The 230,686-nt window shown below is 58.4% G+C and carries 207 protein-coding genes, 3 tRNA genes, 1 other RNA gene, 3 pseudogenes and 1 riboswitch (2 of these 215 only partly in view); of the genes and pseudogenes, 138 read left to right on the top strand and 76 right to left on the bottom strand.

Annotated elements, in window-relative coordinates; genetic code table 11:
* The 3 genes in view from QP027_RS08100 to QP027_RS08090 are tightly spaced (each overlapping or abutting the next) and all read right to left on the bottom strand, a layout consistent with a single transcriptional unit that may run on beyond the window.
* Nucleotides 1–626, bottom strand: partial view of a TniQ family protein gene (locus tag QP027_RS08100; protein WP_284823923.1) — the 5' portion only. The gene continues 523 nt to the left of window position 1, outside the view; the window shows 626 of its 1,149 coding nt (coding positions 1–626); it begins with the start codon at nt 624–626; its stop codon lies off the left edge, out of view.
* Nucleotides 626–1,543, bottom strand: coding sequence for a TniB family NTP-binding protein (locus QP027_RS08095; RefSeq protein ID WP_284823921.1), 918 nt, complete (start codon nt 1,541–1,543; stop codon nt 626–628). The genes QP027_RS08100 and QP027_RS08095 overlap by 1 nt, the downstream gene beginning before the upstream one ends.
* Nucleotides 1,537–3,213: a TnsB C-terminal domain-containing protein gene (locus QP027_RS08090; RefSeq protein WP_284823919.1), complete on the bottom strand. Its 1,677-nt coding sequence runs from the start codon at nt 3,211–3,213 to the stop codon at nt 1,537–1,539. The genes QP027_RS08095 and QP027_RS08090 overlap by 7 nt, the downstream gene beginning before the upstream one ends.
* Before the next feature lie 166 nt (nt 3,214–3,379).
* Here QP027_RS08090 and QP027_RS08085 point away from each other — a divergent pair, with 166 nt between their 5' ends.
* The gene (locus QP027_RS08085) at nt 3,380–3,934 is read left to right on the top strand and encodes a bifunctional hydroxymethylpyrimidine kinase/phosphomethylpyrimidine kinase (RefSeq protein WP_284823917.1); all 555 of its coding nucleotides are present in this window, start codon (nt 3,380–3,382) and stop codon (nt 3,932–3,934) included.
* Here QP027_RS08085 and QP027_RS08080 read toward each other — a convergent pair.
* Nucleotides 3,931–5,013: an HNH endonuclease signature motif containing protein gene (locus QP027_RS08080; RefSeq protein ID WP_284823915.1), complete on the bottom strand. Its 1,083-nt coding sequence runs from the start codon at nt 5,011–5,013 to the stop codon at nt 3,931–3,933. The two genes, QP027_RS08085 and QP027_RS08080, sit on opposite strands and share 4 nt — an antisense overlap.
* A gap of 110 nt (nt 5,014–5,123) precedes the next feature.
* Between QP027_RS08080 and era the strand changes: the two genes are divergently transcribed.
* From era to QP027_RS08060, 4 genes are read left to right on the top strand one after another with little or no spacing between them, the layout of a single operon-like run.
* On the top strand, nt 5,124–6,044 hold the full coding sequence (era, locus tag QP027_RS08075) for a GTPase Era (protein ID WP_284823914.1): 921 nt from the start codon (nt 5,124–5,126) through the stop codon (nt 6,042–6,044).
* Nucleotides 6,045–6,785, top strand: coding sequence for a DNA repair protein RecO (gene recO, locus QP027_RS08070; RefSeq protein WP_284823912.1), 741 nt, complete (start codon nt 6,045–6,047; stop codon nt 6,783–6,785).
* A 7-nt stretch (nt 6,786–6,792) separates the two neighbouring features.
* Nucleotides 6,793–7,530, top strand: a complete 738-nt coding sequence (locus QP027_RS08065) for an isoprenyl transferase (protein ID WP_284823910.1) — start codon at nt 6,793–6,795, stop codon at nt 7,528–7,530.
* Nucleotides 7,527–8,600: a VIT1/CCC1 transporter family protein gene (locus QP027_RS08060; protein ID WP_284823909.1), complete on the top strand. Its 1,074-nt coding sequence runs from the start codon at nt 7,527–7,529 to the stop codon at nt 8,598–8,600. Before QP027_RS08065 ends, QP027_RS08060 begins: the two co-directional genes overlap by 4 nt.
* On the opposite strand, the gene QP027_RS08055 is transcribed toward QP027_RS08060, so the two are convergent.
* Nucleotides 8,597–9,019 (bottom strand): Fur family transcriptional regulator, encoded by a 423-nt coding sequence (locus tag QP027_RS08055; RefSeq protein ID WP_432418627.1) that lies wholly within the window; start codon nt 9,017–9,019, stop codon nt 8,597–8,599. The two genes, QP027_RS08060 and QP027_RS08055, sit on opposite strands and share 4 nt — an antisense overlap.
* An 89-nt stretch (nt 9,020–9,108) precedes the next feature.
* Nucleotides 9,109–9,564 (bottom strand): metalloregulator ArsR/SmtB family transcription factor, encoded by a 456-nt coding sequence (locus tag QP027_RS08050; RefSeq protein WP_284823905.1) that lies wholly within the window; start codon nt 9,562–9,564, stop codon nt 9,109–9,111.
* 362 nt (nt 9,565–9,926) lie between these two features.
* On the opposite strand from QP027_RS08050, the gene QP027_RS08045 reads away from it, so the two are divergent.
* The 3 genes from QP027_RS08045 to QP027_RS08035 are packed head-to-tail and all read left to right on the top strand — an operon-like array spanning nt 9,927 to nt 12,293.
* Nucleotides 9,927–11,309 (top strand): glycine--tRNA ligase, encoded by a 1,383-nt coding sequence (locus tag QP027_RS08045; protein WP_284823903.1) that lies wholly within the window; start codon nt 9,927–9,929, stop codon nt 11,307–11,309.
* Nucleotides 11,309–11,812 carry a hypothetical protein gene (locus QP027_RS08040; protein WP_284823901.1) on the top strand — a complete coding sequence of 168 codons (504 nt, stop codon included), beginning with the start codon at nt 11,309–11,311 and terminating at the stop codon, nt 11,810–11,812. Before QP027_RS08045 ends, QP027_RS08040 begins: the two co-directional genes overlap by 1 nt.
* Nucleotides 11,813–11,819: 7 nt before the next feature.
* Nucleotides 11,820–12,293, top strand: coding sequence for a hypothetical protein (locus QP027_RS08035; protein WP_284823899.1), 474 nt, complete (start codon nt 11,820–11,822; stop codon nt 12,291–12,293).
* Between the two features lie 6 nt (nt 12,294–12,299).
* Here the strand turns inward: QP027_RS08035 and QP027_RS08030 are convergent, their stop codons facing one another.
* The gene (locus QP027_RS08030) at nt 12,300–14,294 is read right to left on the bottom strand and encodes a TPM domain-containing protein (protein WP_284823898.1); all 1,995 of its coding nucleotides are present in this window, start codon (nt 14,292–14,294) and stop codon (nt 12,300–12,302) included.
* 107 nt (nt 14,295–14,401) lie between these two features.
* On the opposite strand from QP027_RS08030, the gene QP027_RS08025 reads away from it, so the two are divergent.
* Nucleotides 14,402–15,673 carry a deoxyguanosinetriphosphate triphosphohydrolase gene (locus QP027_RS08025; RefSeq protein WP_284823896.1) on the top strand — a complete coding sequence of 424 codons (1,272 nt, stop codon included), beginning with the start codon at nt 14,402–14,404 and terminating at the stop codon, nt 15,671–15,673.
* A gap of 67 nt (nt 15,674–15,740) precedes the next feature.
* Here QP027_RS08025 and QP027_RS08020 read toward each other — a convergent pair whose 3' ends face one another.
* Both QP027_RS08020 and QP027_RS08015 read right to left on the bottom strand, forming a co-directional pair.
* Complete coding sequence (locus tag QP027_RS08020) at nt 15,741–15,992, bottom strand: hypothetical protein (protein WP_284823894.1); 252 nt, start codon at nt 15,990–15,992, stop codon at nt 15,741–15,743.
* Nucleotides 15,985–16,419 (bottom strand): guanyl-specific ribonuclease, encoded by a 435-nt coding sequence (locus QP027_RS08015; RefSeq protein WP_284823892.1) that lies wholly within the window; start codon nt 16,417–16,419, stop codon nt 15,985–15,987. The genes QP027_RS08020 and QP027_RS08015 overlap by 8 nt, the downstream gene beginning before the upstream one ends.
* A 72-nt stretch (nt 16,420–16,491) precedes the next feature.
* On the opposite strand from QP027_RS08015, the gene dnaG reads away from it, so the two are divergent.
* A complete protein-coding gene (gene dnaG, locus QP027_RS08010) occupies nt 16,492–18,381 on the top strand; it encodes a DNA primase (RefSeq protein WP_284823890.1) in 1,890 nt (629 codons plus the stop codon).
* 3 nt (nt 18,382–18,384) lie between these two features.
* Here the strand turns inward: dnaG and nadC are convergent, their stop codons facing one another.
* The gene (gene nadC / locus QP027_RS08005) at nt 18,385–19,257 is read right to left on the bottom strand and encodes a carboxylating nicotinate-nucleotide diphosphorylase (RefSeq protein ID WP_284823889.1); all 873 of its coding nucleotides are present in this window, start codon (nt 19,255–19,257) and stop codon (nt 18,385–18,387) included.
* 29 nt (nt 19,258–19,286) lie between these two features.
* Between nadC and QP027_RS08000 the strand changes: the two genes are divergently transcribed.
* On the top strand, nt 19,287–19,898 hold the full coding sequence (locus QP027_RS08000) for a MazG nucleotide pyrophosphohydrolase domain-containing protein (protein WP_284823888.1): 612 nt from the start codon (nt 19,287–19,289) through the stop codon (nt 19,896–19,898).
* Here the strand turns inward: QP027_RS08000 and QP027_RS07995 are convergent.
* Nucleotides 19,895–20,323: a hypothetical protein gene (locus QP027_RS07995; protein WP_284823885.1), complete on the bottom strand. Its 429-nt coding sequence runs from the start codon at nt 20,321–20,323 to the stop codon at nt 19,895–19,897. The two genes, QP027_RS08000 and QP027_RS07995, sit on opposite strands and share 4 nt — an antisense overlap.
* A 200-nt stretch (nt 20,324–20,523) precedes the next feature.
* On the opposite strand from QP027_RS07995, the gene QP027_RS07990 reads away from it, so the two are divergent.
* The 5 genes from QP027_RS07990 to QP027_RS07970 all read left to right on the top strand — a co-directional run bounded on the left by QP027_RS07990 (nt 20,524) and on the right by QP027_RS07970 (nt 25,098).
* The gene (locus QP027_RS07990) at nt 20,524–21,324 is read left to right on the top strand and encodes a lytic transglycosylase domain-containing protein (RefSeq protein ID WP_284823884.1); all 801 of its coding nucleotides are present in this window, start codon (nt 20,524–20,526) and stop codon (nt 21,322–21,324) included.
* A gap of 123 nt (nt 21,325–21,447) precedes the next feature.
* Nucleotides 21,448–22,725 carry a phosphopyruvate hydratase gene (eno, locus tag QP027_RS07985; RefSeq protein ID WP_284823882.1) on the top strand — a complete coding sequence of 426 codons (1,278 nt, stop codon included), beginning with the start codon at nt 21,448–21,450 and terminating at the stop codon, nt 22,723–22,725.
* Between the two features lie 305 nt (nt 22,726–23,030).
* Entirely contained in the window at nt 23,031–23,549 is a 519-nt protein-coding gene (locus tag QP027_RS07980; RefSeq protein ID WP_284823880.1) for a septum formation initiator family protein, read from the top strand.
* A 20-nt stretch (nt 23,550–23,569) separates the two neighbouring features.
* Complete coding sequence (locus QP027_RS07975; RefSeq protein WP_284823879.1) at nt 23,570–24,148, top strand: DUF501 domain-containing protein; 579 nt, start codon at nt 23,570–23,572, stop codon at nt 24,146–24,148.
* On the top strand, nt 24,145–25,098 hold the full coding sequence (locus tag QP027_RS07970) for a Ppx/GppA phosphatase family protein (RefSeq protein WP_284823877.1): 954 nt from the start codon (nt 24,145–24,147) through the stop codon (nt 25,096–25,098). The genes QP027_RS07975 and QP027_RS07970 overlap by 4 nt, the downstream gene beginning before the upstream one ends.
* Here QP027_RS07970 and QP027_RS07965 read toward each other — a convergent pair.
* A complete protein-coding gene (locus QP027_RS07965; protein ID WP_284823875.1) occupies nt 25,095–25,352 on the bottom strand; it encodes a hypothetical protein in 258 nt (85 codons plus the stop codon). The two genes, QP027_RS07970 and QP027_RS07965, sit on opposite strands and share 4 nt — an antisense overlap.
* 105 nt (nt 25,353–25,457) lie before the next feature.
* Here QP027_RS07965 and QP027_RS07960 point away from each other — a divergent pair, with 105 nt between their 5' ends.
* Both QP027_RS07960 and QP027_RS07955 read left to right on the top strand, forming a co-directional pair.
* Nucleotides 25,458–25,613, top strand: coding sequence for a hypothetical protein (locus QP027_RS07960; RefSeq protein WP_284823873.1), 156 nt, complete (start codon nt 25,458–25,460; stop codon nt 25,611–25,613).
* 71 nt (nt 25,614–25,684) lie between these two features.
* Nucleotides 25,685–26,548 carry a YwiC-like family protein gene (locus QP027_RS07955; protein ID WP_284823871.1) on the top strand — a complete coding sequence of 288 codons (864 nt, stop codon included), beginning with the start codon at nt 25,685–25,687 and terminating at the stop codon, nt 26,546–26,548.
* Here QP027_RS07955 and QP027_RS07950 read toward each other — a convergent pair.
* Complete coding sequence (locus QP027_RS07950) at nt 26,545–27,759, bottom strand: multidrug effflux MFS transporter (protein ID WP_284823870.1); 1,215 nt, start codon at nt 27,757–27,759, stop codon at nt 26,545–26,547. The genes QP027_RS07955 and QP027_RS07950 overlap by 4 nt on opposite strands.
* A gap of 72 nt (nt 27,760–27,831) precedes the next feature.
* A tRNA-Asn gene (locus QP027_RS07945) sits at nt 27,832–27,907 on the bottom strand.
* Nucleotides 27,908–28,121: 214 nt separating this feature from the next.
* Here QP027_RS07945 and QP027_RS07940 point away from each other — a divergent pair.
* The 3 genes from QP027_RS07940 to QP027_RS07930 all read left to right on the top strand — a co-directional run bounded on the left by QP027_RS07940 (nt 28,122) and on the right by QP027_RS07930 (nt 29,127).
* Nucleotides 28,122–28,195: transfer RNA gene (locus tag QP027_RS07940), tRNA-Ile, on the top strand.
* A gap of 60 nt (nt 28,196–28,255) precedes the next feature.
* Entirely contained in the window at nt 28,256–28,792 is a 537-nt protein-coding gene (locus QP027_RS07935) for an excalibur calcium-binding domain-containing protein (protein ID WP_284823869.1), read from the top strand.
* A gap of 80 nt (nt 28,793–28,872) precedes the next feature.
* Nucleotides 28,873–29,127, top strand: a complete 255-nt coding sequence (locus QP027_RS07930; RefSeq protein WP_284823868.1) for a hypothetical protein — start codon at nt 28,873–28,875, stop codon at nt 29,125–29,127.
* Here the strand turns inward: QP027_RS07930 and QP027_RS07925 are convergent.
* The 3 genes from QP027_RS07925 to QP027_RS07915 all read right to left on the bottom strand — a co-directional run bounded on the left by QP027_RS07925 (nt 29,124) and on the right by QP027_RS07915 (nt 32,095).
* Entirely contained in the window at nt 29,124–29,774 is a 651-nt protein-coding gene (locus QP027_RS07925; protein ID WP_284823867.1) for a GNAT family N-acetyltransferase, read from the bottom strand. The two genes, QP027_RS07930 and QP027_RS07925, sit on opposite strands and share 4 nt — an antisense overlap.
* Nucleotides 29,775–29,816: 42 nt before the next feature.
* The gene (locus tag QP027_RS07920; protein ID WP_284823865.1) at nt 29,817–30,743 is read right to left on the bottom strand and encodes an SGNH/GDSL hydrolase family protein; all 927 of its coding nucleotides are present in this window, start codon (nt 30,741–30,743) and stop codon (nt 29,817–29,819) included.
* Nucleotides 30,744–30,970: 227 nt separating this feature from the next.
* A complete protein-coding gene (locus tag QP027_RS07915) occupies nt 30,971–32,095 on the bottom strand; it encodes an SGNH/GDSL hydrolase family protein (RefSeq protein ID WP_284823863.1) in 1,125 nt (374 codons plus the stop codon).
* A gap of 432 nt (nt 32,096–32,527) precedes the next feature.
* On the opposite strand from QP027_RS07915, the gene QP027_RS07910 reads away from it, so the two are divergent.
* The 3 genes from QP027_RS07910 (at nt 32,528) to QP027_RS07900 (ending at nt 34,461) form a co-directional block, all read left to right on the top strand.
* The gene (locus tag QP027_RS07910; RefSeq protein ID WP_284823862.1) at nt 32,528–32,884 is read left to right on the top strand and encodes a hypothetical protein; all 357 of its coding nucleotides are present in this window, start codon (nt 32,528–32,530) and stop codon (nt 32,882–32,884) included.
* 231 nt (nt 32,885–33,115) lie between these two features.
* Nucleotides 33,116–33,946 (top strand): serine hydrolase domain-containing protein, encoded by an 831-nt coding sequence (locus tag QP027_RS07905; protein ID WP_284823860.1) that lies wholly within the window; start codon nt 33,116–33,118, stop codon nt 33,944–33,946.
* Nucleotides 33,947–34,113: 167 nt separating this feature from the next.
* Nucleotides 34,114–34,461 carry a hypothetical protein gene (locus QP027_RS07900; protein WP_284823858.1) on the top strand — a complete coding sequence of 116 codons (348 nt, stop codon included), beginning with the start codon at nt 34,114–34,116 and terminating at the stop codon, nt 34,459–34,461.
* On the opposite strand, the gene QP027_RS07895 is transcribed toward QP027_RS07900, so the two are convergent.
* Together QP027_RS07895 and QP027_RS07890 are read right to left on the bottom strand one after the other, a co-directional pair.
* Complete coding sequence (locus tag QP027_RS07895) at nt 34,442–35,260, bottom strand: HAD-IIA family hydrolase (protein ID WP_284823856.1); 819 nt, start codon at nt 35,258–35,260, stop codon at nt 34,442–34,444. The genes QP027_RS07900 and QP027_RS07895 overlap by 20 nt on opposite strands.
* Before the next feature lie 18 nt (nt 35,261–35,278).
* A complete protein-coding gene (locus QP027_RS07890) occupies nt 35,279–35,566 on the bottom strand; it encodes an acyl carrier protein (RefSeq protein WP_284823854.1) in 288 nt (95 codons plus the stop codon).
* Nucleotides 35,567–35,596: 30 nt separating this feature from the next.
* On the opposite strand from QP027_RS07890, the gene QP027_RS07885 reads away from it, so the two are divergent.
* Entirely contained in the window at nt 35,597–36,595 is a 999-nt protein-coding gene (locus tag QP027_RS07885) for an alpha/beta fold hydrolase (protein WP_284823852.1), read from the top strand.
* Between the two features lie 24 nt (nt 36,596–36,619).
* Complete coding sequence (locus tag QP027_RS07880; RefSeq protein WP_284823851.1) at nt 36,620–36,760, top strand: hypothetical protein; 141 nt, start codon at nt 36,620–36,622, stop codon at nt 36,758–36,760.
* A 76-nt stretch (nt 36,761–36,836) separates the two neighbouring features.
* Here QP027_RS07880 and aceE read toward each other — a convergent pair whose 3' ends face one another.
* Nucleotides 36,837–39,566 carry a pyruvate dehydrogenase (acetyl-transferring), homodimeric type gene (gene aceE, locus QP027_RS07875; RefSeq protein WP_284823849.1) on the bottom strand — a complete coding sequence of 910 codons (2,730 nt, stop codon included), beginning with the start codon at nt 39,564–39,566 and terminating at the stop codon, nt 36,837–36,839.
* 180 nt (nt 39,567–39,746) lie between these two features.
* Here aceE and QP027_RS07870 point away from each other — a divergent pair, with 180 nt between their 5' ends.
* Both QP027_RS07870 and QP027_RS07865 read left to right on the top strand, forming a co-directional pair.
* Nucleotides 39,747–40,151: a DUF3052 domain-containing protein gene (locus QP027_RS07870; protein ID WP_284823846.1), complete on the top strand. Its 405-nt coding sequence runs from the start codon at nt 39,747–39,749 to the stop codon at nt 40,149–40,151.
* Nucleotides 40,152–40,220: 69 nt separating this feature from the next.
* Nucleotides 40,221–40,296 (top strand) — tRNA-Val (locus tag QP027_RS07865).
* A 119-nt stretch (nt 40,297–40,415) separates the two neighbouring features.
* Here the strand turns inward: QP027_RS07865 and QP027_RS07860 are convergent.
* The 5 genes from QP027_RS07860 to QP027_RS07840 form a co-directional block, all read right to left on the bottom strand.
* Nucleotides 40,416–41,594 carry an IS1249 family transposase gene (locus tag QP027_RS07860; protein WP_284823844.1) on the bottom strand — a complete coding sequence of 393 codons (1,179 nt, stop codon included), beginning with the start codon at nt 41,592–41,594 and terminating at the stop codon, nt 40,416–40,418.
* A gap of 436 nt (nt 41,595–42,030) precedes the next feature.
* On the bottom strand, nt 42,031–42,756 hold the full coding sequence (locus QP027_RS07855) for a hypothetical protein (RefSeq protein ID WP_284823842.1): 726 nt from the start codon (nt 42,754–42,756) through the stop codon (nt 42,031–42,033).
* A gap of 18 nt (nt 42,757–42,774) precedes the next feature.
* Complete coding sequence (locus tag QP027_RS07850; RefSeq protein ID WP_284823840.1) at nt 42,775–43,659, bottom strand: SURF1 family cytochrome oxidase biogenesis protein; 885 nt, start codon at nt 43,657–43,659, stop codon at nt 42,775–42,777.
* A gap of 87 nt (nt 43,660–43,746) precedes the next feature.
* Nucleotides 43,747–44,211, bottom strand: coding sequence for a low molecular weight protein-tyrosine-phosphatase (locus tag QP027_RS07845; protein ID WP_284823839.1), 465 nt, complete (start codon nt 44,209–44,211; stop codon nt 43,747–43,749).
* A 3-nt stretch (nt 44,212–44,214) separates the two neighbouring features.
* A complete protein-coding gene (locus QP027_RS07840; RefSeq protein ID WP_284823838.1) occupies nt 44,215–44,850 on the bottom strand; it encodes an HAD-IA family hydrolase in 636 nt (211 codons plus the stop codon).
* Nucleotides 44,851–44,914: 64 nt separating this feature from the next.
* On the opposite strand from QP027_RS07840, the gene QP027_RS07835 reads away from it, so the two are divergent.
* The 5 genes from QP027_RS07835 (at nt 44,915) to QP027_RS07815 (ending at nt 49,759) form a co-directional block, all read left to right on the top strand.
* Nucleotides 44,915–46,045, top strand: a complete 1,131-nt coding sequence (locus tag QP027_RS07835; RefSeq protein ID WP_284823837.1) for a Nif3-like dinuclear metal center hexameric protein — start codon at nt 44,915–44,917, stop codon at nt 46,043–46,045.
* A 16-nt stretch (nt 46,046–46,061) separates the two neighbouring features.
* Nucleotides 46,062–46,733 (top strand): zinc ribbon domain-containing protein, encoded by a 672-nt coding sequence (locus QP027_RS07830; RefSeq protein WP_284823836.1) that lies wholly within the window; start codon nt 46,062–46,064, stop codon nt 46,731–46,733.
* The gene (locus QP027_RS07825) at nt 46,730–47,899 is read left to right on the top strand and encodes a bifunctional RNase H/acid phosphatase (protein WP_284823834.1); all 1,170 of its coding nucleotides are present in this window, start codon (nt 46,730–46,732) and stop codon (nt 47,897–47,899) included. The genes QP027_RS07830 and QP027_RS07825 overlap by 4 nt, the downstream gene beginning before the upstream one ends.
* Nucleotides 47,900–47,939: 40 nt before the next feature.
* An RNA gene (rnpB, locus tag QP027_RS07820) (RNase P RNA component class A) lies at nt 47,940–48,338 on the top strand.
* Between the two features lie 26 nt (nt 48,339–48,364).
* The gene (locus QP027_RS07815) at nt 48,365–49,759 is read left to right on the top strand and encodes an RNB domain-containing ribonuclease (RefSeq protein WP_284823833.1); all 1,395 of its coding nucleotides are present in this window, start codon (nt 48,365–48,367) and stop codon (nt 49,757–49,759) included.
* Nucleotides 49,760–49,769: 10 nt separating this feature from the next.
* Here QP027_RS07815 and QP027_RS07810 read toward each other — a convergent pair whose 3' ends face one another.
* Nucleotides 49,770–51,026, bottom strand: coding sequence for a galactokinase (locus QP027_RS07810; protein ID WP_284823831.1), 1,257 nt, complete (start codon nt 51,024–51,026; stop codon nt 49,770–49,772).
* A gap of 65 nt (nt 51,027–51,091) precedes the next feature.
* Here QP027_RS07810 and QP027_RS07805 point away from each other — a divergent pair, with 65 nt between their 5' ends.
* Nucleotides 51,092–51,301 carry a hypothetical protein gene (locus QP027_RS07805; RefSeq protein ID WP_284823829.1) on the top strand — a complete coding sequence of 70 codons (210 nt, stop codon included), beginning with the start codon at nt 51,092–51,094 and terminating at the stop codon, nt 51,299–51,301.
* On the opposite strand, the gene QP027_RS07800 is transcribed toward QP027_RS07805, so the two are convergent.
* Entirely contained in the window at nt 51,298–52,890 is a 1,593-nt protein-coding gene (locus QP027_RS07800) for a CYTH and CHAD domain-containing protein (protein ID WP_284823828.1), read from the bottom strand. The genes QP027_RS07805 and QP027_RS07800 overlap by 4 nt on opposite strands.
* A 64-nt stretch (nt 52,891–52,954) precedes the next feature.
* Here QP027_RS07800 and QP027_RS07795 point away from each other — a divergent pair, with 64 nt between their 5' ends.
* Genes QP027_RS07795 through QP027_RS07785 form a run of 3 tightly spaced genes read left to right on the top strand, consistent with a single transcriptional unit; the run spans nt 52,955 to nt 57,696 of the window.
* Nucleotides 52,955–54,286: a glutamine synthetase family protein gene (locus QP027_RS07795; protein WP_284823826.1), complete on the top strand. Its 1,332-nt coding sequence runs from the start codon at nt 52,955–52,957 to the stop codon at nt 54,284–54,286.
* Between the two features lie 11 nt (nt 54,287–54,297).
* Nucleotides 54,298–57,366, top strand: coding sequence for a bifunctional [glutamine synthetase] adenylyltransferase/[glutamine synthetase]-adenylyl-L-tyrosine phosphorylase (locus QP027_RS07790; protein WP_284823824.1), 3,069 nt, complete (start codon nt 54,298–54,300; stop codon nt 57,364–57,366).
* 54 nt (nt 57,367–57,420) lie between these two features.
* Nucleotides 57,421–57,696, top strand: coding sequence for a hypothetical protein (locus tag QP027_RS07785; RefSeq protein ID WP_284823823.1), 276 nt, complete (start codon nt 57,421–57,423; stop codon nt 57,694–57,696).
* Here the strand turns inward: QP027_RS07785 and QP027_RS07780 are convergent.
* Entirely contained in the window at nt 57,693–59,000 is a 1,308-nt protein-coding gene (locus tag QP027_RS07780; protein WP_284823821.1) for an MFS transporter, read from the bottom strand. The genes QP027_RS07785 and QP027_RS07780 overlap by 4 nt on opposite strands.
* A 124-nt stretch (nt 59,001–59,124) precedes the next feature.
* Here QP027_RS07780 and thrC point away from each other — a divergent pair, with 124 nt between their 5' ends.
* Genes thrC through QP027_RS07765 form a run of 3 tightly spaced genes read left to right on the top strand, consistent with a single transcriptional unit; the run spans nt 59,125 to nt 61,669 of the window.
* On the top strand, nt 59,125–60,567 hold the full coding sequence (gene thrC, locus QP027_RS07775; protein ID WP_284823820.1) for a threonine synthase: 1,443 nt from the start codon (nt 59,125–59,127) through the stop codon (nt 60,565–60,567).
* A 16-nt stretch (nt 60,568–60,583) separates the two neighbouring features.
* Complete coding sequence (locus tag QP027_RS07770; protein ID WP_284823818.1) at nt 60,584–60,715, top strand: hypothetical protein; 132 nt, start codon at nt 60,584–60,586, stop codon at nt 60,713–60,715.
* 3 nt (nt 60,716–60,718) lie between these two features.
* Nucleotides 60,719–61,669, top strand: coding sequence for a S1 family peptidase (locus tag QP027_RS07765; RefSeq protein WP_284823817.1), 951 nt, complete (start codon nt 60,719–60,721; stop codon nt 61,667–61,669).
* Between the two features lies 1 nt (nt 61,670).
* Here the strand turns inward: QP027_RS07765 and QP027_RS07760 are convergent, their stop codons facing one another.
* The 3 genes from QP027_RS07760 to QP027_RS07750 are packed head-to-tail and all read right to left on the bottom strand — an operon-like array spanning nt 61,671 to nt 64,895.
* Complete coding sequence (locus QP027_RS07760) at nt 61,671–62,405, bottom strand: hypothetical protein (RefSeq protein ID WP_284823816.1); 735 nt, start codon at nt 62,403–62,405, stop codon at nt 61,671–61,673.
* Between the two features lie 49 nt (nt 62,406–62,454).
* Entirely contained in the window at nt 62,455–63,570 is a 1,116-nt protein-coding gene (locus QP027_RS07755; RefSeq protein WP_284823814.1) for a hypothetical protein, read from the bottom strand.
* Nucleotides 63,571–63,575: 5 nt separating this feature from the next.
* A complete protein-coding gene (locus tag QP027_RS07750) occupies nt 63,576–64,895 on the bottom strand; it encodes a hypothetical protein (RefSeq protein WP_284823813.1) in 1,320 nt (439 codons plus the stop codon).
* 214 nt (nt 64,896–65,109) lie between these two features.
* On the opposite strand from QP027_RS07750, the gene QP027_RS07745 reads away from it, so the two are divergent.
* Nucleotides 65,110–65,640 (top strand): NUDIX hydrolase, encoded by a 531-nt coding sequence (locus QP027_RS07745; RefSeq protein WP_284823811.1) that lies wholly within the window; start codon nt 65,110–65,112, stop codon nt 65,638–65,640.
* Here QP027_RS07745 and QP027_RS07740 read toward each other — a convergent pair.
* Nucleotides 65,637–67,094, bottom strand: a complete 1,458-nt coding sequence (locus tag QP027_RS07740; protein ID WP_284823809.1) for a cutinase family protein — start codon at nt 67,092–67,094, stop codon at nt 65,637–65,639. The genes QP027_RS07745 and QP027_RS07740 overlap by 4 nt on opposite strands.
* A gap of 212 nt (nt 67,095–67,306) precedes the next feature.
* Between QP027_RS07740 and QP027_RS07735 the strand changes: the two genes are divergently transcribed.
* Nucleotides 67,307–67,729, top strand: a complete 423-nt coding sequence (locus tag QP027_RS07735; RefSeq protein ID WP_349293189.1) for an LppP/LprE family lipoprotein — start codon at nt 67,307–67,309, stop codon at nt 67,727–67,729.
* Between the two features lie 65 nt (nt 67,730–67,794).
* On the opposite strand, the gene glnA is transcribed toward QP027_RS07735, so the two are convergent.
* Nucleotides 67,795–69,231: a type I glutamate--ammonia ligase gene (glnA, locus tag QP027_RS07730; RefSeq protein WP_284823807.1), complete on the bottom strand. Its 1,437-nt coding sequence runs from the start codon at nt 69,229–69,231 to the stop codon at nt 67,795–67,797.
* Nucleotides 69,232–69,382: 151 nt separating this feature from the next.
* On the opposite strand from glnA, the gene QP027_RS07725 reads away from it, so the two are divergent.
* Together QP027_RS07725 and QP027_RS07720 are read left to right on the top strand one after the other, a co-directional pair.
* Nucleotides 69,383–69,859 (top strand): RDD family protein, encoded by a 477-nt coding sequence (locus QP027_RS07725; RefSeq protein WP_284823805.1) that lies wholly within the window; start codon nt 69,383–69,385, stop codon nt 69,857–69,859.
* Between the two features lie 30 nt (nt 69,860–69,889).
* Nucleotides 69,890–71,476: an aspartate:alanine exchanger family transporter gene (locus tag QP027_RS07720; protein WP_284823804.1), complete on the top strand. Its 1,587-nt coding sequence runs from the start codon at nt 69,890–69,892 to the stop codon at nt 71,474–71,476.
* Between the two features lie 66 nt (nt 71,477–71,542).
* Here the strand turns inward: QP027_RS07720 and QP027_RS07715 are convergent, their stop codons facing one another.
* The 7 genes from QP027_RS07715 to sucB form a co-directional block, all read right to left on the bottom strand.
* Nucleotides 71,543–72,328 (bottom strand): DUF4191 domain-containing protein, encoded by a 786-nt coding sequence (locus QP027_RS07715; RefSeq protein ID WP_284823803.1) that lies wholly within the window; start codon nt 72,326–72,328, stop codon nt 71,543–71,545.
* Between the two features lie 191 nt (nt 72,329–72,519).
* Entirely contained in the window at nt 72,520–73,569 is a 1,050-nt protein-coding gene (gene lipA, locus QP027_RS07710; RefSeq protein ID WP_284823802.1) for a lipoyl synthase, read from the bottom strand.
* A gap of 61 nt (nt 73,570–73,630) precedes the next feature.
* Nucleotides 73,631–74,404 carry a lipoyl(octanoyl) transferase LipB gene (gene lipB, locus QP027_RS07705; RefSeq protein ID WP_284823801.1) on the bottom strand — a complete coding sequence of 258 codons (774 nt, stop codon included), beginning with the start codon at nt 74,402–74,404 and terminating at the stop codon, nt 73,631–73,633.
* Nucleotides 74,405–74,415: 11 nt separating this feature from the next.
* On the bottom strand, nt 74,416–74,805 hold the full coding sequence (gene gcvH, locus QP027_RS07700; protein ID WP_284823799.1) for a glycine cleavage system protein GcvH: 390 nt from the start codon (nt 74,803–74,805) through the stop codon (nt 74,416–74,418).
* 3 nt (nt 74,806–74,808) lie between these two features.
* Complete coding sequence (gene gcvT, locus QP027_RS07695; protein ID WP_284823797.1) at nt 74,809–75,873, bottom strand: glycine cleavage system aminomethyltransferase GcvT; 1,065 nt, start codon at nt 75,871–75,873, stop codon at nt 74,809–74,811.
* Nucleotides 75,874–75,885: 12 nt separating this feature from the next.
* Nucleotides 75,886–78,735 (bottom strand): aminomethyl-transferring glycine dehydrogenase, encoded by a 2,850-nt coding sequence (gcvP, locus tag QP027_RS07690; protein WP_284823796.1) that lies wholly within the window; start codon nt 78,733–78,735, stop codon nt 75,886–75,888.
* 159 nt (nt 78,736–78,894) lie between these two features.
* Nucleotides 78,895–80,952 carry a 2-oxoglutarate dehydrogenase, E2 component, dihydrolipoamide succinyltransferase gene (sucB, locus tag QP027_RS07685; RefSeq protein WP_284823794.1) on the bottom strand — a complete coding sequence of 686 codons (2,058 nt, stop codon included), beginning with the start codon at nt 80,950–80,952 and terminating at the stop codon, nt 78,895–78,897.
* A gap of 140 nt (nt 80,953–81,092) precedes the next feature.
* Between sucB and QP027_RS07680 the strand changes: the two genes are divergently transcribed.
* On the top strand, nt 81,093–81,485 hold the full coding sequence (locus QP027_RS07680) for an oxidoreductase (protein ID WP_284823792.1): 393 nt from the start codon (nt 81,093–81,095) through the stop codon (nt 81,483–81,485).
* Here QP027_RS07680 and QP027_RS07675 read toward each other — a convergent pair.
* Together QP027_RS07675 and QP027_RS07670 are read right to left on the bottom strand one after the other, a co-directional pair.
* Entirely contained in the window at nt 81,482–82,414 is a 933-nt protein-coding gene (locus QP027_RS07675) for a PDDEXK family nuclease (protein WP_284823790.1), read from the bottom strand. The two genes, QP027_RS07680 and QP027_RS07675, sit on opposite strands and share 4 nt — an antisense overlap.
* A 529-nt stretch (nt 82,415–82,943) precedes the next feature.
* A complete protein-coding gene (locus QP027_RS07670) occupies nt 82,944–84,398 on the bottom strand; it encodes a leucyl aminopeptidase (RefSeq protein ID WP_284823789.1) in 1,455 nt (484 codons plus the stop codon).
* 75 nt (nt 84,399–84,473) lie between these two features.
* Between QP027_RS07670 and QP027_RS07665 the strand changes: the two genes are divergently transcribed.
* Nucleotides 84,474–85,580: a branched-chain amino acid aminotransferase gene (locus QP027_RS07665; RefSeq protein ID WP_284823788.1), complete on the top strand. Its 1,107-nt coding sequence runs from the start codon at nt 84,474–84,476 to the stop codon at nt 85,578–85,580.
* A gap of 60 nt (nt 85,581–85,640) precedes the next feature.
* On the opposite strand, the gene QP027_RS07660 is transcribed toward QP027_RS07665, so the two are convergent.
* Together QP027_RS07660 and QP027_RS07655 are read right to left on the bottom strand one after the other, a co-directional pair.
* Nucleotides 85,641–86,651, bottom strand: coding sequence for a nicotinate-nucleotide--dimethylbenzimidazole phosphoribosyltransferase (locus tag QP027_RS07660; RefSeq protein WP_284823787.1), 1,011 nt, complete (start codon nt 86,649–86,651; stop codon nt 85,641–85,643).
* Between the two features lie 63 nt (nt 86,652–86,714).
* Nucleotides 86,715–87,440 carry a DUF3043 domain-containing protein gene (locus QP027_RS07655; protein ID WP_284823786.1) on the bottom strand — a complete coding sequence of 242 codons (726 nt, stop codon included), beginning with the start codon at nt 87,438–87,440 and terminating at the stop codon, nt 86,715–86,717.
* A gap of 195 nt (nt 87,441–87,635) precedes the next feature.
* Between QP027_RS07655 and QP027_RS07650 the strand changes: the two genes are divergently transcribed.
* Nucleotides 87,636–87,980, top strand: coding sequence for a HesB/IscA family protein (locus QP027_RS07650; RefSeq protein WP_284823785.1), 345 nt, complete (start codon nt 87,636–87,638; stop codon nt 87,978–87,980).
* A 61-nt stretch (nt 87,981–88,041) separates the two neighbouring features.
* Here QP027_RS07650 and asnB read toward each other — a convergent pair.
* A pseudogene (gene asnB, locus QP027_RS07645) lies at nt 88,042–89,963 on the bottom strand (asparagine synthase (glutamine-hydrolyzing)).
* A 425-nt stretch (nt 89,964–90,388) separates the two neighbouring features.
* On the opposite strand from asnB, the gene ctaC reads away from it, so the two are divergent.
* The 15 genes from ctaC (at nt 90,389) to QP027_RS07570 (ending at nt 105,939) form a co-directional block, all read left to right on the top strand.
* On the top strand, nt 90,389–91,486 hold the full coding sequence (gene ctaC / locus QP027_RS07640) for an aa3-type cytochrome oxidase subunit II (RefSeq protein WP_284823783.1): 1,098 nt from the start codon (nt 90,389–90,391) through the stop codon (nt 91,484–91,486).
* A gap of 20 nt (nt 91,487–91,506) precedes the next feature.
* Nucleotides 91,507–91,938, top strand: a complete 432-nt coding sequence (gene ctaF, locus QP027_RS07635) for an aa3-type cytochrome oxidase subunit IV (RefSeq protein WP_284823781.1) — start codon at nt 91,507–91,509, stop codon at nt 91,936–91,938.
* Nucleotides 91,939–92,471: 533 nt separating this feature from the next.
* Nucleotides 92,472–93,092, top strand: coding sequence for an aa3-type cytochrome oxidase subunit III (ctaE, locus tag QP027_RS07630; protein WP_284823780.1), 621 nt, complete (start codon nt 92,472–92,474; stop codon nt 93,090–93,092).
* A 48-nt stretch (nt 93,093–93,140) separates the two neighbouring features.
* On the top strand, nt 93,141–93,989 hold the full coding sequence (gene qcrC / locus QP027_RS07625) for a cytochrome bc1 complex diheme cytochrome c subunit (RefSeq protein ID WP_284826984.1): 849 nt from the start codon (nt 93,141–93,143) through the stop codon (nt 93,987–93,989).
* Nucleotides 93,986–95,206, top strand: a complete 1,221-nt coding sequence (gene qcrA, locus QP027_RS07620) for a cytochrome bc1 complex Rieske iron-sulfur subunit (RefSeq protein WP_284823778.1) — start codon at nt 93,986–93,988, stop codon at nt 95,204–95,206. Before qcrC ends, qcrA begins: the two co-directional genes overlap by 4 nt.
* Nucleotides 95,207–96,829, top strand: a complete 1,623-nt coding sequence (gene qcrB, locus QP027_RS07615; protein ID WP_284823776.1) for a cytochrome bc1 complex cytochrome b subunit — start codon at nt 95,207–95,209, stop codon at nt 96,827–96,829.
* A 504-nt stretch (nt 96,830–97,333) separates the two neighbouring features.
* Nucleotides 97,334–97,531, top strand: a riboswitch (cyclic di-AMP (ydaO/yuaA leader).
* A 10-nt stretch (nt 97,532–97,541) separates the two neighbouring features.
* Complete coding sequence (locus QP027_RS07610) at nt 97,542–98,324, top strand: C40 family peptidase (RefSeq protein WP_284823774.1); 783 nt, start codon at nt 97,542–97,544, stop codon at nt 98,322–98,324.
* Nucleotides 98,325–98,621: 297 nt separating this feature from the next.
* Nucleotides 98,622–99,662, top strand: coding sequence for a C40 family peptidase (locus tag QP027_RS07605; RefSeq protein ID WP_284823773.1), 1,041 nt, complete (start codon nt 98,622–98,624; stop codon nt 99,660–99,662).
* The gene (locus QP027_RS07600) at nt 99,663–100,787 is read left to right on the top strand and encodes a glycosyltransferase family 4 protein (RefSeq protein WP_284823771.1); all 1,125 of its coding nucleotides are present in this window, start codon (nt 99,663–99,665) and stop codon (nt 100,785–100,787) included.
* A gap of 39 nt (nt 100,788–100,826) precedes the next feature.
* Nucleotides 100,827–101,798 carry an ROK family protein gene (locus tag QP027_RS07595; RefSeq protein WP_284823769.1) on the top strand — a complete coding sequence of 324 codons (972 nt, stop codon included), beginning with the start codon at nt 100,827–100,829 and terminating at the stop codon, nt 101,796–101,798.
* Between the two features lie 4 nt (nt 101,799–101,802).
* Entirely contained in the window at nt 101,803–102,543 is a 741-nt protein-coding gene (locus QP027_RS07590) for a lysophospholipid acyltransferase family protein (RefSeq protein WP_284823767.1), read from the top strand.
* Nucleotides 102,544–102,665: 122 nt separating this feature from the next.
* Nucleotides 102,666–103,817 carry an acyltransferase family protein gene (locus QP027_RS07585; RefSeq protein WP_284823765.1) on the top strand — a complete coding sequence of 384 codons (1,152 nt, stop codon included), beginning with the start codon at nt 102,666–102,668 and terminating at the stop codon, nt 103,815–103,817.
* The gene (locus QP027_RS07580) at nt 103,818–103,976 is read left to right on the top strand and encodes a hypothetical protein (RefSeq protein ID WP_284823763.1); all 159 of its coding nucleotides are present in this window, start codon (nt 103,818–103,820) and stop codon (nt 103,974–103,976) included.
* Between the two features lie 21 nt (nt 103,977–103,997).
* Nucleotides 103,998–104,513 carry a polyadenylate-specific 3'-exoribonuclease AS gene (locus QP027_RS07575; protein WP_284823761.1) on the top strand — a complete coding sequence of 172 codons (516 nt, stop codon included), beginning with the start codon at nt 103,998–104,000 and terminating at the stop codon, nt 104,511–104,513.
* Between the two features lie 37 nt (nt 104,514–104,550).
* Nucleotides 104,551–105,939, top strand: a complete 1,389-nt coding sequence (locus QP027_RS07570; protein ID WP_284823760.1) for a class II 3-deoxy-7-phosphoheptulonate synthase — start codon at nt 104,551–104,553, stop codon at nt 105,937–105,939.
* A gap of 43 nt (nt 105,940–105,982) precedes the next feature.
* Here the strand turns inward: QP027_RS07570 and pknB are convergent, their stop codons facing one another.
* Nucleotides 105,983–108,226, bottom strand: coding sequence for a Stk1 family PASTA domain-containing Ser/Thr kinase (gene pknB, locus QP027_RS07565; RefSeq protein WP_284823758.1), 2,244 nt, complete (start codon nt 108,224–108,226; stop codon nt 105,983–105,985).
* Nucleotides 108,227–108,296: 70 nt separating this feature from the next.
* Here pknB and QP027_RS07560 point away from each other — a divergent pair, with 70 nt between their 5' ends.
* The gene (locus tag QP027_RS07560) at nt 108,297–108,671 is read left to right on the top strand and encodes an Rv2175c family DNA-binding protein (protein ID WP_349293162.1); all 375 of its coding nucleotides are present in this window, start codon (nt 108,297–108,299) and stop codon (nt 108,669–108,671) included.
* Here QP027_RS07560 and QP027_RS07555 read toward each other — a convergent pair.
* The 3 genes from QP027_RS07555 to QP027_RS07545 all read right to left on the bottom strand — a co-directional run bounded on the left by QP027_RS07555 (nt 108,640) and on the right by QP027_RS07545 (nt 111,970).
* Nucleotides 108,640–110,160: an alpha-(1->6)-mannopyranosyltransferase A gene (locus QP027_RS07555; RefSeq protein ID WP_284823756.1), complete on the bottom strand. Its 1,521-nt coding sequence runs from the start codon at nt 110,158–110,160 to the stop codon at nt 108,640–108,642. The genes QP027_RS07560 and QP027_RS07555 overlap by 32 nt on opposite strands.
* Nucleotides 110,160–111,263, bottom strand: a complete 1,104-nt coding sequence (locus QP027_RS07550) for a polyprenyl synthetase family protein (RefSeq protein WP_284823754.1) — start codon at nt 111,261–111,263, stop codon at nt 110,160–110,162. Before QP027_RS07550 ends, QP027_RS07555 begins: the two co-directional genes overlap by 1 nt.
* A 113-nt stretch (nt 111,264–111,376) precedes the next feature.
* On the bottom strand, nt 111,377–111,970 hold the full coding sequence (locus tag QP027_RS07545) for a GNAT family N-acetyltransferase (RefSeq protein ID WP_284823752.1): 594 nt from the start codon (nt 111,968–111,970) through the stop codon (nt 111,377–111,379).
* Nucleotides 111,971–112,161: 191 nt separating this feature from the next.
* On the opposite strand from QP027_RS07545, the gene QP027_RS07540 reads away from it, so the two are divergent.
* From QP027_RS07540 to QP027_RS07425, 24 genes and pseudogenes are all read left to right on the top strand, one after another.
* Nucleotides 112,162–112,629 (top strand): SAV_6107 family HEPN domain-containing protein, encoded by a 468-nt coding sequence (locus QP027_RS07540; RefSeq protein WP_284823750.1) that lies wholly within the window; start codon nt 112,162–112,164, stop codon nt 112,627–112,629.
* Nucleotides 112,630–112,757: 128 nt separating this feature from the next.
* Nucleotides 112,758–113,150: a DUF3040 domain-containing protein gene (locus QP027_RS07535; protein WP_284823748.1), complete on the top strand. Its 393-nt coding sequence runs from the start codon at nt 112,758–112,760 to the stop codon at nt 113,148–113,150.
* A gap of 582 nt (nt 113,151–113,732) precedes the next feature.
* Nucleotides 113,733–114,167, top strand: coding sequence for a division/cell wall cluster transcriptional repressor MraZ (mraZ, locus tag QP027_RS07530; RefSeq protein WP_284823746.1), 435 nt, complete (start codon nt 113,733–113,735; stop codon nt 114,165–114,167).
* Between the two features lie 221 nt (nt 114,168–114,388).
* Nucleotides 114,389–115,384, top strand: coding sequence for a 16S rRNA (cytosine(1402)-N(4))-methyltransferase RsmH (gene rsmH, locus QP027_RS07525; RefSeq protein WP_284826981.1), 996 nt, complete (start codon nt 114,389–114,391; stop codon nt 115,382–115,384).
* A gap of 68 nt (nt 115,385–115,452) precedes the next feature.
* A complete protein-coding gene (gene ftsL, locus QP027_RS07520) occupies nt 115,453–116,229 on the top strand; it encodes a cell division protein FtsL (RefSeq protein WP_284823744.1) in 777 nt (258 codons plus the stop codon).
* A 237-nt stretch (nt 116,230–116,466) separates the two neighbouring features.
* Complete coding sequence (locus QP027_RS07515) at nt 116,467–118,314, top strand: peptidoglycan D,D-transpeptidase FtsI family protein (RefSeq protein ID WP_284826979.1); 1,848 nt, start codon at nt 116,467–116,469, stop codon at nt 118,312–118,314.
* 52 nt (nt 118,315–118,366) lie between these two features.
* Nucleotides 118,367–119,896, top strand: coding sequence for a UDP-N-acetylmuramoyl-L-alanyl-D-glutamate--2,6-diaminopimelate ligase (locus QP027_RS07510; protein WP_284823742.1), 1,530 nt, complete (start codon nt 118,367–118,369; stop codon nt 119,894–119,896).
* Nucleotides 119,897–119,914: 18 nt separating this feature from the next.
* Entirely contained in the window at nt 119,915–121,453 is a 1,539-nt protein-coding gene (locus QP027_RS07505) for a UDP-N-acetylmuramoyl-tripeptide--D-alanyl-D-alanine ligase (RefSeq protein WP_284823741.1), read from the top strand.
* 6 nt (nt 121,454–121,459) lie between these two features.
* A complete protein-coding gene (gene mraY / locus QP027_RS07500) occupies nt 121,460–122,566 on the top strand; it encodes a phospho-N-acetylmuramoyl-pentapeptide-transferase (RefSeq protein WP_284823739.1) in 1,107 nt (368 codons plus the stop codon).
* Nucleotides 122,566–123,984, top strand: coding sequence for a UDP-N-acetylmuramoyl-L-alanine--D-glutamate ligase (gene murD, locus QP027_RS07495; protein WP_284823736.1), 1,419 nt, complete (start codon nt 122,566–122,568; stop codon nt 123,982–123,984). Before mraY ends, murD begins: the two co-directional genes overlap by 1 nt.
* An 8-nt stretch (nt 123,985–123,992) precedes the next feature.
* Nucleotides 123,993–125,516, top strand: a complete 1,524-nt coding sequence (locus QP027_RS07490; RefSeq protein WP_284823734.1) for an FtsW/RodA/SpoVE family cell cycle protein — start codon at nt 123,993–123,995, stop codon at nt 125,514–125,516.
* A gap of 65 nt (nt 125,517–125,581) precedes the next feature.
* A complete protein-coding gene (gene murG, locus QP027_RS07485) occupies nt 125,582–126,655 on the top strand; it encodes an undecaprenyldiphospho-muramoylpentapeptide beta-N-acetylglucosaminyltransferase (protein WP_284823733.1) in 1,074 nt (357 codons plus the stop codon).
* 144 nt (nt 126,656–126,799) lie between these two features.
* On the top strand, nt 126,800–128,206 hold the full coding sequence (gene murC / locus QP027_RS07480) for a UDP-N-acetylmuramate--L-alanine ligase (RefSeq protein ID WP_432418626.1): 1,407 nt from the start codon (nt 126,800–126,802) through the stop codon (nt 128,204–128,206).
* Nucleotides 128,207–128,211: 5 nt separating this feature from the next.
* A complete protein-coding gene (locus tag QP027_RS07475) occupies nt 128,212–128,904 on the top strand; it encodes a cell division protein FtsQ/DivIB (protein WP_284823730.1) in 693 nt (230 codons plus the stop codon).
* A 195-nt stretch (nt 128,905–129,099) separates the two neighbouring features.
* Nucleotides 129,100–130,320: a cell division protein FtsZ gene (gene ftsZ, locus QP027_RS07470; RefSeq protein WP_284823729.1), complete on the top strand. Its 1,221-nt coding sequence runs from the start codon at nt 129,100–129,102 to the stop codon at nt 130,318–130,320.
* 25 nt (nt 130,321–130,345) lie between these two features.
* Nucleotides 130,346–131,077 (top strand): peptidoglycan editing factor PgeF, encoded by a 732-nt coding sequence (pgeF, locus tag QP027_RS07465; protein WP_284823727.1) that lies wholly within the window; start codon nt 130,346–130,348, stop codon nt 131,075–131,077.
* 2 nt (nt 131,078–131,079) lie between these two features.
* The gene (locus QP027_RS07460; protein WP_284823725.1) at nt 131,080–131,799 is read left to right on the top strand and encodes a YggS family pyridoxal phosphate-dependent enzyme; all 720 of its coding nucleotides are present in this window, start codon (nt 131,080–131,082) and stop codon (nt 131,797–131,799) included.
* 55 nt (nt 131,800–131,854) lie between these two features.
* The gene (locus QP027_RS07455) at nt 131,855–132,322 is read left to right on the top strand and encodes a cell division protein SepF (protein ID WP_284823723.1); all 468 of its coding nucleotides are present in this window, start codon (nt 131,855–131,857) and stop codon (nt 132,320–132,322) included.
* A 141-nt stretch (nt 132,323–132,463) separates the two neighbouring features.
* Nucleotides 132,464–132,745, top strand: a complete 282-nt coding sequence (locus QP027_RS07450; RefSeq protein ID WP_284826977.1) for a YggT family protein — start codon at nt 132,464–132,466, stop codon at nt 132,743–132,745.
* 310 nt (nt 132,746–133,055) lie between these two features.
* Nucleotides 133,056–134,081, top strand: a complete 1,026-nt coding sequence (locus QP027_RS07445; RefSeq protein ID WP_284823721.1) for a DivIVA domain-containing protein — start codon at nt 133,056–133,058, stop codon at nt 134,079–134,081.
* Between the two features lie 364 nt (nt 134,082–134,445).
* Nucleotides 134,446–137,637 carry an isoleucine--tRNA ligase gene (gene ileS / locus QP027_RS07440; protein WP_284823720.1) on the top strand — a complete coding sequence of 1,064 codons (3,192 nt, stop codon included), beginning with the start codon at nt 134,446–134,448 and terminating at the stop codon, nt 137,635–137,637.
* A gap of 6 nt (nt 137,638–137,643) precedes the next feature.
* A pseudogene (locus QP027_RS07435) lies at nt 137,644–138,472 on the top strand (EamA family transporter).
* A gap of 45 nt (nt 138,473–138,517) precedes the next feature.
* On the top strand, nt 138,518–139,957 hold the full coding sequence (locus tag QP027_RS07430) for an amino acid permease (RefSeq protein WP_284823718.1): 1,440 nt from the start codon (nt 138,518–138,520) through the stop codon (nt 139,955–139,957).
* Nucleotides 139,958–139,978: 21 nt separating this feature from the next.
* Nucleotides 139,979–141,370, top strand: a complete 1,392-nt coding sequence (locus QP027_RS07425) for a DNA polymerase IV (RefSeq protein ID WP_284823717.1) — start codon at nt 139,979–139,981, stop codon at nt 141,368–141,370.
* On the opposite strand, the gene QP027_RS07420 is transcribed toward QP027_RS07425, so the two are convergent.
* Nucleotides 141,367–142,311 (bottom strand): asparaginase, encoded by a 945-nt coding sequence (locus QP027_RS07420; RefSeq protein WP_284823714.1) that lies wholly within the window; start codon nt 142,309–142,311, stop codon nt 141,367–141,369. The two genes, QP027_RS07425 and QP027_RS07420, sit on opposite strands and share 4 nt — an antisense overlap.
* 108 nt (nt 142,312–142,419) lie before the next feature.
* Here QP027_RS07420 and QP027_RS07415 point away from each other — a divergent pair, with 108 nt between their 5' ends.
* Complete coding sequence (locus QP027_RS07415; RefSeq protein ID WP_284823713.1) at nt 142,420–143,064, top strand: WKL family lipoprotein; 645 nt, start codon at nt 142,420–142,422, stop codon at nt 143,062–143,064.
* Nucleotides 143,065–143,084: 20 nt separating this feature from the next.
* On the opposite strand, the pseudogene QP027_RS07410 reads toward QP027_RS07415, so the two are convergent.
* Both QP027_RS07410 and QP027_RS07405 read right to left on the bottom strand, forming a co-directional pair.
* Nucleotides 143,085–144,787, bottom strand: a pseudogene (locus QP027_RS07410) (ABC-F family ATP-binding cassette domain-containing protein).
* Nucleotides 144,788–144,899: 112 nt separating this feature from the next.
* Entirely contained in the window at nt 144,900–145,859 is a 960-nt protein-coding gene (locus tag QP027_RS07405) for a DUF6263 family protein (protein WP_284823712.1), read from the bottom strand.
* 128 nt (nt 145,860–145,987) lie between these two features.
* Between QP027_RS07405 and lspA the strand changes: the two genes are divergently transcribed.
* The 3 genes from lspA to QP027_RS07390 are packed head-to-tail and all read left to right on the top strand — an operon-like array spanning nt 145,988 to nt 148,034.
* Nucleotides 145,988–146,551, top strand: a complete 564-nt coding sequence (gene lspA / locus QP027_RS07400) for a signal peptidase II (protein WP_284823711.1) — start codon at nt 145,988–145,990, stop codon at nt 146,549–146,551.
* Nucleotides 146,552–146,595: 44 nt separating this feature from the next.
* Complete coding sequence (locus QP027_RS07395; RefSeq protein WP_432418625.1) at nt 146,596–147,474, top strand: RluA family pseudouridine synthase; 879 nt, start codon at nt 146,596–146,598, stop codon at nt 147,472–147,474.
* The gene (locus QP027_RS07390) at nt 147,471–148,034 is read left to right on the top strand and encodes a hypothetical protein (RefSeq protein WP_284823707.1); all 564 of its coding nucleotides are present in this window, start codon (nt 147,471–147,473) and stop codon (nt 148,032–148,034) included. The genes QP027_RS07395 and QP027_RS07390 overlap by 4 nt, the downstream gene beginning before the upstream one ends.
* On the opposite strand, the gene rarD is transcribed toward QP027_RS07390, so the two are convergent.
* A complete protein-coding gene (rarD, locus tag QP027_RS07385; RefSeq protein WP_284823706.1) occupies nt 148,031–148,897 on the bottom strand; it encodes an EamA family transporter RarD in 867 nt (288 codons plus the stop codon). The genes QP027_RS07390 and rarD overlap by 4 nt on opposite strands.
* 46 nt (nt 148,898–148,943) lie before the next feature.
* Between rarD and QP027_RS07380 the strand changes: the two genes are divergently transcribed.
* From QP027_RS07380 to QP027_RS07360, 5 genes are all read left to right on the top strand, one after another.
* The gene (locus tag QP027_RS07380; protein ID WP_284823705.1) at nt 148,944–150,257 is read left to right on the top strand and encodes an 8-oxoguanine DNA glycosylase OGG fold protein; all 1,314 of its coding nucleotides are present in this window, start codon (nt 148,944–148,946) and stop codon (nt 150,255–150,257) included.
* A 39-nt stretch (nt 150,258–150,296) separates the two neighbouring features.
* The gene (dnaE, locus tag QP027_RS07375) at nt 150,297–153,857 is read left to right on the top strand and encodes a DNA polymerase III subunit alpha (protein WP_284823703.1); all 3,561 of its coding nucleotides are present in this window, start codon (nt 150,297–150,299) and stop codon (nt 153,855–153,857) included.
* Between the two features lie 121 nt (nt 153,858–153,978).
* Nucleotides 153,979–154,602, top strand: a complete 624-nt coding sequence (locus QP027_RS07370; RefSeq protein ID WP_284823701.1) for a DUF3558 family protein — start codon at nt 153,979–153,981, stop codon at nt 154,600–154,602.
* Nucleotides 154,603–154,624: 22 nt separating this feature from the next.
* On the top strand, nt 154,625–156,358 hold the full coding sequence (locus tag QP027_RS07365; RefSeq protein WP_284823700.1) for a hypothetical protein: 1,734 nt from the start codon (nt 154,625–154,627) through the stop codon (nt 156,356–156,358).
* A gap of 136 nt (nt 156,359–156,494) precedes the next feature.
* Nucleotides 156,495–157,703: a cobalamin-independent methionine synthase II family protein gene (locus QP027_RS07360; protein WP_284823698.1), complete on the top strand. Its 1,209-nt coding sequence runs from the start codon at nt 156,495–156,497 to the stop codon at nt 157,701–157,703.
* A gap of 119 nt (nt 157,704–157,822) precedes the next feature.
* Here the strand turns inward: QP027_RS07360 and QP027_RS07355 are convergent, their stop codons facing one another.
* Complete coding sequence (locus tag QP027_RS07355; RefSeq protein ID WP_284823697.1) at nt 157,823–159,589, bottom strand: choice-of-anchor I family protein; 1,767 nt, start codon at nt 159,587–159,589, stop codon at nt 157,823–157,825.
* Nucleotides 159,590–159,788: 199 nt separating this feature from the next.
* On the opposite strand from QP027_RS07355, the gene ilvA reads away from it, so the two are divergent.
* Entirely contained in the window at nt 159,789–161,072 is a 1,284-nt protein-coding gene (ilvA, locus tag QP027_RS07350) for a threonine ammonia-lyase IlvA (RefSeq protein WP_284823696.1), read from the top strand.
* A 14-nt stretch (nt 161,073–161,086) separates the two neighbouring features.
* On the opposite strand, the gene treZ is transcribed toward ilvA, so the two are convergent.
* Nucleotides 161,087–162,862 carry a malto-oligosyltrehalose trehalohydrolase gene (treZ, locus tag QP027_RS07345; RefSeq protein WP_284823694.1) on the bottom strand — a complete coding sequence of 592 codons (1,776 nt, stop codon included), beginning with the start codon at nt 162,860–162,862 and terminating at the stop codon, nt 161,087–161,089.
* A 53-nt stretch (nt 162,863–162,915) separates the two neighbouring features.
* Here treZ and QP027_RS07340 point away from each other — a divergent pair, with 53 nt between their 5' ends.
* The 3 genes from QP027_RS07340 to QP027_RS07330 are packed head-to-tail and all read left to right on the top strand — an operon-like array spanning nt 162,916 to nt 164,232.
* Nucleotides 162,916–163,563: a YigZ family protein gene (locus tag QP027_RS07340; protein ID WP_284823693.1), complete on the top strand. Its 648-nt coding sequence runs from the start codon at nt 162,916–162,918 to the stop codon at nt 163,561–163,563.
* Nucleotides 163,564–163,607: 44 nt separating this feature from the next.
* Entirely contained in the window at nt 163,608–163,841 is a 234-nt protein-coding gene (locus QP027_RS07335; RefSeq protein WP_284823691.1) for a hypothetical protein, read from the top strand.
* A gap of 13 nt (nt 163,842–163,854) precedes the next feature.
* Nucleotides 163,855–164,232 (top strand): RNA-binding S4 domain-containing protein, encoded by a 378-nt coding sequence (locus QP027_RS07330; protein WP_284823690.1) that lies wholly within the window; start codon nt 163,855–163,857, stop codon nt 164,230–164,232.
* Here QP027_RS07330 and QP027_RS07325 read toward each other — a convergent pair.
* From QP027_RS07325 to QP027_RS07300, 6 genes are all read right to left on the bottom strand, one after another.
* Nucleotides 164,229–165,242 (bottom strand): GTP pyrophosphokinase, encoded by a 1,014-nt coding sequence (locus QP027_RS07325; RefSeq protein WP_284823688.1) that lies wholly within the window; start codon nt 165,240–165,242, stop codon nt 164,229–164,231. The genes QP027_RS07330 and QP027_RS07325 overlap by 4 nt on opposite strands.
* Nucleotides 165,243–165,262: 20 nt before the next feature.
* On the bottom strand, nt 165,263–167,785 hold the full coding sequence (gene treY, locus QP027_RS07320; protein ID WP_284823686.1) for a malto-oligosyltrehalose synthase: 2,523 nt from the start codon (nt 167,783–167,785) through the stop codon (nt 165,263–165,265).
* Nucleotides 167,786–167,928: 143 nt separating this feature from the next.
* The gene (locus QP027_RS07315) at nt 167,929–168,528 is read right to left on the bottom strand and encodes a hypothetical protein (RefSeq protein ID WP_284823684.1); all 600 of its coding nucleotides are present in this window, start codon (nt 168,526–168,528) and stop codon (nt 167,929–167,931) included.
* A 90-nt stretch (nt 168,529–168,618) separates the two neighbouring features.
* Nucleotides 168,619–170,004 carry a 3'-5' exonuclease gene (locus tag QP027_RS07310; protein WP_284823682.1) on the bottom strand — a complete coding sequence of 462 codons (1,386 nt, stop codon included), beginning with the start codon at nt 170,002–170,004 and terminating at the stop codon, nt 168,619–168,621.
* A gap of 78 nt (nt 170,005–170,082) precedes the next feature.
* Nucleotides 170,083–172,413 (bottom strand): glycogen debranching protein GlgX, encoded by a 2,331-nt coding sequence (gene glgX / locus QP027_RS07305; RefSeq protein WP_284823681.1) that lies wholly within the window; start codon nt 172,411–172,413, stop codon nt 170,083–170,085.
* Between the two features lie 27 nt (nt 172,414–172,440).
* On the bottom strand, nt 172,441–173,022 hold the full coding sequence (locus tag QP027_RS07300; RefSeq protein WP_284823679.1) for a TetR/AcrR family transcriptional regulator: 582 nt from the start codon (nt 173,020–173,022) through the stop codon (nt 172,441–172,443).
* Nucleotides 173,023–173,256: 234 nt separating this feature from the next.
* Here QP027_RS07300 and QP027_RS07295 point away from each other — a divergent pair, with 234 nt between their 5' ends.
* Complete coding sequence (locus QP027_RS07295) at nt 173,257–173,964, top strand: hypothetical protein (protein ID WP_284823678.1); 708 nt, start codon at nt 173,257–173,259, stop codon at nt 173,962–173,964.
* Between the two features lie 96 nt (nt 173,965–174,060).
* Nucleotides 174,061–174,636: a hypothetical protein gene (locus QP027_RS07290; RefSeq protein ID WP_284823676.1), complete on the top strand. Its 576-nt coding sequence runs from the start codon at nt 174,061–174,063 to the stop codon at nt 174,634–174,636.
* Nucleotides 174,637–174,668: 32 nt separating this feature from the next.
* On the opposite strand, the gene QP027_RS07285 is transcribed toward QP027_RS07290, so the two are convergent.
* Entirely contained in the window at nt 174,669–175,706 is a 1,038-nt protein-coding gene (locus QP027_RS07285) for a YbjN domain-containing protein (protein WP_284823675.1), read from the bottom strand.
* 204 nt (nt 175,707–175,910) lie between these two features.
* On the opposite strand from QP027_RS07285, the gene hisD reads away from it, so the two are divergent.
* The 14 genes from hisD (at nt 175,911) to pyk (ending at nt 187,981) form a co-directional block, all read left to right on the top strand.
* Complete coding sequence (gene hisD, locus QP027_RS07280; RefSeq protein ID WP_284823673.1) at nt 175,911–177,221, top strand: histidinol dehydrogenase; 1,311 nt, start codon at nt 175,911–175,913, stop codon at nt 177,219–177,221.
* A 5-nt stretch (nt 177,222–177,226) separates the two neighbouring features.
* Entirely contained in the window at nt 177,227–178,351 is a 1,125-nt protein-coding gene (locus tag QP027_RS07275) for a histidinol-phosphate transaminase (protein ID WP_284823672.1), read from the top strand.
* The gene (gene hisB, locus QP027_RS07270) at nt 178,351–178,953 is read left to right on the top strand and encodes an imidazoleglycerol-phosphate dehydratase HisB (RefSeq protein ID WP_284823670.1); all 603 of its coding nucleotides are present in this window, start codon (nt 178,351–178,353) and stop codon (nt 178,951–178,953) included. The genes QP027_RS07275 and hisB overlap by 1 nt, the downstream gene beginning before the upstream one ends.
* A gap of 3 nt (nt 178,954–178,956) precedes the next feature.
* Entirely contained in the window at nt 178,957–179,163 is a 207-nt protein-coding gene (locus tag QP027_RS07265; RefSeq protein ID WP_284823669.1) for a hypothetical protein, read from the top strand.
* A gap of 15 nt (nt 179,164–179,178) precedes the next feature.
* Nucleotides 179,179–180,450 (top strand): MFS transporter, encoded by a 1,272-nt coding sequence (locus tag QP027_RS07260; protein WP_284823668.1) that lies wholly within the window; start codon nt 179,179–179,181, stop codon nt 180,448–180,450.
* A 52-nt stretch (nt 180,451–180,502) separates the two neighbouring features.
* The gene (gene hisH, locus QP027_RS07255; protein ID WP_284823667.1) at nt 180,503–181,138 is read left to right on the top strand and encodes an imidazole glycerol phosphate synthase subunit HisH; all 636 of its coding nucleotides are present in this window, start codon (nt 180,503–180,505) and stop codon (nt 181,136–181,138) included.
* Nucleotides 181,139–181,161: 23 nt separating this feature from the next.
* On the top strand, nt 181,162–181,896 hold the full coding sequence (gene priA / locus QP027_RS07250) for a bifunctional 1-(5-phosphoribosyl)-5-((5-phosphoribosylamino)methylideneamino)imidazole-4-carboxamide isomerase/phosphoribosylanthranilate isomerase PriA (protein WP_284823666.1): 735 nt from the start codon (nt 181,162–181,164) through the stop codon (nt 181,894–181,896).
* Nucleotides 181,897–181,919: 23 nt separating this feature from the next.
* Entirely contained in the window at nt 181,920–182,714 is a 795-nt protein-coding gene (locus QP027_RS07245) for an inositol monophosphatase family protein (RefSeq protein ID WP_284823665.1), read from the top strand.
* Between the two features lie 17 nt (nt 182,715–182,731).
* Nucleotides 182,732–183,508 (top strand): imidazole glycerol phosphate synthase subunit HisF, encoded by a 777-nt coding sequence (gene hisF, locus QP027_RS07240; protein ID WP_284823663.1) that lies wholly within the window; start codon nt 182,732–182,734, stop codon nt 183,506–183,508.
* Nucleotides 183,505–183,867, top strand: coding sequence for a phosphoribosyl-AMP cyclohydrolase (gene hisI, locus QP027_RS07235; RefSeq protein ID WP_284823661.1), 363 nt, complete (start codon nt 183,505–183,507; stop codon nt 183,865–183,867). The genes hisF and hisI overlap by 4 nt, the downstream gene beginning before the upstream one ends.
* A gap of 11 nt (nt 183,868–183,878) precedes the next feature.
* The gene (locus tag QP027_RS07230) at nt 183,879–184,535 is read left to right on the top strand and encodes a TIGR02234 family membrane protein (protein WP_284823659.1); all 657 of its coding nucleotides are present in this window, start codon (nt 183,879–183,881) and stop codon (nt 184,533–184,535) included.
* Nucleotides 184,536–184,677: 142 nt separating this feature from the next.
* Nucleotides 184,678–185,493, top strand: a complete 816-nt coding sequence (locus tag QP027_RS07225) for an indole-3-glycerol phosphate synthase TrpC (RefSeq protein ID WP_284826976.1) — start codon at nt 184,678–184,680, stop codon at nt 185,491–185,493.
* Nucleotides 185,494–185,531: 38 nt separating this feature from the next.
* A complete protein-coding gene (lgt, locus tag QP027_RS07220; RefSeq protein WP_284823657.1) occupies nt 185,532–186,455 on the top strand; it encodes a prolipoprotein diacylglyceryl transferase in 924 nt (307 codons plus the stop codon).
* Between the two features lie 98 nt (nt 186,456–186,553).
* A complete protein-coding gene (gene pyk, locus QP027_RS07215) occupies nt 186,554–187,981 on the top strand; it encodes a pyruvate kinase (protein ID WP_284823656.1) in 1,428 nt (475 codons plus the stop codon).
* Nucleotides 187,982–188,145: 164 nt separating this feature from the next.
* On the opposite strand, the gene QP027_RS07210 is transcribed toward pyk, so the two are convergent.
* The 3 genes from QP027_RS07210 to QP027_RS07200 all read right to left on the bottom strand — a co-directional run bounded on the left by QP027_RS07210 (nt 188,146) and on the right by QP027_RS07200 (nt 193,357).
* A complete protein-coding gene (locus QP027_RS07210) occupies nt 188,146–190,533 on the bottom strand; it encodes a glycogen/starch/alpha-glucan phosphorylase (RefSeq protein ID WP_284823654.1) in 2,388 nt (795 codons plus the stop codon).
* 140 nt (nt 190,534–190,673) lie between these two features.
* The gene (locus QP027_RS07205; RefSeq protein WP_284823652.1) at nt 190,674–191,930 is read right to left on the bottom strand and encodes an amidohydrolase; all 1,257 of its coding nucleotides are present in this window, start codon (nt 191,928–191,930) and stop codon (nt 190,674–190,676) included.
* A 92-nt stretch (nt 191,931–192,022) separates the two neighbouring features.
* Complete coding sequence (locus tag QP027_RS07200; RefSeq protein WP_284823651.1) at nt 192,023–193,357, bottom strand: DUF4921 family protein; 1,335 nt, start codon at nt 193,355–193,357, stop codon at nt 192,023–192,025.
* 30 nt (nt 193,358–193,387) lie between these two features.
* On the opposite strand from QP027_RS07200, the gene QP027_RS07195 reads away from it, so the two are divergent.
* Nucleotides 193,388–193,789, top strand: a complete 402-nt coding sequence (locus tag QP027_RS07195) for a hypothetical protein (RefSeq protein WP_284823650.1) — start codon at nt 193,388–193,390, stop codon at nt 193,787–193,789.
* Here QP027_RS07195 and QP027_RS07190 read toward each other — a convergent pair.
* Nucleotides 193,759–194,934 (bottom strand): glycerate kinase, encoded by a 1,176-nt coding sequence (locus tag QP027_RS07190; RefSeq protein ID WP_432418585.1) that lies wholly within the window; start codon nt 194,932–194,934, stop codon nt 193,759–193,761. The genes QP027_RS07195 and QP027_RS07190 overlap by 31 nt on opposite strands.
* Nucleotides 194,935–195,154: 220 nt before the next feature.
* On the opposite strand from QP027_RS07190, the gene gdhA reads away from it, so the two are divergent.
* From gdhA to ffh, 11 genes are all read left to right on the top strand, one after another.
* Entirely contained in the window at nt 195,155–196,501 is a 1,347-nt protein-coding gene (gdhA, locus tag QP027_RS07185; protein WP_284823646.1) for an NADP-specific glutamate dehydrogenase, read from the top strand.
* A 201-nt stretch (nt 196,502–196,702) separates the two neighbouring features.
* Nucleotides 196,703–197,512, top strand: coding sequence for a DivIVA domain-containing protein (locus QP027_RS07180; protein ID WP_284823644.1), 810 nt, complete (start codon nt 196,703–196,705; stop codon nt 197,510–197,512).
* Between the two features lie 32 nt (nt 197,513–197,544).
* Nucleotides 197,545–198,081, top strand: coding sequence for a YceD family protein (locus QP027_RS07175; protein ID WP_284823642.1), 537 nt, complete (start codon nt 197,545–197,547; stop codon nt 198,079–198,081).
* A complete protein-coding gene (gene rnc, locus QP027_RS07170; RefSeq protein WP_284823641.1) occupies nt 198,078–198,845 on the top strand; it encodes a ribonuclease III in 768 nt (255 codons plus the stop codon). Before QP027_RS07175 ends, rnc begins: the two co-directional genes overlap by 4 nt.
* Nucleotides 198,845–199,666: a bifunctional DNA-formamidopyrimidine glycosylase/DNA-(apurinic or apyrimidinic site) lyase gene (mutM, locus tag QP027_RS07165; RefSeq protein ID WP_284823639.1), complete on the top strand. Its 822-nt coding sequence runs from the start codon at nt 198,845–198,847 to the stop codon at nt 199,664–199,666. Before rnc ends, mutM begins: the two co-directional genes overlap by 1 nt.
* Nucleotides 199,667–199,726: 60 nt before the next feature.
* Complete coding sequence (locus QP027_RS07160; protein WP_284823637.1) at nt 199,727–201,193, top strand: alanine/glycine:cation symporter family protein; 1,467 nt, start codon at nt 199,727–199,729, stop codon at nt 201,191–201,193.
* A 263-nt stretch (nt 201,194–201,456) separates the two neighbouring features.
* The gene (locus QP027_RS07155) at nt 201,457–201,918 is read left to right on the top strand and encodes a hypothetical protein (RefSeq protein WP_284823636.1); all 462 of its coding nucleotides are present in this window, start codon (nt 201,457–201,459) and stop codon (nt 201,916–201,918) included.
* Between the two features lie 31 nt (nt 201,919–201,949).
* Nucleotides 201,950–202,234, top strand: a complete 285-nt coding sequence (locus tag QP027_RS07150; RefSeq protein WP_284823634.1) for an acylphosphatase — start codon at nt 201,950–201,952, stop codon at nt 202,232–202,234.
* 50 nt (nt 202,235–202,284) lie between these two features.
* Nucleotides 202,285–205,788: a chromosome segregation protein SMC gene (smc, locus tag QP027_RS07145; RefSeq protein WP_284823632.1), complete on the top strand. Its 3,504-nt coding sequence runs from the start codon at nt 202,285–202,287 to the stop codon at nt 205,786–205,788.
* Between the two features lie 39 nt (nt 205,789–205,827).
* Nucleotides 205,828–207,708: a signal recognition particle-docking protein FtsY gene (gene ftsY / locus QP027_RS07140; RefSeq protein WP_284823630.1), complete on the top strand. Its 1,881-nt coding sequence runs from the start codon at nt 205,828–205,830 to the stop codon at nt 207,706–207,708.
* 137 nt (nt 207,709–207,845) lie between these two features.
* On the top strand, nt 207,846–209,501 hold the full coding sequence (ffh, locus tag QP027_RS07135) for a signal recognition particle protein (protein ID WP_284823628.1): 1,656 nt from the start codon (nt 207,846–207,848) through the stop codon (nt 209,499–209,501).
* Nucleotides 209,502–209,568: 67 nt separating this feature from the next.
* Here ffh and QP027_RS07130 read toward each other — a convergent pair whose 3' ends face one another.
* Together QP027_RS07130 and QP027_RS07125 are read right to left on the bottom strand one after the other, a co-directional pair.
* Nucleotides 209,569–211,689, bottom strand: coding sequence for an acyltransferase family protein (locus QP027_RS07130; RefSeq protein WP_284823626.1), 2,121 nt, complete (start codon nt 211,687–211,689; stop codon nt 209,569–209,571).
* Nucleotides 211,690–211,710: 21 nt separating this feature from the next.
* Nucleotides 211,711–213,807, bottom strand: a complete 2,097-nt coding sequence (locus QP027_RS07125; RefSeq protein ID WP_284823625.1) for an acyltransferase family protein — start codon at nt 213,805–213,807, stop codon at nt 211,711–211,713.
* A gap of 319 nt (nt 213,808–214,126) precedes the next feature.
* On the opposite strand from QP027_RS07125, the gene rpsP reads away from it, so the two are divergent.
* Nucleotides 214,127–214,636 (top strand): 30S ribosomal protein S16, encoded by a 510-nt coding sequence (rpsP, locus tag QP027_RS07120; protein ID WP_284823624.1) that lies wholly within the window; start codon nt 214,127–214,129, stop codon nt 214,634–214,636.
* 70 nt (nt 214,637–214,706) lie between these two features.
* Nucleotides 214,707–215,228 carry an NUDIX hydrolase gene (locus QP027_RS07115; RefSeq protein WP_284823623.1) on the top strand — a complete coding sequence of 174 codons (522 nt, stop codon included), beginning with the start codon at nt 214,707–214,709 and terminating at the stop codon, nt 215,226–215,228.
* A 7-nt stretch (nt 215,229–215,235) separates the two neighbouring features.
* Here the strand turns inward: QP027_RS07115 and QP027_RS07110 are convergent, their stop codons facing one another.
* A complete protein-coding gene (locus tag QP027_RS07110; RefSeq protein ID WP_284823622.1) occupies nt 215,236–215,646 on the bottom strand; it encodes a cupin domain-containing protein in 411 nt (136 codons plus the stop codon).
* A 48-nt stretch (nt 215,647–215,694) separates the two neighbouring features.
* On the opposite strand from QP027_RS07110, the gene rimM reads away from it, so the two are divergent.
* On the top strand, nt 215,695–216,195 hold the full coding sequence (gene rimM, locus QP027_RS07105) for a ribosome maturation factor RimM (protein ID WP_284823621.1): 501 nt from the start codon (nt 215,695–215,697) through the stop codon (nt 216,193–216,195).
* A 10-nt stretch (nt 216,196–216,205) separates the two neighbouring features.
* Here rimM and QP027_RS07100 read toward each other — a convergent pair whose 3' ends face one another.
* Nucleotides 216,206–216,829: a DUF4232 domain-containing protein gene (locus QP027_RS07100; protein WP_284823620.1), complete on the bottom strand. Its 624-nt coding sequence runs from the start codon at nt 216,827–216,829 to the stop codon at nt 216,206–216,208.
* A 380-nt stretch (nt 216,830–217,209) separates the two neighbouring features.
* Between QP027_RS07100 and QP027_RS07095 the strand changes: the two genes are divergently transcribed.
* The 6 genes from QP027_RS07095 (at nt 217,210) to trmD (ending at nt 226,538) form a co-directional block, all read left to right on the top strand.
* A complete protein-coding gene (locus QP027_RS07095) occupies nt 217,210–220,677 on the top strand; it encodes a SpaA isopeptide-forming pilin-related protein (RefSeq protein ID WP_284823617.1) in 3,468 nt (1,155 codons plus the stop codon).
* A 200-nt stretch (nt 220,678–220,877) separates the two neighbouring features.
* Entirely contained in the window at nt 220,878–222,386 is a 1,509-nt protein-coding gene (locus QP027_RS07090) for a SpaH/EbpB family LPXTG-anchored major pilin (RefSeq protein WP_284823615.1), read from the top strand.
* Between the two features lie 163 nt (nt 222,387–222,549).
* Complete coding sequence (locus QP027_RS07085) at nt 222,550–223,467, top strand: class C sortase (protein ID WP_284823614.1); 918 nt, start codon at nt 222,550–222,552, stop codon at nt 223,465–223,467.
* A 3-nt stretch (nt 223,468–223,470) separates the two neighbouring features.
* Entirely contained in the window at nt 223,471–224,352 is an 882-nt protein-coding gene (locus QP027_RS07080; protein ID WP_284823612.1) for a SpaH/EbpB family LPXTG-anchored major pilin, read from the top strand.
* Between the two features lie 19 nt (nt 224,353–224,371).
* Nucleotides 224,372–225,283, top strand: a complete 912-nt coding sequence (locus tag QP027_RS07075; protein ID WP_284823610.1) for a class C sortase — start codon at nt 224,372–224,374, stop codon at nt 225,281–225,283.
* 28 nt (nt 225,284–225,311) lie between these two features.
* Nucleotides 225,312–226,538: a tRNA (guanosine(37)-N1)-methyltransferase TrmD gene (trmD, locus tag QP027_RS07070; RefSeq protein ID WP_284823608.1), complete on the top strand. Its 1,227-nt coding sequence runs from the start codon at nt 225,312–225,314 to the stop codon at nt 226,536–226,538.
* A gap of 27 nt (nt 226,539–226,565) precedes the next feature.
* On the opposite strand, the gene QP027_RS07065 is transcribed toward trmD, so the two are convergent.
* From QP027_RS07065 to QP027_RS07040, 6 genes are all read right to left on the bottom strand, one after another.
* Complete coding sequence (locus QP027_RS07065; RefSeq protein WP_284823606.1) at nt 226,566–226,820, bottom strand: Txe/YoeB family addiction module toxin; 255 nt, start codon at nt 226,818–226,820, stop codon at nt 226,566–226,568.
* Nucleotides 226,821–226,826: 6 nt separating this feature from the next.
* Nucleotides 226,827–227,081 carry a type II toxin-antitoxin system Phd/YefM family antitoxin gene (locus QP027_RS07060; RefSeq protein ID WP_284823604.1) on the bottom strand — a complete coding sequence of 85 codons (255 nt, stop codon included), beginning with the start codon at nt 227,079–227,081 and terminating at the stop codon, nt 226,827–226,829.
* A gap of 98 nt (nt 227,082–227,179) precedes the next feature.
* The gene (locus QP027_RS07055; RefSeq protein ID WP_284823602.1) at nt 227,180–227,896 is read right to left on the bottom strand and encodes a hypothetical protein; all 717 of its coding nucleotides are present in this window, start codon (nt 227,894–227,896) and stop codon (nt 227,180–227,182) included.
* Between the two features lie 26 nt (nt 227,897–227,922).
* Nucleotides 227,923–228,090, bottom strand: a complete 168-nt coding sequence (locus tag QP027_RS07050) for a hypothetical protein (RefSeq protein ID WP_284823601.1) — start codon at nt 228,088–228,090, stop codon at nt 227,923–227,925.
* Entirely contained in the window at nt 228,087–228,431 is a 345-nt protein-coding gene (locus QP027_RS07045) for a GntR family transcriptional regulator (RefSeq protein WP_284823599.1), read from the bottom strand. The genes QP027_RS07050 and QP027_RS07045 overlap by 4 nt, the downstream gene beginning before the upstream one ends.
* Nucleotides 228,432–228,433: 2 nt before the next feature.
* A complete protein-coding gene (locus tag QP027_RS07040; RefSeq protein WP_284823598.1) occupies nt 228,434–228,796 on the bottom strand; it encodes an SdpI family protein in 363 nt (120 codons plus the stop codon).
* Nucleotides 228,797–228,894: 98 nt separating this feature from the next.
* On the opposite strand from QP027_RS07040, the gene QP027_RS07035 reads away from it, so the two are divergent.
* Nucleotides 228,895–230,686, top strand: partial view of a Tex family protein gene (locus tag QP027_RS07035; protein WP_284823596.1) — the 5' portion only. The gene runs 491 nt beyond the window's last position; only the first 1,792 of its 2,283 coding nucleotides appear in the window; its start codon is at nt 228,895–228,897; the stop codon falls past the right edge of the window.

Raw genomic sequence — 230,686 nt, 5'->3', positions numbered from 1 at the left:
TCCACGTAGCCGCAGGTCAGCCCCTGCCAGGTCCGGGCATCCATGACGGCCACCGGATGACCTGGTGGATAGACCGTGGAGGGCGGGGCCAGGGGCTCGAGAAAATCGTAATGGCCGTGTACCCCGGTAAACTCCTCCAACCGGCAGTAATGGAAAGGGCAGCTCAACATCACCGGCCACGACCAAAAGAGCTGGTAGGGATACGCTGGCGCCGACTGGGCGAGGCAGACCGGGCAGAAACGGTGGTAGCGTTGTTGCGCTCGCCACGCCGTCCAGGGGCCCACCGCGCGTTTCTGGCGCCGACGCGGGGCCAACAGGACGGAAAACTGCCGGGCGTAGGTGGCAAACGTCTCCGGAGCAGGGGAAAGATCGTCGACGAGCCAGGGGACGTAACCGCGGATACTCATCATCTGGATGCGCTCGCCGCTGACACCGCTGCGCAGGGAAAGCTGCTCGATCAGCCCTTCCGGGGCATCAAGGTCGAGATCGGCATCGGGATCAAGGACATAGCCCAGGTCAAAGACGAGATCGTCGACGCTGAGGTGGTACTCGGCCGCGATTCGACCCAGCCATGAGGTTAGGGCCTCTCCTGCGAGCGGTGGCGGATGGATCGGCCAGCGCGTCATTACCGTAGCTCCCGTTCAAATAGCCGGCGCCGTTCGCTCGGCCCGGCATAATCGGCCATGGCCAGGCTCTTCTGGTTGATCGACTCGATCCCACTGTCGACTGCCACGACCGCCGCCGTGGTCAACAGATGTGCCAGCTCCCCGATCGTGCCCTCACTACGAGCCAGTAGATAGGTCATCATGTCGTCGGTATCGATGGTCGAGGGCCGGCGCAGTGGGAAGGACGCCGCGAAACTGGCCAGCAACGAGCGGGTGTCGTCCCCGGCCTCCCAGACGGGAAGGATGAACGGTTCGAAGCGGTTTTCCAGCTGATCATCCGAGCGCACCGCCAGATACGCCTCCCGGGTACCCACCCCGACTATGGGGATGCGCAGCTCATTGCCTAAAAACCGCAGGAGATTGAGGAACTCCCGACGCACGCCGCCTTGGCCGGCGAGCATATTGTGCAGCTCGTCAATGACCAGGATCTTCGCCTCTACCTCCCGCAGGAGTCGTAGCGCCAGCTGTTCCAGATCCGGAAGCCGCATGCGCGGGCGTACCGGTGCGCCCAGGGCAGCAAGCAGGGCGGTATAAAACCGCAGTGGCGACGGGTCCGAGGGCATCTGCACGCACACCACCGGAATGTGTTCCCGCTCCGGTAAGGACTGTGGTGGGTGGTGACGACGAAATCGTTCGATGATCATGGACTTTCCGTTGTTCGTCGGGCCCATCACCAGCAGATTCGGCATCCGCTGCTTGCGTGGCCATCCCAGCAACGACTCCAACCGGGCCACGGCCTCCACGGCCTTCGGGTACCCGATCCACCTGTCCGCCCGGATCTGTTCGATACGCTCCGCTGCGGGAAGCATGGCCACCATGTGCATGCTCGGGTACAGGTGCGACAGGTCACAAGGTGGATAGTCCTGGCTGTTTACCATTGCTCAATCTCCTCGAATCGAACACCCCGGTGGGCAGGGCCGCCCAGGTCGACAGCATCGTCAGGAGGTGACGGTGGCGACGGCACGGTCTGCGGTCGGGCCGGTGAATCCGCACGGCGTTGCTGCTCGCGTCTGGTGCGTTTGGTGGTTTTCTCGGCCGTCTCCGCGATCTGGCGCATCTGCTCGATCATGCGGAATAACACCTGCTCATTGACCTGGGACTGGCCGCGTTCCCGCAACCGGGCCAGCGCCTGGCGATGCTCCCAGACACTGACGGCCGGATTCGACAACGTCCGGTACGGCACCTCGAGATAGGCCCCACCGCCTGGCTCGAGCACCCAGATCCGGCTGATGTCGCGGGGATCTCGCCGGATAATGAACTTCTCCAGGTCACCTCGCTGGCCGATCCAGGGCTTGAGCGCATTGGAGAAATAATGCACGTGGTCCACCACAAACCCCGTACGGGTCAATGACCTACGGATCACGGGCAAGAAATCCACCAGAAATGCAGTTGGGCGCCTCGTCACCGCAGGTCTCCCGGCTTTCTCCACCCCGTTCTCCCACCTGCCGGCCGGGGTCTGACCCAAAGTGCGATGCATCGTTCCGTGATAGCTCGCCACCGCCAACACCAACCATTTCTCCAGCTCAGCCATGGTCAGCGCGGCTTTCTTCTCGGAATCATAGGAGCCGCGCTGAACCGGGTTGGAAAACGTCGTGCCCGGTAGCTCATGGATTTCCTGCATCGCGGTACCGATGACGCGTTCGATGATCCCGCCGTACTGCGGCTGCCCGAGAGGGCGATAATCCAGGTCAATCCCGTGCTGCTGACACCCGCGGGTCAGCGCTTCGCTTTTGAACTCCCGCGCGTTATCGACATACAAGGCCCTCGGTTTCCCACTCATCGGCCAGTCAACATCCAGCCCGAGCTGCTCTAACCAAGGGCGTTTGTCTCGGGCAGCGTGTGCCAGGCACAGACCCACGGAGACTGCCGACGGTGGTTCCAACGTCACCACCATCCCGAGAAGGCAGCGGCTGAACACGTCGATCGCGACCGTCAGATACGGCCGGCCGATAGGAAGACGTTCCCGGTCATCAACGACGATCACGTCAATGACGGTGTGGTCGATCTGGATCTGTTCGAGAATGTCCTCGGTAACAGGGGGCTGGCCTCCCGCGGACTGCAGCGGGCGCACACTGTCCGGTCCGCCTCGGCGTCGGCCTACCTCCACCGGGTTCATGTGTTTGATGCGGGCAATGACCGTATTGCGTGAGGGAACGGGCAGCCCCCGTCGGGCGCAGATCCGGATAATTTCCCGGTGCACGGATCCCATCGTGCGCTTTTGCTGAGACAGAAAGCGGGTGCGGATCGTGTCCCGGATGATCTCTTCCACCTCATCGGGTAATCGGCTTGTGCCCCGCCCACCACCTGATTGGCCGCTAAGGAGATCGGTGACTAGACCAGTACCTTGGCGGTAACGGCCAAGCAGAAGGTAGATCTGACGCCGGGATACTCCCAGCTTCTCAGCGGCTTCATCAGCGGCAGCTACTCCGACCTCACTTCGTCCCGCTAGGTCGGCGATGACTCGCGCCTGCGCTCGGGCCTTTTCCCAGTCAGAGTCGGACATCGTCAGATGCTGAGTTGCACTCATGCCTTCGTGGCCGCTGTCCATCCCTGTCTCCTTGGGAAGGGGACTTCTGACATCTTCAGCCTAGTGCACGCGGGTAGTGACCAGATAGGGGTCAAAAGACGTGTGCACAGGCCTGCTCAGCAGGCCCTGTCGGTGCAATCGCCTTCTGACTTCGACAGGATATCTTGGATCGCCAGGTAACGCTGAGGTGATCGTCACGACGGCGGAACAGGTCAAGGCTTCCAACCCGGATGCGGTTTATATCTGTGATCCAGTAATTGGTAACGAAGAGGTTGGCTCGTTCGTGATGCCGAAGATCCCTGAGGTGCTGCGTGAACGGATCATTCCGGTGGCAGATATCATCACCCCGAATCAATGGGAACTGAGGCTTTTGTCGGGGCGGAGGCTTTCGTCGATAAGCGAAACGATCGACGCCGCACGATCCCTCAATGATCGCTGCATCGTGACATCATGCGAAGCTGAGCCCGGGCGAATTGGAAATTTGGCAGGATGGCCAGAGGAGGCGTGGTACGTTGAAACGCCACGCCTTAAAGGCAAGACTGTTGGAACTGGCGACTTGGCCGCGGCGATTGTTGCGGCCACTCATCGCGAGGGGCCCAAAGCCGCCTTGGAACACATGGCTGGCACGCTTTATGACATGGTGTATGCGACCGTGAGCGCAGGGCTGCCTGAAATGCCCCTGATCGCCGAGCAGGAGCTTATTGTCACGCCGCGGTCGTCATTTGGGGCCGTGCGCGTCTAGACGATTCGCATGGCCCCTCCACGGGCGGTGGGGTGTTCGTTTCTTTCAGGAGGGCTAGTCCCTGGCGGAACTCTGCGTATTTCGCCTTCTGACCTTGTGAGGTAGCCGCGTCTTCGGCCGGTTTGTTCGTCGTCGTTGATACCGTTGTGATACGCGCAGCACGTGGCTAAATTATCGATGTTTGTGTTCCCACCGTACTGCCAAGCGTCATTGTGGTTGACCTGGCATGAGTCGGCGCCTCGTCCACACCCAGGCCACGCGCACACTGGGTTCTCTAGGCCAGCCATGATGCGTTGTTTTTCCGACGCGAATCGCTGGGTGCGGTAGAGATTGACCGGTCCCTCAATCGGATCGACGAGCATCGTGAACCCTGAGTCGGCGAAGACTGAGGCGATAAAGTCGCTTCCAGTCATGCGGGAACCGTCGGTGAGCGACAGGATGACTTCAGAGCCATCGTGACTGTATACGCGAGCTAGGTCTTTGATCGAGATAATGACAGCAGGGGTGCGGAGAGTAGTCGAGCCGCCACCGCGCTCGAAGAGGCAGAAAAGCGCTTCGGCAAAGCTCACGTCATTTGCTTTAGCGTAAGCACGAGCTCGATCAACCAGTGAAGCCACCCGATGCTCTGGGCCAGTCAAGTGCAAGGTGCGGTCGAGTTGCTCTGACGGATTCGACACCGAGGCCTGCGTGCGCGCGGGTTTGACCTCTTGCGGCCCGTTGTAGAACTCTACTTGCTGCTTCGCGAACTGATTCAGAGCATGATAGTCCGCATCGTGGCCGCAAAGGTCCTTGCGGAGTCGCCAAGCATTGGCCTTGTTCACCAACGCCTTCACATGCTTCTCGACGAGCAGCAGCGTGTTCATTGTGTGCCCATTCTGGCGAGCCAGCTCACGAGCGACCTTCTGCTTGCGTGGAGAAGACGCAGGGTCGCAATAGGTCGTCGCTAAGCGTACGAGCTGTTTTGCTGCTGGGACGTCGTACCCGAGACGGCACAGCGCGGCGACGCCCATGCCAGCCGCAGACTCGATCAAGTCCATGGCCCGGGCGCTGAGTTGCGCGTGCTGCTCAAGTAGGTTCATGCCCCTGACTGTAGGGGGCGAAAAGGAACTGGCAAGTGCGTACCGAAAAACCTGTGGATAGCGTGTCCGAACGGGCATTGCCTGTGGATAGAAAGCTAGACTGAGGGACTATGGATATGTTCACGGATACGCCTGAGGGCTTCCGCTCTGGTTTCGTTAGTTTTGTTGGCCGCCCAAATACGGGAAAGTCGACGCTGACGAACGCGCTTGTCGGCGAGAAGATCGCGATCACCGCCGATCAGCCTGAGACGACCCGTCGGCCCATCCGTGGTGTGGTCAATCGGGATGATTCGCAGATCATCCTCGTGGATACTCCAGGCCTCCACCGGCCGCGCACCCTCTTGGGCAAGCGTCTGAATGAAGTCGTGCAGGATACCTACGCTGACGTGGACCTCATTTGCCTCACAGTTCCCGCCGACGAGAAGATCGGCCCCGGCGACCGTTGGATTCTGGACAACGTGCGCAAATTCGCGCCCAATACGCCCGTGATTGGTGTGGTGACCAAGCTGGATAAGGCGACAAAGGACCAGGTCGGCGCGCAACTGATCGAGCTGCACGAGATGCTCGGAGGGGCGGCAGACGTCGTGCCGGTGTCCGCTACCACTGCCACACAGCTCGATGTCTTGCTGGACGTGATCGCCGCGCAGCTTCCTGAGGGGCCACGTTTTTACCCGACCGACCACGTCACCGACGAAGATATGGAGACCCGCATCAGCGAGCTCATCCGTGAAGCGGCCCTCTCGGGGCTTCGCGACGAGCTCCCGCACTCCGTAGCCGTTGAAATCGACGAGATGCTGCCCGACGAGAACAACCCTGACAAACTGGTGATTCATGCCATTTTGTACTTGGAGCGCCCGGGGCAGAAGCGCATCATTGAGGGCAAGGATGGGCGTCGATTCCAGAGCCTGGTGCAGCGCGCGCGTAAGGAAATCATCGCTTTGCTGGATCAAAACGTGCACCTCGATTTGCGAGTGAAGATCTTAAAGAACTGGCAGTCCGATCCGAAGTCGCTGGGCAGGCTCGGTTTCTAGATGGCGTTTCGCGAGTCATTCCGGGACAGAGCAGTGGTTATCCGCACCTATGATTTTGGTGAGGCCGACCGCATCGTTGTGCTGCTCACCCGCAATAACGGCCTCGTCCGCTCAGTGGCGAAGGGCGTGCGCCGCGCGAAGTCGCGCTTCGGATCGAGACTGCAGCCGTTCGTCGACGTTGATGTGCAGCTGTACCCGGGGCGCAACTTGGCGACGATTACCCAAGCCGACACCGTGCGCTATTACGGGTCAGGCATTATCGATGACTTCGACAAATACGCCGCCGGTTGCGCGATCCTTGAGTCCGCCGAGCGCCTTTCCTATGCCGACAGCGACAACGACCCGTTTCTCTTCGATGAGGTAACAGCGAGTTTCGAGGAGCTGCAGAGGGTCGATTACGCGACGGTGATCGTCGATAAGTTTATTTTGCGTGCCACCGACCATGCGGGCTGGGGACTCTCCCTCTTTGACTGCGCGCAGTGTCAGCGGCAGGGCCCGCACCGGGCATTTCACCCGGCTGTGGGAGGCGCCGTGTGTAACAATTGTCGGCCGCAGGGATCCGCGGATGTGCATGAGGAAACATTGCACCTCATGTGGCTTCTCCAGCATGACCACATGGCGGCTGCAGAGGCGATGGCCACGGCGACGTTTGCTGCGCAGGCGCACAGGCTGACTTCGGCGCACCTGCAGTGGCATGTCGAGCAGGGTATTAAGAGTCTGAAGATCATGGAGCAGGCATAATAGGGGAGTGACTGTAACACCTCCTCCAAATATTCCTGCCGAGTTCATCCCGCAACACATTGCGTTGGTGATGGACGGCAATGGCCGTTGGGCCCAAAACCAGGACATGCCGCGTACAGAAGGCCACAAGCGTGGCGAGGCGGTCCTGATGGATTGCGTCGACGCGTGCCTTGCGTTGGGAGAGGTGAAGTGGTTGTCGGCGTACGCCTTCTCCACCGAAAACTGGCGCAGGTCGGCCGATGAGGTGCGATTCCTGATGGGATTTTCTCGCGATGTTTTGCGTCGCCAGCGTGACGTGTTGCATGAGAAGAACGTCCGCATCGTGTGGGCGGGTCGTCGCCCGCGTCTGTGGCGTAGCGTGATCAAGGAGCTCGAGATCGCGGAGGAGTTGACCAAAGACAACACCGCGATGACGCTCGCGATGTGCGTCAACTATGGAGGGCGCGCTGAAATCGTCGATGCTGCCCGCATGCTTGTCGACGAAGCCCGTGCCGGAAACCTCCGCCCCGAACAGATCAACGAAGAATCACTGTCGAATTTCATGTACGTGCCGGATATGCCCGACGTAGACCTATTTTTGCGCCCGTCTGGCGAGCGTCGCACATCGAATTTCCTTTTGTGGCAATCGGCGTACGCTGAGATGGTGTACCAGGACAAATTGTTCCCGGATTTCACTCCGCAGGACATGTACGATGCCGTCTTGGACTACGCAAAGCGTGATCGCCGATTCGGAGGAACAAAGTGACGCAGCTTGAGGCGCCGACTAAAAAGCAGGTAAAGAGGTGGCGTCAATATCTCGCAAATGAGCGGGCCGAAGCCGCTGTGTACCGGGAGCTGGCCCGTAAACGTGATGGTGAAGAGCGCGAGATCCTGCTGGGAATCGCTGAAGCGGAGTCGCGCCACGAGAATTACTGGCGCGAGAAGCTTGGCGACCAAGTGGGAATGCCACAAAGCCCGGATTTGCATACGCGTTTTATGGCGTTTATGGCGCGTCACTTCGGTTCGGTGTTCGCGCTGGCGTTGATGCAGTCTGCGGAGCAGCGCACACCGTATCTTGCAGACGAGGACGCACCTGATCAGATTGCCGCTGATGAGGCGATGCACGCCGAGGTGGTGCGTGCGCTCGCGCAGAAAGGGCGCGAGCGGATGTCGGGTTCCTTCCGTGCGGCGGTCTTTGGCGCGAACGATGGTTTGGTTTCCAACGTTGCGCTTGTTCTTGGCGTAATGGGCTCCGGTGTTTCGACGAACATCATCTTGCTCACTGGTATCTCTGGCCTGCTTGCCGGTGCGTTGTCCATGGCCGCGGGCGAATATGTCTCTGTGAAGTCGCAAAACGAACTTCTCGAGGCCTCCAGCCCCGATCCTGAGGCCCGAAACCTACTGCCGAAGCTCGATTTCCAGCAAAATGAACTCGCCTTGGTCTACCGTGCCCGAGGGATGTCTCTTCGCGAGGCGCAAGCCAAGGCCGAGCGCAACTTCAAGGCAATTGAGCAAGGCATGCTTGTCGACGAAGACGTGGACGAATCCCAGCAGGGCCTTGGCTCGGCCTGGGGCGCGGCGATGTCATCTTTCGTCTTCTTTGGAACCGGCGCGTTTATTCCGCTGATTCCGTTTTTGTTTGGTGCTTCGCCGGCCACCGGCGCAATCATTGCTTTGGTGCTAGTTTCGATCGCGCTTCTTTTCACCGGTGGTGTTACCGGCGTATTGAGTGGCAAACCGCCTCTGACCCGTGCGCTTCGTCAGTTGGCGATCGGTCTAGGTGCCGCGGGCATCACGTATGTGCTCGGTGTCCTGTTTGGCACCGTGGTGGGCTAGGAAGCCTTTTTCTGGCAGCTCTGGCAGATGCCGTATATCTCGGCATCGTGGCCGGTGAGTGTGAAACCGTGGGCTGCGGCAGTGTCTCGCGCCCACTGTTCCACCGGTCCGCCTTCGATTTCTTCGGTGTGTCCGCAAGTGCCACAGACCAAGTGGTGGTGATGGTCGTCGGTCAGGCAGTGGCGGTAGAGGGTCTCTCCGCTGGCCATATGCAAAACGTCGACGGCGTGGATATCAGCCAGAGATTGTAAGGTGCGGTAGACCGTGGTGAGGCCGACTTTCTCTTCGCGATCTTCAAGTTCGCGATGAATTGCCTTAGCCGAGGTGAATCGATCGATGTCCCGAAGTACGTTCACCACCGCTGTGCGTTGGCGGGTGTTACGAGCGCCAAGTTTTGGCACGTTGGTACGTGGCGACATCATATTCTCCTTGCCATTCGATCAAAGTGGCTCCACTTTCGCCTAAAAGGCTACCAGCTTCAAGCAATCACAACGATCATTGGCAGAAGTCAAGGCCTCGGATGTGGAGTGTTTGGTTCTAGTCCTGGGTCACGGCTTGTGCTTTCGTCGTCCGGTGCACCGAAGAATGCTGCCGGAGTGGCCGCCTGCCCGGCAGTCTCGTTGGTGCGCTTCTCGCGGCGCTCGGCAAGCTCGTCTGGGTTGTCTGCTTTGTGGGCGACAGCGTCAGCGTCGTTGATCAGCTGGATCGCTTCAGGTACCGCAAGTGTGTACACCACTTCGCGGCCCATGCGCTTCGACGACACCAGTCCCACCTTTTTCAACACGCGCAGATGCTGGCTGATGAGGGGCTGCGATTTATTGAGCGTCGAGACCAATTCATGTACAACGTGGTCGCGTTCGGACAACAGAAGAAGGATTGCCATGCGCAGGTTGGAATCCAAGGCACTGATTATTCTGGCCGCATTGGTGACTTTGTCCATGCTTGCCTGAGTACCATCCTTCATAGGTGCGCTCCGTTCAATAACATGCGTTATTCGACTAGTTTTGTTGTGCGAATAAATAAAGTACTTTCCTGTCAATAACCCCAGCGTAAGTGCCGAGCGAGGAACAGCAAGGTACCCCCAGTTATTGAGCAACGGTTGCGGTTTCATGCAACCGTACAACCACTATATTAAACGAGTGTCCAATTAAGGTATTAGGGAAGTGAAACTACCGCTTTTGCGCACCATTCGGGGGTATTAAAACAATTAAGTCGCCGAATTACAACTCCCGTGACGGGAACGCTAGGGGCATGGGGCATTCGCTAATCTTGACCGCTACACTGGTTGAGAGTTTTCATCCCCCTACCAGAGGAGAATTTAGTTCCATGGCTGCGTCCCTAATTGATACCGTAGTGAACCTGTGTAAGCGCCGAGGTTTGGTGTACCCGGCAGGTGAGATTTACGGTGGCACGCGCTCCGCGTGGGACTATGGTCCGCTTGGCGTTGAACTTAAGGAAAACATCAAGCGTCAGTGGTGGCGCCACATGGTCCAGTCCCGCGCCGACGTTGTCGGAGTGGACACATCGATCATTCTGCCTCGCCAGGTCTGGGAGACCTCCGGCCACGTCGAGGTGTTTACTGACCCTCTGGTCGAGTCGTTGCACACCAACAAGCGCTACCGCGCAGACCACCTTCTGGAGGCGTACGAAGAAAAGCACGGCCACCCGCCAGTCAACGGTCTTGCCGATATCAATGATCCCGAAACCGGTCAGCCCGGCAAGTGGACTGAGCCACGCGAGTTCTCTGGCCTGATGAAGACATTCCTTGGTCCGGTGAACGACGAAGAGGGCCTGCACTACATGCGCCCGGAGACTGCACAGGGCATCTTTGTGAACTTCAAGAACGTCATGACGTCCGCACGAATGAAGCCTCCGTTCGGTATTGCGAATATCGGTAAGTCATTCCGTAACGAGATCACGCCGGGCAACTTCATCTTCCGCACCCGCGAGTTCGAGCAGATGGAGATGGAGTTTTTCGTCAAGCCAGGTACCGACGAAGGATGGCACCAGTATTGGATCGACAACCGCCACCAGTGGTACATCGACCTAGGCATTGACCCAGAAAACCTGCGCCTTTACGAACACCCGCAGGAGAAGCTGTCCCACTACTCCAAGCGCACCGTAGATATTGAGTACGCGTACGGCTTCCAAGGCTCCAAGTGGGGCGAACTCGAAGGCATCGCAAACCGTACCGACTACGACCTCCGAGTCCACTCCGAGGGCTCCGGTGAGGACCTGTCGTACTACGACCAAGAAGCCGAAGAGCGTTGGACCCCGTACACTATTGAGCCTGCTGCAGGCCTGGGACGAGCGATGATGGCATTCCTCGTCGATGCATATTTTGAAGATGAGGCACCAAACGCTAAGGGTGGCGTCGATAAGCGTGTCGTTTTGAAGCTTGACCGCCGTCTGGCACCTGTCAAGGTCGCGGTTCTGCCGCTTTCGAAGAAGCCTGAGCTGTCCGGACCTGCGGAGGACCTTGCCCAGAAGCTGCGCATGAACTGGAACGTTGACTACGACACCTCCGGCGCAATCGGTCGTCGCTACCGCCGCCAGGATGAGATCGGAACGCCATTCTGCGTCACATTCGACTTCGACTCACTCGAAGACAATGCGGTGACCGTGCGCGAGCGCGACTCGATGGAGCAGGAGCGCGTGAAAATCGACGAGCTTGAGGCATACCTCGCGGCTCGCCTGGTGGGCTGCTAATGCATTGGGTCAGCTGGGATCGCACGGATCGGAACAACCTCAAACTGCTCGCCGAGGAAGGCCCCGAGGTTGTGGCGGAGTTTGGCGACCGCTCGGCACTCGTGGGTGGCCAGCGTTGGGATCTCGCTGTGGCGGTAGAAAACGCTGCAGTGGCGACGGTCGCAGGTGCGGAGGTCGTCCGCACTGGCCCGCTGAAGCGTTCCAAGGAGATCCCGGTGACAATTGAGGGACGCCAGTATCTCATGGTCAACGAAGACTCCAGCGACTGGATCATCGACGATGCCACCGGCGCCAAAGTCGCGCAGTTCTCTGGGCGCGACCACGGCGTGCGAAATGCGAATCTCGAATTCGAAGGCGAAACTACACTGCCGACGACTGACATCGTCGGCTTGGCCTGGGCATCGCGCCTTGCACTGGAATCCAAGACAATGGGTTCGTCGGTTGCACTGATCGCGACTCTGTTGCTTTTGACCGCAGTAGGACTACTGGTTTTCATCTTCTAGGCGAATCATGGACAAAGCGGGCATCTTCACAGGCGGCACCGGCGGAAAATGGGTGTGGGAGGGCAATGAACTTTTTGATGCCCACACTAACCCCATTGCACTTGTGCGCTCCGATGTGCTCCTTGTTGGTGAGCAACGACTCCTCATCGAGTACAGCCCCGGCCCACAGCATTTTGTTGTGAGGGCTACGAGTGTCGACGGCACCCTGTATCGAGTGAGCCAAAAAGGCTTCACAGTGTCGCAGCTCGAAGGAGAATGCGACGGACGCCACTACGCATTGAACCGCAATCGCTGGTGGAGCAAGCAGCGCAACATTGTCAATGACTGGGGCGATATTGTCGCCACCGTGAATCCATTGATTTCTGGTCGGGTCGAGGTTTTAGACGGGCCAGCTATCGACGACGTTCCCACCCTCGACCTAGTGTTCTTGACCTGGGCGCTGGTGCTGGTGGACTCCCCAGTCCGCCAGACACTGACCTAGAAGGCCCTAGAACGAGCCGCCGCGGGAACCGCCACCCCAGCCGCCGCCTCCGCCGCCAAATCCTCCGCCGCCGAAGCCGCCACGGGAGCCACCGCCACCGGAGAGCATTGAGCCGATGATAATGCCTTGGGCGATATCGCCGAAGGTCCCCGCTGCCTGGCGATTGCGGTAATTGTTGATGTCGTTCTGTGCCGCGCGTGCAGCACGACGCGCCGATTCAGTTGCCATGCGGGCAAGCTCGATGGCGTTCCGCGTGTCATTGATGCGTCGGTTAAGTGCATCCGCATGTTGGCGCTTCGCTTCTGCCAATAGGGTGCGGGCCTGGGAACCCACCACGCGACCGTAGGACGCAATGAGATCCTCCGCGCCCTGAATCTGAGCTGCGGCCGCATTGAGTTGCTGATCCAGGATGCTTAGTTGGCGCTCCTGGTCACGGGCTGCGCCTTGGGCGTCAGCGATAGCTTCGTCGAGTTCAGCATCCGTGTGCGTGAGATCAGTGAACGCCTTTAGCGGGTCTTGATTCGCAATGGCGCGCGCTTCTTGCAGTGCATAGCGGGCCCGGTGCGCGACGTCGTTAAGCGTGCTGACGTTGATGCGTGCGCCGGACTGAGTTGCTGCCTTGAGTCGCTCGGTTTCGACGATCTCGCCCTCGATTTCCTCGATGAGGGCCGGCAAATTTGCCTGGGCATTGCGAATATTGGCATCCGCGTTTTCAATCGAGCGCAACAGATTATCAGCGACCTCAACGGAGTGCTCGCCGGTGCGGATGTGGTCCACCAACGCCCCCTGCTGTCCGGCCGGTCGCGACTCAAGCTCGCGGGCGGAGTCGAGATTGTTCTCGGCTTCTTGGAGCGATGCCACTGCGAGCTCTACGTTGTCTTCGATCGAGTCCAGCATCGCGTCGGAGTAGCGAGATTGCAGATCTTTGAGAATCTCACGGGCTGGCTCGATACGGGTGCGAATCGATACGGTGCGTTGCGTGATCTGGTCAATGGCATCCGGGGCGGTAATGAGCAGATTGCGCATCTCGGAAAACTCTTCAGACTTGCGGTCCAACGCTTGGTCAGCTGTACCAGCAGACGAAATAATGTCCACAAGCATGGATCGCTTCTCTGGCTCGGTTTCGGGGATCGCATCATTGAGGCGCTTCTGGATTTCAAAAGCGCGCTGCATCGCAGAGTTCGCGGTGTTCATCGCAGCGGTAAATGAGCGCGTGCGGTCGGGTCCGAACTCTGCCGTCGCCAGATCCAACTCTTCACGTCCCAACCGGATCGATTCGTCGACCGCTACCAAGGTATCCTGCGCAAGCTGTTCTAGGGTCTGTGTCGGGAGTTTCGCCAGTGACCTAGTATCGGCCGGGTCGATGTCGCGGGACGATTCCAGCATCGCCGCCGACTCTTTCTTGTTCTTCCTGCGCGAGTACGCCCACAGTCCACCGCCGGTCAGGGCGACCGCACCTGCACCCGCGCCCAGCCAGGTGGCGTTTTCACCGGAGGAGCCACCTGGGGTAGCCGCCTGCAGCGCGTTGACGGCGGCGTCTGCCCAATCGTCGTTGGACAGGGAACTGAATGCGGCCTCGTTCATGTCGTCGAGTTGGGCCTGAGTCCACTGCGAACCGACGTGGATGCCGTAGAGGCGCTCCTCCGGCGAAATCGCGATCACGGCCGTATTGTCACCGCCGTTTGCTGCCACAGCCTTTTCTGCCCACTCGGTCGGCTGGTAATCGCCGAAACTCGGCATGTACACGACATAAGCGTTCAATTGGCGCTCTGAGCGCAATTGGTCGATTGCATCCTCGATCGCTGCAATATCGGTCGCAGAGAGAATGCCTGAGGCATCAGTTACCGCAGTCGTGAGGCGCACCGGCTCCATCGTTGCTTGGGCCTGGGCTTGCACCGTTACATCACTAGTCAGGGCGAGTGCTGCCGGCGCGCAGGCAAGTGCAACAGCGCCACCCAAAAGTGGAGCGGCGAGAAGGGCTTTGAAGTGTTGCGCAGTCATGCACACTAGATTAGCGGTCAAACCTTGACGTTGCCGGAAAGCATCCCGAAAGCTTATCGTGTCTGGCCACATCGTTATCGAATTCCCAGATAGGCTGAAAAACTGTTATGACCTATGAATACTCAGCGGCCGATCTGGCTCGCTTGGCTCCCGAAGGACCCAAGGGTTCGCAGTATAAAAACACGGAGGCGGACCACCGGGGCGCATTTTCACGCGACCGGGCACGTGTACTGCACTCGGCGGCGCTTCGTCGTCTAGCGGACAAGACGCAGGTCGTTGGCCCTCAGGACGGGGATACGCCCCGTACTCGCCTCACTCACTCGCTCGAAGTTGGGCAGATCGCCCGGGGTATTGGCACCGGGCTTGGCCTTGACTCGGATTTGTGCGATATGGCGGGTCTCACCCATGACATTGGCCACCCCCCGTACGGACACAATGGCGAAAACGCCCTCAATGCGCTGGCCCAAGAGGCAGGAGGCTTTGAAGGCAACGCTCAGACTCTGCGCATTCTGACCCGTCTTGAACCGAAAGTGCTTTACGACGACCACTCCGTCGGACTCAACCTCACCAGGGCGGCACTGGACGCGGCGTGCAAATACCCGCGCACGGCAACGAACCCCGACGGGTCCAAAAACCGCAAATACGGTGCATACGACGAAGATGCGCACATTTTGGAATGGATCCGCGAAGGCCACGTCGACGAACGCCCAAGCATGGAAGCCCAAGTGATGGATTTCTCCGACGACATCGCCTATTCGGTGCATGACGTAGAAGACGGCATCATTTCTGGACGAATTTCCCTGCAGGTGCTGTGGGATCTTGTCGAGCTAGCGCAGCTGGCGGAGAAAGGCGCAAAGGCCTTTGGAGGCACAGCTGAGGAGCTTCTCGAAGCAGCAGATAGGCTCCGTGCGCTCCCGGCAATTGGTGAAGGGGCTGAGTTCAACTACACCTTGCGCAGCTGGACGCAGTTAAAGAGGCTTACCAGCGAACTCGTCGGTAGGTATGTCGGCGCCGTGATCACCGCGACAGAAGAGGCGGACCAGCCGAAGCTCGGGCGGATGCATGGAGATTTGATCATTCCGCCCGATGCTGATGCTGAGGTGCGCCTGTTGAAGACGGTGGCGGTGCTTTACGTGATGGATATGCCGACGCATGTGGCTAGGCAGGATCGCCAACGCGATCGAATCAACCGAGTCCACGATTACCTCACCGCCGGCGCGCCGGGCACTTTGGACACGATGTTCGCCGCCTGGTGGATGGAAGCGGAGACGGATCAAGAGCGGGCGCGCGTGATCATCGATCAGATTGCGTCAATGACGGAGTCGCGATTGGAACGCATTGCGAAGCGATCTTCAGGGCTAGCGGGATTCTTGGGGTAGGGCAAAAGTAACCTTGCGCAAAAGCGTCTGGTTTTCCAGACGCTTTTGCGCAAGGCACCAAAAATGACTATCTGATCAGGTCAACTCCGACGTCACGGAACATGCGATGCACGCGCCGCGTGTCTTCACTTGGGATATTCCAGTCGGAGCACAACACACGACGCACGCGGTACTCGCGCAGCAGGTCGGCCAGTCCATCAAGATTGGTTGGGGCCGGTCGGTCGGCGGGGTAGACCACCGTGGCGATAGCTTTGTATAGGTCAGACAGGCTGCCGACTGGGGCCGTGATCAGGATCGGGTTGCGTCGTCGTCTAAGCATCGGTCACCTCGCAGAAGGTTTCGTAGTGATCGTCGGTGTAGTAGAAAACGTCGGGGTCATGGGCTGGGTCGCCACCTGTCACGATGCGTTTGGCCCCGCGGTGCGACAATCCAGGAGTTTCAACGGTGTATTCGCGGTAGTAGCCCAGTTTTTCGTCGGGAAGCACTCCCTCATAGTTACCAAAACGGGAACCGTCGTTGTCGGGGTACTCGAATGGCCCGCCGGCATAGATGTCGTCGATGGTGTCGTACGCCTCGTCGGGCAAAGTTGAGCACGCATCGCTTGCCGACGACACCTGCGTTTTTGGTGTCGTCTCGCCTTCGTCAGGAAGGTTGTTGAAGCCGAAGATTCCAGCGACTGCGAGCAGTGCAACGCTGGCGATGATGGAGGGCACGGTCTTACGGCCCTTTTGTCCGGAGCTGGCCATGCGCCCATTGTGCCCCATGGCGTTTTTGCGGATGCATTGGGGCAGAGATTCCCAGTATGTAGGATGTGTTTCATGGCTAAGGGCAGAATTCCAGATTCCGATGTTGAGGCGATCCGTGAGCGCGCTGACATCGCAGAGATCGTGGGGGAGTACGTCCAGCTGAAGCCGGCGGGTCACGATTCGCTGAAAGGACTGTCGCCGTTTAAGGATGAGAAGACGCCGTCTTTCCACGTCCGCCCGGCGCGAGGTTTCTATTACTGCTTCTCTACGAGCCAGGGTGGCGACGTTTTCAAGTTCCTCATGGAAATGGAACACCTGACGTTCCCCGAGGCTGTGGAGTCTGTCGCCGACATGATCGGCTACCAGATCAATTACCAGGGCGGTTCGACGGGTGCTCGTGACGTCAAGCCCGGCACCCGCGCGCGTTTGATCGCGGCGAACAAGGCAGCCCATGAGTTCTATCGCGAACAGCTGGAAACGCCAGAGGCAAAGCCTGCGCGTGATTTCTTGCTCAACCGTGGATTCAGTCAGGACATCATCTACACCTTCGAGTGTGGCTATGCCCCGGATGGTTGGGACACCCTGACCAAGCATTTGTTGCGTAAAGGTTTTGAATTCAAGGAGCTCGAAGACGCAGGCTTATCGACGATGGGCCGCCGCGGTCCCATCGACAAATTCCACCGTCGCCTGCTGTGGCCCATTAAAGACTTGTCCGGCAATGTCATCGGCTTCGGTGCCCGCAAGCTCTTCGACGACGACAAAATGGGCAAATACATGAATACCGCGGATACGATGCTCTATCACAAGTCGAAGGTGCTTTTCGGAGTGGATTTGGCAAAGAAGCACGTTGCCTCTGAACGCCAGGCTGTGGTCGTGGAAGGCTATACAGACGTGATGGCGATGTACGCGGCAGGTGTCAAGACTGCCGTGGCATCGTGCGGCACAGCGTTCGGTTCCGAGCACTTGGCGATCCTGCGTCGTCTCATGCTTGACGACGACTACTTCCGCGGCGAGCTCATCTATACTTTCGACGGTGACGAGGCCGGCCAGAAGGCCGCGATGCGCGCTTTCGAGGGGGACCAGAAGTTTACGGGCCAGTCGTTCGTCGCCACTGCTCCTGACGGAATGGACCCCTGCGACCTGCGCCTCGAGCGTGGCGATGCCGCCGTGCGTGATTTGGTGGCCAGCCGCATTCCCATGTTTGAGTTCGTGATCAATTCGCTGTTGAAGGACTACCCACTAGATACGGCAGAGTCTCGGTTGCAAGCTTTGCGGCGCACCATTCCCGTCGTCGCCCAAATTCGCGACAATGCGCTGCAAACCGAGTATGCCCGCCAGCTCGCAGGGTGGGTGGGGTGGCCCGATCCAAGTGAAGTGATGCGCCAAGTCCGCGCGGAGGCGAAGAACCCCTCGCAGAAGAAGCAGCGAGTGTTTGACCGCCCCACAGCCGATTCCGTGCAAAACACACAGGCACCGATGCTTATTGCGCCAAACCCGAACGATCCAAGGTTATGGGCGCAGCGTGAGGCTCTTAAGATCGCGTTGCAGTACCCAGACGCTGCCGGCAGCTATTTTGACGGTATCAATCCGGACGCGTTTACCAACGATGCGTACCGGCAGGTTCGCCAAGCGATGACGGATGCGGGCGGCGCAGCCAACGCCCAAAGCGGCGTGGAATGGCTCGCCGCAGTTTCGGGCGAGATGAAGGATCTCGCGGGGCGGAACTTCGTATCTCAGCTGGCCATTGAGCCGATTCATGCCGAAAACATGGAGCCCCACGCCGACTCGGTGTTGTCGCGCCTCCAAGAAGTGCGCGTAAGCGACCAGATCGCGCAACTGAAATCCCAGCTGCAGCGGATGCGCCCGTCGGATGATGAGGTGGCGTACAACTCGCTCTTCTCCGACCTTGTTGCACTGGAGAAGGCGCGCCGAGAACTCAATGACCGCGCCTTGCGCAATTAGTCCCTACTGCTCGAGGAAGTCCAGGCCAAGGTCGAGCACGTCGACCGAGTGAGTGAGTGCACCGACGGCGACAAAATCCACGCCGGTATTTCCATAAGCGCGAGCATCGGACAGGGTGAGTCCACCCGAAGCCTCGAGCTGCATCTCAGGGGCCTGGTCATTGCGCTTGGACACAGCCGTGGCGACATCGTCCACAGAAAAGTTATCTAGGAGGATCATGTCGGGTTTGTACGGCAGGAGAGCCTCGAACTGCTCCAACGAGTCCACTTCGACTTCACAAAACTTCGAGGGGTACATGCGGCGTACGTCCAAGTAAGCTTCGACAACAGAACCTGCCGCGATGACGTGATTGTCTTTGATCAGGGCTTCGTCGCCAAGCCCCATGCGGTGATTGATTCCGCCACCGGCGCGCACCGCGTACTTTTGCATTTCGCGCATGCCGGGCAGGGTCTTGCGCGAATCGCGAACACGTGTCGGAGTGCCTTCGAGTTCTCTCACCCAGCGAGAGACGGCAGTGGAGATGCCCGACATGTGACCGATGAGGTTGAGAAAAGTGCGCTCACAAGTCAGAAGCGCTCGGGTGGGGGCCTCAATGCGGGCGACGATGTCGCCGGGAACGACGCGTGCGCCGTCGTCGACAAGCAAAGCTACAGAGAACTTCTCCGTGGGGATTTGGGTCTCCAGAGTCCAGGCGATGATCTCCAAGCCTGATACGACCCCTTCTTGGCGAGTCCGTACCTCCGCAACCGCGCGGGCAGATTCAGCCACGGTCGCGATCGACGTGATATCCGGGCCGTAGTAGAGGTCTTCTTCCATGGCGCGGTGAATGGCCCGGAGCGTATCGGTACGGTTGAGTCCGTTTGCTTGGTCAGTCATAGCGACCATCGTAGGCATAGGATGGGGCCATGACCGTCATTGTGTTGGATCCTCGGTGGCCTGAACTGATTCCGATGGGCGCACTTTCGCGCTTGGAATCGCCTGTGACCTGCACGGGGGAGGTTCCAGTGTCCGTGCGATGGAGCATAGCGGAGCTACCTACTCGTGAGGGGTTGACTGGATGGGGCACACTATTGACGACGAACCCGCACGACCCCGAAGTAGCCCGACGCAAGGAGCGAGGCGAAACGGTATTCGAAGTTGCAAGTCGCCATGACAAGGTGTTGCAGGCCGTGGAGACAATGCGCACGAGCCGTGACCGCGGGGCCTGGGAGATCGGCCAGACCCATCGCTCGTTGCTGCCGTACCTCAAGGAGGAAACGGAGGAATTCGCGGCTGCGGTTCGTTCTGGGGTCAATGATCGGATGCTGATGCGCGAACTCGGCGACGTGCTTCTCCAGGTGTTCTTCCATGCAGAAATTGCTTCACGACGAGGCGCCTTCGACTTCTACGATGTCGCCGAATCGTTCACCAACAAAATGCGTTCGCGCGCCCCGTACCTCTTTGACGGCTCGACTGGCATTGTCGGCGAGGCCGAACAAGATCGCCTCTGGCAGGAGGGCAAAAAGCGCGACGGCTAGAGATTGGAGGACAGCAGGGGAGCGACGTTGCGCAGCTCCGGCAGGCCGGCTTCCGCAGACAGCTTCGATGCGAACTGCAGCGCCTGATCAGCCGGGGTGAGCTTATCGGCCTTGACGATCTTGCATTCCAGGGCGCGGTCGCCCAGCTTGTTGATGGTCGGGCCGCTGACAAGCTTCATGGTGGCGTCGTCGCCAAGTTTGGAGTTGAGGTCTGCAACCAGCTGGCTGCGGGTGGTGGTGTCGTCGACAAGCTTTGCGCCACGAAGTACGGTGCCCAAGGTGCTGCAGTCAGTGTTTTCAACGCCGGCGTTGATGGTCTTGAGCAGGTCAAAGACGTTTGCGTCTTGTGCCTGGGCTGGTGTTGCGAGTCCGAAGGTGAGTGCTGCTGCTGCGATGGTTGCGCCGAGGCGGGTAAAGCGAGACATGGGAGTCCTTTCGGGAAATGTGAGGGAGAGACATTCTCAAGCTAGCGGAATCCACCTGGTGCGCCTGGGTCGGAAGGGGCAAAAGGTAAAACTGTGACATAACTGTTATCTGGGAGTCAGGTGCAAGGTGTATGGGAACCTTGCAAAGGCGGAGCTGCGAATACCGGTTTCTCGGGGCTGTCACGGTAGGATTTGACCTCATGACTTCACCTCGTCGCGCAGCTGGATGCGGCATCGCCGCTATCACTGCCGTCGTGCTAGCCATTATCTTGGTTATCGCCATCGTCGCGTGGGCGTTATCGGCATTCGCCCCGGCCATCGTCCCGCGCAACCTCCAACCAGTGCCCGAGGACGTTCCTCCTGCTGTTGCCGAAGCGCCACCGCTCATCGACGTGCACGGCCCCGGTCGCACCTCGGATCAATTGGCGCAGTGGGCGCAACCAATCGCTGACGCGACCTACATCGATCCGCAGGCCGTGCGCGCCTACGGCAACGCTGAATTGATCGCACGCGACGCGTGGCCTGAGTGCAACCTCGCGTGGAATACCTTGGCCGGCATCGGTTGGGTGGAAACGCGCCATGGCACCTATACCGGTAGGACCTGGGATCAGGGCAAGCTTGACGACGAAGGCTTGGCCGAACCTCCGATCATCGGCGTTCCGCTGGATGGCTCTCCCGGCTTTGCCCATATTCCAGACACTGACAACGGCGAGTGGGACGGCGACAGTGAATATGATCGCGCGATGGGGCCGATGCAATTTATCCCGGAGTCGTGGCGGCGCTATGGTCGCGATGCGAATGGCGACAACGACCCAGATCCGCAGCAAATCGACGATGCAGCTTTGACTGCCGCTAACCTGCTGTGCGCCGACGGTCGTGACCTTTCAACTCCCGAGGGGTGGCGCGACGCGGTGTTCGCCTACAACCAATCGAATGACTACCTGCTCAAAGTTCGTGACGCGGCGGGCGCCTACGCCATGGGGCAGCCTGCGGTACGGTAGTTTTCCCTGGGTGTTTGGTCACATCAAAAGGGGTAATTTGGTGGGCGCCACACCCTGCCGTCAGTTTTCTGGAACAATTGGACACGAAAGAAAATAACTTTCTAGTCCTAGAGGAGACAATCAGTGGCTGACATCATTCATGCATTTGCACGTGAGATTATGGATTCCCGCGGTAACCCAACTGTAGAAGCAGAGGTGTTCCTGGATGACGGTGCTCACGGCATCGCAGGCGTACCTTCCGGTGCGTCCACCGGTGCTCACGAGGCACACGAGCTTCGCGACGGCGGCGACCGCTACCTGGGCAAGGGTGTGCTGAAGGCAGTCGAGTTTGTCAACGAGGAAATCGCTGACGAAATCGCAGGCTTCGAGGCTGACGACCAGCGCGCAATCGACCAGGCAATGATCGACCTTGACGGCACCGAGAACAAGTCCCGCCTCGGCGCAAACGCCATCCTCGGCGTCTCCATGGCAGTAGCAAAGGCCGCAGCTGAGTCCGCTGGTCTGCCTCTCTACCGCTACGTCGGTGGCCCTAACGCACACGTTCTCCCAGTCCCAATGATGAACATCGTCAACGGTGGCGAGCACGCTGACTCCGGCGTGGATGTCCAGGAGTTCATGATTGCTCCAATCGGCGCAGAGACCTTCTCCGAGGCACTTCGCATGGGTGCAGAGGTCTACCACAACCTGAAGAAGGTCATCGGCGACCGTGGCCTGTCCACCGGCCTTGGCGACGAGGGCGGCTTCGCTCCTTCCGTCGACTCCACCAAGGAAGCGCTCGACCTGATCCTCGAGGCAATCAAGAAGTCGGGCTACGAGCCTGGCAAGGACGTCGCACTCGCACTCGACGTCGCATCGTCTGAGTTCTTCGAAGACGGCAAGTACAACTTCGAAGGCGGCCAGCTTTCCACCGACGAGATGATCAAGGTCTACGAAGGCCTCGTCGCCGAGTACCCAATCGTCTCCATCGAGGACCCGCTGGACGAAGACGACTGGGACGGTTACGTCAAGATGACCGAGCTGCTGGGCGACAAGATCCAGATCGTCGGCGACGACTTCTTCGTCACCAACCCGAAGCGTCTTGCAGAAGGCATCGAGAAGAAGGCTGCAAACGCTCTCTTGGTTAAGGTTAACCAGATCGGTACTCTGACCGAGACCTTCGACGCTGTCGACATGGCTCACCGCGCAGGCTACCGCTGCATGATGTCTCACCGCTCTGGCGAGACCGAGGACACCACCATTGCTGACCTCGCTGTCGCACTCGGCTGTGGCCAGATCAAGACCGGTGCACCTGCCCGTTCCGAGCGTGTTGCTAAGTACAACCAGCTGCTGCGCATCGAGCAGGAGCTCGGCGACGCTGCTGTCTACGCAGGCAAGTCCGCTTTCCCACGCTTCGAGGCTTAAGCCCTGAACCAACTTGACCCCGCCGCGGTTCCTTTCGGAGCCGAGGCGGGGTTTCGTCACTTCTGAAGTCGTGAATTTGGTCCAGCGAGTGACCATTTCGCCTACTTCGCTCAAACTGGCCTTTACAGACCGGCCTTTACCGACAAGCCCGAACTCCGTCACTCGGTAAAGGCCATTCTGTAAAGGTCACTTTGGCCTAGGGGCCGCCATCGACCGCCATCGACCGCCATCGACCGCCAGCCGCTTCTGCTCCAACGTGTCCTTACCCGTGCCCGAAAGCATCCCGCGTACACTTAGTAATCACTATGGCCACATCTTCCACATCAGACACCGGCGCCAAGCGCAGACCCCGCCGCACCCCAACTTTGGTGCCGGTGGCTAGTCGTGATGCAGAGAAGAACCTGCCAAAACCGAAGAAACTCGACAACCGTTTCAGCTTGAAAGGCGACATTGTCGGTATCACGATCATCATTACAGTGGTCCTGATCGTGCTCATCGCGATCGCGGTACCGCTCCGGACGTATTACGAAGGCCGCAGCGAGCTGGCCCGCCTGAACGAGTCGATCGTCGCTAAGCAAGAGCAGAAAAACGAGCTGATCGAGGATATCAACAAGTACAGCAACGAGGACTTCATTAAGCAGGAAGCCCGTCGCCGGCTCGGCATGATCGAGCCTGGTGAGACAGCGTGGCGCATCATCGATCCGCGCATGGACGACGATGCTGCCGTGACAACCGACCCCGAAGAGGATCCGGGGCCGGATCGCACGTGGGCCGAAGTGGCGTGGGATTCCCTGGCAACACCTGCAACTCCTGTTGTTGAGTAACCTGTGCGACAATAGTCGGCATGACTTCCAGCGAATCTAGTCTTGAGCAGGATTTGGACATCGTCCAGCAGCAGCTGGGGCGTCGTCCGCGTGGTGTGGTGGAGATTTCTTACCGCACGCCTGACGGCCAGCCCGCAGTAGTGAAAACGGTGCCTCGCCTCGATGATGGCACCCCGTTCCCAACCCTTTACTACCTCACCGAACCGCGCCTGACCGCGGAGGCATCGCGCCTTGAGGTCGCTCAGGTGATGAAATGGATGGAGGCTCGCCTCAGTACCGACAAAGAGCTTGCCGACGACTACCTCGCCGCCCACGAGCACTTCCTGGCGGAACGTAACAAGATGGAAGATTTGGGAACTGACTTTTCCGGCGGTGGCATGCCGGATCGCGTCAAGTGCCTGCATGTGCTCATTGCCTACGCTCTCGCGGAGGGACCACACCATTTCCGCCTGGGCACGGAAGCCGTGGCGCTGGCTGCCGACCACATGAACCTGCGGGGCACGGCGATTCCGCAGGACTGGCCAACAGTAGAAGAGCTTGGTATCAAAGATTCCGTAAACTTGGCCGTCGAGGAAGCAACGGGGGAGGCCCTGCTATGACGCGTGTTGCAGCTATTGATTGCGGAACCAACTCAATCCGCTTGCTGATTTCGGATGTTTCGGCGACCAAGCATGTTGAGATTGCTCGCGAGATGGAAATCGTTCGCCTCGGAGAGGGCGTGGATGCCACCGGTGAGCTGAACCCGAAGGCGCTCAAGCGCACTGAAGAAGCGCTGCAGCGCTTTGTTCAGCAGATGGAGTTTGAGAATGTGCAGGCTGTGCGCATGGTGGCTACTTCCGCTACCCGGGATGCGTCGAACCAAAAGGAGTTTTTCGATATGACCGCGCGCCTCTTGGGGCGCATTCAACCTGGCGCGGTGGCCGAGGTCATTTCTGGCGAGGAAGAGGCGCAGCTTTCCTTCCGTGGCGCGACGCTGGACATCGAAGACGATCGGGAGCCGTACTGCGTGATCGATCTAGGCGGTGGTTCGACGGAGTTTATTGTCGGCACCTCCGACGGTGAGATCATGGGGGCCCACTCCAACCAGATGGGGTGCGTGCGCCTGACTGAGCGGATGATGCTCTCTGACCCTCCAACTCTTTCGGAGCAGGACATCGCGCGCGATTTCGTCGCGGAGCGGCTCGAAGACACTTCGATGATTGTGCCACTGGCAAAAGCTCGTACCTTTGTGGGCTGCGCGGGTACCTTCACCACTTTGTCTGCGTTGGCGCAGGGGCTAGAGCGCTATGATCCGCGCGAGATCCACATGTCTGAGTTGAAGTTCCAGGCCCTTCGGCTGATTACGCAGCAGCTGATCGCTACGTCGTCGGCAGCGCGCGCGGCTCAGCCGGTGATTCACCCTGGGCGCGCAGACGTGATTGGCTCTGGTGCGGTCATTGTCGAAGAGATCATGACGGTGGTTCAAAAGCTCACCGGCATCGATTCCTTTGTGATCAGTGAAAAGGACATCCTCGACGGCATCGTCGCAGGCCTTGCTAGCGAACTCTAATCCTCGTCGGGTTCGAGGATGGCGTCGCCGATGTTCCGAGTGCTTCGGCCCCGGCGAAGATCCTTGACTTCCCTCATACGCGGATCTGGGTCGAGACGATCCGCGATGGCCTTACGGGTCGAGCGAACAACTTGCTGTGTCACAGGGGAGTTGACCGCTTTCGCGGTGGCATCTTTGATTTGGTGGTAGCGCTTTCGGCCGGCTTTTGTGCCGAGCACGTAACCGGCAGCTGCTCCGACGACGAATTGAATCATGGTCGCCATAATAACAGCGAGAAAATATCCATGTGTGGCACAGGTGGGGGTACGCGCAATTCTGAACAGCTGCATACTTTTGGTTGATGAGCTAATTTATCAATTATGTCTCATGCCAGCGATTTTGGTGCTTATCGACGACACCTCGTGTCGTCCATCATTGCTGTTTCGGCAGTGACACTCGCAGGCATCAAGGATGATCCCACTGACTATGTGTATGAAAGTGGCGTCGCGCAGCACTCAGTTGCCGAATCTTCCTAATTCGTCATACCACTGCTAGGCTCGAACGTATCAACCGAAAGTTTGATCCCTCGAGTTTTGTGGAGTAAGACGTGACAATCACCGCGCCGAAAGCACCGACCAAGAAGCGGAAGAAGGGCATTAGCGCCTGGGTGCCTAATCAGCACGGGGCGTGGGCAATGCTCATTTCGCCCGCGGCGCTGGGCCTTGTTGGCGCTGTTGTGGCGATGTCGCGTTCCAAAGATCTCACCTGGCACCCTTTCATTGCGGTGCCCGCGATTCTCGTTGCATGGTTCTTCGGCTATTTCGCTTTCTTCGCTTTCGGCTTGGTGGCCCGGGCCCGAACTGCGAGAAGGAAGAAACAGTACCTTGCCCCAGTGTTGGTATACGGCCCGGTTTCTCTGGTGGGGATCGTTGCGGCCCTTTTTGCGCAGCCTCAGTTGGTGTGGTGGGCCTTGTTCTTCGCGCCCTTGGTCACCCTAGCGGTGTGGGAGACGCTGCACGGGCGGGCTCGGTCCGTCGTTTCAGGCGTGTCGACGACCATCGCATCGGCTATCCTGCTTCCGGTTTTGGTGATGTCTGGTCAGAACACCACGATGGGCGAAATCGCTCTTCCGGCATGGGGGAGTGCGATCTTCCTTGCCCTGTATTTCACCGGCACCATCCCGATGGTAAAAACCATGGTGCGCGAGAAGGGGAACCAGCGCTTTTTCTACGGTTCCGTCGCGTACCATGTCATGGCGCTGGCGATTGTTGTGGCGCTGGTGGTCGTCGGTAAGGCTGGCGCTGTGGCGTCGGTGTTGCTGATCCTTACGATGGTGATTGCCTTGTTTCGGGCTTGGTGGCTGCCGGTTAGTGCGCGGCAGGGCCGACCGTGGACAGCCCGCACGGTCGGAATGGCGGAAGTGCCCGTCCTCCTAGTCGCCTGTGCCGGCGTGATCGCGACGCTGATCTAAATGTAGTGCTCGCGTGTGTCTTCTCGTTTGAGTATTTGGAAGAAACCGAGCTGCGCGGCTAAGCCGGCAAGCATTACCAGAATCATCGGAACGGCCGTGGTGCCGTTGCCAATTCCCGTTAGCGGAGCGACACCGGAGGCGAGGAGAAATTGGGCCGCTCCCATTAGCGCGGAGCCGGACCCACGGCGGTTGCCTGATGCTTCGAGCGCAATGGCAGAAGCATTCGGCATAATCAAGCCACAGGCGCTAACAAGCACGAAAAACCCGAGGATCATCGCCCACGAAGCCGTAGAAAGCGCCACGACACCAAAGGTCAGCCACACTACTGCCACGGCGGAGAGCACAAGGCCGAACCTCACGAGTCGGACAGAACCGAGGCGGGGCACCAGCTGAGCGCTGACAAGGTTCATCACCAATAGCATCAGCGAGTTCGTCGCGAATGTAATGGCGTATGCCGATGGGCCAAGGTTTCCGATGCGTTGAAGGACGAAGGGGGAGCCGGAGATATAGGCGAACATCACCAAAAACGTGGCAACGAACACCGTCAGCGGCGCCATGTAGCGCTTGTGAGCAACTAGCGCTGACATGTCGTGGAGCGAGGACTTTATACCTCCAGGGCGTCGTTCCTCGGCGGGAAGTGACTCTGGGACAAGAAACAGCGCGGCGGCAAAAAGCCCAGCCGACAGAATCGCAAGAAACCAGAACACGCTGCGCCATCCCAGAGTGGGCACAAGCACTCCACCGATGAGTGGGGCGACAAGAGGGGCGAGCGACTGGATCGACATCAACAAGGCGAATGCCTTGGCAACGCCAATGCCTCGGCCGAAATCGCCAACCGAGGCACGTGCAAGCACAACGCCCGCAGCGCCGAATCCTCCCTGCAAAATGCGCCCTACGATAAGCACCCAAATATTGGGGGCCAGTGCGCACACCACCGATGCCGCAGCAGCGCCGAGCAAGCCCGCTAGCATCAACTTTTTGCGCCCCATCTGATCCGACATTGGGCCGACGATGAGCTGCATCAACCCGAGTGCAAGCAGAAAGGCCGTGAGAGTGAGCTGAGTGAGGGAGGCGGAGGTGCCCAAATCCTCTGCGATTACGGGCAGGCCTGCCAGATAGGTGTCGATGGCAAAAGGAGCGAACCCACTGCACAGAGCAAGCGTGATCAGGATCGGGGTAGGGATAGCTCTCTCTGGCTTGCTGGCGCGCACGTGTGTCTCCTTGGGCTTGTGGTTCGCTAAGGATAACGAAAGAAAACCCGGGACAGATGCTGTCCCGGGTGATGGCTCCCGCAACTGGGCTCGAACCAGTGACCTATCGATTAACAGTCGATTGCTCTGCCAACTGAGCTATGCGGGATTAAGTTGTTTTTGTTGCGGTCTTGCTCTGTGCAACGTTTAGTTACTTTAGCCCGAAGCTTACAAACAACACAAATCGCGAGGTCATCTACTATTTTAAAATCGTTATTTACGTTTGTGTAATTCACATTCTTACTGGGATTTCGGCACGTGACTAGGCGATTGCTCTCTTCCTGTCCGGTGCAGATATAATCAACCAAGCAATTTCTTGCTCGGGGGCTATAGCTCAGTCGGTTAGAGCCGCGGACTCATAATCCGCTGGTCGCGGGTTCGAGCCCCGCTGGCCCCACATTTTCGCTTTGCGACGACATCGTTATCCCACGTTACGCCGCAGGTTATGATCCTTGTTATGGACACCTCACCCCTTGGAAAGCCCTCAGTATTTGCCCAGAGCTTGGCCTGGATTGGCGCAGTGAGTGGCATTGCCCTTATTGTCTATTCGCTCGTGGCGGCTGAGGGTCTGTGGGGCAGGCTCGGCGGCATTCTCGTCGGTCTGGCATTCATTGGTCCGGCAGCGTGGTGGTTTTACTGTGCTCAGCAAGACAAGAAAAAGGCGGCGCAGCACGAGGAAATCCTGCGCTCGCACCGAGAGTTAACAGCTCTGCTTGGCCCGGACACTCCTGAGCTCGTGCGTGGCATGGGGAGTGTCGAAACTCCCCAGCCGACAGATCGTCGTTGGCCGGTGGTGTCAGCAGGTGCGGCAGTTGCCTTGATCGCGGGCGCGGTGATGATGCCGGCTGGGGACCAACCTACAAACGACGTTTACCGAGATTGCACTGACGTGTGGAATGAGCTCGAACGTCCTCTGGAGGAAGGTGAACCCGGCTATGTTCGAAACCTCGACGCCGACACTGATGGAGTTGCTTGCGAAATCGACCCGCGCTAGCTGATCGCCTCCGGTTAGCTAAACCTCAAGAAAGTATGATTATATATACAACCTAGTTCTTTTCGGGAAGGTTGAACCATATGAAACTCTTGAAGACAATCGCTAGCGTTGCATTGGCAGGTGGGGTCATGCTCGCAAACGCAGGCGCAGCCCAAGCCCACGATTGCGCCGATGCGCGAGGGGAATATCAGAGAATTGAGTCTGACGAAGTCCAGTTCCGTCAGGCTGATCTTCACGCGACCGCTCGATATGTCGATGTCGAAATTGATTATGGTCCGATCATGCCGTGGTCGCCGTTTTCGGGGCTTCCGATAACGTCGAGTGTTTGGTTTTAGGCCTCGCCGATATAGACGTAGTTGTGGATGGTGCGGGGTTGTTCGTCGAGAAGCGTCTTGCGCCGGACGTCGGCGGCCCGGCGCATGCCTTTCGCCTCGTAGAACTGCCATGTGCAGTCGGAATCGGTGTACAAGAAAAACCCTGAGCGGTTGAGGCTGCGCAGGTAATTTTTGAAATTGTCGTACAACTTGGTACCGATTCCGGTGCCGCGGGCATGCTCATCGACGACAAACAACACCAACTCGGTATCACTCACAGCGTGCTGCTTTTTGGCATTGCGTAGGGCCTGTGCATAGGCAAGCTGCTCACCGAACCAGTCACGCAACACTCTACGGTTGCGAAATGCACTCGGCACAAGTTGTAGGACGTGTGACAGCATTTGGATTACACGCAGTGGTTGACCATCCACGCGGGGCTCCTTCGGCACGGAGCCGACGATGAGGCCGACGGGCTCGTCGTTAAGCAATGCCACTTGAGTCCAGGTAGCCCTGACCAAGGAGGATTGGAGGTATAACTCAAGGAAGCGATCGATGGTGAGCGGATCGGTGAAGCGCTGATCAACGCCGAAAGCCTCGTTGATGATCGAAATCAACGAGGCACCGTCGGTGGGACGGTAGGGGCGAAAAGTGATCGCGCTTTCGGTCATGCTTCAAGAGTAATGCCGATCGCGCCGGACCGCTGGGGAGGCTTAGATAGCTTTGAGCATTGCTTGAGCCATGGCCTTATGTCCCAGAGCGGTCGGATGGAACGGATATGCCTTTGTTACAGCACCGGTGAAGTCTACGTAGCGCTGGTTGACTGGCGCGCAGCCGGTGTGATCCTCGACGTTTGCTGGCATGACGTATGTTGCGCCATTGCGCTCGGCGGCTTCTTTGACAGCGGTGTTGAGTTCGTTGGTGAAATCGATGATCCACTCACGGTCGGGACGCGAAATGAACGCCAACTCGACACACGTGTCGCCAGCCGCGATGATCGGCAGGTATCCGCCCGTAATGACACGCGCGTTGGGGGCCTTCGTGTCGATCTCTGCGTAGACATCATCAAGTTTTGCGGGCAAGGCCTGTAGCTCGGCGCTCACGGTCTCGCTGAGTTCATCTTTGCAAGCCGACTGAGTAAAGCCTGTGATGTGTGCTTGGAAGCAATTCTTGATGTCCCAGTAGCCCAGATCATTCGCGCCGATGGTCAAAGTGATCAGGTCGGTCTCTTCGCTCAGTACATCAACCTGGGGCGGTAGGTAGGAGTCATCGTCCGGCTTGTACTGCCAACCGGTAATGCTGTCCGTCTCGGCGCCAGAGCAGGAAATATCTTGGCCTTGAACAAGTCCGGACGCCAAGATGTTGCCACCGTAATTGTCAGAGGAGCGATAACAATTTTCTGGACCAGTGTGTTCAACATCTTTCGATCCCAATGCTGCGTAGGAATCGCCGAGTCCGACGTAGTTCAGTCGGTCCTCCGGTGCAACAGGGGTTGGCTCGAATTCTTCGACCTCGCTTGACGACGACCCGTCGCCCGATCCGCTAGATCCGTCAGTAAGGAAAGATGAGCCGGATGCGAAAATAAGCCCAATGGCGGAGAAGATCACCATCAAACGTTGCAGAATCGTTGTAAAAATCATAGCTAGATCTTAGATACTGCCTAGGAACCTGTCTAATAAGAGATATATTTCTAATTATTCGCTCAGGAAACTCGCCGGTAGCGTGATGGGGAGGGTTGCTTCCTGCTACCCCCGGGGTTGAAAAGCTTCACGCCGGAAGCAAAAACACAGTACAAAGTGGTGGGCCAAGGGAAACCCCGCTATCCAGGGCAGCGGTTAGCGGGGTTAACTGATCGGTGAGGTTTGATTTAGATGGCGTCCAGCATTGCCTGAGCCATCACGCGGTGACCCAAAGCAGTCGGGTGGAATGGGTAGGCGCCGGTATTGGTTCCGAAGAAGTCAACATAACGCTCCTTGTAAGGCGCGCAGCCAGTGTGCTCCTCCACATTGTCAGGCATGACGTAGGTTGCGCCGTTGCGCTCTGCTGCGGCCTTCACCTCAACATTGAGTTCGTTGGTGAAATCGATGATCCACTCGCGGTCCTTTTGAGAGATCAGCGTAATCTCAGTGCAGTTGTCCTCCGGCGCAAGAAGTGGCATGTATCCGCCGGTGATGATGCGTGCATTAGGAGAGCGATCCTTGATCTGGGTGTAGACATCATCGAGCTTCGCTGGAAGCTTGGTGAGCTCAGTCTCCACATTTGGGCCGTGCTTGGTTGCGCAGTCGGACGGGGTCATGCTCATGATGTGGCCCTGGAAACACTGGAATACATCCCAGTAACCAAGGTCGTTTGCTCCGATGGTCAAGGTGATGAGTTCGGTATCCGCCTCGAGTTGATCAATCTGTGGCGGTAGCAGTGAGTTGTCGTCTGGCTTGAACTGCCAGCCGGTGATGCTGTCGGTTTCTGCGCCAGAGCAGGAAATGTCTTCACCTTCAACGTGACCCGAACCGATGATGTTGCCACCGTAATTGTCGGTGGAGCGGTAGCAGTTAGCTGGGCCGGTGTGTTCCACATCGGTCGATCCTAGGGCAGCGTAAGAGTCGCCGAGGCCGACATACTTCAGTAGTCCAGGCTCTTCGGTTGGCTCGGTCGGCTCTACCGTGGTGGTTTCCTCGGAGGTCGGCTCTGCCGTGGTGGTTTCCTCTTCGGTGGTGGTTTCCTCGGAGGTTGGCTCTGCCGTGGTGGTCTCCTCGGAGGTGGTTTCCTCGGAGGTTGGCTCTGCCGTGGTGGTCTCGTCCTCGGTGGTGGTTTCCTCGGAGGTCGGCTCTACCGGAGTGGTCTTGTCCGGAGTTGGCTTTGCTGACGTTGAAGTCGCAGTAGTAGTGGTCGGGACGGACGAAGTAGGTGGAGGGAGCGATGGTCCCGAGAACACCATGAAGGCGACGGTGACAATCGTGGAAACGATGCGAGAGAAGACAGGTAAGAAGAACATGGCTAAATACTAAATGCTCTGGAAAGAATCTGCGAGCTAAGTGTAGATAATTGAAATTTGTGTACACTTCGCTGTGAAAAGCGTCAATATGGAGAAAAGGGTCAGGTCATTTAGTTTTCGATGGGGGTAGGCGACTAATCCTGCGGCAGTGGAATCAGCAGAAGTGGGCAAAAGTGGAAGTTGCAAACATGAGTTGTCTGTTCTTGTGATGTTTCTAATCCCAGTCATTGCGCAACGACTGCAATCTCCAATCTGAGTCAAATGCAGAGAAAATAAGAGAAAGTGCGACTATTCTCAGGAAGGTGCGTCAAAGTGGCGCACAGGCAATCGTCGGCAAGTGACAGCTTTCTCTATGACCAGTTGAAAGTAACGCTGGGGCTTGAGCGTCGATAGCTCTAGGTGAAGTCATAATCAGAAAGTGGAAGAAAGACTATGAAGATTTCTCGCAGCATCGTAGCTATCGCCAGCGCGTGTGCGCTCACCTTTGCAGGGGTTGGCGCAAACGTGGCTTACGCGGCGGAACCAACACAGAACACAACCGTGACCACGCAGGAAGATACCGAAGATGCTTCGGGATCCTCGGCGCTGTCCAGTGAACTCGGTGACGTGGAACTGGAAGACCAGGGCGACTTTGGTCAGGGGAGCTCCGATCTGGTGAAGGCGGAAGCGGGTCCGTTCGCGCCATTGCTTCTCAAGCTGCTGCCTGCGCTGAACTCGCTGCTGAGCCTTCTTGATGTCATCGTTGATGCGCTGGGCTTCGCGTTCACACCAAGCTTGCTTGGAAAGTAAAACACCGTAGCGTGCTCAGATCTATCGCGGCCTTACACCAGAGGTCGTGATGGACCAAGCTTGCGAAATCCTGTCGCGAACGATTTCGGCCCTGTGGCAGTGAGTATGATCCGCTTCCAGGATTCACTGACACTCGCAGTCGCTAGATGCTTAGCGACGAAGCGCATCCGGCCGGGCAGAGGGGTTGGGTAGCGCGGGCGGAGAATCATCCGAACAGTAGGATGATCGTTTATGAACCTCTCCAAGTACTTCGAGAACTGGCCTGTCAATGACGTAGCGGCTGCGGTCGTAGGCTCGACGGAAGCTGAACATGGCGACGTGGACAGGATCTTTCACCTAATGAGCGTGACCAAACTTTTCTCGGCTTACGCGTTTCTCATGGCGGTGGAAGAGGGAGTATTCGAGCTCGACCAGCCCGCCGGCCCCGAAGGCTCAACAGTGCGCCATCTCCTGGCCCACGCATCGGGAGTCGGATTTGCCTCGCGAGAGCAGGAGCGCCCTCTGGGGGAGCGTCGCATCTATTCTTCCGCAGGGTTCGAGTGGCTCGCGGACATCTTGGAAGAGGAAACCGGCATAGCGATGCGTCACTATGCGCGCGACGGCGTATTTCGCCCGCTCGGGATGGATGACACCGCTATCTATGGTTCGCCGGGCCATGACGGTCGATCGACTGTTGCTGACATGGAGAAGTTTGCCCGCGAGCTGCTTCAGCCCACCTTGCTGCACGAATCCACTGTGCGTGAAGCGTTTACTCCACAGTTTCCGGAACTCCGCGGTCTTGTCCCAGGCTATGGCATGCAAAAACCGTGTCCGTGGGGCCTTGGATTCGAAATCCGTGGACGAAAGGCCCCGCACTGGATGGGTACTGGCGTGCCGGAAGAAACAGTGGGCCATTTTGGGATGGCGGGAACCTACTTGTGGGCTGTTCCGTCCTGGTCGGATCACGAATTGGCAGGTACAGCTGCGATTTGTTTGACTAACCGCCAGTTTGGCAACTGGGCCAAGCCGCTGTGGGAGGACACCAATACGTCGCTTGCCGACGAGCTCCTAACCCTCAAGTAGAGCTTGATTAAACGGGGGATCAAGTGTTACTTGAGGGTTGCCGGTGGTGGTCGTGTGGGGTGAGAATACTTCTGAGGCCGTTGGGGAAGACGAACCTCGTCTCACACCGCTGAGCAAAGAATGCAGCTCGCGGTGTGCCACAAGCATGACGCGAAAAGGATCCCCACATGACGACTACTCTGGCCGCACCAATTATCACCTGGCAGCCTGTCTGTGCTGCGCCCACTACATTCGTGCTCACGATTTCAGGCATGCCTGTCGCGCTGCGCGGCGAGGTGGAAGAGCTTATGGCCGTGTACCTGCCTCCAGCGGAAACATCGAATCTGCCCGGTCAAGACATCTGGGACATGACGTGGTTTACCCGCTGGCGGCGTGACAAGACGACGTTTGGCGCCCGCGCAGTAGCCTGCCGTGAAGTGCTGCAAGCGCCACGCGACGATATGAAACGATTCGAGCGCGTCGTCGCCAAGCTTGCCTCTGACTACGGTTTTAGCGCTACTCTTCGTCCGGCTTAGCGGTGTAGTGCCCATCGCCGAATGGGTCGAGGATGCGATCGGTGAGCTCTCCGATCGAGCCAATCGTCATGGTCGGGCGGTACGGGTAGCGTGCGATTTCGGCATCGTCGGCGATTCCGGAGCGCACCAGAATCGTTCGCATGCCTGCCTCTAGACCGGATTTCACATCGGTATCCATGCGATCACCGATCATCACAGTGCGTTCCGAGTGCGCGCCGATGTAGTTCAGAGCAGAACGCATCATCACGGGATTTGGCTTGCCGATGTAATAAGGACGCTTACCGGTTACCGCAGTAATCATTGCGGCGACAGCACCCGTGGCGGGTAGAACACCTTGCGGGCCAGGCGCCGACACGTCGGGGTTCGTGCAAATGAAGCGCGCGCCCCGATTGATCAAATTGCAGGCGGTGGTTAACGCCTCGAAGGAATACGTTCTAGTCTCGCCGAGAACAACGAAATCAGGATTGATCTCAGTGAAAATCCAGCCCGCCTCATGCAGTGCCGTGGTAAGCCCAGTTTCGCCGATCACGTATGCGGTAGACACGCTGACCTGCTGCGACAGAAACGACGCAGTTGCTGCAGCCGAAGTCCAAATACGCTCCGGCTCAATGTCGAGGCCCATCGCCATGAGTCGAGCGGACAGATCGCGCTGTGTGGACATGGAGTTGTTAGTCAGCACCATGAAGCGGATGTCATTGTCGCGCAGGGTTTGAATGAAGACGTCGGCACCAGGGATGAGCTCGCCCTCTTTAATGAGGACACCATCCATATCGGTCAGGTAGGAAATCGGGGCGTTCATACCCGTATTGTGCAACGGCTACGCGTTTTCCGCGAGGTAAGTGACGATATCATCCACGGTGACAAAGTTCTCCGCCGCTTCGTCGTCGATTCGCACATTGAACGTATCCTCCGCCCGTACGATGATCTCAATCATGGACAGCGAATCAATGCCCAACGACGCACGGGTCGAATCCGCAGTGACGGTTTCGGCATCGATGCCAGTGATGTCTTCGATAAGTTGTGCCACACGCCCAATTGTGTTGGACGCCGGGGGAGTGGCGGGTTCCTCCGGCAGTTCAAAGTTGAGACGCTGTGAAAGTTCCATGGGGCTTAGTCTAGTGCTACACCGGCTAGAATGAACCTTATGTACAATCCCGCCGTCTATGCCCGTGCCTTTACACCCGGCGGTCGTCGGAAAATTGCCCTCGCACGCGGCCGGCTGCATTCGGCGGAGCGAACTCCCGGCCTGACCAACCTCACCGAGCAGGGCATCGTGCTTAACGACGAAGTCCCCGTCCACTACTATGTTGTCGGCCCACACGATGCGCCGGTGACAGTCGTGTACGTTCACGGTTTTACGCTCGCGGCGGAGGCTTTTTACCAGCAGGTGGATCACCTTCGTGGCGAGAACATTAGGCAAGTACTGCTTGATCTGCGCGGTCACGGGCAAACCGGGGCAGTGCGTCCCGAAGGGTGCAGTATCGACGACGCCGCCGACGACGTGTGGACGGTGATGCAGGAATGCTCAGTGACTGGTCCCGTCATCGTCGTCGGACACTCGCTGGGCGGGCTAGTAGGGTTGAGCTTGATTCGGCGATACGCGGGCCAGTTTGAGCTTGCCGGCGCTGTGATGATCAACAGCTCGGTAGAAGAACTCAGCGATCAAGGGGTGCCCCAGATTCTTGCCACTCCACTGGCGCGTGCGGTCTATGACGCAGTGGAGGCGTCCCCCGAAGAAGCTGACGAGTTCCGCGACGACGTAACCAAGCTTCTTGCTCCGAGCCTGGCCATTGCGGTATTTCATCGTGAAACGCGCCGCGATCTGATCGAATTTCACGCAGCCATGATTCACGAAACCCCGCTGGAAACCTTTGTCGGCTACTTTGACGACTTGCAGATCCACAACGAACTCAACACCGGCCCATACCTCGAACAGGTACCCGGCTATATCATCGCCGGCGTTCACGACGACGTGACACCGTTGTCACAAGCAGAGCGGCTCCAAGAGATCTGGCCTTCCGCCTACCTACAAGTAATCCCAGGCGCCGGTCACATGCTCCCCCTAGAAACTCCTGCCACAGTGAGTACTGCGATCCTTCGATTGGTGCGCGATACTGTGCAGCGTGACGATTAGCCTGTATTTTCCTTTTTCGGGGCATTGGCTTGCGCGGAACTCGGATCGGCGGGACTGATTAATTCGGCCGATCTGCTCAATGCCTCCGCGGTGGAGATGGCGTTCATCGGTGGCGGACGAACCCAGCCGTGGATGCCGCAGGAGAATCAGCGCTTCGTCGTCTAACGAAAGGGTGGGCAAGCGCAAAACCCCTGGGAGTCCACAATGTGGACGGCCCAGGGGTTCGTCGATAAGCGAGAAACTAGACGCTCGTAGGATCGTCTAGCTTGAAGCGCTTCGCTGCTTCGTCTGCGACGGAGATGTCGATTTTTCCTTCGTTTGCCAGGCCGATCAGCGCAGCGACAACCATGGATTCCGCGTCGATGTTGAAGTAGCGACGCGCTGCCTCGCGGGTGTCGGAGAAACCGAAACCATCGGCACCCAGAACCAAGTACTCGCCTGGGACGTATGGGCGAATCTGCTCGTGCAGGTCGCTGGTGAAGTCGGAGGTCGCGATGTAAGGACCTTCGGTCTGCTTAAGCTGCTTGGTAACAAATGGCTCTTCAACATCGGCCGCTGGGTTGCGCAGCTTCTCTACCTTCTTCGCTGCGCCGTCGCGGGCGAGCTCGACCCAGGAGGTCACGGAGTAGACAGAAGCGCCGACGTTGAATTCGTCCTGCAGAATCTGCTGTGCCTTAAGCGCGAACTGCATGCCGACACCAGAAGCGAGAAGGGAAACGTTGTTGTCCTTGGACTCGCCCTTGTCGTAGAGGTAGATACCCTTGTGCAGGCCTTCCTCGTCCAGGTTCTCTGGAACCGGAGGCTGCGGGGTCGGCTCGTTGTACACGGTGATGTAGTACATGACGTTCTCGCCGCGATCTGGGCCGTACATGCGGTCGATGCCCTCGCGGATCAGGTAAGGGATCTCATAGGCGAACGACGGGTCATACTGGATGACCGCAGGGTTGGTAGAGGCGAGCACTGGGGAGTGTCCGTCCATGTGCTGCGTGCCTTCACCAAACAAGGTGGTGCGGCCGGCGGTAGCGCCGATGATGAAGCCTCGGGTGAGCTGGTCGCCCGCTGCCCAGAACACGTCACCGGTGCGCTGAAAACCGAACATCGAGTAGAAGATGTACATCGGGATCATTGGTTCGCCGTGGGTGGCGTAGGAAGTGCCGGCAGCGATGAAGGAAGCGGAAGAACCGTCCTCGTTGATGCCTTCGTGCAGGATCTGTCCGTCGGTTGCCTCGCGGTAGGACAGCATCAGATCGTGGTCCACTGGCACGTAGTTTTGGCCGTGTGGGTTGTAGATCTTCAGTGTTGGGAACCAAGAGTCAAGGCCAAACGTACGTGCCTCATCAGGGATGATCGGGACGATGCGCTTGCCGATCTCCTTATCGCGCATGAGAGCTTTGAATGTACGCACGAGCGCCATCGTGGTAGCAACTTCCTGCTTACCGGAACCCTTGAGCAGCGCCTTAAAGGACTGGATATCAGGGACCTCAAGCGGGGTGTACTGCTCGCGACGCTCAGGGAGGTAGCCTCCGAGCTCCTCGCGACGCTCCTTCATGTACTTGATTTCTTCCGCGTCCTCACCTGGGTGGTAGTACGGTGGCAAGTATGGATCCTTCTCCAAATCCTCATCGGAGATTGGAATCTGCTGCTTATCGCGGAACTGCTTCAGGTCTTCCAGAGTCAGCTTCTTCATCTGGTGGGTCGCGTTGCGGCCCTCGAAGTTGTGGCCTAGGCCGTACCCCTTAATCGTGTGCGCAAGGATCACGGTTGGCTTGCCCTTGGTCTCAAGCGCACGCTTGTACGCTGCGTACACCTTGCGGTAGTCGTGTCCACCGCGGCGCAGCGCCCAGATTTCTTCGTCGGTCATGTCCTCGACGAGCTTGCGGGTGCGCTCGTCGCGACCGAAGAAGTGCTCGCGGACGTATGCGCCGTCGTTTGCCTTGAAGGTCTGGTAGTCGCCGTCCTTGGTGGTGTTCATGATGTTGACCAGAGCACCGTCTTCGTCCTTCTCCAGCAGTGCGTCCCACTCGCGGCCCCAGACAACCTTGATTACTTCCCAGCCAGCGCCGGTGAAGAATGCCTCAAGCTCCTGAATGATCTGGCCGTTGCCGCGCACAGGGCCGTCCAGGCGCTGCAGGTTACAGTTGATCACGAATGTCAGGTTGTCCAGCTCGTACAGGGTTGCCATCTGGAGCAGGCCACGAGATTCCGGTTCGTCCATCTCGCCATCGCCGAGGAATGCCCAGACGTGCTGATCCTCGGTGTCCTTGATGCCACGGTCTTGCAGGTACTTGTTAAAGCGTGCCTGGTAGATCGCGTTCATCGGGCCGATACCCATCGACACGGTTGGGAACTCCCAGAACTCCGGCATGTCGTGTGGGTGCGGGTAAGACGGGATACCGCCCTGCGGGCGAGAAACCTGCTGGCGGAAGCCGTCCAGGTCGTCTTCGGACAGGCGACCTTCGAGGAAAGCACGTGCGTACATACCAGGGGAGGCGTGGCCCTGGAAGAAGATCTGGTCGCCGCCCTGGGATGCATCCTTGCCCTTGAAGAAGTGGTTAAAACCAACCTCGTAGAGAGGAGCGGCACCCGCGTAGGTGGAAATGTGTCCACCGACCTCAATTCCTGGGCGCTGCGCGCGGTGGACCATGATGGCTGCATTCCAGCGCATCCAGCGACGGTAGCGCTTTTCGATTTCCTCATCGCCCGGGAAGTCAGGTTCAATCTCGGTTGGGATTGTGTTGACTAGGTCGGTCGAGGTCAGCGAAGGCAATGGCACACGTTTTGCCGACGCGCGCTCGAGCAGGCGAAGCATGAGATAGCGGGCTCGTTCAGGCGAAGACTCATCGAGCAATCCATCCAACGAATCCATCCATTCGCGAGTCTCTTCAGGATCAGTATCGTGCAAATACGACGCGACACCGTCGCGAATCAGGGGAAAGTTAGAGTCGGCGTTCTGAGCATTTTGGTCAGCCATGAACAAACCTCCAAAAAATCGGGAGAATAGTGTTCCTCCAGAATACTGACTTTTGCCAATTCGTGTATCAAGTGACTGCGCAAACACGCCACCTGCAAAATCAAGCCAAAACAAGAAAACGTTTCAGAGCCACGGTATCCTTTTCTATGTTCGTAGAATTTTTCAAGGAGGCCATACACTGTGGGCGCCACAGGTGTCGAAGATTACGCAAAGCAGCTCGGTATCGAGGGCGATCACATCGTCCAGGAGCTGGGTTGGGATGAAGACGCAGACTCATCGATCTCCGAGGCAATCGAAGATGCCATCGGTGATTCGCTTCTCGACGAAGACACAGACGAACTGTGCGACGTCGTTCTACTGTGGTACCGCGCTGAAGACGGGGACCTTGTGGATTCGCTGATGGATGCCGCGCGCAACCTCGACGAGGAAGGGCGCATCTGGCTGCTGACCCCTGCTGCAAACAAGCCTGGGTCCGTAAACCCGGGCGAGATTTCCGAATCTGCCCAGCTTGCAGGTCTTGTGCAGACCAAGGCTGATCGGATCGGCACTTGGCAAGGTTCATGCCTTGAAGCCGGCGGACGTTAAGGCTTAGAAACATTCTTTGAACTGGCGTTTTGTTATCTCAGTTCATTGCGTGTTAAAGTCTTTTCCAACGCGCCGTTAGCTCAGCTGGAAGAGCAACTGGTTTACACCCAGTAGGTCGGGGGTTCGATCCCCTCATGGCGCACCAGGTCAGACCCCCTTTCCGGCAAAACGGGAAGGGGGTCTTACGCATTTGCACGACACTCCCACGACATGCCAGGGTTATGCGACAAAATGTGTGTCCGGGGCTGTTACCCCGTGTCGGGGTTAGGTTCCTATCCATCCTTTCTGTACGCCTAGGTTGTGGCTGTACTCGGTTGGGATAGCGTTGTCGTAGAGAGCTGGTCGTCCTGTTTGCTGGTCGGCTTGGTTTTCGTTGCGGGGCGTGGTGTTAACTTTGGCGAGTGCATCGCGCCCCCAGTTTTGTTCTTTGGCTATTTCGGTGGGTGGTCTGGGCTGTTCGGTGTGCAGATGCAGCCACCATTCGAGCATTCTTCTTTGTCGCTCACCTGCTCTTCCGCGGTGTAGTCTTGTCAGTAGTTTGAGCTGTGAATTGATCGCTCCTTCCAGGTGGTTGGTCGTTGATACCCATTCAAATCCGCTGGTCGTTGGCGTATCTGGCGGTTGGAGGAAAGCAAACAACCATTGCTGCCGGGAAAGGTGTGTCAGGCTGTTGTAGGCCTTGCGCACGGATAGGTGCGTGTATTCACGCTTGCCGGTGGTGATGTTGAGTGTCTTTTCGTCCATCCAGCTTCGGTAGACGGTGTTGAATTGTTGCAGGTGGGCGGTCCATTGCGCCGCTTGGCCAATCGTGCGTACGCGTGTGAGGTCGAGTGCAAGCTTGTAGATTGCTTTGCCAGCATCGGTGCGTGGTTGGGAGGTGACGTACCTGCGAACGACGCGTTGGGCATGGACAAGGCATCGTTGGATGTGGGTTGTTGGCCAGGTTCGTTTGATTGCAGAGTACGCACCGCGACCACCATCGAGTACCACCATGAGGGGAGGTTGTAGTGGCTCTAGAAGTTGCTGATAGGCCGCAGTTGTTTCGTATCGTGCCCATACCCAATTGAGAACGTAGTTGCGTGTGGCGGCGATGAGAAGACATCCGGCTCCTGTGTAGGTTCCGTCGATAAAGACCTGGTCGTAGATGCGGAAGTTGTCGCACTCGTGTGGGATATCGATAAACCAGAACGTGCGAAACCTGCGTTCAAGGCTTCGTTTGTTTATCCCTTTTGTATCGGCGGCTTCTTGCATGGATTGTTTGCCGCAGATGCAGTCGATGAAGACCGCGAAATCTGAACTTAGCCGTTTGTCCGGTCGGGAGTGAGACGCTGAAGCGCCGCACTGTTTGTTCTTGCAACGCCAGCGTACCGTGCCTTTTGACGTGGTTTCATTACGTTTGGTTGGCCCGTGACATACCGGGCAGTGAGGTCGGTTTTTGCTCATCCGTTAAGGGAACCGAACCCACTACCACACGACTACAACCAGGTCCGGGATTGAACGACTCCGAGGTATTTATAAGGGGCAGATCATTATAAACCCACCATTTTTGACCAAGGAGCTGGGCAAACACCAGTTCACTGGACACACATTTTGTCGCATAACCCTTTGGGCGCGTTCGGGTTCTGCCGTTCGGGATTTAGGATATGCATAGGAACGCATAGCCTCTCTACCTGGCGAGATTCTGTGGCAAGTAATTGCACGATGGGCAAAACCCGAATAGCAAATCCCGAACAGCCGGGTATCGCCGTCGCGCCGCGGTCGATGAGAATTGGTTAGAAGCACTCGGCAACCTTCGAGCGGGTTCGGAGAATCACCTGGTGGCCTACAAGCGCGCGGTGCTACGGGCCAATGGCGGCAGAGGTGGCCCGTGGTGGAGGAACTAGTGCGCCTCTAGCTCAGCCTCGACGGCGGCGCGGAAGTTTGTTGCGTATGCTTCCTGCTCGTTGACCCACACTGTCACTGGGTGGGTGTGGTAGGCAGCTTCAAAGGTATACGCAGTCCTTCCCGGGCACGACACTGCGGAAGCAAATTTGGCCTCGGCTTCGACATCACCGAAGTCGGGGTCAAGTTCGTAGGAAATGTCATGGACGTCCCACTCGCCCTTGCGAAAGCGGAGTGAGCCGTGGTTGGGAGTATCTGGATCGGGAAACACGACGAGATCAATGATGTAGACATCGGACCCAGCTGCTGTGGCAACTTCGTCCAAGTACTCGACCAAGTCTTCAGGAGTCGCGCGGACTTTGTCATTATCGTCCACGTAGACGTGGCTGAAAATCAATTCCTCTGAAGGGTCGCGTAGCGCCATCATGGTAGTCAGCGGGCGACGACGGAACATGTCGAGATCGTCCAGCACGGCGTCTTCGATGTCGGCGAGTTCAACTGCTGGCTTCGGCTCAATATCCACGCGCTCCAATGTTGTAAGGCACGCGGATATGAGGCGCTCGCCTGCGTCAGCGAGTTCGTTGCTTGGTGTGGTAACCCCTGCAAAACGGGTCGGTGCAGGTGCTTCGGCCTGTGCAGGAGCCTGCGCAGAATTCTCGACTGTCTGTTCTGCAGCGTTATCTTCAGTTTCTTCCGAGCCGAAAAGGCGCTTCCAGAAGTTCATGCTGTACCCGCTTCTTCCCTAAATTCGTTCTTGGTTCTTCTTCGCGTTCCGATCCCAATGATTCTTCCTAGCATCACCATAGCGGTTTCGCATGCGTTGTGACTGCACCGTCGATTCAGCCGGTACGGGTGTCGGAAGATCCTCAGGGTGCGGGTCGAGACCCGTGGCAGAGGAATCGTCGTTAAGCGATGCGTTGAGTTCGGCTTCTTCCTCGCGCACTCGACGACGTTCCTTGACTTCTGACCAGATGAAATACAACAGGCCGATCGGGGCCATTACTCCGAAAGCGATCCACTGCAGACCGTAGGACAGGTGGTTGCCGCGTTCGAGCTGGGGCAGCGGCATGGGGTTGAGTACGCCGGGCTGCTCTGGGGACAGTTGGACCAGCGGTTCCGCGATGTCAGTGCCTGTTAGCTGCGCGATTTGCTCGGTATTGATCGAGTACACCTGCTGCTTGCCTTCGTCGATTAACGGCGCGTTGTGGTGGACACCTTCGTCGACACGCAAGAGACCAGATACGGTGACCTGGGAGGTAGGCGCTGGCGTGAGATCACCGATCTTGGTGCCATCGACGGCCGGCACCCAGCCGCGGTTGACCAAAATGATAAGTCCGTTGTCAGTCTCAAAGGGAGTGAGAGCCTGGTACGCAGGGTGCGTTTCCACAGGGCGCAGACGCAGGAGGACTTCATCGTCCGGGAGGTAGCGCCCCGTCATGGTCACGCGGGACCACTCGGTGTCACGGTCGAAGGTGCCATCGGCAGCTACGAGGTCCGTAACTGGGACGGGATCGACCTCGAAGGCGTGCTCGATGCGCTCGTTGCGTTCGACGATTGCCTCATTCTTGCCCAACTGCCAGGGGGCCAAAAATGTAAAGGCGAAGTAGGAGAAGATCACAATCAGCACGGCTGTGAGAATCCAGCCGGGTGTTAGGAATTTTCTCCACCAGGATTTCGTATTAGTGCGCCTCACACTCACCCACTGTACCGCTGGTTACAGCTGGGACCGAACCCACTCAACGATGCCCGGCGCAGCCGCCTCGATCTGTTCGCGAGTAACGGCAAATCCTTCTGGGCCACCGTAATAAGGGTCCTCTACGCTCGCTTGGTCTGGCGCAGCGGGGTCGAAGGAACGCAGGAGGCGGATCTTTTCTTCTGGGATACCCCGCGCGACAAGCTGTGAAACATGGCCGGTGTCGAGCGCGATCAGGAGGTGAGCGTCGAGGTCTTCGGGGCCGATCTGGCTTGCACGGTGAGCAGATCCGTCATAACCGTTGTCGCGCAGCTCTTTCAGTGCCCGCTCGTCGGCGGGGTTGCCAACATGCCAGCTTCCGATGCCGCAGGAGGAGACCTTGACTTGCTCGGCCAAACCAGCCTTGTCCAGCGCGTCGCGGACGATGACCTCCGCCATCGGGGAACGACAAATATTTCCGGTACAGACGAAATCGAGATGCAGCATGAGTTAGAAATTCCTTACGATCTGGTCAAGTTCTTGCAGTGTACGGGCTACGAAATCGGCGTCGTCCCACTCTGGTTGAGTGCCGTAGCCCCACGTCACAATTGCGGTGGGAACACCGAAGGCAGCGGCTCCGTCGATGTCGTGGTGACGATCACCAATCATCAAGATCTTTTCGTTGTCAAGATCTACATTGTCGAAAACATACTGGATTACAGCTTCCTTTGTGCGCCTTGTGCCATATTCTTCAGCGGCACCGAGGAATTCAAAGTACTCCATGAGTCCTTCGCGCTCAAGAATCGCACGGGCGAACCCCTCGCCCTTTGACGTCGCCGTTACCATGCGAAATCCATCGTTATGCCATGCAGCGAGGAGATTTCGGATCCCAGGGAACGCGCTTGCATCGGCCCAGCCGCCGTCGCGGGTGAACGACATGTACGCCTCGAAAGCCTCGCGAACGGTGTCATCGGCCATTCCTAAGCTACTGAGAGTCGTTTCCATTGGTGGGCCGGCGATGCGCGAAACTACGTCGTCAGATGGGTGTGGCCAGCCGACGGAATCGAGGGCGTGGAGAAATCCTGCACGGATACCGGGGAAGGAGTCAATGAGCGTGCCATCAACGTCAACTAATAAGACAGTCACGCTATTCAGCATCCCACAGTTCCGCGCCAATGGCGTGTCGTGAGCGTGTTCTAGGATGGGACGCATGACAACAGTAGGCGATGTAATCAATGTTCTGGACGCAGCGTATCCACCACATTTGGCTGAAAGCTGGGATGCTGTCGGACTAATTTGTGGCGACCCAACCGACGAAGTCACCCGCGTCGCTTTTGCTTTGGACCCTACTCAGGCTGTTGCAGAGCGGGCAGTGGAACTTGGGGCACAGATGCTCGTGGTACACCATCCGCTACTACTTCGCGGTGCCACGTCAGTTGCGGCCGACACTCCCAAGGGCAAGGTTATTCACACTTTGCTCAAGGGAGGGTGTGCCCTTTTCGCAGCACACACTAACGCTGATTCTGCCCGCCCTGGTGTCTCCGACAAGCTTGCCGAACTGATCGGCATCACCCCTGGTCGCCCCATCAAAATCGTTGACCCGCAAATTAAAGACAAGTGGGGTGCACACATCCCGCCGGCCAATGTCGACGAAGTCATGCAGGCGCTGTTCCACGTCGGTGCTGGCCGGATCGGGAATTACTCAGAGTGCGCATTCCGGATTGAAGGCCAAGGCGGTTTCACCCCGCTGGAGGGCGCAGATCCGACAGACGGGGTTGTCGGCAAGCACTACGCCGCCCCGGAAACTCGCGTTGAATTTGTCGCGGATTCCCGCTTGCGCACCTTGCTTATCGACGAACTCCGTCGCGTGCATCCCTACGAGGAGCCAGCCTTCGACATTGTGGTGATGGAAGGCGATGCTGATATAGAACGCGCGACTGGATTGGGCCGGATCGGCGAGCTGGCACAGGCGATGACGTTGCGGGAGTTTACCCAGCAGGTAGCCAACGCCTTGCCCGAAACCGCGTGGGGAGTTCGCGCCGCGGGGAACCCTGACCAGCTAGTTAAGCGTGTGGCAGTGTCGTCAGGATCAGGTGACAGCTTCCTTGACGATGTACGCAAGCTTGGTGTCGATGTGTATGTCACCAGTGATTTGCGCCATCACCCAGTGGATGAGCATCTGCGTGCAGGTGGTCCAGCGGTGATCGATACAGCGCACTGGGCCAGCGAATTTCCCTGGACCACCCAGGCAGAAGGTATAGTTGCTGGTCTTGGGGTAGAAACCGAGATCATTTCTTTGCGCACCGATCCATGGACTGTATCTGCCCATCCTGAAAACTAGAAAGAGACGTTAGACCATGAAACTTGCTCCCGAACTGCACAGTCTTTTACTGGAATTAGCTACGGCAGAACGCGCCGTGAACCAACCCGACCGAGTCAGCCCAGAGCAACAGGAACTAGACAAGCTCATTGCCGATCGTGCACGCATGGCTGACGCAGCGTCCTCCGCTCAGCTCGCACTTGGCGACATGGAACTGGAAATCCTGCGTATCCAAGAAGACGAGCGCAAGTTGAAAAAGCGAGAGCTCGACGACAAACGCCAGCTCTCCGCCGAGACTGACCCAGAGCGCAGGAAGGACCTGGAGCATGACCGTTACGCTGCAAAGTCTCGCATTGCTGACCTCCTTAGCGAGCTGAAAGAGGCCCACAACGAAATCTCCGCGCTGCGCAACAATGTGGACGTGCATGGCGCACGCCTTGACGAACTCGACCGCAAGATCGAGTTGGCCAAGCGCGCAGCGGAATCAGCACCCACGCCGGAAGCACCAAAAGACCCCGCCGAGTTGCGTGTACAACTCCCCGCAGATGTCCTTTCACTTTTCGACGATGTCTCCGCTGCAACCTACAACGGCCGGATGTGCGGAGGTTGCTTCTTGCAGCTCCCACCCTCAGAACGCGCCGAAGTAGAAGCCGTGCCCGCCGACGAACTAGCCACCTGCCCGAACTGCGGAACGATTCTCATCCGATGAAAGTAACGATGTACGCCGACGGCGGTTCGCGGGGCAACCCGGGCATCGCTGGATCAGGAACGGTGCTGTACGACGATGCCGGCAATACTTTGGACGAAATCGTCTACGTCGTCGGCAAGAAATCCACCAACAACGTCGCCGAATACCACGGGCTGGTCCGTGGGCTTGAGCGCGCCCGTGACCTAGGCGCCACGGACGTAGATGTCTACATGGACTCCAAGCTTGTGGTCGAGCAGATGTCAGGGCGCTGGAAGATCAAGCATCCTGACATGCAAAAACTTGCGCTTGAGGCTCAAAAGATCGCACAGGACCTCAATTCGGTGACCTACACGTGGGTGCCCCGAGCCAAAAACAAAAAGGCAGACGAGCTATCAAACCTGGCGATGGATGAGGCCGCCAAGGGAACCGCACAAGGTGTCGTCGAAAAGTACAGCCTGTACAACTCTCCAGCGCAGGACAATGCCGCACCGCAGGCTGCACCCCGTTTAGCAGGCCCAACCGATGCGCCTACTCACGAGGTAGGTACCCATAGTCAGTGGTACGGCAAGGACGAAAGCCCGACTAGGTTTGTGCTCTTGCGCCACGGGCAGACCGAGCATTCGGCAGAACACCGCTACTCGGGATCCTCTGACCCAGTGCTCACCGAAACAGGCAAGGAGCAGGCGAGGGCAGCAGCTGCACAGATCGCGGCGACCGAAAAGATTGACATCATCGTTTCCTCGCCGATGACTCGTGCGCAGGAAACGGCACACCTTTGCGCAGAGGCGCTCGGCCTAGCTGTCGAGATTGTGGACGATCTGCGCGAGATGGACTTTGGAGTCTTCGATGGCCTGACCATGGCGGAATCGGTAGCGCGATACCCAGAAGAGCACGCGGAATGGCAGCGCAACACAGCCAAGGCACCCCCGCGAGGGGAGTCAATCCAAACGATGCATCGGCGGGTAACCCGCGCGCGACTAAAACTACAGGAACGCTACCCAGGTAAAACCGTGCTGGTAGTCACTCACGTCACCCCAGTGAAATCTTTTATCCGCCAAGGGTTGGCATCGAGCGCAGAGACTTTTTCGCGGCTTTTCCTCGACTTGGCATCGATAAGCGTGGTGGAGTTTTATACAGAGAGCGCCGTAGTACGTCGTGTGAACGAGACAGCACACCTGATTAATTAGGGAAATGCGCTGCAAAGAGCGTAAAGTTGGGCCTCGCGAATGAGCTGGCCGGGTGATCGCGGCTCCCCGAACTCCATACGAATGTAGGGAAGCGGGGGTCGAGGAAAGTCCGGACTCCACAGGGCACGGTGGTTGCTAACGGCAACCCGAGGCAACTTGCGGGAAAGTGCAACAGAAAGTAGACCGCCCACGGGCAAACGTGGGTAAGGGTGAAAGGGTGCGGTAAGAGCGCACCGGCGCGCGTGGTGACACGCACGGCCAGGTAAACCCCACTGGGAGCAAGGCAAGAAACTGCGCACACTGCGCGGTTATTCGGACGCTACGAGGCTGCCCGCCCAAGTCCGAAGGTAGCTGCTTGAGACACTCAGCGATGGGTGATCCAGATGGATGATCGCCGCCCGAAAGGGCACAGAATCCGGCTTACAGGTCGGCTCATTCGCCCATTTTTTGGCATACTGGCCTGTTATGAAGTTGTATGCCGCGCCCCTGAACTTTCGCCCAATCGCGAAAGAGTTCAAGATCCCCACTTCATTTAGCCCTGAGCTGCATGAAGCGGCCGCCAACGCCCGCGACCAGTTCGCAGACTCACGCCGAGACGCGCGCGACGTTCCTTTCGTCACCATCGACCCCGTGGGGTCAAAAGACCTTGATCAAGCTGTCTTCATCGAGCGCTCGGGGGACGGATATCGTGTGTTGTACGCAATCGCCGACGTTGCGGCGTTTGTTGCGCCAGGCTCATTGCTTCGCGACGAATCCATTGTGCGCGGGCAAACAATCTACCTGCCAGATGAACCTGCGCGATTGCATCCGGAGGAACTGTCAGAAGACTCGGCATCTTTGCTGCCTGACGTGGATCGGCCTGCTGTGCTGTGGACTTTCCAGCTCGCAGCCGACGGCGAAATCGATGACGTTTCCGTTGAACGCGCCACTATTCATTCCGTTGCGCGCTTGGACTATGACCACGTGCAAGCTGAGCTAGACCAAGGAAGAATCCACCCTTCGATCGAGCTGCTTCCCGAGGTAGGCAAGCTTCGCCAAGAGTCGTCGCTTCGCAGAGACGCGATTAACCTGCGACTTCCCTCGGTGCGTGTGGAAGACACCAAAGATGGCGAGTATGAGCTGCAAATTGAGCCGCGGCATCCGATCATGGATTACAACTCCGAGATCTCCTTGCTCACCGGCATGGCTGCGGGCCAGATGATGCAGTCTGCAGGCCACGGCTTCCTGCGCACGCTCCGACCTGCGGGGCGCGAGGCCGAAGCAGAGTTCCGCCGTGAGGTCAACGCTCTTGGCTACGAGCAAAACAGTATGCCCATCGGCCAGTTCTTGGCCCAGATCGATTCGGACACCCCGCGCGGAATGGCAGTCATGCGAGAAGCCCAGAAGCTTTTGCGTGGCTCCGGCTATGTCGATCTCGAGTCCAAAGATGCTGAGGTACACGCAGGGATCGGCGGCTACTACTCGCACGTCACCGCGCCTTTACGACGACTCATCGACCGCTACGCTTCAGAAGTTTGCTTGGCGATCTCTGGTGGCTATGAGGTTCCACAGTGGGTGAAAGACGACGCGGCAGCCGTGGTGAAGTCGATGGGGCGGACATCGCAATTGGCGAACACAGTGGACAAGGCATGTTTGAATCTGACGGAAGCCACGGTGCTGCAGCCCTGGGTGGGGCACAATTTCGATGGCGTGATTTTGCAGTCCGACCCGACGAAGTCGGTGGCACGCGTGTTCATCTCCGATCCTCCGGTGCTGGGCCAATCGTTGGGACATCCAGAGGAAGGCATCGAGACCAAGTTGTCACTTATCCGTGCGGATGTGGAGACTCGTGAAGTGACGTTCGCCTGGCCCGCAGACTAATCAAGCAATGTCAGCCCTCGGGCTGATCCTTGAGCCCTGCCACATCACCCGTCATGATCTCGATTACGTGGAATCCGTCATCGGCGAGGTCGGCGGCAAAGCTATCTGCCTTCGGCACCGGCACGTACGCGATGACTGCTTGGCTCATTCCGGCTGCGGAAGGGCGAGCCGCCGCAGCTCCGCGTAGGTTGAGCAGCTGGACAAGCTCGTCGGGAGTGTCCAAACCGTGGAAGTCCTCCGGGGTGTTGAGCAGGGCGAACAAGTCGTTGGTGTGACGGGAACGCAATGCCTTGGCGGCTGCGAGTGCACGCAGTGTCTCGTTTTCGCAGAAGGTAAGCCAGCGGTTGGCCTCGTCCAACGTAGGGGTGTCTTCGACGCCATGTACCTGGTGCACTGCCTCCAACCACTCGATGACGCGGACAGTGGCATCCGGAATGGTCCGCAAAGAGTCAGTGCCGAAATTCTGGCACGCATTGGTGATGAAATCACGGCGCGTGGAAATCAACTCGGCTTGGGAGTCATCAGCATGGCCGATGTCCTTGGTCACTGCAAAAATGCGCACGCCTGCGCGCTTCGGGTGTGGCGCCTGGGTGACGGAATCGTCGGCGTAGTCGACCACAGAAACGGTGTCGTGGATGCCTCGCAATACCGCGGTGTGGCGCGCACGCAGCACCGGCATGGAGGAAAACTGATCCACGGCCTGGGTGCATACTTCGGCGAGGCGAGCGCGTTGGGGAGCTTCGTCCAAGTCCTCATTGTCGGCCTGCAGCGCCAACGCAAGAGCGGCATCGGCTGCGTACATCGAACCCAAACCGATGCCCAACGGAATGTCGGAGTCAATCGTGATGTCCATGCCGGAGGTATCGCGCGAGAGCATCTGGCGGGTAATCAGAGTATGTACGATTCCCGCGAAACGAGTGGCCATGGTGCGCTCAGGGATGTCGCCGACTTCGTCGAATTCGGCGTGCTGAGCTTGGGCGATCGCTGCCACATCTGCAAGGGTCGTTTCCTCAGTGACTTGTTCGGCACCTGGCGCTGTGAAAGTAACGCGCACGGTGTCGTCGTCACGCAACGAATAGCATGCAGCGGAACGCAGCGACGACAGCCCCACGATGGTCACACCACCGTAGTGGTCAACGTTTTCGCCGATGACAACCCAGGTAGCCGGGGCATCAGCGACTTGAACTGGCGCGTTTCCGGTGATGTCGTGATGCATCGCTACGATGCGCTCAGCAGGGGAGGTTTCTGGTGAAGTCCACATAGGCATGGCCCCACAATAGCAATCGCACGGGTACCATGGGCGCCACTAACCGGAACTATCAAGGAGGCATCATGGCTGACGAGAAGTACTTCTACAACCCAAAGACCGGCGAAGTGACCCAGGGCAAGGAAGGCAGCTGGGATGACCGCATGGGGCCGTACGACACGGAGCAGGAAGCCCGCGACGCGCTCAAGATTGCCGAGGCACGCAACCAGCAGGCGGAGGCCCAAGAAGAGGCTGACGACGACTGGGGCCAGCCTGCGGCCTGGGAGAAGAACTAGAGCTTCTTAAAACCGCGCTTGATATCGGCAACAACGTCGTCGTAGCCCTCAAGGGCCGCGGCGGCGTTGTCCATTTCACGCTGGTATAGCATGCCGTAGGCAAAGGTGTCCTCGCCGCGCTCGCGGGCATCCTGTGCCAGATCTGCAAGGCGGTCGCGCGCGGTGACGGCATCTTGGAAGTCACCCAGCAGCGATTGCAGGCTCTTGCACGACCTCGCGAGCTTGCCGGTCTTGAGCTTCTTGGATGCTTCGCCCACGGCCTCGGCGGCATAACGCAATTTCTTCGCGGTCTTGCGCATGTCGTGGACGTAGTCCTCGCGCTGGTGCAGCGGTAGCTCCAGATCACCGTAGTTATCCACCACTCGTTGGTGGCGCTTCATCAACTTCTTGTATGCCTCGGCGAGGTGGTCATACAAGACCTCGGAAGGCTTGGCCGGCTTGCCACCTGACTCCTCGCCCTCGGCAACCTCAGCGGTGGGGTCAACCACCGGTGGATGGGCGATCAACTGATCGATCGTGTCAAGCAGCGCGAGATAGCGATCGGAGTTCAGCGTGTCCACGATTCGTGCGTGCGCCTCGTTATATTCCGCACGCATGTCGTCCTTGATGTGAGCGGCCGCGGTGTCGTCGATAAGCCCGGTTGCATCGGAATCGAGAAGGTCGTGGAAGCGCTCCTCGACAACCTCGGCATCGCGTGCCTCACCCAAAATGCGCGCAAGTTCCTTGAGCTCGTCTTCGATGTAATCTAACTCATCGGAAACCAAGATGCCCTCAAACGTTTCGAGGTGGCTACGCAGCTCGCGAGTGGCCACGCGCATCTGGTGCACGGAGTCCCACTCGTCGCGACGCACACGCGGATCCCAGCTGATTAGGGAGTCGCGGTTCGCTCGCAGTGCCTCGACCACAGCAAACGCCGGATCACCCTCCGGCAGCAGGATCCCGGCCAGGTGCGGCGGCAGGGGAGCGTTCTCCTGCGAGCGACCCAATGCCGAAACAAGCTTGCTTGGCGACGACGATACGCGCGCTCCCTGCGCAATCAGGTACGTGGTGGCCTGGCGAATGAGCTCGGTGCCTTCTTCGGTGCCCGGCATCTCACCAGCAAGCTCGACCTCCCATTCACGCCACGAGGTGCGCTCGCCACCAGGGAGCAGCGACCACGCAGTGACATGGTCATCGCAGAACTCCGCGACCGGGGCATCGTCAGCGTTGAGCAGGATCGATTCGACGCGACGGTTGTCTACCTGCGCGATCGGCTCCAATGGTGCGGTGCGAACGATCGCGCGGATGTTGGACATAATCTCATCCGGGATCTGGCTCGGCTCGGTCAGCGGCGCTGCAAGCTCGATGCGGCCAAGGTCGCTAGGAAGCTTGATGTGCCAGCCGTCATCCTTGCCACCAGTGCGACGACGCAGCGTAATCTTCGAGCGTGTCAACCGGAGATCAGCGGTGTCGTAGTAGATCGCGGAGAGATGATGCTCAACCGTCTCGCCGATCTTCTCGACTGCTGGCAGGGTGGTGAGCTCCGGAGCCGCCGTAGTTTCGTCGATGGCAAACTTCGCCTCGACCTCCAAGAAACGTGGGGTAGTCATCTGTGACCTTCCTAGGGTAGTTTTCTTCAATCTTAGCCCTCTGTTCCCGCTACAGTCGGTAGGTATGAACAGTCAACAGGAATTTGTGCTCAGTGCCGTCGAAGAGCGAGATATTCGTTTCATCCGCCTCTGGTTTACCGACATCGCTGGCTCCCTCAAGACAGTCATGATGAGCCCAATCGAGCTGGAAGCCGCCTTCGAAGAAGGCGTTGGATTTGATGGCTCGTCCATTGAAGGGTTCACCCGCATCTCGGAGTCCGACACGTTGCTACTTCCGGATCCGTCGACGTTTCAGGTCATGCCTTTCGACCTCGATGACCCTGATCTCCAGACCGCGCGCATGTTCTGCGATATTTCGATGCCGGATGGCAATCCGGCCTACGTAGATCCGCGCCAGGTCTTGCGCCGCCAGGTGACCCAGGCTGCCGAGGAGGGTTTTACCTGCATGGCCAGCCCCGAGATTGAGTTCTATGTCCTCGACGAGTCCAGTGGCATCCCGCTGCCAGCTGACACCGGTGGTTACTTCGACCAGGCCAATCAAAACGTTGCGCCGAAGTTTCGTCGCCAAGCAATGCTTGCCCTTGAGGCGATGGGGATCGCGACGGAGTTCTCCCACCATGAGACCGCGCCGGGACAACAGGAAATTGACTTGCGTCACGCCGACGTGCTCACGATGGCAGACAATGTGGTTACCTTCCGCTACTTGATCAAGAACGTGGCACATCAGTCTGGCGTGCGAGCGACATTTATGCCTAAGCCATTTGAGAAGTTTGCGGGATCTGCGATGCACACGCACGTCTCGCTGTTCGAAGGCGACACTAACGCATTCCACGATCCTGACGACGAGATTTCGTTGTCCACCACAGGCAGGCAGTTCATCGCGGGCATCCTGGAACACGCGCATGAGATTTCCGCGGTGACCAATCAATGGGTGAACTCATATAAGCGTCTGCAGTTTGGTTCCGAGGCTCCAACCGCGGTGACGTGGGGAATTTCCAACCGTTCGGCGCTGGTCCGCGTGCCTACGTACCGCTTGCACAAGCCGGAGTCGCGTCGTGTTGAGGTGCGTTCATTGGATTCGGGCGCGAATCCGTACCTCGCCTACGCTGCGGTGTTCGCCGCGGGGCTCAAGGGCATTCGCGAAGGTTATGAGCTCGGGGATCCCGCCGAGGATGACGTGTTCGCGTTGACTCGTCGTGAGCGACGCGCCATGGGCTACCGCGATTTGCCGTCCTCGCTGGACGAAGCGCTGCGCCACCTAGAGAAGTCTGAGTTCATGGCAGAAGTTCTCGGCGAGCAGGTTTTCGAGTTCTTCCTGCGCTCGAAATGGGATGAGTGGCATGAATACACCTCGCAAGTAACCGAGTGGGAAATCGCCACCAACCTGGATTTGTAAAGGAGGACGTCATGGCTGCCGCTCCGCGTTCAACTCTCCCGTCACCTGCGGCCTTAGGCTTGACTGGTGCCAACGCCACAGAGGACCTAGAAGTTCTGGGGTGGGACGATCCGGCAATCCGCTGGACGCTCGCGGGTTCGGGCGATCCGGACCTTGCGCTCAACACGGCAAGGCGTGTCATGGAAAATCTGGGAGCAGGCTATTCGGAGTTGCGCGAAGCATTGCTTAACGACGACACCGTGCGCGTCAGATTTATGGCGCTCATCGGCGGCTCGACAGCACTCGGTGATCACCTTGCGGCACACCCGGAACTGTGGCGAGAGTTTGGCAAGCCGCGTCCCAGCCGTGGCGAGATTTTTCACCACATGCTTTCTGCTGTGTCCGCTGCGCCGGAGCCATGGTGCGTTGGAACACCAGAATTGGATCGAGAGGGTACCTACCGCGCCGCCATCACCGGCACCGAGGCCAAGAAGGCTCTGCGTTTCGCCTACCGCACCTTGATGATGCGGATTGGTGCTGCGGACTTGGCAGGAACCTTTGCCGCCCGCAAAGGCCACGGCGGTGAGCACAAGGAGCTGGATTACACCACAGTCACTGGTCTTCTCACCGATGCTGCCGACGCAGCACTGACCGCTGCGCTCGCAGTGGCAGTACGCGGAGTGTATGGCGACGATGAGGTTGATAGCCAGCTTGCGATCATTGCGATGGGCAAATGTGGCGCCCAAGAGTTGAACTACATCTCCGACGTGGACGTCATCTTCGTTGCCGAGCCAGCCACTCCGAAAGCCACACGATTGGCTTCAGAATTCAACCGGATTGGCTCTTCGTGCTTCTTCGAGGTCGATGCAAACCTGCGTCCCGAAGGCAAGTCCGGTGCGTTGGTGCGCACTCTGGATTCCCACATTGCCTATTACAAGCGGTGGGCAGAGACCTGGGAGTTCCAAGCGTTGCTCAAGGCTCGCCCGATGACGGGACACATTCCGCTGGGGCAGAAATACAAGGACGCAGTTGACCCGATGGTGTGGGAGGCCAGCCAGCGCGAATCCTTCGTGGACGATATCCAAGCGATGCGTCGGCGTGTGCTGGAAAACGTCCCCGGCGATATGCGCGAGCGCGAGCTGAAACTCGGTTCCGGTGGCCTGCGCGACGTAGAGTTCGCGGTTCAGCTGCTGCAGCTGGTCCACGGGCGAATCGACGAATCCTTGCGCGTGCTTAACACCATCAAGGCCCTCGAAGCTCTGTCTGGCGGGGGATACATCGGACGCGAAGACACCAAGAGTCTGATCGCCGCCTACGAGTTCCTCCGGTTGCTTGAGCACAGGCTGCAGCTCCACCGCTTCCGTCGCACACACACGCTGCCTGCTATCGACGACACGCACAACCGCAAATGGTTGGCGGCAACCGCCGGATTCGCGGCGACGACTAAACGCACTGCTACAAAAGAGCTGGAACAACACCTGAAAAAGGTCCGTCGGATTGTCTCCGACCTGCACGCAAAGCTTTTCTACCGCCCGCTGCTGAACACCGTGGTCACGATGTCGGTGGGCGAGGCGAGTTTGTCGCCAGAGGCCGCGAAACTCCAGCTTGCCGCGCTGGGTTACCTGCACCCAGACCGTGCTTTCGAACACCTGACGGCCCTAGCCAAGGGAGCATCGCGCAAGTCCAAGCTCCAAGCAATTCTCTTGCCAACGCTGATGGAATGGCTGGCAGAAACAGCGGACCCAGACGCCGGATTGTTGAACTACCGCAAGCTTTCCGATGCGGCTTTCGACCGCACCTGGTTCCTACGCATGCTTCGCGACGAAGGTATCGTCGGCCAGCGCCTCATGCATATCTTGGGCACCTCGCCGTACACCGCGGACCTTATTATCCGCGCCCCGGATGTGGTGAAGATGCTCGGCGATGGCGCGAAGGGCCCGAAGCTTCTTGATACCGCTCCCGATCAGGTGTTTAAGGCGCTCGTGGCGTCGTCGAAACGTCATCAGGATCCAGACAAAGCCGTGAACGTGGCTCGCGCGCTGCGCCGCACGGAACTCGCCCGGATCGCAGCTGCCGACCTGCTCGATTTTATGGACGTGCGCCAGGTGTGCGAGGAGCTGACCTGGGTGTGGGACGCGGTGCTTGAGGCGGCACTGCGCGCCGAAATCCGCGCAGATCTCCTAGCGCATGACTACGACGAGCCGCTCGCCCGCATCGCGGTGATCGGCATGGGGCGACTCGGAGGCAAGGAACTGGGCTATGGGTCCGATGCCGATGTCATGATCGTCGCTGAGCCCGTCGATGGTGTCGACGAGCATGATGCACTGACGTGGGCGACCCGCATCATCGATCAAATGCGCAGGCGCTTGTCCAAGCCTTCCGGCGACCCGCCGCTAGAAGTTGATCTGGGGCTTCGGCCAGAGGGCCGATCCGGTGCGGTTGTGCGAACGATCAATTCCTACGAGCGCTACTACAGCGAATGGGGCGAGGTGTGGGAGAAGCAGGCCCTGCAGCGAGCCACGTTGGTTGCAGGTGATGCGGACGTAGGCGAGCAGTTCTTGCTCATGATTGATCAATTCCGGTATCCCAAAGCGGGTGCGACGGCAGCCGATATCCGCGAGATCCGCCGCATCAAGGCGCGTGTAGATAATGAACGCCTGCCTCGAGGTGCGGACAAAAACACCCACACGAAGCTGGGGCGCGGTGCGCTTTCAGATATCGAGTGGACGGTGCAGCTGCTCACGATGATGCATGCACACGAGCATCCTGAACTGCACAACACATCCACGTTGGAGGTGCTGGACTTCTTAGCCTCGGACAAGGCCAACAACATCATTGAGCCACTACAGGTGAGGACCCTGCAAGAGGCGTGGCTGATGGCAACCAACGCACGCAACGCCTTGGTGTTGGTGCGCGGCAAGCGAACTGATCAACTACCAACCCCAGGGCCACTATTGGCACAGGTGGCTGGTGCCGCCGGCTTTGATCCGCATCACAACCAAGATTTCCTCGAAGAGTATTTACGTCTCACCCGACGCAGCTACGCGGTAGTGGAGGAGGTTTTCTGGGGTGAAGCGCCAACGCACGAGTTTGCAGAATAGAATTTCAGGGTTTACCCCGATGTGCGTTTAAGCAGGTCAGCGTAGGCTGAGGTCATGGCACTCAATATGAAAATCAACCTGGAAGACGCAACCTACGCAGACCTTGTCGCACTAGTGAAGGCCGCCGAAGTGGCGGGAGTGGACAAACGCGCCCCAATCACCTTGGACGGCACAGAGCTTTCTTTGACCGTAACTACTCCCGGAGTGACAGTGCTGGGCGGGGACACACAACCACGCCCAAACGGTCCAAGCTCGCCAACCATCGGCGACGCCGCAATCCGCAGCGTGATCGATATCCTTACTGGCCGGACTGAACCACCGCGTGCTTAGTCGTCGTTAGTTGGTGCTTGCTCGTCGACGATGACAACGTGGTGCTCCGCCTTCTTCGCCGAGCGGGCGATCATCCTGCCCGAGACGATTGCGCCGATAATGCCAATGGCCCAGATGATGAACACCGCGACCCATGCGTAACGGAAATCGGCCCACGTGAAGGCATTGCCGTGCGAGGAGTGATCGAGCAGCAGGCCGACAACCTGGGAGGCGACCATTGCGGCGAGGAAGGCACCCATGTTGCCCATGCCGGTACCTGTTGCCACGACGGACTTTGGTAGGCGCTCGCGCACCTGGTCGAATCCGTAGTTCGAGGACAAGGTTAGAAAGGCCATAACAACGTTTACCATGATGACAGCGACCAAGCCGCGCGGTTCTTCAGACGAGAAAAAGATCGCCCACACGATGAAGTGAAAGATCGCAAGGATAATCGCTACCGTGTCGCGAGTGCTTCCTGCCCGTGTGGAGACCCAACCCATCACCGGCCCGGCACACATGGTGACCAGCGAGAAGATCATCAAGACCATGCCCGCAGTTGAGGTGGATAGCCCCATGCCGAGCGTCATTAACGGCAGGCCCCACAGCAGAGCGAAAAGGATGCCGGACAGCATTGACATGTAGTGAATGAAAAACGCCTGCCAACAGGTTGCTGAAGTGAAAACTGTCTTCAGCGAATAGCCTAAAGACACCCGTTCGGTCTTTGTGGCGCTAGCTCCTTCCGGGGCATCTTCTACTGCGACCCAGATCGCGATGCACAGCAAAACACCGATGGCACCCAGGCTGGTAAAAGCAATCGTCCAGCCTTGAGCGTTGAGCAACCAGAGGAATGGAACCGCGGACAGGAACTGGCCAAACTGCCCCAGCGACGCCGAAAACTGCGTGAACAGGGGAGTTTTCTTGATCGGGAACCAGTACGGCAGAATGCGCATCACCGAGAGGAATGCCGAAGCGTCGCCGCCGCCGATCAGGATGCGGGCGAAAATAGCGACCCAGTAGTTCGTCGTAAAGCCCAAAATAACCTGGCCAATAGCCATGACCAGGGCACCGGCAACAAGCATGCGGCGCGGGCCGAAGCGGTCGATACCAAGCCCCATTGGGATCTGGCAGAAGGCATACACACCCACCTGCACGGCGGTAAACACGGCGATGCGGGACGCATCGACCCCGAATCGGTCGATGGCTTCCACGCCTGCGACGCCGAACGACGTGCGGCCCAAAATAGCAATAATATAAGCAAGAACTGCGGTTCCCCAGACGATCAGCGCCTTCCGGGTAACCACTTCGCGCGGATCTGGGTAAGACATGGTGATAGACTCTACTCCCTAAACGTGACCTGGGCCATACTTTAACTCAATGAATCCGAGTCTGTGCCATAAGTGGTGCCGGGGATTGCACCACCGCGGGCCGTGGCAACGTAAGGTAATCGGTGTGGATTACATTTCAACTCGCGATTCTTCACGTACCCCCTTCAAATTCACCGATATCCTGCTTTCCGGGCTCGCACCGGATGGTGGTCTTTATATGCCGGTCGAATACCCGCGTATCGACGACGCAACGCTAACCACCTGGCGCGGTCTGCTCGCCGAGCACGGTTACGCGGCACTAGCAGCGGAGATCCTCAAGCTCTATATCGACGACATCCCGCACGACGATATTGAGGCGATTGCAGCACGGGCTTACCGCACCCCGGTATTTGAAACCGAGGACATTGTCCCAGTGACGCGTGTCGACGAGCACCTGTTGATCGCGCACCTCTCCGACGGCCCAACCGCCGCGTTTAAAGATATGGCGATGCAGCTTTTGGGTGAGCTCTTCGAGTACGAGTTGGGTCGTCGCGACGAGACCATCAACATCCTAGGCGCTACCTCGGGCGATACGGGCTCGTCGGCGGAGTACGCGATGCGCGGGCGCAGCGGAATCCGCGTGTTCATGCTGACCCCTGCCGGTCGCATGACTCCGTTCCAGCAGGCGCAGATGTTCGGGTTGGACGATCCCAACATCTTTAATGTGGCACTCGACGGCGTTTTCGACGATTGCCAGGACATTGTAAAGGCCGTGAACGCCGACGCTGACTTCAAGCGCGAGTACCGCATCGGCGCGGTGAACTCGATCAACTGGGCGCGCTTGCTCGCACAGACCGTCTACTACATCTCTACGTACCTGCGCGCGACCGAGTCCAACGACCAGAAGCTGTCTTTCTCTGTTCCAACGGGCAACTTCGGCGACATTTGCGCTGGCCACATCGCCCGCCAAATGGGGCTGCCGATCGATCGCTTGATCGTGGCAACCAACGAGAACGACGTTCTCAATGACTTCTTCACCACAGGCAAGTACATTCCGCGCTCCGCCGCAGAAACGCTGGCTACGTCGTCGCCATCGATGGATATCTCCAAGGCCTCCAACTTTGAGCGCTTCATCTTCGACGTCCTCGACCGCGACGCCGCAACCACAGCAGAGCTGTTTGGCATCAAGGTGCGCGAGGGTGGTTTTGCGCTTGACGACGATGCCTCTCGCACCGCAGTCCGCGACACCTTTGGCTTCCTCTCCGGCAAATCGACCCATGCTGACCGCGTGGAAACGATCCGCGAGACCTACGAGAACTTCGACATCGTCGTAGATCCTCATACAGCTGACGGCGTTAAAGTCGCGCGACAGTGGCAGGACCAGGTGGACACCCCGATCGTGGTTCTAGAGACCGCACTGCCGGTGAAGTTCTCCGAAACGATCGTTGAGGCAATCGGCAAGGAACCTGTTACTCCGGAGCGTTTTAAGGGCATCATGGATGCTGACCGGTTTGTTACTGATCTGCCGAACGATGCAGAAAAGGTGGAGGAATTCATTTCTTCCTCTGTTCAGAACAGTGAAAAGTAGTAGCTAGGAGCATCACATGGCACAGGAACAGTTTGCTGGCCCCGAGTACTTCACAGAGTTTGATCCAGAGAAGTTTCTCCGGGATCTCAAGATTCAGGCTGAAGAAGAAAAGAAGGAAGCTGAAGGACTTTCGTCCGACGGCGAATAGCACGTGGCAGAAGCACGCACCCGCAGCGACCACGACGACGGGCTGACTACGTGGACGGCGCTCGTCGTCGTGGTCGCTTTCGTCGTCGCAGTCATCGTTTGGTCGGGAATGACCAAAGTGGAACACAGCTCAATGCTGGTAGCCGACGATCCAGAGCAGACCCAGATCGCGCAAACACCAGAGCCAGTGGACCCGAACGTAGTCCCCGTGTCCACGGTTCTGGCACCAGCGGTGGCACCGTGGGCACCGGGAACGAAGATTCAGTCCACCGATCACTACCCGCAACCGGGTGAGCAGTTCACCGCGCAATCCTGCACTGTGGCTTTTAGCTTCACCGGCGAGGACGGCCGCGCGTTTGCGGTTACCGCAGGCCACTGTGGACATGAAGGTCACCTTGTCTGGCCAACGAATGCATCCACCGCCGTGGACTATGCCACCGAGGCGGGGCGTTTTATCTATTCAGGGATGTACAGTGCGCCGACACCGGAGCTTCCTGGCGGCGTGGATATCGGAATCATCGAAATCACTGATCCCACAAGGGCGATGGAGGTCGTCGGTGATGCTATTCCGACCGGACTTGTCGTGCAGCTCGCTCAGCCTTTGGTCAACGTGTGCAAAACAGGGGCGACTACCGGCTACACCTGCGGACTATTTGACCAAGCCAACAGCATTCAGTTGGTGATCAATGATGTCGGCGAAGAAGTAGAAACCCGCGGCGATATCGCAGCAGTGTGCGCAGCGAAAGGGGATTCGGGCGGGCCCGTGTTCACTGAAGTCAACGGTCGCGCGGCGATCATTGGCGTCGTATCAGGAACCGAGGCCGGCGCGCCGCAAACCGATTGCAGCAACCCCGACGAATCGAATCTGATTATGTCCTACGCATCCATGGAACAAGCCTTAGCGGTGATCGACGTCATCGTCGGAAATGCCCAGTGGGTTGAACAAGAGTGGTAGCTTAGCGCCCGTAAATGTCTTGCAGCACTTTGTTCGTCGGGGCGGCGAGACGACTTCTCTCTTCGCCTTTACGCAGATCAGACACGATGACCACGTCTGGGCCGTACACAGTGAGAGATACTAGATAAATGTCGGGGTCGCGCTTGTAGTCGTCCCAGAGTTTCTCAATCTCTTCCTGTTCTTCCGCGGAGTCAGCAAACCAAGTGAAAAACACCTGCTTTTGGTGGTTCTCCAGCGGATACGACAGCATTGTCATCGAATCGGCCTTATCCTCAACCGCCTGATCGATGTACCCGCTGATGAGATCAGGACGCATGGAGCTGTAGCAAAAACCCCACACATCAACCTGGAGATTGTCCGGAGCCTGCAGCCCGATATTGTCCAAGCAGTTCTGGGACAGCATGTGGTCCATGTTGTTGGCAAGTGCTTCGGTATCGGACATTGCGGCTTCGGTGAGCTCACCGGTAAGTGTCATGCCCGAATTGGTGCGGACGAACGTGGCATCGTCGATAAGCCAGGGCTGGACCTGAGATTCGGCGTGAGTTACCTCGGTGCCGGGCGGCGGCCCTGGGGGAGGCGGAAGCGCGCCGGGCTTGATGGGATCGTCAGCCTCGGCTTCGTGGCTAACCAGCAGCACTATGAGCACAACCGCAGCAATAGCAAGCACCCCGTAACCCAGCACGAACGCCGCAGCCGGGATGCGGCGCGGCGTTCGTGCGTTTAGCGAGGTGCTCATAGTAATTGCATAGCTTACTCCGAGCGAGAGTAAGTGCAGAATAGCCACGCTAGGTGTTCGTCTGTTTCACTCCGTCTGGGGTGATTTCGTACATCCAGAACTCGTTCAGCTCGTCGATGAAGGAGACCTCAATACTCTGCACACCCTCGGGCGCACGGAGGTGGCCATACTCCGTACCGAACTGGGCTCCATCGGCGAGCTCTGGGGTGACTGCGTACGAGGTGCCACCAGAATAATCTGAGCGAATCTCAAACGGGCTGTAGTTATTGAGCACGCCGTGAAGATCCGCGATTGAGTTCCACACAGCCAGGACTTCTTCGGAATTGGTGTCCTGGTAGCAGGCCTTGCTTGTTTTAAAGACGCTGTTGTGCATGTTGGACTCTTGCTCAACGACGTCAATCCAGCTGAAGCAGTAATTCGAGGTGTACTCGTTAATTGCTTCAAAGAGCTCATCAGGGTCCTCTTCGAGCACACCCGGCATGATCGTCAGCTGCAGACTGTAGTGCTGGCCCGCGATAGGTGGGTTCTTAGACTTGTTCAGAATACCGTCGGAGAAGACATCTGGATCCATCGATTCGATCATGTTCTGAGGCATGTCGATCGACATGATGAGCGAGCCGCCATCATCATCACCGGTTGAGTCATCAGGAATATCCACTCCTGGAACCCCCTCGGCTGGTGCATCTGTTGGGGAAGGGTCTTCGGAAGGGGCAGGTTCCTCGCCTGACGTAGGAGTGCCCGACATCGCGATGGGATTCGGCTCCGGGGCGTCATCGCCTCCTCGTGCGCGGAAGAATACAACGGCTGCAGCAATGAGAGCTGCGATGGTCAGCACCGCAAGTACGGCGATCGCGATGACAGCGGCCTTGTTTGTCGTATCAGCATCGCTGCTTGACGACGACCCCTCCGCCCCGAACTCCTCTGCGGAGCTAGGCTCCAACGATGCTGGTGGGGGACCAGCGGCGAACGGGTTGGACTCGGCTACGGGCGTGGGTGTTGCATGTGTCGGAGCAGGGGGTGCAGCGAATGGTGATGCCGGTGGTTCCGCATGCGTTTCCGCAGGTGGCTCAGAAAATGGCGTCTCGGCTGGTTCCGGTGCTGGAGCTTGAGGTTCTTGTGGAGGAGGCCCGTAGGGGTAATTGGGCGTGCTGTAAAGATCCGACATGCGTTTTACTCGTCAGCTACTAGACCGTCAGGGGTGAGCGTGTAATCTTTCCAGTCGCCACCGTCGATGAAGAAGGTGACACCGATGCGGACGCCGTCAGGGCCGACCATATCCCCGTATTTAGACTCGATTTCGCCTTCCTGGACATCGAAGAAGTTGACTGAGTAATCTTCCCCGAGGCCAATTCCTTGATCGATGGAGCGAGGCTCGTAATCTTTCACCGCGTCGATCACCGAGACAAACTCATCAACATCGGCTTCCTCTTCACATGCGCGGTTGACACCGAGAGACGTGTCGGAGTAACGCTGGGATTCGACACTGACGTTGTAGAAGCACCAGTGCTTGGTCATGTTGTTCACGCCTTCGATGACTGCAGCCGGATCGTCCAGTGCGTTCGGCTTCATCACGAGCTTCAAGCCGTAATCCATTCCCGGGTAAAGCGGCTCCTTGTACTTATCTAGCTTGGACTCGATGAAAAGGTCTGAATCTATCTGGTTCGCCATTGCTTCTGGAAGCTCAATATCGAAGATCAGGCTGCCATAGTCCTCACCGGTGGAGTCATCAGGAATATCGTTACCACTCGGAGCTGCTGCCGCGGAGGTTGGCTTCTCGCTCGACGATGGAGCCGAGGACTCCGTCTCGGATGGCGCGGCCTCAGAGGTAGGCGCCGACTCCGAGGTTGGTACAGGTTGGGCGATCGGGTTCGGGGCTGGATCATCCTTGCCGCCAAGCAACGCGAAGGCGGCGACGATCGCGGCGATCGCAACAGCGGCGATGACACCGATGACGATCATGACTGTCTTGTTGGAGCCGGAAGAAGCAGCAGCGGTAGAACTTGGGACCCCTGGTGCGCCCGGTCCGCCGGGAGCACCGAAGTTGTACTGTCCACCTGGCTGTTGAGCACCAGTTGGCTGGCCGTAACCACCCGCTTGCTGGCCGTAACCACCCGCTTGCTGGCCGTATCCGCCAGGTTGCTGCCCATAACCTGAGCCAACAGAGCCAAACGCACGGGTCTCATTATCGTTGGTCCCGCCGTGAGTCGGTCCTTGCTGCTGACCGTAGCCGCCAGGTTGCTGAGACCCTACATTGAACTGCTGGGTCTGATCGTTGCTTCCGGCAGGTGGCTGCTGACCGTACGGATTTGGTGCAGGAGGCTGAGGCGACGCGGAAGGGTTCGCACCATAAGGATTGTTGGAGGCTGGCTGCTGCGGGGGCTGTTGGCCGTAGGGATTTGATGGTGCCTGCCCCGTGTTGCCCTCGGATGGGGTGCTTCCGTTTGCTCCGGAGCCATAAGGGTTTTCGTTAAAGGGCTTATCCGAGGACATCTCCGACAACCTCTTTCTGTGAATTTACTAATTGGACAATGCGTGTAGCCACAGAGTACTGGACTAATCAAGCTTCGACATCTTATACAGAGAAACCATTTCAGAGTCGATGAACCCGGTCTGCACCTGTGTTCATCTATTGAAGTAATCGGTGTGCTGATTTGTTCCCGTTACACTGGTTTGGACTATCTCTCCTGCCAGAAAGGCCCCCTCGATGCCGATCCCCGAATTCATTGTTGAGACCCGTAAGAAGATTGGTCACGACCCAATGTGGCTCCCCGCAGTGACTGCGGTAGTGCTGCGCGATTCAACCGATGATTCTCCATGGGCGGTACCGGAAGTTCTGTTGGTGAAGCGTTCAGACAACGGACAGTGGACTCCTATTACAGGCATCTGCGATCCTGGCGAAGAGGCCCACGTCACCGCAGTCCGTGAAACCGAGGAAGAAACCACCATCAAGACCAAGCCAGCTGCGCTGCTCGGTGTGGGCGCCGTCGGCCCCGTAGTACACGCCAATGGTGACCAAGCAAGCTACATGTCTATCGCGCTGCGGCTCGAAGTAGACGGTGATCCTTTTCAAGAGCCAGCAGTTGGCGACGACGAATCCGTTGAAGTCGGCTGGTTCTCAATCGCCCACATGCCGGTAACTAACCCTAAGTGGCGTCTTGTTATTGCCGATGCGGCCGCCCAGCGCAAACACCCAAAGGCGTTTACGCCCCGGATGGGGTTTGAAAAGCGGAACTAGATCTCGGTCGGGCTTCCCAGCGTCCTGGACTCGCCGGCGATGACCGCGGCAGCGACGTCCTTAAGCCACTGCTCGCCGTAGTCCTGTCCGCTGAGCCCGTTGATGGAGTATCCGCCGCGGTAGTAGGTCATGTGGCTGGGGCCGAATCCGCCTGCAAGCGCTGCCGAATGGACAAGGTTGGCGTGGTCGGGAGACTCCATTATTCGATCCAGTCCGGTCGCGCGAGCAACACCTTCACCCGCGGCCTCAACCGCATTGAATGCCCTTTCTTGCCGCGAAACCTTCAGTGACTCTGCGTTGGGGACCAAGCCCTCGTCGATGGCGCACAGAGTTCGTACTTCCGAATAGATTCGACTGGCCGCGTTAGGCGCGACATCGCGAATTTGATCGGCGATGCCCGTCAACACGGGCCCAAGGTATTCCGCGGTGACTCCCTCGTGAGCGAGGTGAGGAAGCGCTGCGATTGCTGTTATCGCGAGGAACTGTGCGCGAGTCAGGCCGCCGCCAGAATGAGAATAGGCGAGCCCTGCAAACTCGCGGACTTCCAGTGCCATATCAATCAGCGCGAGAACTTGTCGGTGGGTGAGTCCGGCGTTCCTTGCTGCCTTGCCGATCGGCGTGCCAGCATTTACCTCATCGAAAAAGGCCTGCAAAATTGGTCCGGTCTCGACATCGCCAGGTCCGGGATTCTCGATGCGTCCAGCGTGATCTGCGATGGCGAGTACCACCGAATCTTGCAGGCTCGAACACGCCATATCGTTCTCGTGGCACAGCGAGAAGACCTTGCCGTGCAAACCATCAAAGCTTTGTCCTCGCGGTCCGGTCATGCCGACGCGCTCGGGCAACACTTGGGTACCGCCACCGTTGATGATCTCCTGATTTTGGCCCACAACACCGGGCGGGATTGGCCCGTAGACAACAGACGGGGACGGGGTGGGGGAGTCGTCGACAAGCGAACGTCCTGGATCGGCGACCAAGAGGACTGCTGCAATATCGTCAGGGTGCACGTCCGCTACAGTGCCGGCCGCGATGTTAGCTGCAACGTTGCCTACCACCGACGAGCCCTGCGAGTAGCCAACCAGGATGTACTTGGTGTGTGGGCAGGCGGCGTGCACCGCGGTGATTTCCTGAGTTGCCACTTGCTCGCCGGCCAGCACGGACTCGCCAAACGTGGACATCTCGTAGCCGAATTCGTCGCCGGCAAGTACGCTGATGGCTCCCAACGATGCGGGGTAGCTGATGTTGAAAGACCCAATGTTTTCTTCGCCCAGCGAGTTCTCTAATTCCAACGCGGGGTTCCACCCATTGGCGAATACTTCCTGAGCAATGGGCGTGTGATCCCGCCTGCTTTCACCGGTGCCCGCAGCCTGCAGGACGTGGACAGGCTTACAAAGGGTACTTACCGACGATTCATCCGCGGCCCCCGCCACCGGATCCGAAACGAGAAATGCCATATAGAACTATGGCTAATGCACGAAACTTCACACGGCAACAATATCCCAGTTTGCTTGATTGCGGGAATAAGTGGTTATTTATGGTGCAGGTGCGACACTGAGTGGATAGAGTGATAAATGATTACTGTGTGAAGTGTCGGGAAGAGGGAAGGTGAGACTACGAGAAACGGCGGTAGTGTCTGCGGCGTTCTTGGTGTTGAGCGGGTGCGGAGCTGAAGAACCCGCTGGGCAGAGTTGACTCGTTACCGATCATCGCTGGAGAAGGAGAGCAGTTCGCGCTGAGCATTGTCGACGAACACTTCGACCCGTGCGCCGATCTGAGCTGGTCAGTAATTGCGGGCGGGGTAGGAACGGGTAACTCGCTACGCCAAGGTGTGGTGTTCTTCCACCAAGGAGTTCCGATCTCCGAGCCGGCACCGCTTATGCAGGAGCGAGTGGTCGCGGTGACTCCGGTGGGAGACAACTCGGTCGAGGTTTCCTACGAAGTCTTGGAAGGGCCACGCGCAGCCGGGCACACGGTTCCTGGGTCCGCGACCTTTACGCTCACGCCGGAAGGCACCCTGGCGATTTCCAACAACACCTTGCCAATGAGTGCGAATGAAGCCGGGCTGCAGGTGGACGTGGGTGAACTGTAACGACGTGCGCACACAAGAAGACCCCTTGACCTGTTGCGGGTCGAGGGGTTCTCAGTGAATAACGACTAGCAGTCGAAGTACATCTCAAACTCAAGCGGGGTAGGACGAACGCGAGCCGGTTGGATCTCGTTTTCGTACTTCAGCTCGATGTAGGCATCGATGAGGTCCTGGGTGAATACGTCGCCCTCGGTGAGGAACTCGAAGTCGTTTTCCAGCGCCTTGAGGGATTCTTCCAGTGAGGTCGGTGCCTGTGGAATCGACTTCGCTTCCTCTGGGGGCAGCTCGTAGAGGTCCTTGTCCACAGGTGCGTGTGGCTCGATGCGGTTCTTGATGCCGTCCAGTCCAGCCATGAGCATCGCGGCGAAGCCCAAGTATGGGTTGCCCGATGGGTCTGGTGCGCGGAACTCGATGCGCTTTGCCTTAGGGTTGGAGCCGGTGATCGGGATGCGCACTGCCGCGGAGCGGTTGCGCTGGGAGTACACCAGGTTGATCGGTGCCTCGTAGCCTTTGACCAAGCGGTGGTAGGAGTTCAGCGTTGGGTTGGTAAACGCCAATACAGCGCCTGCGTGATGCAGGATGCCGCCGATGTAGAAGCGCGCCATGTCGGACAGGCCGCCGTAGCCGGACTCGTCGTAGAAGAGTGGCTCGCCGTCCTTCCACAAAGACTGGTGCACGTGCATGCCGGAACCGTTGTCGCCTGCCAGTGGCTTCGGCATGAAGGTTGCAACCTTGCCGTGCTGGCGAGCAGTGTTCTTGATGACGTACTTGAATCGCTGCATGTCGTCTGCTGCGTGCAGCAGGGTGTTAAAGCGGTAGTTAATCTCCTGCTGCCCACCGGTGCCCACCTCGTGGTGGAAGCGCTCGAGGTGGAAGCCAGTCTCCATGAGCTTCTTCACCATGGCGTCGCGCAGCTCAACGGAATCGTCGGCTGGCGCGACTGGGAAATAGCCACCCTTCATGCGGGTCTTGTTGCCCAGGTTTGGGGTGCCGTCGAGCTCGGTGTCCTTGCCGCGGTTCCACCAACCGGACGCAGAATCCAGCTCATAGAACGCCATGTTTGCCTCTGCCTGGTACTTGACCTTGTCAAAGACATAGAACTCCGCCTCGGCACCCATCGAGCAGGTGTCAGCGATGCCGGTGGACTGCAGGTATTCCTCAGCTTTCAATGCAACGTTGCGTGGGTCGCGGCTGAAAGGCTCACGGGTAAAAGGGTCGTTAACGAAGAACTGCATGTTGAGCGTCTTCGTGGAACGGAATGGGTCAAGACCTGCGGTTGCTGGGTCCGGCAAGAGCATCATGTCGGACTCGTCGATCGTCGTAAAGCCTCGGATCGAAGAGCCATCAAATGGCATGCCTTCTTCTGCTGCGTCCTCGTCGAACTCGCTGGCCGGAATAGAGAAGTGGTGCTCAATGCCCGGAACATCCGTGAAACGGACGTCAAGGAATTCGACTTCCTCGTCCTTCATAAACTTAATGACATCCTGGACTGTTTCGAAGGCCACAGGTTTTCTCCTCGACGATAGACGGTAGGGGTGCAGAACGGACAACTTTACAACTAGGTGACAAGTCTACGCGTGCACCTTAGTGTCATTCAAAGCTGAGGGCGTGTGGTGTAGTTTTTGCCACACCTGAACCCCAGCTAGGCTAGGCCATATGGCAAAAGAACCCCGCAGCTGGCTCGATGGGCCGGCCATCCCTGGCGAAAAAGACGATCTAGGAACCCCAGGTAAATGGCCAGGTGAAAAACTTGGCCTGCCCAAAGAAGGTGAAGGCGCGCAAGCCTCGGTGGCACGTCGCGCCGGGGCAGTCCTAATTGACTGGATTATTGCGTCCATCATTGCCAACTTCCTCATTATGTTCACCGATGTGTTCGGCGGGCGTGCCAGCGCGCCGCTTCTGATCTGGATGATCATCGGAATCATCGGCGGCTGGCTCTTTGCACGCACGCCGGGCATGGCGATATTGGGTATGGGTGTTGCGCGAGTAGACATTGGAGGCGCAAAAGTAGGCCTCTGGCGCGCAGTTGTCCGGACGCTTTTGACCATGTTTGTGCTGCCTGCAGCCATGGTTGATGCCGATGGGCGTGGCATGCACGACCGCGCCACTGGCACTACAGTAGTCAGAGGATAACAACCTCATAACTACTGAAGGAACAGCGCCGTGCTGGAGTTTCTCCTTGCCAATAAAGTTCTTCTTCTCTCATTACTCGTTGGTTTCGGAATGCTTGTGGGCCGCGTTCGCATCCGGGGTATTGCCCTCGGAGCGGCAGCGGTTCTTTTTCTTGCCATCATCGTTTCTGCAATCGCGACTTCCAACGGCCAAGACTTAACTCTTGGCCATGAACTTTCCCAACTTGGCTTGGTGCTGTTCACCTTCTCTATTGGTGTGAGCTCTGGACCGAACTTCTTCCACGTCCTAAAAATCTCCATCGGCCCGATCGTGGGCATGGTTGTAGTCTTTGTCACCGCTGCCGTCGCTGCAGTTTTGGTCGGGCGGGTGATGGGCCTAGACATTGCAACCATCGCGGGTGTATTCGCAGGCGCGACGACGAACACCCCAGCGCTTGCGGCAGCAGGCGATGCCTCAGGTGATGAAACCATGGCGACAATCGGCTACGCGATCAGCTACATCTTCGGTGTCTTGGGCATGCTCGGTTTTGCACTCCTTGCACTGAGCAAGCGCGCTTCGGACACCGATGCGCCGGCACCGCTCATCAACCGCACCCTGCGCGTTGAGCGAACAGATGTGCCTGTTATCGAAGACGTGCAGAAATACGCCGGGGGAGAGCTCATCTTCTCCCGCATTAGCCGCGGCTCAAACCAACCGGTGGAGATCCCAGAGATCGATACCCGCCTGAACCACGGCGACCTAGTCACGGTGGTGGGCACCCAGGCGCTGATCAACCGCGCGACCCAGTACCTCGGGCACACGTCGTCGCACTCGCTCATGCTTGACCGGCGACAACTCGATTTCCGCCGCATCACCTTGTCCAACCGCTCACTCGTCGGCCTCCGCGTGGAAGAGGTGGATGAAAGGCTGGCCAAGCAGTTCGGCGCGTACATGTCTCGCATCCGCCGCGGTGATACTGATCTGCTAGCGGAGAACACCGAGCTGCTCCAGATCGGTGACCGCATCCGTGTTGTTGCCCCGCGAGACAAGATGGAAGAGATCGGCAAGTACTTCGGCGACTCCACCCGCGGACTCACAGACATCAACCCAGTGGCGCTGGGTTTAGGCATCGCGTTGGGCATCTTTATCGGCCAACTCCCGATCCCGATGCCTGGCGGTTCCTTCTCCATCGGTGCTGCAGCAGGTGCCCTGTTCGTCGGGCTCGTCTTCGGACGCGTGGGCCGCATCGGAAATTTCACCACGTCGCTGCCTTATACCGTGACTCAGGTTCTCTCTGAGCTGGGCTTGCTCATGTTCCTCGCCGCAGCCGGTGTATCTGCAGGCACGCAAATCCTCGCAGCGTTCCAGGGTGGTGCGTGGCTCAACATTGCTCTGCTCGGCGTCATCGTCACCCTGATCGTCGGTGGCGGCATGTACCTTGTCATGCGCCTGGTCTTCCGAATGGGCGGGACCAAACTGTCGGGCGCACTCGCTGGTGCGCAGACTCAGCCGGCAGTACTTGCTTTTGCCAACGACCGCACCAACAACGATCCCCGCGTGGCCATGGGCTACGCCACCATGTACCCAGTGGCGATGATCGTCAAGATTTTGATCGCCCAGATCGTCGGCGGCCTCTAAGAACTCCACGTCCCAGGGATACAAAAAGACCTCGCACACCAAGTGCGAGGTCCTCTTTTCTCTGGCTTACTTGCCGCGTCGTTCCTGCATGCGACGCATGCGACGGTTCATACCCGCCATGTTCTGCGCCTGTCGAGGCATCGGCCCCTTCGGCATGCCAGGCATTCCGCCGTGGACAGCGTCCATCGCGTCAACCTTGGCCGCCATGGAGTAGACCTCGTCCTTTTTGTAGTTGCGAGGGAACTTCAACATCTCGCGCTGCAGCTTCTTCAATGGCACCTGGCCTTCGCCGGAACCAACGTATACCTCGTAAATCGGCACACCAGCTAGAAGGCGATCGACGCGCTTGCGCTCTTTAGACATCAGCGTGTTCAAACGCTTCTTGTCGCCTTCGCCGACCAAAACAACGCCCGGGTTACCCACGACGCGGTGTACAGTGTCCATCTGGTGGTTAGCTTGCACGCCTGTTTTGGTCACCCACGCAACACCCATGGTGTTCTTCATGTTTTCCAACGTCCAACCGGCCGCGCCCGGAGTGTCGCCCACCTCGTCGTACATGGAGCTTTCCAAACGACGGGTGAAGATGAACATCGCCAAGATGATGCCGAACAAAATACCGAAGATCAGGCCGAACCATTCAGCATTGAACAGCAGGCCGATCAGGAAGAACAGCGCGGCAAGACCCACGACGGCAAGCACCATATAAGGAACAAGCTTCTTGTCGCGCTTACGCTGCAGCTTAAACGCCTGCCACATCTGGGACCACGTTTGCTTCCGCTGCGCACGCTTGGCGGCGCGCTCTTGCTTCTTCGCCGCCTTTTCGGCAGCCTTTTCACTCTTCGACTCAGCCATGGCACCTACTTTAGCTGGTTGCGCCTTACTTGTTGAACTGCACCTACACCAAGACCAAGCACATTGAGCTTAACGACGACACCCTCGCGCAATCACGCCTCGACGCTCTCAAGCGGACCTACCTAGTGGCAATTCGACTGCGCCCGCGCTCGCTGCGGGCATGTGGGACTCACGGTGCGCTCGTCGTAAAGCTATTGCTGGTTGGCAGGGACCGGGTGATCCTCAGATGCGCCGTACTTGTGCAACAAGGTCGACGCTTCCTGGTCGGTGGCGCCCTGGGAAGTTTCGGCGAGGTGCTTGAGGTTTTCTGGAAGCTCGCGGCCGCGCTTTTCCATCGCCTCGACGTAGAGCTTGCCTGCGCGGTAGGAAGAACGCACCAGAGGGCCAGACATGACGGCACCAAAGCCCATCTCGTAGGCCGCGTCGCGGTACTCGATGAATTCTTCTGGTTTTACCCAGCGGTCAATCGGGTGGTAGTTCGGGCCGGGGCGCAGGTATTGGGTGATGGTAATGATGTCGGTGCCTGCGTCGACAAGTTCCTGCAGAGCCTGCAGAACTTCCTCGCGGGTTTCGCCCATGCCCAAAATCAGGTTGGACTTGGTGATCAAGCCGAAGTTGTGTGCCTGGTTGATCACATCGAGGGAGCGGTCGTAGCGGAACGCTGGGCGGATGCGCTTGAAGATGCGCGGCACTGTTTCCAGGTTGTGGGCGAAGACTTCTGGGCGAGCTTCGAAAACTTCCTGAAGCAGGTCAGCCTTACCGGAGAAGTCAGGGGTGAGGTTTTCTACGCCGGTGTGCGGGTTGAGTTCATGGATCTTGCGGACAACCTCGGCGTACAGCCATGCTCCTTCATCGTCGAGATCGTCGCGGGTCACGCCGGTGATGGTGGCGTAGTTCAGCTGCATTTCCTGAATGGATTCGGCAACGCGCTGTGGCTCTTCGCGGTCGAGTGGGTCCGGCTTGGCTGAGTTGATCTGGCAAAAGTCGCAACGTCGCGAACAGTTAGCGCCACCAATGAGGAAAGTGGCTTCACGAGATTCCCAACACTCATGGATGTTTGGGCAGCCAGCTTCTTGGCAAACCGTGTGCAGGGACGCGCCCGTGACCTTTTTGCGCATGTCCTCGTATTCGGGACCGGTCTTGACAGCGTTTCTAATCCACCGCGGCTTCGACTCGATCGGCGTTTCCATGTTGCGCTTTTCGATACGGAGGAGCTTGCGGCCTTCAGGAGCAATAGTCACAATTTCCCACCGTACTGACTTGCGATCAGACTGTCGAATACCGGGTGAGGCAAACGCTCCTCTACTTTCGTGGCAGGCCCTTCGACGGATCCGGTGCCGACTTAAAGGTGTGGTCCGCCACGATCAGACGACCGGCTAGTGCATCATCGAGTGCCTCCATTACAGGCGTGACCATGTCTGCGCAGGTCACTTCGCGGCCTAGTTCCAAGCTCATCGTGGTCACGTCGGCATCATCGATCCCGCAGGCGACGATGTGGTCGTAGAACTCTAGAGTGTTGTTGCAGTTCAGGCTCAGGCCATGCATGGTGACCCCGCGGGAGATGCGGATTCCTAAGGCCGCGATCTTCCTGTCGCGGGCAGACGCTTTTGCCGATGCAGCGCGGACACTATCCGGTAGCCACACGCCGCTGCGGCCGTCGATGCGTCCTGCAGCCTCCACACCTGCCACCCGCACGGCCTGGATCACGGCCTCCTCGATGCGGCGCACATAATCAACAACATCCACGGGCTCCGCGAGCTTGACGATGGGGTAGACCACCAGCTGGCCCTCGCCGTGCCAGGTGATGCGACCACCACGATCAACGTCGACTACCGGCAAGCCGTTCATGGGACGATCCGACGGTTGCGTGCGCTTGCCCGCGGTGTACACGCTTGGGTGCTCGAGCACCAAGACGGTATCGCCGATCTCGTCTGCAGATCGCTGTTTGACCAGATCAGCCTGAATGTCCCAGGCCTCTTGATAGTCGACGAGCCCCAAATGACGCACGTCTAGCGGGTCAGATGAGGCTCGGATGGATTTATCTGCAGGGAAAAACGGGTCACGGGGTGCAGTCATACCCCGTAACTTTACGCCACGCCGTTTGCCGCAGCGTACTCGTCTGCGGTCATCAGCGGACCGGCTTCTTCAACGGAAACCTCGAAGAGCCAGCCTTCGCCGAATGGGTCGGCGTTGATTACGGCGTAGTCGTCGTGAATTGCGTCATTGACAGCGGTGACAGTGCCGGTTACAGGAGCGAACAGGTCGGAAACGCTCTTGGTGGACTCGACCTCACCGCATGCCTCGCCAGCGGTGACGGTGTCGCCTACCTCTGGGAGCTCAGCAAAGACGACCTCGCCTAGGCGCTCAGTTGCTACGGAGGTGATGCCGATGCGCACCGTGGTGCCCGCAACGTCGTCCGCAGAAGCGTTGATCCACTCGTGGTCTTCGGAGTAGGAGAAGTTTTGTGGCAAGGACATGGATTAAGCCTTTCGTGAGTAAAACGGGGTTGTACTGATAGTAAACGGGTAGCGGCGTCCACGGATGTCAATTTCGACCTCGGTTCCAATTTCCGAGTGCTCCGGTGCCACATGCGCCAAAGCAACCGGGTACCCCAAGGTCGGCGAAGGCTGCCCAGAGGTGACCACTCCGATCCTCGTATCGCCGATGAAGATCTCCGAACCCTCGCGCGCGGCTCGTCGCTGATCGCTGGTCAGCCCAGCAATCACAACTTCTGGTTCACGCCCAACAAGCGCTTGCTTGCCGACGAAGTCCGCGCCCTTCTTCGCAAACGCACGCGACATTCCAGCCTCCACGGGAGTGATGTCCAGCGAGAGCTCGTGGCCATAAAGCGGCATCGATGCCTCTAGGCGCAGCGAATCGCGACACGCCAGGCCACATGGGGTTGCGTCGTCCTTCAGCGCGTCCCAGACGGCCAGCGCATCGTCGCTACGCAGGTAGATCTCAAAGCCGTCTTCGCCGGTGTAGCCGGTGCGCGCGAGCAGCACGTCGATGCCGTTGAACTTGGTTTCCTGCGCGGAGTAGTACTCCAGGGCATCGGGGTCGTCGTCAAGCAAAGGCGTCAGGATCTGCACGGAGTCGGGGCCTTGGAGTGCCACGAGGGCGGTGTCTGCGGACTGATTGTCCAGGGTGACGTCGTAGCCTTCGGCGCGTTCGGTCAGTGCCTCCCAGACAGCCGGGGTATTGCCGGCGTTCGGGACAACCAGGTAGCGGTCCTCGGCGAGCTTGTAGGTGATCAGATCATCGATGATGCCACCGTTGTCGTTGACGATCATCGAGTATTTGGCCTTGCCAACATTGAGCGCCGACAAGTTGGAGATCAGCGCGTAGTCCAAGAAATCTCCCGCGCCGGGGCCTTCGACCTCAATCTCGCCCATGTGGGAGAGGTCAAACAAGCCCGCGGTGTGGCGAACTGCGCGGTGCTCGTCGAGTTCGTTGTCGTACTTTAAGGGCATGTCCCATCCACCGAAGTCGGTGAAACTTGCCTCAAGTGCCTCGTGTGCTGAGTGAAGTGGGGAAGTGCTCATGATGGAACTCCTTTAAGAGATGTCGAACGCAGATGGTGGAGGGCATGCGCAGGCAAGGTTGCGATCGCCAAACGCTTCGTCGATGCGGCGCACCGGTGGGAAGTACTTGCCGCGCCGCAAGCCAGCCACCGGGTAGGCGGCCTTCTCGCGGTCGAATTCGTATTCCCAGTCGTTACGGGCCACCGACAAAGCGGTGTACGGCGCAAAGCGGATCACGCTGTTTTCGTAGTCGACCAAGCCGTCGATGATCTCCTGAATCTCGGCGCGGATGGTCTTCATCGCCTCGACGAATCTGTCTAGCTCTGCCAGATCCTCGGACTCGGTCGGCTCGACCATCAGCGTGCCGGCCACCGGGAATGCCAGGGTTGGCGCGTGGAAACCGAAGTCCATCAGGCGCTTGCACACGTCGGCAGCCGTTACGCCGGACTTGTCGGTCAGCTCGCGTAGGTCCAAGATGCACTCGTGGCCCACCAGGTTGTTTTCGCCGGTGTAGAGCGTGGGGAAGTCATCCTTGAGCTCCTGAGCCACGTAGTTCGCCGCCAGAATTGCGTGCTGGGTGGCTTGCTTCAGGCCCTCGTAACCCGTCATCGCGATGTAGCTCCACGAAATCGGAAGCACGCCAGCGGAACCGTACTTGGTTGCAGCCACCGGAACGCCGGTGCCCACCTCGGCCTCTGCGGCGGGGTTGCTCATGTTCGGATCCGACGGCAGGAACGGAATGAGGTGCTCGGCCACACCGATGGGACCCACGCCTGGGCCGCCGCCACCGTGCGGAATGGTGAACGTCTTATGCAGGTTCAGGTGCGAGACGTCGCCGCCAAAATCGCCCGGCCGCGCAATCGCCGTGAGAGCGTTCATATTTGCACCGTCGATGTAGACCTGGCCGCCCACTGCGTGAACCTTGTCTGCTACCGTCGTGACGGTGTCTTCGAATACGCCGTGCGTCGACGGATAAGTAATCATGATCGCGGCGACATGCTGGCCATGTTCTTCCAGCTTCGCATCTAGATCATCGATGTCGATGGAGCCGTCGTCGGCAGTCATCACAACCACCACGCGCAGGTTAGCCAACGTCGCACTGGCCGCGTTGGTGCCGTGCGCAGACGCTGGGATCAGGCAAATGTCGCGGTCGTTGTCGCCGTTGGCCACGTGGAATCGTCGAATAGCAAGCAAACCGGCAAGCTCGCCCTGGCTGCCCGCGTTTGGTTGCACCGACACCTTGGCGTAGCCGGTGACCTCCTCGAGCCAGGTCTCCACCTCGCCGATCAGCTCACGCCAGCCTTCGGTGTAAGCATCCGGAGTAAACGGGTGGACATTGGCAAAGCCGGGCCATGTAATCGCTTCCATTCCCGCGGTCGGGTTCAGCTTCATGGTGCACGAACCCAGCGGGATCATCGTGCGATCCAGCGCAAGATCCTTATCGCCAAGCATGCGGATGTAGCGCATCAGCTGGGTTTCGGAGTGATAGGTGTTGAACACCTCGTGGGTCAGTGGTGCATCCTCGCGCACCAGGTCAGCTGGCAACGGGTATGTGCCCTCGGTGCCTTCAGTGACCTTAGTGACCTCAGTGATACCGAATCCGCTGAGCAACACGGTGAGATCCTCGTCGGTAGTGTCCTCGCCAAAGCTCACGCCGACGGTGTCTGCGTCGATTGCGCGCACTAGGTAGCCGCTATCAGCAAGCGTGTCGACGATGCCCTGCGCGCGACCTGGTACCTCAACCGCAACGGTGTCGAAGAAATCCTTGTGTCGCACTTGCAAACCAGCATTGCTTATCGACGATGCAAACGCCCCCGCATACTCACGCACCTTCAGTGCGATCTGCTTAAGACCTTCAGGGCCGTGGTAGACCGCGTAGAAGGACGCGGTGACAGCCAGCAATGCTTGGGCGGTACAAATGTTGCTCGTCGCGCGCTCGCGACGGATATGCTGCTCGCGGGTCTGCAGGGCCAACCGGTAAGCGGGGGTGCCCTCGAGATCCTTGGAGACACCCACCAAACGACCAGGCATTTGTCGCTTAATCTTGTCGGTCACTGCCATGTAGGCCGCGTGTGGACCACCGTAGAACAGTGGGACACCAAAACGCTGGGTGTTGCCCACGACGATGTCTGCGCCCATCTCACCGGGGCTCTTCAACAGCATGAGCGCCAATGGGTCGGCGGTGACGGTAGCTAGGCCGCCGCGGTCGTGGATTGCCTGGATGATCGGCTCCGGGGTGACGATGTCGCCCTCCGTGCCCGGGTACGCAATGACCACGCCAACGAGATCCTCGCCAACAAGCGGACTATCAAGAGCAGTTACTTCCACCTCGAGGTCGATCGCGCGGGCACGCTCAGCCGCCACAGCGATCACCTGCGGGTGCAGGCGCTGGTCGAGGATCACACGACGCCCCTTCTTCACGGTGCGGCTCATCAGGCCGACTGCCTCGGCAACGGCGGAGGCTTCGTCGAGAAGCGATGCGTTTGAAATAGGCAGCCCCGTCAACTCCTGCACCATGGTCTGGAAGTTCAGCAACGCCTCAAGTCGACCCTGCGAAATTTCTGGCTGGTATGGCGTGTATGCGGTGTACCAGCCAGCGTCCTCGACAACGCCGCGACGGATCACCGGCGGAGTGATGGTGGAGGAGTATCCCTGGCCATAGAACGCCTTGAGCACAGTGTTCTTCTCTGCGAGGGAACGCAGACGATTCTGTGCCTCGGTCTCGGTGAGCGGAGCGGGCAGCTGCGGCAGGGCACCGTCCTTGAGTGATGGAGGAAGCGCCGCATCGATCAGGGCATCCAAAGATGGGTATCCGACGCGTGCGAGCATCTCCTCCCGCTCTGGCGTGTTGGGACCGAGGTGGCGGTCGATGAACTGACTCATAAGTCAAAACTCCTTGGTGGTTGGAGAAACGTCGGAGAAGCTTTGCATTCGATTCTAAATTGTTCCGGGCGGGGATTGGGGAAGTATTGGGTAGAAATGCAAAATGCCGCGCCCTTCAGTAGAAGGACGCGGCATAAGCCGTGAATCTAACGCGATGCTTTAGAGCGCCAAGTTATCTTCAAAGTCGCCGGTTTCGATGCGATCCTTGATGGTGGTAACAAAGCGACCTGCGTCTGCGCCGTCGACCAGCTGGTGGTCGTAGGTGAATGGCAGGTAGCACATCTGGCGGATTGCGATGGAGTCAACGCCGTCTTCGGTGTAAGCAACTGGGCGCTTCTCAATCGCAGCGGTACCCAGGATGCCTGCCTGTGGGGGGGTCAGAACTGGGGTATCCAGCAGTGCACCCTCGGAACCAATGTTGGTCACGGTGAAGGTTGCGCCGCTCAGATCGTCCGGACGCAGCTTCTTGTTGCGCGCACGGTCAGCCAGGTCGACGATTGCCTTCGCGATATCAGCCAGATCTAGGTCCTGTGCCTTCTTGATCACTGGAACAAGCAGGCCCTGTGGGGTGTCCACCGCGATACCGATGTTCACATCTGCGTGGTAGGTGATCTCCTTGGTCTCAGCGTCGTAGGACGCATTGACGTTCGGGTGAGAAACCAGGGCCTCTGCGGTCGCCTTGACGAAGAATGCCAGGTAAGTGATGTTCACGCCATGCTTTTCGACGAAAGCTGGCTTGATGCGCTTACGCAGCTCTGCGACGCGGGTGACATCGACTTCCTGAACGTGGGTGAGCTGTGCGGTGGTCTGCAGAGACTCAACCATCTTCGACGCGGTGATCTCGCGGATGCGGTTCACCTTTTGGGTGGTGCCGATCAGCTCAGCCATCTCAGGGTTGACAGACTTGGTGGACCAGTTCGCTCGTTCTGCCTTTGGTGCAGCCTGCTCTTCAGCGGCAGGTGCTGCCTCCGGAGCGGACTCGCCCTGCGCCGCAGCCAAAACATCTTGCTTGCGGATGCGGCCGCCAACACCGGTGCCTTCGATGGAGTTCAGGTCAACGCCGTGCTTATCAGCAAGCTTGCGGACCAACGGGGTCACGTAAGGCACGTTGTCGGTGTTGTTCACCTTTGCGGAGCCGGTTGCTTCCTTAGGCTCTTCCTTCTTGGCAGCAGGCTCGGCCGGTGCTTCTTCCTTCGGAGCCTCTTCCTTAGGTGCTTCTTCCTTCGGTGCTTCTTCCTTAGGTGCTTCTTCCTTCGCAGCCGGTGCAGCATTTGCATCGCCAACGCGGGCGATCACTGCGCCAACTTCAACAGTGTCGTCTTCCTCAGCGAGGATCTCAACCAAAGTGCCAGCGACTGGGGATGGAATCTCAGTGTCGACCTTGTCGGTGGAAACCTCGAGCAGTGGCTCGTCGATAGCTACCTCGTCGCCGACTTCCTTGAGCCAAGTGGTGATGGTGCCTTCGGTGACGGACTCGCCAAGCTCAGGCATTTCGATATCGGTTGCATCGCCCGATGCTGCAGGAGCTTCAGCCTTAGGAGACTCTTCCTTTGGCTCTTCCTGCGGAGCTTCCTCTTGAGGTGCTTCTTCCTGAGGTGCTTCGGCCTTTTCGGCTGGCGCGGCGTTAGGGTCGCCGATACGGACGATGACTGCGCCGACCTCGATGGTGTCGTCTTCCTCAGCGAGGATCTCAACGATGGTGCCTGCGACTGGGGATGGAATCTCGGTGTCGACCTTGTCGGTGGAAACCTCGAGCAACGGCTCGTCAACCTCGACGGTGTCGCCGACTTCCTTGAGCCAAGTGGTGATGGTGCCCTCGGTGACGGACTCGCCAAGCTCAGGCATCTCAACATCGGTCACGTCGCCGGATGCTGCTGGAGCCTCAGACTTAGGCTCCTCGGCTGGAGCTTCTTCCTGCTTTGGCTCCTCGGCTGGCTCTTCTGCAGCTTCCTCGGCTGGTGCGGATGCGCCTTCTTCGCCTTCTTCACCGACGATGGCGATGACTTCGCCGACCTCGACGGTGTCGTCTTCCTCAGCCTTGATCTCCAAGAGAACACCTGCAACCGGGGAAGGAATCTCAGTGTCGACCTTATCGGTGGAGACCTCGAGCAATGGCTCGTCCACCTCAACGGTGTCGCCAACGGACTTCAACCACGTAGTAATTGTTCCCTCGGTGACAGATTCGCCCAGTTCGGGCATCTCAATAGAGTGCGCCATTTTTTGAGTCTCCTCGAAAGTCTTAGATAAACGGATTCGTTAAGCCCCAAGCGTACCTGTTTCACATCTTTTCCGTGTCGAAAGGGTCGGGGAGGTGGGGCAGCTAATTCCTACCCCCGCAGCCAAGTATGATGGTTCCTGTGTTTAATCTCTTCGACCGCAACAAGCGGAAGTCTCAGATCCGCCCCGCGCGTGGCCCTGGGGAAACCGTGCGTCCCGAAGACCGTGATTATTTAGTCCAGTGGATCCAAGGCCGAGCCTTTGTCGAAGGTTTCATCGAGCCCGAGACCATGGTCAACGAAATGTCCATCGTGCTTGTCGACGAAACCGGCGAACATACCCGCCGACGCATCGGAGGGCCCAAGGGCATCGACGTAGTCAACAAACTCCTGGACATTCCCATTTATGACGTGGAAGAAACCGGCTATCCCGACCGCATGCGTCGTCGTATAGAGCAAGACCGCATCCTGCGCAAACGTGCCGAGCAGCGCGAACGCCGCGCAAAATTCGACCGGGGAGAACTTCCCGATTAAAACGCCCGTACCCCGCCGTACCATTCCAGAGCGGCGGGCGCAGCGTGCCGATGCTTGGCCAGAAGTTCCCACACCCGTCCATCCTGCACATGCTCGGCGCGCACCCGAATCACAATCAGACCCAGAGATTGTAGCTCCACAGTTTGGCGATACTCGCGCCGATCTTTCCCCGGATCCGCTGCGTACTTGCCCGCTCCATCATATTCAACGACCACCCCCGAGCTGGGCAAATAGAAATCTACACGAGCGATGAACCCCTCCCGCACCCCCTCGATATTCACTTGCTGCCACACATTCCGGTACCCGCGCAGGTAAAGACCCGCCTTAATCAAAGACTCCCGTGGGCTCTCACTCGCCGCATTCGCGATCTTCGCCGCGACCCGCGCCCGCGCTGCCCCTGTAGTTCGGTTCAACAGCGCGGCCCGTTCAAGCAGCTCATTCTTGCTGCACTTGCGATTCCTGATCGCATAGTCCATCGCTTGCACGCCTGTGACCTCGCCATACCACCGCGCCAAGTCGATGCAGGTCGTCGGATAGTCAGTCACGTTTACGTGCCCGTAGTCGGTCTTGATCTGCATGAGCCTCGCGTGCGGCCCGAGTGTCCTTGCCGTGATATCCTCCCTCGTCGGCGGGCGCTTGTGCGGGTACGCCAACTCAGTCCTCGGGCGCCGACGAAATTGGTAAGGCAACCCAAGGAGATGCGCCGCTGACCTGCCCGAAAGTGCCGAGCTCGGCCGCGTAGAGGCCAGTGCAATCGATTTCGCGGTTTCCTGCTGGCGCTCGTTCAGCCTGTTGTAGTCGCTCATCAGCATAAATCGGCCTGGAGCCAGGATCACGAGCTTTCGTTGATCGCGCATACGATATAACCTCGCGCGTTGCGACGCATTCAGCGTCCGCGCATCAATGATGAGTCCCCCGAGAACATCCATAACCCGATTGTCGGTGCTGGCGCGGAGTTTATCCCGGTAGCGATGCGTACCGAACCGTACAAACGCTACCGTTCTCTGGGGCAGCAGTCTGCTATGAGACCCTCAAACGGCAGCCATTGTCCGCCGAGGCTTACCGACGACCCCACCGCGCACAATCATGACCGTTTGTCGCCCTCCAGCCCCGGCCCGGAGCCCTCAAACGGCAGCCATTGTCCGCCGAGGCTTACCGACGACCCCACCGCGCACAATCATGACCGTTTGTCGCCCTCCAGCCCCGGCTCGGAGCCCACAAACGGCAGCCATTGTCCGCCGAGGCTTACCGACGACCCCACCGCGCACAATCATGACCGTTTGTCGCCCACCAGCCCCGGCTCGGAGCCCTCAAACGGCAGCCATTGTCCGCCGAGGCTTACCGACGACCCCACCGCGCACAATCATGACCGTTTGTCGCCCTCCAGCCCCGGCCCGGAGCCCACAAACGGCAGCCATTGTTCGCCGAGGCCTCAAAACTGAGCAATAACGGATCCGATTAGCCTGCGAAGTCGCGCAGGACCTCGACAATGGTACGTACGCCGAAACCGGTACCGCGCTTCGGGGTGTAGCCGAAGGCTGCGGAAGTGTTGTAGGTAGGCCCGGCGATGTCGATGTGGGCCCACTCGATGTCCTCGCCCACAAAGGCCTCGATGTAGCGGCCGGCAACGAGCATGCCGGCATTGCGTGAGTTGTGGGAGTTGCGCACGTCGGCGACAGGGGACTTCAGATCCTCGGCGGTTTCCTCTGGAAGCGGCATGGCCCAGGCAGGCTCACCGGCATCGCGGGCGAGCTCGGCGACGCGATCGCGCAGCTCGTTAGTGCCCATGACACCAGCGGTGCGCGCACCCAGTGCCACCAATTGTGCGCCAGTCAGGGTTGATGCCTCGATCAGATAGTCGGGCTGCTCTTCGGAGGCGCGGGCGAGGGCGTCGGCAAGCACAACGCGACCTTCGGCATCGGTGTTGATGATCTCGGACGTCTTTCCGCCGTAGTGCGTGATTACGTCGCCGGGGTGGGTTGCGGTACCGGACGGCATGTTTTCTGCCATGGACAACCAAGTGTCGATGCGTACGGGAATGTCTAGGCGCGCCGCGGCGAGGGTGGCACCGAGCATCATGGCGGATCCACCCATGTCAGAGATCATGTTTTCCATGTTGCTTGGCGGCTTCAAGGAGATGCCGCCGGTATCAAAAGTAATGCCCTTGCCCACTAGTGCAACCTTCTTGGATGCCTTGCGTGGCGACCAGGAAACGTGCACCAAACGTGGCGGGCGAGCGGATCCCTTACCCACAGCGATCAGTCCGCCGTAGCCGTCCTTCTCCAAGGCTTTCTCATCGAGTACCTCTACCTTGAGCCCGGTGCCCTTGACAGCTCCTTGCACGAATTCGGCGTAGACCTCTGGGTACAGCATGTTTGCTGGGGTGTTTACCAAGTCGCGGGCGAGGTTGACGGATTCGGCGACGATTTCGGAGGCGACGAAGAACTCCTTGTCTTCCTTCTCGCCAACCACAGTGATCGCAGGCTGCGCAGAATCTTCCGAAGATGAGGTCTTGAAGCCTGGGTAGGAGTATCCGCCGAGCAGCAGGCCTTCGACAATAGCGCCTGCGCCAAATTCGCACGAGATTGCAGCGGTCTCAACACCTCGAAGCGAACGTGCGAGGACGCCGACTGCGCGGCGCACGTCGTCGTCGGAAAGTTCTTCTGCGTCGCCGAGACCGAAAGCGATGACGAGTTGGTCGTCGATAAGCACGCGCGTGATTTCTCCGTGTTTACCGGTGGCGCCGACTGCCTCGAGCGCCTCAAAAAGGCCAGCGGGCACCAGTGAAGTCACCGGGACTTCGAGGGTATCGCCCTGGGTCACGGGCACGAGCAGGGCGTCGGATTGCTTGGGCGCCTTGGTGGAGAATGAAACGGTGGGCACGAGTCCGGTCACGGGCAGGGTAAAGCTCATCTGGCAATTCCTTTCGATAGATGTATCTCCGAGCATATCGACAAGCACAAACGGGGCGCGAGTATGTTGTAGATCATGACGTCTCTTGAATTTCAGGTCGATTTGACCAATACACCTACAAGCGACCAGGAGCGCGATGCGATCCTGGCTGATCCGAAGTTTGGCAAGAACTTCACCGATCACATGATCACCATTGAGTGGACCAAGGAAAAGGGCTGGCACGACGCGCGTCTGCGCCCTTACGAAGCCATGCCGATGGACCCTGCGACCACCGTGTTCCACTACGGTCAGGCGATTTTCGAAGGACTCAAGGCATACCGCCAGCCAGATGGCTCTATCGCGACTTTCCGCCCGGAGCAAAACGCGCGCCGTCTGCAGGACTCCGCGCGACGTATGGCGATGCCAGAGCTTCCCGAGGCTGACTTCATCGAGGCGCTGCGGTTACTTGTCGACGCCGACCAGGCCTGGGTCCCAGCCGCCGGTAGCGAAGCAGCGTTGTACCTGCGTCCGTTCATGATCTCCACTGAGGTCTCACTCGGGGTTTCACCTGCAGATTCCTACCGCTTCTGCGTGATCGCGTCGCCTTCAGGCGCGTATTTCAAGGGTGGCCTGAAACCCGTCAGCGTGTGGTTGTCTGAAGATTACGTCCGCGCAGCTCCTGGTGGCACCGGTGCTGCGAAGTTTGCCGGTAACTACGCGGCCTCACTGCTCGCTCAGGCGCAGGCGGAGGAAAAGGGCTGCGACCAGGTTGTGTGGTTGGATGCGATCGAGCACAAGTACATCGAGGAAATGGGCGGCATGAACCTCATGTTCGTCTATGGCGAGGGAGCGGACGCGAAGATCGTCACCCCGGCGCTGTCCGGCTCGTTGCTGCCAGGCATTACCCGTGATTCTCTGCTGCAGGTGGCGCGCGATCTGGGCTACGAGACCGAGGAACGCCGTATCTCCACCGAAGAGTGGGAAGCAGACGCCACGTCCGGCGCCATGACCGAGGCGATGGCCTGTGGCACCGCTGCCGTGATTACGCCGGTTGGTCGCGTGCTGAGCAACCACGGCGAGTTCCAGGTAAACAACAACGAATCTGGCGACATCACCATGGCGATGCGAGAACGCCTCACCGGCGTTCAGCGAGGCGAGGTAAAAGACACCCACGGTTGGGTGCACACGCTTGTACAGGCTTAACCCAAGCACTCAAGAGACAAAAGAAAACTCCGCGGCCACCCTCACCGCGGAGTTTTTGCTTTACGACGACTCGCCGGCCGCTTCCATTTCGTCTGCGATGAGCTGGGCAGCAGTGTTGATCAGCGGCAGCGCGGCGACAGCGCCCGTGCCCTGGCCGGTGTACATGTCCAGCGCCAAGAGGGGAGTGAGGTCGAGTGCCTGGAGGCTGACCAAGTGGCACGGTTCTGGGGTGAGCTGGCCGGCGATGAGCCATTCCTTTGTTCCGGGGGCCAGGCGCTCGGCGGCATAGGCGGCTACTGCCGGAAAAGCACCATCGATAATGACAGGGGTGCGCCGGACGGCTGCTTGGGCGATCATGCTGGTCAAGACAACAAAGCACGGTGAAGAGATCTTGGTCAGTACTTGGTAAACGTCGTCGCGCACGTCGCGGACGCGGAACATGGCATCGCGGACGACCGCGACTTTGGTCTTCCACGCCTCGTCGTCAATGCCCGAACCGCGACCCACGGCGACGACGGGCTCGGTGCGAGTTAATGCGCCGAAAACTGCGGCGGCAACGGTGGTGTTTCCTACTCCTAGGTCCGCAGGGATGATGATGTCAGCGCCCCCGTCGACCTCGGCATCGATCAATCCTTTGCCGATCAGGATCGCCCTCTGCAACTGCTCCGGTGTCATGGCGTCTTCAACGTCGATGGCTCCACACGAACGGGAGACGCGCTCGCCGCCCCAGGCTTCGTGGTCGAGGGAGACGTCGATAAGCCGAACCGTGCTGCCTGCCATGCGCGCCCAGGTCTGGATTGGCCCGCCCCCTGCGAGGATCTCTTCTGCCTGCGTTACGGAATCGGTGGGAGAGAAGACTGAAACCCCGCGCGTGGCGATGCCGTGATCGCCTGCGACAACGAGCGTTCGGGCCTGAGAGAAGGGCCGGGGAGCCTCATTGCCTTGGCATGCGGCGATCCATGCTGCCGTGTCGATCAAGCGACCGAACGAACGACCGCGGGGAGTGCCCATGACGGTGGTAGTAACACGTGATCGTAGCGCCTGATCAGGGACGGAGATAGTATCGAACACCGTGGGTCACTCTCCAGAGCATGAAAGAAAAAGGGTCAGAGTCAAGCATAACCCTAGGCGGTTTTAGACAGTGTCGCCGATTTCAACCTGTGGCTTCGGGGTGCGCCACTTGCGCGGCTGGGTAGCGCGATTGTAGGCGTACATGCCTAAGCCAAATCCGGCTTCGGTGGTGTTTGGGAACTTCTTGCGTACAGCCTTGTTTGCGCCGCGGCCAATGAAGATGCCCTCAGCGATCATTCCCGCAATCAGGAACAGGGTCAGGAAAGAGACGATGTTTGCCACTACTGGGTACCACTGGCCAAGCACCATGATGACCAACAGAACTAGTGCCATTGGCATGACCCAGTTGGTCACGTGGCGCTTGGAATCTACCCAGTCGCGTACGTAACGACGAACCTCGCCGCGGTCTCGGTCCATCAGGTAGCGCTCGTCGCCGGCATCCATGCGTGCCTGAACCTGGCGATTGCGCTCGCGGTTCTCTTCACGGTTCTTGCGCTTGTATTCTTTCCATTCCTCTTTGGACATGGACTTTTTCAGTTCCTTGTGGCGCTGCGCAGCCTCTGCGCTGGACAACGCGTCTGGGTCGCGGACGACTCCGCGCGCGATCTCTTGCTCGCGACGCTTCGGAGTTGGCTTGCCCTTTGGGGGCGTGTAGCCCTTGGGAAGCTTCTGCTGCTCTGGGGAATCAGCGGAATCAGCGGAAGCAGCGGATACGGCCGTCGAGCCCGAAGCAGCGTTGGTTGCGTCCTGCTCAGGCGCATCTTCAGATTTCTGCCAAGGAAGTTTCACGTCTTATAGGCTACAAGCATCTTGTGGCAAAACGGGAATAAGGGTCGAGGGTGGGTTGTTGCACCAAGCAGATGTCCCCAAAGATGACAGCCACAGTAATTCGTCTACCATGGTTGAAAGATTCGGAGGAGTCACTTTTCCGAAACAGGGAACATGCCCTAATTTTGAACTTTTCGCTAGGTTTAAGGAGACCTCATGACCGCACCAACCTCCTCTACCGGTGTGATCCTCACCGATGCCGCTGCTTCAAAGGCGAAGGCACTTTTGGACCAAGAGGGTCGCGATGACCTGTCTCTGCGCATCGCTGTTCAGCCAGGCGGCTGCGCTGGCCTGCGCTACCAGCTCTACTTTGATGACCGTGAGCTTGACGGCGACAAGGAAGACGTCGTTGGCGGCGTTCGCTTGGTCGTCGACAAGATGAGTGTGCCGTACCTGACCGGTGCCACCATCGATTTCTCCGACACCATCGAGGCACAGGGTTTCACCATTGATAACCCGAACGCGGGTGGCTCCTGCGCTTGCGGAGATTCCTTCAACTAATCCCCGAAAGATTAATGGCCTGCGCTGGACTTGATTGTCCGGCGCAGGCCATTTCACGTGACTAGAGCTTTACAGGGTAATCCTTCTCTTCGATCTGCGGATCGATTCGCTTTTCGACGAAGATACCGTGCCACACCATGAACGCAAGGACGGTCCAAATGCGACGGGAGTGATCAGTTACTCCGTCACGGTGTTCCTTGAGCATCTCCATGACTTCGGCCTTGGCAAAGATGTGGTCGGTTTCGGACTCGTTAATGGTGTCCTGGGCCCAGCCGAACAATTCGTCGCCTGCAAGCCAGTGACGCATCGGTACTGGGAATCCGAGCTTCTTGCGGTGCAAGACGTGCGGCGGAACGATTTGCTCCATCGCCTTGCGCAGCGCGTACTTGGTCGTGCCATTGGCGATCTTCAGATCGTGCGGAATCGATTGAGCAACCTCGAAGACTTCCTTGTCCAAGAACGGAACGCGAAGCTCAAGAGAGTTTGCCATGTTGATCTTGTCGGCCTTGACCAAGATATCGCCGCGCATCCAGGTAAACAGGTCCAAGTGCTGCATGCGTGCGACCGGATCCATGTCCTTGGATACTTCATATATAGGTGCGGTGACTTCGCGGTGATCCCACTCTGGCTTTGCCCACGGCAAAACGCGCTGAAGTTGCTCCCAGTTGAAAGAGCGCGCATTGCCGTAGTAGCGAGATTCCATCGGCTGGGTGCCACGCTCCAAGAGCGACTTGCCCTTCATTCCGTCGGGGAGAACCTGACCCAACTTGTTCAGGCCCTTCAACAGGGGAGTAGGCATCTTCTCAAAGGAGCCAGGGAAAGCGGTTCCTTGTAGATGGTGTAGCCGCCAAACAGTTCGTCGGCACCCTCGCCCGACAGCACGACCTTGACGTGCTTGCGTGCTTCCTGTGCGACGAAGTAGAGCGGCACCAGCGAAGGGTCGGCCACGGGGTCGTCGAGGTACCACATGATTTTCGGAATAGCATTGGCGTATTCCTCGGGGCTGACAATCTTCACGATGTGTTCGGCACCGATGGCTTCAGCAGACTCAGCTGCGACGTCGACCTCGGAGTAACCTTCGCGCTCGAAACCGGTGGTGAACGTCAAAAGGTCTGGGTTGTGGCGCTTCGCCAGAGCTGCGATCGCAGTGGAATCAATGCCACCCGACAAGAATGAACCAACTGTGACATCTGCGCGCATGTGCTTTTCAACTGAATCTTCAAGCACCCGTGCAATGCGATCGAACAGCGCTTGCTCGCCGCCCTTCGGCACAGGCGTGACTTCAAAGTTCGGCTTGAAATAGCGCTTGGCAACGACCTCTCCACCAGGCTTCAGCGTAACCGTGCAGCCGGACTCTACGCGACGAATGTTTTCGTGAAGAGATTCCGGTTCAGGTACATACTGCAGATCGACGTAATGCTCGATAGCTCGCTGGTCAAGGTCTAAGCCGAGACCGATGGCTTCTGCCATTGCGAGGATCGACTTCTTCTCGGATGCAAATACAGTGCCTGCGTCGGTGGTCGCGTAGTACAAAGGCTTAATGCCGAACTGGTCACGCGCCACAAACATGGTGTTGGTCTCGGTATCCCAGATGACGAATGCGAACATGCCACGAAGATGCTCGACGACATCTTCGCCCCAGTGGTGGTAGCCGACGACGATCGTCTCTGAATCGCCCGAGGTGTGGAACTCGTGGCCCGCTGCTTGGAGCTGAGCACGCAATTCGATGAAGTTGTAGATCTCGCCATTGAAGGTCAGCGCGTAGCGCTCGGGATTGCCCTCTGGGCCCCAACGAAGCGGCTGGTGCGAGTGCTCGAGGTCGATGATGGCGAGGCGGTTGAAGCCGAGGACTACGTCGTCGTCGTTCCAGGTACCGGCTGCGTCCGGACCACGGTGACGCATGCAGGGGAGACCGTCCTCAACAGCTGAGACGAAGTCCGCTGCATTGCCGCTGCTGGTCAACATTCCAAGAAGGCCACACATGAGTAAAAATCGCTCCTAATTAATAAGGCGTACGGAAGAGAAAGTTCTTCAGGCGAGTGTACGCGGTGAGATGCTCTCACCTTAGAGCTCGGTGCCCTTTTCTGACCAACCGGAAAGAGCCACGCTGCCGGTTATGTTTGATCCATCTTTAGCTGGTACCCAATTGGGGTGCAACTTTTGGTGGAAGTTTGAAGAGGTGTCTGTGGCGTGGGTCACCAGGGTGGGTTTGGGGTTGCGCTTTACATGCTGGGTGAATGCGACAAATCAATGGCTATGCAGGTGATGGGCATGATTCTATGGTCGGCAAATACCTGCTTGGTGTTCCATACGAATTAAAACGGGGTACCGAATGAACTATCCTGAGGGGGTAGTAATGCTCGGGCCGTGCCCGAGGAATTTTTGTGTGGACAGGAAGGCAGACACACGTGGAACAGCGAAACAACCGTGGCATTGCGCGCAAAGTCGGCGTCGCAGGTGCCATCGCCCTCGGAGGCTTTGCACTCGCCGGCTGTGAGACGGCACCGCCTGAGGCAGTGTCCAGTTTCTTGGACATGGGCTGGCCGGACCCAATCACCCCTGAGGGCCAGGGCATGTACAACTTCTGGATCTGGATCTGGATTGTTGCATGGACTATCGGCATCATCATGTGGGCCATCTTCTTGGTCTCCATCTTCCGCTGGAATGGCAAGGCGAAGGAAAAGCGTGGCGAAGGTGAATTCCCGAACCAGCTGCAGTACAACATCCCATTGGAATTGGTTCTGACCATCGTCCCAATTCTGATCGTCATGGGCATCTTCTTCGGAACTGTCCAGACCCAACAGAAAGTCATCGCTAACGACAAGAACCCTGAGGTTGTCGTTGATGTCACCGCTTTCCAGTGGAACTGGAAGTTCGGCTACGCAAACGTCAACGGTGAGCTGGCTCCTGGTGGCGCAGATTATGTTGGTGTTGATGAAGAGCGTCAGGCAATTGCCGACGCGACCAAACTCGACGACCCGGAGCAGGTTAAGAACCCGAACCCAATTCACGGTTCTTCCAAGGGTGACCAGTCCTACTTGAACTTCAACCAGATCGAAACCATCGGTACTTCCGAGGAGGTACCAGTCCTGGTCCTTCCAGTGGACACTCCGATCGAGTTCCGTCTAGCGTCCGGAGACGTATCCCACTCTTTCTGGGTTCCTGAGTTCTTGTTCAAGCGCGATGCTTACGCTCACCCAGAGACCAACCAGCAGCAGCGCAGCTTCCAGGTTGAGTCCATCGATGAAGAGGGCGCGTTCGTTGGCCGCTGTGCTGAGATGTGCGGTACCTACCATGCAATGATGAACTTCGAGCTGCGTGTTGTTCCGCGCGAGGACTTCACTGCCTACATGGAATACCGCGATGCCAACCCAGAGGCTTCCAATGCAGAGGCACTCAAGGAAATCGGCCAGGCTCCATACGCAACTTCCACCCACCCGTTTGTCACTGACCGCACCGGCTCCCGTGAAGATGGCGCTGGCGTGGACAACAACCAGAACGCTTAAGAAGGGTATCGGTACTTAAAATGGGACCTACAGCAAAACTATTTTACGGCCTGGGTGCATTCTTGGGCGTGATGGCGGTTCTCTACGCATTGGCAACCAACTGGATTGCCGATGACGCTTGGATCTTCGGCTACGAATGGGCGGGCGGTGTGGCCATCATCCTGGCTACCGCGATGTCCTTCATGCTTGGCGGCTACCTGCACTTCACCGAGCGTCGCATGGACGTTGTCCCAGAGGACTGGGAAGAGGCAGAAATCGAAGATGGCGCAGGTGTCCTGGGCTTCTTCGCACCTAACTCCATTTGGCCATTCGCTATGGCCGGCTCCGTTATGTTCCTAGGCCTGGGAATTGCGTTCTGGCAGCTGTGGCTCGTAGCGTTCGGCGCTTTGGCGCTGATCGGCACCACCGCGATGCTAAACCTCCAGTACGGCATTCCGAAGGAAAAGCACTAATAGGAATCAGAGTCTAAGCCTTCATAGACTCCCCACAGCCCGGCCCCGTTTACCACGGGGCCGGGCTGATTTGTTTGTTCGACTTCTGGCAAAAGGGGCCCCGAATGTGGCTTTCTACCAGCTCGCGGGGGTAGGCAAAGGCGCTGGGGTGTGGCGACAGGCCGGTCAGCATTGACAACGGTGCAGAAGCTCGAAACGAAGGGGTCAACCGAAAGTATGTGTCCTGCAGGTTTAGGGTCGATCCAAATGTGATGTCGCTCTCATTGCGGAACTTTCTTGGGTTTGTCGTCGGTGAAATTGACCGCGGGGGCACCTGTGGTGGGGTTGGATTATGGCCGTCCAGGTTCGAAGGGAATGGGTTGACCAGCATTGATGCCTAGTCGGATTCCGGAGGAATAAAGTTCCCGCCAAAGTCGAGATTTTTCGCTGCAACTTTTGTAGGGGGTAAAAGTGCAGGTGGGGGAGTAGTTGGGAGAAAGTTCTCGGGGGTATACGAGGTGACTTTCAGCCATTGAACAGTCATACTGTTATGCGTGACGAGCGCAATTTCTAACCAAAATCCAGCTGCGCAGCAACCGCGTGTACCCGTGCTGAACCGACCAAACATGGTCAGCGTGGGCACAATCGTGTTCCTGGCGCAGGAGTTGATGTTCTTTGCTGGACTGTTCGCGATGTACTTCACTTCGCGTGCGAACGGTATGGCGGCAGGAGACTGGGATACCCAGACAGCACACCTCAACGTGCTGTACGGCACGATCATTACGATCATCCTGATTTCCTCCTCTGTAACTTCACAGTTCGGTGTCTTCGCTGCAGAGAGGGGTGACGTTTACGGACTGAGGAAGTGGTTCACCATCACTGTCCTCCTGGGTGTTGTGTTCCTGGGCATGGTCGCTTTCGAGTGGTACGAAATGATCCACGCTGGCGTAACTGTTCAGTCGAGCGTTTACGGTTCGGTGTTCTACATCATTACCGGCTTCCACATGGCTCACGTAACCGCAGGTATCATCGCATTCCTTGTGATTCTTGCGCGTGTAGCTAAGTCGAAGTTCACGCCCGCGCAGGCAACCGCCGCAATGGTGGTGTCCTACTACTGGCACTTCGTCGACATTATTTGGGTCGGCGTCTTCATCACCTTGTACATCGTCCAGTAATGACCTTTGGTCTTTTCACTTCAACACATAGTCGCAAAAGGGAAAATGATGGATAAGAACCCTAAGAACGTGCGTAGCCGCCGCAAGGTGCGCCGCACAGTTGCCGGCGCGGCAGCCCTGACCGTGGGTCTGACTGGCGCAGGCATCCTGGCAACGGCTCTCACCCCAGATGCTCAGGTCGCCACCGCTCAGCGTGATGAGCAGGCAATGATTCAGGAAGGCAAGGACATCTACGATGTCGCTTGTATTACTTGCCACGGCGCCAACCTGCAAGGCGTCGAAGGCCGTGGACCGTCTCTGATCGGCACCGGCGAAGGCGCGGTGTACTTCCAGGTGCACTCTGGCCGTATGCCAATGATGTCTAACGACGCACAGGCTGAGCGTAAGCAGCCTCGCTACACCGAGTCCCAGTCGCTCGCTCTGGCTGCCTACGTTGCAGCTAACGGCGGCGGCCCAGAGCTCGTCTACAACGAAGACGGCACTCTGGCGATGGACGAACTTCGTGGCAAGAACTACAACGGACAGATCCAGAAGGAAGACGTCGCCCGGGGTGGCGAGCTCTTCCGCACCAACTGTGCGTCCTGCCACAACTTCACCGGCCGCGGTGGAGCTTTGTCTTCCGGTAAGTACGCGCCTGTCCTTGACCCTGCAAACGAGCAGGAGATTTACCAGGCAATGCTGACCGGCCCTCAGAATATGCCGAAGTTCTCCGATCGTCAGCTCACCGCTGATGAGAAGAAGGACATCATCGCGTTTATTAAGTCCTCCAAGGAGACCCCGAGCCCTTCCGGCTACGCTCTCGGCGGACTTGGCCCAGTTTCTGAAGGTCTCGCAATGTGGATGATCGGCATCACGCTGATCGGTGCTGCTGCTATGTGGATTGGATCGCGCTCATGAGCAATGAAGTGAAGAAGGATTACACCAAGGCCGAGCTTGAGGCTATGAGCAACGGCGAACTCGCCGCTCTGGGCACCGAGCTTGACGACGTTACGATCGCGTACCGCAAGGAACGCTTTCCAATTGCCAATGATCCAGCCGAAAAGCGTGCTGAGAACAACGTCAACATCTGGCTAGCAGTCTCGGTTCTATCCGGAATTGCTTTCCTCGCGGTTTACCTGTTCTGGCCATGGGAGCCAAAGTTCCACGGAGACGAGGGCCTAGGCATCTTCTCCATGTACACCCCACTCCTTGGTCTCACCTCTGGTCTGGCACTTGTTGCACTGGGCGTCGCAATCGTTCAGTACGTAAAGAAGTTCATCCCAGAAGAGGTCGCTGTTCAGCGCCGCCACGACGGTCCTTCCAGCGAGCTGGATCGCCGCACCACTACCGCTCTGCTTAACGACGCTTGGGAGACCTCGACACTTGGTCGTCGTAAAGTAACCAAGGGTCTGCTTGGCGGTGCGGGTCTTCTCGCGGGTCTGGCGATTATCGCCCCTATGGGTGGCATGATCAAGAACCCATGGCGCGCATACGAGATGAACTACAACGGCGACGGCACCCTGTGGACCTCCGGTTGGACACTGCACGACAAGGGTGTAAAGCTTTACCTCGCACGTGATACAGGCGCGATCGCTGAAAAGCACGAGACTGCGACCGGCACTCACTTCACCACCGAAGGCGTTTCCCGTCTAGTTCGCGTTCGTCCAGAAGACATCGCGGCTGGCGGTATGGAAACTGTCTACCCACTGGCTGAAGAGGACGTTAACGACGGCGCGAATTACGACGCCGAGCGCGACGTGTACGAGAACCACATGCACTCGATCCACGGTCCTCGTAACTCGGTCATGCTGATCCGTCTTCGCTCGCAGGATGCTGCGAAGGTTGTCGAGCGTGACGGCCAGGAAGACTTCCACTACGGCGACTACTACGCGTACTCCAAGATTTGTACCCACATTGGTTGCCCAACCTCGCTGTACGAAGCACAAACTAACCGCATTCTTTGCCCATGCCACCAGTCGCAGTTCGATGCGCTGCAGTACGGCAAGCCAGTCTTCGGTCCGGCTGCCCGTGCTCTTCCTCAGCTGCCACTTGCAGTGGACGAAGAAGGTTACCTCATCGCCAAGAGCAACTTCATTGAGCCTGTTGGCCCTGCATTCTGGGAGCGTAAGTCTTAAATGAGCACCAAACTAGAAAACGCCGCGAAACAGGTCGATTCGCGCTACACAATTGCGGGATTCCTGCGACCACAGCTAAACAAGGTCTTCCCAACCCACTGGTCCTTCATGCTCGGTGAGGTAGCTCTCTACAGCTTCATCATCCTGCTTCTGACCGGTATCTACCTGGCACTGTTTTTCGACCCTTCGATTACGAAGGTCATTTACGACGGTGCGTACTTGCCACTGAACGGCGTTGAGATGTCTCGCGCCTATGCAACCGCGCTCGATATCTCCTTCGAGGTTCGTGGTGGTCTGTTTGTACGTCAGATGCACCACTGGGCTGCGCTGATGTTCATGATGTCCATGTTCGCGCACATGATGCGTATCTTCTTCACCGGTGCGTTCCGTCGCCCACGTGAAGCGAACTGGATCATCGGCTCCACACTGCTCATGCTGGGCATGGTCGAGGGCTTCATGGGTTACTCCCTTCCGGATGACCTGCTCTCCGGTGTGGGTCTGCGCATTATGTCCGCGATTATCCTGACCATCCCAATCCTGGGTACCTGGATGCACTGGGCGATCTTCGGCGGCGACTTCCCATCCGATCTCATGCTCGACCGCTTCTACATTCTCCACGTCTTGGTACTCCCAGGCTTGATCCTGGCGCTGATCGCAGCTCACCTGCTGTTGGTCTGGTACCAGAAGCACACCCAGTTCCCAGGGCCGGGTCGCGCTGAGAACAATGTTGTCGGCGTCCGCATTATGCCGGTCTTCGCAACCAAGGCAATCGGCATGGGCGCGCTGGTCTTCGGCGTTCTCGCGCTGATGGCTGGCCTGACCACTATTAACGGTATTTGGAACATCGGTCCGTACAACCCTTCGCAGGTCTCCGCTGGATCCCAGCCGGATATCTACATGCTGTGGACTGACGGTGCTGCTCGTGTCATGCCGGCATGGGAGCTTTACTTGGGCAACTACACCATCCCCGGTGCGTTCTGGGTAGCCTTGATGGCTGGAATCATGGTTGTGTTGCTGTTCGCATACCCTTGGATTGAGAAGCGCATCACCGGTGACGATGCACACCACAACCTGTTGCAGCGTCCACGCGACGTCCCAGTACGTACCGGACTCGGCGTCATGGGCATTGTCTTCTTCCTGTTGCTGACCCTGTCCGGCGGTAACGACTTGTTCGCTTACCACTTCCAGATCTCGCTTAACGCGATGACTTGGGTAGGCCGTATCGGTCTGATCATTCTGCCTCCGATCGCATACTTCATCACCTACCGTCTGTGCGTTGGACTCCAGCGTTCTGACCGTGAGGTACTGGAACACGGTATTGAGACCGGCATCATCAAGAAGCTGCCTAACGGTGCATTCGTTGAGATTCACCAGCCGCTTGGTCCTGTGGACGAGCACGGTCATGCAATCCCACTGGAGTACACCGGTGGTCGCGTTCCGAAGCAGATGAACCAGCTTGGTTACGCTGACTCTGACACTTCTGGCACCTTCAAGGCCGACGATCCAGAGATCATGGCACGTCGCGCTAAGATCCGCCACGAGAACCATCTTGAGGAGGCCGCAGCGTTGCAGGCCATCACGGATGCGAACCGCAAGGAAGACGAACAAAAGGGTCTGGAATAGGCCCCTCGTCTTAGAGATAGCGCTCACTAGAAGTCCCCCTTTTTCCGCCCGAGAGGCGGGGGAGGGGGCTTCTTCTATTGGTGCATCATTCAGCGGGCAAGATCGGTGAAAAACAGCTTCACGGGACTAGCCAAGGTTGATAACGAAATGATCAAAAGTATGCCCCGTAGTGCGAGTTCAATCTTGTTGATAAAGATACAAACGGGTCTCTTGCGGCTAGTATGTGGTGAAGGTCACAATCGTTTTAAATGAACGTATTTGGGGCGAACGCTCAACTTTGAAGTGTCGGAAATTTACCTTAATGTGCGCTTAACCTGCTGTTCAGGCAGGGTGGATTTCTTCTATACTCTTAGGGTTCAATTACATTACCGTCTTGGAAATGGTGTTCATTTGGTGCAAGGTCAAAAATAACGGGATGATAACGGGCGTGCCATTGGACAAAGTTCGTTGCAATTTCGTAACCTGTTCGAGACATTGCGGCCAACCGGTACGCAACGATCGAATAAACATATAAAGCCGAATCTTTACTTGGTGGTCAGCGAACGACCACGGGGCGAAGAGCCGGGGAACCAAAAGTGTTTCCCTGGGGTGAATTCCTCGCAAGGGTGGACGGACACGAGAGTGACTGTCCATGGAGCGGGGGAGGGTGCATTCCGAAACCTAACCCGTCAGCTAACTCGGTAGGCGTTATAGGAAGATATGGAGAACTTTCGTGGCTAACCACCGTCGCCAGAACTTGAACATTGCCGGCAAGGTCGCAGCTGTATCTGTAGCTGCAGTCGGCGCAACTTTGCTCGTACCTACCACCGCAACCGCGGCGGAGGTCACCATCCCGGGAACCGGCATGAGCTCCGAGGTTCCTGGAATCGAGAACATCCCTGGCGTTGCAAACATCCCAGGAATTGAACAGTGGGTCCCATCGCTCGCTGGCCAGGCGCAGCAGGGCAACGCTGCAGCGGCCATCGCTCAGGTTCGTCAGATTCCTGGCGTTACTGCTATCCCTGGTTTCAACCAGTGGCTAAACACCGTCGAGGCGCAGGTAGCGCCAGCAACTTACGATGCACAAGTTGAGGCTCCTGCACCTGCTCCAGCTGCAGCGCCAGCACCTGTTGCCGCAGCTCCTGCTCCAGCGGCAGCTCCTGCTCCATCCTCTACCGGTCAGCAGATCGTGAACATTGCCCGCTCCAAGATGGGTGCACCATACGTTTATGGCGCGGCTGGTCCTAACGCGTTTGACTGCTCCGGCTTCACCTCTTGGGTTTACGCTCAGGCAGGCAAGACCATCCCACGCACTTCTGGCGCACAGGCAGCGCAGGGTCAGCGCGTGTCTCTTGATCAGCTTCAGCCCGGCGACATCATCGTCTACTACTCTGGCGCATCCCACGTTGGTATCTACACCGGTAACGGCACCATGATTGACGCACTGAACTCCGGTTCCCCAGTGGCAGAACGTCCTCTGCACTACATGCCGATTCACTCGGCTGTTCGCTTCTAGGTCATTGACCGACTCTCCGCCTTAACGATCTCTCAGGATTTGTGGCTGGAGTGACTCCTGATCTCCCTTGCGTGCGAGCCCGAGAAGGGCGCCACAAGGGAGATTTCGAGTTTTCTATAGAAGTATTGGTTGACGTGCATAAAGGGATCTGTGGCTCTTTGCAAATTCTTCGTTGTATCCCTTTGCGCTTCGGCAATAAATCGCTATAGTATGGATAGTTGTTAGGTTCATTACTTATGTGGACTTCAGGGTGAGTCGGTCTCATCTGAAGGCTTAAGTTTTGTGAGGAAGGAAACTGTGGGTAAGCACAGCGCACCATCACACCGTCGATCAGCGGTAGTCGCTGCATCGGTGATTACAGCGGTCTCTGCAGGCTCTATGGCAGCACCAGTAAGTGCACAAGAGATTGATGACCTTATCGAGCAGATCGAAAGTGTCTCGCATGAGGCAACCGCGAAAAATGAGGACGTCAAGGAGCTCGAAGACGAGGTTGCTAGTGCCCAGGAGAGCTTGAATGCGCTCACCGAGGCGGCTAATGATGCCAACGATGCTGCTGGCACAGCAACATCGTCAAAGGATGGATTTCAAACCGAAGTAAACGGTATCGCGATGACGAAATATCGCAATGTTCAAAACGACTCCTTTGTCACGACCCTCGAATCTGGAGATCCGCAGACGGTCATTGATCGTGCGAGCTACCTAGGGATCATTTCCCGCAACACCGAACGTACTTTGGGCGATCTTCAGACTGCGAGTGAAACCGCGGCATCAAAGGCGAATGCAGCGAACATTGCAGTGGCTGAGGCCGAGTTCTTGCGCAACCAGCTTGACTCGAAGCTCAAAACGTTGGAAGAAGAGCGAGACGATCTAGAGGATCAGATCGCAGACATTGAGGCTCAGGTCGATGCTCTGTCAGAGGCGGACCGTGAGGCTTGGGAGAACAAGAATAACCCTGTCGAAGAGCCGGATCTTTCCGAGGCCGACACTGCCCCCGCAGGCACCGCAGGCGTTGTCGGGGCAGCGATGAGCAAACTTGGCTCGCCGTACGGCTGGGGAGCAGCAGGCCCGAATCAGTTTGACTGCTCTGGCCTGATGTACTGGTCGTATGCACAGCAGGGCAAGTCGATTCCTCGCACTTCCCAAGCACAGATCTCCGGCGGTCAGTCCGTCTCCCTGTCAGACCTGCAGCCGGGCGACATCATCGGCTACTACCCGGGTGTGACCCACGTGGGTATGTACATCGGTAATGGCCAGGTGGTCCACGCTTCGGATTACGGCATTCCAGTCCAGGTGGTTCCGTACGACTCCATGCCGATCTCGGGCGCATCCCGTTACTAGATGACGACCCTTTTGGTCACGAATGATTTCCCGCCCACTGTCGGCGGGATTCAGTCGTATTTGCGGGATTTTGTTGACACCCTTGATCCTGAGGGCATCATTGTTTTCGCCTCGACCCAAGACGCACAGGCCGCTCAGGCGTGGGACAGCGTTGCTAAATACCGGGTGATTCGGTGGCGGCGGTCCGTGATGCTTCCGACTCCCGCCACTGTACGAGAAATGCAGCGCATCATTCGTGAGTTCAATATCGACACGGTGTGGTTTGGAGCAGCCGCCCCACTCGCAGTCATGGGCCATGCCGCGAAGTCTGCCGGTGCCAGCCGGGTAATCGCGACCACGCATGGCCATGAGGTTGGTTGGTCGATGCTGCCGGGCGCCCGCCAAGTATTGGGCATCATCGGCGACAGTGCCGATGTAGTCACCTATATATCGGCGTACACTTTGCGACGATTCCGTCGCGCATTCGGAGACCAGCCGGAATTCGTGCACTTGCCGTCGGGGGTTGATACCGAGTATTTCACCCCAGCCAGTGCAAACCGACGCCTAGCCACCAGGGAAAAGTTCGGGTTTGCTAATGGCCCGATTGTCGTATGCGCCTCTCGCTTGGTGCCCCGCAAAGGGCAAGATCAATTGATCCGCGCCTTCAAAGGTGTCGTCGATAAGCACAGCGATGCACGGCTCGTGATCATCGGGCAGGGTCGCTACCGATCCGTTTTAGAAACACTTGCCAAGGACCTAGGCGAGCACGTGGTGTTTACTGGGGCCTTGCCACGTGACGAGATGCGTGATTTGGTCGCAGCCGCTGATGTCGTCGCCATGCCAGCGCGCACGCGGGGCGGGGGTCTCGACGTCGAGGGGTTGGGCATCGTCTACTTAGAGGCCCAATCCTGTGGTGTGCCGGTCATCGCTGGAGCATCAGGCGGGGCGCCGGAGACCGTCACGCAGGAGACCGGGCTGGTGGTCGATGGCACTGATCTTCCTGCACTTGAGAACGCACTGTTGACACTTCTCGAGGACCCCTCGCTACGACGCTCAATGGGGCGGGCAGGCCGAGCACATGTCTTACACAACTGGACATGGCCGATCATGGCACAACGCCTTGCCCAACTGCTTAATCAAGCGTGATAAGCATCGGCACCTCCGAGAGGTCTATTCTTAATACCTATGGCTATCTCTATCTCGGCTGACGAAGGGCTCACCGTCGGCTTCGACATCGGCGGAACCAATACCCGCGCTGGTGTCGTCACCGCGGCAGGGGAGATAATCGCTTCGGCGTCGGTTCGCAGCCCTGAATCCGCAGACGACATGGTGGGGGCCATTGTTTCGCTTGTCGACGAGCTCAAGGCCGACCACGACATCAAGGCAGTTGGGGTGGCTATCGCGGGCTTCTTAGACCCAGAGTGCGAAATCGTTCGTTTTGCTCCGCACCTGCCTTGGCGCGGTAACGCTCCAGTGCGAAAGATTCTTCACGATGCACTTGGTCTTCCTGTCCGCCTGGAACACGACGCGAACGCTGCGGCGTGGGGTGAGTACCGCTTTGGGGTAGCACAAGACACAGATACCTGGGTGTTTTTCGCACTTGGAACTGGCATCGGAGCAACATTGATGCACCGCGGTGAAATCTTTCGCGGGGCATTCGGCACCGCGCCAGAATTCGGCCATATTACAGTTGTTCCATCGGGGCGGCCGTGCTCGTGTGGAAAGCGAGGCTGCCTCGAGCGCTACGCTTCGGGCACCGCCTTGGTCGATACCGCGCAGGAGCTCGCGCATCAAAGGAGCTTCGAAGATACTAGGTTGTACCGTCGTGTCGTCGAAAAGCGAGTAACCGGCGACGACATCATGACCGCTGCGAGAAATGGGGACCGCTTGGCCCTTGCAGCCTTAGCTTCATTCTCCCAGTGGTTGGGGCAAGGGCTATCTGTTGTTGCAGATATTTTGGACCCTGAGTTGATCGTGATTGGCGGGGGAGTAAGCCGCGATGCGGATCTGTTTTTGGAAGATGCCCGCGAGCACATGTCATCAAGTATTGTAGGTGCGGGATTTCGTCCACTGCCACGAGTGATTCGGGCAGAGCTCGGGGCACAGGCAGGTATGATCGGTGTGGCTGATTTGGCGCGCCAAAGGATTGAGGAGTGACGACGTGCAGAACAAATGGTACTGGGTATTCAAGCACATTCTGTTGGGGCCACTAATCCGTGTGTGGAACCGCCCTTACCTGGAGGGTAAGGAAAATATTCCTGCCGAGGGACCGGCGATTATGGCGTCGAACCACCAGGCCGTGTACGACTCGTTCATTTTCCCGCTGGTCTGCCCGCGTCAGCTGACTTTCCCTGCCAAGAGCGAGTACTTCACCACTCCAGGCCTGATTGGCGGCATTCAGAAGTGGTTTTTCACCACATTGGGCCAAGTTCCTGTTGATCGCACCGCAGCCGATGCAGGTGACGCCATGATTACGGCGGCGAAGAAGGTGCTGGATCGCGGAGACCTTTTCGGCATTTACCCTGAAGGAACGCGTTCTCCGGATGGACGAATCTACAAGGGGCGCACCGGAATGGCGCGAATCGCTATGGCAACAGGCGTAGACGTTGTACCTGTCGTCATGGAGAACTTAGGCAAAGCGAACCCGATTGGAAGCTGGCTGATCCGTCCTGTCCGTGTCGGTGTGAAAATCGGTGAGCCGATCAATCCTCACAAGTGGGCTGAGGAGAATGGCTTCGACCCAGAGTCGCGCGAGGTAATCCGCCCGTTTACAGACTTTGTCGTAAAGAAATTGGCCGAGATTTCCGGCAATGAATATGTCGATATGTACGCCTCCGACGTGAAGAAGTCACTGGAAGCTGGCCACGGTTACCCGCCAGAGGCGCAACCAAAGCGGGACTAATCGCTTTCGACGAGCTTGATTGGTTGGTGTCGTTGCAGCTAGAATGAAGCCGATTAAAAAACCGTGACATAACTGGCTACTTATCGGCAGCACGGTCAGCTGAGAACGAAGGAGGGGCGCTCATGGCCTCACAACGTCTTGCTTGGCCGGATGTGGCAAAGGGACTATCGATCATCGGGGTCGTCGTATTGCACGTATCCCTCTTGGTTCCAGGCGCCCGCGAAAGCTTTCTCTCTCAGGCGAACACCCTGCTTGATCCACTGCGCATGCCACTGTTTTTCTTGGTCAGCGGCCTGTTTTCTGCAAAGGTTTTCAACTTTAGCTTCGGCGAACTCTTCCGCAAACGACTGTGGTTCTTTCTTATCCCGTATCTCATCTGGGTTCCAATCGAGGTCACGCTGACAAACGAGATGCGCATCCTCGCAGGCGTCTCGGGGCCGATGACCATTGCTGATCACGTCGAGCTCATTGTCACCGGTCGGAATATGGCGTGGTTTTTGTACGCCTTGATCCTGTTTAACGTTGCACTGTGGGCTACGCGCAAGATGCCATGGTGGGGCGTTATCGCGGTGGCGTTGAGCCCGATCATCGCGATTCCTCTGCACCATGACGTGCCGATCGTCGCTAAGGCAATCATGTACTTGCCAGTGTTTATCTCGGGTGCGTACCTGCGCCACGTGATCAAGCGCTTTGCACTCACCGCGCTGACTCCGACGAGGACCCTGTTCGCCCTCGCGGGGTACCTGCTTGGTGTCGCAGTGATTGTCGGCTGGAATATGTACTTGGATAGCGGAGTCACGGTTGCAATCCCTGTCCCAGTGCTCGAGCCATTTGACCACACCGAAGTGCTGCTGCTGATCAACCTTGTGCACTACATGTTGATGCTTCCAGCCGGTGTGTTGCTTGCGGTGGCCCTTTCCAAGATTCCGTTTATCTCGCAGCCACTGCAATTCCTGGGTCGCAATACGTTGCCAATTTACCTTGGCCATCCAATCGGCCTGACAATGCTGATCGCATTTCCTCGCACCATTTACGAGCTTCCAATTGGCATTGATGAGACCTCAATGTGGATGCACACCAACATCTGGATAGTGTTGAGTCTGGTAGCGGCTGCTATTGGATCCATTGTGATGTGGGGGATTGGAAAGATCCCTGTCGTTCGTTGGAGCCTGTACCCACCGAAGCTGCCTGAACGAGGAATCGCCGGATACAAGTTGGCAGATGGTTCGTCGACAAGTAAGCCTGCTCTGGCGCAGAAAGAAGGACCGAAGTAAATGGATCGCAGCATAGCTATCCGCATCGGATTGGTCACTGTGCTGATCGTGGCTTATATCGCCGCCGCGGCAGTGGATTTTCACCGTCAGACCGTCGCCCCGATCATTGTGATCGCAATTGCTGTGGTCATGTTCTTTCCCCGCCCAAAGACTAAGTAAAGAAAAGATGTGTCACCCTTCGTGAGGTACTTTTACGACACGGAATTCATCGAAGACGGACGAACGATTGATTTGGTTTCAATCGGAATTGTCGCGGAAGACGGGCGCGAATACTATGCGGTGTCTACTGACTTCGATGGAAGCAAAGCCAATGCCTGGGTTCGGGACAATGTCCTGGACAAGCTCCCCAACCCGCAGTTGGAAGTGTGGAAATCGCTGAACACAATCAGGCAAGAGGTCTACGAATTTCTTACCAAGACAAAGACCAAGCCGGAACTGTGGGCATGGGTAGGGGCCTATGACCATGTGGTTCTTGCCCAACTGTGGGGAGATATGACGGGGCTTCCGCGTGCTTTGCCGCGATACACTCGGGAACTTCGTCAGTATTGGGACATGGCTGGGAGACCTACGCTGCCGGATACACCCGAAGGCAACCATGACGCATTGGTAGATGCGCGTCACAATGTTGAAAAGTTTAGAGTGTGCGAAAACGTGCTCCCGTTGGACAAACGGGGGCGTGTTGAAAAACGCCTCTGAGTGTGTTTTTACAAGTTAGCGTGCTACAACTAATAAGGTGAGTTGGACTATTGATATCCCCGAGACAGTTCTTCCGGATCTGCCCCCACTGCCAGGGGAATTGAACGAGAAGTTCCAAGATGTTGTCGCACGCGACGCAAAACAGCAGCCTACCTGGGACCGAGTCAAAGCGGACAACGTTCGCAAAATCCTTGAATCGGTACCTCCAGTAGTCGTTGTGCCTGAAATCCACGCGCTGAAGAGCCATCTGGCAGACGTGGCCAACGGCAAGGCGTTCCTCCTTCAAGGCGGCGATTGCGCAGAAACCTTCGAGTCCAACACAGAGCCACATATCCGCGCGAATGTAAAGACGCTGCTGCAGATGGCAGTTGTCTTGACTTACGGTGCGTCGCTACCGGTGGTCAAGCTCGCGCGTATCGCGGGACAGTATGCAAAGCCACGCTCTTCCGATTTGGATGCCAATGGCCTGCCTAATTACCGCGGCGATATCGTCAACGGCGTCGAGCCAACCCCCGAGGCACGTCAGCATGACCCAGCTCGTATGGTCCGCGCTTACGCAAACTCGGGCGCTGCGATGAACCTTGTGCGTGCGCTGACCCAGTCGGGCACCGCCGACCTGTACAACCTGGATGAGCTCAACCGGGAATTCGTGGCAAACTCCGCAGCAGGTGCACGTTACGAGGCACTGTCCCGTGAGATTTCTCGCTCGCTCGCTTTCATGGATGCCTGCGGCGTTAATGACCACAACCTGCGTACTTCTGAGATCTTCGCTTCTCACGAGGCCCTGTTGGTCGACTATGAGCGCGCAATGCTCCGCCTCGGCGAGGGCGAGAACGGCGAAACCAAGCTGTACGACTTGTCCGCGCACCAGCTGTGGATCGGCGAGCGCACCCGTGGCATGGATGACTTCCACGTGAACTTCGCGGCGCTGATCGAGAACCCGGTGGGCATCAAAATCGGCCCGACGATCACTCCTGAAGAAGCTGTTGCTTACGCAGACAAACTTGACCCGAATCATGAGCCAGGCCGCTTGACCATGGTCGCTCGCATGGGCCACGACAATGTGCGCTCGGTGCTACCTGGCGTAATCAAGGCTGTTGAAGACTCGGGCCATAAGGTGATCTGGCAGTCCGACCCGATGCACGGCAACACATTCACCGCATCGAACGGCTACAAGACCCGCCACTTTGACAAGATTATCGACGAAGTTCAGGGATTCTTCGAGGTCCACCGCGCACTGGGCACCCACCCAGGCGGCATCCACATCGAGCTCACTGGCGAAGACGTCACCGAGTGCTTGGGTGGCGCGCAGGACATCACCGACGTTGATCTGCCAGGTCGCTACGAGTCCGCTTGCGACCCGCGTCTGAACACCGAGCAGGCTCTGGAGCTGTCCTTCTTGGTTGCGGAGATGCTGCGCTACTAGCTTCGTGCTTAACGACGAACCCGCCGCCCGGCACTCACTTGATCTACTTCGAGTCGACCTTCACGGTCTGGCCGACAGTGAGGGGGGAGCCAGCGGCGGTTTTTTGTGCCGTGATGGTTTGCTTGTCATAGCGGGAGCCACGGTTAATCTTCAAACCAATGTCCTCCAAGAGCTCGCGCGCATCGGCCACTGTCATGCCGGTGACATCAGGCACCGTGACCTTTCCCGGCAGCACAAGGGAGGCCTCGGCTTCTTCCGGCTTGAGGTTGGTCCACGGTACTGGATCAGACGACACGATGACATTGCCATTCTCACCCACCGCTTCCTTGTCGCGCTGAGTGTTGTCAAGGGTGATTCCAGCGGCGTCGAGGGCTTCGGTGGCGTCGTCGAGAGTCATGCCGGTGACATCAGGCATGGTCTTGGCATTGGAAAGAACCAGATTCACCGTGTCGCCGCGCTCGAGTTGCGTCGTCTTGCCGGGATCGGAAGAGACGACGTTGCCACCGTAGATGTCTTCGTCGAAGTCCTCGGTGATCTCACCGACATTAAGGCCCGCTTCTTCCAGTTGGCGTACCGCGTCATCTTTGGGCAGGCCACGCAAGTCGGGGACTTCAATGGGCTCGGGCCCTTTGGATACCGCTACAGTCACCTTCGACCCAATGTCGAGGGCGGTACCCGCTGCTGGTTCGGTTGAAGCAACGGAGCCGACGGGAGCATCAGTGGAGTAGACGGACTCGCCGGTAATTACCTGGAATGTGCGCTCCTCGGCGATCGCGCGATAATCCTCCACAGACATTCCACCGGGCACTTCGGGCACGGTCGGCCGACCCTGTGAGATCAGAATTTTTACCTGATCACCGGGAAGAACCTTATCCCCGGCTGGCGGTTCGGTGCCAACCGGGGAGTCTGCGGGAACTGTGTTGGAATAAACTATCTCCGTCGCCGGTTCGAAGCCGGCTTCCGTCACTGCGGTGATCGCCTCTTCTCGGCCCATTCCGATCACTTGGGGGATTTCACCGTATCTGCCCGACCCGAACCACCAAGCACCGACAGCAACTGCTGCGGTTAGCGCAAAGATCACGATGAGCCAGAGGATGAGCGACCACACCGAGCGGTTCGTTTCCGGTTTAGGCTGATCAACGGCAACATCGGCGCGTTGGTACTCGGCCGGGACTGCATGGGAGTCTGCCTCAACGGGAGGCACCGCGGGCTGCATCTGAGTCTCCGGCTCGCGATATGCAGGGGGAGTGGGTGCAGCTACAGGTGGGACCACGGCTGTTTCAAATGAGGTTTCCTGTTCCGCGTGCGGCGATAGAACCGAGGTCTCGTTCGCGCTCGAGTCAACGCTGTCTCCTGTGGGAGGTTGCGTCGAAAGAGGTGAAGTCATGTCCGTCGGAATTGCAGCAGCCCTGTGGGCGGCTGAGTTGGTCGGCACGGGCACAGTGTAGGCCGGAAGCTGCAACTCCGCGGCGACATCATCAAGCGCAGCCAAGAAATCGCCGGCGTCGTTAAAACGATCTTTTGGATCCCGAGCGGTAGCGGTGGCCACGAGCTCGTCGAAAAGCTTTGGCACGCCCGAGATCCGCGTTGAAGGTGCTGGGACGTCGTCGTGAATGCGGGCGAAGGCATGAGCGAGCTGGGAGTCTCCGCTAAACGGGGTGGTGCCGGTCAGGAGCTCGAAAAGCACAACGCCAGCCGAGTAAACATCGGACGCCTGGGTGATCTCAGAACCGTCAACTTGCTCTGGGGATAGGTACGCCACCGTGCCCACGATCTGATCGGTCGAGTGCTGCGCATCGCTGGCTGCTCGTACCAAGCCAAAGTCGGCGAGCTTGACGCGGTGGTCGCCATTAATCAAGATATTGTCGGGCTTGATGTCGCGGTGCACCATCCCCTTCGCGTGAGCGACCGACAGGCCGGTCAGAGTCGCCCGCATCACTGCGGTGGCGGCATGGGGTGGCATGGGTCCACGTTCCGCTAGAAGCTCGCGCAAGGTACCGCCGGTAATGAGCTCCATGATCAGGAATACCGTGTCGCCTTGAGCAGAGAAGTCATAAACACCAACCAGATTCGGGTGGGTCAGCTGCGCCATGGCCCGTGCTTCGCGACGAAAGCGGTCAAGAAAAACCGCGTCGTCGACGTAACGCTCGTCCATTACTTTCGCCGCAACTTCGCGCCCGAGCCTCTCGTCGACGCAGCGGTAAACGGTGGACATGCCTCCACGCGCGATCGGGCGATCGATGCGGTAGCGGTCCTCCAAATATTCTCCAACTGCGAGTTGACTCATGCCCCTCAGTATGGTGCAAAACGGGTGACTAGTGGTAGTCGACAGCCGTAAAAGTCGTAGAGTAGTGACTGTGAGTACTCCAGAGAACACCCCAATCGATTGCGCACAGCTGCTTGTCGACGAACCGATGCTCCCGCTTCCTGACGTAGCTGAGCGGTTGAACATCCCGGTGACCAAGGTCCACGACCTGATTCACACCAACAAACTCGTGGCTTGTCGTGTCGACGGCGTAAATATGATCCCTGAAGCACTTCTCGATGGTGATGAGCTATCGAAGTTTGTCGCCGGCGCGATCACCGTCTTGCGCGACGGAGGCTACGAGCCCGACGAGATTCTCCACTTCTTGTTCACGCCAGACGACACGTTGCCGGGGCGCCCCGTTGATGCTCTCCACGGGCACGGGGCGCGCGAGGTCATTCGCCGCGCGCAGGCGATGGCATTTTAGCAGCGTTATTTGTAACCAGCTGCAGTCCTGGACGCGTCTTCGCGTCCAGTGGAAAGACGTAGTGGGTAGCAATCCAAGCGACGATCAGCGCTGCGCCGAGCCACCACATGTCGTAGAACCGGTGGTTGCCACTGCCGGTGAATGCCATCGCGAGGACTATCGATGTGCCGGTGGTGAGCTGCAGCAGCCAGAGCGGCGGGCGGAATGTTCCAATCAGGGTGATCACCGATGCGTAGTACCAAGGCAGTGCGACAGCGTTGAACGTATACGCCACCTGGTAGGCCAGCGTGGTGCCCATGATGGCGCGGCGATCGTTGTGGCGGAAGAACCACCAGACGATGACCAATCCCGTCAGCATCAGGATGGATCCCACGGTCCTCGTTACACCAAGAACTGTGTTGTAGGGGAAACGCTCGTCGAAAAGCTGCAGAAACGGTGTTACACGATCGGCGATGAACGTAGGGGCCGAGAGTGGATTGACTACCTTGGAATTGCCGGAGATTTCGGCTAGCCAACCCCACGACGAGCCCGACGCCCAGGTAACGATGCCAACGACAAGGAAAGTCAGCACCACGCCAATGAAACCTGACGCAACAAACGCGAAGATACGACGCGCAAAGGTGGCCGATTTCGGGGCGTAATGGTTTGTCGCGATCCACACCACAAACGGCAATGCGATCGCCGCTGTTGCCTTCAAGGAGACTGCAACGGAGATCAACACCACGCTGCTGACAAAGTGACGGTTCAAGGCAGCGAGCAGGCCAACTGAGACCAACCCGACCATGATCGACTCGTTGTGCATGCCGCCGATCATGTGCAGAACCATTACCGGATTAGCCACGCCCAGCCACAGCGCCATGGTTGGATCCCCGCCGAGCTTTTGCGCGATTCTTGGCACCGCCCATGCGATTGCCGCGAATCCAGCGATCGAGATAATCTTGTACACAATGAGCCCGGCGATGACATTATCACCGACCAAGGTGGTTACGCCCTCGCCGATCCACAAGTGCAGTGGACCATAGGGAGTGGTGGTGTTGCGCCAGTCGTGGGACACCTCAAGCAGGTACGGCCCGGGATTGACAGCTGCGCCTTCGGTGTAGGGATCAAAACCGTCGCGCACCATCGCACCCTGCATCAGATACGAATAAACATCACGGGACAAAACCGGTGCCGCTGCTGCCAAAGGCGCGATCCATATCCACATGGCCCGTTTGGTCGTCGTGAAGCGTTCGCTGCTTCCCGCAGGCTTGTCGACGACAACAGTGCGCCCCAGCAGGACCCATGCGCCAATGAGTAAAGCGATTCCCACGAACAAGACGATCTCCATGATGCCCTTGCCGTGGCCGAATGTGAGAAACTCAAGACCTAATGCTGAGATAACACCGCCGCGGTTGCGGGTGGCACCGGCGCCGAAGGAGCCGAGTGCGAGCAAAATGGTGCCGGTGAGTCCGAGCCAGGTCGGGGAGAGTCGCGCTAGTCTGTCCAGCATTACTTGTGGCGCTCCGTGGAGCGGATCGCAAGATCGCGCAAGGCTTCGGAAACCTCTGCGTCAACGCCAGCCTCGGTGAGGTATTTCAGGCCGGACGAAGTCAGGGTGGAAATGTGCTTTTCTACTTGGTCTACTGCGCCAGTTTCCGCGATGATGGTGGCGAGGCGAGAAAGCGTAGCCGGGTCAGAAGTCTGTCCGACCCCTGCTCGTAGCTCTGCGGCAGCTTGAGGGTCGTGCGCATCGGCGTGCTGTAAAGCTAGCGCGAGAAGGACGGTGCGTTTGCCTTCGCGTAGATCGTCGCCGGCGGGCTTACCGGTGACCTTGGGGTCGCCGAAGACGCCGAGGAGGTCGTCGCGAAGCTGGTAGGCGATACCGATGTCGTGGCCGTAACCGCGGAACGCTGCGATGGTAGCTGCGGGTGCTCCAGCGATTGCCGCCCCGAGGTGAAGTGGGCGTTCGATTGTGTATGCGGCGGTTTTGAACCGGTTGACAGCGTTGGCCATTGCTGGGTCTTCATCACCAGTGGCTTCCAGCGAAATGTCGAGGAGCTGCCCGCCGATCACCTCGGTGCGCATACCCCGCCAGGGTTCGGCTGCGCGTTCGAGGGCTTCAGGAGACAACCCAGAGTAGCGCCACATGTCCTCCGCCCAAATGAGAGCAAGGTCGCCGACAAGAATCGCGGTGGACACTCCGTAGTGGAACGGGTCGCCAGACCACTTGGCTTCCTTATGGGTGGCTTCTACCGCGCGATGGACGGTGGGATTTCCGCGCCGGGTGTCGGAGGAATCGATGATGTCATCGTGGATCAGTGCGCAGGCCTGGATAAATTCCAAAGAGCTCACTGCGCGCAAGACTGCAGCGGGATCTTCGACGGAGTTTTCTAACCCTCCGCCACCGACAAAGCCCGCCCAACCATAGAGGGGGCGAACACGCTTGCCGCCACCAAGGACGAAGTCATGGAGATACTGCACAGCATCAGTCACGGGTTGACCGATTGCGGTAATCGCATCCGTGCGCTGTTGGAAAAACGCTTCGAGTTCACGGTGTGCGGCCTGCGGGACGTCATGAATGTGTAGCTGCTGAAGATCCTGCGAGGCGCTCACGGTCGAAGTCTCCTTGGTAGTGCTGCAAAAATGGTTGCCTCTTAGGATACCTACTGTGGTTTCCCTAACCGGTGTCTAGCCCGGAACTCTGATCGTTGCGCTTTGTATCGGGCTTAGAGAAGTCTTCGATTGCGGGGCGAGTGCGTTTGATCTGGAAGGGGGAGTGGGCGCCCCAGTACGGCGAAAGGTCGATTGTCGCCCTGGTAGTAGAAGTCTCTCAATACGTCGGTAAAACCCATCGACCTGTAGAGGCCGAACGCTGCGTTCTTTTCATCTTTAACTTCAGGCGTAGATAGCAGCGCGTGACGGGCGGGAGCATTCCAGAGTAGTTGGGTAAGCAAATTCCTCCCGATTCCACGCACTTGAAGCGCAGGGGTGACGTGAATCTCGGCGATTTCGAAGTAGCTTTCCAAGAGTTCTCTTTGCTCAGGTGTGGGACCGCCTGCCTCTAGGAAGCCGCGTCGTAGTTGCCGATCCCACCAATGGTCGGGGCTGCCGAGAAACCCATATGCAACCCCGATGATCACGCTATCTTGCACCGCGATTAGAGCGGTGAATCCGGGGTGGGTGATTTCCGAGCGCCATACGCGGATCCTTTGAGTTCTGATCCCCGCGGAATATCCCATCGCATCCATGTAAATATCGACTAGTCGCGGAGCAAGCACCGAAAATTCGGGGCCCGTTAGTCGTCGAATCGATACAGTCACAGCTTCTATCGAACCATGCTCAGGCCCTTGATGTGTTGGTTTTGAACCGGCTGTTTGCCACGCTTTCGCAAATCCAAGTGGCGGGAGAGCTGCGTAAACAGGGAATATCTAGAACATATGTTCTAAAGGGCTGTCGGGATGTCGAACGCATGTTTTATGTTATTGGCACAGCGAAAGAAAAGGAGAGGGACATGGCAGGCAGCGTAATTTCGGCAACAACAGGCGCGGTGGTCGGCGCTACTCGCCGTTCGGCCAAGGAGGATCGCTTCCTTCGTGACGCGGAAGCGTTGCTCGATGCTGCCCGTGCCCACTTTGACCAGGGCCGCACTGACCTCGCGCTTGAAGATGCGTACCGTGCCGCTCTGCGGACTGCAGGCGCCATAAGCGCCAGGTCTACGGTTCTAGCTCGCAAAAAGCGCTTGCCGACGAATGCGTGGGACAAGCTCAGGTTGACCGGGGGCGAAGGAGCTCATTGGGCAGGAGAGTTTTCATCCTTCTCGGCACTGCGCGGTCGTGTGGCATTAGGGATTGAGGATCGACCGAGTCGGCTTGATACTCAGCGCCTTATCTCACTTGCAGGAGCTTTCTACGGTCATGCAGTTTACGGCGACTCGGGCTATCCAATCTCTGGTGGGGGTGCGGTGGCAGAAGCTGCATAGACCAGGCACCGGTACGGGGCGGGAGAAGGTGTAGGCGGGCTTTCACTTCGGGGAACAAACGGGATACCCTATACGTTGAAGAGGTTAGAGAATTAATCAAGGACCAATCACTACCGCCGGGAGGAATTGTGGCCCTTTCAGAGCAGGAGCAGCGCGCGCTCCGGGAAATCGAGCAGTCGCTGCTAGCAGATGACCCAAAGTTTGGCGCGTCAGTATCTGGGCGTGAGCCCCTTGGCGGTGGAATTCCTTCGGGCCGGGCAACGCTTCGTGGGTCTGCGCTTATCGTTCTAGGTTTGGTTTTGCTGATCGCGGGCGTGGCGCTCTCGCAAATGAGCTTTTGGTTCATCGCTCTCAGCGTTGTTGGTTTTATCGTGATGTTCGCTGGCGGTGTGTGGATTCTCAAGGCTCCGCAAGGAGTGGCTCCGCAGCGTGCGCATCCGGCCACTGGCGGCCAGGGCGGTCGTAGTGGAGTGGGTTTGCGAATGGAAGAGAACTTCCGCCGCCGCTTCGAAGGTCAGTAGAAATACCGGTTTGAAACTAGTTGAATAACTAGACGGCTGAACTTTAGGTCGCCCCCTCGCTTGATATGCGAGGGGGCGACCTTTTTCTTATGGTGCGACTCTCCGGCGTGTCGCTTGGGCTCCCCTGAAAGGGGGTGCGGTTCCAGTCTGTGCAAAGCTCTGCGAGCTGCGCTTCCGGCTCCGCTCAGGCCGCCGGGATATGTCGTCCCCACTTTGCCCCACCGGGTTCACCCACTTCGCCCCACTTTCTTGCAGTGTCGAATAACCGCAGGTGAAGGCCGAGAAATCCTTGACGGGGTAATGGTAAGTACTGGTTCCAGTGGGGCTAAAAGTGGCAAATGTGACTCAAGGGGGAGCCGTTGGCGTACGCTTACGGGAAACCGCGCCACCAAAATAAACGATATCTAGCTGCGAAAACTTCGATAAGTCGAAGAAAAATCGGTGGGCGTGTGGTGTTTGTGGGGCAAAGTGGGTTAAAGTGGGGCACAGCGGCGAACAAGTGGAGGCGCATCCAGCGTTTTACCGAGGGAGTCGTTAGAAGATCACTCCGGAGTTGACGAGTAGAGGAAAGGTGGGCCCGGGATGTTTCTCGGTACCTACACGCCGAAGCTCGACGACAAAGGCAGATTGACCCTTCCAGCGAAGTTTCGTGAGGACCTCGCCGATGGGTTGATGGTGACTAAAGGGCAAGACCACTCACTAGCGGTCTTTCCGCGGGAGGCATTTGCGGCACGAGCACGAAAAGCTGCAGCTGTTTCTCGTACGAACCCACAGGCACGTGCGTTCATTCGAAACCTCGCAGCGAGCGCGGATGAACAAACTCCAGACGGGTCCGGTCGAATCACCTTGTCTCCGGCGCATCGTGAATACGCAAATCTCTCCAAAGAGTGCGTTGTGATCGGTTCCGTTGATTTTCTTGAGATTTGGGACGCAGAGTCCTGGGCTCAGTATCAGGCAGAGACTGAAGCTGCATTTGCTGCAGCGGATGACGACGACATTCTCGCCGGACTGCTGTAAGACAGCTGCCCCTGGTGGAGAACGTGTAAGGACTCTGCTCGAAGCGTGAGTTGTTCTGGTGTACTTCCCCGATATCAGAATGACCGCTTCGAGTAGGGCCCTATACGTTCCCCGCGAGCGCATAAGCGCAGTGGACACAGAGACGTAGACGAGTAATCGACCTGGCAGCCAAGAAGGGGGTGCATGACATCATGGCTCACAAAGAACCGAAACCAGCAGAGATGGATTTCGATATCACCGCGAACCATGGGCATGTGCCCGTGCTGCGGGACCGAATGACCGATCTGCTTGCACCTGCGGTGGAAAAATTTGCAGGCAACGCAGTGATTATCGATGGCACCCTGGGCGCGGGAGGGCACACGGAGCACTTTCTTCGCACCTTTCCCCAGGTAAGAGTCATCGGTGTCGATCGCGATCCGAATGCACTACGAGATGCGACCGAGCGGTTGGCACCTTTTGCAGACCGTTTTAGTACTGTCCAGGCTCGTTTCGACGATATCGGCGAAGCACTCGCGGAGCGAGACCAAGAAGTTTTTTCCGTCGCCCGTACCCACGGTGTCGCCGGTGCGCTGTTCGACCTCGGTGTTTCGTCGATGCAGCTCGATCAGGAGGAGCGTGGCTTTGCCTACCGCACAGATGCTCCTTTGGATATGCGCATGGATCCGACAGCAGGAATGACTGCTGCGGATGTTTTGAACACCTACAGTCATGGCGACTTGGCACGCATCCTCAAAACCTATGGTGATGAGCGATTCGCAGGAAAAATCGCTAGCGCGGTGCTGAAAGAACGCGAGAAGGAGCCATTTTCCCGCTCTGGTCGTCTGGTGGAGTTGCTTTACGACACAATCCCGGCCGCTACCAGGCGAACGGGTGGGCACCCGGCCAAGCGCACTTTCCAAGCGCTGCGCATCGAAGTCAACGGTGAACTCGATGCCGTCAAGAATGTCATCCCTGTCGTTGCAGATGCTTTGGGAATTGGTGGCAGGGCAGTGTTCATGAGCTACCAGTCACTCGAGGACAAAATCGTAAAGACAGCGTTTGGTGAGCTCACTGCTTCGAAGACGCCACCGGGTCTTCCTATGGATCTTCCTGGCACGGCACCGAAGTTCCGGGCTATTACAAGTGGCGCCGAAAAAGCTTCCCAAGCAGAAATCGAAGAGAATCCACGTGCCGCGCCCGTCAGAGTGCGGGGTATCGAGAAAATCGCAGACACCTAGCCATCGACCAGCCTCCAGTCATCTACTACTTGCCACCCGCTGAACAACACTGAAGGGACACCAGCACCATGGGAGCCAGCCGAGACCTCACCACCGGGTACGACTCCGGCGCGTCTGCAGCGCTACTCGACCGCGATGTCGAGCCACGAGGCCGCGCTGCGGTGGAAACCCCGGCACCTAGTCGTGCTGTGCCTTCGGGATATCAAAAACGCATCACCCCTCACGTGCCTCGCCAGCCGCGACGGTTGGGGTCGAAGCAGGTTGTCTCGGTACGAGGGCGTCGTGTTGCGCAGCCGACGACCGAAGTTCGTCGTCGTTTCACTGCAGTGTCAGTGATTGCTCTCCCGTTGCTGATCGTAGGGATCTTGACGGCGATGTTTTTGTCTGCGCTGTCAACGCAGCAGACTTTTGCAGTACAGGAGCTGCAGGTCACTGAAGAACAGTTGAATAATGAAGTGGAAACGTTGAATCGTGACCTTGAAGATCTTCAGTCATCTGCAGAGATCGCTCGACGTGCAAGCGAAGCTGGAATGGTTCTTCCTGTAAACCCAGGCATTGTCAATGTGGAAAACGACGGCTCTGTTGCCGAGAGTCGCCCAGCTGATCCAGCAACGCAACCTATCATTGACGTTAATGGAGCCCCGGTACGCCCAAGCCGAGCATCCAGCGATCCGGAGGCGACTAACGAGATTTCGGATGCACTGGAGACTCGACCACAAGGCAACCAGTTGGCTCCAACTGGACCTGAGTCCCCAGCGCCTGATTCGGAAGCCCCGCAGCCAGACGCGCCGGCAGCAGGACCGGCCCTCGCTCCGTATGCCCCGAACGTGCCTTCTCAGTTCTAGAAACTGAATAGTCTTAGTAGGGTGAAACTGAGACGTGGAGTAACCCGAAAACGTGAGGAACAGTAGGAAGTAGGCAGGTGAGACGCGGCCGTGAATAGACCTCAAGAGTCGCAGCGCTCTCGGACGAGAAAAGCATCTGCCGGCACCAGAGATGGACACACCACTGGCCGACCCGCCAGAACTTCATCGGGTGCCCAGGGCCTGCAAAAGCCGATTACTTCACGACGACTAACGATCATGCTTGTAGCGTTCGTCGCCGTAGCAGCTTTGCTGATCGGTCGCCTGGCGTGGGTGCAAGTTGTGTGGGGTCCCGATCTCTCGGCTGCAGCTGAACTACAGCGCTCACGTGTTTATGTTGATCCGGCCCGTCGAGGTGAAATCACTGACCGTGAAGGCAAACAGATGGCCTACACCATGCAGGCTCGCTCCCTTACAGTGTCGCCGATTGTTCTTCGCAAGGAACTCACCACTCAAGAGCGTCAGGCGATGGAAATCGAAGGAATCGATGCCAAGACGATAGACAGCCAGCTTGATGCCAAGGTGGAAGATCGTCTGCGCACGATGGCGACAGAAATCCCCAAGTTGATCGAAGAGGGAGGCGAGAGCAGCAGGGAAGCCTCGGGAGATGTTGACTCCGACGAAATCCTAGACAAGCTCCACGCCGATACACACTACGAAGTGTTGGTGCGCAACGTTGACCCTGATGTCGCGGAGAGGGTGGCAGGTGAATTTCACGGCGTAGCTTCTGACCATCAAGACATCCGGCAGTACCCAAACGGGGCTATCGGAGAGAACATTATTGGCAAGGTATCGATGGACGGCCAAGGACAGTTCGGGCTCGAAGCGTCGGGCGATTCTATCCTAACGGGCATTAACGGGCGCTCCACCGAGGATGTCTCGGCGAACGGTCAGCCGATCCCTGGGACCCTACGCGATGCTGTTCCTGCGATACATGGCTCTAACGTGACTTTGACTGTTGACTTGGATTTGCAAACCTATGTGCAGCAGCTTCTTGAACAGTCCAAAGCAAACTCGGGGGCTAAATCTGCCGAGGCGGTCGTTCTGGATGTTGCCACGGGAGAAGTTCTCGCGATGGCTAATACCGACACCATCGATCCCAACGGCGACCTGGAAAAGCAGCTGGACAAGGGAAAGAACTTTGAAAACCCTTCCATTTCTCATCCTTTCGAACCTGGCTCGGTAGCAAAGATCATCACCGCAGCTGCGGCCATCGAAGAGGGCATCACCACTGCTGACGAGGTACATACCGTTCCAGGCTCGATCCAAATGTCTGGTGTGACCGTGAATGATGCGTGGGTCCACGGCGACTTGCCCTACACCACTGCAGGCATCTTCGGTAAGTCATCGAACGTTGGCACGCTCATGCTGGCGCAGGAGCTGGGCGAAGAGAAGTATGCACGCTACCTAGATGCGTTTGGCATTGGTCAGCCGACCGGCATCGAATTGCCCAATGAGTCTGCGGGCCTGTCGCCAGCACTCGAACAATGGTCGGGTGGAACTTTTGCCAACTTGCCCATTGGACAGGGCATGAGCTGGACAACGTTGCAGATGGCCAGCGTCTACCAAGCTCTGGCGAATGATGGTGAGCGCATCGAACCCAGGATCATTGAGTCAGTTGTGGACGAAAACGGCGAGCCAGTCGAGCAGCCCGAAGCCGAACGTACCCAGGTTGTCAGCCCTGAGACTGCAAAGACTACTGTCGATATGTTCCGCTCAGTTTTCCAAGAGGATCCCGCTGGTTTTAACTCGGGTACTGCTCAAGGGCAGGGCATCGAGGGATACCAACTGGCTGGTAAGACGGGAACTGCCCAAAAGGTAGACCCCGACACTGGTGCTTACTCGCAGGACAAATTCTGGATTACCTTCGCTGGCATTGCGCCGTCGGATGATCCTCGCTTTGTGGTTGCGGTCATGCTCGACGAGCCACAGCGCGGGCCGCTGGAAGGCGGTGCAGGAGGTCAGTCTTCTGCACCAGTTTTCCGAGAAATCGCTTCCTGGCTAATAAATCGGGACAACATTCCGATGAGTCCAGAAGCGGACACAATCGTTTTACAAGAACAATAGGGCCGTTACCCCATCTCCCTAATAGACCTCTACGTAAGAAAGGATTCCAGTCGTGGCGAACACACCAAACTACACGCCCTCGCTGCAGGATCTTGCCAAGCTTGCGGAAGCACGCACCGAGAATGCTCCTGATAACCCTTTGCTGATCGAATCAGTGAGTTTGAACGGTGCCGAGGTCGAGCCGGGAGGCCTGTTCGCAGCGCTTCCAGGCACGCGTGTCCATGGCGCATCGTACGCAGCTACCAGTGCCGCCGGAGCCATTCTCACCGACGACGCCGGGCTTACTATTTTGCAGGAGGCTGGGGAAGAACGCCCCGTCTTGGTCGTCGACAATGTGCGTGAGATCCTTGGTGCCGTATCTGCCGAGATCTACGGGCACCCTTCTCAGGATCTGACCATTTTGGGTGTCACTGGCACGTCGGGGAAGACCACCACCACATACCTTCTCGAAGCAGGCCTTCTGGCTGCGGGATATAAGGTCGGCATTATTGGTACCACCGGCACGCGCATCGACGGCCGTTTGGTCCCGACGAAGCTCACCACGCCTGAAGCCCCGATGCTTCAGACCCTTTTCCGCATGATGGTGGACGAAGGAGTCACCCACGTCGTGATGGAAGTCTCGTCGCACGCGATTAGCTTGGGACGCGTCGATGGTACTCGCTTTGCCGTCGCGGGCTTTACTAATCTCTCGCAGGACCATCTGGATTTCCACCCGACGATGGAGGAGTACTTCGAAACCAAGGCGAAGCTCTTCGATCCTGCCGCACCGTGGTCCGCTGAGCGCAGCGTCATCTGCATTGACGACGACTGGGGCGAGACCCTTGCCAAGCGTATCGACCAACCAGCAACCGTGGGCACCAAAGGGCAGCGTGCGGTCACCTGCAGCGCGCGACGCATCAAACTTGATCCCACCGGCGCGCAAGATATCGAATTCACCATTGGTAACTGGGCTCACAAGGCGCACTTGTCTTTGCCCGGTGATTTCAATATTGCCAACGCAGCACTAGCGACCACAATGGCTTATGTCGCAGACATCGACGTAGATAGCTTCCTGCGGGGCGTGGAAAAAGCAGGTGTTCCAGGTCGAATGGAGCGCATCGATGAGGGACAGGACTTTGTCGCGGTTGTGGACTATGCGCACAAGCCGGCTGCTGTGGCTGCCGTCCTAGACACATTGCGTTTTCAGGTCGATGGCCGCGTCGGAGTTGTCGTGGGCGCGGGAGGTGATCGTGACGCAACAAAGCGCCCGATCATGGGCGCTGAGGCGGCGCGTCGCGCGGACCTTGTGATCATCACCGACGATAACCCGCGAAGCGAGAATCCAGCGCTGATCCGCGAAGCTGTAGTGGCGGGCGCACGACAGGCAAAAGCCGAGGAGAACCTTGATGTCGTCATCCGCGAGATTCCATCGCGTGCCTCTGCAATTGACCATTTGATTCAATGGGCGCAAGCTGGAGACGCAGTGATCGTGACGGGCAAGGGACACGAGGTAGGGCAGATCGTGGGCGACACGACACACCACTTTGATGATCGCGAAGAAGTGCGCCGTGCTTTGGGGCACTATGGACGGGGAAAGAACTAGGGAAAGAAGGCACCAATCATGATTCCGCTTGGCTTAACCGACATCGCCGACATCGTTGGCGGTTACGTTGCCGACGCTGAAGATCCGCATGCCAAAGTCACTGGTTTTGTTGAGTTTGACTCTCGCAAGGTATCCGAAGGCGGACTTTTCGTAGCTCTTGCTGGCGCAAAGGTCGACGGCCACGATTTCGCCCACAAGGCCGTGGAGCAGGGGGCTGTCGGCGTGCTCGCGGCACGAGAGGTAGGCGTACCTGCTGTTATCGTCCCACCGGCTGAACGAAACGAGAATGACAACTCTGACCTTGCCACTAATGACCCTGACGGTTCCGTTACCGCAGTCGTCCAAGCGATGAGCAAGCTCGCGGCTTACGTGTCGCGGGAGCTCGTCGATAAGCATGGACTCATGATTACTGGTGTGACCGGCTCCGCAGGCAAGACCTCGACCAAAGATCTGATCGCGGCTGTGCTGTCGCGCCAGGGTCAGACAGTGGCGCCTCCGGGCTCTTTTAACAACGAGATCGGGCACCCGTATACCGCGCTGCGCTGCTCTGAGCAGACGAAATTCCTCGTGGCTGAGATGTCGGCGCGTGGTATCGGCCATATTGCACACTTGGCGACGATCGCCCCGCCCACCGTGGGTGTCGTCCTCAATGTTGGCTCGGCACACTTGGGTGAATTCGGCTCTCGCGAGAATATCGCCCAGGCCAAGGGCGAGCTTGTGGAAGCCCTACCTAACGCTGCCGATGGTGGCCTGGCCATCTTGAACGCGGACGATCCATTTGTCGCTTCGATGGCAACCCGCACCAAGGCGAAGGTCGTATTCTATTCGGCGGCCACTCCGCACGTGCGTAACGCGGACTTTTACGCCACCGACATCGAGCTTGACGACGTCGCGCGTGCTTCTTTCGTGATGCACACCCCGAACAACCCGCCACAGAATGTGCGCCTCAACGTATTCGGCGCCCATCAGGTGTCCAATGCGCTAGCAGCGGCAGCAGTGGGGATCCAAGCCGGCATGACTGCGGCGGAGGTTGCAGAGGCATTATCTGCAGCCCGCAATACATCGGCAAACCGCATGGACGTGAACACTCGCGCAGACGGAGTCACCATCATCAACGACGCCTACAATGCCAATCCGGAATCGATGCGCGCCGGCATCGCGGCATTAGGTTATACCGCAGCGGGGCGCCCGGGAGCTCGTTCCATCGCCGTGCTTGGCGAGATGGGCGAACTTGGAAATGATTCCCTGGAACAACATCGAGCCTTAGGCGACGAGCTTGCCCGGTACCGGGTTAGCGATCTTGTCGTCGTAGGGCAGGGTGAAGTCGAAGAAGCCTTGGCACGCCAAGCGATCTCACGAGGGATTGTTACCAAACTGGCACACGATGTCGAGGATGCAACCGATGTCGTGCGGGGTATCCTTTCTACGGCGCCTGCCGGGGAAGAGAACTGGCACGCTAGGAAAGACAAAGACGTTGTATTGGTCAAGGCCTCCAATGCGTTGGGGCTGTGGCGGGTAGCTGAAGCGCTACTGGATGAGAAAAGGAACACAAGGTAGGCCGTTGTGACACAGATTATTATCGCGGGAATCGTCAGCTTCCTTGTGGCGATCTTCGCTACTCCGATGCTGATCAAGTACTTCTCCCGCCAAGGCATCGGGCAGGAGATCCGTGAAGACGGTCCTAAGTCTCACCTGCGTAAGCGCGGCACTCCGACCATGGGTGGCATCGCTATTTTGCTCGGCATTACGGTTGCTTATCTAGCAGCCGGGTTTTGGTCGATGGCCGTTGGGCGCGGTGGGTTCACAGCATCCGGTCTATTAGTACTGGGGCTGACCCTCTCGTTGGGCGCCCTCGGGTTCGCCGACGACTTCATCAAGTTGTACATGGGGCGAAACCTTGGTTTGAACAAAACCGCCAAACTAGTCGGTCAGCTTGCCATCGCGATAATCTTCGGCATCTTGGTACTGCAGTTCCCAGACGAGAACGGATTAACTCCCGCCTCGACCATGCTTAGCTTCGTGCGCGATATCGATACGCTCGATCTTGCGTTCGGAGGTGGTGTTATCGGCACCATCGTATTCCTCATCTTTATTTATCTTCTCATTGCAGCGTGGTCGAACGCGGTGAACCTCACCGATGGCCTTGATGGGCTCGCAGCAGGCTCGACCACACTAGTAATGGGCGCGTACACCCTGATTACATTCTGGCAATTCCGCAACTCATGTGCACTTGCCGCTTCACCGGGCTGCTACAACGTGCGTGACCCGCTGGATCTAGCAGTATTGGCGGTCGCAGGCATGGGTGCCTGCGCCGGCTTCCTCTGGTGGAACGCCTCCCCGGCAAAGATCTTCATGGGCGATACCGGCTCGCTAGCTCTTGGCGGACTGGTAGCGGGTCTTTCCGTTACCAGCCACACTCACTTGCTCATGGTGATTATTGGTGCGCTATTCGTCATCGAAGCCGCATCCGTTGTGATCCAGGTGATCGCGTTCCGTTCTACCGGTAAGCGCGTGTTCCGCATGGCTCCGTTCCACCACCACTTTGAAAATGGCGGTTGGGCAGAAACCACCGTTGTGATCCGCTTCTGGTTGATCACCGGTGCGGCTGTGGCGCTCGGCTTGGCTATTTTCTACGCCGAGTGGTTTACCTCCACAGGGGTGAGCCTGTGATGACCTTGCCTGGCTTCCTTACTGGTCATGTTCTAGTCGCCGGTGCAGGTGTTTCTGGCCTCGGTGCAGCACGCCTGCTCGCCGATCTAGGAGTGACGTTTACCGTGGCTGACGATAACGAGGTCAGCCGCAACAACGTGCGTGACATCACCGGCGCTCCCACCGTCACGGTGTCTGAGGCCCGCGAAAGCCTGCAAAACTATTCGCTCGTGGTTACCTCGCCGGGCTGGCGACCAGACTCGCCCTTGCTCGTCGAAGCGATTTCTGCGGGCATCGAGGTCATCGGCGATGTGGAGCTGTGCTTCAGGCTTGATCGAGCCGGGGTGTTCGGCGCACCGCGGACGTGGCTTGTCGTCACTGGTACAAATGGCAAGACGACGACCACCGGCATGCTCGCTTCCATGATGACTCAGGCAGGAGAGCGCACCGGCCTCACCGCTGTTGCATGTGGAAACATCGGTTTGGCGGTGTCTGACGCGCTGACGAGCGATGAGCGAGTAGACATTCTGGTCGCTGAGCTGTCGAGTTTCCAGCTGCACTGGTCTAGCGAACTCATCCCTGATGCGGGTGTTTTGCTTAACCTTGCCGACGATCACATTGACTGGCACGGTTCTTTCGAAGCGTATGCCGATGCCAAGGCGAAGGTGCTCCAAGCGCCGATCGCGGTCGCTGGAGTAGACGATGAATTTGTTCTGCAGTGGGTCCACGCGACGGGGCGCGACGACATCATCGGCTTTACACTGAACCAACCGGAAACCGGTCAGATTGGTGTGGTTGACGGCTTTATTACCGAATCCCACGCGGACATCTGGACTCGCATCGCCTCCGCAGAAGGCATCGAGCCCCCGGGGCAGGCTGGGGTGTTTGACGCGCTAGCTGCCGCAGCCGTAGCACGCAGCCAGGGAGCCACACCGGAAGACATTGAGCAGGCACTGCGCAACTTCCAGGTTGACGGGCACCGCGGCGCAGTTGTGCATCGCGCTGGGGGAGTCCAGTGGGTAGATAACTCCAAGGCCACCAACCCGCATGCAGCTCACTCAGCGTTGGAAGGTGCGGGCACAATTGCGTGGATCGCAGGCGGGCAGCTGAAAGGCGCTGCCATTGATCCGCTGATTGAGGCGCACAAGGATCAGTTTAGGGCCGTCGGATTGCTTGGCATCGATCGCGAGATCCTTGCAGACGCTTTTGCCCGGATCGCTCCGAATGTGCCTGTTCTCGTGTCTGAGTCCACGGATCCGGACGAAGCAATGGCTGAAGTTGTGAAATTTGTGGCACATGAGGTGAAATCCGGCGATTCGGTACTGCTTGCACCGGCCGCGGCAAGTTTAGATATGTATACGGGCATGGCACACCGCGGAGATGTCTTCGCACAAGCCGCCCGAGCCAACGCCATCATCCCTGAACCTGAAGAAGGGTAAACCCCACCATGACTGCAACTCGCGACCGTTCGACGAAGCCAGCCCCGGCACGATCGGGCGTGGCGCGGGGGATTGAGCGAGCCGCCCACTGGATGAATCAGCAACCCTTGCTCGACTACATCGCAATTCGCTCGATCGTCTTAGTGCTTGCCTTTTTAGGCGTAATCATGGTGATGAGCTCGTCCATGACATGGTCAGTAATCGACGATCAGACAGTTTGGGCGCAGCCAGTCAAACAAGCCATCATGGTCGCAATCGGATTAGTTGGTTTTTGGGCCGCACTCAAAGTCTCGCCTGAACGTGTTCGTCTCTGGGCTCCTTGGATCATGTTGATCTCGTTCGTCTTGTTGATCGCCGTCTTGATCCCCGGCATCGGTACCGGCCGTGATTCTGTAGGTTCTCAGTCCTGGATCGCGTTGCCAGGCTTCCAGCTCCAGCCCTCCGAAGTGGCAAAGGTGGCAATCGCCATCTGGGGCGCAAGCTTGTTGGCGAACAAAGACCCACGAAGCCTCGGCTGGAAGAACGGCTTTGGTCCCTTTATCCTTGTCGCAAGCTTGTGCATCATCCTCATCGCACTTCAGGGTGACATCGGCATGGCCATCGCCTTCGCCATTGTTGTCGGGTTTGTGTTGTTGTTTGCCGGTGTGTCATGGGTGTTCATTGCGGTGGTCGCGGCATTCGGTGCTGTTGCTGTTTTTCTTTTGATGGCGGCAGGCGGATTCCGTTCGGCCCGTTTCCACACGTTTTTTGATGCCTTCGTCGGTAACTTTGAAGATACCCAAGGCGCTGCTTTTCAGTCGTACCAGGGGTTCCTCTCCTTGGCCGATGGATCATTTTTCGGCGTCGGTTTGGGCCAATCGCGGGCGAAGTGGTTCTACCTCCCTGAAGCGAAAAACGACTTCATTTTCGCCGTGATCGGCGAGGAACTGGGGCTATGGGGTGGCTCGCTTGTCATCTTGCTGTTCCTCGGTCTCGGCTGGTTCGGTTTCCGGACAGCCCGTCGCGCAGCGAACCAGTATCAAGCGTTGCTCGCGGGCACATTGACTGCTGGAGTGGTTGTCCAGGCATTCATCAACATCGGATACGTCGTCGGTCTGCTGCCAGTGACTGGTATTCAGCTGCCCCTGATCTCTGCGGGCGGTACCTCGGCCATTATCACGCTGACTTCGATGGGCCTGCTTGCATCCGTTGCCCGCCATGAGCCAGATGCTGTTTCTTCGATGCAGAACCACGGTCGCCCATTGTTCGATCGTGCGTTGGGCATCCCAGAGCCCAAGGCCCCAGTCCAGGTAGCTGAGCGTGCTGAGAAGCGTAACGACGAACAGCCAGACCGGTTTGGCAAGCCAGTCACTGTCCGCCCGCGGCCTACGAAGGGCGAGCGCGTCGTCGACAAGCGTCGCGGTGCTGCACGTGAGACAGTGAAGCCGGAGCGCCCTCGTCGGGCCCCTGCCGCGCGTTCCGGTCGGGTACCTTCGAACCGTAGCGAACGACGTCACAACCCTCGTGGTGGACGCAACCAAGATCGGCGCTAATCTGTAATAGCTTTACCGCGCGCAGTACCTAGCTGCCACTAATGATTCAGAAGGTGACAACACTCATGGCTGACAACTTAACAGTAGTTCTTGCAGGCGGAGGCACCGCCGGTCACATTGAACCTGCATTGGCTGTGGGTGAAGTACTTCGCGACGACCACGGTGTAACCGTCAGCGCACTCGGCACCCCTAAGGGTTTGGAAACGTCGATTGTTCCAGCTCGTGGATTTGAGCTCGCCCTGATCGATCCAGTGCCGGTGCCGCGGAAGCAGCCTCTGAAACTTCTTGCGCTGCCTTTCAAAATCGCAAAGTCGGTAGGGCAAGCCCGCAAGGTGCTGCGAGACGCGAACGCCGATGTGGTGTTTGGTACCGGTGGATACGTGTCTGCTTCGGCATACATGGCGGCGGCATCGCTGCGCATCCCGTTCTATATTCATGAAACCAACGCGCTCGCGGGCATGGCGAATAAACTAGGCGTGCGCCTCGGCGGTACTGGCTTTAATGCAGTGGCCAATTCGGGAATGAAGGGCGAGGTCATTGGTATTCCAGTCCGCCCCGGCGTGGGTGCCGATCCAGACGGTGTGAAAGCGGCGCGAGGGTATGCCCAGTGGAACCTGGATCCGAATAAGAAGACCGTTTTGGTAACGGGTGGGTCCCAGGGCGCCGTGCGTATTAATGATGCCGTGGCTGATGCCGTCGGCCGCCTCGACGCGGCGGGCTACCAAGTATTGCACGCATACGGGCAGAAAAATGATGCGCCGGAGCCACACTCTGGCTATACCGCCGTGCCATACATCGAAGACATGGAAGCTGCGTACGCGGTGGCGGACGTCGTGGTGTGCCGCTCAGGTGCAATGACTGTGGCAGAAGTATCTGCGGCGGGACTTCCTGCGGTGTACGTCCCACTTCCTCATGGCAACGGCGAACAGGGGCTGAACTCCGTCCACGTTGTGGAAGCGGGCGCCGCGCGTTGCATCGACGATGCTGATTTCACCGGAGACGTGCTGGTGGAGAACGTAGTCAACATCTTGTCTGATCAGAACACTTACGATGCGATGCGTAAAGCGCTGAAGGACACTGGTGCAGGTAACGTTGCGGCTGAAATCGCACAGAAGATCGTTGACGGCGCTAAGCGTTAAGTACTGAGCACTGAGCACTGAGCACTGCCACAAGGCACTGGATAGACCCAATTGACCCAGAACAAGGAGACCCTCACTGTGACTACCACCGGCACTGACATCGACCTGTCGCGAGTTCATCTGATTGGTATTGGTGGCTCGGGCATGTCGGGAGTCGCGCGCATTCTCCTCGACCGCGGCAGCGTGGTCACCGGCTCCGACGTCAAGGACTCCCGCCCGGTGCGTGCCCTGATGGGGCAAGGCGCAAAGATCGCTATCGGTCACGATGCCGCTAATCTTGAACTCGCAGGTGAGCTGCCGACTGTCGTTGTGACCAGCTTCGCAGCCATCCCGAAGGACAATCCCGAACTCGTGCGCGCCGCGCAGGAGAACATCCCGGTCATTCGACGTTCCGACTTGCTTGGCGAGCTGATGGAGGGCTACACACAAGTACTCTTCGCGGGTACGCACGGAAAGACGTCTACTACCTCGATGGCGGTCGTCGCGTTGCAACAGGCAGGCGAGGACCCATCGTTTGCTATCGGTGGGCAGCTCAACCGCGCAGGAACAAATGCACACCACGGCTCGGGCTCCGCCTTTGTGGCTGAGGCCGACGAGTCCGATGCGTCGCTGCTGCGCTACAAGCCGGACGTTGCGGTGATCACCAACATCGAGCCGGATCACCTGGATTACTTTGGCACGCGCGAGGCGTACTTCCAGGTCTTTGACGAGTTCGCCGATCGCGTCACCGAGGACGGCCACCTTGTTGTCTGCCTTGATGACGACGAAGCCGCCGCCTGCGGCAAGCGCGCGCAGGAGCGAGGCGTGGCTGTGCTGGGCTACGGCACTCTGGAGGCGTGTGAGCGCCACCGCGAGATCACTCCTGGGGTTGTGATCACTGATGAGGAGGTTACTGCCGAGGCAACCGAAGTCACTGTGAGCCTAAACACGGTAGCCCCTGCTGCCTCGTTGACGTACCAACTGCAGATTCCTGGTCGCCACATGGTGCTTAATTCGGCCGCCGCACTTCTTGCCGGCGTCCTTGCCGACGCCGAGCCGATGCGCATGGTCGAGGGCTTGAGCGAATTTACCGGTGTGCGCCGTCGCTTTGAATATCGCGGGGAGGTCGCCGAAGGCCCCTACGCTGGTACTCGTGTCTACGACGATTATGCGCATCACCCGACCGAGGTCGAAGCCGTTCTTACTGCTGCCCGCGCCAAAGTTGACGCAGAGGGTAACGGCTCCCGCGTTGTTGTGTGCTTCCAGCCCCACCTGTACTCGCGCACCATCGAGTTCGCTGCTGAGTTTGCTGAGACGCTTTCGCTTGCCGACGCCGCCGTAGTCCTCGACATCTTCGGCGCACGCGAAGCGCCGGTGGAAGGCGTTGACTCCCGGATCATCACCGAGCGCATCAACACAGAAACAACCGAGGTGAGGTTTGAGAAGGAATTTCTCCAAGCTCCACTAGTAGTTCGAGAGCTGGTCAACGCGGGCGATCTAGTCCTCACGATGGGCGCAGGCTCTGTCACCATGCTTGCCGACGAAATCCTGAACAACTTGGCGGAGAAGTAATCGCCATGTCCACCGTTGCCCGTTCCGAACCCGTTCGCCCCTCGCGCAAGAAGGCCTGGATTGCAGCCGCGATCGCACTCGCACTAGTTGCCGTTGTGGCCGTGGTTGTCATGTTCACGCCACTTTTTACCGTGCGCGAATACAAGGTGACCGGTAACGACCATCTGCCCCAGGAGCAGGTGGTGGAGGCAGCCGGAGTCGCCGAGGGAGAGATCCTAGCGCAGGTCGATGTCGGGGCGGCCGCTTCCGGCGTGGCGGGAATGCCATGGGTGAAATCGGTGACTGTGTCACGTGGCTGGCCATCGAGCTTGGATATCAATATCACGGAACACGAAGCCGTTGCTTTTCTCTCGGAGGCCGACGGTACGCATTTGATTAATGCGGAGGGCGAAGACTTTGTCGTTGCCGAGCCACCAGCTGAAGCGATCGAAATCACCGGCGACGGAAGTGGCGAAGAACAGGCGCGGAAGAACGCAACGGACATCGCTTCGTCGATAAGCGAAGAAACACGTCGCAGGGTGACCGCGTTGGAAGTTCGTGACCAGTTTAACTACGAAGTCTTGATCGATGATGGGCGTCGTGTCACATGGGGCGCGTCGGAGGACAACCACGACAAGGCCATCGCGCTAGACACGGTGCTCGAACGCGAGGGCCAGGAGTTTGATGTTTCGAACCCTGCCATGATTGGCGTGCGCTAGTCGGAGAGGCTTCGGCATTTCCCCAGGTTAAAAGTCTAAAGTTGAGGTTGAGGGTCTCGACACGCCGGTTAAATAAACCTGATTTCTGTAGAATCTTCGACATGATGGAAGCAGTCCGGTTGGCCTTACAACGGGCCTCCCACTAACTGCGTACAAAGATTTTCCATTTATGTTCTGAAAGGCGAGCATTCTCACATGACATCTCCGAACAACTACCTCGCCATGATCCGCGTCGTCGGTGTCGGCGGCGGCGGAGTCAATGCGGTGAACCGCATGATCGAAGAGGGCCTCAAGGGCGTCGAGTTCGTTGCCATCAACACTGACTCCCAAGCGCTACTGTTCACCGATGCCGACACCAAGCTCGATATCGGCCGTGAAGCAACACGTGGCCTTGGTGCAGGCGCTAATCCTGACGTGGGTCGTACCTCCGCAGAAGACCACAAAAGTGAGATCGAAGAGTCGCTGAAGGGCTCGGATATGGTCTTCGTTACCGCAGGCGAGGGCGGTGGCACGGGTACCGGCGCTGCTCCAGTTGTCGCTGGCATTGCAAAGAAGATGGGGGCGCTGACCATCGGCGTTGTCACCCGCCCGTTCTCCTTCGAGGGCAAGCGTCGTACCCGTCAGGCAATGGCTGGCATCGAGACCCTTAAGGAAGTCTGCGATACCGTCATCGTCATTCCTAACGACCGCCTCCTGCAGCTTGGCGACCAGGAGCTGTCCATGATGGAAGCCTTCCGTGCGGCCGACGAGGTTTTGTACAACGGTGTGCAGGGCATCACCAACCTGATCACGATCCCAGGAATGATCAACGTCGACTTTGCCGATGTGCGCTCCGTCATGGCAGACGCTGGTTCCGCACTGATGGGTGTTGGCTCTTCCCGCGGCGACAACCGCGTCATGGATGCAACCCTTCAGGCGATCAATTCGCCACTTTTAGAATCCACCATGGAAGGCGCCAAGGGCGTACTGATTTCCGTTGCCGGTGGTTCCGATCTTGGCCTGATGGAAGTGAACAACGCAGCATCCATCGTTGAGGAGAAGGCTGACGACGATGCCAACATCATCTTCGGCACCATCATCGATGACAACCTGGGCGACGAGGTCCGCGTGACCATTATCGCTACCGGTTTCGACGAGAAGGCAAACGCCTTGCCAACAGGCAACGCGCAACCTGATGTCGAAGCTGAGCCAGCGGCGCCGCAGTCCGAGGCTGCTACACCAGCGCCTTCTCGGGGATCGCTTTTCGACGAGCGCGCCCGCGAAGAGGAAGTCGCAGAGGTAGAAGAGCCTGTGCGCTACCGCCAGGAGCCACGCAGCACTGGCCTGTTCACCCCGTCGGAGACTCGCTCCGACCGCGGCAACCGACGTCGCCGCGACGATGACGACGACTTGGACGTGCCAAGCTTCATGCGCTAAGCCACGCTGCGCTAGCCTGGAGAACATGTCGCAGTTAGAAAATCGCCCCGTCCGCATGGTGTTTACCACCCGTGCAGGCGGGGTTTCCCAATCCCCGTACGCCTCCTTCAACCTTGGTGACCACGTCGGCGATGATCCGCAGGCCGTTGCCGACAACCGGGCCCGCCTAGCCCAGATCCTCGACCTGCCGCAGGAGAACTTTGTGTGGATGGAACAACTCCACACCAACAACGTCACAGTGGTCAACAAGGCACAGGACACACCCGTAGAAGCGACCGATGCCTTAGTGACCACCACACCAGGTTTGGCGCTGTGCGTCCTCGTGGCCGATTGCGTTCCAGTTCTACTTGCGGACCATTCGAACGGTGTTGCAGCAGTAGCCCACGCCGGCCGAATGGGTGCTCGTAACGGAATCATCCCGAACACGGTGAACAAAATGATTGAATTGGGGGCTAAACCGCAGAATATTCAGGTCATCCTGGGGCCGGCCGCAGCTGGTGAATCCTACGAGGTGCCGGAATCTATGGCTGCCGATGTGGAACAGCATCTCCCAGGCTCACGCGCAACAACAAAGCAAGGCACCCCAGGCATCGACGTGCGCGCAGGATTGGTCCGCCAACTAATGGGAATGGGCATTACCAACATCGATGCCGACCCAAGGGACACGATTACCGACGAGGACTTCTTTTCCTACCGCCGCGAGGGCACCACTGGAAGGCAAGCAGGCGTCGTCTGGCTTACCGGCAAGGAGGCGTAGCGATGACCCGCTTCGAGGACATCTCCGCCAACCTGAACTCAGTGATGGAAACCATCCGCGCCGCAGAAAAGGCTGCTGGCAGAACGGCTGGAAGCGTAAAGCTGCTACCGGTCACCAAATTTCACCCGGTGGAGGACATTGAAATACTAGGTCAGCTAGGTGTGGACTTGGTGGGAGAAAACCGCGAACAGGAAGCCCGTGCGAAAGCGGAAGAGTTGAAAGCGCGCGGGGAGTCGTCGATAAGCATTGCGATGATCGGCCAAATCCAGACCAAGAAGGCCAATGCTGTTGCGCGTTGGGCACATGAGGTGCACTCCCTAGATACCGTGCGGTTGGCCGAGGGGCTCAACCGAGGGGTGGGGCTGGCGATCGAGCGAGGCGACCGCGAAGCGGGCCAATTGCCAAGTCTGATTCAAGTGTCAATGGATAACGATCCCACGCGCGGGGGAGTCCCACTTGATGATGTGGATGAATTGGCTGCATTAGTCGAAGAGACAGAGCATTTGCGATTCGACGGAATCATGGTTGTACCGCCTTTAGACACCGACCCCGTGGAGGTGTTTGCGCAGGCGAGAGAGCTTGCGGACCGCTTCGGTGAAAGCCTCGGCCGGTCGATGAAACTCTCGGCGGGAATGTCGGGGGATTTCGAAAAAGCAATTGCTGAAGGAAGCGATATCGTGCGTGTCGGAACCGGAGTGCTTGGCGCGCGCCACGTAGGCTAACGGTCAGATAACAGCGCACCGACCGCCAAAATGATCGACCTTTAGGAGTGGCCACATGTCTATTATGAAAAGCGCCAAGGAATTCTTCGGATTCGCACCATACGGCCCTGAAGATGACGCTTACTACGATGAACCTCGTTACCAAGACGACGGATCTGCAGCTTACGAGCCGGTAGCAGAGCGGTCCTTTTCCTACGGCGCTGACCGCGTTGAGCCTGTCGAGCGCGCACCACGCGCATACGCACCTGCTGTGGTCGCAGTGGCGCTGCGCTCTTACGATGAGGCAAAGGAAATTGGCGAACCTTTCCGCGACGGCGACGCAGTTGTGATGGACTTGACGGAGCTGGACCGCGATGCGCGCAAGGCAGTTGTCGATTTCTCGGCAGGCCTGTGCTTCGCACTTCGTGGCCAGATGCACAATCTAACGCGATACAGTGACACTGATCGTCGAGTCTTCGCGATCGTTCCAGAAAACGCCCGCATCACCACTCTCGAATTGGAGCGCGCAGCTAAGCTCCGCTAAAGACCTCGCTGAGCTGCGGTTCAGTCTTGGATCGACGGTAACGGTCGGAACCCAACGCCCTAGATTTCTTTCGTGCACAAGCCGGGAAATCAGGGCGTTCGTCGTTTAACACAGAAATAGGTAGGCTAAGCACTCGTGAGCATGCTTGGAGCGATTTTATACGCGATCGTGAGGATTTACGCCCTCATCGTTATCGTGCGCATTCTGATTGAAATGGTGCAGTCTTTTTCCCGTCAGTTCGCACCGCCGAGCTGGTTTATGGTGATTGCCGAGTTCTTCTTTGTTGTCACGGACCCACCGATTAAGGCTTTGCGACGAATCATCCCGCCGATGCGGATGGGAGGAGTGGCACTGGATCTGAGCGTTCTGGTGTTGTTCTTCGCGTTGTCTATTCTCGGTGCCATTATCCGAATCGTCTTCTAACGTGAAACGCCAGTTTTGAAGATTACAACTTGGCAACTTAACCACTATCGGGGGTAATCCCGAGCGAGCTTAGGTGTATTGATTAGGGCGTTCTTTCAGGTGGGAGAGTGGTTGAAACTCTGAACCTACGGTAAAGATAAAGGGTAAGTGTTGTGCCTTCCGAGTCACGTCATGACTAGACTTGGAAGATGTAACAATTAGAAATGAACTAAGATGTACTAAACACCTTTTCATCGCTGTGCCGCGCGCATAGTGGAGAGCGACAAATGCTCTGTTTGGAAAGGGAAACATAGACTCGAAGGGAACGCTTATGCCGCTGACACCAGCAGACGTGCACAATGTCGCTTTCAGCAAGCCACCAATCGGCAAGCGGGGCTACAACGAGGATGAAGTCGACCAGTTCTTGGACTTGGTTGAAGACACCCTGGCCCAACTGCAGGACGAGAATGACGACCTGCGCGCACGCGTCGAAGACCTCGATAGCCAGCTCAAGGCAGGCGGCGCAACTGGTGCTGGAGCAGTGGCTTCAGGCAAGTCCGACGTCGACGAAGCTGCAGTACGCAAGCAGATCGAAGAGAAGTTGCGTGCCGAGTATGACAACAAGCTGAAGCAGGCACAGGACGCCAAGGCGAAGGCTGAAGACGAAGCTAAGAACGCGAAGCAGGATGCAGCGAAGGCTCGCGAGGAGGCAGCTAACGCTGCTAAGTCTCAGCCACAGGCAGCAGCTTTCGCTGGCGGCGCGGCCGCAGCTGCGAAGCCAGACACCGCAAACGCGGAGACCCACATTCAGGCTGCGAAGGTCCTTGGCCTTGCACAGGAAATGTCGGATCGTCTGACTTCCGAGGCGCAGGCTGAGTCCAAGTCCATGCTGGACGAGGCTCGCGAAGCTGCAGAAAAGCAGCTGAACGAGGCAGAGGCCAAGGCGACCAGGCAGCTTGCAGACGCAGACTCTCGCTCGAAGAGCCAGCTCGCAGCGGCTGAGAAGCAGGCGGCAGAGACCACCCAAGCTGCCGAAACTCGTGCGAAGACCCTCGTTGAGGACGCAGAGAAGCAGGCAGAGCAGACCATCAACGACGCTAACTCCCGCGCTGAGGCACAAATTCGCCAGGCAGAGGAGAAGGCAGCACAGCTCCAGGCTGACGCTGAGAAGAAGCACACCGAAATTATGAACACGGTGAAGCAGCAGCAGACCGCTCTGGAAACCCGCATCGGGGAACTGCGCACCTTCGAGCGCGAGTACCGCACTCGCCTGAAGACCCTCCTGGCTTCCCAGCTGGAGGAGCTGGAGACTCGCGGATCCTCCGCACCTAATGGAGACTCCGGCCAAAACAAGTAAAACTTGTAAACGTAGCGCCTGACCGCCCCGCGTGGTCAGGCGCTTTGTTGTTGCCTAAGCCGACTTGAGCCTCCGTGAGCCCAACAGGCTGGCCGGGGAATCGTCGTCAAGCAAAGCCGCAGTGTATACTCGCAGGCGTTGAGGCTACACAGCCATAACGCGCAGTGATCCGGCCATCACCGGGGAGCGTTTCCGGAAGAACAGCGACAAGCTCAGTAGAACCGGACGGACAGGAGACGTCACCTCCTTCACCACAGAAACGAAGTGGGGCAGCGCACCAGCGCAGCCCAAGCAGGGTGGTACCGCGCGCAAGCGTCCCTGCAGTTAAGTATCTGCAGCGTGAAGGAAGGATCGGACCAGCGCGATGTCCAACCCAGTCGGTGGTGTGTACCCCAAGGTTGATTTGACCGGGGGAAGCTCAAAGTTCCCTGAGATGGAACAAGAAGTACTGAAGTTTTGGAAGGAAGACAACACTTTCCAGGCCTCGCTAGAAAACCGCAAGGACGACGAAGAGTACGTCTTCTACGACGGCCCACCGTTTGCCAACGGCCTTCCACACTACGGCCACCTTCTGACCGGCTATGTCAAAGACATTATCCCGCGTTTCCGCACGATGAAGGGCTACCATGTCCCTCGCGTCTTCGGCTGGGATACCCACGGCCTGCCCGCTGAGCTCGAAGCCGAAAAGCAGCTGGGTATCAAGGACAAAGGCGAGATCGAGGAAATGGGTCTGGCCAAGTTCAACGAGTACTGCGCAAAGTCTGTGCTTGAGTACACCGAAGAGTGGAAAGAATACGTCACCCGCCAAGCGCGCTGGGTGGACTTTGACAATGGTTACAAGACCATGGACATGAACTACATGGAGTCCGTGATCTGGGCGTTCAAGGAGCTCTACGACAAGGGCCTGATCTACCAGGGCTTCCGCGTTTTGCCATACTCCTGGGCCGAGCACACCCCACTGTCCAACCAGGAGACCCGCCTGGACGATTCCTACCGCGAGCGCCAGGACCCAACGCTCACCGTCACCATGCCTTTCACCGGTGCTGAAACCGGTACCACCGGTGAAAAGACGTGGAATGCGCACCCAGAGCTAGCAGGCGCTGCAGCAATTGCCTGGACGACGACCCCGTGGACTCTTCCATCCAACCTCGCCTTGGCGGTTCACCCTGAGGTGGAGTACTCGTTGATCAAGATTGGCGAGGACGGTGTCGAAGGCTTCCGCGGTGAAAAGGTCCTGCTGGCAAGCCCACTGGTCGGCGCGTACGCGAAGGAATTTGGCAAGGAGTCCGAGATCGTGGCGACTTTCCAGGGCACCGAACTGGAAGGCATCCAATACACGCCGATTTTCGATTACTTTGCCGATCAGGACAATGCGTTCAAGATCATCCTGGCGGATTACGTCACCACCGAGGACGGTACCGGCATCGTCCACCAGGCGCCTGCCTTCGGTGAAGACGATATGCTTACCTGCGAAAAGTACGGTATCGAATTGGTCATTCCGGTGGACATGGACGGTAAGTTCACCAGCCTGGCACCGGATTATGAAGGCCAGCTGGTATTCGACGCGAACAAGGACATCATCCGCGATCTAAAGGCGAAGAACCGTGTCCTGCGCCACCAGACGATCGTCCACTCCTACCCACACTCCTGGCGCTCCGGCGAGCCGCTAATCTACATGGCTCTGCCGTCATGGTTTGTCAAGGTGTCCGAGTTCCGCGACCGCATGGTCGAGCTCAACCACGAGCAGATCGAGTGGGTTCCAGAGCACATCCGTGACGGCCAGTTTGGCAAGTGGCTGCAAAACGCCCGCGACTGGAACATTTCGCGTACCCGCTACTGGGGTTCACCAATCCCGGTGTGGCAGTCCGACGACCCTGAGTACCCGCGCACCGACGTCTACGGCTCCCTCGATGAGCTAGAGCGTGATTTCGGTGTGCGCCCAGAGTCCCTGCACCGCCCGTACATCGATGAGCTGACTCGCCCGAACCCAGATGACCCAACCGGGAAATCCACCATGCGCCGCGTCACCGACGTCCTCGACGTGTGGTTCGACTCTGGCTCTATGCCATTCGCGCAGTTCCACTACCCGTTTGAAAACAAAGAATGGTTCGACCAGCACCACCCAGCGGACTTTATCGTGGAGTACATCGGCCAGACCCGCGGATGGTTCTACCTGCTCCACGTCTTGTCCACCGCGCTGTTCGACCGCCCTGCGTTCAAGCAGGTAGTCGCGCACGGCATCGTGCTTGGCGACGACGGCCAGAAGATGAGTAAGTCCAAGGGTAATTACCCGAACGTCAACGAAGTCTTTGACCGCGACGGCTCCGACGCGATGCGTTGGTTCCTCATGTCCAGCCCAATCCTGCGCGGCGGCAACCTGATCGTCACCGAACAAGGCATCCGTGACGGCGTGCGCCAGGCGATCCTGCCGATCTGGAACGCCTACACTTTCCTGCAGCTGTACTCCTCAGAGGAAGCAACCTGGTCGACAGATTCCGAGCACGTGCTTGACCGCTACATCCTGGCAAAACTCCACGACCTTGTCGTGGACGTCGAACAGGCACTGAGCACCACCGACATCTCCGGTGCCTGCGAGCAGGTGCGCCTGTTCGCAGATGCGCTGACCAACTGGTACGTGCGTCGTTCCCGCGATCGTTTCTGGGAGGGCCAGGAGAAGCACCCTGAGGCATTCAATACTCTTTACACAGTGCTGGAAGTTCTCACGCGTGTTGCAGCTCCACTGCTGCCATACGTCACCGAGGTCATCTGGCGCGGTCTCACCGGCGAGCGCTCCGTGCACCTGACCGACTACCCGAACGCAGCTGATTTCCCAGCTGACGCCGACCTGGTTGCCTCGATGGATGCCACCCGTGGTGTGTGCTCAGCGGCGTCGTCGGTACGCAAGGCCCACAAGCTGCGTAACCGTCTGCCTCTGCCAAAGCTCACCGTGGCTTTGCCTAACTCGGCACAGCTAGAGCCGTTTACAAATATTCTGCGCGACGAGGTCAACGTTAAGGACGTGCAGCTTACCGACGACGTTGACTCGGTGGGTACCTTCGAGGTCGTCGTCAATGCGAAGGTTGCTGGCCCAACCCTGGGCCGCGACGTGCAGCGCGCAATCAAGAACGTCAAGACCGGCAACTACACCCGCGACGGTGAAAACGTAGTCGTCGACGGCGACATCGTCTTGACCCCTGAGCTCTACACCGAGCGACTCGTCGCGGAGGATCCAGAGTCCACCGCACGCATCGACGGCCTCGATGGCCTTGTCGTTTTGGACATGGAGCTCACCGAGGAACTCGAGGCGGAAGGCTGGGCAGCCGACGTTATTCGTGGACTGCAGGATGCGCGTAAGGCTTCTGGCTTCGAGGTCTCCGACCGCATCACCGCGGTGCTCAGCGTCCCTGCAGAGAAGGAGGCGTGGGCTCGTCGCCACGCAGACCGCATTGCCGCTGAAACCTTGGCCACCGACTTCACTGTGACCACAGCTGCACTAGAAGGCGACGTCCACGACGTTGTCGCCGGTGTGACCGCTACCGTGGCGAAGAACGCATAACCGCTGATGCAGCGACTGAAAGCCCCCGCTCTGCTGGTGGCCTCGGGAACGTCTTTGTACGCCGGGGCTGCCATCGCAGTGGGGCTTTTCGCTACGTTCCCGCCCCTGGTGGTGGCGTGGATGCGGATCTCGGCCGCAGCGTTGGTCTTGATCGTGATCAACAGGCCTGCGCTGCGCGACTTTGTCGGCCCGATCGGGCGCAGCGCAGCCATCTTTGGCGTGGTGACGTTGGCGATGAACATGACCTTCTACGAAGCCATCGCACGCATCCCGCTGGGCACTGCGGTGGCCATCGAATTTCTCGGGCCCATTGCGGTAGCTGCATTCGGTTCGCGTACCGGCCGAGACTGGCTGGCGTTGCTCCTTGCGGGCGCGGGCGTGCTTGTGATTTCCGGGGCAACGTGGACCACCAACGGGCTCGGCATTGTGTTAGCGCTCGCAGCGGGTGCGTTGTGGGCAGGGTACATCGTTGTGGGCAACCGAATTGCGGCAGATACCGCCACATCGCGATCGTCGACAGCAGTCGGGTTCTCGTGGGCGGCGGTACTTTCCCTGCCCCTGGTTGCCGTGTGGTTGGCCGTATGACGGTGATCAAAACCCGCTTATCATCTCGGCGCTTGCTCTCGCACTGGGAATACTTTCAGCCGCGATCCCGTACTCCATCGACCAAGTGGTCCTGCGCATGGCGGGGGCGGCGAGTTTCGCGGTCATGCAGGCGATCCTGCCGGTAGTCGCAGCGCTGGTCGGGGCGATTGCCCTGCAGCAGTGGCTCACGGCGCCGGAGATGGTCGGCATGTTGCTCATCGTCGTGGCAGTTGCTTTGCGACGACCATAGGGCCCAAAGTAGACCTCTTGGTCTAGTGTGTGCTTAGATTTTTCTATGACCACGACCAATGATGCTCTTCACCGCAAAGAAACTGCGGGCTATAACTCAGGACTCGGGCACCGGCACATCCAAATGATCGCCCTGGGCGGGGCATTAGGCACGGGCCTGTTCCTCGGAGCAGGCGGACGCCTCAACGTTGGCGGACCCGGCCTTGCAATCGTCTATGCAGTGTGCGGAATCATCGGATACCTTATGCTGCGCAGCCTTGGCGAAATGGTGGTGCATCGCCCAACGTCGGGCTCCTTTGCCTCCTATGCCCGCGAATTTCTAGGGCAGAAGGCGGCGTACTTCGCGGGCTGGATTTACTTTATGGCCTGGGTGACCGTAGGAATCACTGAGCTCACAGCAATCGCCATCTATCTGCATTTCTGGCCGATCTTCCAAGGGATTCCCCAATGGGTACTGGTGGCAATCGCCCTCGTAATTGTCTTGGGTGTGAATCTCCTGGGAGTGCGCCTATTCGGTGAAGCCGAGTTTTGGTTTGCCGTGATCAAGGTTGGCGCACTTGTGGTGTTCATGATTGTCGGCGTTATCCTCTTGGTCTCGGGTCACAACGTTGGTGGCTACGAGCCCGGTCTTACAGCCTTGAGCGAAGATGGGTGGTTCCCCAACGGTGTGCTGCCACTGATCGTGATGACACAAGGCGTGATCTTCGCCTACGCGGGCATCGATATGATCGGTGTGACCGCTGGCGAGACGGAGAACCCGCGCAGGGAAATTCCTAAGGCGATCAACGCGACAGTCATCCGCATCGTGTTTTTCTACGTCGGTTCCGTGCTGCTGTTGGCACTCTTGCTGCCAAGCCATGTGTACAAGGCGGATGAGTCGCCCTTTGTCACATTTATGAACGCCCTTGGCGTGCCTTATGCAGCCGACATTATGAACCTTGTCGTGCTTACCGCGGCGTTGTCATCAGTGAACGCCGGTTTGTACGCCACCGCGCGCATTCTGAAACCACTTGCGGTGTCTGGTCTGGCGCCAAAGTTCCTGGGTACGATGTCGAATAGTGGCGTACCAGCAGGGGGCGTGTGGTTAACTAGCGCGATGTTCGTCTTCGGCATCATTTTGAACTACGTGGTTCCCAACCAGGCGTTTGAGATCGTGCTCAATCTTGGTGCCATCGGCATTTTGGGCATGTGGATCATGATTTGTCTTTCCCACGTTGGCTACCTGCGTGCGGTAAAGCGCGGGCTGGTCGAACAGCATGAGTACCGCGCTCCGCTCGGTGTGTGGGGAGATGTGATCGTCGTGACGTTCTTGGTCGGTGTGCTGGTTCTCATGGGCTTCGATCGTCCAGTGGGCACCTACACTTTGATCACGGCAGTTGTTGTCCTTGTGCCGCTATTTGTGATCGGCTGGTACCTCACCGCAGGGTCGCGCGCCCGCGCCGCCGAAGAACTAGCGGTCGGCCAAGCTGAAGCGGTGGAGCTATAGGACAGCGATAGACTAGCTCCTATGCGGCGCTGGGTCTTACACATCGACATGGATGCCTTCTACGCATCCTGCGAACAGCTCACGCGCCCCACGCTGCGAGGACGCCCAGTGTTAGTCGCCGGAGTCAGCGGACGCGGCGTCGTTGCCGGTGCGAGCTATGAGGCCCGGAAGTTTGGCGCACGCTCTGCGATGCCCACGCACCAAGCCGCACGTTTGGTCGGGCCCAGGGCAGTGTTGGTTACTCCCAGACGGGCTGTCTACTCGACTGCTTCAAAGCGTGTTTTTGAAATCGTGTCGCGCCATGTGGACATTGTCGAACAGCTGTCCATTGATGAAGCGTTCATGGAACCACAAGAGCTGGTTGGAGCAAGCGTCGCCGAGGTGACCGACTGGGCAAACAACCTGCGCGCGGAGATCAAGGCAGAAACCGGTCTTCCCGCCTCGATTGGGGCGGGCTCGGGCAAGCAATACGCCAAAATCTCCTCGGATCTAGCCAAGCCGGATGGCGTGTTTGTCATCGACCCAGACCGTCAGCTGGAGATTCTGCGGCCGCTGCCCGTGGGTGATTTGTGGGGTGTCGGTCCCGTGACTCGCCAAAAATTGACGACGATGGGCGTGGAGACGATCGGCGACTTCGCGGACCTCAGCGAGAAAGAAGTGGAAATTGCGCTGGGCGGGGTTGTTGGCAAGCAATTGTGGCAACTTGCTCGAGGACATGACGATCGCCCCGTTGCACCTCGGGCAGAGGCAAAGCAAATCTCGTCGGAGCACACCTATCCGCAGGACCTGACCACACCCGCTGAGGTCGATGCCGCCTTGGCGCGAGCGGCCCAAGAATCGCACCGTCGGCTGCTCAAAGATGGGCGCGGAGCTCGAACCGTGTCGGTGAAGCTGCGAATGGCGGACTTTCGCATCGAGTCGCGAGCAGCCACGCTCCCGTATGCCACCGACGACGCGGATACGCTTCTTGCAACGGCATACAAACTTGTGCGTTATCCGGGTGAAGTAGGCCCGATCCGCCTAGTGGGTGTGAGCTACTCGGGTTTGGAAGAAGCGTTGCAGCATGTGCTCTTCCCGGAGCTAGACCAAGAGATCAAGCGACCATTGTCACCAGACAGAGATTATGAGTCGGGCGTGAGCGATCACGACACCAGCGCCGACACTATTGCCGTTGACATCACTCCTGCCGACGCGCCGGGACAGTGGCGCGCGACCCAGGACGTTTATCATCCCGAGTATGGGCACGGCTGGGTGCAGGGTGCAGGACATGGGCGGGTGACGGTGAGATTCGAGACGCGCGCCACGGGGCCAGGTCGCATCGTTAATGTGCTTGCCGACGACCCATTGCTCACCCACGCCGATCCGGTGGATTCACTGGCGTGGGACGATTGGTCACCCAATAACGCGGATTAGAACAAACTCGCGGGATCTATGCCGGCAGCCAAGGCGGCAGTGAGCGCGATGCGTGCCTGGTGCGGGCGCAGATAGCCAGCCGGGATGGCGCCCAGCGCGCCGAGCGTGTGGCCACCGCCAGCGCCGCCATAGTCAAATGTGACTTCCCCTTCGGGCAGCTGGGTGGAGATGACGACGGGGGTGTCGTCGTTAAGCATGCCGGTTAGGACGTGACCCATCGCGGTGGAGACGTTTCCGGAACCCATGGCTGCAACGACGACGCCGTCGGGCCGAGTAGAGGCGATCGCGCGAAGTGCAGTCTCGCTAGCGCCCGCCCACGCCGAGACGATGACAACATCTACGCTGCTCAACTGCACAGGGGCTAGGGGAGCGGGGCGACTCAGCGGGAGAGGGGAAGTGGCGTGGAATGCATCAAGATCAGAGGTGTGGCGTTTGATCACGCCTCGTGCGGGCAAGGTGCGGCCACCAAAGCGAACCAAGACGCCACGGTTTCGGGCGGAAGGGTCGGCTGCAAGCTCGATGGACTCGCGCAGGTTGCGTGGACCGTCAGGCGCGGGGTGATCGGCAGGGCGTTGCGCCCCTGTGAGAATGACGGGCCGAGGATCAGAGTGCATGAGGTCGAGCGCCAGCGCCGTGTCCGCCAACGAATCGGTGCCGTGAGTAATCACCACCCCAACAATCTCCGGGTCGGCTAGAGCGCGTCGAGTGGCGACGACTAACTCATCGATATCGGCAAGCGGCATGTCAGAGGAATCCAGGAACGCGGAGTCGATGCCGGTGGTTGGGTAATGAGCTCCAGCGCGTTCGACCAACTGCGCGCGGTGCAACGTTGGGACACATGCGCCTGAGCTATTCTGAGTGGACGCGATGGTTCCACCCGTCGCAATAATGAATACTTTCCCGATTGACCCAGCTGGTTGCATAGTTTTCCAGCTTGCCATACGCGGGTCGCTTTGGCGTTCACATCACGAAACGGTAACGTGTATGGCATTCAGACGTGTGAGGCGTCCCAATCCTATGGTGCCCTCTACGAAGCTCAAGGAGAAGACGTGAAACCGACCAAGATTACTGCACTGATCGCAGCATTCGGTGTTGCAGTCAGCCTCGCCGCTTGCTCGAGCGACGAAGAACCTACTACCGGCAACGGTGAATCCACGACCCGGGCCACCGGGTCCACCGAGGCTGGTGACACAGGTAGCAGCGATACCGCAACGCCTGCACCGGAACAGCCAACCGCAGCAGACCTTAACGAGGTCCTGGCGCGTGCGACTGACTCCAGCCTTCCGATGGAAGAGCGCGTGAGCAGCGTTCAGGGTGGGGAAACCGCCCCAGAGCTGTTCGACACCATGACCATTTCGAAAGAAGAGTCCGGTGCAGACTTCCAGGTAGTTGATCCAGTCCTGCCTGGCTACGCGCCAAACTCCGTTCTGGCTACCGTGAACTTCACCCAGCCCGATCAGGCAACCCAGCTCGCAGAAAACGTCGAGTTCATCTACGAAGATGGCGCGTGGAAGCTATCCCAGTCGTGGGCATGCACCCTGATCACGAACACCGTGACCCCTGAACAGGTTCCGGCCATGTGCCAGGCTGGCGGCGACGCTGGCCCGGTCGAAGAAGCGCCTGCAGAAGCACCGGCGGAACAGCCTGCGGAAGCACCTGCAGAACAGCCAGCTGAGGGAGCGCCAGCTCAGTAAGCTAGCGCAAGCTCAGCGAATTACTCTTCGTCGCGCCACACCTCAGAAGACCACAAGGTTTTCAATGTGAGGATCGTGGCGCGATTGTCTTTTTTCTCGATGCGCTGGCGCCACCGACGACGAATCCAGCGGTCGTGGCTAGTCATGATGACCGTGCCGGGGAAATCAAGTAGGGCAGCCTCTAGTTCCTCGGCCAACGCGAGTGAAAGGTGGTTCGTGGGCTCGTCGAGAAGCAACAGGTCCGGCGGGCAGGCCAAGATGATGCCTAAGGACACGCGACGACGCTGGCCCAACGACAAATCATTGAGCGGTGTAGCTGCTTGCTCCTCAGTCATCAGTCCCATATCCACGAGCGACGCCGGGGTACCTTTGACAGATTTGGTGAAGCGGTCGAAAGCCTCTTGCGCCGTGATCGAGAGGTCTTCCCATTGATCGTCCTGCTCGAGGCGGGAGATCGTGACATCTTCGGGAATGCGCAGCTCACCCATAAAGCCTGTTAGCTCACCGTCGATGATCTTGAGCAAAGTCGACTTTCCCGAACCGTTCGGGCCTTCGACTAAGAGTTGATCGCCCGGCTGAACTTTGATGCTTAGCGGAGCAAGACGTTCTTCAACTGCTAAATCCTTGGTCGCTACCGCAGGCTCACCCAAACTTGTCGCCGTGTGCTCAGGAATGCCGTGGAAGCGCAGGCGCTCCGGCGGCTTCGGAAGGGCATTGCGTTCGAGGTCCTCAAGGCGGTTCTTCGCGCCACGAATGCGGTTACCAACGGTTTTCGCAGCACGGTCGGCATAGAACTTTGCTGCAGCTCGTGTTTCGGTCTTGTTTTCCTGCGAGTGGAAGACTTCCTCAGCGGTCTGGTCCGCCGACTTTTCCAAACGGGCACGCTCGTGCTCTTGGGCGGCGTAGTCACTGGCCCAGCGGTTGCGGCGCGCCTCACGTGCCTTGAGGTAGTCGGTGAACGAGCCGGTGAAGCGGTTGCCCTGGCGGGTTTCCTCGCCAAATCCGCCTTCGTGTCCCAGTCCGGGGTCAAGGTCCACAAGACCATCGCAGGCGACATCGAGGAAATAGCGGTCGTGCGACGCAACCAGCACAGGTCCATTGAATGCTTCGAGCTCGCCGACGAGGAAGTCGACGGCTTCGTCGTCAAGGTGGTTGGTGGGCTCGTCGAGTACCATTCCGTCTACCGGGCGCAATAGCAGCGTGGCAAGTGCGAAACGACGACGCTGGCCGCCCGACATCTCGCCGAGCGGGGTCGAAAGGTCAACATTTGCTAGGCCAAGGCCGGCAAGGACCGTGTCGATGCGGGTGTCGAGTTCCCACACGCCGGAAGATTCCGCGCGTGCGAGTGCCACGTCGAACTGCTCAGCGACTCCTTGAGCGTCCGGGTCCTCGGCCATCTTCTCGGAGAGTTCGGTGATAGAACGTTCAACTGCGCGCAGTTCATCGACGGCTTCGTCGATAAGCGCTGAAGCGGGGAGGAAAACGGCAGCGAAGTTTCCTGCGCAATGAAGCCAGTCACCTCCGGGGTGATGATCTGGCCGACATCTGGGGTGAGATCGCCGGAAATCAGCGAGAGGAGCGTGGACTTACCGGCGCCGTTTTCGCCGATGAGGCCGGTGACGGAACCAGAGGGAACCGCAAATGCGATGTCGGTAAGAACCCGGTTTCCGCCTGGGTAGGAAAAGGACACGCCGTCGATATTGAAATGTGCTGGTGCGACCACGATATGCCTCCTTGAGTCATATGGTCAGTCATACGTGGGGTCCAGCGAATTCCACTTGGAAAACGCGAACCAAGAACACTCCAATAGTAGACCCTTCAGGGGCTGCGCAATACTATTCCGCGTAGGCCACCATGTTGGCTTGGTCCTGCACGATGCGGAAGTTGTCATCCTCGCCTGCGTAGACGACGCGTGTGGTGCTAGCGATCTCGCCGTCGACGGGCAGGGGTTGGGACAAGTCGATGGTCAAAGCGCCCTGAGAGCGCGTGGTGGAGCTTTCGACGGTGAGGGATTGCCCGGCAAGCTCGGGTGCCTCGGACTCGTCGAATGACAATGACGCCTGGGATGGGCGTTGCTCAATCTGCACGTCGAGGTCAACCGTGCCACCGTCGATTGCCGTGACGGTGTAGGTGGTGGTGCGCAACATGGTCGAATCCCCGGTCACGCGCGACTCCACCGACCAGGAGCCGCCTACGCCGACCGGTTCGGAAGGAAAAACCACCGCAGTGCTCAGGATGTTCATCAACCCGGCCTCCACGATGGCTCGACCTTCGTCAGCTCCGTCTTCTGGTGCGAGCAGCTTCACAGTACTGATGCGGCCCTGGTTGTTGCCACGCCAATCCATCAGGAATCCCTCGTTGGATTCCAGTTCGTCGTTGAGCGTAGCCGTGGTATGCGTCGGAGAGCCCGCGGTGAAATGCACCGCGCGCGTGGCCTCTACTTCGCCGTCGCCAGCAACAGGCGCGGAGGTCGTCGTCACGCTCAACGGCAGGGTCAAAGTAGAGGTGTCGGTGCCTTCTGGAGATTCGGGGTCAACAGCCTCGGCTGCCACGACGTTTTGCTCAAACCCTTCGGACACTTCGACGGTGCGCTGCGTGGCAGGTGCATCGTCTTCATCATTGATGTCCTCATACGCGAGAAGCTTGGCGTCTTTGCCAGCATCGAGGAGCTCTACCCGCGCCACATCGACAGCAAAAGCAGGGATTTCTGCCAAAGGATCGGGCTCCGCGCTGCACGCCGAAACGGCTCCAACACTCAAAACGGCCAAGGAAATTGCGATGCGACGAAGTTTCACAAGTACTCAACCTACCGCAAGGAAGCTTGTCGACGACCACCTGCCCAATCCACAGCCAGCGACACACAAAAGACCAATTGCCGCAGGATTAGGTGTAAACCAGCACAACCGCACTAAGGTAGTGAGCGATGGTCGAGGAAAGTAGGACACCGGACATAAATTCAGACAGCCAGACTCGGGCCCAGAAGCGACGGCGCTTCGTCGGTCTGATGGTCGCTGTCATTATTGTCGTCGCCGCACTGGACCAGCTGGTCAAGCAGATCATGCTGGGGTGGTTGGAGCCTGGCGTTCCTGTGCCCGTGATCGGCGATTGGTTCCGATTCTTCCTCCTATTTAACCCGGGCGCTGCCTTTTCTATGGGGCAGGATTCCACGTGGCTGATCACCACGATTCAGCTTGTCTTCGTGGTCGGCGTGCTGATCGCAGCGCCGAAGGTTCGCTACCTTGGCCAGGCGGTTGGTTTGGCGTTACTCGCAGGTGGTGCGCTGGGCAACCTATGTGACCGGTTGTTCCGCGAACCTGGCTTCTGGTTTGGCCATGTCGTTGACTACATCTCGGTGGGCAGCTTCGCGGTGTTTAACCTAGCCGACGCAGCGATCACCGTCGGTGTGATCATCTTCGTGGCCTCGGTGATGATCGAAGAGCCCCGCGCAGAAAAGCGCGCACAGGCGGCGGGGGAGGCAGCGAGGTGACAGGAGATTTTCGCAGCCTGCCCGTTCCCGAGGGGCTTGTCGGAATGCGCGTAGACGCGGCCGTGGCGAAGCTTTTCGGAGTGTCCAGAACAATCGCTGCCGAGCTCGCAGCCGATGGTGAGGTGTTAGTTGACGGCAACGAAGTAACTAAGTCCGAACGCCTCGCCGACGGTCAACAGATTGAGGTCACACTTCCGGAACCCAAGGGCCCACCGATGCCCAAAGAAGAACTTGTTCCGGGATTGGACATTATTTATTCCGATCGTGACGTGATTGCGCTGAATAAGCCCGTTGGCGTTGCAGCACATCCAACGGTGGGCTGGGAGGGGCCGACAGTTGTCGGTGGCCTAGCCGCTGCTGGCGTCAGGGTTTCTACCTCTGGACCTCCAGAGCGAAAAGGCATTGTGCAACGTTTGGACGTGGGCACCTCTGGCATCATGGTCGTTGCTGCTAGTGAGCTGGGCTACTCGGTGCTGAAGAAGGCGTTTAAAGACCGCACCGTGCAAAAGACCTATCACGCGCTGGTTCAAGGACTCCCGGATCCGATTGAGGGCACGGTTGATGCGCCGATTGGCAGGCATCCTTCGTCGGGCTGGAAATTTGCCGTGACCTCTGACGGCAAGCCCGCCGTGACGCATTACAAGGTACTCGAGGCTTTTCGCGAAGCGAGTCTGATCGAGGTCCACCTAGAAACCGGCCGCACTCACCAAATCCGAGTGCACATGTCGGCCCTGGGGCATCCATGCTGCGGTGATCCGATGTACGGCTCAGATCCGAACCTGGCGAAGAAACTCGGGCTCAATCGTCAGTGGCTGCATGCGACGCGCCTGGGCTTTGAACATCCACGGACAGGGGTATGGATGGAAGTGGAAAGCCCATATCCGGCCGATTTACAGCATGCACTTGACGTGATGCGGGGATGAGTAGCTTCGATCGAGCACGGGTGAGCTTCGCGGTGGGTGCCGTCGCGTTTTTCATCGGGCTTATCGTGTTGTTAGGCATGCGCACCCCGCCGCCTCCATTGATCAACGGCGACCAACTGGGCCAGGATCCGGGGGAGAGTTTTAGTGCCTACGAACAGCGCGCCGAGGACTCCCTGGCGGCCTTGCGGGGTGAAGAAAACTCATTCGCCTTGGTGACTTTCGCCCAGCCGTTAGGCCCCGACGACGCTGCAGAAGTCTTGGAACCGGTCGGTCGAGTCAACGCGATGACCGTGGCCTCGGCGCCGGCGCGCAGCCTGCCAGAGCCAACTTCGGGCGAGACCCGCGCCGACGTGTTCACGCGAGAACTCGATCGCATCGCGGCATCGCTGTCGGGGATTGGCAACGTGCCTACTCCCGATACGTTCAATGGGGTTGTCGTGTGGGATGTGCCTGATGTGTTGCGCATGCTTGACGACGACCCCGCCGTAGCTACCGTCGAAGCCCTCCCACCGGACGCGGCGTGGGGGCTCTTTGGTGTAAGCCCTGTGGTGGTTGATTAGGCGCTGGCCCGCGCCATCTTCTTCCTCCGGTGCAGGATGTCCCAAAGATACAAGATCACCGCGATCCAGATGATGGTGAATCCGACCCAGCGGCTCGTCGACAAGTATTCTTGCATGACGAACACAGCCCATAGCATCTGCATGGTTGGCGTGATGTACTGCAACATGCCGATGGTCGTAAGGTTCATGTGCTTGGCACCCATGCCGTAGAGAATCAGTGGCGCGGCGGTGATCGCGCCGGACAGAACCATGAGACCGGTGTGGGTGGGGCCTTCGCTGAAGAAGGTTCCCTGACCGGAGGATTCAAGCCACGTTAGGTAGCCCAAAGCAAGGGGAAGCATGGTAAGTGTTTCGGCGGCGACGGATGCTTGTGCGGAAACCTTGACCTGTTTCTTAACCAGGCCGTAAATGCCGAAAGTGATGGTCATGCCAAGCGCCAACACTGGGGGCTGCTCGGAGAATACAAGGAGCCAGATGACCCCCACGGCGGCGATACCCACGGCGAACACTTGCAGGTGGCGCAGGCGTTCGCGGAGGAACACCACGCCCAGCAGCACGGAGAATAGTGGGTTGATGAAGTATCCCAAAGCAGCATCGGCGACGTGCCCTGAGTTCACAGCGATGACGTAGATTCCCCAGTTGGAGGAAATCAAGAAGCCCGCAAGGACCAGGAGTCCCCAGGTTCTTGCGTCGGCACGGCGCAGCTCGGACCAGCCCTTGCGCACGGTAAGCACGATGCACATCAGTACCGCGGTCCACACGATGCGGTGTGAAAGGATCTCCACGGCGCCTGCTGGTTTAAGCAGGGGGAAGAACGCTGGGAAGAAACCCCAGATTAGATAAGCCAGAAATCCATAGATCACAGGGCTAGACCTTACATGTTGCGGGCGAAAGCTACGATCAATACGCGTGACTGACGATACCGCGAATCCTCCATTGCCCGCCTGGCTCGCCGTCCATATCGGGCGAACACCGGTGGCCGACGCCATGCCCATCAACCGCGCCGGGATGAATCGATTGCTGAAATCAGCCAAAATCCCGGTGAATTTCAAAGCGACTTCGGTAGCTTACGACGACCTCTCGCGCCTCGCGGCTCACGCGCACGAGGACGCAGCGGCGGCGACGGAGCTCATGATGGGGGTCATCGCAGCCTATTCCGGATCCAGCATGCGCAATAACAAGGCACGCCTGAACGCTTTGAAGCCGAAGGAAGCTCGTGAGCAGTTACGCGTGATCGCAGAACGAGCCCACGACGACGTCCAGGCCGCATACTCGATGTTCCGCACTGGTTCGCGCAACACGTTTAGCCATATCGGGCCAGCGATTTTCACGCGTTTTCTCACCCAGGTCACCGCCGGCGCTTTCATCCTCGATAGCCGGGTGGCCACCTTGCTCAATCGCGCGGGTGTCGCGATCGACCCTGCTGGTCCGTGGTCCGCCGCTGCATACGGGCGCTATATCGACACCTTGTACTCGTGGGCGGGGGAGCACCACGATCCAGCTGACATCGAACTCGCACTGCTCTACGCCCCACTGGAATCTGAGGAAACCGTGTTCACCGGGGATACTAGCCGCATCCTGGCGCACCTCCTTGGTGTTGCCCGCCCAGCGCCGACCACGTGGGGACTTGCCACCCTGGACAAGAAGTTCGGCCCGCTGCAGCCAGGGACTGTCTGCCTTGTGTACGGCGAAACTAACTCGGGCGTGTCCTCCTTCTTGCGCACCGTCGCGCTGGGGAACGCGCGCCGAGGCGTCACGGTGGATTACATCACCGACCTAGACACTGGCACCGCGTGGGCGCTGCTGATTGCCGGCGTCACAGGAATTCCACCTGCGGATCTGACCAACCGCGACAATGCCACACGCTTTGGCACCATGGTGGACAAAGCGCCACTGATACCTGGGAAGGTGCGAATTCTCAATGCGCCGGATCCAGAGTCGCGCGCTGACGTGCTTATCGACGATCGGCGTGGACGGCAGGGCAGTCGTCGTCAAGCAAGCGTGCCTGCCCCGAGGCATGGCGTGGCGCAGCTGGCACGTTGGGAACAAGCGAACCCGCCGGAGCGCGTCGATGCCTTCCTGCGCGTAGAACGGCCTGACCTTGAACAACCTGACCATCAGCGGGCCGGCGAGATCGATGTGTACGACGTGGTCAATAACAGGAGTGTAATTCTGGGTAACGCTTTACACTTCGGAAGGGTCGTTGACCTGGGGAAACGGTAGGAAACTTGCGCGGTTGACAGCTGGGCTAGACTCGTGGGCATGGCCAAAAACTCGTCGTTCGTCCACCTGCACAATCACACCGAATTTTCCATGCTTGATGGAATGTGCAAGGTGGATATGCTTGCCGACGAAGTCTCCCGCCAGGGTATGACCGCGGTGGGAATGACAGATCACGGCAATATGTTCGGCTCCGATGCGTTCTACCGCGCGATGACAGCAGCAGATATCAAGCCGATCATCGGTATCGAGGCGTATCTTGCCCCGGAATCGCGACTCAACAAAAAGCGTGTTTTGTGGGGCACCCCGGATCAGAAGCGTGATGACGTGTCCGCCTCCGGCGCGTACTTGCACCAGACCATGATCGCGGAAAATGTGACAGGCCTGCGCAACCTGTTCAAGCTTTCGTCGCTGGCGTCGTATGAAGGTCAGCTGGGTAAGTGGCCTCGCATGGATGCGGAGCTGATCGCAGAACACGCTGACGGCATTATCGCCACCACCGGGTGCCCATCCGGTGACGTGCAGACCCGCCTGCGCCTAGGCCAGTACGACGAGGCGCTGGAGGCGGCGGCGATGTGGCAGGACATTTACGGTCGCGACAACTTCTTCCTGGAGCTCATGGACCATGGCCTGTCCATTGAGAAGCGCGTGCGTGATGACCTGCTGCGTATCGGCAAGGCGCTGGACCTGCCGCCGGTGGTGACCAACGATTGCCACTACGTGCTGGAATCCCAGGCACCGGCGCACGAGGCCATGCTGTGCGTGCAGACCGGCAAGACGCTTTTGGATCCTGACCGTTTCAAATTCGACGGTACCGGCTACTACATCAAGCCTGCTGAGCAAATGCGTGAGCTGTGGGACGATGATGTGCCCGACGCTTGTGACAACACCCTGTGGATCGCTGAGCGCGTCAGCGACTACGGCGAGATCTGGGAAGAGCACACACACGACCGCATGCCGATTGCGGACGTTCCAGAGGGGTACACACCAACGACCTGGTTGCATCACGAGGTTATGGACGGCCTACGCGATCGATTCGACGGTGCCGAGGTTCCGCAGGATTACCTCGACCGTGCGGAATACGAGATTGAAGTTATTGATGGAAAGGGCTATCCGTCCTACTTCCTCATCGTCGCAGAGATCATCAAGCACGCCCGTTCTATCGGTATCCGCGTCGGACCTGGTCGTGGTTCTGCGGCAGGTTCTCTGGTTGCATATGCGCTAACGATCACCAACATTGACCCGATGGAGCACGGTCTTCTCTTCGAGAGGTTCTTGAACCCAGAACGACCATCCGCACCCGATATCGATATCGACTTTGACGATCGTCGCCGTGGCGAGATGATCACCTATGCCGCCGAGCGTTGGGGTGAAGACAAAATCGCCCAGGTGATCACGTTCGGTACCGTGAAGACAAAGCAGGCGCTGAAGGACGCTGCGAAGGTGAACTTTGGGCAACCTGGATTCTCGATGGCTGACCGAATCAACGCCGCGCTGCCGCCCGCGATCATGGCAAAAGATATTCCGTTGTCGGGTATCACCGACCCTGAGCATCCGCGCTACGGTGAAGCCACCGAAGTGCGCAACATGATCGAAACCGATCCCGACGTGGCGAAGATCTACGAGACAGCACGTGGCCTCGAAGGCGTTGTCCGTCAGGCGGGCGTCCATGCCTGTGCGGTGATTATGGCATCGGTACCTTTGATGGAACACATCCCGATGTGGAAGCGCCCTGCCGACGGTGCGATTATCACTGGCTGGGATTACCCGGCGTGTGAGTCTATTGGCCTTTTGAAGATGGACTTCCTTGGTCTGCGCAACCTCACCGTGCTGGGTGATGCGGTGGAGAATATCAAGAAGAACCGTGATGAACTCATTGACCTAGAAGCGTTGGAAACCAACGACCCTGCGGTATACGAATTGCTTGGTCGCGGCGATACCTTGGGCGTGTTCCAGCTCGACGGTGGTGGCATGCAAGAGCTGCTCAAGCGAATGAAACCAACCGGCTTTAACGATATCGTCGCGTCGTTGGCGCTCTACCGACCAGGCCCGATGGGTGTCAATGCTCACTGGGACTATGCAGACCGCAAAAACGGGCGTAAGCCGATTACTCCGATTCACCCTGAGCTGGAAGAGCCGCTGAAGGAAATCCTGGATGAGACCTACGGTCTGATCGTGTACCAGGAGCAGATCATGGAGATCTCCCGAAAGCTCGCTGACTACACCGCTGGTGAAGCAGACGGCTTTCGAAAGGCGATGGGTAAGAAGAAGCCGGAAGTACTGGCAAAGGAATATGAGAAGTTCTCGGGCGGCATGTTCAACAACGGCTACTCCAAGGAGGCCGTTGACGCGCTGTGGGGCACAATCGAGCCGTTCGCTTCCTACGCGTTTAACAAGTCCCACGCTGCGGGCTACGCGCTGGTCTCGTACTGGACGGCGTATCTCAAGGCGAACTATGCCGCTGAGTACATGGCAGCACTCTTGACCTCGGTGGGTGACAAGAAGGACAAGTCCGCGATCTACTTGTCTGACTGCCGTCACCTAGGAATCCGCGTGCTCCAGCCGGATATCAACGAGTCCGAGCAGGACTTTATGGCTGTAGGCGAAGACATCCGCTATGGTCTGGCCGCGATCCGCAACGTCGGCCGAGAGGTTGTCGAATCTATCAAGGAATCCCGCCGCACCAAAGGAGACTTCTCCAACTTCTCGGACTACCTAGACAAGATTGACCTCCTCCCATGCAACAAGCGCATCACGGAATCACTGATCAAGGCGGGCGCCTTTGACTCGCTGGGCCACTCCCGCAAGGGGCTCATGCTAGTGCAAGAGGACGCCGTCGATTCGGTGCTCACCACCAAGAAAGCAGCGGACAAGGGCCAGTTCGATCTCTTCGCGGGCTTCGGCGGTGACGATTCCGCAGCCAGCTCAGCCTTCACCATCGAGGTGCCCGAGGAAGAATGGGACCGCAAACACAAGCTCACCCTCGAACGCGAGATGCTGGGCATGTACGTTTCCGGTCACCCGTTGGACGGCTACGAGGAGGCCCTCGATGCCCAGACCGACACTTCTCTGCCTCGAATTCTGTCCGGTGAACTCCGCCACGGCACCGAAGTGACCATCGCGGGCATCATTTCCTCTGTGGACAAACGCTATTCCAAGAAGGACGGTTCGCCGTGGGCAATCGTTACCTTGGAAGACCACCACGGAGCGCAGGTTGAGGTGTTGCTGTTTAACAAGGTCTTCGCGATGTACGGCAGTCTCATCGCTGAGGACAATATCGTCGTCATCAAGGCGCACATCACGATCCGCGACGACCGCATGAGTGTTTTCGGCGACGGCGTTCACGCGCCAGATCTTGGCCCCGGTAACGGTGCAGGACTTCCGCTTCGTCTGACGATGCGCACCGATCAGTGCACCATGGAAAACATTGCGAAATTGAAGAACGTGCTGGCAAATAATCCAGGTGACACCGATGTCTACCTCAACTTGATCCATGGCGATCAGTCACAACTAATGGTCCTTGGCGACCACCTCCGCGTCGAGCGTTCGGGCAGCCTTATGGGCGATCTGAAGGCGACTATGGGAGCCGGAATTCTGGGCTAACCTTTAGTGCGAATACCCGGCGATGGATAGTTTCCCTCGCCGGGTTTTTACTGCTCACACTGCAAATCTTCGCCGATTGTGCTTTGCTTGAGTAGCTGATTGATTTTCGCGGGGGTGAAAAATGAAACGCACAGCAATCATCGCTTGCTTGCTCAGTACGGGGGTGCTGGCAAGCTGCACATCGCTTATCGACGACCAACCCGCCCCAACCCACACCAGTGGACAGGAGGGGGCTGACGTCGTCGACGCTAGTTCAGGCGCAGACGCGTCGACCGATGCATTTCATTTTGCCAGCGGCGATTTAGAAATCGGCCCTTTCGATCCAGAGGAGACCCTGCCTGTCCTCTTCGACCCTTGCAAGGAGATCTCTGCCGACGAGTTCGCAGCCATCGGGTTTACGACGGACGGGGTTACCATTCCTGCTCACGGGGGACAAGTTCTCGGATGCGGACTTGAGTCTGACAGTGTGGCACCATTTCCGGATTCCATAGTTGTTGCAGGATTGCTTGCTTCATCCAAAGAAGTGGAGCGGCAAGCTCGAATGCAAGAAGGGATGAGTTCAACAGTGCTCAAAAACGCAGTAGTAGTCGAGAATCGACCATTCGACGGAACCGCCTGTGGATCTTACGTGGAGACGCACCGAGGAACACTGTGGGTTGAGGTGAGCAATGGCCGTTCTGGCACGGATCTTTTCAGTCTTTGCAATCAGTCGCTAGAAATCTTGGAAAACCTGTACAAAATCTAGATCAAACACTTCGGGGGAAATAATGGCAACAAACTTGATACCTTCTGACGTTGCGAGTGCAGTCAGCGGGTTAACATCGCTAATAAGCGTTCTCGATGGTGCAAACCGAGTCAATGCATTTCCAACGCCAACAGCCTTCTCCACCGTCTCTGGTCTTGACCGAGCCGGGGAAATGCATTCGGGGTACTTGGCGTCTGAATCTGCGGCTGCGATGCGCGCGTACGCGGATAGATTCAACAACGCGGCTTCGGTGCTCCGCGCGAATCTGACGAGTTTCGTCAGCGGCGACGTGAAGATCGCGGAGCTTATGGGAGCGGTCGGACTCGCGTCGCAGGTCAAAGAGTACAACGAGATCATCAATCCCGAAACGCTTAACACCGAGACAGAGCACTTCACCGCAGCATTGCCCGCTGCTGGAAGACCGATCTCTCTCGAGGCGTTGTCGTCGCAAATGCATGCAACCAACTTTGGGATGCCATCGACGATGACAAGTGAGTGGACGGCCTTGTCCAGCAAGGCAGTGGACGCAGCGAACGAACTCACCGAGGTCCTCGCCAACCTCCAAAGCTCGGCGGAAACAGAGGCGATCGCGAATGCAATTGACTATGTCACCCGTTTGCAAAACACCGGCCTAGCCTTCGGCGTCAACACAGGAGTGATGGGTGGACACACCGCAAACCTAGGCACTGGCGCTCTCGCGATGGGGCAGACTGTGGTTTCCGCGGCGCTGACCAAAGCCATGTTGCCTGGAGCATCGGGGCTTGCCTTTGAGCAAACTTTCCTTAACGCATTCCCCGCGATGCTGACAACCGCTTTGACGCCATCGGTACCCGTTATCACTCAGTTGCTGCCGCCAATGGAGCAACCGGGCGGCGCGATCAACGTTTCGGCGCCTTCTGTTCCGGAGACTCCAACCTTTGAACAAATCGTGCTCCCCGAAGTAGTGCAGCAAGCGATGGAAGCTGTCGGATTCGGCGAGGCCGCCCGCATCACCAATCCGCAAGATCTCGCAAGCGAGTTTCAACGACAAGGCATGGACCATCTGCAGTCGATCGCCGCGGGCAACACACCAACGGTAACCGCATCGGCACCAGCAGTGTCGATGCCGCCGTCGCTCAACCCGGGAGTAACCAATACGGCGCTGCCCACCGGCACTCTGTCGCCACACGGCGCAGTTTCCACCGCCCCAGCTCAACTAGGTCTCGGAGGGGTACCTCTAGGTGCCGGCGCATCTCCGCGAGGTGCTTCCGCCATGACGGGGCCAAACGCACGCTCGCCGTTGGAATCAAACACAACTCGAGGGCTGCCAGTCGGAGGTTTCGCGCCAGGCACTTCAACGAGGTCAGGCCACGGGCCACAGGCATCACTTCGCCCCGCTGTTCCCGGCACGCTAGGAGCACCGCAGACTGCGCGCCCCGGTTCCTTTGGTGCACCTGCGGTATCCACAGGGGCGAACGGTACTGCCCACACACCTATAGCACGAGGCTTGACGACGAACCCCGCGCCCGGAAACCTCGCCCTCCCTGGCGCAGTGGCGGGTGGAGCACAGGGGTCGTCGACAAGCGGTGCTCGCGCCGGAATGATGCCTGCGGGAATGATGGGTGGTGGTCGTGGCAAAAACCGGAGCGGAAAATCCGGCGCCGTCAAGGGGGTGACCAGCGCGGTTGAACGCGAGGGGAATCTGAAGGCGCTCCTCGGTGATGGGCCTGCGGTGATCCCAGGGGTGATCGGCGCGTGGGTGCGCGAACCCCGCTGATGAATGTAAATGGACAGTGCGGTTCAGTTGCGGAGCGGCACTTCGTTAGTATGGTTCGTGCAAGCCTGTAAACCCGGAGCCCTGGTCTGGCAGACAAACCTGTACACCGAAAAAGCTTTTGGAGGCTGAACACCACATGTCAGTAAACAAGATCCGCACGACCCACGTCGGTTCGTTGCCACGGACACCGGAACTGCTGGAAGCGAACACTCGCCGCGCAGAAGGAACCATCGAAGACGCGGAGTTCCTTGACATTCTTCAGAAGGCTTCCGACGAAGTGGTGCAGCGCCAGGTCGATTTGGGTATCGACATCGTCAACGAAGGCGAGTACGGCCACATCACTTCCGGTGCGGTCGACTACGGCGCATGGTGGAACTACTCGTTCTCCCGCCTCGGTGGCTTGACCATGACCGACGAGGACCGTTGGGCATCCCAGGAAATCAAGCGTTCCACCCCGGGCAACATTGAGCTGACCAGCTTTGCTGACCGTCGTGATCGTCAGATCTTCGCGGACGCATACTCGGACCCAGACTCTGGAATTTTCACTGGTCGCGCAAAGGTGGGCAACCCAAAGTTCACCGGTCCGATCACATACATCGGCCAAGAAGATGTCGAAGCTGACGCGAAGTTCCTCCGCAATTCCATGGACAAGGCTGGTGCACACGACGGCTTCATCGCAGCTCTTTCCCCAGGATCCGCGGCTCGTCTGAAGAACGAGTTCTACGAAACTGACGAAGAGTTGGTCCAAGCATGCGCCGATGCGATGGCCCACGAATACAAGGCGATCACCGACGCAGGTTTCACCGTGCAGCTCGACGCGCCTGACCTCGCCGAATCTTGGGATCAGATCAACCCTGAACCATCCATCGAGGACTACCGCGCATGGCTTCGTATCCGCGTCGATGCCATCAACTCCGCCCTCAAAGACCTGCCCAAGGAGCAGACACGTCTGCACATCTGCTGGGGATCTTGGCATGGACCGCACACCACCGACGTCGAGTTCAAGGACATTATCGACGAAATCCTGCGTGCAGAGGTTGGAGGCTACTCTTTCGAGGGTGCTTCGCCACGCCACGGCCACGAGTGGCGCGTATGGCAAGATGGCAAGCTTCCTGAAGGCTCCTTGATCTACCCAGGCGTGATCTCGCACTCGACCAACGCTGTTGAGCACCCACGCTTGGTTGCAGACCGCATCATTCAGTTCGCGGAGGCCGCTGGCCCAGAAAACGTGGTCGCTTCCACCGACTGCGGTCTGGGTGGACGTCTTCATCGCGATATCGCTTGGGCGAAGCTGGATTCTCTGGTGAAGGGCGCGGAGATCGCGTCGAAGGAACTATTCGGCTAGTCCCGCCGCTACTTCCCGAACCACAGAACCCGAACGCCCTGGATGGCAATCCTCCGTAGAGGAAACCATCCAGGGCGTTCGGGTTTTAGCGTTCGGGATCTAGAGAAATCAACCCAGAACTAGCGCGCAGAAGACAGGGAAGACACGGAAGAACCGGAAGACAGCGCAGAAGAAGTAGAAGAACCTGGTGCTGGAGCCTCATTCAGCGCATCCACCTGGTAAACAGTGGTGGTGCCGGAAACTTCATTGCCAACAACGACAAGGTTTTTGCCGTTCGGGGAGTCAGCGGCTGGGATAAACGCAAGGCCCTCAGGTCCAAGGTCGCCAGCCTTTGGTAGGTTCTCACGAATCGCGGCGTCGTCGCCTTCGAAGTCCTCCATGGAGATTCCGAAGTCACGGTTGTTTAGGTAGGTAACAAACTTGGAGTTTGCTGGATCGGTGATGTCGTAAACAATGACACCGCCGACGCGCTCGAAGCCGATGAACGCGTAGGTGCGGTCGCCGATCTGGCCGAGGACGAGTCCCTCTGGCTCAGGGCCCTTGTCGTCGGAACGGCCCTCGAACTTAGACTCCGTGTGGTTGGAGTTGAACCAGTCCGGCATGGCCTTTGCGGTGATTTCTTCAAACTCGGAGCCAGACTCGTAGACTAGCTCGCCTTTAGCAGTGAAGATGGAGAAGCTGCGTCCACCGTAGTTGTACACCTCTTCGTAGCAGGTGCCCTCGTCGTTGAGGCCAAACGCCAGGGTGATGTTCTGGCGGCCGGCGCCTGCGTCGGACTTGAAGAACTCGATCTCTTCGGCCGTCATACCCTGGAATCCTTCGCACAGGTCAGGGTTGCCGTCCTTGCCCAAGTCCTTCAGGCGTGCTTCCTCGGAGTATGCCTCCCAGTCGCGTGCGTCGCCTTCGTTTGCGGTGACGATGTAGGTCTGACCGTCAACGTTGTATGCGCCGATAGAGTCTGGCTGGCGGATTGACTTGAATGGCCAGTTCTTGATGGTGATGCCCTCGTCGCGATCGGACGCGTCGAATGGGACCTTTGTGCGGTCGATGTATCGCAGTGGCCACACGTCGGTCACGGTGGCGGTTTCGATGTCGATGACCGCGATCGCGTTGTTTTCCTGTAGGGATGCGTAAGCGGTGTCGCCGTCGACTGCGATGTACTCAGGCTCGATGTTCTGTGCCTCGGTCTTAGAGTCGCCAACTTGGCCGTAGATGTGTACGCCCTTGTCAGCTAGCGTGCCGTTGAACTTCTTGAAGTCCGCGGTGCGAACGTCGCCCTGCTTGGAGGCGGTGACGTCGTCGTTAAGCGCGACGACGGAGATGGAACCCTCTGGGTCAACCGAGTAGTCCTCGGCTGGTTCGCCTTCGTTTGCGACGAGCGCGTATTTGCCGTCTTCGGTGATGGTGACCATGTCTGGCAAGGAACCGACCGTGACTGCGCCGAGTTGCTCGAAGGTGTCGGATGCTGCGTCGAAGAACATGAGGGAGCCAGGCAGGGTCTTGTCTGCGTTAGGCTCGACGGTGGCAACCGCGAGGCCGTCCGCGCGAACGGAAACGGAGTTGATGGTGGTGTCTGCACCGCCGGAAACTGCACCGATCTTGGTTGGTTTGGCTGGATTGGATGCATCGAGAACATCGATTTGACCGGAGTTAGCGTTCACGGTCAGGATGCGCTTGGAGCCTGCGTGGTAGGCCACGATCTCTGCAGCGGAAGCATCGAAAACGCCGGAGTCGTATGCGCCAATTGGGGCGAGCTTGACGGCTGCGTCAGGTGCAGAGTGCTCGTATGGGGTGGCGACGATGGCAGCTTGAACGGGAGTAACCAACGCAAAGCCGGTGGCGAGAGCTGCCAGCGCAGCAATGCCGTGACGACGAGAGAAAGACACGGAGGAACCTTTCGGAAAACAGACAGGAATTAAACAGGTGCCGTTCATTTATAGTTGAGGAAAGTAATGGTTATATGACCTCCAGTTAGCTGTCATGTCTCCGATAGGTTAATTGAGGGTGAACTTGCTGGTGGGGGATCGTCGATAAGCTGAAGGCCAACACCCCTACATACAACTCGAGGGTCTACACTTGATTCCCATGAGTGAGCCGCACGAGTTTGAACCGATCCACGCCTCTGACATCCAGGTTGCCCAAGCGCACATCTCAGCAGTAATTGCACCAACACCTTTGCAGTACTGCCCGCGACTGTCTGAGCAGCACGGAATCGAGGTCTACCTCAAGCGCGAAGACTTACAGGACGTGCGCTCATACAAGATCCGCGGCGCCTATTTTGCTATCGCGAACCTCACCGATGAAGAGGCACAGCGCGGGGTGGTTGCGGCTTCAGCGGGCAACCACGCGCAAGGTGTTGCTTATGCCTGCAGGACCCGCGGAATCGAAGGCAAGATCTTTGTTCCTGTCACCACCCCGAAGCAGAAGCGCGATCGCATCCTGGTGCATGGCGGCGACAAAGTTGAGCTTGTCGTTACCGGCCACAACTTCGACGAAGCCGCACAGGCAGCTCGCGACGACGCGAAGGCCAGCGGGGCAACCATGATTGAGCCATTCGATGCGCGGGACACCGTCATTGGCCAGGGCACCGTGGCAGCGGAGATTTCTTCCCAGCTCACTGGTATGGGTAAGTCGTTGGACACCATCATGGTTCCAGTCGGCGGGGCTGGCCTGTTGTCTGGTGTGGTGTCGTACCTTGCGGATATGTCGCCACGCACGGCCATCGTCGGCATCGAGCCGGCTGGCGCCGCCTCGTTGCAGGCAGCGATCGCTAACGGCTCCCCAGTGACCCTGACTGACGTGGATACCTTTGTTGATGGTGCGTCGGTCAAGCGCACCGGCGACCTGAACTACCGGATCGTGGAGGAAAATCAGGGACGAATCCACCTGCTCAGTGCAGAGGAGGGCGCCGTGTGCTCCGAGATGCTGGAGCTCTATCAAAACGAGGGCATCATCGCTGAGCCAGCCGGTGCGCTCTCGGTCGCAGGACTTGACGAGATGAAATTCGCGCCGGGCTCCGTTGTCGTCTGCATCATTTCAGGCGGCAACAACGATGTCCTACGCTACGCGGAAATCATGGAACGGTCCTTGGTGTATCGCGGACTCAAGCACTACTTCCTGGTGAACTTCCCACAGGAACCGGGCCAGCTGCGCGTCTTCCTCACCGACATCTTGGGCCCGAATGACGACATCGCCTTGTTCGAGTATCTGAAAAAGAACAACCGCGAGACCGGTGCCGCACTCGTTGGTATTGAGCTGCAAAGCGCCACCGACCTAGAGCCGTTGCTCGACCGCATGGAGCGATCCGCGATCGAGTGCCGTCATCTCAAGCCAGGTACTCCTGAATACGACTTCATCGTCGCAAGTTAGCCAGGCCAAAACGCTTAGCGCGCGATGATCGCGAATCCCCACTCATCCAAGGTGGTGGAGGATTCGGTGACGGTTGGTGATGTAAACGAGTACACCAAGTCCCCACCCACCGGCAGGCTGATCTCGGTGGAGCTGAAGTTCACCGCCAGGACAACGTCGTCGTAGCCCATGGTAAGCCAGTTCGGCCCGTGCTCGACTTGCAGATCGCGTAGGTCGGATCGTCCCAGTTCAAGGTCGCGGCGAAGCTGCAGCAGAGTCGAGTACGCGTCGAAAATTGCCTTCTGCTCGTCCGTGAATTCCCAATCCAACTTGGCCGATTCAAAGGTTTCAGGCGCGGAGGGATCCGGGACCTCGTGCGGCTCCCAACCCGAGCGCGCGAACTCGCGAAAGCGGCCCTCGCGGGTCAGGCGGTTAAGTTCATCGTCGGTATGCGAGCAGAAGAATGGGAACGGGGTCAACGCGCCGTATTCCTCACCCATGAACAGCATCGGGGTAAACGGCGCGAAGTAGATCACTGCCGCCTTGAGTACCTGCTGCGCCGGAGTGAGATTCTGTGATGGGCGATCGCCTCGGGCACGGTTACCGGTTTGGTCGTGTGTGGTGGTGTAGGTGACTAGCTGCCACGGAGGGGTAGTGGAAAGGTCGAGCTCACGACCATGCGTCCGCCCGCGGAACCCCGACCAATTGTTGCGGAAGCGGAAGCCATGACGCAACGTATCGGCAAGCAACTCAATTGTGCCGAAATCCTCGTAGTATGCATGATTTTCGCCGGAGACCACGGTGTGAAGGCAGTGGTGGATGTCGTCAACCCACTGTCCAGCCAAGCCGTAGCCACCGTTCGCGGTCGGGGTGATCAAACGAGGATCGTTCAGGTCGCTCTCCGCGATGATCACGCGCGGGATGCCGGTGCGCGCTTCGACCTCGTCGGCCTCAAACTGGATCTGTTCCATGATGGAAAATGCGCCACGATCGTCCAACGAGTGCACGGCATCAAGGCGCAGGCCGTCGATATGGAATTCGTCTAGCCACTGGCATGCCGAGTCCAAAATGAAGCGACGCACCTCGTCAGAGCCGTGCGTGGAGATATTGACCACTTCGCCCCAGCCCGTGGAGCCGCCGGCGGTGTAGGGGCCGAAGAATCCGTTGTAGTTGCCGTCGGCGCCGAAGTGGTTATACACCACATCCATGATCACGCCAATGCCCTTGTTATGCGCGGCGTCGACAAGCTCTTTCAGGCCCTGCACGCCGCCGTAGCTTTCTTGCACGGCGAACCAGTCGACCCCGTCGTAGCCCCAGTTGCGCTCGCCGCCGAAAGGCTGCACGGGCATGAGCTCGATTGTGGTCACGCCAAGTTCTAGCAGGTAATCAAGCTTTTCGACGACCCCAGCAAACGTTCCTTCCGGAGTGAACGTACCAACGTGGAGCTCGTAAATCACCTGGCCGGCAAGACCACGTCCTGTCCACAGCTGATCGGACCATTCGAAATCTGGGTCGGTCACCTGCGAGCGGCCATGGACACCGTCGGGCTGAGATGTGGTACGTGGATCGGGCAGCGGCTTGGACCATGCGGTGCCGTCAAAGACTTCGTAACCGTAGCGATCTCCTGGTTGTGCGATGGTGTCGCACGTCCACCATCCAGAGCGCTGTGCGTCACGGTGCAGCTGGATGGTTTGGGTGTCGCCATCGGTGGGGCCTTCAAAGGATCCCTCTGGTGACTCGCCAGAGGAGACTCGGAGACGGACATCGTGGGCGATTGGAGCCCATACTGAATATGGTTCAAAAGCAGGCATGGCTCCCAGGCTATGGAAAAACTCGACACCCTGCCAGGTAAGATTTGCAATCAATGTTGACCTCATATGAGCTACCTCGCGATGGCGAGATCTACACCTACGAGTGGGAGATCAAGCGCTCTCGCTTTATCACCTGGATCACTCGCGTCCAAGACGAGGAACAAGCTCGTGACTTCATTGCGCTGGCTCGTGAGGAATTCCCGGACGCGCGCCATCACTGCTCCGCATACGTTTTCAATGTTGACGGCACCAACCCGGTCGAACGCTCTAGTGATGATGGCGAACCCTCCGGAACAGCCGGCAAGCCCATGCTCGATGCACTTAAAGGTTCAGGGCTGATGGACGCTGCTGTGGTGGTGATCCGCTACTTCGGTGGGATTAAGCTCGGCGCTGGCGGACTCGTACATGCGTACTCCAACTCCGTGGTGGATGCACTGCCGGTGGTGAAACGAGTACGTAGGAGCTTGAAAGATCTAGTCACCGTAGACCTTCCACACGGTGAGGCTGGGCGCATTGAAGCCGATCTGCGCAATCTAGGTATTGATGTGGTCGGGGTCGACTACGGCGAGAACGCCACCTATACCTTGGCGCACGATCCAGGCCAGCGCGAAAAACTCGAAGCACAGCTAGCGTCTGTCACCCAGGGCCAAGCCAGTGCACAAGATGCCGGGCACGCGTGGGTTGAGACGCAAGCGTCCTAGCCTGGTTCACGGTGTTTGTCGGACCGTGTGTTTAGTATAGAGCTATGACTATGCAGCGTCGAAACCCTAATCCCATCGAAGCACGCAAAGAAGCTGTGCGAAAGTACTCCCGCAACGCAGTTGTGTGGGCTGGCGGCGGAGTCGTCGGCGGTGTCGCTTTGGCACTGCTCTTCTCTTCCTGGACCTGGATCGCAATCGGCCTTGTTGTCGCGGTAGTTGGTGGCGTGTCTAACTACATGAAGGTCCAGAAGATCATCAACCACCACGACAACTACTAGGCGCACTTTCTGCATGACCGCACCTAGCGACGGCCCCGTCCGCATCGACGCGTGGGCATGGGCCGTTCGGATGTACAAAACGCGCAGCGATGCCGCTCAAGCAGTGCGCGCCGGGCACATCAAGCTCAACGACGAGGCGGTAAAACCTGCTTCCCAGGTAGTCCCAGGTGATCGGGTTCACATCTGGAAAGACCATCGGTACGTTGACCTCGAGGTGGTCACCACGATCAAGAAGCGCGTCGGGGCGCCTGTCGCCCGTACCTGCTATATTGACCACTCTCCGCCGCCCCCGCCGAAAGAACTCATCGCGTCTATGCCTAGGCGTGACCGTGGCGCAGGCAGGCCAACAAAGCGGGATCGTCGCAAACTCGACGAGCTACGTGGCCGCTAGTCGCTTAGCGACGATTTCCCCGCCGACCGCAAGAGTTTCAGACGTCGCTTGAGGCGCTCTTTCCGCTGCGCAGGATTAGTGCCGGTCTTGGCGGTGCGTTCGATGTGCTCCCGTCCGAATCGGTTGAGCAGGAGGTCGTCGATAATGCGTACTTGGCCGGGCACGAAGCGGTAATTCATCGCGGACGAGACTGCCTCGATATCTGCCTCGTTGAGCAAGTCAGTGAGCTGGCTGACTGTGGTGATGTTGTTGAGCACTAGGAGCTCTTCAAGCCAGCGATAGTGCTCAAAACGCGAGCGAGGGAAGCGAGTACCCACCAGCATCGCGAGAATACCCGGAAGTGTCTCGGCGGTGAGCTCGACTTCTTCGTCGGTCGGGCGCAGGGTTTCTGGGTCGTGCAACGCTGCGATTTGGTCGAACTGCTGATCGGCAAGTTCGATGAGCCCAGCGGCCAAAGTGAAGGAGCGATCCACCTGTGGGTCAATGTCGCCTTGGCCACGCTTGTATCGAATGTCGTGCTCGAATTCGGCCCATGCGTGCTGCAAGACGGTGCGGACTTGGATCTCAAAATCGATTCCCACATAGTCTTGCAAGCCTTCCGATTCCTCGTTCACCGTGACCACAAGGTGGTGGGAGCCGTAGCCGAATCCGCCGGACACCTTGGTTTCCAAGGCCTTGTCGATGCTGCGAATCACATCGAAGGAGTGCGCCAAAATGTCCAGGACCACGGGGATGTCGGTGGAGTGCAAAACGGTAATGCGCACGCCGATCTTGTCATGGATATCGCTCCACGGATCGGGATATACCGGTGCGCCTTTGTCGGTGGTCTTACGCGCTTTGTGTTTGAGGGATTTCCAAGACTTCACGCGTGCGACGACGCGGTCGTAGTTGATACCCGCGTCGGAAAGTGTGTCTTCGATGGCCTTTTGGAAATCGTCGGCTGCGTCCGGGTGGGCTTTGACCCACTCGTGGTAGGTGGAGCCCAGCCGGGCGATAGTGTTGTCGCTCATCGAAGGTGGATCTTACTCCACTACACGCTAACGTTCGGAAGTACCGTCAAGCGATCCGCCACCAGAAGCGCTGTCGGCAGATACTCCAGAATCTCAGACACCGAGACCGTGCCACTGAATGTGCGCCCGGTGAGCTGATCGGTCCAGTCGCCTTCCGGCAGGGTGACGGTGGTGCCACGCCAACCACCATTGTCGTCCAGGTTCAATGGTCGTCGGATAGCTAGCGCGATCACGCCGATGCCTTCGGTTCCTGGGGTGTCAGCATCGCCACGAGCGATGCCCACCAGGTGAGATTCTGCCGGTCCTACGCCGAACACGGCCTGGTGCTCACCGCGCAGGAAAGTATCCGGCAACTGACGACGAAGCTTCATCGCCTTGTGCACCACAGCCTGCTTGGCACGGTCAGCCCAGTGGTTCAAGTGTGGGTAAGGATCGTGCCCGGCGGATTCGGCCATCGCTTCGCGAGCTTCTTGGACAATGCGTTCCAACGCACCTTCCTCGTCGAGTTGCTCTAGACATTGGCTGCGCGCGGTGTAGTCGACGAAACGCCGGTTATCGGGATCAACCAGCGAGTAATCGAAGAACTCCTGGCCCTGGTAAGTATCAGGGATACCCGGGCCGATCATCTGCAGCATCTTGCGACCCAGCGACACCTGAACAGCGCCGTGATGAAGCTTGGCGACGAACTCCGTGATCTGGGAGGTCGCAGGGCCGTCGAGAAGAGCATCGATCCAGTCGATGATGGCCTGCTCAAATCCTTGGTCTTGATCGACCCAATCGGTGTGTACTCCTGCCTCACGTACAGCCTTGATCGCGTAGTCGTGCAGTCGCTGCCGCAAAGTGTCGGTAATCTCGCCGTCTTCAGGCCAGACGCCCAAAATGTTCTGCAGGAGGAAGTGGCCAGTCGCCTGATCTGGGGAAGGAACCACGGCGCTGATTTGGTTGACCAGTTCCGAAAAAGCGTTGGGGTACTCCGTGAGCTCGATGATGCGGGCGCGGGTGTCCTCGCTGCGTTTGGTGTCGTGCGTGGACAAGGTGGTCATGGTGTGTGGCCACAGTGTTTGGCGTTCCTGCTGCAAGAGGTGGAATTCTGCTGCCGACACACCAAAGCGACCCGGTGCACCGCCAACCTCTTGCAATGCGACGAGTCGTGCCGCGCGGTAGAAGGTCGTGTCCTCGACGCCTTTGGCCATGACGGCACCACATACTTGCGCGAAACGAATCTTCGCTTCGCCGTTGGCCAGCAAAGCTGCAACGATCAAATCCAGTGCGTCACGACGAGAAGGGAATCGGCGCGACATATCCGCCACAACCGTGGAGGTGGTGCGCGACAAAGAGATGTAGTCGGCGCGATAGACAGGCATTGCTGCCACCAAGTCCACGATGGTGGCAGTGAGGTCCTCGTCGGAGACAAAAGCGCCAGCCGTGGAGAAGTTGTCACGGCGGATGGCGCGGGCGAGCCTGCGGATTTCTGCGGCGAGTTCGGTGCGCGCAACCTCACGCTTGAGGTGGTGTTCCGTCGCTTCGATAGCGCGCTCGTCCCAAGTTGAACCGGTTTGCTGAAGTGCCAGCATGCTCATGTGGTCTTCGGCATCGCGCGAGACAAAGACTCCGTCAAACTCGCGTAATGCATCGTAGCCGGTGGTGCCATCGACCGCCAGGCGGGGATCGAGAGGCTCGGTCACGCCAAGGATCTTTTCGGCGACCAGCCAGCGGTCAGGTCCAATCAGGCTACGTAGTCGGTTGAGATAACCGAAAGGATCTGAAAGTCCATCTGGATGGTCAACACGCACACCGTCGATGAGATCCTCAGCGATGATCTCGCGCAGCACGCGGTGGGAGTGCTCAAAGACCAACGGATCTTCTTGGCGAATGCCGGCGAGCCCGTTGACGGAAAAGAATCGTCGATAAGAAATGACTCCGTCACGCCAGTACATCAGACGGTATGACTGCTTCTCGTACACTTCGATCGGGTCGTCGTCTACACCGGCGCAAGTGTCGGGGGCTACGGGGAAGACGTTGTCGTAGTAGGCAAGGACGATCTCGTCGAGCTCTTCGTCGACGCGAAGTTCCAACTTGTCCTCGTCGCCCTCAGCGCCGAGAACTGGCATGCCAAGTTTGCCACCTGCGCCGTTGTCCTCATGCCAGTCAATATCAAAGTAGGCCTCAAAGTGGGAGTCCTTGCCGTTTTTCAGAACATCCCACCACCAAGAGTTCAGTTTTGGTTGATCGACGCCGAGGTGGTTTGGAACGATATCGACGATGAGTCCCATGCCTTCCTCGTGTGCCGCTTTGGCGAGGGAACGCAGCCCGTCGATGCCACCGAGTTCTGGGTTGATCTCAGTCGGGTCGATCACATCGTAGTTGTGGTTCGATTCCGGAAGCGCGGTGAGGATCGGGGAGAGGTACAAGTGAGAGACGCCCAGTTCCTTCAAGTACGGGATCTGTGCTTCAGCTTCTGCGAACCCGAAAGCGCGTCCACCCGGGTCTGCCTGTGGTCCACGTAGCTGCAAACGGTAGGTAGACGTGATGGGACGGCGCATGTGGAATTCCTCCTCGCACTGCTAATGCTGGTGTTTGCCTAGCTGGCGCAGTGCACAAATCGAATCATGTTCGGTTGCTAAGACTTCAAATACAAAATGTCACGTTCCAGACTAATGATTTTCCGCCGACACGTGGTGCCAAGTCATCGCAGCACTGGGAAGCCGTGGGCATATTCCACTGGTTCTCCGAGGCCTGGAACACTCCTGATTGCCTCGGGGTGCGCGTCGAAGACGAACAACCGTTGGCGTTCGCGCATGACTATCCAGGAATAGACAAGACCGATCTTGGGCTGCAGGAGCTGCACACAATGATGGTGGAGAATGGTAAACGTACGAGGGTGCCCAAGCCATGAGGCTCCGGAGGCATGCGCGCTGGAAACCTCGATTCCTGGCGGTGTCGCACGCCCCAGCAGGACACTTGAGCAACGAACGAGCAACTCAGTTTCGCCACCGATCAAATGGCCTGCGATTATCTCAGTGGCTGCCAAGCGCCACAACTGGTGAGCGGTGAGCTGGTAAGTGCCCAGGTCACTCTGTGAAAAGAGCTGGCCACTCGCGGTGCGAAAAACACACGATAGATGCTTGGACAGCATGATGCGAACAGGCTCTTGGAAACCAGCGGATTTTCCCCACGGCGGGGAGTTGCTAGTTTTGCGATTGTGCTCCAGATGGAGACGCAACGGGGGAAGCAGCGGGAGGGAAGGAGCTACCGCGGGCCGGGATGAAACTGCCAGTGTTGTCATGGACAACCACCTCACATGTGTCAGTGGAAAGGTTATGCCCATTTAGACTGCACAATATTCAGTAAGGTTCCCTCCAGCCCGAAATTGGGCCTAGAAAGGTGGTTCCTCATCGAGCCCGAGCACCGACAGCAGCTTGTCTGCCGGCCAAATCTGAATAGCTTGGCCCTTGTCAATCAACTCGCGGGCGCGCTTTTCTTTCGAGGTCATTGTCGCCCATTCGCCGGTGACCAGAATTGTGGTCTTTTTCGTCACATTCTTGCCCACCTGCCCGCCCAAATGGGCTATGCCAGACCACAGAGCTCCTTTGTCAAAAGGCTCGAACTCACCAGTCAGGGTCACGTTTTGTCCGAACAACGGGTTGGATGAATCCGCATCGGGATTAGGATCAGGGATGGTATCGGGGGTAGCCACTGACTGCCACGGCGCGGGCCCTCGACGAGAAGGTTGATCTGTACCTGCCCCAGAAACCTCGGGCGCAGGTGACACATCGACCTTCTCGGGCTGTTCGGTGAGCTGTTGCACGCGGGATTCCTGTAGCGCGCGACCAGCACCTGAACGGTCCCGCAGCACAGGCACCACACGATTCGACTCGATCACGCCCAGAGTGAAACCGGTAGCGTGTACAAACTCCATGACAGATCCGGAATGCCCAGCTTGTTGTGCCAAGAAAACCATGATTTCACCGCACGCGGCGGCATCTGCTGCAGCATCGTGGTGTTGGAGCAGCTCCACCCCAAAAGCCTCAGCCAAAGTCGGGAGTTTGTGGTTTTCCACGTGCAACTTCGCCGCGCGGGATTGTGCCAGCGTGCATGCGAACATGATCGTGGGCGCTGGCTTATTCGAAGCCACGGCTGCTTCGCGCAAAGCGGTGGCATCAAATTGCGCGTTGTGCGCCACAATCGGGAGCTTGCCGACGAACTCCTCGAGCTGGTCTAAACGAGAGGCAAAGGAAGGGGCATCGGCGACAGCATCGGCGGTGATCCCGTGGATCGCCACATTGTAGGGATCAAAGGTGTCCAACCCCGGAGGGGGAGTACACAGCCACGAGGCGCGTTCCGTCGCAATGCCGTCGATGAACCGGACTAAGCCAATTTGGCAGATCGAACCCCACTCACCATTCGCGGTCTCAACGTCGAAAGCCACGAAATCGAAACCCGGAATGCCCGAAACTGTCGTCGAGGTGGCATCGGTTGCAGGTGCTTCGCCCCGTTGCGCGGCCTCAATGGACTGTGCGATGCGTTCTGCCTCCGACAACGTGTTGGGCGCGAAACTCAGCGAAGTCTCACCCTTAGTAGTCGTGATCGTCAGGACACTGTTGTCCCAAGCGTCGCCAGGGACGAGCCCCACAGAGGTGATATCGGTGATCGCTATCGATATATCGGCCTGGACACCGTGCAGCGAGGCCGCAAGATCCGAGGGGATAATGCGGATGGCTTGGTTGGTAACGGTGATGGATGCGCCGTGAGCTGCAATCACTTCGACATGCTCCTTGAAGGGGAATGCGGGTAGGACAAGTGGTTCTGCTTATCCTACCCGCGGCTCCGACACACCGGATTACTCCTCTGGTTGGGCTTCCTCTGCTGGTGTCTCAGCTTCAGCGGCCTCTTCTTCAGCAGGAGCATCTGCCTCAGCAGGAGCCTCTGCCTCAGGGGCGGAAGCTTCTTCGACAGGAGCTTCGTCGCTAAGCTCAGCGTTCTCAGCGTTTTCTGCTTCGTCGTCGGGCTCGTCGAAGATTGGCGGTTCGACCTGCTTGAGTACCAAGGTAGAGCGGGACTCGACGGTGACGGTGTCACCTGGTTCGTGAACCGACTGTTCCAGTGGGTAGCCCGTCTTCTCGGTGGTGTCGATGAGAAGCTGCCACTTAGCGCCGAGGTGCTTTGGAGGGATCGTGAACTCGATGTCCTCGTAGTGAGCATTGAACATCATGATGAAGGAATCGTCCTCGATCTTCTGACCTCGCTCGTCGGACTCTGCAATCGCGGTACCGTTGAGGTAGACCATGAGGGCCTTGCCAAAGGCAAAGTCCCAGTCGCCCTGCGTCATCAGCTGGCCGTCTGGGACAAGCCAAGCGATGTCGCGATCGAGAACGTCGGTACCCAAAGGACCTCCGTCGAAGAAGCGGCGGCGGCGGAACACTGGGTGCAGCTGACGGATCTTCAATAGGCGGCGGGTAAAGCCGTGAAGCTCAGCGTTCTTCTCCAGTAGGTCCCAATCCATCCACGCGATTTCGCTGTCCTGGCAGTAGGCGTTGTTGTTTCCGCCCTGGGTGCGGCCAATCTCATCGCCGTGCGAAATCATCGGGGTGCCCTGGGAGAGCAAGAGAGTGGTCAAGAAGTTGCGTCGCTGACGGTCGCGCAGATCGAGGATGACGGGATCGTCGGTGGGGCCTTCAACGCCGTGGTTCCAGGAGCGGTTGTGGGACTCGCCGTCGCGATTGTCTTCGTGGTTCGCCTCATTGTGCTTTTCGTTGTAGCTGACTAGGTCATTCAACGTAAAGCCATCGTGAGCAGTAATGAAGTTGATCGAAGCGGTTGGGCGGCGGCCGTTGTGCTGGTACAGGTCAGAAGAACCGGTCAGGCGGGAGGCGAACTCACCTAGTGTGGAAGGCTCGCCGCGCCAGAAGTCGCGCATGGTGTCGCGGTACTTTCCGTTCCACTCGCTCCAGAGCGCTGGGAAGTTGCCCACCTGGTAGCCGTCGTGGCCGATGTCCCATGGCTCGGCGATGAGCTTTGTCTGGGACACCACAGGGTCTTGCTGGACCAGGTCGAAGAAGGTCGCAAGGCGATCGACGTCGTCGAGCTCGCGCGCCAAGGTGGACGCCAAGTCGAAGCGGAAGCCGTCGACGTGCATCTCTGTGATCCAGTAGCGCAAAGAATCCATGATGAGCTGCAGCGAGTGCGGGTCGCGCACGTTCAGGGAGTTGCCCGTGCCGGTGTAGTCCATGTAGTGGAACCGGTCGCCGTCGACCAAGCGGTAGTACGCCTCGTTGTCGATGCCTCGGAATGCGATGGTTGGGCCGAGGTGGTTGCCTTCGGCGGTGTGGTTGTACACCACGTCGAGGATGATTTCGATTCCAGCCTCGTGGTAGGCGCGGACCATGCCCTTGAATTCGGACACCGCGCCGCCTGGCTTGGTTGCGGCAGCGTAATCCTGCTGGGGAGCAAAGAAGCCGAAGGTGTTGTAGCCCCAGTAGTTGCGCAGACCAAGATCGCGCAGGCGATCGTCCTGGAGAAACTGGTGCACCGGCATCAGCTCGACCGAGGTAACGCCGAGATCTTTGAAGTAGTTGATCACCGATGGGTGCGCCATGCCGGCATAGGTGCCGCGCATCTCCTCCGGTACGTCCGGGTGAGTGGCGGTCATGCCCTTGACGTGAGTTTCATAAATCACGGTTTCGTGGGCTGGGACCTTGGGAGCGCGGTCGTCACCCCAGTCGAAGAACGGGTTGACAACGACGGACTTCATGGTGTGGCCAAGCGAGTCGTCTTCGTTGCGCCCGCTTCCCGGAGGGTCGGCAAAAACGTCGTAGGAGAAGAGGGATGGGTCGCCGTCGAACTCGCCATCGAATGCTCGCGCGTATGGATCGACAAGAAGCTTGTTTGGATCGCAACGCTTGCCGTTGGCTGGGTCCCAAGGGCCATGAATGCGGTATCCATAGCGCTGGCCCGGCACAACGCCAGGGAGGTAAGCGTGCCAGACGTAGTTGTCCTTCTCTTCCAGAGGAACGCGGATCTCGTTTTCCTCGCGGTCGATCAGGCAGAGTTCCACCTTGTGGGCGATGTTGGAAAAGATTGCGAAGTTGGTTCCTGCGCCGTCGTAGGTTGAGCCGAGCGGATAGGCATCCCCGGGCCAAACCTGGGGAGTTTCTGCAGTCGCGTTAGTCATAGTTGGCAATGCTAGTGGAAAATCGCATTACTTACCGTTTTGGCTCTCGAGTTCCTTCATTCGCAAACCTGCTAAGAGCAACCTGACGGCATTCTGGGATTGCCATTCATTGTCGGCGTCGAACTCCTCGCCGGTCGCTTCGGCAAACTGCAGACCTGCCTGGTGTAATGCGGCTGCACCCACGGTCAGGTGGGTTAAGCCCGTTGCTGCTGCTTCGATGTCGCTGGGGCTGAGAATCTGGGTGTCAAAATACTCGCTTATCGACGACGTCACAGCCTCAAATATTTTCAATCGCACAGCGGATTGCGGCTGTGACATGGCAGCAGCTACCACTTCGGCACCGTCGCGGTGATGGAGCAGGAACTCGCGCAAACTAGTGCATAGCTCATCCGGGGACAGGGGAGTCGTCGCCAAGCGAACGCCGATGGGTTCGATGATCGCCTCGGCGATTGCTGCGACGAGCTCCTGTTTGTTGGAGATGTGCCAATAAAGTGCGCCGGGGGCCACACCGAGCTGCGTGGCAACGCGACGCATGGTCATATCGGCGAATCCATAGGTGTCCAGGATCTCTAGCGCCGCGTCGACGATGTAACTACGAGAGAGCTGCATGATGATTGAGGATACTCAATCTGTCGGCAGGGATTGTGCCGGATGTACGTGAGCAAGCGGACATTCACAGTGTTCTATGCGGAAGACTTGTAATAAAAACAAGGACTCCATTGATAAGGTCAGTGAAAGCCAAATATGCAGCTGGGCATTTCTACGTGCTACCGAGGTATCGCTTCCTGGAAAGGAGTCGGACGATCGGTGAAATGCCTGGCGTAACCCGAGGAGAAAGACAACGTGAAGGTTTCCACAAAGACAAAAAAGACAATCGCAGCCGCAGCCCTTGTGCTTCCGCTTGCGTTGTCTGCATGCGGCTCGGACGAGTCGGAAACCAAGACTGCTTCTGACGCAACGGAAGCAACGGCGTCCAAGGCGGCGGATTCCTCGAAGGCGAAGTCTTCTGAGACCAAGGAATCCACTGAATCCACAGAGTCCGCAACTTCCGAGGAGAAGCCGGAAGGCGAAGACAAGGACAAGCCAGCTGATCCAAATACCCCTCCGGGAGAGAACCTTGGCCCGCAGGGTGATCCGAACACCGTAGAAAACCCATTCAATAATGGTCAGGCTCCGATTGCAGATATTCAGCCGCTGCAAAGTGGTGTTGAAGGGTCCCCTGAGGTAACCGCGGAGATTCGTGCGGTAATTGACGACCTGTACGCACAGAACACCCTCAAGGGCATGACCGACGCGATGCTGAACAACACCTGCGCCCGCGTGATCGACGAAAACGGCGGCCCACAGGCATTTGATACCGGAAGCATGCCTGACATGTCCTTCGCAGAGCTTGGCATCGACACCTCGCAGAATTACGTGGAAAACGTCTCGGACGTCAAGGTTGATGGCAACCGCGCATCGGCTACAGTCTCCGTGCACACCAAGGACGGCCCAAGCCACGCTACCCAGATCTTCGAGCACGAAAACGGCTCGTGGAAGATGTGCAACTAAAGATAGCTCCGCTGTCTAATTGTCCGGTGGTGGGAACTTTTAACTCACCCCGGCTTAGATCACCCCGCGCTCAAGTGCGGAGTACGGTATACACCCATGACTAACTACCGCACTCCTACTGCGACCCGCGCTCAACGACCACGGAACACCGGTCGCTTCGTCGTAGGTTCGGGCGCGGGTGTTTTGATGTGGGGGCTCCTACTCGGTGTAGTCGTCGGCGCAATCTGGGGAGCCCTTCGCCCCACTTATATCGGGAACATGAAAGACGGCATGCTGCTTGTCGACGAAGCTGCCAGCCCCGTCAACGTCGAATTCTCTTCGTTCATCTCTTTTGCGATCCTCACGGGCCTAGCCGGTGCGATCATCGCCATCATCGCTTTTCTCATCGTCGGCGGAATTTCCGGAGTAGGAATGCTGCTGTGGTCAGGGGTAGTAGCCTTCTTCGCGGCCGTGAGTTTTTACGTCGTGGGCGAATGGACCGCGAACGCGTTGCATCCCATGCCGGAGCATTCCTCGGGAAACCTCGAAGGGGTAAAACTTGTCCCAGCGTTAGCCCCTGGGGTGGGTTGGCTGGCAGGCCCATTTATGGCAACGCTTGCTTATTGGACAATGGCACTCGTCGCAACGCCCGAAGAACTTGAAGCGTCATCGCCAGCTGACGATGCGGTGTAACTGCGCTGCGCCCAAACCTACTGCGGCCAAACCTACTGCGGCCAATCGATAATGGAATAGCCGCAGGCCTGCAAGCAAACCGTGTCCATCCCGCTTAAGATTCCGACCAGGGAGGACACCACAAAATGGCTGCGTTGATCTAGCGCCATTCCTTGCGAAATGTCGCAAGCGGTCTCCACTTGCAAGAGCAAGGTGTCGTTTTCTACGCGGGTATAAGCGGTGGTGAATACCGCTTCCTCGTTGTGCTCGTTGCACGCCAGCCACACGCTTAAGAAGTCGTGCGTGGGATCGAGCGTGGTGGGGTAGACGCCGGTAACGCGGAAAAACGTGTCGGAATCAACGCACAAAGCGAAACCTAGGCCGTTAACTGCGGTAGTCACGATGTCTTCATCTGCGATCGAATAACGAAAATCCAACTGATCCAAAGGTTCGACGACATGGGAAAATTCAAACTCGTCGAGTGGCTCGTCGCCGGAGATCTCCACAGGATCAGGGGCCCCAAACACCGGGAGTTCCTCGTCGGGCGGAAGGTGGCGAGTACTGGGGTGTGGGCCGCGCAGTGCCTCAGTGTCTTGGGCTCGCTTGATTGTTTCCGGCAACGATTCGTCCTCGTCGTTGGCCAGAAAATGCACGCGATACTCAGTAGAAAACGTGTTCATTGAATTTAGCGCGCCGGTGAGAGCCGAGGCGAGCTGGTCGTCGGTAAGCCCAAACTTGATAAAGGTCGCGGACCGCAGGCGAATTAGCAAGTCACCGGTGTCAAGCATGTGATAGCTCGCGGTGGGGGCGATGCGGTCGTGATTCCAAGTGTCTAGGAAGTGCGCAAGGGTCGAGGCCTGCTCGAACGGTGCGGGAACGCGTCGTTGACCATCGATGACCAAAGCCAAGGGGGCGGAAAAACTGATCCACACGGTGGCGACGTAGTCGTGACCGGAGATCACAAGACGGTCGAACTCCGCCACGGTCTCGTAGCCTAAACCGGTGAGCATTTTCGCCACCCGCGTCAGCGTTACCTCAGTGGCAAATTCATCTTGGGGATCGGGCGCGCGGTGTTTGGCCAACCTGCTCACCTCCTTCAAAGGGCTGTTAAAGGGATCTATCTCTCTGTCTTGCACGCTATCCTAAGCGCACCAATCCGTGAAGTAGAAGCTGCAAAACTGCCGGGTAAGGCCATACACAGCCGATGTGTGGTGGAAACCACCCGCAGGAATACAATGAGAGGCGTACCCGCGCTCACTGCTGAGCGCACCCACTCAAGCTCGAGGAGAGAATCGATGCTGAAAGTCACTGACCTGCGTGGTCGTACTCCATCCACTTCGGAACTTCGTCGTGTCATGCCACGTGGTGGCACCGACGTGAACTCGGTCATGCCGACCGTCGCCCCAATCGTGGAAGCAGTCAAGGAGCATGGCGCTGCCAAGGCTCTTGAGTACGGTGCGCAGTTCGATGGCATCACCCCAGCATCTGTTCGCGTACCCCAAGACGTCATCGATAACGCTCTTGAGACCATCAGCGACGAAGTGCGCACGGCTCTCGAGGAGGCGATCTCTCGCATCCGCAAGGTCCACGCCGCACAGAAGCCTGAGCCACACACCACAGAGCTCGGACCTGGCGCGACAGTGACCGAGAAGTTCATTCCTATCGACCGCGTCGGCCTGTATGTTCCAGGTGGCGAAGCCGTGTACCCATCGAGCGTGCTGATGAACGTGATCCCTGCGCAGGAGGCAGGAGCTACATCCATGGTTGTGTGCACCCCACCTCAGGCGAAGTTCGATGGCTGGCCACACCCAACCATCCTCGCGGCGTGCAAGCTACTCGGCGTTGACGAGATCTGGGCAGTCGGCGGCGCACAGGCTGTCGCCTTGATGGCTTACGGCGATGATTCCGAAAACCTTGAGCCAGTAGATATCATCACCGGCCCGGGCAACATCTACGTCACCGCAGCAAAGCGCATGGTCAATGGTGTTGTTGGCATCGATGCAGAAGCAGGCCCATCCGAGATTGCGATTCTTGCCGACGACTCCGCCGACCCAGTCAGCCTCGCGTTCGACTTGATCTCCCAGGCCGAGCACGACCTTCTCGCCGCATCTGTGTTGATCACCGATTCCGAGGAGCTTGCCAACCAAACCCTCAAGGAGATCGAGGAACGCTACACCGTCACCCTCAACTCCGATCGAGTCAAGGCAGCACTCGTCGGTGAGCAGTCCGGAGTGGTTCTTGTCGACGACCTTGAGCAAGGCATCGCCGTTGCAGACGCATACGCGGCGGAACACTTGGAAATTCACACCCGCAACGCTCGCGAGGTAGCCGAGCGCATCAAGCACGCCGGTGCGATCTTCGTCGGCGAGTATTCTCCAGTCCCGCTGGGCGATTACGCTGCAGGCTCCAACCACGTACTGCCGACCTCGGGCACCGCGCGTTTTTCCGCAGGCCTAACCACCCATACCTTCCTGCGCCCAGTCAACCTGATCGAATACAACAAGGAAGCACTGGCAGAAATCGGCCCGCACATCATCGTTCTTGCCGACGATGAGCGGCTTCCAGCACACGGTGAGGCCATCCGAGCACGTTTTGAGGAGCAGTAAGGCTAATGGACTTTCTTCCAAACACACTCGCCCCGCAGACTTCGCTGGGCGAGTTGCCTTTGCGCGAGGAGCTGCGCGGCAAATCCGCGTACGGCGCTCCACAGCTAGAGGTACCTGTTCAGTTAAATACCAACGAGAATCCCTATTCGCCGTCGCAAGCACTTATCGACGACCTTGTCGCCGAGGTATCCAAGCTTGCCTCCACGCTCAACCGTTACCCGGAACGCGATGCTGTTGAGCTTCGTACCGCATTAGCCACCTATGTAAGTGAGCAGACCGGTGTGACGGTGACCAAAGACAACCTGTGGGCAGCCAACGGATCCAACGAGATTCTCCAGCAGCTGCTCCAAGCCTTCGGCGGACCGGGTCGCAGCGCGATGGGGTTTGTCCCGAGCTACTCGATGCATCCGATCTTGTCATCCGGCACTCAAACCGAGTTCATCGGCGTGGATCGTGGTGCCGATTTCCGCATCGACATGGATGTCGCGTTGGCCGCGATCGCCGAGCACAACCCAGACATTGTTTTTGTGACGACCCCGAACAATCCCACCGGCGATGTCACTAGACTGGCAGACATCGAACGTATCGTAAACGCAGCCAACGGCATCGTCATTATCGACGAAGCCTACGGCGAGTTTTCCCCGTCTCCGTCTGCGGTGACACTGCTAGAGAAGTACCCAAACAAACTCGTCGTCTCTCGCACCATGAGCAAGGCATTCGACTTTGCCGGTGGACGCTTGGGCTACTTCGTCGCAGCGCCGGCGTTCATTGAAGCTGTGATGCTGGTCCGCCTTCCTTACCACCTCTCGGTGCTAGCGCAAGCAGCTGCAACTGTGGCACTGCGCCACAGCGAGGACACCCTGGAGACCGTGGATAAGCTCTCCCAGGAGCGCATTCGCGTGCAAGCCGCACTGGTCGACATGGGCTACGAGGTGGTGCCCAGCGAATCGAATTTCTTGTTCTTTGGCAACTTTAACGATGCCGCCGCGGCATGGCAGGCGTTCTTGGACGAGGATGTCTTGATCCGCGACGTTGGCGTTGCAGGTCACTTGCGTGTCACTATTGGCTTGGACATCGAAAATGACATGTTCCTCAAGGCTGCTGCCATCGTGAAGGAGAAAGGGCTGTAATGGCTGACCGTATTGGCACCGCAACTCGCACTACTAGCGAGTCCGATATCACCGTGGAGATCAATCTCGACGGTTCAGGCAATGTCGACGTAAATACCGGCCTGCCGTTTTTTGACCACATGCTCACCGCATTTGGCACCCACGGTTCCTTCGACCTCAAGGTGCACGCCACGGGTGACACGCACATCGACGCGCACCACACCGTCGAGGACACCGCGATCACCATGGGCTGGGCACTACTTGACGCAGTGGGAGATAAGAAGGGCATCCGTCGCTTCGGCTCCATGCAGCTGCCGATGGATGAGACTCTGGTTGAAGCCGTGCTAGATATTTCAGGCCGTCCATACTTTGTCATGAACGGCGAGCCAGAGAACATGGACTGGCAGATCATCGGCGGGCATTACGCCACCGTGATCAACCGCCACTTTTTCGAGACATTAGCCTACAACTCGCGCATCACCTTGCACGTCAACGTGAAATACGGTCGCGACCCGCACCACATCACCGAGGCAGAATACAAGGCCGTGGCTCGCGCTCTGCGCGAAGCAACCGAGATGGATCCGCGCGTCCACGGTGTTCCATCAACCAAGGGCGCTCTGTAATCTATGACTCGCTTACTTGCTGAAGGCTCTCCCTCAGTAGGCGGGAGCATGGCCGTGTGGCTGTTGTTCATCGTGGCAGGCATGTTTGTCGGTGGTGCTTGGTCCGCGTATCAAAACGGATCTAAGTTAATGACGATGATCATGGCGGTACTAGCCGCCGTAGCACTGTTGGTAGCGTTGGGGAGCTTGTTCAACCTGATGCCGTTTTAAGGAGTGATGAGGAACGTGGCCACCCAGCGCCTTTCCCGCGACGAGATTGAACAACTCGACAGCATCTGGAAGGCACCAGGATTTGTGCCCACCCTCATCGCCGTCGGTGCCGCCTTCGGTGCCTGGTCGCTTTTGCTGCCCGTCCTCCCAGTGGCAGTACTCGAAGCCGGTGGCTCGGCAACCCTTGCAGGTGCCTCTACCGGCATCTTCATGGCGGCCACGGTAATTACCCAGGTTTGCACTCCGTGGATGCTGCGCACCGTGGGGTACAACCCAGTGATGGTGGTGTCCGCGCTGCTGCTCGGCATCCCGGCGCTTGGTCACATGATCAACATGGATGCCTCCACTGTATTGCTCTTCAGCGCACTGCGTGGAGTAGGTTTTGGCGCAATTACTGTTGCCGAATCTGCTCTGATGGCAGAGCTCGTGCCCGCACGCTTCCTAGGAAAAGCTACGGGAATGCTCGGCGTTTTCGTCGGCGTTGCGCAGATGCTCTTCTTACCGGTTGGCCTTGCAATGGCCGAGCCGTTTGGATACAACTCCGTCTACATCCTCGCCGCAGTGATCGCCTTGGTCGCAGGGTTGATGTGTTTGAGAATTCCTCATATCAAAGCCGATCGAGCAGAAAAGCACGACTCCACCTCACTGCAGACACCGATGTGGAAGTTGGTGATCGTCCCGGCCCTCGCGTTGACAACATTGTCCATGAGCTTCGGCGCCATCACCGCATTCTTGCCGGCATCCATTAAGGAACAAGATCCTGCAACAGGAGCAGTCCTCGGCGGCCTCATTTTGTCGATCGCGGGCGCAGCAGCCATGATCGTGCGCTATTTCGTCGGCATCATCGCAGATAAGCGCGGTGAGCCAGGTATCGCTATGATCCCGGCGCAGTTCTCCGCTCTGGCAGGAATTTTGCTCATCGTCTCCGTAATGGTCTTCGACTGGTCAGTGTGGTGGATGGTCCTCGCGGCAGTGCTCTTCGGCGGCGGCTTCGGCGCGGTGCAAAATGAGGCACTGCTCAGCATGTTCTACCGACTCCCACGCACCAAGGTCTCCGAAGCATCAGCAGTGTGGAACATCTTCTTCGATGGTGGCACTGGCACCGGGTCGATGGTGTTCGGAATGATCGTGGCAAGCACCGGTTACCCAGGGGCATTTACAACCGCGGCGTTTATCATCGCTTTCGGAATCCTGTTGACCGCTATCGATCGCACCCTTGGCAAATACCGAGTGGTGGAAAACAACAACATCGCCACACGGCTGAAGGAAGTTCGCCGGAAGAAATAAAGGTGGGGCAGGTGCGTCGTCGTTAAGCATGCTGCGTTTACACTTGGGAGCCATGGTGAAAGTCGCAGTGCTGGATTACGGCTCAGGAAATCTTCGTTCGGTGCAACGCGCCCTGGAACATGTCGGTGCGGACGTCACCGTCACCAGCGATCCTTACGAAGCCATCGAGGCCGACGGCCTTCTCGTCCCAGGTGTAGGGGCGTACGCCGCCTGCATGGACGGACTGAACAAGATCAGGGGACCGCGAATTATCGGGCAACGCCTCGCAGGTTCGCGTCCAGTGCTGGGGATTTGTGTTGGCCAGCAGGTGCTATTCGACAAGGGTGTCGAGCACGGAGTGGAAACGCAGGGCTGCGGTGAGTGGCAAGGGGTCGTCGACAAGCTTGATGCCAAGATTTTGCCGCACATGGGCTGGAACACTGTGGATGCTCCCGCCGGATCCGAGATGTTCGCAGGGCTTAACGACGACGACCGTTTCTACTTTGTCCACTCCTACGCGGTGCAATCGTGGGACATGCCGGTTGATGAATTCATCGCTGCGCCGCGAGTGACATGGGCAACCCACGAGAGCGCTCGCTTTGTCGCCGCGGTGGAAAACGGTCCGCTGTGGGCCACACAGTTCCACCCGGAAAAATCCGGTGACGTAGGTCTGCATCTGCTGCGCAACTGGCTAGGCACGCTGGCCTAAAGCGTTATCGTAGGATAGATGGCATGACTTTTACTTTGCTTCCTGCAGTTGACGTTGTTGACGGAAAAGCTGTCCGCCTAGACCAAGGCGAGGCCGGCACCGAAAAGACTTACGGTGAGCCTTTGCAAGCAGCGCTTGAATGGCAGGAACAGGGAGCGCAGTGGCTCCACTTCGTTGACCTCGACGCGGCGTTTGGCCGAGGCTCCAACCATGAGCTGATGGCAGAAATTACCTCGAAGCTGGACATTAACGTTGAGCTCACCGGTGGCATTCGCGACGACGCTTCGCTGGAACGTGCCCTGGCTACGGGCGCAAAGCGCGTGAACATTGGTACCGCCGCGCTGCAGAATCCTGAGTGGATGATTGACGTGTTAAAAAGCCACGGCGACCAAGTGGCCATCGACATCGCAGTCCGTTTGGAAGACGGTGAATGGCGCACCAAGGGCAACGGCTGGACCTCGGACGGAGGCGATCTGTGGGAGGTGCTCGAACGCTTCGACGCCGCTGGATGCAGCCGATTCGTGGTCACCGATGTGTCCAAAGACGGCACCCTAGCTGGCCCAAACATCCAGCTGTTGCGTGAAGTCTCAGCAGCCACCGATGCGATGATCACCGCCTCGGGCGGAATCGCCACCTTGGACGATGTCCTTGAGGTTGCAAAGTACCAAGATGAGGGAATCGATTCCGTCATCATTGGCAAGGCGCTGTACGAAAAGCGTTTTACTCTTCGCCAAGCCCTGACTGCCATCGGGCAGTAGCTACAGTGGTCTAGGATAAAAACATGGTTAATCCCCAAGCAATGCTGCAGACAGCTCACGATGTCATCCGCGAGGCAAGCGAGATGTTCGTCGCGGGCGTGGGCGCAGCACCAGTTCTATACAAAAAGCATGGGGACTTTGCCACAGAAGCGGACCTTAACATCGAGAAGATGATTCGCCGGCGCTTGGAAGCAGAAACAGGCATTCCCGTCTTCGGCGAGGAGCAAGGCGGTACTTTCGAACCCGATGCCTGCTGGATCATCGATCCGATCGATGGCACCACAAACTATGCTGCAGGCAACCCCAACTGTGCGATCTTGTTGTCGCTGATCGTGAACAATGAACCGGTTGTCGCAATCACCGACATGCCTTTGATGAATATGACCATGAGCACCACGGTGGGCCAACCTGTCATTCTCAACGGCAAAGAACTTCCTCCGCTTGTCGACGAGCCCTCGTCCAACGCCTTGGTCGGCGTGGGCTCCGTGGGCTCGCCCGACTCGCAGCGCTTTCCTGCGAGATACCGGCTGAAGCTGATCGGGTGGCTTTCAGACACCGACCTGCGCCCTCGTATCACTGGTTCTGTGGGCGTGGATTTGGCATTCGTCGCGCAGGGTGTTTTCAGCGCGGCCCTGAGCTTCTCGCCACACGTATGGGATAACTCTGCCGGAGTGCTGCTCGCGCGCAATGCGGGTGCAAAAGTGACCGATGGATTGGGCGGCGAATGGCATCCGACATCCCTCGGAGTTATTGCCGCACCACCCAAGGCACATGCAACGGTGATGGACACCATCGCCGAAATTACAAATACTAAGTAGAAAGAACCTTCACGATCATGGCTGTAGCTATCCGTGTCATTCCTTGCCTCGATGTAGACAACGGTCGCGTTGTCAAAGGCGTGAACTTTGAAAACCTTCGCGATGCCGGCGATCCGGTAGAACTTGCTCAACGCTACGGCAAAGCAGGGGCAGACGAATTGACCTTCCTCGACGTCACAGCGTCGAAGGAGGGGCGTGGCACGATGCTCGAGGTTGTTCGTCGGACCGCGAATGAGGTGTTCATCCCTCTCACCGTAGGCGGGGGAGTGCGCACCGTAGACGATGTCGACGAGCTGCTGCGCGCCGGTGCGGACAAAGTCAGCGTGAACACCGCAGCGATTGCGAACCCGGAGATCCTGCGCGAGATGTCCCAACGCTTTGGCGCTCAGTGCATCGTTTTGTCAGTGGACGCGCGTCGCGTGCCTGAAGGCGGGGAGCCACAGCCTTCGGGATTCGAGGTCACCACCCACGGTGGTACCCGCTCTGCAGGCATCGACGCCGTCGAGTGGGCGAAGAAGGGCGAGGAGCTCGGAGTTGGCGAGATCCTACTGAACTCTATGGATGGCGACGGCACCAAGGACGGCTTTGATATCGAGCTGATCGAGAAAGTTCGCGCAGAAGTGAACATCCCGGTCATTGCTTCCGGCGGCGCCGGTAAAGCAGAGCACTTCCCTCCGGCTGTGGCAGCGGGCGCAAACGCAGTTCTTGCGGCGTCGATCTTCCACTTCGGTGAAGTAGCAATTAGCGAAGTCAAAGACGCTCTCGACGCGGCGGGATACGAGGTGCGCAAGTGACAGCATCTGAAAACCCCCTGGACTACGACCTAGATCCTGCTATCGCAGCGCGGATGAAGTTTAATGACCAAGGCCTTGTTCCGGCCGTTGTTCAGGCAGACGGCACCGGAGAAGTCCTCATGATGGCGTGGATGGATCATCACGCTTTGGCCTACACGCTGGCCTCCAAGCGTGGCACCTACTACTCCCGTTCTCGTGACGAGTACTGGATCAAGGGGCTCACCAGCGGGCATACCCAGGAAGTCACCGGTGTGCGCCTTGATTGCGATGGCGATACTGTGCTGCTTACCGTGAAGCAGGTAGGTGGCGCGTGCCATACCGGCGACCGAACCTGCTTTGACGCGGACCAGTTGCTCTAGGAGGAAGCTCGGTGGACAAGAAGTATTCGCGAATCGGCGCACTATTGCTGGGAATCGGCGCACTGATCATGTGGGCCGGATCCTCTGTGAAGTGGATGGGCGTTGACTATTTCGACGATAAATCCGGTGATGGCTACGTTGCCGTCTCGGGCGGATCGTGGTCCACAGAAGTTGTTGCCGTCATTCTGCTGCTGTTGGCAGGGATGATCGCGGGTTTTGTCGTACGCAGGTGGGGCAGGCGTGTCATCGGAGCGGTAAGCGCGATAGCTGCAGCAGGTGCCGCGATTTCGCCGATCATGCTGCTCGTAACAACTCCCGACGAAGAACGAGTGAAGAGCCTGCTCACCGCAGGAGCAACCAGTCAGCGCGCCAATGACCCCGTCACCATCGCTGAATGGGCGGAAATCACCAACGTCCAAGTGGCATCTCTCGGGCCGTTGGTCACCGTTTTAGGGGCGGTAGTGGCCATCATCGGCGGCGTTGTGATGGCGCTGCGACCTGGTACCGATTCCGCGAACCTGAATAAGTATGAGACCGCCGCGACACGACGCAAGAAGATCGCCGACGATCTCGAATCGAGCCCGGATTCCGGCCGCGTGATGTGGGACGCCCTGGATGCGGACATCGATCCGACGGATGAAGAAAAGCGGGATACTGATATCCCGTAACGCGCCGAGTTGAGGCTCGCCCCAACATCCGTTTACCCCCGTCAGGCAAACAACTGTTTACCTAATTTTTTTAACCGAAGCGGCACCCGCTAGCCTTAGAGACATCGAGACTTTCTATAAGTCGCACTCTTGGAGGTGAATGATGCACACTGCGAGCACAGTTGATCGCATCGTCTCTGGGGTGCTTGCCGACGTAGCCAAGAGGGAAGCCCAACTTCCCTTCAAAGAGGTGAAGGCACGATCCCGGGACATGGGCCCCACTCGCGATGTTCGAGCGGCCCTCTTACGCCCCGGTTGTGGCGTGATCGTCGAGATTAAACGCACCTCTCCCGTTTTTGGCCCCACAGGCTTGTCGTTGTCTATCGCAGACATTGCCCGCGACATCGAAGCCGGTGGGGCTCATTTGATTGCATGCCAAACGGAGCGCTTGCGCTTTGACGGTTCGCTCACCGATATGTTTGCTGCGCGTGAGGCGGTTGATCTGCCCATGGTGTGTCGCGATGTCATCGTCGACCCGTATCAGATCCACGAGGCTCGTTGCTACGGTGCCGACATGATTCCATTGCAGGTGGGATTGATGGACCAGGCACGTCTGGAAAGCCTGATCGACAGGATTGAGTCGCTAGGAATGGTGTGCATGGCAGAGGTTCGCACACCGGAAGAAGCCGACCGGGCCCTCCAAGCCCACGCGAGCGTGATTGGCGTCAACTCGTGGACATTTGACACCAATGACCTCAACCGCGAGATGTTTGCGTCGATCGGCCCAGGCCTGCCCACTGAAGTTCTCCGCATCAGCTTGGGGGGAGTACGCAATGCCCGCGATGTCATCGGTGCGGCGTCCAACGGTGCGGATGCGGTCCTTGCTGCCGAATCGGTGATGAGCCAGCCGGACATCAAAGCAGCGACGATGCGACTCAGCGCCGCGGGGCAACACCCCGCTTGCCCGTCTCGCTCTTAATCTCGCAAAACTGGGCATAATCAGGCACACTGAGATGCGTGCAAAATCAACTCTTGGCTAACATTCCTTCGCCTCCGCAGGGTGTCTGGTACCTAGGTCCAATCCCACTTCGTGCCTACGCGATCTGCATCATCATCGGCATGCTCGTCGCGCTTTCTCTGACTGTGCGCCGCTACCGTGCCAAGGGCGGCGACGTGGACGTGGTCTGGGACGCGGCGATCGTGGCGATCCCCGTCGGCATTATCGGTGGCCGTCTATACCACGTGATCACCGATTACGATAAGTATTTCGGACCAGGCAAGAACCCTTGGGATGCATTCAATATCTCCGCGGGTGGTCTAGGTATCTGGGGTGCGATCGCGCTTGGTGGTCTCGGCGTGTGGATCTTGTTCCGAATGAAGAAACTGCCACTAGGACCATTTGCCGATGCGGTGGCGCCGGGCGTTATCTTGGCGCAGGCAATCGGACGTTTAGGTAACTGGTTCAACCAAGAAATCTACGGTCGCCCAACCGATGTGCCGTGGGCGCTCGATATTTACTACCGCGTGGACCAAAACGGCGACTTTGCGCCGTTGACAGGGCGCTCTACCGGTGAAATCATCACCTCGGTCCACCCAACTTTCTTGTACGAGCTGCTGTGGAACGTCGCAGTCTTTTTCTTCCTACTGTGGGCAGAGAAGCGATTCCGCCTCGGCCACGGTCGCGTGTTTGCATTGTATGTAGTCGGTTACACCCTGGGTCGCTTCTGGATCGAGCTCATGCGCGACGACTCTGCGACCATGATTCTCGGACTGAGAGTAAACACATGGGTCTCGGCAATTGTGTTCATCGTCGCACTCATCGTCTACTTCCGACTGCCCAAGGGACAGGAGACTCCCGAGGAGGTAGATCCGCGCAATGAGGTGGGGGAATCGTCGCTAAGCGAGGCTTCCAGCGAAGCGAAGACTACGAATAACAGGTAGCCTTTATTTCGTCAGGACTTGACGCCGGTGCGAACAATCTCGGTGAATTCGCCCACCAAATGCGATAAGTCACACCAAAAGCGACTAGGTTGGATACTGTGGATAGACGAACAAAGATCGTATGTACTCTTGGCCCAGCTGTGGCCAGCAAGGAAGCAATTGTAGGCCTCGTTCGCGATGGCATGAACGTTGCGCGTATGAACTTCTCTCACGGCGACCACGCCGATCATGAGCAGAACTACCGTTGGGTTCGCGAGGCAACCGATGAAACCGGCCAGGCAGTAGGCATTCTCGCCGACCTGCAGGGACCGAAGATCCGCCTCGGTCGCTTTAAGGAAGGCGCAACCGTCTGGGAAACCGGCGAAACCGTCCGCATCACCGTCGACGACGTTGAGGGCACCCACGACCGCGTATCGACGACCTACAAGAACCTCGCCCAGGACGCGAAGCCTGGCGACCGCCTGCTTGTCGACGACGGCAAGGTCGGTTTGATCGTCACCGAGGTCGATGGCAACGACGTTGTCTGCCGCGTGACCGAGGGCGGCCCAGTGTCCAACAACAAGGGTGTCTCCCTGCCGGGCATGGATATTTCCGTCCCAGCGCTGTCCGAGAAGGATATCGCCGACCTGAAGTTCGCACTGATCCTGGGCGTAGACTTCATCGCACTGTCCTTCGTCCGCTCCCCAGCAGACGTTGACTTGGTACACGAGGTCATGGACGAGGTCGGCCGTCGTGTTCCAGTAATTGCGAAGCTGGAGAAGCCTGAAGCCGTCGATGCATTGGAATCCATCGTCTTGGCCTTCGACGCCATCATGGTTGCTCGTGGTGACCTTGGCGTTGAGATCGCACTGGAGCAGGTCCCGCTGGTGCAGAAGCGTGCAATTCAGATCGCGCGCGAGAACGCGAAGCCAGTTATCGTCGCAACCCAGATGCTGGACTCGATGATCGACAACTCGCGCCCAACCCGTGCGGAAGCATCGGACGTTGCAAACGCAGTTCTCGACGGCGCTGATGCCGTCATGCTCTCCGGTGAAACCTCCATCGGCGTGGACCCACACAACGTGGTTCGCACCATGGCTCGTATTGTGCGCGTTGCCGAGACGGCAGGTACCGTCCCACCGCTGAACCACATCCCACGTACCAAGCGTGGCGTTGTGTCCTACTCCGCGCGTGACATCGCAGAGCGCCTGAACGCAAAGGCGATCGTGGCGTTTACCACCTCCGGTGACACTGCTCGTCGCGTAGCACGTCTACACACGCCGCTGCCAATCCTGGTGTTCACTCCGCGTCAGGAAGTTCGCTCCCAGCTGGCTCTGACCTGGGGTGCAGAGACCTTCCTGTGCCGCGAAGTTGCATCGACCGATGACATGATCAAGGTGATGGATGAGTCGCTCCTGGCGATGGAAGAGTACAACGAAGGCGAGACCATGGTTGTTATCGCCGGTACCCCTCCGGGCGTAGCGGGTACCACCAACATGATTCACGTCCACCAGCTGGGCGAGGATACCCGTAACCCGAAGTTCTAGACTGATAGAGCCTAAGCCGGCTGCTTCTCCGCTTCACCGGGAAGCAGCCGGTTTTCTCGTCTTCGCAAGTGTGTCGCAAGTATGTGTCGAAAACACTACGGCCCCTGCATAGGAGTAGATCCTATGCAGGGGCCGTACTGTCGATTCAGATCAACCTGGCGTGATTAGTTGATCGCGGTTGGCTCGATCTTCCAGACCTCGGTAGCGTAGTCGCGGATGGTGCGGTCGGAGGAGAAACGGCCGGATTCGCAGATGTTCACCCAGCACATGCGTGCCCAGTGCTGTGGATCAGCGAAGTACTCTTCGCTCATGCGGTCACGGGTAGCGCGGTAGTCCTCGAAGTCGCCCAGGACGTACCAGGTGTCTGGGGTTTCCCAGCCGCCGCCGTCGAGCAGGGAAGCGCGGATGTCGTGGAATGCGCCGGAGTTGTTGTCGTCCAGGGTGCCGTTGGTCAGTGCGTCCAGGACGCGCTTGAGACCAGGGACGGTCTCGTACACGTGCATTGGGTTGTAATTCGCGCGCAGGCCAGGAAGCTCGTCCTCCTCTGCGCCGAAGATGTAGGCGTTTTCTTCGCCAACTGCTTCTGCGATCTCAACGTTTGCGCCGTCGAGGGTGCCCAGGGTGAGCGCACCGTTCATCATGAACTTCATGTTGCCGGTACCGGATGCTTCCTTGCCAGCGGTGGAGATCTGCTCGGAGATGTCGGTTGCTGGAATGATGTGCTCAGCAGGGGAGACGTTGTAGTTCTCGACGAAGACAACCTTGATGGTCTTGGATACCTCAGGGTCGTTGTTCACCAGCTCGCCGATCTCGTTGATCAGCTTGATGATGCCCTTTGCGCGGGTGTAGCCAGGAGCAGCCTTCGCGCCGAAGATGAAGGTGCGCTTTGGAACGGTCTCGCCGTCTTCCTTGATGCGGAAGTACAGGTCGAGGATGTAGAGCGCGTTCATCAACTGGCGCTTGTACTCGTGGAGACGCTTGATTTGGGTATCGAAGATGGACTCTGGGTCGATCTCGATGCCCTGACGCTCGAGGATCCATTCAGCGAACTCGCGCTTGTTCTCGATCTTGATCTCGTACAGCTCACGCATGACATTTTCGTCGTCCGCGAAGTGGCGCAGGTCCTTCAGCTTGGACATGTCGGTGACCCACTCGTCGGAGCCAGCTAGGCGGTCTAGGAGGCCAGACAGGCGCGGGTTGCACATGCGCAGCCAGCGACGTGGGGTAACGCCGTTGGTCTTGTTGTTAAAGCGTTCAGGCCAGATGTTGTACCACTCGACCAAGGTGTCGCGCTTCAAGATCTCGGTGTGCAGCGCAGCAACGCCGTTGATGGAGTACGCCGCGTAGCAGGCGATCCAGGCCATGTGGACCTTGCCATCGTGAACTGGGGACATGCGGTGTGCCTGCTCTGGGGAGATGCCGCGGGCGTCCATGTCCAGGCGGAAGCGACGGTCGATCTCCAAGGTGATCTCCCAGATGCGCCAGAACAGCTGCTTGAAGATGGACTCGTCCCAGGTCTCTAGGGCCTCGGTAAGAACGGTGTGGTTGGTGTATGCGAAGGTCTCGGTGGTGATCTTCCACGCCTCGTCCCAGCCCAGGTTGTGCTCGTCCATCAGCAGACGCATCAGCTCAGGGACAGCCAATACTGGGTGGGTGTCGTTGAGCTGGATGGAGTTGTACTTAGCAAAGTCGGTGAGGTCCTCGCCGTGGTGCTCGATGTAAGTATCGATGAGCTCCTGCAGGGATGCAGAGACGAAGAAGTACTGCTGGCGTACACGCAGAACCTTGCCGGCGTAGGTGGAGTCGTTCGGGTACAGCACGCGAGTCAGGTCGTGGACCGACTCGCGCTCCATGATTGCGTCAGAGAAGCGCTGGGAGTTAAACGCATCGTAGTCGAACTCGCGCATTGGCTCGGAGTTCCACAGACGCAAGGTGCCTACGTTGTCGGTGCCGTAGCCGGTGATTGCCATGTCGTGAGGGACTGCGCGCAGCTGCATGTCGTCGAAACGCACGATGCGCTGCTCGGACTGGTGGCGCACCAGGAATGGGTAAACGCCTTCCTTCCAGGAGTCAGGGTGCTCCTTCTGGAAGCCGTCAACGAACTCCTGGCGGAACAGGCCGTAGCGGTAAAGGATGCCGTAGCCGGTCACAGGGAAGTCCTGGGTGACGGAGGAGTCGAGGAAGCAGGCTGCCAAGCGGCCCAGGCCACCGTTGCCCAGCGCTGCATCGTGTTCGGACTCGAGGACGTCGGTTAGGTTGTGGCCGTTAGCTTCGGTAGCGGCCTTGGCTTCGTCGACAAGCCCGAGGTTGGTGAGGTTGTTCAGCAGGGCACGGCCCATCAGGAACTCGGCGGAGAAATAAGACTGCTTGCGGGTAGCTGCGTATGCCTTGGTGGTTGCTTCCCACTTGTCGGCAATTTGCTCCATGACGGCTGCGGACAGGCCGTACCAGAACTTCTTATTGGTCGCGGATTGTGGGGTCAAACCGGCGTATGCGCGGACATGGCCTCCCACAGTAGTTTCGAGCGCGGGTGGGGTAGCTGGCTGATTCATTGAATACCTCACGTATTTCTACGATAAATGGAAAGAAACCGTACTGGGCAGAGTCTATCCAACAATCGTGGGTATTTCTCGTAATAAAGTACTCTCAATAGCCGTCGTCATGTGTGACCTGTGCCGATCAAGCGCACTGGCTACTCGGCGCCAAGGTAAGTAAGCACGGCCGCGGCCGCGGCGTGCGTAGCTGCGTCGACAGTAAGCTCATAGTCGGGCAGGAATGTATCCATGTGGTTAACGGGCACGTCTTCTTTTACGGAGTTGTTGGCTACCGCGCGGTCCCACACCTCGTGCGGGGTGCAACCAATCACCCAGTAAAGATACGGGGAACCATAGGCCAATGGGATGTTGGCAAAATCCTCCGATACGGTGCGGCGCTCGGCATCCACAGAGACATCGCCGAAGACAGAGTCGAAGGTGGTGCGCACACGCGCGAAAACCTCGGGATCGTTGTCTAGCAGCTCACCGTGAGCGAAGAACTCCAGCTCTGGCGCATCCTCGATGCCCGAGGCAATACACTCCGCCTCGACGACTCGTCTGATCGACGCATAGACCCGGCGCTTGACATCATCGTTGTAGAAGCGGCAGTTGAGAACCAACTCAGCTTCGGCGGGAATGATGTTGTTGGTCGAACCGGCTCGTAGGGTGCCCACGGAGACCACGGCGAAATCGTTGGGATCAACCTCACGGCCGACGATGCCCTGCAGACGCACGACGACCATCGCGGCGATATAGGTCGGGTCTATGGCGTTATGTGGCATAGAACCGTGTGCTGCGCGACCAGGAATCCGGATGCGAATGGAATCGCACGCTGCGAATTGCGGGCCAGGCTTCGTTTGCACCTCACCGGCGCGACCCGGCATGACGTGCTGGCCAAAGCAGACATCGGGGCGAGGCACCCGAGTAAGCAGACCGTCATGGACCATGGCGGTGGCACCCATGGCATTTTCCTCGGCAGGCTGGAATAAGGCGATGAAGGTGCCTTGCCACGAGTCGCGGGAGCCGTCGATGAGCGCGCAGGCACCGAGTAAGGCGGTGGCGTGCATGTCATGACCGCAGGCGTGCATGACACCCACCTGGTTTCCGTCGGCGCCGGGGCGCACGCGCGTGGACGCAAACGGCACACCGGTTGCCTCTTTCACTGGGAGGCCGTCGATGTCGGCGCGGAATAGCGCGGTGGGACCTTCACCGTTGCGAAAGATTGCCACAACCCCGTAGCCACCGATGGGGCTGACGATTTCGCAGTCGTACTTTTCCAGCTCGGCGACGATCGCACGATGGGTCTCTTGTTCGTGGCCAGAAAGCTCAGGATGCTCGTGAAGCCACTCGTAAACAGAGCGCTGCCACGACAGATCAATCGTGTGATTCTGCAAAAGCCGAGCAATTTTGGACACGCGCAAACAACTCCCTACGTAGACAAAAGCGGTAGTGCAAAACCTAGTGCACTACCGCTCAAATTGCGAGGACCCAGCCCTTTGATTGCCCCTTAGACGTTGAGCGCTGGGTTGTACTTGAGCACATTGCGCGCCGGGGTGCATTCGGTAGCGATGCGAATGGTGGAATCGATCCGGCCCTCCGCGCGGAGACGGTACATGGCCGAAACAACGCGGTCGCGAATGTTGTACGGCGACAAGGTGTTGACGTAGACCTTGGTGCCACCCTCGAAGCCTGCCAAGGTAGAGACGCGCCACTTGACGTTGATGCGCCACGGCATCGGGATATCCAGGTCCACCGGCTTGTGGTGCCATTCCTCGTTGCACGCTACATCTGGTCCGGCGGCGGCGTGGCACGCGTGGAGCAGATCCGACATACCGCGAATCTCTTCTGGGGTATGCAGCCATGGTTCCGAGGTGGCGGACTTGGAGTACAGTCCCATCGTTGGATAGCGGTGGCCAAAGCCCGCGATCAAAATGGCGTAGTCGTTCTCTGCGATGACCAAGTTTTTGTAGCTGGCGTAGTTCACGCCCCACTCGTTGTACATGTTGGGGTTGGTGCGCAGCTTCTGGATCTCCATGTCGGTTTGCACGCCACGCTCGTCGATGGCTACAAGCTGCTTGTGCAGGTGATCGAACGAAGCGCCCGCGGGGGCGAGCCAGTTTTGGAACACAACGACATACGGCGCGTAGCGGTTGCGCTCATACAGATCCCGCATCGAGTCAATCGTGAAGGCGATAAACCCGTAATGCTCGTCGGGAGTCATCGTGCCGGAGGACGCTAACTGCGAGGTGTTGGTGGCGCCATCTTCGTAGTGGCGACGCGACACGATCACGTCGTGGCCACCTGCGAAGTAGGTTGGAGCTAGTTCCAGAAGTTCCTCATCCGTCTTGGTGTCGCCAGCACCACCAGAAGCGTTCATGCGCGTGCGAACAATGTCGATGACGTGCTGGCGGCCTTGCTCATCTGCAAGATAGCGGCCCATTTGGAATGCTGTTTCCGAGTCCATCTGGAAGCCATAATTTTTCACCCAGTAGTCGTAAGACACGATTTCAAACAGATTCGGAACGCGGCGGTAGTAGGCCTGGGTCTGATCCATCTCCGAAGGTAGGAGGCCACGCAAGATGTGCCAGTCACCATCGTGCCCCTTGATCATGCGGGACTTCTCCGGCGGGGTCTTCAGCGGGAAAGCCTCGCAAAAGGCGCACGAGTGGGTGAAGTCTTCGTCGGTAAGCGGCTGCGGGTCTTTGACTGGCTTAGAGATGGGACGATTGCCTCGTCCCGGGACGGTCCACACTTGAGTGCCTGAAAACGGATTGATCTGTTTGATGGTTCCGTCGGCCATCGTGGTGATGGCATCGCGGTAGGAGTGAACTGGAAACGTCATACTCTCAACACTATTGATTATTGTTAGATCATGCCGTCTATCCAGTTTGACATTTTGATCCCAGACACGCCGCCCACAGCAGCCGGCGACGTCTACGAAGCGTTCCAGCGTGCGGTAGCAATCCTGGAGTCAAAGAACATGCTCACTCAAGGTGAAATTGCCCACACCGCCGGCCAGGAATGTGACGATTTCACCGCCGATCAGCTGCGCAACGTATACCGCGAAGAACGCGGTGAAGATCCTGCGGGAGCCAGCATGCATCGCATCGTCGTCAAAGCGCAGAACGTGCGTTCCTATAACCAGCTCGCGATGGGACTCTCGCGCATCTTGACACCGAAGGCAGATTTACCCGCCGATCCGGTAGCGCTGGAAAGAGAAACCGACTTCGAACTAGCGTCGCTTTACCCTTGGACGGTGGAGATCCTCAGGTAGTCCACCGCGATCTGGGCACCAGCGCGCCGCAGCTGTTCGGCGACAGAACCCGCCTCGCTTAGCGACGACAACTCCGTTCCAATCACGCTCGCAGGGAGATCGGCAGCGATCTTTCCGGCAGCAACTGCGACGACGGCGGGGGAGTCGTCGGCAAGCGACATGACCGTGTTGACAACCTTGCCCGAGGCGGTCTGTTCGTCGTATGCGCCTTCGCCGGTGATGACCAGGGAGGCGTTGTTGATTAGCTTGGGAAGGCCCATCGAGGCGGCGAGGACCTCGGCACCGCTGAGAACCTGAATGTGGTCGTCGTTGCCGTGGAGCGTGGTGGACAGCCACACCAAACCCACAGGGATGGCGCCGGCGGCGCCGTAGCGCGGGGTTTCAGGATCGATGCCGGTGACTTCGCAGAGGCGGGCTAGACCGCGATCAAGCTGCTCGATGTCCTCGGCGGTTGCCCCCTTTTGCGGACCGAAGACGTGGGCTGCGCCATGCGGGCCGGTGACAGGGGAATCTACATCAGTCAGCAGGATCCAGTCCACGGCGCCGGCTGGGATGTTGGCTTTGGCAAGGTCGAAATCGTCAAGGTCTGTGAGAGCTGCGCCGCCCGGGCGCAGGGTGTAGCCCTCTTTGTTCAGCGGATTCACCCCGAGGGCGACAAGGATGCCGGTGCCGCCGTCTACAGTGGCGCTACCGCCCAGACCAAGGACGATGCGGCGGGCGCCACGAGTCTCAGCGTCGGCGATTAAAACGCCGGTGCCGTAGGTATCGCCGGTCGCCGCACAGGGCTTGTCTGCTACTGCTGGAAGGCCAGAGGCGGCGGCATCCTCGATATACGCGGTCTCGGTTTCGGCGTTGAAGGTGTAGGTGGCTTCGGTGAGTCGCCCGGCAGCATCGGTCGTTGGCAGGGTGATGCGCTCACCTTCGAACTTCGCTGAGGTCCCTTCGCCACCGTCAGCCATCGGGGCGAGCTGGATCTGCGCGTTGGCGATAACCTGGCGGACACCTTCGCCTAGCCATTGGGCGGCCTCCTCGGCACTAGCTGTGCCCTTGAAAGAATCCGGCGCGATAACGACACGGACGTCTGAGTGGTTGAGGTCATCGATGGGGCTAGAAGCGGACGCGGAGGGTGTAGTCATGCAGGTCATTCTAAACAATCGCGTGGACAACTTTAAAGATCGTACCGAATAGGACTTAAGGTGCGTTTTTATTCGGCAGGGGGCTAAAGACTTGCTAAAACGCTGAAATAGGTGAAAACTCTTGTGCGTTAGCTATGTCTCCAAGGGCAAAGGTAAAGACCTTCAAGTATAGAACCCGACGCTTACGGAGCTGACCGTCGCCCCCGGGAGTGACAAGGAAAGGAATGCGATGACTTCTTCAAAAGAGCTGGTCTCTGGTTACTACAACAAATTGCTGAAGCGCAACGCAGGCGAACCAGAGTTCCACCAAGCGGTGGCAGAGGTTCTGGATTCGCTCAAGATCGTCCTCGAGAAGGACCCGCACTACGCGGACTACGGCCTCATCCAGCGCCTGTGTGAGCCAGAGCGCCAGATCATCTTCCGCGTTCCTTGGATCTCGGACAACAACAACGTCCACGTCAACCGTGGCTTCCGCGTCCAGTTCAACTCCGCGCTAGGCCCATACAAGGGCGGCTTGCGCTTCCACCCATCGGTGAACCTGGGCATCATCAAGTTCCTGGGCTTTGAGCAGATCTTTAAGAACTCCCTCACCGGCCTTCCAATCGGCGGCGGCAAGGGTGGCTCCGACTTCGATCCGAAGGGCCGTTCGGATGCAGAAATCATGCGCTTCTGCCAGTCCTTCATGACTGAGCTTTACCGCCACATCGGCGAGTACCGTGACGTCCCAGCGGGCGATATTGGTGTGGGTGGACGCGAAATTGGCTACCTCTTCGGCCAGTACCGCCGCCTGACCGTGCAGCACGAATCCGGCGTTCTGACCGGCAAGGGCCTCACCTGGGGCGGATCCCTGGTACGTACCGAGGCAACTGGCTACGGTGCCGTGTACTTCACCAACGAAATGATGCGCACCCACGGCGAGTCCCTCGACGGCGCCAAGGTCATCGTCTCCGGCTCCGGCAACGTAGCGATCTACGCGATGGAGAAGGCACAGGAACTCGGCGCGACTGTCGTTGGTTTCTCCGACTCCTCCGGTTGGGTCAGCACTCCAAACGGCGTTGACATTCAGCTGCTCAAAGACATCAAGGACAATCGTCGCGAGCGCGTCAGCCAGTACGTCAAGGAAACCACCGGCGCAACTTTCAACGCCGACGGCACCATTTGGTCGCTTGAGGCTGATGTCGCTCTTCCTTGCGCAACCCAGAACGAGCTCAACGGCGAACACGCTCAGATGCTCGTCGACAATGGTGTTAAGTACGTGGCCGAGGGCGCCAACATGCCTTCGACCCCAGAAGCAATTGAGATCTTCCGCAAGTCCGGCGTCCACTTTGCGCCTGGTAAGGCTGCCAACGCAGGTGGTGTGGCTACCTCCGCGTTGGAGATGCAGCAGAACGCATCCCGCGACTCGTGGTCGTTTGAATACACCGACCAGCGCCTGCACAAGATCATGTCCAACATTTTCCAGCGCTGTGATCAAACCGCGAAGGAATATGACCGCGAAGGCGACTACGTGATCGGCGCAAACATCGCTGGCTTCAAGAAGGTTGCAGACGCAATGCTCGCACAGGGCGTCATCTAAGCTTTACGACGATTTCGGCCGCCGTCCACGAGTGCGTGGGCGGCGGTTTTGTCGTCGCAAAGTGTCTCTTTGGGTACATTCCGCAAAACCGTACGGCCAGTCGTACGGATTTGCGTAAGGCTGCCCGCGCGATGTCTTGCGCCCAGACACGCCCGCTGGCATTGCCGAGGTAGCAGCACTATCGCAAGTACGCTGAGAGGCATGTATCGCGTCTTTGAAGCACTTGATGAACTTGTCCATAATGTGGAGCAGGCCTACGGCGTGCCCATGACAGCAAACTGCATGGTGCCACGCAACGAAATGCTGGCGCTGTTAGACGACCTTCGCAACGCTCTGCCCGTTGAAATTGACGACGCGCAGGATGTCCTAGACAAGCAAGATGAAATTCTCCGCGGCGCACAAGAACGTGCCGACGGCATGGTGGCCGATGCTGAGGACGAGGCACAGCGCCTTGTTACCGATGCTCACAACGAAGCCGAGGACATGCTCCAGGATGCGCAGCAGCGCGCGACCGCCATGGTTGCCAACGCCGAGGCCGAGGCGAATGACACAGTTCAGCGGGCTCACGATGAGGCAACCCGCACCCTTGATGGTGCCCAGGCCGAGGCAGATCGCCTCATCCAGGAAGGCAACGACGCCTACGAGCGTTCCGTTTCCGACGGTCTTGAAGAACAGACTCGCCTGGTGAGCGAGGCAGAAGTGATGAAGCGCGCCGACGAGGAAGCGCACCGCATCGTCGAATCTGCTCACTCCGAGTCGAATCGTCTGCGCACCGAGTGTGATGACTTCGTTGACACAAAGCTTGGCGAATTCGAAGAGTCCCTCTCCGGCATTTTGCGCACAGTGACCCGCGATCGCAGTGCTTTGCGACGAGGCGCCGGCGTTTCCGGTGTACCTGGCACCACCGCCGGCCAGGGTCAGCAGCGCCAAGAGTTTGCGCGCTACGAGCGCCCAGATCGCGGCGAGCGCGTTCGTCGCCCGCGCACTGAGCAGCCCGGCGACTACGCTTAAAGCCCCTCTGAGCGGTAGGCTGGGGAACTGTTATGGCTACTAATCCCTTTGTATTTAACGTCGTCGAGGTTTTACACGGCGACGGCATGCCGCAGGTTGTCACCCAGACTGGGCCGTCTCCTTCGCGAATCGGCCCAGAAATGATCGCAATCCCTGCTGGCGGCGACGTCACAGTTGTCGCTACTTTGACCAACCTGGGCTCGGGCGTGCTGGTGGATGCCACCGCGACCGCACAGCTGAAAGGCGAGTGCGTGCGTTGCTTGAAGGAGCTCACTCCGACACACGACGTCACCATCAGCCAGGTCTTTTCCACCCACGACGAGTTCATCACCGGCGACCCCGAGGATGACGAGGATATGGGTTCCGGCGACGAGGTCAAGCGCGTCGAGGACGACTGTGTTGATCTTGAGCAAGCCTTCATCGACGAGGCTGGCCTGTCGTTGCCGTTCAACCCAACCTGCCAGCCGTCCTGCGACAGTGAGTCCACAGATGTCCCGGCTCCCGATGGAGTCTCAGGCGAGGAAGAGCGAGTTGATCCACGCTGGGCCGGTCTGGAGAAGTTCCTGTGAGCCGCGCCAAGAAACACAAAATCAGTGGCGCCGAAGCCTGGCAGATCGCCTACGAGTCAGTCGATCACACCCCGCTGCTGGAACAACTCGGCATTTCGCTTGACGACGATCACCTGCGCCTAGCTCTAACCCACCGCAGTTTTGCCAACGAGCACGGACATTTGCCGAACAACGAACGCCTTGAGTTCATCGGCGATGCTGTTCTGGGACTGTCCGTGGCGACAAAACTCTACGAGCTGTATCCGTCTCGCCCCGAGTCCGATATTTCGAAAATGCGCGCGTCGATCGTGTCCCGTTACGGCCTCGCCGACATTGCTCGCCATATCAATTTGGGCCAGCACATTCTGTTGGGCAAGGGCGAGCTAGTCACCGAGGGGCGCGAGAAGGACTCGATTCTTTCTGACACCACCGAGGCAATCTTCGGTGCCATCTACCGCCAGCACGGTTTCGAACCCGCGCGCGACGTGATCCTGCGCCTTTTCGATGAGAAGATCCGCACGGCATCTGCCACAGGTCGCCACCAGGACTGGAAGACGCTACTTCAAGAGCGACTCGCGGAGCTCAAGGCGCCGATGGCCGTCTACCGCGCAACATCTGAAGGTCCCGAGCATGATCTGACCTTCACCGCCGAAGTTGTTGTGGGAGATACCGTGCGTGGCAAGGGCATCGGCCCGAACAAGAAGCTCGCGGAGCAGGAAGCCGCACGCGAGGCAGTGAAGTTCTTGCACGACCACCCTGAAGCGGTCGCCGGTTTGGGGCAGTAGTGCCCGAACTTCCTGAAGTTGAGGTGGTCCGCCGCGGACTTGCCGACCACCTCATTGGTGCAACCTTCGACGAAGTAGAGGTTTTGCACCCGCGCGCGGCTCGGGGCAACGACGTGCGCCTTGAAGACATCCTCCCAGGGCTAGTAATCAATGATGTCCGCAGACGCGGGAAGTACCTCTGGTTCGTGCTCTCCGACGGCTTTGCATTGGTGATTCATCTGCGCATGAGCGGACAGATGCTCGTCGGCAAGCCTGGCGAGGTAACAAGCAAACATCTGCGCATTCGTGCCCAGCTGGGCGACCGTGAACTCGCTTTTGTCGATCAGCGCACGTTTGGCTATTGGCAGTACGCCCCGCTTATGGACGACATCCCTGCCACCGTTTCCCACATCGCCCCTGATCCGTTCGAGGGAGAATTCGATGCGGCTGAGGTGGCTCGCCGGATGCGGAAGAAGAATTCAGCGGTGAAAACGGTGTTGCTGGATCAATCGATTGTGTCAGGCATTGGGTCGATTTATGCGGATGAAGCAATGTGGGCGGCCGGCGTTTTGCCCACGAGGAAGGCGAAGGCTTTGCGGCAAAGAGACGCGGTGCGCTTGCTTGAGGAATCCCGCGAGGTCATGCTACGCGCATTGGAACAAGGTGGCACTAGTTTTGATGCGCTCTACGTCAACGTCAATGGCGCAAGTGGATACTTTTCGCGTTCGCTCAACGCCTACGGGCAGGTGGATCAGCCGTGCGCGCGGTGTGGCCAGCCGATTGTGCGCACGAAGGTCAACGGCCGATCCAGCTACTTTTGCCAAAACTGCCAGAAGCTTTAGCCACCATTTTTTCCGGGCATAACGCGTCGGAAGCAAAGCTCCACGTATTATTCTTTGCTCATGGAAACAGCAGAGCAGTTTATTACTGCGACTATCAACGACAACCTCTGGATGGTTGTCCCTTGGGTTCTCATCTTGGCAGGCGTGTACTTCGGTGTCAGAACCATCGTCGTCCAGCTGCGCATGTTGCCCGACATGTTCCGCTACGTCGCCGAAAAGCCAGCAACCGACGATCGCGATAGTCACGACGACGGCATCTCCGCGTTCAAGGCCTTCACCATCTCCGCGGCCTCACGCGTGGGCACGGGAAATGTGGCGGGTGTGGCCGTTGCGATCTCGATGGGCGGCCCCGGTGCTGTCTTTTGGATGTGGCTAATCGCGATCATCGGGGGCGCGACCGCATTTATCGAATCCACCCTGGCGCAGCTGTGGAAAACCAAGGACGAGGACGGCAACTACCACGGCGGACCTGCGTACTACATGACACGCGGCCTAGGTTGGAAGCCACTCGCGGTATTCTTCGCCATCGCGCTGTCGATCACATATGGATTTGTCTACAACGCCATTCAGACCAATTCCATCGTGGAATCGATGGGCCAGTCTTTCCACGCCGACTCTACGACTTTCAAACTCATCATCGGTGCAGCCGTCGCTTTGCTTACCGGCGCCATCATCTTTGGTGGTGTCACCCGCATCGCCAGTGCTACCCAGATCATCGTTCCGTTCATGGCAGGTGCGTACATCATCGTCGGTGTGATCGTCCTCGCACTGAACATCACCGAGATCCCTCGGATGTTCTCCGATATCGTGACGCACGCGCTGGGACTGCGAGAGATCGCCGGCGCAACATTGGGTGCTGCATTTATGAACGGTGTGCGCCGCGGCTTGTTCTCCAACGAGGCCGGCATGGGGTCGGCTCCTAATGCCGCTGCGACGGCTACCGTCTCCCACCCCGTGAAGCAAGGGCTGGTTCAGACGCTGGGCGTGTACTTTGACACCCTCGTCGTATGTTCCATCACCGCTTTTATCATCCTGCTCGGTCCAACCCCTAAGTATGGTGAAGAAATCCAAGGCGCATCGCTTACTCAGGCTGCATTGTCCGATTCCGTCGGGGCGTGGGGCACGCACTTCCTTACGTTCATTCTGTTCTTCTTGGCGTTCTCATCGATTATCGGCAACTACTACTTGGCGCAGGCCAACATTCAGTACCTCACTGAGTCGAAGACCGTGTTGAATCTCTTCCGCGCAGTGGTCTTGGGCTTCGTATTCTTTGGCGCAGTTGGGTCCATCCCGCTGGTGTGGGCGCTGGGCGATACCTTCGCAGCACTCATGGTCTTCATCAACCTAGTCGCGATCGTTCCGCTGGGTGGGGTTGCCATCAAGCTGCTCAAGAACTTCACCGAGCAGCGCGCACAAGGCAAGGACCCCGTCTTCCACCGCGACATGCTGCCGGAGCTCAAGAACGTCGAATTCTGGGACGGGACTGACGCAGCGACGCGCGGTGGACAACAAAATCTCATCGTCTAGGGTTGGTGTCATGATGGCGGTGTTGTTTCTTCTCGGATGCGCGGTGCTCATCGCCGTGCTGTATTTTGTGGACTCTGCTATCGAGAAGGTGGTGCGCATATTCGTGCCAGCACGACCAGATGTGTCCCCGCACAACACCCCGAGCTATCACCACACCCTGAGTTCAATCTAGCTACCCCCGTGTGTAGTTGGCGCTACCTTGTTGCTTGACGTGTAGTTTAATTGCTTCGTAAAAACTGTTTCAAGACAGAAAGAAGAAGCACATGCGCCGCAAAATTGCTGCACTCACCGCTGGTGTTGCCATCATCGCCAGTGGTATTTCGACTCCAGCTATGGCAATGACTATCGAACACTTCGAGGATGGCTGCCAGTTCACTCCTACACCGGAGGAGATCACTCTTCTAGAGCTCTGGGGCCCGATCGGTTACAAGCACGACGAGATCGATGGAATCCGAGCTGCCATCAAGCCTGCACTGGATGAATACTCTCACGACTATGTGCCTTCGCCACAAGGCGACGAGGCCTGGGTAGTAACGGATCCAGAACTGCGAGCAGCCAAGTACGCAGCTTTCAAGGCGTTTGATGATGCGCTCGTTGAATGCAAGGCTGGCGCCGTAACCGAGGAAGAAGAAGTAGAAGCTCCCGTCGAGGAAGAAACACCGGTTGCTCCAATCGGCGGCCTTTCTTCCTTTGGTGGATCCTCGCAGGGCGGATTCTTCTTCTAGAGAACCTGAAATACCCGTACAGTAATCATTCATGACGACGATTCGGGTTACAGCCTTTGTCCACGGGCGCGTCCAAGGCGTTGGATTCCGCTGGTGGACTCGGTCCCAGGCACTCGGGCTGGGACTTAACGGCCATGCGGCAAACCTCGTTGATGGCCGGGTGGAGGTCGTGGCCGAAGGGGAGCGGGCGGTCGTCGCCAAGCTTCTGCAGCTGCTGGAAGAAGAACCTTCCTCGGCCGGGAGGCCCGGCCGAGTAGACACCGTTGTGACGCTGGAGAGCGATCCGCGCGGGGAACGCGGCTTTCACACGCGCTAATGCCGCGTCGGAGTCCCATTGTGCATGGTCGTGAGTGTTAAAATGCCCCGGTGCACCTAAAATCGTTGACGCTCAAGGGATTCAAGTCCTTCGCGTCTGCGACGACCATGAAATTCGAGCCAGGCATTTGCGCCGTGGTAGGGCCAAACGGCTCCGGCAAATCGAATGTGGTCGATGCGCTCGCCTGGGTGATGGGCGAGCAGGGTGCGAAAACCTTGCGCGGCGGCAAGATGCAAGACGTCATCTTCGCTGGCGCAGGCAATCGTAGCCCGCTGGGACGTGCGGAAGTTACTCTGACTTTTGATAACTCCGATGGGCACCTGCCGATCGATTTCACGGAAGTGGCCATTACGCGACGGATGTTCCGCGATGGCGCTTCGGAGTACGAGATCAACGGCTCGAAGGCACGCCTCATGGACATCCAGGAGCTTCTAAGCGACTCGGGAATTGGCCGCGAAATGCACGTCATCGTGGGGCAGGGAAAGCTCTCCGAGATCCTAGAATCACGCCCGGAGGAGCGCCGTGCGTTCATTGAAGAGGCTGCAGGCGTGCTGAAGCACCGTCGCCGCAAAGAGAAAGCGCAGCGCAAACTTACCGGTATGCAGGCGAATCTTGACCGTTTGCAGGACCTTACCGACGAGCTGGGCAAGCAGCTCAAACCGCTCGCTCGTCAGGCCGAGGCAGCGCAGCGTGCGGCGACGGTGCAGGCGACGCTGCGCGATTCGCGGTTGAAGCTCGCTGGACACCAGGTGGTGAATTTGCGTGCCAAGCTGAACGACGCCGCCCGCCAGGCCGAAATGCTCGCCGAGCAAGTCGAGGCCGTCACGGAAGCATTGGAAGAGGCAACGGAGCAACAGGAGCTGATTGAGGCTCAACAAGAAGAGGTCGCTCCGCGCGCTGAAGTAGCACAGCAGCTTTGGTTTGCACTCTCGACGCTGGCAGAGCGGGCCAGCGCCACCGTCCGCATCGCTACTGAGCGAGCCTCAAATGTTGGTGCCCAGGTCGCCTATTCCGGCCAAGATCCTGAGGACCTTCAGGCCCGCGCTTTGATCGCCGACGAGCAGTACGCCGAAGCCCTCGCGCTAGCCGAGGAGGCCGCCGAGCGATTAGAGACGATCCGCGAAGAAGTCTCGTTCCGGCAAGATGCAGCCAACGCTGCTGAGGAAGAACACTTAGCGCAGGTCAGGGCAATTGCGGACCGTCGAGAAGGTGTTGTCCGATTGCTCGCACAGGAGGAGAGCCAGGCCCAGGCCGTCCAAGCTGCCGAAGACGAGATCGCCCGACTTGCCGAGACTCTCGATGAAACCCGCGCGCGCACCCAAACGGCCGATCGCGAAGCTACGGACGTGGCCCAACGAGTTGCTGAGTTTGAATCAGCACGCATTCCGTTGGACGAAGCCAACGTCCGCGCCGCGACCGAAGCCTCCGCCGCAGAGAAGCGCTTGGAACAGTTGCGTGACCAGCAGCGTGAACGCGAGCGCTCGGTGTACTCGCTAGAATCGCGCATCGCAACCCTGGAAGAATCAGCCCCTACTGTGGCCGGTGCTGACGTTCTCGGTACAGATTTTGGGCCGCTAGCGGCTCTTGTGAAAGCCGAGCCAGGCGTCGACCGCGCTTTAGCCGCCGCGTTGGGCACCTTTGCGGAAGCTCTGGCCGGTGAGGTGGGCGAGGGGGTCGTCGACAAGCTTGCCCAGGCTAACCGCACGATCGTCGTCGATGCTTCCGGTTCTGGAGCGCAATGGCGCCTTGACAGCGACGCGCAGGTGTCGTGGTTGCTGGATCACCTGACACTGGAGCCCGCAATCGAAGGCCCCGTGGCGCGTTTGCTTGCCGATGTCGTGCTTGCCGACGACCTCACCGCCGCCCAGAAGATCGTCGCGGAGGATCCGCGTCTGCGCGCGGTCACCAGGGATGGCGTGATCGTGGGCGAAGGCTGGGTCGCCGCGGGCACCGGCCAGACCACTACCGTGGAGGTCACCGCCCAAATTGAGCAGGCTCGCGCGGAACTTGCGACGGCGCGGGAGCAGCTTGAGGAGCTTTTCGGAACCTTCGAAGGAGCAAAAATCGCCGCTGAGGATGCGCGCGTGGCAGCAGCGAGTGCCCGCGCGGCCCTCAATGAACACGATGCCCACGTGGAGGCTTGGCAGCGTGACTATCAGCGACTGAGGAAGCAGTACGAGGTAAACAAAGCCGAGCACGAGCGTGCGGCCCAACGCGCAACCGAAGCTGATGTTCGACTAGCACGGCGTACTGAAGAACTGGCCGAGACTCGCGATCGCCTCTCGCGCGTGGAGGACACGGATCAGCCCGCGGAGCCGTCAACGCACGATCGTGACGAGGCCTCGGCAGCTCTCGCCCAAGTCCGTTCGATGGAGATGGAAGCAACCTTGCAGTACCGCACCGCGCAGCAAAATGCGGAGCAGTTGGCGGGTAAGGGCGATAGTCTTCGTCGTCAAGCAGAACATGAGCGGCAGTCGAAGGCGCGCCACGATGCGGCGATGGCGCGACGCAAAGCCCAAGCCGAACTGGCACACACTGTCGCAGGACACGCGCGTGACCTGGTAGCGCGCATCGACGACGCCCTAGTCCGCGCCACCGCATCGCGCGACGAGCTAACCGCCCAAGTGAAGTCGTTGCAGGTGCGCCTGAGCCAAGCGCGCGACAAGGTCAATGCCACGCGCAATCAACTTTCGCGGCTAACGGATAACGCCCACGCTTCTGATATTGCGCGTTCGCAGGCGCAGGTGCGTATCGACGAAGCGGAGTCCAAAGTGTCCGAGCAGCTTGGGATTGCCATCGCGGACCTGCTGGCCGATTACACCCCATCCGCTGAATTCGATCTGGGTGCGGAACAAAAGCGCTTGAAGCAGGCGGAGAAGGACCTGACCTCGCTGGGCAAGGTGAATCCGCTCGCGCTGGAGGAATACAAGGCGCTGGAAGAGCGCTACAGCTTCCTGTCCACCCAACTTGACGATGTGATCCGCGCGCGCGAAGACCTCACCGGCGTGATCGACGAGGTAGACCACCAAATCCTGACGCTGTTCACCGAGGCATGGTCGGATGTGGAGGCCGAATTCCCGCGAGTCTTCCACACACTTTTCCCTGGCGGCGAAGCGCGCCTGTTGCTGACAGAGCCCGACGACATGTTGGCTACTGGCATTGAGATCGAAGCCCGCCCGCCGGGCAAGAAGGTCAAGCGCCTATCGCTTCTGTCGGGCGGCGAGAAGTCGTTGACTGCACTGGCCTTCCTGGTCGCGATCTTCCGCGCGCGCCCTTCACCGTTTTATGTGATGGATGAGGTTGAGGCGGCACTAGATGATGTGAACCTACGCCGTCTTATCGCGTTGTTTGAGGAACTGCGCAAGGATTCGCAGCTGATCGTCATTACGCACCAGAAGCCGACGATGGACGTGGCCAACGTGCTCTACGGCGTCACGATGCGTGGCGACGGTGTGACCCGCGTAATTTCCCAGCGCATGAGCCCTGCAGGTGCGGCGCCCGCCTCCGATGAAGCAGTGGAATCTTCGAATCGGGATACTTCCTCTGGCAACTAGGGGCGACATTGAGGGGCGAAAGCTGGCACTATTGGGGGCATGAACTCAACGCTTTTGTGGATCCTTATCGCCGTCGTCGTACTGCTGCTCATCATCGTGGGCATCGTTGTTATTGGTAACAACCGGAAGAAGTCCAAGACGATTTCTTTTGAAAAGCAGGATGACCAGCCGAAGGAGCTGACTCAGCAAGAGAAGTCGGGCAACTACCAAGCCCAAGGTGGCTTTAACTTCGCGCCTGCCAACGCGCCGGAGAAAGAACCCGTGCGCGTGGATAAGCCGCTGGATAAACCTACGGCGAAACCTGCGGAAATGCCTGTGGCAAAGCCCGTTGAAGAGCCTGTTGAAAAACAGATTGCGCCTGAGCAGCCTCAGACACGCATTATCGAAGAGACCGTGCCTGAGCCTGTAGCCACCACGGAACCAGTTGAAGGGGCAGAACCGATTCAGCAGGAGCTTGTCGATTCTGAGCTCAACGAGCCTGAGCTGCGTGCAGAGACCTCCGAGGAATCCCAGCGCCTGACCGGAGCTTCCGAGGCTGTTGCTGCCGGCGCTGGCACCGCTGCCGTTGTCGGCGCAGCAGCTGCAGCACACGCAGAAGACGGTGAAGAGGACGGCGAAAAGGACGTAGTCCGCCAAGAAGAACAAGAAGAGCCCGCTGAGGAGATTGAAGTTTCTGAAGAAGCGGTTGAGGCCGCAGAGCACGTGAGCTCGTCCGATACAGTGCAGGGCGAAGCAGACGAAGACGTTGATCTTTCCCCGCTTTTCGACGACCTCGCCGAGGAAACCGTAAACGACCCAGAAACCACCGTGGACGTTGCAAAGCAGCTCGACGAAGCAGAGTCGCATGCCGACGCCGAGGACACCCGCACGGTCGAGGAAGAAGCGCAAGAGGCTGCGGACATCGCCCAGGTCACCGCGGAGGTAGCCGAGGCAGCCCGCGAGCAGACCCCAGTGCCTGAGGGCGAGCCAGCGCCGGCTCCTGCACCGATCGACGACATCGATCCGGCTGCGGGCCGTATCGGCCGCCTGCGTGGTCGTTTGTCCCGCTCCCAAAACGCAATCGGCCAGGGCTTGCTGGGTATTCTCACCGCCGGTGACCTTGACGAAGACGCGTGGGAAGATATCGAAGATACCCTCATCATGGCGGACCTTGGCGCGGAGCTGACCATGAAGGTCACCGACTCCCTGCGCGAGAAGATCGCCGAGCGTGGTGTGTCCAGCGAGGAGGAAGCCCGCGCAATGCTGCGTGAGACGCTCATCGAGGCAGGCCGACCTGACATGGATCGCTCTATCAAGGCAATGCCGGTCGACGGCAAGCCGGCAGTCATCTTGGTCGTCGGTGTTAACGGCACCGGTAAGACCACCACTACCGGCAAGCTCGCCCGCGTGCTTGTATCCATGGGGCACAAGGTAGTCCTCGGTGCTGCGGATACGTTCCGCGCGGCAGCAGCCGACCAGCTTGAGACCTGGGGTCGTCGCGTCGGTGCAGAAACCGTGCGTGGCCCAGAGGGTGCTGACCCAGCGTCCGTTGCCTTCGACGCGGTGGCCCGAGGCGTAGAGCAGCAGGCCGACGTGGTCATGATCGACACCGCTGGACGCCTCCACACCGCGACTGGTCTGATGGATCAGCTGGGTAAGGTCAAGCGCGTAGTCGAGAAGAAATCCCAGGTAGACGAGGTGCTCTTGGTGCTTGATGCAACCGTGGGTCAAAACGGTTTGACCCAGGCGCGTGTCTTCCGCGATGTCGTCGACATCACCGGTGTGGTCCTGACCAAGCTTGACGGCACCGCAAAGGGTGGCATTGTTTTCCAGGTGCAAGAGGAACTCGGTGTGCCGGTCAAGCTCGTCGGTCTAGGCGAGGGCGCGGACGACCTCGCCCCGTTTGAGGTAGAGGGATTCGTCGACGCATTGTTGGGCTAAGCCACAACAAGCCACAACACCGAATCACGACACCGAAGATTCGAACACGGAAATCCGGCGACGGAATGTGACCTTAATATAGGTCACACGCTAGGCTGGATGCATTCATTATCTAACCATCAAGGGAGTGTGGAAACGTGTTCGAGTCACTGTCCGACCGCCTACAAACAGCTCTGACTGGTCTGCGCGGCAAGGGCAAGCTCACCGAGGCAGATATCAATGCCACCGCCCGTGAGATTCGACTCGCCTTACTTGAGGCGGACGTTTCTCTACCTGTGGTCAAAGCGTTTATCAAGCGCATCAAGGAACGCGCCAATGGTGCGGATGTCTCTGAAGCCCTGAATCCTGCGCAGCAGGTAGTCAAGATCGTCAATGAGGAACTGACCAATATCCTCGGTGGCGAAACCCGTCGCCTGAACTTGGCCAAAAACCCGCCGACTGTCATCATGCTGGCCGGTTTGCAAGGTGCCGGAAAGACCACCCTGGCCGGTAAGCTGTCCAAACACTTGGCCAAGGACGGACACACCCCGATGCTGGTGGCTTGTGACCTCCAGCGCCCGGGTGCTGTGCAGCAGCTCCAGATCGTCGGTGAGCGAGCAGGCGTAAAGACCTTCGCGCCTGACCCTGGTACTTCCATCGACTCGCACGATCATGAGATGGGCACCTCCCACGGTGACCCCGTCGCGGTCGCATTGGCGGGTATCGAAGAAGCCAAGCGCGCACAGCACGACGTGGTCATCATCGATACCGCAGGTCGCTTAGGCATCGACGAAACCCTGATGACCCAGGCGCGCAACATCCGCGACGCGGTCAACCCTGATGAAGTGCTTTTCGTCATCGATGCCATGATCGGCCAGGACGCCGTGACCACTGCTCAGGCCTTCGCCGAGGGCGTGGATTTCACCGGCGTTGTCCTGACCAAGCTCGACGGTGACGCCCGTGGTGGTGCAGCGCTGTCGATCCGTGAAGTCACAGGCAAGCCGATCCTCTTTGCGTCCACCGGCGAGAAGCTGGAAGACTTCGACGTTTTCCACCCAGACCGCATGGCTAGTCGCATCCTGGGCATGGGCGACGTCCTCTCGCTTATCGAGCAGGCCGAAGCCGTCATGGATCAAGAGAAGGCCGAACAGGCCGCCATGAAGCTGGGCACCGGCGAGCTAACGCTTGAGGACTTCCTGGACCAGCTCCTCATGGTCCGCCGCATGGGACCGATCGGCAATCTGCTCAAGATGATGCCTGGCGGCAAGCAGATGAACGAGATGGCGGATATGGTCGACGAGAAGCAGCTCGACCGCATCCAGGCCATCATCCGCGGTATGACTCCTGCCGAACGCGAGGATCCCAAGATTCTCAACGCTTCTCGACGAAAGCGTATCGCCAACGGTTCCGGCGTGGCCGTGGCCGATGTGAACCAGCTTGTCGAGCGTTTCTTCGAAGCCAAGAAGATGATGGGCAAGATGGCCAGCCAGTTCGGCATGGGCGGCCCAGGCATGGGTGGGCGTAGCGCTACCAAGAAGAAGCCGAAGGGCCGCAAGGGCAAAAACGGCAAGCGCAAGCCGGTGAAGAACCGTCGTGGCGGCATGGGCGGCGGTATGCCGGGCATGCCAAGCGGAATGCCAGACCTAGCTGAGCTGGAGAAGATGCAGCAGCAGATGGGCGGTGGAATGCCAGGTATGCCAGGCGCAATGCCGGGAATGCCAGGTGGCAAGCAAATGCCACAGGGCATGGAAGGCATCGACCTGAATAACTTGGACTTCAACGAAGCAATGAAGCGCATGGGCAAAGGCAAGTAACAACAAAGGCGTCTGGACACGAAAGTCCAGGCGCTTTGTCCTTTACGACGACCTCCCGGGCCGCCAGCTACGCCACAAACGGCTCGATGATTGGCCGAAGCAGCGGGATCGCGGACACCGCGAACGCGTTGGTGATGTGGTGCATATCGCGGTAGACCACAATATTTCCGATCACGGCGGGGCAGTAGACCTCGTCGCAGAAGAAATTTGCCGTGTCTACGGGGATCATGTTCGGCATCGATTGGAGAATAGTCGCCGAAGGATCGACCGGGGCGTAGGCCTTTTCGCGCAGCATGCCGCACTCGATCGCGTCGTGCTTTTCCGACCAGCACTGCGAGGTGTTTCGTGGCTCGCCGTCTTGGTCGATGCCCCACGGATTATCCCGCAGACCAACAAATGGAATCTCGTTATCCGCCAGGATCTGCCAAAACTCCGGGTAGCCGGCAGGTACTACGTCAGGGCCTTCGCCGCGCCCACGTTCGTCGGGGCGCGTTGTCGTAGAGACCACTAGGTCGGGGTCTTCGTCGATAATGCGGTCAATGACCATCGCTCCGTAGTCGGCACACATCGTCGATACGCCACTGGTGTTGCCGGCGACGATGGGGCAGGCGGCGCGGACATCGATCAGCACGCGAAAGCCCATCTCTTGCCCCATGATGTCAAAGGCTGACACCCACTGCTCAGCGTGTGATCCGCCCACAATGTAGACGGTTTTCTCGGCTTCGCGGTCGCCGTAGATGCACGGTGTTTTGCCGTCCTTGCGGTTTTCGATCGGCAGATGAAGGGGCATCTCTTCGGGGTAGAAACAGTGATCGCCAATGGGCCAACCGTATTCGCCGCCGGGGACTTGCTCGGTCGGGACAGGTTTTGCGGGAGGTACCTCCGCGCCGTGAAGAGCCATCGCACCGGGGTACTCGTGCGGGTCCAAAAGCACGTTGCCACGTTCAGGAGACCCGGCCATGTACAGCGGCTGCACCGCGAAGAGCGCTGCCACCAGGCCTGCGATCACAACGCCACCGATGGCCCGGCGCATCCCGGCTAACGTACCCAAGCTTGCGTGGGCGCGGGCGAGGGGGTCGTCGTTAAGCGTTGGTCTTTTGGCGTGCTGTTGCAGGGGCTTTTCGACGAAGCGGTACGTGATCTGCGCCAGCGCCAACGAGACAACGACGATGATGACACCCAGCCACCAGGAGGGGCGGTCTTGATCGAGCTCGTTGGTGGCGATGATAAGCAGCGGCCAATGCCACAGATAGAGCGAATACGCGGTGCGCCCCAGCCACTGTGCAGGCGCAGACGCTAGCAGCTGTGACGCCCCGCCCCCGCCGGCCAGGATGACTAACGCGGCACCACCAATCGGCAGTAATGCTGCCGGTCCAGGGAACATCAGCGAGGACGGAACGACAAATCCGGTGGACACGACCATGCCCAAACCCAGCCAGGTCGCAGCCGAACGCAGGCGCTGCGGAATGCGGATGTACTTGCCGTAGATGGCTAGTACGCCACCGAGTGCGAGCTCCCAGGAGCGGGAGAAAAACGAGTAGTAGCTCTCTGGCGTGCCCACCCACCCGTGGCGCGCGGCCCAGCCGAAGGACACGACAGTGACCACGACCAATAGCGGGCCGACGCCTTTCTCCACGACCCTGTGGCCATTGAGGCTGCGGCGCACCAGCCACGCGACCAGCACTCCGAGGGCGATTGCGACAAGATAGAACTGGCCCTGCACACTCATCGACCACAGGTGCTGCAGCGGTGAGGTATCGGGGCTGGCGGCCTCGTAGTCTGCGTTTTGGCGAGGCAGTTCTAGGTTGATTGTGTAAGTTAGCGCCGCGGTGAGTTGCCGTACTGTCTCCTCGCGGATCAAATACGGTGTGAGCAGCTGCATGATTGCCCAGGTTGTGCCCAGGACAACCGCCAGTGCTGGGACAAGCCTGCGGATCGTGCGCCACAGTGGCCACCACGGATTCAAGCGGGCACCGGATCGCACCGCGTAGCGCAGCTGCGAGCCGAGGAAGAAATATCCCGAAAGCATCAAGAAAACGTCCACGCCGCCGGAGACGCGCCCGACGAAAACGTGGAAGATGACGACAAGCGCGATCGCAACGCCCCGCAACCCATCGAGGTCGTGCCGATAGGTCGAGGTGGGGGAAGTGGCGGAAGCCCCGGGGCGTGCGGGTGCGGAAACAGTCACAGAGAAAGTGCTTTCACAACGCTAGTTTTTGCTGGACTGCCCAAGTATAGGACCAACGTGTTCCCAAACGGTTTCGGCAGTCGATTCAGCAAACGCGTTGGACAGGTGGTTGGTGTCGCGGTAAACGTAAATGTTGCCGATGACCGGCGGGCAAAGGCCGTCGGTGCAGAACCAGTCCACGGTGTCCACGCTTGTGGCCAGGGGCATCTCGGCCAGGATCGGCGCGGCTGGGTCTTGGGGCGCGTAGACCTTCTCTAACGGCATGGAACATTCCTCCATGTCGTCGAACTCGATCATGCAGTGGTTCGGGTCGCGGGGAAGCCCCTCGGGATCGAAGAACCATGGATTGTCACGCAGACCCAAAAATGGGATCTGGTGCTCGTTGAGGACGTTCCAGAAGTTGGTGTAGCCCACCGGCACAATATCGGGACCCTGGCCGATCTCCCCACCGGGGCGAGTGGAGTTAGACACAACAAGGTCGGGGTCGATGTCGAGCAGCGCTTGTAGCACGTTGTCGTTCCACTGGGCGCACTCTAGGATGATCTCGTTCATATCGTCGAGCACCATCGGGCAGTCTTGGCGAATAAACGGTATCACCCGGAAGCCGTGTTCCCTGCCCAGCTGGTCTAGAGGCATGCCCCACGTCTCGGCGTGGGAGCCACCGACGAGCACTACGGTTTGTTCGGCGCTAACATCGCCAAGCCAGCATTCGGGGCCTTGGAGCTGCTCGGTGTCGTCATACATCAATGACATGCAGCCCATCTCGCTGATCGGCGGATAGATACCCGCGATCAGCGATGGATCGGGCTCTGCCTTCGCCCGTGGTACGTGTGCGCCGAACTGCGCTGCTAGCCCGGGGTAGCGGGCAGGGTCCAACGCATCGTCGGCATGCTCGGTGCGCGCGGCCCAGACCGGCTGAATGGACAAGATTCCCAGCAGGAGTGCTGCGACTACAGCCCCTCCCGCGGCACGCCGTTTGCCGACGACCGTACGCAGCGATTCCTTACCCCGCTGCACCGGCTGATCTGCGGTGGTCGGGCGCTTTGCATGCTGACGCAGCGGCGCCTCAACGTACTTGTGCGTGAAATGCGCGAGCACAAGCGATGCCACAACGACAAGCACGCCGAGCCACACCGGCGGGGTGTTGTGCACCGTCATCGCGGTGGTGATGATGAGCAGCGGCCAGTGCCACAGGTAGAGCGAGTAGGCGATATCACCCAACCAGGTAGCCGACTTGGACCCGAGCATGCGGGTCATCCAGTGATCGCCACTGCTGATGATGACCAACACCGCACCGGTCAGCGGCAGCAGGGCCAACGGTCCGGGAAACGCCAGCGACGTTGTGATCACAAAGCCAGTAATCGTGATCATCACGACGCCGAGTAGCGACGTCCACGGTGCGATGCGCTTAGGAACTGTCACTCGGTATACCACCAGTGCCAGCACGGCCCCCAGCGTCATCTCCCACATGCGGGAGAACAACGAGTAGTAGTTGTCCGCGGTACCGATAATCCCGTAGCGCGACGCGTACACAAACGACGCCACGGTGATCACACCGAGGATGATCGCGCTCGCGCGGCGCACCTTCTCATCGGGCACGTTTTTGCGCTGCGAAAACCATGCGACAGCAAGCGCAAACAAGATGGCGAACAGGTAGAACTGGCCCTGCACACTCATGGACCACAGGTGCTGCAGCGGGGAGGTGTCCACACTCGCCGCGGAGTACGCGGCGTCTTGGGCCATGAGCTCCCAGTTAAGGTAGTACAATACCGCGGCGGTGAGCTGGGTGGTCAGCTCCGGGGCGATCAACTGCGGGGCAAAGACTAAGGCCAGGACAAACGTCGCTGCGATGACCACCGCCAAAGCCGGTAAGAGTCTGCGCATTGTGCGCCAGATTGGCCACCACGGGTTCAAGCTTGCTCCACGGCGCATCGCGTAACGCAGCTGGGAGCCTAAAAAGAAATAGCCCGACAAGAGCAAGAACACGTCCACGCCACCGGAAACTCGTCCGACGAACACGTGGAAGAGAACAACTAGGGCGATCGCATAGCCGCGCAGGCCATCAAGATCGTAACGGTAGGTGGAGGATCGCGTGGTGCTTGTTGGTTTGGAAGTCATGCCTCAATCACTTAGAAATCGCTCACACTATTTAAGGAATCACGTCGACTCTATCCCGAACACTCACCGCGCATGCAACACGGGAAGGTATCAAGGCTAAAGCAAGGAAACCGTGGTTTGGTTCCAGCCGGGGTAGGCGGGTACCCTTACTCGAGTTGTCTACTTTGTAGGCCAACGCCCAATTTCATACTGCGTACGCACCGTCCCCGAGTACGCTCGGCCGGTCGAGTCACGCGCAGATAAATCCCAAGGGTTGAACCGGCTCGTCGAAAAGCATGGCGAGCGTCCGAACTGCCCAGTGACCGTAAAGGAAACATTCATGGCTGTAAAAATCAAGCTGCAGCGTCTTGGTAAGATCCGCAACGCACAGTACCGCGTTGTTGTTGCTGACGCTCGTACCCGTCGCGATGGCCAGGTCATCGAGAACATCGGCATCTACCACCCAAAGGAAGAGCCATCCCTGATCCAGATCGACTCTGAGCGCGCACAGTACTGGCTGGGCGTTGGCGCACAGCCAACCGAGGCTGTCGCGGCACTGCTCAAGGTCACCGGCGACTGGCAGAAGCACAAGGGCCTCGACGGTGCAGAAGGCACCCTCAAGGTTGCTGAAGAGAAGGCATCCAAGCTCGACCTGTTCAACCAGGCGCTGGAAGAGGCTAACAACGGCCCAACCGCTGAGGCAATCACCGAGAAGCGCAAGAAGGCTAAGGAAGAGGCAGAGCTCAAGGCTGCTGCTGAAGCTGAGGCCGCTGCAAAGGCAGAGGCTGATGCAGCTGCTGCAGAAGAGGCTGCGGAGGAAGCTCCAGCTGAGGAAGAAGCTGCAGAGTAAATCTGCTTAGGCTTGTGAATCCGTCCACACCGAGAGATCGGTGCGGGCGGATCTTCTTTATGGTGGAGGCGTGAGTATCGAGAAGTGGGACGTCTACGATGTCCACCGCAACCGCACCGGCAAGATCGTGGACAGGGGCACCCCGCACGGGCCGGGCGAGTTCCACTTGGTGGTGACGCTGTGCCTTTTCGACGAGCGTGGTCGGATGCTCATTCAACGTCGTAGTGACGAAAAAGAGCTGTGGCCCGGCCTGTGGGATGTCACCGTCGGAGGAAGTGCCGTGGCCGGCGAGAACTCACAGGAGGCGATGCAGCGCGAGACTTTTGAGGAGCTCGGTATTGCGCTAGATTTCTCCAGGCTGCGGCCGGCGTTTACCGCGAACTATCGGAACGGCTTTGACGATGTGTACGTGCTGCGCCACCCAGTTGCGCTGGCAACGTTGGCGATTCCTAACCGGGAGGTCGTCGCTGCCACGTGGGCTACGCGCAGTGAAGTCGCCGAGCTCATCCGGGCGGGACAGTTTTTGAACTACCGGGCGAGTTTTATCGACTTTGCCTGGGATTTCATCGACCGCACAGACGTTTTCGCTTGACGACGACCTACTGGTGACGCTCGCCAGTGAGCATCGTGAGCAGGAGGATGTTGTTCTCCTCGGGTGCCTGATCGGGGCAGTAGACAGCGTGCGGGACATAGGCGCGCAGGTGGTAGATTTCGCCCGGTTTCATGGGGATGCGCTTGCCGTCGCACTCGAAGTCCAGCTCGCCGGAGATGCACTGCACCGTGATCGGGTGGGCCGCTTTGTGATCGGGAAGGTCCTGGCCGGGGCAGAAGTTGAACACGATGAAGTTCGCGCCGTCGCCCTGGAGCAGACGCTTGACCGCAGGGCGGGGGCGGGCGGGATTGGGGGCGGGGGCGTCGTCGACAAGCGAGAGCACCGTTGTGCCTATGGCCGTGTCGTGCTGATCGGCGTCGCCGAAGATTTCGGGGGAGTTAATCGGCAGGTTGTCCATAGGCCCACCTTACAGTGGTGGGAGGGGCAATCGTCTACAGTATTGTCCATGGAGCTGCAGATCGGACGCGTGATTAAATCCCACGGAATTCGCGGGGAAGTAGTTGTCGATGCCACCACAGATGAGCCTGACGTGCGCTTTGCTATCGACGAGGTACTGCGCGGCAAGCAGGCGGGCAAAGAACACTCCCTGACCGTGGAAACGGTGCGTCCGCACAAAGGGCGGCTGCTAATCAAGTTCCGCGAAGTGCCTGATCGCACCATGGCGGAAACCCTGCGTGGCACCGTGTTTTGGGCAGAGCCTTTGGAGTCGGCTGACGACGACGAAGGGTTCTACGATCACGAGCTGATCGGGCTGCGCGTGATTCGCGACGGTGGCGATATCGGCGAGGTGACCGGGGTAATGCATACGCCGGGTCGCCAAATTCTGGAGGTAGACGTGGACGGGCGCGAAGTACTCGTGCCCTTTGTCTACGACATCGTTCCCGAGGTGGATACGGGCGAGGGATTTTTGATTGTTACCCCGCCCGAGGGCTTGTTTGAGGAATAAGCTTTGAGGACTAAGCGACTGGTCCGACGTTGAGAATCGATAGCTCGGGGTTTGCGCAGCCAGTCAGACCTGGGACGGCGACGTAGGAGGAGTTGGTGTTTCCGGGAGGGAAGACGCGCAAGCCGTCAGCTGGGGTGGGCTGGCATTCGGCTTCGTCGTAGGCACCGGCCTGGGAAATCGTGACGGTGAAGGTGGCGACGTCGCCGTCTTTGAGCTCGACATAATCGGTGCCGCGGTTTTCGCGATTGGCAGGCGCGCCGATCTGGGTGCCGTTGCCGCCACCGACGATGCTCACACCGGGGAAACCGATCATTTGGCAGTCTTTGCCGGAGGTGTTTTTCAACTCGAGGTCAAGGATGCGACTGCCGGCTGCGCCTTGTTCGCCAGCCACGGTGAGCTCAAGGCCTTCGGTGATGCACGCACCCTTCGCGGTGTTCGCGGTGACATCATCTGCGCGGTGGCCCTGCTCGTCCGGTGCCATGTCGGGGGACGGGGACTCTGAGGGCAGGTCATTCTGCAAGACCTCGGGCTCAGCGGTAGGTGTTGCTGAGCCTTGATCGCCGCCGGTGCCGCATGCGGTGAGGGCGAGCGTGGTGAGAAGGAGCGCAGGGATGATTAGATCTCGAGTTTTCATGTGCATCAGTATGTTGCAATTACGGGGGCTTACCGGGGAGCGACTCGGGATGCCCTGGGGGTATCTGAGCGTCCACCCTAACTCTCTCAGGAGATTCTTGGTGAAAACATTTTGTGATCAAAATTAGGTCTGAACTTAAAGTTGCCGTAAAGCCGACTGAAGCGAGCGGACAGTGTTACTAGCTGGCACTTCGGTATTTTAGCTTTCGTCGCCAAATAGGAACGTCTGAATAGTTTGCGTTATCTCGAATGGCGGTAAAAGGTCGTCCCATTTATGGGGATGTACAAATGTGACCAGTTGCACTGTCACATAAGTTGGAAAGCTTGACAGGTTGTCTTAAGGTACCTACTAGATCACATTTTTACTGAAGGGTAACCAGGATGGCTTTCCACGATTTCACAGGAACTCGTAAGCAGTTCCGCGAATACGGAAAAATAGTTTCCTCACTTGCGCTTACGCTGTTTATTGTGTTCGCTACCGTCTATGTGGCGGCACCTTCTAACGCTGTGCCCGAGGAGGCGGCCGCCACGGATTCGATGAGCGTGTTCGATGATCCGAGCCTGGACGCTGCATATGAGGATCTGATGGCTCCCGAAGAGGTGGCGTCTGAGGAGACAGCACCTGTAGAAGAAGCGACGTCGCCTGAGATTGACTCACCGAGCATTGATGGAGAGGCGGTCGAGCCCAGCCTTCTGGACGGGGAAGCGGCTGATCCAGCTCTTGCTGAATTGACGGCAACAGAGCAAATGATGGGCACGATGGGGATGGTCTCGCCGATGGCTCTAACCACCGGCGGAAACTTTGAATGTACGCCGGGTAAGTTCTATGCGATCAACGCTCAAGGCGATGTGTATCCGGTGACTTATGCATCTGGCGGATTCACTACATCTCAAACCTCTGATACACGGTTCATACCGTACTATTCGAACACTCAGATGAACGGATTAGCGATTGGTGCAGGTGGTACGACGGCTTTTGCTTATGAACGAACAGGATCCTCCATTCGAGTGTACGAATGGACTACTGGCCAGGAGTCAATTAGTGCATCTACAGCTACGTCATTCACCGTTCCAGCCACGATTCGGGGAGAATCTTTTGGCTCTGGAAAATTCATTGCGGGCGGCACAAACCCTGTCGATTCGAGTGGTTACTACATGGGTGGGTACTCCACGGCATCGACTACTACTGAGAAAGTAATCAAGGAAGGCTACTGGAAAGATGGGGGCACCAGCCAGCAGTGGCAGTCAGATTGGCGCTACGTATGGCTTGGGTACTACGACTACTACGGGTACCCCGTTTATGACTGGAGAGATTACGGCAGGTATGTAACGGTTGAAAACCCCGACGTATGGGTTCCACCCGTGGTCGAAACGACCACAGTAACACAGGTTCGATTCAACCTGTACAAATACGATTCCTTGTCAAACCAAACACAGTATGTGGGCTATGTTCCGGTTTATGAAACCACTGGGTCTGTAGCAGGTGCAAATGGTGACCTGGCGTTTGACCAAGAAGGAAACATGTACATCTTGTTTCACGATAGTGCAAGCACTGTTCGACTCGTTCCAGTCTTGAGCGAAACGCTCGCTGAGGCTGAAGTCGGCCTTGGTTCAAACGATCGTACGGCCAACGAATACTACGAAATTAAGCCGCAAGAGTCGACGACCCTTAACGTCACTGGTGCGACTGGAACACAGTTTAACGGTTTGGCCTTCAACTACGACGGAAACATCATTGTAGAAAACAGCGCATACGGCGATCCACCAACGATGCGCCTAATCGATCCGAATACAGGCCAGGTGATTGCTAGAACTGATCTACCTAAAACGTTTCAAGCTTGGGATTCGTATTATGGGTACTACTACACCGAAAACACTTGGACCTACGGTACAGACTTGGCGTCCTGCACAGGTTTTCCAACTGTTGAATTGAAGAAAGACGTCGAATCTCGTGTGAACGAGGCTGACCAGTTCAAGCTTGAAATCCTACGTGCAAGTGATATGACGACTCCAAAGGTTGTGGGCAGTGCGACGACTGAAGGAACCGATCTTGGGGTCCAGGACGAACAGGCCGGTCCAGTGCCTGCGGTCTCTGGAAAGACGTATAGGATTCGCGAAGTCGGAGCTTCGGAGCCCGGCTCTGATCAACCGCCTGCAGATTTGGTCGACTACCAAACGACACTTCGATGTGTGAATACTTCTACAAACAGCGACGTTCCGGTTACTCGCGTGGCGGGGACTATGAACGAGTGGCAATTTACAGTCCCAACGGCGACTCGCTTTGACATTCCAATCGTCTCGTGTACTTACGTAAATGCAAGCGCAGTTACCGATGTCGAATGGACCAAGCTCGGTGAAACGCGAGGGGGTGACCCTACTCCACTTCGCGGAACTACGTGGACCCTAGTTCGAAAGGACGTTGCGGGAGACAAGTCGTATACGATCAACGACTGCTTTGTTGAAGGAAGCACTGATCCGAAAGCATGCCTAGCGGGTGACGTTATGGATGTGAATCCTGCAGCAGGTGAGTTCAAGTTGCAAGGGCTTCCGTATGGCTCGTACGAGCTCACAGAGGCTACGAGCCCAGAGGGGTACAAACTCCTGAAGGAGCCCGTAAAGTTTGAACTGAATGCTCAGACTGCCGCTTCAAAATTACTCAGACTTCCTGACCTACTGAATGAACTTGACTTAGGTGAACTGACTTGGACCAAAATCGATAGCAATGGCAAAGAATTGTCTGGCTCCGAATGGATCCTTACCGGTCCAAATGATTCCGGTAAAGAAATCGCGGTAACGGATAACACAGGTCAGTCTGACTACGAAGGTGTTGACACTGATCCAAGGCCTGGCAAGTTCAAGGTAATCGACCTTGACCTTGGCAAGTACACTTTGGAGGAAGTGAAAGCTCCTGACGGCTATATCAAGAGAACTGCTCCGGTAGCCACTCTTGAGATAACCTCGACGACCCCAAGCGCGGACTTCGGGGAGATCGAGAATGTGCCAAACAGAATCGATTGGACAAAAGTAGATTCCGAGGAAAACAGCAAGGTTCTTGGTGGCTCGGAATGGTCGCTGAAGAAAACAGGAAGCACGGATACAGCGACTGTCATCGCTGACTGCGTGAGTGCTGGATGTACTGGCCCCGATCTCAATCCGACCCCAGGCGAGTTCTCGCTAGAGGCCGTTCCAGCTGGTACTTACGATCTCTATGAATCGAAGGCCCCTGCGGGCTACGACCTCGACGACAGCGTATGGAGACTTGAGGTAATGGAAGACGGATACGTATTGACCGCTGCCGACGGCACATCTACCAAGGGAACCTTCACAATGTCGGGCGGTGTCGCCTTGGCTGACATCGGCGAATTTGAAAACACCGCTACCACCGGTGCAGTTCTTTGGCAGAAGATAGGCATTCCGTACCTCGATCAGCCGGACACAGTTGTACTTCTCGGAGAATCCGAATGGGAGCTAGTTCCAGTATCTGGTGACGGCGGAGAAGCAACCGGCGACGCTATGACAGTCAAAGACTGTGTTGCGGATACCGCTGACGGTTGCACTGGCCTAGACAAGGATCCTATTGCCGGGCAATTCAATGTCGACGACTTACCACTCGGCTGGTACCGACTCGTTGAGACCAAGGCGCCGCTGGGATTCCTCAAAGACGAGACTCCACGCTTCGTGCAGATTACAAGCGAAGCTCGCACTTTCGACGCAGGACAAATCAAGAACGAGCTAGTCAACACTCAAACCCTTCCTAAGACAGGCGGGATGGGAGTGCTGCCGATTATCGCTTTCGGATCGTTGCTCATGCTTGCAGGCGCGCTCTACGGCCGTCGCCAAGCTCACTAAAGAACAGGAACAGGAAATGAACACACCGTTTACTCAACGACGTCGCGCTGGGCCATTTTGACGTCGCCCTCCTGAGCACTATCCCGGACCAACGGGACTAATGATGCAGGAATCAATCCAGCAAAATTCACAAAGTTCGCTAGGCGCCGTAAAACAATTCCCGGGCCCAGCGACCAGATTCCCAGAGAGGAACCACCATAATGGCTACCATTTCTTTCAAGCGCACAGCCGCTTTCGTTGCCGCATTCGGCATCGCACTCGCACCAGCAACCGCTGGAATCGCACTTGCCCAAACCGTTACCAACGTCCCTGTTGACCTCGGTGGTATTGATGCCAATGCGTCAGGCACCCTAACTGTTGTCAAGAAGAAACTTGCTTCCGACGAAACGCCCGGCGAGATTGCTTCCGGTGAAACCATGGAAGGTACTCCGGGTACCTTGCTGCCAGGAGTCACCTTCACCGTGCAGCCGGTCACTGGCGTCGACCTTTCCACCAACGCAGGTTGGGAAGCAGCATCTAAGATTGCAAACGGATCTCCGACCGATCCAGACCTTGCGCTGGGTGCAGCAACCTCGGCCACCACAAACGAGCAGGGTGAAGCAAAATTCACTGACCTGCCAGTTGGCCTCTACTTGGTCACCGAGACCGAGGTTCCTGAAGGCGTCGTTCCTTCTGGACCATTCTTCGTCTTCCTGCCTATGACTTCGGCTGCATCCGACGCCACCAGCGAGACTACCTGGAACTACAACCCAATCGTGTACCCAAAGAACACCGAGTCCAACGTGACTAAGGAAGTTCAGGACGCAGATCAGAATGTTGGTGACTCCATCACCTACACCATTACCTCCGACATTCCTGCTCTTGCCGGTGATACCACAATCTCCAAGTACGAGGTCTACGATGACCTGGACGAAGAGCAGCTGACCACCACCGCAGACCAGATCACTGTTGGTCTCACCGACGGCACCACCTTCGTGCAGGGTACCGACTACACAGTTGCAGTTGATCCTGTAACCCAGGCCGTGTCCATCGAGTTCACCGAGCAGGGTCGTATCGCATTGACTGATGCTAAGAAGGCTGATGCAGCTGTCCAGGTTGTGACTACCATTGAAGCTGCTGTTGGCGAGATTGGTACAACCGATGGCGTCGTGGTCAACGAAGCTAAGACTGTCACCAACAACGGTGGCGGCGGTGGCGATACCACCACGCCTTCGAACGAGGTTAAGACCACCTGGGGCAAGCTGATCGTCAACAAGACTAACGAGGATGGCGAGAAGCTGGAAGGTGCAACCTTCGAGCTGTACCGCTGCTCCGCTGGCGGAGTCCTGGAAGATTCAAACACCGAAACTCCTGAGATCGATCCACTTACAGTCAATGGTGAGACCGCATGGACCACCGATGCTGAAGGTGCCATCACCGTCGATGGCCTCCACGTCACTGACATCGAGAACAACGACGATGCAATCGAGAAGAACTACTGCCTCGTTGAGACCCAGGCACCTGCGGGCTATGCAAAGCTTGTTGACCCAATCCCATTCCAGCTTACTGGCGAGGCAAACGTCACCTACACCGCTGACGTACTCAACGTTGACGATGATGACTTCCTGCCATCCACTGGTGGCATGGGTGTTGGCCTGATCATCGCTGTCGGTGCTGGTCTGATTGGTGCGGGTGCTTACGCTGCACGTCGCAACTCCCAGACTGCATAGTCAGTTCGGAAAGCTAGTCAAGCTTAACGACGACACGTCGTCGATAAGCACCTGGCGCCGTGCAGTTCGACGTCGGAGCTAGCTGGCTAAACGGTCTGCCGCGGGAAAGACCTAAAAGATCCCGCCAAGTTTAGACACTTCATTAACAATTCGGAGAAGCACCGTGGTTACAACCGCACAACACAGGCAACAGCCACAGTCGACCGCATTTCGGCGCGTCGTCGTGCCAGCACTGATCGTGCTGCTTGGCCTCCTCGTCATGCTTTACCCGGTCGTCGCTTCCAACTGGAACAACTACCAGCAACAGGAAGTTGCAAAGCAATACGAAGAGTTGATGAAGGATACCGACCCTGAACTGCTGAATCAGCAAATCGAGGCGGCACACGACTACAACCGAACCAAGGTCGAGGGTCCGATCCTTGACCCATGGTTGGCGCATGTCAATACAGATATGCCCGAGTACCGCGAGTACTTGGAACAACTGTCGGGGCAATCGGCAATGTCGCAGGTGACGATTCCCGCCATTGATTCCAAGCTGCCGTTATACCACGGGACAAAAGAAGAAACGTTACAGCGTGGACTTGGCCACCTGTATGGCACGGCCTTGCCCGTCGGTGGTGAGTCGACACACGCAGTTCTAACCGGGCATACCGGAATCACCAACGCGACACTGTGGGACAACCTAATTGATGTGAAGGTGGGCGATGCCATCTACATCAACACCTTCGGTGAGAAACTGAAGTACGAGGTTTATGACATCCAGGTGGTCACGCCTGATCAGACCGACATGTTAGGCACCATCGACGGCAAAGACATCATCACATTGATCACCTGTACACCATATGGCATCAACACCCACCGGTTGTTGGTGCATGCCGAGCGCGTTCCGATGGATCCTGAAGACGAGACGATCGTTGAAGAGACCAACGGCTTCAAAATGCAGTGGTGGATGTGGGCTGTCCTCGGGGTTGCCGCACTCATCCTACTCGGACTGATCTGGTGGTTCCTGCGTGCCTTGCGCCAGACAAATGAAGCCAATACGAGTACGCAGCCTGTCGAGGACACTGAGGAGATGCTCTAAGCCATGAAGACAACGATGAAGAAACCACTGGTATTCGCGGCAACCACAATGATTGCCTTCGGTGCCCTTGGATTCGGCGCTGGAGCGGTCGAGGCGAGAACTGTCGTCGGCTATGTCTCACAGCAGGTGGCCGCAACGATTGATGTGAATCGCACAGTTAATCTGACGATTCGCAAGTCGAAGCCAAACTACTATGACGATGTGGCTGAAGGCGAGCTACCTCCTGCGAGTCTGGCGGGGTCAGTATTTGAGATCCGCCGAATCGACGGGATTGACCTGACCAAGGCCGAAGATTGGGATCGGATTCGGGGTCTCACTATTGAAGACGCCGCAACGATGCCGATGGGCCCAGCGATTCGGGCGACAACCGATGCTGAAGGCGTTGCGCGTTTCTATGACCTTGAGGTCGGCCTGTATTACGTCGTTGAGAACCCACCGGTCACTCCTGGACAGAACTACCGAAAGTCGGCGCCTTTCTTGATTACGCTGCCAACGGGCAATCTCGACGGCTCGACATGGGATTACGACGTCGAGGTGCAGGCAAAAAATGGGCCGGATCCGTGCGACGAGACAGATCCATGCCCGACGCCGACTCTTCCGCCAATCCCCGGCATTCCGGAAACCACAGACCCATCGGTTCCACCGACTAAGCCTGGAACTCCTTCGACGACTAGTACTCCTGTACCCGGAGAGCCTGGTCAGCCGGGCAGCCCTGACCGTCCGGGTGGACCAGACAGCCCAGGTCGCCCGGGAACCCCACCTTCATCCAACGTGCCTCGTGGCCCACTGGCCAGTACTGGCGCCAGCGTTATCGGCGTAGTAATCGCCGCTTTGGGTCTGATTGGTGTCGGTCTGTTCCTTATGCGTCGTAAGCGCGCTGATTAGTTAGATCAAGGAGTACCTGTTGACTACAACTCAGCAAATCCACAAGAGCAAGGGCGGAAAGAGAAAACAAAAGTCCGTTTTCCAGCGAGTGTTTGTCCCGCTCTTGTTGGTGCTGGTTGGTGTGGGCATCATGCTGTACCCGGTGATCGCATCGACATGGAACAACTTCGCACAGCAGAAAGTTGCTGCTGAATACGAAGAGATCATGAAGGATACGGATCCTGAAACACTGAATGCGGCCATCGAAGCGGCTCACGAATTTAACCGGGTACACACGCCAGGGCCGATTCTTGATCCATGGGATGCACGCGCGAGTGAGGACAATGAGCTGTATGCGTTGTATCTTTCGCAGCTCTCGGGTCAGTCCGCGATGTCGCAGGTGGTTATCCCTGCGATTGACTCGCAGCTGCCGGTGTACCACGGCACAACCGAGAAGGTTCTGCAGCGCGGTCTTGGCCACCTGTTCGGATCGGCCCTGCCTGTTGGTGGCGAAGGTACCCACTCGGTGATTACTGGTCACACCGGCATTACCAATGCGACGCTTTGGGACAACCTGATTGACGTCAAAGAAGGCGACGCAATCTACATCTCCACCTTTGGCGAACGCTATAAGTACGAAGTCCACGGCATTGATGTAGTGCTCCCTAATGAGACAGACAGCCTTGCGCCTCGACCTGGGGAAGACTTGATCACCTTAATCACGTGCACCCCCTACGGAGTAAACACTCACCGCCTTTTGGTGCATGCTCACCGCGTACCGATGGATCCTGAAGATGAGGCCGTATTTGAAGACACCGGATTCAAATTCCAGTGGTGGATGTGGGCGGTTCTAGCCGCAGCACTCCTGGTTTTGTTGCTGATGATTCTGTGGATCACGCGCATGATCAAGCGAGCCAAGAAGAACAAAACAGAGCAGCCCAACACGGCATAGAGAAGCTGGGTTGACTATTCTTTCTTAGGTGAGCAACCCAGCACTACGCCTTGACATCATCACCATCTTTCCCGAGTACCTTGAACCTCTGCGCCACGCGCTGCTAGGAAAGGCCATCGAGGAAGGTCGGTTGGAAGTCGGTGTGCACGACCTTCGCGATTGGGCGATGGATCGGCACAAGTCGGTTGACGATACACCACTTGGTGGCGGACCAGGCATGGTTATGAAGCCTGAGGTGTGGGGGCCGGCGCTTGATGATGTGGCGGCTGGTCGCAGTGGGGTGGAGTTGTCGTCGGCAAGCGAGCACCGCAACGATCGTTTGCGTCACGACGAGGTTGAGGGCGTGACTCCGGAGAGATACGAGGCTGCGGAAGAAGATCGTTCGAAGCCGCTGTTGTTGGTGCCCACCCCGGCAGGCCAACCGTTTACCCAGGCGGATGCGCGGGAGTGGTCGAATGAAAACCACATCGTGATTGCTTGTGGCAGGTATGAGGGCATCGATCAGCGTGTTTTCGAGGATGCGGAGAATCGTTACCGGGTGCGCGAGGTCTCGATCGGTGACTATGTGCTCATCGGTGGCGAGGTCGCAGCGCTGGTGATCGCCGAGGCCGTCACGCGCCTGATCCCGGGTGTGCTGGGCAACGCCTCCAGTCACGAGGAGGACTCGTTTTCCGACGGGCTGCTCGAAGGGCCGAGCTACACCAAGCCGCGTGAGTGGCGCGGGCTCGCTGTGCCTGAGGTGCTGCTCAGCGGTGATCACGCCAAGATTGCCCGGTGGCGCCGCGACCAGTCATTACTCCGGACGAAGTCCGTGCGCCCCGAGTTGCTTGACGACGAGCACCTGCCCGAACCACTGTCACGAGAGGATCTTTTTACTTTGAACGCCAGGGACATTGCCACCGATATTTCCGTGCTGATCACGCCCGGCGAATGGGAACGGGTGTCGGCGAAACTGCCGAAGAAACTGCGCAAGGCGGGATTTGAACCCTACGACGTCAACGCGGAGCAGGTGGATTTGACCTGCGAGCCCGACAACATCCTGGTCAACCAATACGAGCAGGCGGAAGGCCACCAGCCGACTGTGGAGGTGCTGCACCGGGTGATTATCAACGGACGCAGCGACCTTGACCTGCGCGAGGCCACCCAGGTGGTGGTGCGCGCCCTGCCGGAAGGAACCTACTGGTACGGCAGTACCGATGAGGGCAGGAAGGAGCCGGGCGTGGCGTCGGCGTGTGCCTGGAACCATCAGGGGTAGGGCTCGCTGGATCGGCGTAGGCTCCGGCTAGTAGTGGTACCTGCAGCTGAGGATCACAATGGAATCCTCAGCGTAGGAGTAGACGAGGCGGTGTTCGTCGGTGATTCGTCGTGACCAATAGCCTGAGAACTCGTGTTTGAGTGGCTCCGGCTTACCAATGCCTTCGTGGCCGTTGCGTGGAATGTCTTTGATTAGGGTGTTGATCCGCTTGAGCACTTTCTTGTCGGTGGACTGCCAGTACAGGTAGTCCACCCAACCATGTGTTGACCACGACAGAACCACTGCGAACTAATCCTCGATGAGATCGTGCGGGGTGGTCTTTCCGGAGCGGACTTCCTCGAGGGATTCAAAGAGTCGCTGTGCATTGCGAGGGGAGCGCATGAGATACGCCGTTTCCTGCATGGAATTGAAATCGTCGAGAGCCATCACAACAACCGATTCGTGACCCGCGCGGGTGACGATAACGGGTTCGCGGTTGTCGGTGACGTGATCCAGTACTTCGGCGTACCGTTTCCGTGATTCGGTGTACGAGATGGTCTTCATGCGTGCTCCTTCCCTTCCAGCCCTGCCCCTATATCCCTGTACGGAATAATGTACAGGGCTGGCGGGGGGATTTCAATAGGGAGAGCGGAGTGCGTGAACTATGCCAGCGCCTTGAAGGTACCGGCGGCCCCGGCGGCGTCATCGACGGTGATGTACAAGGTCTGCGATCCGTCGAAGTCGACGCGAATGGCCTCGCCACCTCGGGTGACAATCGCGCGCTTGTTGCCCAGGCCGCGCAGTCCGAAGCCACCCCATTCGCCGGGGAAGACCTCGTCTGGGTCGACGGTGTGGATCCGATCCAGGGCGATGGAGCGCCGCGGAATCCCCAGCGGGGAGCGGTAATGGATCCCGCGGGAGTTGATGGTGACCTCGAAATTCATCAGCGCTACCGCGAGAAGGGCAGTACCTACCATCAAGACAATGATCACCCAGTTGGCCATGGCCGTTCCCACAATGAAAAGCAGAGCCGTAATGCCCAACACCAGGGTGAGAATAGGGGTGGACGGACGGGCGTAGCCGATCCATGCCGCGGTGCCGCCAGCTGGCACGGTGACAGGGGTGGCCTCGATGTGCTGCTTGTGTGGTGCAGGTGCTGGCTGGCACAGCCACGCAAGCAGCAGCCCGGCAATAATCGCAGCGCTGAACATCAAGGCAAGCGTGCCGTAGGAAAGGACCGGGTCGCCCGCGACGTTCGCGCGCAGGATCCACAAGGTGACGATGCCAAGCATGGTCACAGATCCACCGAAGAAGCCGGTGATCACGCGCGCGTTGGTCGAGTGGGCGCCACCGTAGCGGCCCATCCACCAAAACACCACCAGGAGCAGTATTTGCTGGGCGGTTGTCAGTCCGTAGAACAGTCCGGGGAAGTCCAGTCGTTGGGACGCCCGCCGAAATCGAAGTGGGTCCCGATGAGAACAGGGGCTTGGGCGAGGTAGAACGCGGCCGCGCCGTGGAGGACAAGCGCAATGACCGCCATGGGGACAAGGGAGGTGAGCCAAAACTTTTTCATAGCGTGTCCTTGAGGTATGCGGTGATGTGGTCAGTGGTGAGGTTATGGGCTCGGGCGATCTCGGCGATTTGCTCGAGGGCCTGGTCGTCGGGATGGGTCTGTGTGGGTGCCAGGGCAATGGCCCCGCGGCCGCGGCGCAGTTCGATCCGGTGGTCGTCGCGAAGCAAGCGGTATGCCTCGAGCACGGTATTGCGATTGACGTCGAGCGCGTCGGCGAGGCGCGCCGCAGTGGGCAGGCGTTCACCGGGTGCGATCGTGCCAGCTGCAATGTGGGCGGTGATCTGGTCAGCGATTTGCTGATAGAGGGGGTCGTGGCTGGCAGGGTCCAAGGTGATAAGCATTGCTATGCATCTAGCGTGGCACGATCAGCCACGCGCGTGGACCACAGCAAGACAGAGACCTGTATCGCTAGTGCAATACCGGGGATAAGCAGCGATGCGGGCTCAGCAGCATCGGCGACTCCAACGATAGGGAAGGCGGCAGCGAAGATGACCCCCACGGTTCCAACGATGCCTGCCGCAAGCAGGTAAGGCGCGGCCGCCTGGTGGCCTGCGTGCCAAGCCTGATCCGATTTCAGCGTATTCCGGGTACGCAGACCGATGGCGCCGTTGCGGTCCAATGTTCCGCGCTTGCTGGCCGAAGCCATGAGAAATGCCACGACGGTGACAATAGCCAAGCCGAGTGTCAGTGAGATGTAGCCGCCCATGATGAGTCCTTTCTGTAGTGCCGTTCACTTCCTAAACTAGCACAACTATTACAACTAGCACAATGGTTTTTGTAGTGCTATCCGCTAGAATCGCATGAATGACATTTATTGCCCGCACGATCGCAGAAGAGCTCGGCATCAAGGAATCGCAGGTTGCGGCCGCGCTGACCTTGCTTGCCGAAGGTAACACCGTCCCGTTCATCTCGCGCTACCGCAAAGAAGCCACCGGCGGCCTCGACGACGCACAACTGCGCCACATCGACGAGCGCAACACCTACCTGGTAGAACTCGCCGAGCGCAAGGAAGCCATCCTTGAAGCCATCGATGAGCAGGGCAAACTCACCGACGAGCTGCGCGCGCAGATCATGGCCACTGACACCAAGGCCCGCCTCGAGGACCTCTACTTGCCCTTCAAAAAGCGCCGCAAGACCAAGGCCGATATCGCGCGCGAGGCCGGCATCGAGTCACTCACCGATGCTCTTATCGACGACCCCACCGCGGCACCCGAGCAACTCGCCGAGCGCCACATCACGGAAGGGTTCACCGACACTAAGGCCGTGTTGGACGGCGCCCGCGCCATCCTCATCGACCGCTTCGCGCTTGACGCCGACCTCGTCGGTGAGGTGCGCGAAACCATGTACAAGGCAGGCACCATGCGCGCTTCCGTGGTGGAAGGTAAAGAACACGAAGGCGCGAAGTTCAAGGACTACTTCGACTTCAACGAGGACTTCACGACGCTTCCCTCGCACCGCATCCTTGCGCTTCTGCGTGGTGAAAAGGAAGGCATGCTCACTCTTGACCTTGACCCGGGCGACGACTCCACCTACGAAGCCATGATTGCCCAGCGCTTCAACTTGGACACGAAGGCATCGTCGTGGCTTGCCCAGGCTGTGCGCTGGGGCTGGCGGACCAAACTGCTGGTTTCCTCGGGTCTGGATACCCGCATGCGCCTGAAGGAGAAGGCCGAAGAGGGCGCCCTAGACATCTTCGCCACCAACCTGCGCGACGTGCTCTTGGCTGCTCCGGCCGGTCAGCGTGCGACCTTGGCGCTTGATCCGGGATACCGCAACGGTGTCAAGTGCGCGGTCGTGGACAGCACCGGCAAGGTTTTGGCCACCACCATCGTCTACCCGCATCAGCCAAAAAACCAGTGGCAGCAGGCCGTCAGCGAGCTGGCCACCCTCGTGGCAACACACGGCGTGGAGCTCATCGCCATCGGAAACGGCACGGCCTCGCGTGAGTCGGAGAAGCTCGCCGGTGAGGTAGCTGATCTGATTGCCCCGGCCGGTGGGGCGCGACCAACGCCCGTGGTCGTCAGCGAATCGGGTGCTTCGGTGTACTCGGCCAGCGAAATCGCTGCCAAGGAGTTCCCGGACATGGACGTCTCCCTGCGCTCAGCCGTCTCTATCGCGCGCCGACTCCAGGACCCACTCGCCGAGCTGGTCAAGGTGGATCCGAAGTCCATCGGTGTCGGCCAGTACCAGCACGACGTGAACCAGACCGCACTCGCGAAAACCCTGGACGACGTGGTCGAAGACGCCGTGAACGCCGTGGGTGTGGACTTAAACACCGCCTCGGTGCCGCTGCTGGAGCGCGTGGCGGGCATCTCCAACACGCTGGCGAAGAACATCGTGGCCTACCGCGACGAACACGGCAGCTTCGCCAACCGAAAGCAGCTGGGAAAGGTGCCTCGCCTCGGCCCGAAGGCCTTCGAGCAGTGCGCTGGTTTCCTGCGCATCAATGGCGGTGACCATCCACTTGACGCCTCCGCGGTGCACCCCGAGGCCTACCCCGTGGTGGAGCGAATCGCCGCGACGACGGGGTTCGCCGTTGATCAGCTCATCGGCAACACCCGCGTTTTGGAGAAGCTTGCGCCCTCCGACTTCGCCG

Source organism: Corynebacterium breve, from assembly GCF_030252165.1.
Classification (GTDB): domain Bacteria; phylum Actinomycetota; class Actinomycetes; order Mycobacteriales; family Mycobacteriaceae; genus Corynebacterium; species Corynebacterium breve.
The sequence above is the reverse complement of the archived record's forward strand: the minus strand, read 5'-3'. Positions and strand labels throughout refer to the sequence as shown.

What these genes read in the sequence shown, in the direction of transcription:
- QP027_RS08095 (WP_284823921.1), bottom strand. Translation starts at nt 1,543, where the DNA reads ATGGTAAACAGCCAGGACTATCCACCTTGTGACCTGTCGCACCTGTAC.
- QP027_RS08090 (WP_284823919.1), bottom strand. Translation starts at nt 3,213, where the DNA reads ATGGACAGCGGCCACGAAGGCATGAGTGCAACTCAGCATCTGACGATG.
- QP027_RS08080 (WP_284823915.1), bottom strand. Translation starts at nt 5,013, where the DNA reads ATGAACCTACTTGAGCAGCACGCGCAACTCAGCGCCCGGGCCATGGAC.
- era (WP_284823914.1), top strand. Translation starts at nt 5,124, where the DNA reads ATGGATATGTTCACGGATACGCCTGAGGGCTTCCGCTCTGGTTTCGTT.
- recO (WP_284823912.1), top strand. Translation starts at nt 6,045, where the DNA reads ATGGCGTTTCGCGAGTCATTCCGGGACAGAGCAGTGGTTATCCGCACC.
- QP027_RS08055 (WP_432418627.1), bottom strand. Translation starts at nt 9,019, where the DNA reads ATGTCGCCACGTACCAACGTGCCAAAACTTGGCGCTCGTAACACCCGC.
- QP027_RS08050 (WP_284823905.1), bottom strand. Translation starts at nt 9,564, where the DNA reads ATGAAGGATGGTACTCAGGCAAGCATGGACAAAGTCACCAATGCGGCC.
- QP027_RS08045 (WP_284823903.1), top strand. Translation starts at nt 9,927, where the DNA reads ATGGCTGCGTCCCTAATTGATACCGTAGTGAACCTGTGTAAGCGCCGA.
- QP027_RS08040 (WP_284823901.1), top strand. Translation starts at nt 11,309, where the DNA reads ATGCATTGGGTCAGCTGGGATCGCACGGATCGGAACAACCTCAAACTG.
- QP027_RS08035 (WP_284823899.1), top strand. Translation starts at nt 11,820, where the DNA reads ATGGACAAAGCGGGCATCTTCACAGGCGGCACCGGCGGAAAATGGGTG.
- QP027_RS08030 (WP_284823898.1), bottom strand. Translation starts at nt 14,294, where the DNA reads ATGACTGCGCAACACTTCAAAGCCCTTCTCGCCGCTCCACTTTTGGGT.
- QP027_RS08025 (WP_284823896.1), top strand. Translation starts at nt 14,402, where the DNA reads ATGACCTATGAATACTCAGCGGCCGATCTGGCTCGCTTGGCTCCCGAA.
- QP027_RS08020 (WP_284823894.1), bottom strand. Translation starts at nt 15,992, where the DNA reads ATGCTTAGACGACGACGCAACCCGATCCTGATCACGGCCCCAGTCGGC.
- QP027_RS08015 (WP_284823892.1), bottom strand. Translation starts at nt 16,419, where the DNA reads ATGGCCAGCTCCGGACAAAAGGGCCGTAAGACCGTGCCCTCCATCATC.
- dnaG (WP_284823890.1), top strand. Translation starts at nt 16,492, where the DNA reads ATGGCTAAGGGCAGAATTCCAGATTCCGATGTTGAGGCGATCCGTGAG.
- nadC (WP_284823889.1), bottom strand. Translation starts at nt 19,257, where the DNA reads ATGACTGACCAAGCAAACGGACTCAACCGTACCGATACGCTCCGGGCC.
- QP027_RS08000 (WP_284823888.1), top strand. Translation starts at nt 19,287, where the DNA reads ATGACCGTCATTGTGTTGGATCCTCGGTGGCCTGAACTGATTCCGATG.
- QP027_RS07995 (WP_284823885.1), bottom strand. Translation starts at nt 20,323, where the DNA reads ATGTCTCGCTTTACCCGCCTCGGCGCAACCATCGCAGCAGCAGCACTC.
- QP027_RS07990 (WP_284823884.1), top strand. Translation starts at nt 20,524, where the DNA reads ATGACTTCACCTCGTCGCGCAGCTGGATGCGGCATCGCCGCTATCACT.
- QP027_RS07980 (WP_284823880.1), top strand. Translation starts at nt 23,031, where the DNA reads ATGGCCACATCTTCCACATCAGACACCGGCGCCAAGCGCAGACCCCGC.
- QP027_RS07975 (WP_284823879.1), top strand. Translation starts at nt 23,570, where the DNA reads ATGACTTCCAGCGAATCTAGTCTTGAGCAGGATTTGGACATCGTCCAG.
- QP027_RS07970 (WP_284823877.1), top strand. Translation starts at nt 24,145, where the DNA reads ATGACGCGTGTTGCAGCTATTGATTGCGGAACCAACTCAATCCGCTTG.
- QP027_RS07965 (WP_284823875.1), bottom strand. Translation starts at nt 25,352, where the DNA reads ATGATTCAATTCGTCGTCGGAGCAGCTGCCGGTTACGTGCTCGGCACA.
- QP027_RS07960 (WP_284823873.1), top strand. Translation starts at nt 25,458, where the DNA reads ATGTCTCATGCCAGCGATTTTGGTGCTTATCGACGACACCTCGTGTCG.
- QP027_RS07935 (WP_284823869.1), top strand. Translation starts at nt 28,256, where the DNA reads ATGGACACCTCACCCCTTGGAAAGCCCTCAGTATTTGCCCAGAGCTTG.
- QP027_RS07930 (WP_284823868.1), top strand. Translation starts at nt 28,873, where the DNA reads ATGAAACTCTTGAAGACAATCGCTAGCGTTGCATTGGCAGGTGGGGTC.
- QP027_RS07925 (WP_284823867.1), bottom strand. Translation starts at nt 29,774, where the DNA reads ATGACCGAAAGCGCGATCACTTTTCGCCCCTACCGTCCCACCGACGGT.
- QP027_RS07920 (WP_284823865.1), bottom strand. Translation starts at nt 30,743, where the DNA reads ATGATTTTTACAACGATTCTGCAACGTTTGATGGTGATCTTCTCCGCC.
- QP027_RS07915 (WP_284823863.1), bottom strand. Translation starts at nt 32,095, where the DNA reads ATGTTCTTCTTACCTGTCTTCTCTCGCATCGTTTCCACGATTGTCACC.
- QP027_RS07910 (WP_284823862.1), top strand. Translation starts at nt 32,528, where the DNA reads ATGAAGATTTCTCGCAGCATCGTAGCTATCGCCAGCGCGTGTGCGCTC.
- QP027_RS07905 (WP_284823860.1), top strand. Translation starts at nt 33,116, where the DNA reads ATGAACCTCTCCAAGTACTTCGAGAACTGGCCTGTCAATGACGTAGCG.
- QP027_RS07900 (WP_284823858.1), top strand. Translation starts at nt 34,114, where the DNA reads ATGACGACTACTCTGGCCGCACCAATTATCACCTGGCAGCCTGTCTGT.
- QP027_RS07895 (WP_284823856.1), bottom strand. Translation starts at nt 35,260, where the DNA reads ATGAACGCCCCGATTTCCTACCTGACCGATATGGATGGTGTCCTCATT.
- QP027_RS07890 (WP_284823854.1), bottom strand. Translation starts at nt 35,566, where the DNA reads ATGGAACTTTCACAGCGTCTCAACTTTGAACTGCCGGAGGAACCCGCC.
- QP027_RS07885 (WP_284823852.1), top strand. Translation starts at nt 35,597, where the DNA reads ATGAACCTTATGTACAATCCCGCCGTCTATGCCCGTGCCTTTACACCC.
- aceE (WP_284823849.1), bottom strand. Translation starts at nt 39,566, where the DNA reads ATGGCTGACCAAAATGCTCAGAACGCCGACTCTAACTTTCCCCTGATT.
- QP027_RS07860 (WP_284823844.1), bottom strand. Translation starts at nt 41,594, where the DNA reads ATGAGCAAAAACCGACCTCACTGCCCGGTATGTCACGGGCCAACCAAA.
- QP027_RS07855 (WP_284823842.1), bottom strand. Translation starts at nt 42,756, where the DNA reads ATGAACTTCTGGAAGCGCCTTTTCGGCTCGGAAGAAACTGAAGATAAC.
- QP027_RS07845 (WP_284823839.1), bottom strand. Translation starts at nt 44,211, where the DNA reads ATGCTGCATCTCGATTTCGTCTGTACCGGAAATATTTGTCGTTCCCCG.
- QP027_RS07835 (WP_284823837.1), top strand. Translation starts at nt 44,915, where the DNA reads ATGACAACAGTAGGCGATGTAATCAATGTTCTGGACGCAGCGTATCCA.
- QP027_RS07830 (WP_284823836.1), top strand. Translation starts at nt 46,062, where the DNA reads ATGAAACTTGCTCCCGAACTGCACAGTCTTTTACTGGAATTAGCTACG.
- QP027_RS07825 (WP_284823834.1), top strand. Translation starts at nt 46,730, where the DNA reads ATGAAAGTAACGATGTACGCCGACGGCGGTTCGCGGGGCAACCCGGGC.
- QP027_RS07815 (WP_284823833.1), top strand. Translation starts at nt 48,365, where the DNA reads ATGAAGTTGTATGCCGCGCCCCTGAACTTTCGCCCAATCGCGAAAGAG.
- QP027_RS07810 (WP_284823831.1), bottom strand. Translation starts at nt 51,026, where the DNA reads ATGCCTATGTGGACTTCACCAGAAACCTCCCCTGCTGAGCGCATCGTA.
- QP027_RS07805 (WP_284823829.1), top strand. Translation starts at nt 51,092, where the DNA reads ATGGCTGACGAGAAGTACTTCTACAACCCAAAGACCGGCGAAGTGACC.
- QP027_RS07800 (WP_284823828.1), bottom strand. Translation starts at nt 52,890, where the DNA reads ATGACTACCCCACGTTTCTTGGAGGTCGAGGCGAAGTTTGCCATCGAC.
- QP027_RS07795 (WP_284823826.1), top strand. Translation starts at nt 52,955, where the DNA reads ATGAACAGTCAACAGGAATTTGTGCTCAGTGCCGTCGAAGAGCGAGAT.
- QP027_RS07790 (WP_284823824.1), top strand. Translation starts at nt 54,298, where the DNA reads ATGGCTGCCGCTCCGCGTTCAACTCTCCCGTCACCTGCGGCCTTAGGC.
- QP027_RS07785 (WP_284823823.1), top strand. Translation starts at nt 57,421, where the DNA reads ATGGCACTCAATATGAAAATCAACCTGGAAGACGCAACCTACGCAGAC.
- QP027_RS07780 (WP_284823821.1), bottom strand. Translation starts at nt 59,000, where the DNA reads ATGTCTTACCCAGATCCGCGCGAAGTGGTTACCCGGAAGGCGCTGATC.
- QP027_RS07770 (WP_284823818.1), top strand. Translation starts at nt 60,584, where the DNA reads ATGGCACAGGAACAGTTTGCTGGCCCCGAGTACTTCACAGAGTTTGAT.
- QP027_RS07760 (WP_284823816.1), bottom strand. Translation starts at nt 62,405, where the DNA reads ATGAGCACCTCGCTAAACGCACGAACGCCGCGCCGCATCCCGGCTGCG.
- QP027_RS07755 (WP_284823814.1), bottom strand. Translation starts at nt 63,570, where the DNA reads ATGTCGGATCTTTACAGCACGCCCAATTACCCCTACGGGCCTCCTCCA.
- QP027_RS07750 (WP_284823813.1), bottom strand. Translation starts at nt 64,895, where the DNA reads ATGTCCTCGGATAAGCCCTTTAACGAAAACCCTTATGGCTCCGGAGCA.
- QP027_RS07745 (WP_284823811.1), top strand. Translation starts at nt 65,110, where the DNA reads ATGCCGATCCCCGAATTCATTGTTGAGACCCGTAAGAAGATTGGTCAC.
- QP027_RS07740 (WP_284823809.1), bottom strand. Translation starts at nt 67,094, where the DNA reads ATGGCATTTCTCGTTTCGGATCCGGTGGCGGGGGCCGCGGATGAATCG.
- QP027_RS07725 (WP_284823805.1), top strand. Translation starts at nt 69,383, where the DNA reads ATGGCAAAAGAACCCCGCAGCTGGCTCGATGGGCCGGCCATCCCTGGC.
- QP027_RS07715 (WP_284823803.1), bottom strand. Translation starts at nt 72,328, where the DNA reads ATGGCTGAGTCGAAGAGTGAAAAGGCTGCCGAAAAGGCGGCGAAGAAG.
- lipB (WP_284823801.1), bottom strand. Translation starts at nt 74,404, where the DNA reads ATGACTGCACCCCGTGACCCGTTTTTCCCTGCAGATAAATCCATCCGA.
- gcvH (WP_284823799.1), bottom strand. Translation starts at nt 74,805, where the DNA reads ATGTCCTTGCCACAAAACTTCTCCTACTCCGAAGACCACGAGTGGATC.
- gcvT (WP_284823797.1), bottom strand. Translation starts at nt 75,873, where the DNA reads ATGAGCACTTCCCCACTTCACTCAGCACACGAGGCACTTGAGGCAAGT.
- gcvP (WP_284823796.1), bottom strand. Translation starts at nt 78,735, where the DNA reads ATGAGTCAGTTCATCGACCGCCACCTCGGTCCCAACACGCCAGAGCGG.
- sucB (WP_284823794.1), bottom strand. Translation starts at nt 80,952, where the DNA reads ATGGCGCACTCTATTGAGATGCCCGAACTGGGCGAATCTGTCACCGAG.
- QP027_RS07675 (WP_284823790.1), bottom strand. Translation starts at nt 82,414, where the DNA reads ATGGATGTTCTCGGGGGACTCATCATTGATGCGCGGACGCTGAATGCG.
- QP027_RS07670 (WP_284823789.1), bottom strand. Translation starts at nt 84,398, where the DNA reads ATGAGCTTTACCCTGCCCGTGACCGGACTCGTGCCCACCGTTTCATTC.
- QP027_RS07665 (WP_284823788.1), top strand. Translation starts at nt 84,474, where the DNA reads ATGACGTCTCTTGAATTTCAGGTCGATTTGACCAATACACCTACAAGC.
- QP027_RS07650 (WP_284823785.1), top strand. Translation starts at nt 87,636, where the DNA reads ATGACCGCACCAACCTCCTCTACCGGTGTGATCCTCACCGATGCCGCT.
- ctaF (WP_284823781.1), top strand. Translation starts at nt 91,507, where the DNA reads ATGGGACCTACAGCAAAACTATTTTACGGCCTGGGTGCATTCTTGGGC.
- qcrC (WP_284826984.1), top strand. Translation starts at nt 93,141, where the DNA reads ATGGATAAGAACCCTAAGAACGTGCGTAGCCGCCGCAAGGTGCGCCGC.
- qcrA (WP_284823778.1), top strand. Translation starts at nt 93,986, where the DNA reads ATGAGCAATGAAGTGAAGAAGGATTACACCAAGGCCGAGCTTGAGGCT.
- qcrB (WP_284823776.1), top strand. Translation starts at nt 95,207, where the DNA reads ATGAGCACCAAACTAGAAAACGCCGCGAAACAGGTCGATTCGCGCTAC.
- QP027_RS07600 (WP_284823771.1), top strand. Translation starts at nt 99,663, where the DNA reads ATGACGACCCTTTTGGTCACGAATGATTTCCCGCCCACTGTCGGCGGG.
- QP027_RS07595 (WP_284823769.1), top strand. Translation starts at nt 100,827, where the DNA reads ATGGCTATCTCTATCTCGGCTGACGAAGGGCTCACCGTCGGCTTCGAC.
- QP027_RS07585 (WP_284823765.1), top strand. Translation starts at nt 102,666, where the DNA reads ATGGCCTCACAACGTCTTGCTTGGCCGGATGTGGCAAAGGGACTATCG.
- QP027_RS07580 (WP_284823763.1), top strand. Translation starts at nt 103,818, where the DNA reads ATGGATCGCAGCATAGCTATCCGCATCGGATTGGTCACTGTGCTGATC.
- pknB (WP_284823758.1), bottom strand. Translation starts at nt 108,226, where the DNA reads ATGAGTCAACTCGCAGTTGGAGAATATTTGGAGGACCGCTACCGCATC.
- QP027_RS07555 (WP_284823756.1), bottom strand. Translation starts at nt 110,160, where the DNA reads ATGCTGGACAGACTAGCGCGACTCTCCCCGACCTGGCTCGGACTCACC.
- QP027_RS07540 (WP_284823750.1), top strand. Translation starts at nt 112,162, where the DNA reads ATGGCAGGCAGCGTAATTTCGGCAACAACAGGCGCGGTGGTCGGCGCT.
- mraZ (WP_284823746.1), top strand. Translation starts at nt 113,733, where the DNA reads ATGTTTCTCGGTACCTACACGCCGAAGCTCGACGACAAAGGCAGATTG.
- rsmH (WP_284826981.1), top strand. Translation starts at nt 114,389, where the DNA reads ATGGATTTCGATATCACCGCGAACCATGGGCATGTGCCCGTGCTGCGG.
- ftsL (WP_284823744.1), top strand. Translation starts at nt 115,453, where the DNA reads ATGGGAGCCAGCCGAGACCTCACCACCGGGTACGACTCCGGCGCGTCT.
- QP027_RS07515 (WP_284826979.1), top strand. Translation starts at nt 116,467, where the DNA reads ATGCTTGTAGCGTTCGTCGCCGTAGCAGCTTTGCTGATCGGTCGCCTG.
- QP027_RS07505 (WP_284823741.1), top strand. Translation starts at nt 119,915, where the DNA reads ATGATTCCGCTTGGCTTAACCGACATCGCCGACATCGTTGGCGGTTAC.
- murD (WP_284823736.1), top strand. Translation starts at nt 122,566, where the DNA reads ATGACCTTGCCTGGCTTCCTTACTGGTCATGTTCTAGTCGCCGGTGCA.
- QP027_RS07490 (WP_284823734.1), top strand. Translation starts at nt 123,993, where the DNA reads ATGACTGCAACTCGCGACCGTTCGACGAAGCCAGCCCCGGCACGATCG.
- murG (WP_284823733.1), top strand. Translation starts at nt 125,582, where the DNA reads ATGGCTGACAACTTAACAGTAGTTCTTGCAGGCGGAGGCACCGCCGGT.
- murC (WP_432418626.1), top strand. Translation starts at nt 126,800, where the DNA reads ATGTCGGGAGTCGCGCGCATTCTCCTCGACCGCGGCAGCGTGGTCACC.
- QP027_RS07475 (WP_284823730.1), top strand. Translation starts at nt 128,212, where the DNA reads ATGTCCACCGTTGCCCGTTCCGAACCCGTTCGCCCCTCGCGCAAGAAG.
- ftsZ (WP_284823729.1), top strand. Translation starts at nt 129,100, where the DNA reads ATGACATCTCCGAACAACTACCTCGCCATGATCCGCGTCGTCGGTGTC.
- pgeF (WP_284823727.1), top strand. Translation starts at nt 130,346, where the DNA reads ATGTCGCAGTTAGAAAATCGCCCCGTCCGCATGGTGTTTACCACCCGT.
- QP027_RS07460 (WP_284823725.1), top strand. Translation starts at nt 131,080, where the DNA reads ATGACCCGCTTCGAGGACATCTCCGCCAACCTGAACTCAGTGATGGAA.
- QP027_RS07455 (WP_284823723.1), top strand. Translation starts at nt 131,855, where the DNA reads ATGTCTATTATGAAAAGCGCCAAGGAATTCTTCGGATTCGCACCATAC.
- QP027_RS07450 (WP_284826977.1), top strand. Translation starts at nt 132,464, where the DNA reads ATGCTTGGAGCGATTTTATACGCGATCGTGAGGATTTACGCCCTCATC.
- QP027_RS07445 (WP_284823721.1), top strand. Translation starts at nt 133,056, where the DNA reads ATGCCGCTGACACCAGCAGACGTGCACAATGTCGCTTTCAGCAAGCCA.
- ileS (WP_284823720.1), top strand. Translation starts at nt 134,446, where the DNA reads ATGTCCAACCCAGTCGGTGGTGTGTACCCCAAGGTTGATTTGACCGGG.
- QP027_RS07430 (WP_284823718.1), top strand. Translation starts at nt 138,518, where the DNA reads ATGACCACGACCAATGATGCTCTTCACCGCAAAGAAACTGCGGGCTAT.
- QP027_RS07425 (WP_284823717.1), top strand. Translation starts at nt 139,979, where the DNA reads ATGCGGCGCTGGGTCTTACACATCGACATGGATGCCTTCTACGCATCC.
- QP027_RS07420 (WP_284823714.1), bottom strand. Translation starts at nt 142,311, where the DNA reads ATGGCAAGCTGGAAAACTATGCAACCAGCTGGGTCAATCGGGAAAGTA.
- lspA (WP_284823711.1), top strand. Translation starts at nt 145,988, where the DNA reads ATGGTCGAGGAAAGTAGGACACCGGACATAAATTCAGACAGCCAGACT.
- QP027_RS07395 (WP_432418625.1), top strand. Translation starts at nt 146,596, where the DNA reads ATGCGCGTAGACGCGGCCGTGGCGAAGCTTTTCGGAGTGTCCAGAACA.
- QP027_RS07390 (WP_284823707.1), top strand. Translation starts at nt 147,471, where the DNA reads ATGAGTAGCTTCGATCGAGCACGGGTGAGCTTCGCGGTGGGTGCCGTC.
- dnaE (WP_284823703.1), top strand. Translation starts at nt 150,297, where the DNA reads ATGGCCAAAAACTCGTCGTTCGTCCACCTGCACAATCACACCGAATTT.
- QP027_RS07370 (WP_284823701.1), top strand. Translation starts at nt 153,979, where the DNA reads ATGAAACGCACAGCAATCATCGCTTGCTTGCTCAGTACGGGGGTGCTG.
- QP027_RS07365 (WP_284823700.1), top strand. Translation starts at nt 154,625, where the DNA reads ATGGCAACAAACTTGATACCTTCTGACGTTGCGAGTGCAGTCAGCGGG.
- QP027_RS07360 (WP_284823698.1), top strand. Translation starts at nt 156,495, where the DNA reads ATGTCAGTAAACAAGATCCGCACGACCCACGTCGGTTCGTTGCCACGG.
- ilvA (WP_284823696.1), top strand. Translation starts at nt 159,789, where the DNA reads ATGAGTGAGCCGCACGAGTTTGAACCGATCCACGCCTCTGACATCCAG.
- treZ (WP_284823694.1), bottom strand. Translation starts at nt 162,862, where the DNA reads ATGCCTGCTTTTGAACCATATTCAGTATGGGCTCCAATCGCCCACGAT.
- QP027_RS07340 (WP_284823693.1), top strand. Translation starts at nt 162,916, where the DNA reads ATGTTGACCTCATATGAGCTACCTCGCGATGGCGAGATCTACACCTAC.
- QP027_RS07335 (WP_284823691.1), top strand. Translation starts at nt 163,608, where the DNA reads ATGACTATGCAGCGTCGAAACCCTAATCCCATCGAAGCACGCAAAGAA.
- QP027_RS07330 (WP_284823690.1), top strand. Translation starts at nt 163,855, where the DNA reads ATGACCGCACCTAGCGACGGCCCCGTCCGCATCGACGCGTGGGCATGG.
- QP027_RS07325 (WP_284823688.1), bottom strand. Translation starts at nt 165,242, where the DNA reads ATGAGCGACAACACTATCGCCCGGCTGGGCTCCACCTACCACGAGTGG.
- treY (WP_284823686.1), bottom strand. Translation starts at nt 167,785, where the DNA reads ATGCGCCGTCCCATCACGTCTACCTACCGTTTGCAGCTACGTGGACCA.
- QP027_RS07315 (WP_284823684.1), bottom strand. Translation starts at nt 168,528, where the DNA reads ATGACAACACTGGCAGTTTCATCCCGGCCCGCGGTAGCTCCTTCCCTC.
- glgX (WP_284823681.1), bottom strand. Translation starts at nt 172,413, where the DNA reads ATGACTAACGCGACTGCAGAAACTCCCCAGGTTTGGCCCGGGGATGCC.
- QP027_RS07300 (WP_284823679.1), bottom strand. Translation starts at nt 173,022, where the DNA reads ATGCAGCTCTCTCGTAGTTACATCGTCGACGCGGCGCTAGAGATCCTG.
- QP027_RS07290 (WP_284823676.1), top strand. Translation starts at nt 174,061, where the DNA reads ATGACTAACTACCGCACTCCTACTGCGACCCGCGCTCAACGACCACGG.
- hisD (WP_284823673.1), top strand. Translation starts at nt 175,911, where the DNA reads ATGCTGAAAGTCACTGACCTGCGTGGTCGTACTCCATCCACTTCGGAA.
- QP027_RS07275 (WP_284823672.1), top strand. Translation starts at nt 177,227, where the DNA reads ATGGACTTTCTTCCAAACACACTCGCCCCGCAGACTTCGCTGGGCGAG.
- hisB (WP_284823670.1), top strand. Translation starts at nt 178,351, where the DNA reads ATGGCTGACCGTATTGGCACCGCAACTCGCACTACTAGCGAGTCCGAT.
- QP027_RS07265 (WP_284823669.1), top strand. Translation starts at nt 178,957, where the DNA reads ATGACTCGCTTACTTGCTGAAGGCTCTCCCTCAGTAGGCGGGAGCATG.
- hisH (WP_284823667.1), top strand. Translation starts at nt 180,503, where the DNA reads ATGGTGAAAGTCGCAGTGCTGGATTACGGCTCAGGAAATCTTCGTTCG.
- priA (WP_284823666.1), top strand. Translation starts at nt 181,162, where the DNA reads ATGACTTTTACTTTGCTTCCTGCAGTTGACGTTGTTGACGGAAAAGCT.
- QP027_RS07245 (WP_284823665.1), top strand. Translation starts at nt 181,920, where the DNA reads ATGGTTAATCCCCAAGCAATGCTGCAGACAGCTCACGATGTCATCCGC.
- hisF (WP_284823663.1), top strand. Translation starts at nt 182,732, where the DNA reads ATGGCTGTAGCTATCCGTGTCATTCCTTGCCTCGATGTAGACAACGGT.
- QP027_RS07225 (WP_284826976.1), top strand. Translation starts at nt 184,678, where the DNA reads ATGCACACTGCGAGCACAGTTGATCGCATCGTCTCTGGGGTGCTTGCC.
- QP027_RS07210 (WP_284823654.1), bottom strand. Translation starts at nt 190,533, where the DNA reads ATGAATCAGCCAGCTACCCCACCCGCGCTCGAAACTACTGTGGGAGGC.
- QP027_RS07200 (WP_284823651.1), bottom strand. Translation starts at nt 193,357, where the DNA reads ATGACGTTTCCAGTTCACTCCTACCGCGATGCCATCACCACGATGGCC.
- QP027_RS07195 (WP_284823650.1), top strand. Translation starts at nt 193,388, where the DNA reads ATGCCGTCTATCCAGTTTGACATTTTGATCCCAGACACGCCGCCCACA.
- QP027_RS07190 (WP_432418585.1), bottom strand. Translation starts at nt 194,934, where the DNA reads ATGACCTGCATGACTACACCCTCCGCGTCCGCTTCTAGCCCCATCGAT.
- gdhA (WP_284823646.1), top strand. Translation starts at nt 195,155, where the DNA reads ATGACTTCTTCAAAAGAGCTGGTCTCTGGTTACTACAACAAATTGCTG.
- QP027_RS07180 (WP_284823644.1), top strand. Translation starts at nt 196,703, where the DNA reads ATGTATCGCGTCTTTGAAGCACTTGATGAACTTGTCCATAATGTGGAG.
- QP027_RS07175 (WP_284823642.1), top strand. Translation starts at nt 197,545, where the DNA reads ATGGCTACTAATCCCTTTGTATTTAACGTCGTCGAGGTTTTACACGGC.
- QP027_RS07160 (WP_284823637.1), top strand. Translation starts at nt 199,727, where the DNA reads ATGGAAACAGCAGAGCAGTTTATTACTGCGACTATCAACGACAACCTC.
- QP027_RS07155 (WP_284823636.1), top strand. Translation starts at nt 201,457, where the DNA reads ATGCGCCGCAAAATTGCTGCACTCACCGCTGGTGTTGCCATCATCGCC.
- QP027_RS07150 (WP_284823634.1), top strand. Translation starts at nt 201,950, where the DNA reads ATGACGACGATTCGGGTTACAGCCTTTGTCCACGGGCGCGTCCAAGGC.
- ftsY (WP_284823630.1), top strand. Translation starts at nt 205,828, where the DNA reads ATGAACTCAACGCTTTTGTGGATCCTTATCGCCGTCGTCGTACTGCTG.
- QP027_RS07125 (WP_284823625.1), bottom strand. Translation starts at nt 213,807, where the DNA reads ATGACTTCCAAACCAACAAGCACCACGCGATCCTCCACCTACCGTTAC.
- rpsP (WP_284823624.1), top strand. Translation starts at nt 214,127, where the DNA reads ATGGCTGTAAAAATCAAGCTGCAGCGTCTTGGTAAGATCCGCAACGCA.
- QP027_RS07110 (WP_284823622.1), bottom strand. Translation starts at nt 215,646, where the DNA reads ATGGACAACCTGCCGATTAACTCCCCCGAAATCTTCGGCGACGCCGAT.
- rimM (WP_284823621.1), top strand. Translation starts at nt 215,695, where the DNA reads ATGGAGCTGCAGATCGGACGCGTGATTAAATCCCACGGAATTCGCGGG.
- QP027_RS07100 (WP_284823620.1), bottom strand. Translation starts at nt 216,829, where the DNA reads ATGAAAACTCGAGATCTAATCATCCCTGCGCTCCTTCTCACCACGCTC.
- QP027_RS07095 (WP_284823617.1), top strand. Translation starts at nt 217,210, where the DNA reads ATGGCTTTCCACGATTTCACAGGAACTCGTAAGCAGTTCCGCGAATAC.
- QP027_RS07090 (WP_284823615.1), top strand. Translation starts at nt 220,878, where the DNA reads ATGGCTACCATTTCTTTCAAGCGCACAGCCGCTTTCGTTGCCGCATTC.
- QP027_RS07080 (WP_284823612.1), top strand. Translation starts at nt 223,471, where the DNA reads ATGAAGACAACGATGAAGAAACCACTGGTATTCGCGGCAACCACAATG.
- QP027_RS07060 (WP_284823604.1), bottom strand. Translation starts at nt 227,081, where the DNA reads ATGAAGACCATCTCGTACACCGAATCACGGAAACGGTACGCCGAAGTA.
- QP027_RS07050 (WP_284823601.1), bottom strand. Translation starts at nt 228,090, where the DNA reads ATGAAAAAGTTTTGGCTCACCTCCCTTGTCCCCATGGCGGTCATTGCG.
- QP027_RS07045 (WP_284823599.1), bottom strand. Translation starts at nt 228,431, where the DNA reads ATGCTTATCACCTTGGACCCTGCCAGCCACGACCCCCTCTATCAGCAA.
- QP027_RS07040 (WP_284823598.1), bottom strand. Translation starts at nt 228,796, where the DNA reads ATGGGCGGCTACATCTCACTGACACTCGGCTTGGCTATTGTCACCGTC.